201 protein-coding genes, 7 tRNA genes and 1 pseudogene (2 of these 209 running past the window's edge) are annotated in these 230,686 nt (G+C 70.8%); 121 read left to right on the forward strand and 88 right to left on the reverse strand.

Annotated features, from left to right (window positions below):
* The 4 genes in view from JEQ17_RS37060 to JEQ17_RS37075 are tightly spaced (at most 1 nt apart) and all read right to left on the reverse strand, a layout consistent with a single transcriptional unit that may run on beyond the window.
* A protein-coding gene (locus JEQ17_RS37060) for an ABC transporter permease (protein WP_200399328.1) crosses the window boundary here: on the reverse strand, positions 1–543 show its 5' portion. It extends 327 nt beyond the left edge of the window; the window shows 543 of its 870 coding nt (coding positions 1–543); it begins with the start codon at positions 541–543; the stop codon falls past the left edge of the window.
* A complete protein-coding gene (locus JEQ17_RS37065; protein ID WP_200399329.1) occupies positions 543–1,613 on the reverse strand; it encodes an ABC transporter permease in 1,071 nt (356 codons plus the stop codon). The genes JEQ17_RS37060 and JEQ17_RS37065 overlap by 1 nt, the downstream gene beginning before the upstream one ends.
* 1 nt (position 1,614) lies before the next feature.
* Positions 1,615–3,282 carry an ABC transporter ATP-binding protein gene (locus JEQ17_RS37070; protein WP_200399330.1) on the reverse strand — a complete coding sequence of 556 codons (1,668 nt, stop codon included), beginning with the start codon at positions 3,280–3,282 and terminating at the stop codon, positions 1,615–1,617.
* Positions 3,263–4,318 carry a BMP family ABC transporter substrate-binding protein gene (locus JEQ17_RS37075; protein ID WP_200399331.1) on the reverse strand — a complete coding sequence of 352 codons (1,056 nt, stop codon included), beginning with the start codon at positions 4,316–4,318 and terminating at the stop codon, positions 3,263–3,265. The genes JEQ17_RS37070 and JEQ17_RS37075 overlap by 20 nt, the downstream gene beginning before the upstream one ends.
* Positions 4,319–4,668: 350 nt before the next feature.
* Here JEQ17_RS37075 and mtnA point away from each other — a divergent pair, with 350 nt between their 5' ends.
* A complete protein-coding gene (gene mtnA, locus JEQ17_RS37080; RefSeq protein ID WP_200399332.1) occupies positions 4,669–5,700 on the forward strand; it encodes an S-methyl-5-thioribose-1-phosphate isomerase in 1,032 nt (343 codons plus the stop codon).
* Between the two features lie 168 nt (positions 5,701–5,868).
* On the opposite strand, the gene mtnB is transcribed toward mtnA, so the two are convergent.
* Genes mtnB through JEQ17_RS37095 form a run of 3 tightly spaced genes read right to left on the reverse strand, consistent with a single transcriptional unit; the run spans position 5,869 to position 7,795 of the window.
* The gene (gene mtnB, locus JEQ17_RS37085; protein ID WP_200399333.1) at positions 5,869–6,477 is read right to left on the reverse strand and encodes a methylthioribulose 1-phosphate dehydratase; all 609 of its coding nucleotides are present in this window, start codon (positions 6,475–6,477) and stop codon (positions 5,869–5,871) included.
* Positions 6,474–7,199, reverse strand: coding sequence for an acireductone synthase (gene mtnC, locus JEQ17_RS37090; protein WP_200399334.1), 726 nt, complete (start codon positions 7,197–7,199; stop codon positions 6,474–6,476). The genes mtnB and mtnC overlap by 4 nt, the downstream gene beginning before the upstream one ends.
* Positions 7,196–7,795 (reverse strand): 1,2-dihydroxy-3-keto-5-methylthiopentene dioxygenase, encoded by a 600-nt coding sequence (locus JEQ17_RS37095; RefSeq protein WP_200399335.1) that lies wholly within the window; start codon positions 7,793–7,795, stop codon positions 7,196–7,198. Before JEQ17_RS37095 ends, mtnC begins: the two co-directional genes overlap by 4 nt.
* A gap of 565 nt (positions 7,796–8,360) precedes the next feature.
* Between JEQ17_RS37095 and JEQ17_RS37100 the strand changes: the two genes are divergently transcribed.
* The 4 genes from JEQ17_RS37100 to mtnK all read left to right on the forward strand — a co-directional run bounded on the left by JEQ17_RS37100 (position 8,361) and on the right by mtnK (position 13,440).
* Entirely contained in the window at positions 8,361–9,458 is a 1,098-nt protein-coding gene (locus JEQ17_RS37100; RefSeq protein WP_200399336.1) for a substrate-binding domain-containing protein, read from the forward strand.
* A gap of 115 nt (positions 9,459–9,573) precedes the next feature.
* Positions 9,574–11,058, forward strand: a complete 1,485-nt coding sequence (locus tag JEQ17_RS37105; RefSeq protein WP_234048818.1) for a sugar ABC transporter ATP-binding protein — start codon at positions 9,574–9,576, stop codon at positions 11,056–11,058.
* Positions 11,059–11,218: 160 nt separating this feature from the next.
* Positions 11,219–12,265, forward strand: coding sequence for an ABC transporter permease (locus JEQ17_RS37110; RefSeq protein WP_200399337.1), 1,047 nt, complete (start codon positions 11,219–11,221; stop codon positions 12,263–12,265).
* 11 nt (positions 12,266–12,276) lie between these two features.
* On the forward strand, positions 12,277–13,440 hold the full coding sequence (gene mtnK, locus JEQ17_RS37115) for an S-methyl-5-thioribose kinase (RefSeq protein WP_200399338.1): 1,164 nt from the start codon (positions 12,277–12,279) through the stop codon (positions 13,438–13,440).
* Positions 13,441–13,525: 85 nt separating this feature from the next.
* On the opposite strand, the gene JEQ17_RS37120 is transcribed toward mtnK, so the two are convergent.
* The 4 genes from JEQ17_RS37120 to JEQ17_RS37135 all read right to left on the reverse strand — a co-directional run bounded on the left by JEQ17_RS37120 (position 13,526) and on the right by JEQ17_RS37135 (position 18,746).
* Positions 13,526–15,151 (reverse strand): glycerol-3-phosphate dehydrogenase/oxidase, encoded by a 1,626-nt coding sequence (locus tag JEQ17_RS37120; RefSeq protein WP_200399339.1) that lies wholly within the window; start codon positions 15,149–15,151, stop codon positions 13,526–13,528.
* A gap of 6 nt (positions 15,152–15,157) precedes the next feature.
* A complete protein-coding gene (glpK, locus tag JEQ17_RS37125) occupies positions 15,158–16,726 on the reverse strand; it encodes a glycerol kinase GlpK (protein WP_200399340.1) in 1,569 nt (522 codons plus the stop codon).
* Positions 16,727–16,841: 115 nt separating this feature from the next.
* On the reverse strand, positions 16,842–17,630 hold the full coding sequence (locus JEQ17_RS37130) for an MIP/aquaporin family protein (protein WP_189840026.1): 789 nt from the start codon (positions 17,628–17,630) through the stop codon (positions 16,842–16,844).
* A 351-nt stretch (positions 17,631–17,981) separates the two neighbouring features.
* Positions 17,982–18,746, reverse strand: a complete 765-nt coding sequence (locus JEQ17_RS37135) for an IclR family transcriptional regulator (protein ID WP_200399341.1) — start codon at positions 18,744–18,746, stop codon at positions 17,982–17,984.
* 328 nt (positions 18,747–19,074) lie between these two features.
* Between JEQ17_RS37135 and metH the strand changes: the two genes are divergently transcribed.
* The 4 genes from metH to JEQ17_RS37155 all read left to right on the forward strand — a co-directional run bounded on the left by metH (position 19,075) and on the right by JEQ17_RS37155 (position 27,226).
* The gene (gene metH / locus JEQ17_RS37140; protein WP_200399342.1) at positions 19,075–22,602 is read left to right on the forward strand and encodes a methionine synthase; all 3,528 of its coding nucleotides are present in this window, start codon (positions 19,075–19,077) and stop codon (positions 22,600–22,602) included.
* A 205-nt stretch (positions 22,603–22,807) separates the two neighbouring features.
* Positions 22,808–23,509 carry an HAD family hydrolase gene (locus JEQ17_RS37145; RefSeq protein WP_200399343.1) on the forward strand — a complete coding sequence of 234 codons (702 nt, stop codon included), beginning with the start codon at positions 22,808–22,810 and terminating at the stop codon, positions 23,507–23,509.
* Between the two features lie 432 nt (positions 23,510–23,941).
* Positions 23,942–25,546, forward strand: a complete 1,605-nt coding sequence (locus JEQ17_RS37150; RefSeq protein WP_200399344.1) for an ABC transporter substrate-binding protein — start codon at positions 23,942–23,944, stop codon at positions 25,544–25,546.
* A 96-nt stretch (positions 25,547–25,642) separates the two neighbouring features.
* A complete protein-coding gene (locus JEQ17_RS37155; RefSeq protein ID WP_200399345.1) occupies positions 25,643–27,226 on the forward strand; it encodes an ABC transporter substrate-binding protein in 1,584 nt (527 codons plus the stop codon).
* A gap of 108 nt (positions 27,227–27,334) precedes the next feature.
* On the opposite strand, the gene JEQ17_RS37160 is transcribed toward JEQ17_RS37155, so the two are convergent.
* The gene (locus JEQ17_RS37160) at positions 27,335–28,006 is read right to left on the reverse strand and encodes a response regulator (RefSeq protein WP_055613352.1); all 672 of its coding nucleotides are present in this window, start codon (positions 28,004–28,006) and stop codon (positions 27,335–27,337) included.
* Positions 28,007–28,070: 64 nt separating this feature from the next.
* Positions 28,071–29,099, reverse strand: coding sequence for a RecB family exonuclease (locus JEQ17_RS37165; protein WP_234048504.1), 1,029 nt, complete (start codon positions 29,097–29,099; stop codon positions 28,071–28,073).
* 182 nt (positions 29,100–29,281) lie between these two features.
* Here JEQ17_RS37165 and JEQ17_RS37170 point away from each other — a divergent pair, with 182 nt between their 5' ends.
* The 3 genes from JEQ17_RS37170 (at position 29,282) to JEQ17_RS37180 (ending at position 32,822) form a co-directional block, all read left to right on the forward strand.
* On the forward strand, positions 29,282–31,000 hold the full coding sequence (locus JEQ17_RS37170) for a site-2 protease family protein (protein ID WP_200401915.1): 1,719 nt from the start codon (positions 29,282–29,284) through the stop codon (positions 30,998–31,000).
* 127 nt (positions 31,001–31,127) lie between these two features.
* Entirely contained in the window at positions 31,128–32,030 is a 903-nt protein-coding gene (locus JEQ17_RS37175) for a tRNA (adenine-N1)-methyltransferase (protein WP_200399346.1), read from the forward strand.
* 216 nt (positions 32,031–32,246) lie between these two features.
* On the forward strand, positions 32,247–32,822 hold the full coding sequence (locus JEQ17_RS37180) for a hypothetical protein (protein ID WP_200399347.1): 576 nt from the start codon (positions 32,247–32,249) through the stop codon (positions 32,820–32,822).
* A gap of 55 nt (positions 32,823–32,877) precedes the next feature.
* On the opposite strand, the gene JEQ17_RS37185 is transcribed toward JEQ17_RS37180, so the two are convergent.
* The gene (locus JEQ17_RS37185) at positions 32,878–33,177 is read right to left on the reverse strand and encodes a ferredoxin (protein WP_200399348.1); all 300 of its coding nucleotides are present in this window, start codon (positions 33,175–33,177) and stop codon (positions 32,878–32,880) included.
* Positions 33,178–33,436: 259 nt separating this feature from the next.
* Between JEQ17_RS37185 and arc the strand changes: the two genes are divergently transcribed.
* From arc to prcA, 5 genes are all read left to right on the forward strand, one after another.
* Positions 33,437–35,203 (forward strand): proteasome ATPase, encoded by a 1,767-nt coding sequence (gene arc, locus JEQ17_RS37190; RefSeq protein ID WP_055618381.1) that lies wholly within the window; start codon positions 33,437–33,439, stop codon positions 35,201–35,203.
* A 234-nt stretch (positions 35,204–35,437) separates the two neighbouring features.
* Positions 35,438–36,949 (forward strand): depupylase/deamidase Dop, encoded by a 1,512-nt coding sequence (gene dop, locus JEQ17_RS37195; protein ID WP_361892120.1) that lies wholly within the window; start codon positions 35,438–35,440, stop codon positions 36,947–36,949.
* Between the two features lie 165 nt (positions 36,950–37,114).
* Positions 37,115–37,330: a ubiquitin-like protein Pup gene (locus tag JEQ17_RS37200; RefSeq protein ID WP_030932625.1), complete on the forward strand. Its 216-nt coding sequence runs from the start codon at positions 37,115–37,117 to the stop codon at positions 37,328–37,330.
* Positions 37,331–37,478: 148 nt separating this feature from the next.
* Positions 37,479–38,324: a proteasome subunit beta gene (prcB, locus tag JEQ17_RS37205; RefSeq protein ID WP_189840019.1), complete on the forward strand. Its 846-nt coding sequence runs from the start codon at positions 37,479–37,481 to the stop codon at positions 38,322–38,324.
* Positions 38,325–38,381: 57 nt separating this feature from the next.
* Positions 38,382–39,128 carry a proteasome subunit alpha gene (prcA, locus tag JEQ17_RS37210; RefSeq protein WP_200399349.1) on the forward strand — a complete coding sequence of 249 codons (747 nt, stop codon included), beginning with the start codon at positions 38,382–38,384 and terminating at the stop codon, positions 39,126–39,128.
* Positions 39,129–39,394: 266 nt separating this feature from the next.
* Here the strand turns inward: prcA and JEQ17_RS37215 are convergent, their stop codons facing one another.
* Complete coding sequence (locus JEQ17_RS37215) at positions 39,395–40,411, reverse strand: LacI family DNA-binding transcriptional regulator (protein ID WP_200399350.1); 1,017 nt, start codon at positions 40,409–40,411, stop codon at positions 39,395–39,397.
* Between the two features lie 138 nt (positions 40,412–40,549).
* On the opposite strand from JEQ17_RS37215, the gene JEQ17_RS37220 reads away from it, so the two are divergent.
* From JEQ17_RS37220 to JEQ17_RS37280, 13 genes are all read left to right on the forward strand, one after another.
* Positions 40,550–41,809 (forward strand): MFS transporter, encoded by a 1,260-nt coding sequence (locus tag JEQ17_RS37220; protein ID WP_200399351.1) that lies wholly within the window; start codon positions 40,550–40,552, stop codon positions 41,807–41,809.
* Between the two features lie 9 nt (positions 41,810–41,818).
* On the forward strand, positions 41,819–43,180 hold the full coding sequence (gene pafA, locus JEQ17_RS37225; RefSeq protein WP_143635636.1) for a Pup--protein ligase: 1,362 nt from the start codon (positions 41,819–41,821) through the stop codon (positions 43,178–43,180).
* A gap of 131 nt (positions 43,181–43,311) precedes the next feature.
* Positions 43,312–44,319 carry an FKBP-type peptidyl-prolyl cis-trans isomerase gene (locus JEQ17_RS37230; RefSeq protein ID WP_200399352.1) on the forward strand — a complete coding sequence of 336 codons (1,008 nt, stop codon included), beginning with the start codon at positions 43,312–43,314 and terminating at the stop codon, positions 44,317–44,319.
* Between the two features lie 85 nt (positions 44,320–44,404).
* A complete protein-coding gene (locus JEQ17_RS37235; protein WP_200399353.1) occupies positions 44,405–44,779 on the forward strand; it encodes an FKBP-type peptidyl-prolyl cis-trans isomerase in 375 nt (124 codons plus the stop codon).
* Positions 44,780–45,056: 277 nt separating this feature from the next.
* Complete coding sequence (locus JEQ17_RS37240; RefSeq protein ID WP_055615505.1) at positions 45,057–46,010, forward strand: helix-turn-helix transcriptional regulator; 954 nt, start codon at positions 45,057–45,059, stop codon at positions 46,008–46,010.
* A gap of 16 nt (positions 46,011–46,026) precedes the next feature.
* Positions 46,027–47,160, forward strand: coding sequence for a helix-turn-helix transcriptional regulator (locus tag JEQ17_RS37245; RefSeq protein ID WP_200399354.1), 1,134 nt, complete (start codon positions 46,027–46,029; stop codon positions 47,158–47,160).
* Between the two features lie 11 nt (positions 47,161–47,171).
* Positions 47,172–47,459, forward strand: coding sequence for a hypothetical protein (locus JEQ17_RS37250; RefSeq protein WP_200399355.1), 288 nt, complete (start codon positions 47,172–47,174; stop codon positions 47,457–47,459).
* Between the two features lie 9 nt (positions 47,460–47,468).
* Entirely contained in the window at positions 47,469–47,663 is a 195-nt protein-coding gene (locus JEQ17_RS37255) for a hypothetical protein (protein ID WP_200399356.1), read from the forward strand.
* A 237-nt stretch (positions 47,664–47,900) separates the two neighbouring features.
* Entirely contained in the window at positions 47,901–48,188 is a 288-nt protein-coding gene (tatA, locus tag JEQ17_RS37260) for a Sec-independent protein translocase subunit TatA (protein ID WP_200399357.1), read from the forward strand.
* A 47-nt stretch (positions 48,189–48,235) separates the two neighbouring features.
* Complete coding sequence (tatC, locus tag JEQ17_RS37265; RefSeq protein WP_200399358.1) at positions 48,236–49,192, forward strand: twin-arginine translocase subunit TatC; 957 nt, start codon at positions 48,236–48,238, stop codon at positions 49,190–49,192.
* Positions 49,193–49,237: 45 nt separating this feature from the next.
* Entirely contained in the window at positions 49,238–50,128 is an 891-nt protein-coding gene (locus tag JEQ17_RS37270; protein WP_200399359.1) for a diacylglycerol kinase, read from the forward strand.
* A gap of 72 nt (positions 50,129–50,200) precedes the next feature.
* Positions 50,201–53,062, forward strand: coding sequence for a DEAD/DEAH box helicase (locus tag JEQ17_RS37275; protein ID WP_200399360.1), 2,862 nt, complete (start codon positions 50,201–50,203; stop codon positions 53,060–53,062).
* A gap of 490 nt (positions 53,063–53,552) precedes the next feature.
* Positions 53,553–54,410, forward strand: coding sequence for an AfsR/SARP family transcriptional regulator (locus tag JEQ17_RS37280; RefSeq protein ID WP_200399361.1), 858 nt, complete (start codon positions 53,553–53,555; stop codon positions 54,408–54,410).
* On the opposite strand, the gene JEQ17_RS37285 is transcribed toward JEQ17_RS37280, so the two are convergent.
* The 7 genes from JEQ17_RS37285 to JEQ17_RS37315 form a co-directional block, all read right to left on the reverse strand.
* Positions 54,319–55,479 carry an alpha/beta fold hydrolase gene (locus JEQ17_RS37285; RefSeq protein WP_200399362.1) on the reverse strand — a complete coding sequence of 387 codons (1,161 nt, stop codon included), beginning with the start codon at positions 55,477–55,479 and terminating at the stop codon, positions 54,319–54,321. The two genes, JEQ17_RS37280 and JEQ17_RS37285, sit on opposite strands and share 92 nt — an antisense overlap.
* A 22-nt stretch (positions 55,480–55,501) precedes the next feature.
* Positions 55,502–56,500: a 3-oxoacyl-ACP synthase III family protein gene (locus JEQ17_RS37290; protein ID WP_407700115.1), complete on the reverse strand. Its 999-nt coding sequence runs from the start codon at positions 56,498–56,500 to the stop codon at positions 55,502–55,504.
* 62 nt (positions 56,501–56,562) lie between these two features.
* Positions 56,563–59,790: a type I polyketide synthase gene (locus JEQ17_RS37295; RefSeq protein ID WP_200399364.1), complete on the reverse strand. Its 3,228-nt coding sequence runs from the start codon at positions 59,788–59,790 to the stop codon at positions 56,563–56,565.
* Positions 59,787–60,053, reverse strand: coding sequence for an acyl carrier protein (locus JEQ17_RS37300; protein ID WP_200399365.1), 267 nt, complete (start codon positions 60,051–60,053; stop codon positions 59,787–59,789). The genes JEQ17_RS37295 and JEQ17_RS37300 overlap by 4 nt, the downstream gene beginning before the upstream one ends.
* Before the next feature lie 116 nt (positions 60,054–60,169).
* Positions 60,170–61,849 carry an acyl-CoA dehydrogenase family protein gene (locus tag JEQ17_RS37305; protein WP_200399366.1) on the reverse strand — a complete coding sequence of 560 codons (1,680 nt, stop codon included), beginning with the start codon at positions 61,847–61,849 and terminating at the stop codon, positions 60,170–60,172.
* Positions 61,850–63,595, reverse strand: a complete 1,746-nt coding sequence (locus JEQ17_RS37310; RefSeq protein WP_200399367.1) for an acyl-CoA dehydrogenase family protein — start codon at positions 63,593–63,595, stop codon at positions 61,850–61,852. It lies immediately after the preceding gene.
* Entirely contained in the window at positions 63,592–65,577 is a 1,986-nt protein-coding gene (locus JEQ17_RS37315; protein ID WP_200399368.1) for a fatty acyl-AMP ligase, read from the reverse strand. Before JEQ17_RS37315 ends, JEQ17_RS37310 begins: the two co-directional genes overlap by 4 nt.
* Positions 65,578–65,734: 157 nt before the next feature.
* On the opposite strand from JEQ17_RS37315, the gene JEQ17_RS37320 reads away from it, so the two are divergent.
* On the forward strand, positions 65,735–66,970 hold the full coding sequence (locus JEQ17_RS37320) for an FAD-dependent oxidoreductase (protein ID WP_200399369.1): 1,236 nt from the start codon (positions 65,735–65,737) through the stop codon (positions 66,968–66,970).
* A complete protein-coding gene (locus JEQ17_RS37325) occupies positions 66,957–67,766 on the forward strand; it encodes an MFS transporter (protein WP_200399370.1) in 810 nt (269 codons plus the stop codon). The genes JEQ17_RS37320 and JEQ17_RS37325 overlap by 14 nt, the downstream gene beginning before the upstream one ends.
* Here JEQ17_RS37325 and JEQ17_RS37330 read toward each other — a convergent pair.
* Together JEQ17_RS37330 and JEQ17_RS37335 are read right to left on the reverse strand one after the other, a co-directional pair.
* Entirely contained in the window at positions 67,748–68,569 is an 822-nt protein-coding gene (locus tag JEQ17_RS37330; protein WP_234048505.1) for a thioesterase II family protein, read from the reverse strand. The genes JEQ17_RS37325 and JEQ17_RS37330 overlap by 19 nt on opposite strands.
* Positions 68,566–69,447, reverse strand: a complete 882-nt coding sequence (locus tag JEQ17_RS37335; protein WP_200401917.1) for an AfsR/SARP family transcriptional regulator — start codon at positions 69,445–69,447, stop codon at positions 68,566–68,568. The genes JEQ17_RS37330 and JEQ17_RS37335 overlap by 4 nt, the downstream gene beginning before the upstream one ends.
* Before the next feature lie 235 nt (positions 69,448–69,682).
* Between JEQ17_RS37335 and JEQ17_RS37340 the strand changes: the two genes are divergently transcribed.
* On the forward strand, positions 69,683–70,780 hold the full coding sequence (locus JEQ17_RS37340; protein ID WP_200399371.1) for a sensor histidine kinase: 1,098 nt from the start codon (positions 69,683–69,685) through the stop codon (positions 70,778–70,780).
* Positions 70,781–71,174: 394 nt separating this feature from the next.
* On the opposite strand, the gene JEQ17_RS37345 is transcribed toward JEQ17_RS37340, so the two are convergent.
* The 6 genes from JEQ17_RS37345 to JEQ17_RS37370 form a co-directional block, all read right to left on the reverse strand.
* A complete protein-coding gene (locus JEQ17_RS37345; RefSeq protein WP_234048506.1) occupies positions 71,175–71,783 on the reverse strand; it encodes a response regulator transcription factor in 609 nt (202 codons plus the stop codon).
* Positions 71,784–71,905: 122 nt separating this feature from the next.
* The gene (locus JEQ17_RS37350) at positions 71,906–74,086 is read right to left on the reverse strand and encodes an MMPL family transporter (RefSeq protein WP_325176340.1); all 2,181 of its coding nucleotides are present in this window, start codon (positions 74,084–74,086) and stop codon (positions 71,906–71,908) included.
* A gap of 189 nt (positions 74,087–74,275) precedes the next feature.
* Positions 74,276–75,955 (reverse strand): allophanate hydrolase, encoded by a 1,680-nt coding sequence (gene atzF / locus JEQ17_RS37355; RefSeq protein ID WP_200399374.1) that lies wholly within the window; start codon positions 75,953–75,955, stop codon positions 74,276–74,278.
* 194 nt (positions 75,956–76,149) lie between these two features.
* Complete coding sequence (gene uca, locus JEQ17_RS37360; RefSeq protein WP_200401918.1) at positions 76,150–79,815, reverse strand: urea carboxylase; 3,666 nt, start codon at positions 79,813–79,815, stop codon at positions 76,150–76,152.
* A gap of 32 nt (positions 79,816–79,847) precedes the next feature.
* The gene (locus JEQ17_RS37365; protein WP_200399375.1) at positions 79,848–80,462 is read right to left on the reverse strand and encodes an urea amidolyase associated protein UAAP2; all 615 of its coding nucleotides are present in this window, start codon (positions 80,460–80,462) and stop codon (positions 79,848–79,850) included.
* Positions 80,459–81,283, reverse strand: a complete 825-nt coding sequence (locus tag JEQ17_RS37370) for an urea amidolyase associated protein UAAP1 (RefSeq protein WP_200399376.1) — start codon at positions 81,281–81,283, stop codon at positions 80,459–80,461. Before JEQ17_RS37370 ends, JEQ17_RS37365 begins: the two co-directional genes overlap by 4 nt.
* A 179-nt stretch (positions 81,284–81,462) precedes the next feature.
* Between JEQ17_RS37370 and JEQ17_RS37375 the strand changes: the two genes are divergently transcribed.
* The 6 genes from JEQ17_RS37375 to JEQ17_RS37400 all read left to right on the forward strand — a co-directional run bounded on the left by JEQ17_RS37375 (position 81,463) and on the right by JEQ17_RS37400 (position 87,059).
* Positions 81,463–82,086, forward strand: a complete 624-nt coding sequence (locus JEQ17_RS37375) for a TetR/AcrR family transcriptional regulator (RefSeq protein WP_200399377.1) — start codon at positions 81,463–81,465, stop codon at positions 82,084–82,086.
* Positions 82,087–82,380: 294 nt separating this feature from the next.
* Complete coding sequence (locus tag JEQ17_RS37380) at positions 82,381–83,991, forward strand: sensor histidine kinase (protein ID WP_200399378.1); 1,611 nt, start codon at positions 82,381–82,383, stop codon at positions 83,989–83,991.
* Complete coding sequence (locus JEQ17_RS37385) at positions 83,988–84,395, forward strand: roadblock/LC7 domain-containing protein (protein WP_143635607.1); 408 nt, start codon at positions 83,988–83,990, stop codon at positions 84,393–84,395. The genes JEQ17_RS37380 and JEQ17_RS37385 overlap by 4 nt, the downstream gene beginning before the upstream one ends.
* Positions 84,392–84,841 (forward strand): DUF742 domain-containing protein, encoded by a 450-nt coding sequence (locus JEQ17_RS37390; protein WP_200399379.1) that lies wholly within the window; start codon positions 84,392–84,394, stop codon positions 84,839–84,841. Before JEQ17_RS37385 ends, JEQ17_RS37390 begins: the two co-directional genes overlap by 4 nt.
* Positions 84,822–85,436 carry a GTP-binding protein gene (locus tag JEQ17_RS37395; RefSeq protein WP_200399380.1) on the forward strand — a complete coding sequence of 205 codons (615 nt, stop codon included), beginning with the start codon at positions 84,822–84,824 and terminating at the stop codon, positions 85,434–85,436. The genes JEQ17_RS37390 and JEQ17_RS37395 overlap by 20 nt, the downstream gene beginning before the upstream one ends.
* A gap of 153 nt (positions 85,437–85,589) precedes the next feature.
* On the forward strand, positions 85,590–87,059 hold the full coding sequence (locus JEQ17_RS37400) for a cytochrome P450 (RefSeq protein ID WP_200399381.1): 1,470 nt from the start codon (positions 85,590–85,592) through the stop codon (positions 87,057–87,059).
* Here the strand turns inward: JEQ17_RS37400 and JEQ17_RS37405 are convergent.
* Together JEQ17_RS37405 and JEQ17_RS37410 are read right to left on the reverse strand one after the other, a co-directional pair.
* A complete protein-coding gene (locus tag JEQ17_RS37405; RefSeq protein WP_200399382.1) occupies positions 87,053–88,009 on the reverse strand; it encodes an RluA family pseudouridine synthase in 957 nt (318 codons plus the stop codon). The two genes, JEQ17_RS37400 and JEQ17_RS37405, sit on opposite strands and share 7 nt — an antisense overlap.
* 4 nt (positions 88,010–88,013) lie before the next feature.
* Positions 88,014–89,543: an amino acid permease gene (locus JEQ17_RS37410; protein WP_200399383.1), complete on the reverse strand. Its 1,530-nt coding sequence runs from the start codon at positions 89,541–89,543 to the stop codon at positions 88,014–88,016.
* Positions 89,544–89,808: 265 nt separating this feature from the next.
* Between JEQ17_RS37410 and JEQ17_RS37415 the strand changes: the two genes are divergently transcribed.
* From JEQ17_RS37415 to JEQ17_RS37425, 3 genes are all read left to right on the forward strand, one after another.
* On the forward strand, positions 89,809–90,459 hold the full coding sequence (locus JEQ17_RS37415; RefSeq protein WP_200401919.1) for a PadR family transcriptional regulator: 651 nt from the start codon (positions 89,809–89,811) through the stop codon (positions 90,457–90,459).
* 199 nt (positions 90,460–90,658) lie between these two features.
* The gene (locus JEQ17_RS37420; RefSeq protein ID WP_200399384.1) at positions 90,659–91,690 is read left to right on the forward strand and encodes an ATP-binding cassette domain-containing protein; all 1,032 of its coding nucleotides are present in this window, start codon (positions 90,659–90,661) and stop codon (positions 91,688–91,690) included.
* Complete coding sequence (locus JEQ17_RS37425; protein WP_200399385.1) at positions 91,687–92,466, forward strand: ABC transporter permease; 780 nt, start codon at positions 91,687–91,689, stop codon at positions 92,464–92,466. Before JEQ17_RS37420 ends, JEQ17_RS37425 begins: the two co-directional genes overlap by 4 nt.
* An 83-nt stretch (positions 92,467–92,549) precedes the next feature.
* Here JEQ17_RS37425 and JEQ17_RS37430 read toward each other — a convergent pair whose 3' ends face one another.
* On the reverse strand, positions 92,550–93,392 hold the full coding sequence (locus tag JEQ17_RS37430) for a siderophore-interacting protein (RefSeq protein ID WP_200399386.1): 843 nt from the start codon (positions 93,390–93,392) through the stop codon (positions 92,550–92,552).
* Between the two features lie 109 nt (positions 93,393–93,501).
* Positions 93,502–94,449: a 5'-3' exonuclease gene (locus tag JEQ17_RS37435; RefSeq protein WP_234048508.1), complete on the reverse strand. Its 948-nt coding sequence runs from the start codon at positions 94,447–94,449 to the stop codon at positions 93,502–93,504.
* A 278-nt stretch (positions 94,450–94,727) separates the two neighbouring features.
* On the opposite strand from JEQ17_RS37435, the gene JEQ17_RS37440 reads away from it, so the two are divergent.
* From JEQ17_RS37440 to JEQ17_RS37455, 4 genes are all read left to right on the forward strand, one after another.
* Positions 94,728–95,816 carry a quaternary amine ABC transporter ATP-binding protein gene (locus tag JEQ17_RS37440; RefSeq protein WP_200399387.1) on the forward strand — a complete coding sequence of 363 codons (1,089 nt, stop codon included), beginning with the start codon at positions 94,728–94,730 and terminating at the stop codon, positions 95,814–95,816.
* Complete coding sequence (locus JEQ17_RS37445) at positions 95,809–98,424, forward strand: ABC transporter permease/substrate binding protein (protein WP_200399388.1); 2,616 nt, start codon at positions 95,809–95,811, stop codon at positions 98,422–98,424. Before JEQ17_RS37440 ends, JEQ17_RS37445 begins: the two co-directional genes overlap by 8 nt.
* A gap of 366 nt (positions 98,425–98,790) precedes the next feature.
* A complete protein-coding gene (locus tag JEQ17_RS37450) occupies positions 98,791–99,357 on the forward strand; it encodes a helix-turn-helix domain-containing protein (protein ID WP_143635589.1) in 567 nt (188 codons plus the stop codon).
* 39 nt (positions 99,358–99,396) lie between these two features.
* Positions 99,397–100,116 carry a helical backbone metal receptor gene (locus tag JEQ17_RS37455; RefSeq protein ID WP_200399389.1) on the forward strand — a complete coding sequence of 240 codons (720 nt, stop codon included), beginning with the start codon at positions 99,397–99,399 and terminating at the stop codon, positions 100,114–100,116.
* Here JEQ17_RS37455 and JEQ17_RS37460 read toward each other — a convergent pair.
* Positions 100,043–101,263: a TDT family transporter gene (locus tag JEQ17_RS37460; RefSeq protein ID WP_200399390.1), complete on the reverse strand. Its 1,221-nt coding sequence runs from the start codon at positions 101,261–101,263 to the stop codon at positions 100,043–100,045. The genes JEQ17_RS37455 and JEQ17_RS37460 overlap by 74 nt on opposite strands.
* Positions 101,264–101,333: 70 nt before the next feature.
* Between JEQ17_RS37460 and JEQ17_RS37465 the strand changes: the two genes are divergently transcribed.
* Positions 101,334–102,284 carry a LysR family transcriptional regulator gene (locus JEQ17_RS37465; protein ID WP_200399391.1) on the forward strand — a complete coding sequence of 317 codons (951 nt, stop codon included), beginning with the start codon at positions 101,334–101,336 and terminating at the stop codon, positions 102,282–102,284.
* 270 nt (positions 102,285–102,554) lie between these two features.
* On the opposite strand, the gene JEQ17_RS37470 is transcribed toward JEQ17_RS37465, so the two are convergent.
* A complete protein-coding gene (locus JEQ17_RS37470; RefSeq protein WP_200399392.1) occupies positions 102,555–103,235 on the reverse strand; it encodes a gamma-glutamyl-gamma-aminobutyrate hydrolase family protein in 681 nt (226 codons plus the stop codon).
* 113 nt (positions 103,236–103,348) lie between these two features.
* Positions 103,349–104,083 (reverse strand): FadR/GntR family transcriptional regulator, encoded by a 735-nt coding sequence (locus tag JEQ17_RS37475; RefSeq protein ID WP_200399393.1) that lies wholly within the window; start codon positions 104,081–104,083, stop codon positions 103,349–103,351.
* A gap of 77 nt (positions 104,084–104,160) precedes the next feature.
* Here JEQ17_RS37475 and JEQ17_RS37480 point away from each other — a divergent pair, with 77 nt between their 5' ends.
* From JEQ17_RS37480 to JEQ17_RS37495, 4 genes are all read left to right on the forward strand, one after another.
* On the forward strand, positions 104,161–105,525 hold the full coding sequence (locus tag JEQ17_RS37480) for a glutamine synthetase family protein (protein WP_200399394.1): 1,365 nt from the start codon (positions 104,161–104,163) through the stop codon (positions 105,523–105,525).
* Positions 105,526–105,581: 56 nt separating this feature from the next.
* Positions 105,582–106,982, forward strand: coding sequence for an aldehyde dehydrogenase family protein (locus JEQ17_RS37485; RefSeq protein WP_200401921.1), 1,401 nt, complete (start codon positions 105,582–105,584; stop codon positions 106,980–106,982).
* Complete coding sequence (locus tag JEQ17_RS37490) at positions 106,979–107,770, forward strand: 3-oxoacyl-ACP reductase (RefSeq protein WP_200399395.1); 792 nt, start codon at positions 106,979–106,981, stop codon at positions 107,768–107,770. The genes JEQ17_RS37485 and JEQ17_RS37490 overlap by 4 nt, the downstream gene beginning before the upstream one ends.
* 101 nt (positions 107,771–107,871) lie before the next feature.
* Positions 107,872–108,831, forward strand: coding sequence for a DUF2510 domain-containing protein (locus tag JEQ17_RS37495; RefSeq protein ID WP_200401922.1), 960 nt, complete (start codon positions 107,872–107,874; stop codon positions 108,829–108,831).
* 47 nt (positions 108,832–108,878) lie between these two features.
* On the opposite strand, the gene JEQ17_RS37500 is transcribed toward JEQ17_RS37495, so the two are convergent.
* Positions 108,879–110,081 (reverse strand): amino acid deaminase/aldolase, encoded by a 1,203-nt coding sequence (locus JEQ17_RS37500; RefSeq protein ID WP_200399396.1) that lies wholly within the window; start codon positions 110,079–110,081, stop codon positions 108,879–108,881.
* Between the two features lie 1,950 nt (positions 110,082–112,031).
* Here JEQ17_RS37500 and JEQ17_RS37505 point away from each other — a divergent pair.
* Both JEQ17_RS37505 and mycP read left to right on the forward strand, forming a co-directional pair.
* Entirely contained in the window at positions 112,032–112,850 is an 819-nt protein-coding gene (locus JEQ17_RS37505) for a hypothetical protein (RefSeq protein ID WP_234048510.1), read from the forward strand.
* On the forward strand, positions 112,847–114,025 hold the full coding sequence (gene mycP / locus JEQ17_RS37510; RefSeq protein ID WP_200399397.1) for a type VII secretion-associated serine protease mycosin: 1,179 nt from the start codon (positions 112,847–112,849) through the stop codon (positions 114,023–114,025). The genes JEQ17_RS37505 and mycP overlap by 4 nt, the downstream gene beginning before the upstream one ends.
* Positions 114,026–114,177: 152 nt before the next feature.
* On the opposite strand, the gene JEQ17_RS37515 is transcribed toward mycP, so the two are convergent.
* Positions 114,178–115,185 carry a serine hydrolase gene (locus JEQ17_RS37515; RefSeq protein ID WP_200399398.1) on the reverse strand — a complete coding sequence of 336 codons (1,008 nt, stop codon included), beginning with the start codon at positions 115,183–115,185 and terminating at the stop codon, positions 114,178–114,180.
* A 193-nt stretch (positions 115,186–115,378) separates the two neighbouring features.
* On the opposite strand from JEQ17_RS37515, the gene JEQ17_RS37520 reads away from it, so the two are divergent.
* On the forward strand, positions 115,379–116,110 hold the full coding sequence (locus JEQ17_RS37520; RefSeq protein ID WP_200399399.1) for an SseB family protein: 732 nt from the start codon (positions 115,379–115,381) through the stop codon (positions 116,108–116,110).
* Positions 116,111–116,173: 63 nt separating this feature from the next.
* On the opposite strand, the gene JEQ17_RS37525 is transcribed toward JEQ17_RS37520, so the two are convergent.
* Entirely contained in the window at positions 116,174–116,530 is a 357-nt protein-coding gene (locus tag JEQ17_RS37525; protein WP_055613892.1) for a DUF1844 domain-containing protein, read from the reverse strand.
* 532 nt (positions 116,531–117,062) lie between these two features.
* Here JEQ17_RS37525 and infC point away from each other — a divergent pair.
* The 10 genes from infC (at position 117,063) to JEQ17_RS37575 (ending at position 128,356) form a co-directional block, all read left to right on the forward strand.
* Positions 117,063–117,701 carry a translation initiation factor IF-3 gene (gene infC / locus JEQ17_RS37530; RefSeq protein WP_234048511.1) on the forward strand — a complete coding sequence of 213 codons (639 nt, stop codon included), beginning with the start codon at positions 117,063–117,065 and terminating at the stop codon, positions 117,699–117,701.
* A 131-nt stretch (positions 117,702–117,832) separates the two neighbouring features.
* On the forward strand, positions 117,833–118,027 hold the full coding sequence (gene rpmI / locus JEQ17_RS37535) for a 50S ribosomal protein L35 (RefSeq protein WP_019065473.1): 195 nt from the start codon (positions 117,833–117,835) through the stop codon (positions 118,025–118,027).
* A gap of 95 nt (positions 118,028–118,122) precedes the next feature.
* Positions 118,123–118,506: a 50S ribosomal protein L20 gene (gene rplT / locus JEQ17_RS37540; RefSeq protein ID WP_003970214.1), complete on the forward strand. Its 384-nt coding sequence runs from the start codon at positions 118,123–118,125 to the stop codon at positions 118,504–118,506.
* A gap of 219 nt (positions 118,507–118,725) precedes the next feature.
* Positions 118,726–119,568, forward strand: coding sequence for a TrmH family RNA methyltransferase (locus JEQ17_RS37545; RefSeq protein WP_200399400.1), 843 nt, complete (start codon positions 118,726–118,728; stop codon positions 119,566–119,568).
* 79 nt (positions 119,569–119,647) lie between these two features.
* Positions 119,648–120,793, forward strand: a complete 1,146-nt coding sequence (locus JEQ17_RS37550; RefSeq protein ID WP_200399401.1) for a sensor histidine kinase — start codon at positions 119,648–119,650, stop codon at positions 120,791–120,793.
* 146 nt (positions 120,794–120,939) lie between these two features.
* Positions 120,940–122,070, forward strand: a complete 1,131-nt coding sequence (gene pheS, locus JEQ17_RS37555; RefSeq protein ID WP_200399402.1) for a phenylalanine--tRNA ligase subunit alpha — start codon at positions 120,940–120,942, stop codon at positions 122,068–122,070.
* On the forward strand, positions 122,070–124,571 hold the full coding sequence (gene pheT / locus JEQ17_RS37560; RefSeq protein WP_200399403.1) for a phenylalanine--tRNA ligase subunit beta: 2,502 nt from the start codon (positions 122,070–122,072) through the stop codon (positions 124,569–124,571). Before pheS ends, pheT begins: the two co-directional genes overlap by 1 nt.
* Positions 124,572–124,995: 424 nt before the next feature.
* Complete coding sequence (locus JEQ17_RS37565) at positions 124,996–126,048, forward strand: PP2C family protein-serine/threonine phosphatase (RefSeq protein ID WP_200401925.1); 1,053 nt, start codon at positions 124,996–124,998, stop codon at positions 126,046–126,048.
* Between the two features lie 297 nt (positions 126,049–126,345).
* Positions 126,346–127,686 (forward strand): hypothetical protein, encoded by a 1,341-nt coding sequence (locus JEQ17_RS37570; protein WP_055613930.1) that lies wholly within the window; start codon positions 126,346–126,348, stop codon positions 127,684–127,686.
* A 124-nt stretch (positions 127,687–127,810) separates the two neighbouring features.
* Complete coding sequence (locus JEQ17_RS37575) at positions 127,811–128,356, forward strand: NUDIX hydrolase (RefSeq protein ID WP_055613886.1); 546 nt, start codon at positions 127,811–127,813, stop codon at positions 128,354–128,356.
* Between the two features lie 22 nt (positions 128,357–128,378).
* Here JEQ17_RS37575 and JEQ17_RS37580 read toward each other — a convergent pair whose 3' ends face one another.
* Both JEQ17_RS37580 and JEQ17_RS37585 read right to left on the reverse strand, forming a co-directional pair.
* Positions 128,379–128,636 carry a hypothetical protein gene (locus JEQ17_RS37580; RefSeq protein ID WP_200399404.1) on the reverse strand — a complete coding sequence of 86 codons (258 nt, stop codon included), beginning with the start codon at positions 128,634–128,636 and terminating at the stop codon, positions 128,379–128,381.
* Positions 128,637–128,910: 274 nt separating this feature from the next.
* Positions 128,911–129,771, reverse strand: a complete 861-nt coding sequence (locus JEQ17_RS37585; RefSeq protein ID WP_200399405.1) for a 3-hydroxybutyryl-CoA dehydrogenase — start codon at positions 129,769–129,771, stop codon at positions 128,911–128,913.
* A 180-nt stretch (positions 129,772–129,951) separates the two neighbouring features.
* On the opposite strand from JEQ17_RS37585, the gene JEQ17_RS37590 reads away from it, so the two are divergent.
* The gene (locus JEQ17_RS37590; RefSeq protein WP_456115146.1) at positions 129,952–131,235 is read left to right on the forward strand and encodes a glycoside hydrolase family 10 protein; all 1,284 of its coding nucleotides are present in this window, start codon (positions 129,952–129,954) and stop codon (positions 131,233–131,235) included.
* On the opposite strand, the gene JEQ17_RS37595 is transcribed toward JEQ17_RS37590, so the two are convergent.
* Both JEQ17_RS37595 and JEQ17_RS37600 read right to left on the reverse strand, forming a co-directional pair.
* A complete protein-coding gene (locus JEQ17_RS37595) occupies positions 131,232–131,429 on the reverse strand; it encodes a DUF1918 domain-containing protein (protein ID WP_200399407.1) in 198 nt (65 codons plus the stop codon). The two genes, JEQ17_RS37590 and JEQ17_RS37595, sit on opposite strands and share 4 nt — an antisense overlap.
* A gap of 93 nt (positions 131,430–131,522) precedes the next feature.
* Positions 131,523–132,470: a DMT family transporter gene (locus JEQ17_RS37600; protein ID WP_200399408.1), complete on the reverse strand. Its 948-nt coding sequence runs from the start codon at positions 132,468–132,470 to the stop codon at positions 131,523–131,525.
* Here JEQ17_RS37600 and JEQ17_RS37605 point away from each other — a divergent pair.
* Together JEQ17_RS37605 and JEQ17_RS37610 are read left to right on the forward strand one after the other, a co-directional pair.
* Complete coding sequence (locus JEQ17_RS37605; RefSeq protein ID WP_200399409.1) at positions 132,469–133,908, forward strand: aminotransferase-like domain-containing protein; 1,440 nt, start codon at positions 132,469–132,471, stop codon at positions 133,906–133,908. The two genes, JEQ17_RS37600 and JEQ17_RS37605, sit on opposite strands and share 2 nt — an antisense overlap.
* 116 nt (positions 133,909–134,024) lie before the next feature.
* The gene (locus JEQ17_RS37610) at positions 134,025–134,609 is read left to right on the forward strand and encodes a histidine phosphatase family protein (RefSeq protein ID WP_200399410.1); all 585 of its coding nucleotides are present in this window, start codon (positions 134,025–134,027) and stop codon (positions 134,607–134,609) included.
* A gap of 86 nt (positions 134,610–134,695) precedes the next feature.
* On the opposite strand, the pseudogene JEQ17_RS37615 reads toward JEQ17_RS37610, so the two are convergent.
* Positions 134,696–135,139: pseudogene (locus JEQ17_RS37615) on the reverse strand (DUF6314 family protein); the annotation flags it as partial.
* Between the two features lie 147 nt (positions 135,140–135,286).
* Between JEQ17_RS37615 and JEQ17_RS37620 the strand changes: the two are divergent.
* Positions 135,287–137,767, forward strand: coding sequence for an alpha-L-arabinofuranosidase C-terminal domain-containing protein (locus JEQ17_RS37620; protein ID WP_200399411.1), 2,481 nt, complete (start codon positions 135,287–135,289; stop codon positions 137,765–137,767).
* A gap of 13 nt (positions 137,768–137,780) precedes the next feature.
* Here the strand turns inward: JEQ17_RS37620 and JEQ17_RS37625 are convergent, their stop codons facing one another.
* Positions 137,781–139,013, reverse strand: coding sequence for a cysteine desulfurase (locus JEQ17_RS37625; RefSeq protein ID WP_200399412.1), 1,233 nt, complete (start codon positions 139,011–139,013; stop codon positions 137,781–137,783).
* Positions 139,014–139,102: 89 nt separating this feature from the next.
* Between JEQ17_RS37625 and JEQ17_RS37630 the strand changes: the two genes are divergently transcribed.
* Entirely contained in the window at positions 139,103–139,690 is a 588-nt protein-coding gene (locus JEQ17_RS37630; protein WP_200399413.1) for an ABATE domain-containing protein, read from the forward strand.
* Positions 139,691–139,711: 21 nt separating this feature from the next.
* Here the strand turns inward: JEQ17_RS37630 and JEQ17_RS37635 are convergent, their stop codons facing one another.
* The 20 genes from JEQ17_RS37635 to JEQ17_RS37730 all read right to left on the reverse strand — a co-directional run bounded on the left by JEQ17_RS37635 (position 139,712) and on the right by JEQ17_RS37730 (position 158,218).
* Positions 139,712–140,416 carry an AfsR/SARP family transcriptional regulator gene (locus JEQ17_RS37635; protein WP_200399414.1) on the reverse strand — a complete coding sequence of 235 codons (705 nt, stop codon included), beginning with the start codon at positions 140,414–140,416 and terminating at the stop codon, positions 139,712–139,714.
* The gene (locus tag JEQ17_RS37640; RefSeq protein WP_200399415.1) at positions 140,413–142,308 is read right to left on the reverse strand and encodes a S41 family peptidase; all 1,896 of its coding nucleotides are present in this window, start codon (positions 142,306–142,308) and stop codon (positions 140,413–140,415) included. Before JEQ17_RS37640 ends, JEQ17_RS37635 begins: the two co-directional genes overlap by 4 nt.
* 160 nt (positions 142,309–142,468) lie before the next feature.
* Positions 142,469–143,125, reverse strand: coding sequence for a hypothetical protein (locus JEQ17_RS37645; RefSeq protein WP_200399416.1), 657 nt, complete (start codon positions 143,123–143,125; stop codon positions 142,469–142,471).
* A 13-nt stretch (positions 143,126–143,138) separates the two neighbouring features.
* On the reverse strand, positions 143,139–144,230 hold the full coding sequence (locus JEQ17_RS37650) for a hypothetical protein (protein ID WP_200399417.1): 1,092 nt from the start codon (positions 144,228–144,230) through the stop codon (positions 143,139–143,141).
* Between the two features lie 14 nt (positions 144,231–144,244).
* The gene (locus JEQ17_RS37655; RefSeq protein WP_200399418.1) at positions 144,245–144,766 is read right to left on the reverse strand and encodes a hypothetical protein; all 522 of its coding nucleotides are present in this window, start codon (positions 144,764–144,766) and stop codon (positions 144,245–144,247) included.
* Positions 144,767–144,777: 11 nt separating this feature from the next.
* Positions 144,778–146,292 (reverse strand): hypothetical protein, encoded by a 1,515-nt coding sequence (locus JEQ17_RS37660; protein WP_200399419.1) that lies wholly within the window; start codon positions 146,290–146,292, stop codon positions 144,778–144,780.
* The gene (locus tag JEQ17_RS37665) at positions 146,289–147,797 is read right to left on the reverse strand and encodes a putative baseplate assembly protein (protein ID WP_200399420.1); all 1,509 of its coding nucleotides are present in this window, start codon (positions 147,795–147,797) and stop codon (positions 146,289–146,291) included. The genes JEQ17_RS37660 and JEQ17_RS37665 overlap by 4 nt, the downstream gene beginning before the upstream one ends.
* Before the next feature lie 6 nt (positions 147,798–147,803).
* Positions 147,804–148,184, reverse strand: coding sequence for a GPW/gp25 family protein (locus JEQ17_RS37670; RefSeq protein WP_200399421.1), 381 nt, complete (start codon positions 148,182–148,184; stop codon positions 147,804–147,806).
* 18 nt (positions 148,185–148,202) lie between these two features.
* A complete protein-coding gene (locus JEQ17_RS37675) occupies positions 148,203–148,520 on the reverse strand; it encodes a hypothetical protein (RefSeq protein ID WP_200399422.1) in 318 nt (105 codons plus the stop codon).
* A 3-nt stretch (positions 148,521–148,523) separates the two neighbouring features.
* Positions 148,524–149,018: a phage baseplate assembly protein V gene (locus tag JEQ17_RS37680; RefSeq protein WP_200399423.1), complete on the reverse strand. Its 495-nt coding sequence runs from the start codon at positions 149,016–149,018 to the stop codon at positions 148,524–148,526.
* Positions 149,019–149,023: 5 nt separating this feature from the next.
* Positions 149,024–150,121 carry a contractile injection system protein, VgrG/Pvc8 family gene (locus tag JEQ17_RS37685; RefSeq protein ID WP_200399424.1) on the reverse strand — a complete coding sequence of 366 codons (1,098 nt, stop codon included), beginning with the start codon at positions 150,119–150,121 and terminating at the stop codon, positions 149,024–149,026.
* Positions 150,122–150,128: 7 nt separating this feature from the next.
* Positions 150,129–150,443: a hypothetical protein gene (locus JEQ17_RS37690; RefSeq protein WP_200399425.1), complete on the reverse strand. Its 315-nt coding sequence runs from the start codon at positions 150,441–150,443 to the stop codon at positions 150,129–150,131.
* Between the two features lie 31 nt (positions 150,444–150,474).
* On the reverse strand, positions 150,475–151,179 hold the full coding sequence (locus JEQ17_RS37695; RefSeq protein ID WP_200399426.1) for a CIS tube protein: 705 nt from the start codon (positions 151,177–151,179) through the stop codon (positions 150,475–150,477).
* Positions 151,180–151,202: 23 nt separating this feature from the next.
* Complete coding sequence (locus tag JEQ17_RS37700; protein WP_200399427.1) at positions 151,203–152,585, reverse strand: hypothetical protein; 1,383 nt, start codon at positions 152,583–152,585, stop codon at positions 151,203–151,205.
* Positions 152,586–152,595: 10 nt separating this feature from the next.
* On the reverse strand, positions 152,596–152,766 hold the full coding sequence (locus JEQ17_RS37705; protein ID WP_200399428.1) for a hypothetical protein: 171 nt from the start codon (positions 152,764–152,766) through the stop codon (positions 152,596–152,598).
* The gene (locus tag JEQ17_RS37710; RefSeq protein WP_200399429.1) at positions 152,763–153,527 is read right to left on the reverse strand and encodes a T4 family baseplate hub assembly chaperone; all 765 of its coding nucleotides are present in this window, start codon (positions 153,525–153,527) and stop codon (positions 152,763–152,765) included. The genes JEQ17_RS37705 and JEQ17_RS37710 overlap by 4 nt, the downstream gene beginning before the upstream one ends.
* On the reverse strand, positions 153,524–153,976 hold the full coding sequence (locus JEQ17_RS37715) for a phage tail protein (RefSeq protein ID WP_200399430.1): 453 nt from the start codon (positions 153,974–153,976) through the stop codon (positions 153,524–153,526). Before JEQ17_RS37715 ends, JEQ17_RS37710 begins: the two co-directional genes overlap by 4 nt.
* 28 nt (positions 153,977–154,004) lie before the next feature.
* Complete coding sequence (locus JEQ17_RS37720) at positions 154,005–156,191, reverse strand: phage tail sheath family protein (RefSeq protein WP_200399431.1); 2,187 nt, start codon at positions 156,189–156,191, stop codon at positions 154,005–154,007.
* Between the two features lie 138 nt (positions 156,192–156,329).
* Positions 156,330–157,298 carry a hypothetical protein gene (locus tag JEQ17_RS37725; protein WP_200399432.1) on the reverse strand — a complete coding sequence of 323 codons (969 nt, stop codon included), beginning with the start codon at positions 157,296–157,298 and terminating at the stop codon, positions 156,330–156,332.
* A gap of 167 nt (positions 157,299–157,465) precedes the next feature.
* Positions 157,466–158,218, reverse strand: a complete 753-nt coding sequence (locus tag JEQ17_RS37730) for a VOC family protein (protein WP_200399433.1) — start codon at positions 158,216–158,218, stop codon at positions 157,466–157,468.
* Between the two features lie 128 nt (positions 158,219–158,346).
* On the opposite strand from JEQ17_RS37730, the gene argC reads away from it, so the two are divergent.
* From argC to JEQ17_RS37755, 5 genes are read left to right on the forward strand one after another with little or no spacing between them, the layout of a single operon-like run.
* Positions 158,347–159,375, forward strand: a complete 1,029-nt coding sequence (argC, locus tag JEQ17_RS37735; RefSeq protein WP_200399434.1) for an N-acetyl-gamma-glutamyl-phosphate reductase — start codon at positions 158,347–158,349, stop codon at positions 159,373–159,375.
* The gene (gene argJ / locus JEQ17_RS37740; RefSeq protein WP_200399435.1) at positions 159,372–160,523 is read left to right on the forward strand and encodes a bifunctional glutamate N-acetyltransferase/amino-acid acetyltransferase ArgJ; all 1,152 of its coding nucleotides are present in this window, start codon (positions 159,372–159,374) and stop codon (positions 160,521–160,523) included. Before argC ends, argJ begins: the two co-directional genes overlap by 4 nt.
* A complete protein-coding gene (gene argB / locus JEQ17_RS37745; protein WP_234048513.1) occupies positions 160,520–161,518 on the forward strand; it encodes an acetylglutamate kinase in 999 nt (332 codons plus the stop codon). The genes argJ and argB overlap by 4 nt, the downstream gene beginning before the upstream one ends.
* Positions 161,515–162,717, forward strand: a complete 1,203-nt coding sequence (locus JEQ17_RS37750) for an acetylornithine transaminase (protein WP_200399436.1) — start codon at positions 161,515–161,517, stop codon at positions 162,715–162,717. Before argB ends, JEQ17_RS37750 begins: the two co-directional genes overlap by 4 nt.
* A 17-nt stretch (positions 162,718–162,734) precedes the next feature.
* On the forward strand, positions 162,735–163,271 hold the full coding sequence (locus JEQ17_RS37755; protein ID WP_200399437.1) for an arginine repressor: 537 nt from the start codon (positions 162,735–162,737) through the stop codon (positions 163,269–163,271).
* Positions 163,272–163,668: 397 nt separating this feature from the next.
* Here the strand turns inward: JEQ17_RS37755 and JEQ17_RS37760 are convergent, their stop codons facing one another.
* From JEQ17_RS37760 to JEQ17_RS37785, 6 genes are all read right to left on the reverse strand, one after another.
* The gene (locus tag JEQ17_RS37760; RefSeq protein WP_200401926.1) at positions 163,669–164,406 is read right to left on the reverse strand and encodes an FAD:protein FMN transferase; all 738 of its coding nucleotides are present in this window, start codon (positions 164,404–164,406) and stop codon (positions 163,669–163,671) included.
* Positions 164,407–164,485: 79 nt separating this feature from the next.
* Positions 164,486–165,298, reverse strand: coding sequence for an FMN-binding protein (locus tag JEQ17_RS37765; RefSeq protein ID WP_200399438.1), 813 nt, complete (start codon positions 165,296–165,298; stop codon positions 164,486–164,488).
* Positions 165,299–165,317: 19 nt separating this feature from the next.
* Entirely contained in the window at positions 165,318–166,646 is a 1,329-nt protein-coding gene (locus JEQ17_RS37770; RefSeq protein ID WP_200401927.1) for a ferredoxin reductase family protein, read from the reverse strand.
* A gap of 229 nt (positions 166,647–166,875) precedes the next feature.
* Positions 166,876–167,592: a L,D-transpeptidase family protein gene (locus JEQ17_RS37775; protein WP_200399439.1), complete on the reverse strand. Its 717-nt coding sequence runs from the start codon at positions 167,590–167,592 to the stop codon at positions 166,876–166,878.
* A gap of 2 nt (positions 167,593–167,594) precedes the next feature.
* A complete protein-coding gene (locus JEQ17_RS37780) occupies positions 167,595–168,182 on the reverse strand; it encodes a pyridoxamine 5'-phosphate oxidase family protein (RefSeq protein WP_200399440.1) in 588 nt (195 codons plus the stop codon).
* A 200-nt stretch (positions 168,183–168,382) separates the two neighbouring features.
* On the reverse strand, positions 168,383–169,246 hold the full coding sequence (locus JEQ17_RS37785; RefSeq protein WP_200399441.1) for a hypothetical protein: 864 nt from the start codon (positions 169,244–169,246) through the stop codon (positions 168,383–168,385).
* A gap of 188 nt (positions 169,247–169,434) precedes the next feature.
* On the opposite strand from JEQ17_RS37785, the gene JEQ17_RS37790 reads away from it, so the two are divergent.
* The 12 genes from JEQ17_RS37790 (at position 169,435) to JEQ17_RS37845 (ending at position 182,334) form a co-directional block, all read left to right on the forward strand.
* The gene (locus JEQ17_RS37790; protein ID WP_200399442.1) at positions 169,435–170,628 is read left to right on the forward strand and encodes an argininosuccinate synthase; all 1,194 of its coding nucleotides are present in this window, start codon (positions 169,435–169,437) and stop codon (positions 170,626–170,628) included.
* 116 nt (positions 170,629–170,744) lie between these two features.
* Positions 170,745–172,178, forward strand: a complete 1,434-nt coding sequence (gene argH, locus JEQ17_RS37795; RefSeq protein ID WP_200399443.1) for an argininosuccinate lyase — start codon at positions 170,745–170,747, stop codon at positions 172,176–172,178.
* A 192-nt stretch (positions 172,179–172,370) separates the two neighbouring features.
* The gene (locus JEQ17_RS37800) at positions 172,371–173,342 is read left to right on the forward strand and encodes an aldo/keto reductase (protein WP_200399444.1); all 972 of its coding nucleotides are present in this window, start codon (positions 172,371–172,373) and stop codon (positions 173,340–173,342) included.
* Positions 173,343–173,425: 83 nt separating this feature from the next.
* Entirely contained in the window at positions 173,426–173,977 is a 552-nt protein-coding gene (locus tag JEQ17_RS37805; RefSeq protein ID WP_200399445.1) for a TetR/AcrR family transcriptional regulator, read from the forward strand.
* Positions 173,974–175,503, forward strand: a complete 1,530-nt coding sequence (locus JEQ17_RS37810) for an MFS transporter (protein WP_200399446.1) — start codon at positions 173,974–173,976, stop codon at positions 175,501–175,503. The genes JEQ17_RS37805 and JEQ17_RS37810 overlap by 4 nt, the downstream gene beginning before the upstream one ends.
* A gap of 183 nt (positions 175,504–175,686) precedes the next feature.
* Positions 175,687–175,950 carry a hypothetical protein gene (locus JEQ17_RS37815; protein ID WP_200399447.1) on the forward strand — a complete coding sequence of 88 codons (264 nt, stop codon included), beginning with the start codon at positions 175,687–175,689 and terminating at the stop codon, positions 175,948–175,950.
* A complete protein-coding gene (locus tag JEQ17_RS37820; protein ID WP_234048514.1) occupies positions 175,947–177,017 on the forward strand; it encodes an AAA family ATPase in 1,071 nt (356 codons plus the stop codon). Before JEQ17_RS37815 ends, JEQ17_RS37820 begins: the two co-directional genes overlap by 4 nt.
* Entirely contained in the window at positions 177,014–177,937 is a 924-nt protein-coding gene (locus tag JEQ17_RS37825) for a DUF58 domain-containing protein (protein ID WP_200399448.1), read from the forward strand. The genes JEQ17_RS37820 and JEQ17_RS37825 overlap by 4 nt, the downstream gene beginning before the upstream one ends.
* 103 nt (positions 177,938–178,040) lie before the next feature.
* Positions 178,041–178,991 carry a VWA domain-containing protein gene (locus tag JEQ17_RS37830; RefSeq protein ID WP_200399449.1) on the forward strand — a complete coding sequence of 317 codons (951 nt, stop codon included), beginning with the start codon at positions 178,041–178,043 and terminating at the stop codon, positions 178,989–178,991.
* Between the two features lie 657 nt (positions 178,992–179,648).
* Positions 179,649–180,350: a S1C family serine protease gene (locus tag JEQ17_RS37835; protein WP_234048515.1), complete on the forward strand. Its 702-nt coding sequence runs from the start codon at positions 179,649–179,651 to the stop codon at positions 180,348–180,350.
* 89 nt (positions 180,351–180,439) lie between these two features.
* Entirely contained in the window at positions 180,440–181,108 is a 669-nt protein-coding gene (locus JEQ17_RS37840; protein WP_200401930.1) for a response regulator transcription factor, read from the forward strand.
* Positions 181,105–182,334: a sensor histidine kinase gene (locus JEQ17_RS37845; RefSeq protein WP_234048516.1), complete on the forward strand. Its 1,230-nt coding sequence runs from the start codon at positions 181,105–181,107 to the stop codon at positions 182,332–182,334. Before JEQ17_RS37840 ends, JEQ17_RS37845 begins: the two co-directional genes overlap by 4 nt.
* 129 nt (positions 182,335–182,463) lie before the next feature.
* Here the strand turns inward: JEQ17_RS37845 and JEQ17_RS37850 are convergent, their stop codons facing one another.
* Positions 182,464–183,138, reverse strand: a complete 675-nt coding sequence (locus tag JEQ17_RS37850; RefSeq protein WP_200401932.1) for a lysophospholipid acyltransferase family protein — start codon at positions 183,136–183,138, stop codon at positions 182,464–182,466.
* Positions 183,139–183,631: 493 nt separating this feature from the next.
* On the opposite strand from JEQ17_RS37850, the gene JEQ17_RS37855 reads away from it, so the two are divergent.
* From JEQ17_RS37855 to JEQ17_RS37865, 3 genes are all read left to right on the forward strand, one after another.
* Complete coding sequence (locus tag JEQ17_RS37855) at positions 183,632–184,801, forward strand: glycerophosphodiester phosphodiesterase (protein WP_200399450.1); 1,170 nt, start codon at positions 183,632–183,634, stop codon at positions 184,799–184,801.
* Positions 184,802–184,907: 106 nt separating this feature from the next.
* On the forward strand, positions 184,908–185,414 hold the full coding sequence (locus JEQ17_RS37860) for an RNA polymerase sigma factor (protein ID WP_200399451.1): 507 nt from the start codon (positions 184,908–184,910) through the stop codon (positions 185,412–185,414).
* Between the two features lie 46 nt (positions 185,415–185,460).
* The gene (locus JEQ17_RS37865; RefSeq protein WP_200399452.1) at positions 185,461–185,964 is read left to right on the forward strand and encodes a GNAT family N-acetyltransferase; all 504 of its coding nucleotides are present in this window, start codon (positions 185,461–185,463) and stop codon (positions 185,962–185,964) included.
* Between the two features lie 86 nt (positions 185,965–186,050).
* On the opposite strand, the gene JEQ17_RS37870 is transcribed toward JEQ17_RS37865, so the two are convergent.
* On the reverse strand, positions 186,051–186,473 hold the full coding sequence (locus JEQ17_RS37870; protein WP_200399453.1) for a hypothetical protein: 423 nt from the start codon (positions 186,471–186,473) through the stop codon (positions 186,051–186,053).
* 1 nt (position 186,474) lies between these two features.
* Positions 186,475–186,834, reverse strand: coding sequence for a hypothetical protein (locus JEQ17_RS37875; protein ID WP_200399454.1), 360 nt, complete (start codon positions 186,832–186,834; stop codon positions 186,475–186,477).
* A 69-nt stretch (positions 186,835–186,903) separates the two neighbouring features.
* On the opposite strand from JEQ17_RS37875, the gene JEQ17_RS37880 reads away from it, so the two are divergent.
* From JEQ17_RS37880 to JEQ17_RS37925, 10 genes are all read left to right on the forward strand, one after another.
* On the forward strand, positions 186,904–187,551 hold the full coding sequence (locus tag JEQ17_RS37880; RefSeq protein ID WP_200399455.1) for an HAD family hydrolase: 648 nt from the start codon (positions 186,904–186,906) through the stop codon (positions 187,549–187,551).
* Positions 187,552–187,872: 321 nt separating this feature from the next.
* A complete protein-coding gene (locus JEQ17_RS37885; protein ID WP_325176305.1) occupies positions 187,873–188,964 on the forward strand; it encodes a methionine ABC transporter ATP-binding protein in 1,092 nt (363 codons plus the stop codon).
* Complete coding sequence (locus tag JEQ17_RS37890) at positions 188,961–189,686, forward strand: methionine ABC transporter permease (RefSeq protein WP_200399457.1); 726 nt, start codon at positions 188,961–188,963, stop codon at positions 189,684–189,686. The genes JEQ17_RS37885 and JEQ17_RS37890 overlap by 4 nt, the downstream gene beginning before the upstream one ends.
* A 110-nt stretch (positions 189,687–189,796) precedes the next feature.
* The gene (locus JEQ17_RS37895) at positions 189,797–190,624 is read left to right on the forward strand and encodes a MetQ/NlpA family ABC transporter substrate-binding protein (RefSeq protein WP_200399458.1); all 828 of its coding nucleotides are present in this window, start codon (positions 189,797–189,799) and stop codon (positions 190,622–190,624) included.
* A 31-nt stretch (positions 190,625–190,655) separates the two neighbouring features.
* Positions 190,656–191,486 carry a MetQ/NlpA family ABC transporter substrate-binding protein gene (locus JEQ17_RS37900; RefSeq protein WP_200399459.1) on the forward strand — a complete coding sequence of 277 codons (831 nt, stop codon included), beginning with the start codon at positions 190,656–190,658 and terminating at the stop codon, positions 191,484–191,486.
* Between the two features lie 132 nt (positions 191,487–191,618).
* Positions 191,619–192,257, forward strand: a complete 639-nt coding sequence (locus JEQ17_RS37905; RefSeq protein ID WP_200399460.1) for a GNAT family N-acetyltransferase — start codon at positions 191,619–191,621, stop codon at positions 192,255–192,257.
* A 175-nt stretch (positions 192,258–192,432) separates the two neighbouring features.
* Positions 192,433–193,644, forward strand: a complete 1,212-nt coding sequence (gene cbiE / locus JEQ17_RS37910) for a precorrin-6y C5,15-methyltransferase (decarboxylating) subunit CbiE (protein WP_200399461.1) — start codon at positions 192,433–192,435, stop codon at positions 193,642–193,644.
* 339 nt (positions 193,645–193,983) lie between these two features.
* A complete protein-coding gene (cobT, locus tag JEQ17_RS37915) occupies positions 193,984–197,889 on the forward strand; it encodes a nicotinate-nucleotide--dimethylbenzimidazole phosphoribosyltransferase (protein ID WP_200399462.1) in 3,906 nt (1,301 codons plus the stop codon).
* A gap of 246 nt (positions 197,890–198,135) precedes the next feature.
* On the forward strand, positions 198,136–199,380 hold the full coding sequence (gene cobA, locus JEQ17_RS37920) for a uroporphyrinogen-III C-methyltransferase (protein ID WP_200399463.1): 1,245 nt from the start codon (positions 198,136–198,138) through the stop codon (positions 199,378–199,380).
* Between the two features lie 64 nt (positions 199,381–199,444).
* On the forward strand, positions 199,445–200,263 hold the full coding sequence (locus tag JEQ17_RS37925) for a TrmH family RNA methyltransferase (protein ID WP_143635483.1): 819 nt from the start codon (positions 199,445–199,447) through the stop codon (positions 200,261–200,263).
* Positions 200,264–200,337: 74 nt separating this feature from the next.
* Here JEQ17_RS37925 and JEQ17_RS37930 read toward each other — a convergent pair whose 3' ends face one another.
* Positions 200,338–201,621 (reverse strand): serine/threonine-protein kinase, encoded by a 1,284-nt coding sequence (locus JEQ17_RS37930; RefSeq protein ID WP_200401933.1) that lies wholly within the window; start codon positions 201,619–201,621, stop codon positions 200,338–200,340.
* A gap of 196 nt (positions 201,622–201,817) precedes the next feature.
* Between JEQ17_RS37930 and JEQ17_RS37935 the strand changes: the two genes are divergently transcribed.
* The 4 genes from JEQ17_RS37935 (at position 201,818) to JEQ17_RS37950 (ending at position 204,162) form a co-directional block, all read left to right on the forward strand.
* Complete coding sequence (locus tag JEQ17_RS37935) at positions 201,818–202,084, forward strand: hypothetical protein (RefSeq protein WP_055511046.1); 267 nt, start codon at positions 201,818–201,820, stop codon at positions 202,082–202,084.
* A gap of 232 nt (positions 202,085–202,316) precedes the next feature.
* Positions 202,317–202,526 carry a hypothetical protein gene (locus JEQ17_RS37940; protein WP_055618075.1) on the forward strand — a complete coding sequence of 70 codons (210 nt, stop codon included), beginning with the start codon at positions 202,317–202,319 and terminating at the stop codon, positions 202,524–202,526.
* 308 nt (positions 202,527–202,834) lie between these two features.
* On the forward strand, positions 202,835–203,782 hold the full coding sequence (locus tag JEQ17_RS37945) for an aminoglycoside phosphotransferase family protein (protein ID WP_200399464.1): 948 nt from the start codon (positions 202,835–202,837) through the stop codon (positions 203,780–203,782).
* A gap of 74 nt (positions 203,783–203,856) precedes the next feature.
* Entirely contained in the window at positions 203,857–204,162 is a 306-nt protein-coding gene (locus tag JEQ17_RS37950; RefSeq protein WP_200399465.1) for a TFIIB-type zinc ribbon-containing protein, read from the forward strand.
* A gap of 57 nt (positions 204,163–204,219) precedes the next feature.
* Here JEQ17_RS37950 and JEQ17_RS37955 read toward each other — a convergent pair.
* The 5 genes from JEQ17_RS37955 to JEQ17_RS37975 all read right to left on the reverse strand — a co-directional run bounded on the left by JEQ17_RS37955 (position 204,220) and on the right by JEQ17_RS37975 (position 204,690).
* Positions 204,220–204,294: transfer RNA gene (locus tag JEQ17_RS37955), tRNA-Val, on the reverse strand.
* A gap of 29 nt (positions 204,295–204,323) precedes the next feature.
* Positions 204,324–204,395: transfer RNA gene (locus tag JEQ17_RS37960), tRNA-Val, on the reverse strand.
* Positions 204,396–204,431: 36 nt separating this feature from the next.
* Positions 204,432–204,503 (reverse strand) — tRNA-Val (locus JEQ17_RS37965).
* A gap of 1 nt (position 204,504) precedes the next feature.
* Positions 204,505–204,578, reverse strand: a tRNA-Cys gene (locus tag JEQ17_RS37970).
* A gap of 39 nt (positions 204,579–204,617) precedes the next feature.
* Positions 204,618–204,690, reverse strand: a tRNA-Gly gene (locus JEQ17_RS37975).
* 156 nt (positions 204,691–204,846) lie between these two features.
* On the opposite strand from JEQ17_RS37975, the gene JEQ17_RS37980 reads away from it, so the two are divergent.
* From JEQ17_RS37980 to JEQ17_RS37990, 3 genes are read left to right on the forward strand one after another with little or no spacing between them, the layout of a single operon-like run.
* Positions 204,847–205,902 carry a chorismate-binding protein gene (locus JEQ17_RS37980; RefSeq protein ID WP_200399466.1) on the forward strand — a complete coding sequence of 352 codons (1,056 nt, stop codon included), beginning with the start codon at positions 204,847–204,849 and terminating at the stop codon, positions 205,900–205,902.
* Positions 205,899–206,720, forward strand: a complete 822-nt coding sequence (locus tag JEQ17_RS37985) for an aminotransferase class IV (protein WP_200399467.1) — start codon at positions 205,899–205,901, stop codon at positions 206,718–206,720. Before JEQ17_RS37980 ends, JEQ17_RS37985 begins: the two co-directional genes overlap by 4 nt.
* Positions 206,721–206,778: 58 nt before the next feature.
* Positions 206,779–207,603 carry a GNAT family N-acetyltransferase gene (locus JEQ17_RS37990; protein ID WP_200399468.1) on the forward strand — a complete coding sequence of 275 codons (825 nt, stop codon included), beginning with the start codon at positions 206,779–206,781 and terminating at the stop codon, positions 207,601–207,603.
* A 49-nt stretch (positions 207,604–207,652) separates the two neighbouring features.
* Here the strand turns inward: JEQ17_RS37990 and JEQ17_RS37995 are convergent, their stop codons facing one another.
* Positions 207,653–208,177 (reverse strand): DsbA family protein, encoded by a 525-nt coding sequence (locus tag JEQ17_RS37995; protein WP_200399469.1) that lies wholly within the window; start codon positions 208,175–208,177, stop codon positions 207,653–207,655.
* Positions 208,178–208,403: 226 nt separating this feature from the next.
* Between JEQ17_RS37995 and JEQ17_RS38000 the strand changes: the two genes are divergently transcribed.
* Together JEQ17_RS38000 and JEQ17_RS38005 are read left to right on the forward strand one after the other, a co-directional pair.
* The gene (locus tag JEQ17_RS38000) at positions 208,404–208,853 is read left to right on the forward strand and encodes a hypothetical protein (protein WP_200399470.1); all 450 of its coding nucleotides are present in this window, start codon (positions 208,404–208,406) and stop codon (positions 208,851–208,853) included.
* A 219-nt stretch (positions 208,854–209,072) separates the two neighbouring features.
* On the forward strand, positions 209,073–209,225 hold the full coding sequence (locus tag JEQ17_RS38005) for a hypothetical protein (protein ID WP_169802000.1): 153 nt from the start codon (positions 209,073–209,075) through the stop codon (positions 209,223–209,225).
* Between the two features lie 41 nt (positions 209,226–209,266).
* Here the strand turns inward: JEQ17_RS38005 and JEQ17_RS38010 are convergent, their stop codons facing one another.
* Both JEQ17_RS38010 and JEQ17_RS38015 read right to left on the reverse strand, forming a co-directional pair.
* The gene (locus JEQ17_RS38010) at positions 209,267–209,824 is read right to left on the reverse strand and encodes a CGNR zinc finger domain-containing protein (RefSeq protein ID WP_200399471.1); all 558 of its coding nucleotides are present in this window, start codon (positions 209,822–209,824) and stop codon (positions 209,267–209,269) included.
* Positions 209,825–210,111: 287 nt separating this feature from the next.
* A complete protein-coding gene (locus tag JEQ17_RS38015; RefSeq protein ID WP_003959770.1) occupies positions 210,112–210,525 on the reverse strand; it encodes an SsgA family sporulation/cell division regulator in 414 nt (137 codons plus the stop codon).
* 191 nt (positions 210,526–210,716) lie between these two features.
* On the opposite strand from JEQ17_RS38015, the gene JEQ17_RS38020 reads away from it, so the two are divergent.
* The 7 genes from JEQ17_RS38020 to JEQ17_RS38050 all read left to right on the forward strand — a co-directional run bounded on the left by JEQ17_RS38020 (position 210,717) and on the right by JEQ17_RS38050 (position 219,767).
* A complete protein-coding gene (locus tag JEQ17_RS38020) occupies positions 210,717–211,151 on the forward strand; it encodes a TIGR02611 family protein (RefSeq protein WP_200401934.1) in 435 nt (144 codons plus the stop codon).
* A 69-nt stretch (positions 211,152–211,220) separates the two neighbouring features.
* A tRNA-Val gene (locus JEQ17_RS38025) sits at positions 211,221–211,292 on the forward strand.
* A 1,815-nt stretch (positions 211,293–213,107) separates the two neighbouring features.
* Positions 213,108–214,397 (forward strand): ABC transporter substrate-binding protein, encoded by a 1,290-nt coding sequence (locus tag JEQ17_RS38030; RefSeq protein WP_200399472.1) that lies wholly within the window; start codon positions 213,108–213,110, stop codon positions 214,395–214,397.
* Entirely contained in the window at positions 214,397–215,368 is a 972-nt protein-coding gene (locus JEQ17_RS38035) for a carbohydrate ABC transporter permease (protein ID WP_200399473.1), read from the forward strand. Before JEQ17_RS38030 ends, JEQ17_RS38035 begins: the two co-directional genes overlap by 1 nt.
* Complete coding sequence (locus JEQ17_RS38040) at positions 215,365–216,276, forward strand: carbohydrate ABC transporter permease (RefSeq protein WP_200399474.1); 912 nt, start codon at positions 215,365–215,367, stop codon at positions 216,274–216,276. The genes JEQ17_RS38035 and JEQ17_RS38040 overlap by 4 nt, the downstream gene beginning before the upstream one ends.
* A 7-nt stretch (positions 216,277–216,283) precedes the next feature.
* Positions 216,284–216,892 carry a hypothetical protein gene (locus JEQ17_RS38045; protein ID WP_200399475.1) on the forward strand — a complete coding sequence of 203 codons (609 nt, stop codon included), beginning with the start codon at positions 216,284–216,286 and terminating at the stop codon, positions 216,890–216,892.
* A gap of 127 nt (positions 216,893–217,019) precedes the next feature.
* Positions 217,020–219,767: an exo-rhamnogalacturonan lyase family protein gene (locus JEQ17_RS38050; protein ID WP_200399476.1), complete on the forward strand. Its 2,748-nt coding sequence runs from the start codon at positions 217,020–217,022 to the stop codon at positions 219,765–219,767.
* A 103-nt stretch (positions 219,768–219,870) separates the two neighbouring features.
* Here JEQ17_RS38050 and JEQ17_RS38055 read toward each other — a convergent pair whose 3' ends face one another.
* Entirely contained in the window at positions 219,871–222,393 is a 2,523-nt protein-coding gene (locus JEQ17_RS38055; RefSeq protein WP_200399477.1) for an SCO7613 C-terminal domain-containing membrane protein, read from the reverse strand.
* A 99-nt stretch (positions 222,394–222,492) separates the two neighbouring features.
* Between JEQ17_RS38055 and JEQ17_RS38060 the strand changes: the two genes are divergently transcribed.
* Complete coding sequence (locus tag JEQ17_RS38060) at positions 222,493–222,954, forward strand: SRPBCC family protein (protein ID WP_200399478.1); 462 nt, start codon at positions 222,493–222,495, stop codon at positions 222,952–222,954.
* Between the two features lie 49 nt (positions 222,955–223,003).
* Positions 223,004–223,075: transfer RNA gene (locus tag JEQ17_RS38065), tRNA-Val, on the forward strand.
* Positions 223,076–223,138: 63 nt separating this feature from the next.
* On the opposite strand, the gene JEQ17_RS38070 is transcribed toward JEQ17_RS38065, so the two are convergent.
* Complete coding sequence (locus JEQ17_RS38070) at positions 223,139–223,864, reverse strand: 3'-5' exonuclease (RefSeq protein WP_200399479.1); 726 nt, start codon at positions 223,862–223,864, stop codon at positions 223,139–223,141.
* Positions 223,865–224,032: 168 nt separating this feature from the next.
* Between JEQ17_RS38070 and JEQ17_RS38075 the strand changes: the two genes are divergently transcribed.
* From JEQ17_RS38075 to thrS, 3 genes are all read left to right on the forward strand, one after another.
* The gene (locus tag JEQ17_RS38075; RefSeq protein ID WP_143635449.1) at positions 224,033–224,599 is read left to right on the forward strand and encodes a DUF4365 domain-containing protein; all 567 of its coding nucleotides are present in this window, start codon (positions 224,033–224,035) and stop codon (positions 224,597–224,599) included.
* Positions 224,596–225,819, forward strand: coding sequence for a hypothetical protein (locus JEQ17_RS38080; protein ID WP_200399480.1), 1,224 nt, complete (start codon positions 224,596–224,598; stop codon positions 225,817–225,819). Before JEQ17_RS38075 ends, JEQ17_RS38080 begins: the two co-directional genes overlap by 4 nt.
* Before the next feature lie 154 nt (positions 225,820–225,973).
* On the forward strand, positions 225,974–227,950 hold the full coding sequence (gene thrS, locus JEQ17_RS38085; protein WP_200399481.1) for a threonine--tRNA ligase: 1,977 nt from the start codon (positions 225,974–225,976) through the stop codon (positions 227,948–227,950).
* A gap of 78 nt (positions 227,951–228,028) precedes the next feature.
* Here the strand turns inward: thrS and JEQ17_RS38090 are convergent, their stop codons facing one another.
* Positions 228,029–228,745: a potassium channel family protein gene (locus JEQ17_RS38090; protein ID WP_200399482.1), complete on the reverse strand. Its 717-nt coding sequence runs from the start codon at positions 228,743–228,745 to the stop codon at positions 228,029–228,031.
* A 67-nt stretch (positions 228,746–228,812) separates the two neighbouring features.
* Here JEQ17_RS38090 and JEQ17_RS38095 point away from each other — a divergent pair, with 67 nt between their 5' ends.
* Complete coding sequence (locus JEQ17_RS38095) at positions 228,813–229,373, forward strand: HIT family protein (protein WP_200399483.1); 561 nt, start codon at positions 228,813–228,815, stop codon at positions 229,371–229,373.
* A gap of 87 nt (positions 229,374–229,460) precedes the next feature.
* Here JEQ17_RS38095 and JEQ17_RS38100 read toward each other — a convergent pair whose 3' ends face one another.
* A protein-coding gene (locus tag JEQ17_RS38100; protein ID WP_200399484.1) for a hypothetical protein crosses the window boundary here: on the reverse strand, positions 229,461–230,686 show its 3' portion. It continues 442 nt past the right edge of the window; only the last 1,226 of its 1,668 coding nucleotides appear in the window; its start codon lies off the right edge, out of view; it ends in the stop codon at positions 229,461–229,463.

Here is a 230,686-nt window from a genome sequence, read left to right on the forward strand (position 1 = left end):
CGCGTACTTGTACCTGACCGGGCTCACCCCCAGTGTGGCCGCGGCCTCCGGTGCCTCACCGACCCCGCGCAGCCGCAGCCCCCACACATGCCGGGACAGCATCAGGGCGGCCACCACGACCGCGGCCCACGCCAGATACGCGAGCGGCGAGAAGCCACCGACCAACGGGAGCCCGGCGAGTGACGGATCGTCAAAGGTGCCCTGCACACCGAAGATCGTACGCAGCAGGAAGCTGGTCAGTCCCACCGCGAGGAGGTTCATCGCGACGCCGAGCACCACCGCGTCGCCGCGCAGGGTGACCGTGCCGACGGCCAGGATCAGCGAGTACGCGGCGGCGGCGAGCGCTGCCGCCAGGACGCCGAGCCATGGGCTGCCGGTGAACCAGCTGGTGGCCACGGCCGTGAAGCAGCCCATCAGCATCATGCCTTCGAGGCCGATGTTGAAGACGCCCGCCCGCTCGCACACGGCGCCGCCGAGCGCGGCGAGCAGGATGGGGGTCAGCGCGCGCAGCGCCGACATGAGGAGATCGGAGTCGAAGAACATCAGGCGAACTCCCCCTGGGCGATGGGCTCCTGGGCCGTCTTCCGTCGTCTGCGCGGGAAGCTCAGGCGCGCCGCGAGGAACACGATGACGATGGCCTGCAACACCTGAGTCAGCTCGCGCGGGACCTCCGTGGTGCGCTCCATGGAGAGCCCGCCGACCTGCAGCACGGCGAAGAAGAACGACGCCAGCACGGTGCCCAGCGGGGCCGCCGCCGCGAGCAGCGCCGCGGTAAGACCCGTCCAGGTGTAGCCGGGCGCCGTCAGCGAACCGTCGAGGAAGCGGTACGGGAAGCTCAGTACGCCGATCGCGCCGACCAGTCCGGCGAGCGCGCCGGAAGTGGCCATCAACCGGAGGGTGAGCCCCTTGCGTTCCACGCCCGCGTACGCGGCGAAGCGGGGATTGAGGCCGGTCATGCGGATCTCGTACCCGATGGCCGTGCGCCGGTCGGCGAACCAGTAGGCGGCCGCCGCGAGCACGACGAGAACCAGCCCGAACGTCACGGTCGACGTACCGAAGGCGGGCAGCGCCACGCCGTCGGGGAGCCGCCGCGTCTGGGGCAGGCTGGATCCGGGCTCCTTGAGCGGATACCGCACCAGATAGGAGGCGAACGAGGTCGCCGGATAGCTGAGCAACAGGCTGCTCACCAGCAGCGGCACCCCGAACCGGTTCTCGCAGAGCGCGGCCAGCGCGGCGTACGCGGCACCCGCCGTGATCCCGGCGAGGAGCGCGAGCACGACGGTGAGCGGCGCGGGCAGCGGCGAGTACAGCCCGGTGACGGCGGCCGCGATGCCGCCGAGCACCATCTGGCCGTCCCCGCCGAGGTTGATGAGCCCGGCGCGCAGCGGAATCGCCAGCGCGAGCGCCATCCCCAGCACACTGGTCCCGGTGCTGAGCGTCGCTCCGATCCCGTCGGCCCCGAGCGAGCCGGTGACGACGGCCCCGTACGCGGCGAACGGATCGGCGCCCGTGCCGACCAGGAACAGCGCGCCGATGACGAGCCCGGCGAGCACGGAGAAGGTGACGGGGGAGCGGAGCGCCCCCGCGATGCGGTCCGTCGATGGGCGGGCCATGTCAGTCTCCGTCCGGCGCGGGGGTGTTGGGCGCGGCGGCCGTCGGGGCCGGTGTCGCGACGGCGGCTGCTGTGGCTGCTGTTGCGGATACGGGCTCGGCCGTGCCGCCCGCCATCGCCAGGCCTAGCGTCGCCTCGTCCGCGTCCGACTTGGTGTACGAAGCCGTCACCCGGCCCTCGTACATCACCAGGACCCGGTCGGCGAGGCCGCGGATCTCGCTGAGTTCGGCGGAGACGAGGAGGACGGCGTGGCCCGCGTCGCGGTAGGCGACGAGCTCGTCGTGGATGGCCTGGATCGCGCCGATGTCCACTCCCCGGGTGGGCTGTTCGACCAGCAACAGCGGTGCCCCGTGGGCGAGTTCGCGGCCGATCAGGAGCTTCTGGAGGTTGCCGCCGGACAGTGCGGAGGCCGGTACGTCGGGTGTGGACGCCTTGATGCCGAAGCGTTCGACGAGTGCGCGCGCGTGGGCACGTACCGCCGAGGGCGGCAGCAGTCCGTGCCGTGAGGAGAGTGTGGTGCGGTGGTGGCCCATCGCGAGGTTGTCCGCGACGGTCGCCGCGGGCGCGGTGCCGACCGCGTGGCGGTCCTCCGGCACGTACGCGAGGCCCTTCGAGCGCCGCTCGGTCGCCGAGGCGTGCGTGATGTCCTCGCCCCGAAGACCGACCCGCCCGGCCGTGACCGGCCGCAGTCCGGCGAGCGCCTCGACGAGTTCGCTCTGGCCGTTGCCCGCGACCCCTGCGATACCGACGATCTCCCCGGCACGGACGGCCAGTTGGACCTCCCGCACACCCGCTGTGCTCAGCCCCTCGACGTCCAGCACGACCTCACCGGGGCTGCCCTCGGGGTGGACCCGGTCCAGGTCGACCGCGCGGCCGGTCATCGCGGTCGCGATCTCGGCGGCGGTCGTGTCGGCGGTGCGCAGCCGCGCGACCACCCTGCCGTCCCGCAGGACCGTGACGTTGTCGCTGCCTTCGAGCACCTCACGCAGTTTGTGCGTGACAAGGATCACCGTGCGGCCCTGCGCGGTCAGCGACCGTAGGACCGCGAACAGGGCGTCGGCCTCGGCGGGCGTGAGCACGGCCGTCGGCTCGTCGAGGATGAGCGTACGGGCGCCGCGGTGCAGCAGTTTCAGGATCTCGACGCGCTGCCGCAGTCCGACCGGCAGGTCGCCGACCCTGGCGTCCGGATCGACGGCGAGGCCGTGCTCCTCGGCGAGTTCACGCACCCGGCGCCGCGCCGCCGCCCGGTCCAGCAGGCCGAAACGGCGCGGCTCGGCCCGGTAGACGACGTTCTCGGCGACCGTCAGCGAGTCGAACAGCTTGAAGCTCTGGTGGACCATGCCGAGCCCGGCGGCCATCGCGGCGCCCGGGCTCCCGAAGGACACCTCGTGCCCCTCGATCCGTATCGACCCCGCGTCAGGCCGCTCCATCCCGTACAGGACGGACATCAGCGTGGACTTGCCCGCGCCGTTCTCGCCCATCAGGGCGTGGATCTCGCCGCGCCGGACGGTCAGGTCGACCGAGTCGTTGGCGAGGGTGCCGGGGAAGCGCTTGGTGATGCCGCGCAGCTCGACGACCGCGGGTGCGCCAACTGCGGGAGCGTCGGCCGCGAGCGCGTCACCGGAGGTGTCGACGCCCGCGGCCGGTCCGTCACTTGGTCGCCGGGTCATCGACCGTCAGCTCTCCGGACACGATCCGGTCGCGCAGTGCCTCGACCTTCTTCAGTACGTCCTCGTGCTCGGCGATCACGCACTTGGAGGACTCCACGCCGTCCTCCAGGCCCGTGAGGCTGATGCCGCCCTCCTTGAGGCCGTACGAGACGGTCTTGCCGCCCTTGCCGGCGAGGACCTGCTCGACGCCCTCCCGCACGGCGACGTCCGTCTTCTTGATCACGTTGTCGACGACCGTGCCGGGCGCGGCCGTGCACTGGTTGACGTCCACGCCGTACGCGTACGCGCCCTTCGCCTTGGCCGCTTCGAAGACCCCGTAGTTGCTGGCCGCGGCCGCCGCCATGATCTGGTCGGCGCCCTTGGCGAGCAGCGAGTTCGCCTGCTCCTTGGCGCGCGCCGAGTCGTCGAACGGCGACTGGCCGCCGACGAACCGGGTGCTCGCGGACGTCTTCGCGGAGACCTTCTTCGCGCCGGCCGCGAACGGGTCGCTGTAGCGCCGGAACTGCGGGGTGTCGAGGACGTCGACCGCGCCGACCTTGCCGCTCTTGCTCAGCAGTCCGGCCTCGGCACCCGCCAGATAGACGCCCTCGTGCTCACGGAAGACGGCGCAGCTGACGTTCTCGAACGTCTTCGTCGTGCACGCGTCGATCACCAGGAACTGCTGCTTGGGGTGGGCCTCGGCCTGCTGCGCGACCACGTCGGCGAACTCGAAGCCGACCAGCACGATGACGTCCGGCGCGGCGTCGACCGCCGCCTGCACGTTCTGCTGCTGCGAGGCGGTGTCGGAGGACTGGTAGACCTTCTGCGTCCCGTCGTGCGCCTTGGCCGCGGCCTTCACTCCGTCGACCGCCAGCTTGAGGAACTCGTTCTGCCCGACCGGGTCCGGCGTCACCAGGGTGAAGGTCTTGCCGCCGCTCTTGGCAGTCGTGGAATCGTCGTTCTTCGCGGCCGCGTTGCAGCCGGTGGCCGCGGTGGCGAGAAGCACCGTGCCGGTCGCGACGGCGGCGAGATGGAGCGAACGGGGTCTACGAGGCATGGGAGTGCCCTTCCGGGAAGGTGCGTGCGGCGGCGCGCGCTCAGGCGGGAAACGCTGAGAGGTGAAGGCTCGGAGCAGAGGGTGGAGCGAGGGGGGGGAGAACACGGCGGACGCCCGGTGGGGGACAGGCGTCGCGGCTGTCAGCGCCGACAGCAGTCGCTGGCGCACCGGCCGTAGTCGAGGAAGCGGCGCATCGTCAGCAGCACACGTCCTCCTTCGCGTAGGCCTTCCGGCTGCGGGTGCTGGACTGTAACACCGGTTTCCGGACACCTGCTCGACTGTCTCGAACTGTGGTTCTCCGAGGTCATGTACGGTGTCGCGCATCTTCGGAACATCAGGAGTGTCCCGCTATGCCCCAGGAACTGCGCGCTGTCGACTGGACCGGAAACAGCCTCGCGCTCATAGACCAGACCGTCCTCCCGCACCGGACCGAGACCCGCCGGATCCGCGATGTGGACGACCTGGTGGACGCGATCCGGCGGCTCGTGGTGCGCGGGGCGCCCGCGATCGGTGCCGCCGGGGCGTACGGGGTCGCGCTCGCGATGCTCCAGGGGCAGCGCGAGGGGTGGTCGCGGGAGGAAGTACTCGCGGCCGTCGCGCGGATCCGTGCCGCGCGGCCCACCGCGGTCAACCTCATGGTGTGCGTCGACCGGGTGCTGACGCGGTTCGACGACGGGCTCGACGCGGTGCTCGCCGAGGCGGCGGAGGTGCAGCGTGAGGATGTCGCGGCCAACCGGGCCATGGGCGCGTTCGGGGCGGACTGGCTGCTCAAGAGGGTCGGCGCGGACCGGCCGTTGCGGGTGCTGACCCACTGCAACACCGGGGCGTTGGCCACGGCGGGGTGGGGCACCGCGCTCGGGGTCATCCGCGAACTGCACGCCCGGGGGCGGCTTGAGGTCGTGTACGCCGATGAGACGCGGCCTCTGCTGCAGGGATCGCGGTTGACCGCCTGGGAGTTGGTGCAGGAGGGGATTCCGCACTTCGTCCAGGCGGACGGGGCTGCCCCGGGCACGATTCTGCGGGGTTCGGTCGACGCGGCGATCGTTGGCGCCGATCGGATCGCCGCCAATGGGGATACGGCCAACAAGGTGGGCACGGTGGGGGTCGCACTGGCGTGCGCCGACGTGGGGGTGCCGTTTCTGGTGGCTGCGCCTACTACGACGGTCGATCTTTCCACGGCCACGGGTGCTGACATTCACATTGAACTGCGGGGTGAGGACGAGGTGTTGGAGTGGGCCGGGGTTCGGACTGCTCCTGCCGGGTCCCGCGGGCACAACCCGGCTTTCGATGTCACCCCGGGACGGTTGGTGACGGGGCTGGTGACTGAGCGGGGTGTGTTGGAGGTGTCTGCGGGGGAGTTGCCGGGGGATCAGTTGAAGTAGGCGCGGTAGGGACGGTTTGTTGGCCGCGGGTGTGTGGGGGCCGGTCGCGCAGTTCCCCGCGCCCCTGAAAGACAAAAGCGCTGGGGCACAGCCCCGCTGCTTTCAGGGGCGCGGGGAACTGCGCGCTCAGCCCTCACACACCCGCAGGCGACGAACGGGCGAACTCCCTCAGTGACCCGAAAGCTCCAGTTCAAGCAGCCACTCCACAACCTCCGTGTGGTGGCGCGCCTGCCGAGGCGTGTCGCCCCACACATAGAGACCGTGGCCCGCCACGACCACCGCGGGCATGCGTGGGTCGCGGGCCGCCTCCAGGCGGTCGCCGAGGACCAACATGTCCTGGCTGTTGGTGATGACGGGGAGGGTGACCTCGACGTCGTGGGCGGGCTGGCCGATGCCCTTGAGCATCTCCAAATCCTTGAAGAGGATGCCGCCCGGCAGACGGCGGCCCATCGCCACGGACGCCACCGTGTGGACGTGCACCACGGCACCGGCGCCGGTCAACGCGGCCACACGCGCGTGCAGTTCGGCCTCGGCGGACGGCTTGCCGCCGTTCACCGCGGCACCCCGACCGTCGACCAGCACGACGTCCGAGGGCGTCAGTTCGCCCTTGTCGTGGCCGCTGGCGGTGACCGCGAGCCGCAGGGGATCGCGGGAGACCACCACGGAAAGGTTTCCGGAGGTGCCCCGCATCCAGCCGAAGGAGGCGAAGCGGGCGGACTCGGCGGCGAGGACGGCCCCCGCCTCCTCCAGGTCGAGTGTGCTGATGTCGGTGCTCACGTGATGCTCCCGGAAGTGCTGATGGTGATCTCGTCGAACGTCCCCGCCTGCGCGTGGTCGCCGACGCCCTGCTCGTAGTACGGCTCCCCGGGCCGCCGGATCCCGACCGCGTGCCAGCCGGCCGCACGGGCCGCGTCCAGCTCGCCCGGCCGGTCGGAGAGGAAGAGGAGCCGGTCGGCCTCCACACCGGTCGACCCGGCGATACGGCGGTAGGAGTCCGGTTCCTGCTTGGGCCCCGCGTTCTCGGTGTCGTACAGGCCCGAGACGAGCGGCAGCAGATCGCCGTCCGGGCTGCTCGTGAACCACGCGCGCTGCGCGGCCACGGACCCGGACGAGTACACGTACAGCCGTACGCCGTCGCCGTGCCAGCGGCGCAGCACCGGCAGCACGTCGTCGTAGAAGTGGGAGACCAGGTCGCCGCGGGCGAACCCCTCGGACCAGATGAGGCCCTGAAGGGTCTTCAGCGGGGTGGCCTTCACGTCCTCGTCGAGCCACTCGTGCAGCGCCTTCTCCACGCGTACGGCGTCGGCGTCGGGCTCGCCGAGCAGGTCCCGTACCTGGGAGACCGCCCGTACGACGTCGGGATCGGTGCTCCGCTCCGAGAGCACCGCTCCGAAACGGGAGCGCGAGTACGGGTACAGCACGTCGACGACGAACCCCGTGGCGCTCGTGGTGCCCTCGATGTCGAGCACCACGGCGTCCACGTCGAACCGGAGGCTCACGCCGCGGCCCGGTCCCGCTCGTACCCCGCCGCGATGGTGTCGTAGTCGGGGAAGCGCCCGGCGATGGTGGAACCGGTGAACGAGCCGATCCAGCCGTCCTCCTCGTGGAAGAACCGGATGGCGGTGAAGCCCGGCGTCGTCCCCATGTCGAACCAGTGCGTCGTCCCGCGCGGCACGCCCAGCAGGTCGCCCTTCTCGCAGAACACGGCGTGCACCTCGCCGTTCACGTGCAGATAGAAGATCCCGGAGCCCGAGACGAAGAACCGCACCTCGTCATCGTCGTCGTGGGTGTGCTCCTGGAGGAACTTCTCCCGCGCGGCCTTCGCCTTCACGGGGTACTCCGGGTCGTCGCTCGGGTGCAGACCGAGGACGTCGACGGTGGTGAAGCCCTCTTCGGCGTTGAGCCGCTTGATCTCCGGCCCGTACGCGGCGAAGACGGTGTCGCTGTCGGCGTCAGCCGGGACGTCCTCACGGACGGGCCACTGCTCGTAGCGCACGCCGAGCGGCGCGAGCGCGGCGGCGATCTCGGCGGGGTCGGAGGTACGACGCACGGTGGTCTCGGGACCGGACTCCGGCCACGTCGTCAACAGGGTCATGGGAGCAACTCCAGTGAGTGAAAGGGGAGTCCGGATACCGAGACGGGCATCGGGACCGGGTGTCGAGCCGGGGGAGAGAGGCGGCGCCCACGGGGCGCGGAAGGCGGGAGAAGCTGCGGTCAGCCGCGACACGCCGCGCCGGTACAGCGTCGTGTCGCTGTCGCGCATGGTGTCGTCATCGGAAGCCTCGCTGTCCCGGGTCGTTCGCTGATGGTAACTCCAGGCCGGTGATCGGCCGAGTGTGACGAAGTCGTTGTCTCAACCCCTGAGAAACCGCTTCCCCTGCTTTGACGGCTGGCTGAAATCGTTCTCATGATCTGCGTATGAAGACGCTGCTGCTCGTTCGGCGGCTGTACGTGGACTTGCTCCGGTCGACCACAGCCCGCTGTCGCTGACCTGACCCGGAGTGCCCTCCGCGCCCGCGCCCACCGCGAGTTCCCCAGGAACCGGTGAGGCGTACCCCCGCGCGACCATGGCCTGATTCATGCCCCGGCGCTCCGGGCTCCGCACGCCCTCCTCACCCCTCTCCTTCCTGCCCCTTCCTGCGCCATCCCTGGAGCCCCTCATGTCCCGTGCCCGTCTGCCCCTGGCCGCGCTCTCGCTGGCCTCCGCCTCCGCGCTCCTCCTCGCGGGCTGCTCGCAGTCCTCGGACGCCTCCGAGACCGCGGGCGACAAGGCGGCCCCGGCCGCCGCGGCCACCGGCACGAAGCCCGCGCCCTTCAGCAAGGGCAAGGTGAAGGTCGCCCTGGTCCGGCAGAGCGGCGCCGGCGACTACTTCGAGCAGTGGGGCAACGGCGCGAAGGCGCAGGCGAAGGCCCTTGGCATCGACCTGACCGTGTACGACGCCCAGGCGGACAACGCCAAGCAGGCCACCGACCTGTCCTCGGCCATCAACTCCGGCGCGCAGGCGATCATCGTCGACCACGGCTTCCCGGCCACGATCCAGCCGGAGATCGACAAGGCCGTGAAGAAGGGCATCAAGGTCGTCGTCTACGACATCGAGACGACGAACAAGTCGGTGATCAGCACCAAGCAGGACGACGCCAGCATGGCCCAGGCCGTCCTCGACGTGATGGGCGACGAACTCGGCAAGGACGCGAAGGTCGGCTACGTCAACGTCGCCGGGTACGCCGCCCTCGACAAGCGCGACAGCGTCTGGAAGAAGACGGCCGACGCCAACGGCTGGAAGCAGGAGTTCAAGGTCGGCAAGGTGACCGACTCCACGGCCACCGACAACGTGCCCCTGGTCAGCGCCGCGCTCACCCAGCACTCGGACGTGGCCGGCGTCTTCGCCCCGTACGACGAACTCGCCAAGGGCACCGTCCTCGCCGTCCAGAACAAGAAGCTCCAGGACAAGGTGAAGGTCTTCGGCGCGGACGTCTCCAACGCCGACATCCAGAACATGACCGCGAAGGGCAGCCCGTGGGTCGCCACGGCGGGCACGGACCCGTCCGCGGTCGGCGCCGCCGTCGTCCGTACGACGGCCCTGGAGCTGGCCGGGCAGCTGAACAAGTCCTCGGTGGAGTTCCCGGCCGTCGCCATCACCCAGGACTTCCTGAAGAGCAAGGGCATCGAGAACATGGACCAGCTGCGGACGGCCCTGCCCGCGCTCAACCTCTCCAAGGTCAGCACCGCGGACTGGATCCCGAATGTCGCCCACTGAGCCGGCTGCCGCGGCGGGTCAGCCCGAACCTGCTCCCGCGGCGGATCTGCCCGAACCTGCTCCCGCGGTGAGTCCGCCCGAACCGGCTCCCGCGGTAGGTCTGCGGGACGTCAGCATGGCCTTCGGCGGGAAGACGGTGCTCGCCTCCGTCGACCTGGACATCGCCGCGGGCAGTGTCGTCGCGCTGCTCGGTGCGAACGGCGCCGGCAAGTCCACGCTGATCAAGATCCTGTCCGGGGTGCACACTGACCACGGCGGGGAGGTCCGGGTGAACGGCTCGCCCGCCGCGCTCCAGTCGCCCCTCGCCGCCCGCCAGTTGGGCATCCAAACGGTCCACCAGCGCATCGGCGAGGGCATCGTGCCCGGCCTCACCGTCGCCGAGAACCTCGTGTTCGAGGAACTGGCCCAGGCGCGCGGCAACCCCTTCCTGAACGGGCGCCGCCTCCTCGCCAGGGCCCGCGAGATCCAGTCGGCGCTCGACCTCGGCTGGAGCGACGCCGTGCTCAGGCGCGATGTCACCGAACTCGGCATCTCCGACCGGCAGTTGCTGATCCTGGCGCGCGCCCTGGCGACCCGCCCCCGGCTGCTGGTGCTCGACGAACCGACCTCGGCACTCTCCGCCGCCGAGGCCAAGCGCCTGTTCGCGCTCGTCGAGCGGATGCGGGACGACGGCATAGCCGTCCTGTACGTCTCCCACCGGCTCGGCGAGATCGACGCGCTCGCCGACCGGCTGGTCGTCCTGCGGGACGGCCTTCTCACCGAGGACCAGGCCAGGCCCTTCGACTGGGACAGCGCCCTGCGCGCGATGCTCGCCCAGGCTCAGGAGGCCACGGCCGCACGGCCGCAACGGGCAGGAGACCAGGGCGAGATCGCGCTCTCCCTGCGAGGAGTGCCGCTGTTCGACGGCCGTCCCCCGCAGGACCTCGACATCCGGGCGGGCGAAGTCACCGGCGTCGTGGGCCTGTTGGGCGCGGGCAAGACCGAGCTCGCCCGTGGCCTCTTCGGCGCCGAGCCGTTCCCGGCCGGCGCCCTCGAACTGGACGGGGGGCCCTACGCGCCGCGCCGCCCCGCCGACGCCATCCGCAGCGGCGTCCACCTGGTGCCCGAGGACCGGCACGCGGACGCCCTCGTCCCCGGCTGGTCGCTGGCCCGGAACATCTCACTGCCGTTCCTCAAGTCCCTCGCCCCCTTGTCCGCGGCCGGGCTGGTGAACCGCTCCAAGGAGGACGCTCTCGGCCGCGCCACCATCGAACGGCTGGGCGTGGTCGCCCGCGACGAGCACAGCACCGTCGAGGAACTGTCCGGCGGCAACCAGCAGAAGGTCGTCGTCGGCCGCTGGCTCGCCGAGAGCCCCCGCGTCCTCATCCTGGACGAGCCGTTCCGGGGCGTGGACATCGGCGCCCGTCGCGACATCGGCCGCCGGGCCCGCGCCCTGGCCGCCGAAGGTGCCGCGGTCCTCGTCCTGTCCGCCGACGTGGACGAGGTCCTGGAGGTCGCCGACCGGGTCCTCGTCCTCACCGCGGGCGAGATCCGCCTCGACGCGTACGGCGACGACGCGGAGCGCGACCGCGTGATCCAGTCCATCTCGGCGTCCGTCTGATGAGGGGCGCTCCGCGGGGCGGGCGGTTCTTCGGCCGCGGGCCGGTCGGGGCTGGTCGCGCCCCGCTGCGAAACCGCAGTCCGGCACCGCCCCGTGTCCCTTCCGGGGCGCCCGCCCATCTCACGCCGGCCACACCGCACACCTCACCAGGAAGCACGCCATGACCACCACCCGGAGCACCGAGGTGCCGACCAAGGCGGCGGTCCCACCCGCGACCTCCACCGGCCCGCGCGTCCAGAGCGCCGTCATCAAGTACGGCTTCATCTTCGTCACCGTCACGCTCTTCACGTACTTCGCGCTGAGCGAGCCGTCCTTCCGCGACTCGGCGACCCTCCTCGACACCCTTCGGTACGTGTCGGTCGCCGCGATCCTCGGCCTCGGTGTCACCCTCACCATGGCCGTCGGCGGAATGGACATGTCCGTCGGCGCGGTGGCCGGGCTCGGCGTGACGGTCGCCGCCAAGACGATGGTCACGTACAACCAGGTCGGCGTGGTCGCGATCCTCGCCGTCATCGCGGCGGGCGCTCTCGCGGGCCTTCTCAACGCCCTGCTGATCGTCGTCCTGAAGATCCCCGACATGCTGGCCACGCTCGGCACCATGTTCGTCATCCAGGGCACCAAACTCATCCTGGTCGACGGCCAGTCCATCACCCCGGGCATGACCCAGTCCGACGGCAGCACCGCGCCCGGCAAGTTCACGGAGGGCTTTCTGCGCATCGACCGCGGCACGGTCCTCGGTGTGCCCGTGTCGGTGCTGATCTTCGGCGCGCTCACCGTCGTCGCCTGGGTGTTCCTCGCCCGCACCCGCTGGGGCCGCGTCCTCTACGCCATCGGCGCCAACCCCGAGGCCTCCAGACTGGCCGGCATCCGCGTCGGCGCGTACCGGGCCCTGGCGTACGTCCTGTCCGGCGTCCTCGCGTCGATCGGCGGGCTGATCCTGGCGTCCCGCATCGGCCAGGGCGACGTCTCGGCCGGTACGTCCCAGCTCCTTGAGGCGGTCGCGGTGGCACTGGTCGGCACCTCCGTCCTCGGCCGCGGCCGCCCGAACGTGTGGGGCACCGCCCTGGGCGCCGTCCTGATCGGCATCATCACCACCGGTCTGACCATCAAGGGCCTGCCCTACTACACCCAGGACGTCGTCGAGGGCGCGGTCCTCATCCTCGCCCTGGTCTTCAGCTTCACCCTGTCCAAGCGCCGCACCGCATAAGGGAGTTCACGATGGGCTACCGCATTCTGGAGACCGAGGACGTGCCCGCGTACCTGCGCGAGCGCGGCCACTGGGACGACACGGGCGACATCCGCGTCCGCGAGGTCTCCGACGGCAACATGAACCGTGTGTTCCTCGCCTCGAACGGTGACGGCACCCGCGGCCTCGCCGTCAAGCAGGCCCTGCCCTGGGTGCGGGTCGCGGGCCCCTCCTGGCCGATGAGCCCGGAACGCGCCGACGCCGAGGCCCGCGCCTACGAGCAGGTCGCCAGGGTCGCCCCGGACAAGATCCCGACGGTCCACGGCTACGACGCCGAAAACTACGCCCTCGTCATGGAGGACATGTCCGACCTCCAGGTGCTGCGCACGGTCCTCAACGAGGGCGGCTCCTACGGCCCGGACACCTCTCGCCGCATCGGTGAGTTCGTCGCCCAACTCACCTTCGCCACCAGCGACTTCGGCATGCCGTCGGCCGAACGCAAGGCCCTGATCGCGGCGTCCGTCAGCCCCGAGCTCTGCAGGATCACCGAGGACGTCGTCCTCTCCGAGCCGTACGTCGAGCACGAGCACAACCACTGGCACCCCGGACTCGACGACCTGGCCGCCGAGTTCCGCGCCGACACCCGCCTGCGCACCGAGGTCGCCGACCTCCGCCACACCTTCATGACCTCCGCCCAGGCACTGCTCCACGGCGACCTGCACACGGGCAGCGTCATGGTCGGCGAACGCGAAAGCGCCCTCGTCGTACGGGTCTTCGACCCCGAGTTCTCCTTCGTCGGCCCGATCGGCTACGACCTCGGCCTGTACTGGGCGAACGTCCTCGTCGCCCAGGCACGGGCGCAGGCCCTCGGCACGGTCACCGACCACGCGGCCCAACTCCGGCTCACCTGGGAGGGGTTCGAGACGGAGTTCCGCCGCCTGTGGCCGGCCCGCGTCGACTCCTTCTTCGACGACGCGTATCTCGACCGCTTCCTGGGCCGGGTCCGGAGCGACTCGGTGGGCTTCGCCGGCACCGAGATCGTCCGCCGCGTCATCGGCTTCGCCCACCTCACCGACCTGACGACCCTGCCGGACCCCGTGCCGGCCTCACGCCGTGCGCTGCTGCTCGGGCGTGAACTCATCGTGCGCAGGGCCGAGTTGACCGGCACCGAGGACATCGAGGCGCTGGCCCGCTGACCGGCGGGGCCGGGCCGGGACGGACACGCCGAAGGGCGGCTCCCCCCGTGGGAGCCGCCCTTCGGACGTGCGGTGGGCGTGCGGCTTACTTCTCGTCGAGCAGGCCCTGCACCTTGTTCCGTACCTCGTCCGTCGCGAGGCCGCGGATCGTCAGCGTCGTACGGCGGCGCAGCACGTCGTCCGCCGTCTCGGCCCACTCGTTGTCACGCGCGTACACGACCTGCGCCCAGATCTCGGGAGCGTCCGGGTGGACGCGCTCGGCCAGCTCCGGGTTGTCGTTGGCCAGCCGCGCGATGTCGAAGGCCAGCGAACCGTAGTGCGTGGAGAGGTGCCTGGCCGTGTCGGCCGCCATGCGCGGGCCGGGCGCAGGACCGTCGACCAGCAGCCGGTGCGCGACCGCGCGCGGGTTGGCGACACCCGGCAGCGGCAGCTTCTTCGGCAGCTCGGAGATCGGCTCGAAGTCCTCGCCGAGCGGACGGCCCGGCAGCGACTCCAGCTTCTTCATCACCGTACGGCCGATGTGCCGGAAGGTCGTCCACTTGCCGCCCGCGACGGACAGCATCCCGCCACGGCCTTCCGTGACGACCGTCTCCCGCTTGGCCTTCGACGTGTCGCCCGGACCGCCGGGCAGCACGCGCAGACCCGCGAAGGAGTACGTGATCAGGTCACGGGACAACTGCTGGTCGCGGATGGAGAACGCGGCCTCGTCCAGGATCTGGGATATGTCCTTTTCGTTGACCGCCACGTCCGCCGGGTCGCCCTCGTACGACTCGTCGGTCGTGCCGAGCAGCAGCATGTCCTCCCAGGGGAGGGCGAACGTGATGCGGTACTTGTCGATCGGGGTCGCCAGCGCGGCCTTCCAGGGGGAGGTGCGCTTGAGGACCAGGTGCGCGCCCTTCGACAGCCGGATGGAGGGCGCCGCGTGCTCGTCCTCCATCTTCCGCAGGTGGTCGACCCACGGCCCGGTCGCGTTCAGCACCAGGCGCGCCGACACGCCGAACTCGTCACCGGAGAGCGTGTCCTTCAGCTCCGCGCCGGTCACCCGGCCCCGGGTGAAGCGCAGGCCGGTGACCGTGGCGTGGTTGAGCACGGTGGCACCGGACTCGACGGCCCCGCGGACCGTCATCAGCGCCATCCGGGAGTCGTTCATCTGGTCGTCGCCGTACACGGCCACGGCCTTGAGGTTGTCCGTGCGCAGCTCGGGCACGTCCTGCGCGGCCTTCGACGGCGAGAGCAGGTGCCCCACGCCGTCACCGAAGGCCGACAGCGCCGAGTACGCGAAGACACCCGCGCCCAGCTTCGCCGCGCCGTGCGGCCCGCCCTTGTACACGGGGAGGTAGAACGTGAGCGGATTCGCCAGGTGGGGAGCCACCTGACGGGAGACCGCACGGCGCTCGAAGTGGTTCTCCGCCACCAGCTTCACCGCGCCGGTCTGCAGATAGCGCAGACCGCCGTGGAGCAGCTTGGAGGAGGCGGAGGAGGTCGCGCCGGCGAAGTCGCCGGCGTCGACCAGGGCCACCCGCAGGCCCGACTGTGCGGCATGCCAGGCGGTGGAGATGCCCAGAATCCCGCCACCGATCACCAGGAGGTCGTATGTCGCCTTGGACAGCTGCTCCCGGGTCTCGGCACGGCTCACTGCCTTGAAACCGTAGGCGGCGGAGCCGTTGGCCGGGTGCGTCCCAAGAGCCGGGACACTCTGCAGGGTGGTCATTGCGAATTACTCCTCGTCAGCGTCGTCTTCGAGCCAGCCCATGGTCCGCTCGACGGCCTTGAGCCAGCTCTTGTACTCACGGTCGCGGGTCTCCGCGGCCATGTTCGGGGTCCACTCGGCGGCCCTGCGCCAGTTGGCGCGCAGGTCCTCGGTGTTGGTCCAGAAGCCGACGGCGAGACCGGCGGCGTAGGCGGCGCCGAGGCAGGTGGTCTCGGCGACCATCGGGCGCACCACGGGGGCGTCCAGGACGTCGGCCAGGGTCTGCATCAGCAGGTTGTTGGAGGTCATGCCGCCGTCGACCTTGAGGGCCGTGAGCTCGACGCCGGAGTCCTTCGTCATGGCGTCGCTGATCTCACGGGTCTGCCAGGCCGTGGCCTCCAGGACGGCGCGCGCGATGTGCGCCTTGGTGACGTACCGGGTCAGACCGGCGATCACACCGCGGGCGTCGGGACGCCAGTACGGGGCGAACAGACCGGAGAAGGCCGGCACGAAGTACGCGCCGCCGTTGTCCTCGACCGACAGCGCGAGCGTCTCGATCTCGGCGGCGGACTTGATCAGGCCCATCTGGTCACGCATCCACTGGACGAGCGAGCCGGTGACGGCGATGGAGCCCTCAAGGGCGTAGACCGGCTTCTGCTCGCCGATCTGGTAGCCGACGGTGGTCAGCAGCCCGCTGTAGGAGTTGATGAGCTTGTCACCGGTGTTCATCAGCATGAACGTGCCGGTGCCGTACGTGGACTTGGCCTCGCCCTCGGAGAAACAGGTCTGGCCGAAGAGGGCCGCCTGCTGGTCGCCGAGCGCGGAGGCGACCGGGATGCCGCCGAGCAGGTCGCCCAGCTTGCCGCCGGTGATCTCGCCGTAGACCTCGGCGGAGGAGCGGATCTCGGGCAGCATCGCCAGCGGGACACCGATGGACTCCGCGATCTTCGGGTCCCACTGCATGGTGTGCAGGTTCATCAGCATCGTGCGGGAGGCGTTGGTGACGTCGGTGACGTGCCGGCCGCCGTTCACACCGCCCGTCAGGTTCCAGATGACCCAGCTGTCCATGGTGCCGAAGAGGATGTCGCCGGCCTCGGCGCGCTCACGCAGGCCCTCGACGTTGTCGAGCAGCCAGCGGGCCTTCGGACCGGCGAAGTACGACGCGAGCGGCAGGCCCGTCTCGCGGCGGAAGCGGTCCTGGCCGACGTTGCGGCCGAGCTCCTTGCAGAGCGCGTCGGTGCGGGTGTCCTGCCAGACGAGCGCGTTGTGGACGGGCTCACCGGTGTTCTTGTCCCACAGCAGCGTCGTCTCGCGCTGGTTGGTGATGCCGATGGCCTTGATGTCGTCGCGGGTGATGCCGGCCTTCTCGATGGCCGAGGCGACGACCTCCTCGACGTTGGTCCAGATCTCGGTGGCGTTGTGCTCGACCCAGCCCGGCTTCGGGAAGATCTGCTCGTGCTCCTTCTGGTCGACGGAGACGATGCGTCCGTCGCGGTCGAAGACGATGCAGCGGCTGGAGGTGGTGCCCTGGTCGATGGCGGCGATGAACGGGCCGGTGCCGTGGGAATGCGTGGCGGCGGTGTGCGCGTCGGTCACGGTGTGCTCCTGAAAGTCCGTGGATAAGGGGCTGGCTTACGGCGTATTGCTCTCGGCTCCGAGCCGGCGTACGTCCCGTACCGGACGTACGCCGACTCCGAGCGGTCGTACGGCTCTAAGCAAAAGCGACGTTGTAGAGGCCTGCGGCGATCGCTCCGCCGATCAGCGGACCGACGACCGGGATCCAGGCATAGCTCCAGTCGGACCCGCCCTTGTTGGGCAGGGGCAGGAGGGCGTGCACGATACGCGGGCCGAGGTCACGGGCCGGGTTGATGGCGTACCCCGTCGGACCACCGAGGGAGAGGCCGATGCTGACGACCACGAGGGCGGTGATCAGCGCGCCCAGGGTGCCGAGACCCTTGCCGCTGTCGTTGAGACCCTGTGTGAGGACCGCGAGCACCAGCACGACCGTGCCGATGATCTCCGTGGCGAGGTTCTGCCACGCGACCCGGACCTCCGGGCCGGTGGAGAAGATGCCGAGCACCGGGCCGGCCTTGGCCTCCCGGGCCTCCACGGACTTGGTGTCCTGCGCACCGGGACCGCCCACGATCTCGCGGTCGGTGAGGTGCGCGTGGAACTGCCCGTAGTAGGCGACCCACACCAGCGCCGCGCCGATCATGGCCCCGAGGAGCTGGCCCGACCAGTAGGTCAGGACATTGCTCCAGGCGTCGTCCTTGATGGCGATCGCGAGGGTCACGGCCGGGTTCAGATGGGCACCGGAGAGAGGCGCCGAGGTGTACACGGCGGTCAGTACCGCGAAGCCCCACCCGAAGGTGATGGCGAGCCACCCGGCGTTGCGTGCCTTGGAGGCCTTCAGCGTGACGGCGGCACAGACACCGCCGCCGAGCAGGATGAGTATGGCGGTACCGATGGTCTCGCCGATGAAGATGTCGGAGCTGGACACCCGCGACTCCTTTGTCCTTCGTCCAGGGGAAGCCGAACCCCGGGTCCCTCCGGTGGTTCGCGACCTCAGGTGAGGTCGTTGCGGCCCTTGGCGTTGTCACACTCTAACGCGTATTGCCGGTAGGTGTTCGACAATGCCGACCGATGGACGCGAGTCTCGCTCTCCCGTTACCAGCTCGTCAAGGCTTCCGTTGTCGAAAACGCGATCGTTATTCATTGCCGTGAAACATCGATCTTGGAACGGCCGCATACCGCGTGCGAGCTGGCACGTTCTGTTGCCGCGGGGGCATGTCAAAGGGCCGGTACGTCGTCGACGTACCGGCCTTGTTTCCGTGCGAAGTGCCCGCGAACCTCAGAACCGCCCGGCGCCCAGATCCCGGGACACCGCGCGGGCGCAGTCACGGACGGCGGCGATCAGCTCGGGGCGCAGCTCGCCGTCCTTGCACACGCGCTCCACCGCCCCCGTGACGCCCACCGCGCCGACCGGCATCCGCCGCTGATTGTGAATGGGCGCGGCCACCGAGGCCACGCCCGTCCAGGTCTCCTCCACGTCGGCCGCGTACCCGCGCGCGCGGGTGAGGTCGAGGACGGTCTCGAACGCGTCCGCCGCGCTTATCGTGCGGACCGTGAACGCCTTGCGCTCGGCCTCCAGGACCTCGCTGTGCGCCACCGGGTCGTAGGCAGACAGGACCTTGCCCAGCGCCGTGGAGTGCAGCGGCTGCATGGCCCCGACCTCCAGCACCTGCCGGCTGTCGTCGGGCCGGAACACGTGGTGCACGATCAGCACGCCCTGCTGGTGCAGGACCCCGAGATAGACGCTCTCGCCGCTCGACCGGGCCAGGTCGTCGGTCCACACCAGGGCGCGCGCCCGCAGCTCGTGCACGTCGAGATACGTGGTGCCGAGGCGCAGCAGTTCGGCGCCCAGCTGGTAGCGCCCGGACGCCGCGTCCTGCTCGACGAAGCCCTCCTGCTGCAGCGTGCGCAGAATGCCGTGGGCCGTACCCTTGGCCAGGCCGAGCGACGAGGCGATGTCCGACAGGCCGAGCCGTCGCTCGCCGCCCGCGAGCAGCCGCAGCATCGCGGCCGCCCGTTCGAGCGACTGGATGTTCCGTGCCATCGCCGTCCTGCCCTCCGTCCCCTTGGACCGTCGGTCGGCGCTTCGCTGCCACCGTTCGGCAATGTCGAACACTACCGGTCGTCGTCGATGTCCCGCTAATGGGTGGCAGTGATGTGTTGCAGCGAAGTGTTGCGGCCGCAACACCCCGGTGCCGTCGGCCGCGTCCCCACCACGGATCACACAAGCCCCACCGCAGGTCGCGTGCGTGTCGCCCGTCCGCCCCGTGGACTCCACTGACCAAGGCGCACGCCGCGGGCTACCCTTGCGGCGTGCGCCTTCCATGAGAAGCGCAAAGCCGACAGCCGTCGCACTTCAGGGAGCATCTTCCATGGCCTCGTCGCCTAACCCGTCCCTCTCGTCCTCCTCCGCCTACAGCAGGACCCGAACCGATGCCCTCCGCGAGGCGCTCGCCACCCGCGTGGTGGTGGCCGACGGTGCGATGGGCACGATGCTGCAGGCACAGGATCCGACGATGGAGGACTTCGAGAATCTCGAAGGCTGCAACGAGATCCTGAACCTCACGCGCCCGGACATCGTCCGATCCGTCCACGAGGAGTACTTCGCCGTCGGCGTCGACTGCGTGGAGACCAACACCTTCGGCGCCAACCACGCGGCCCTCGCCGAGTACGACATCGCCGAGCGCGTCTTCGAGCTCTCCGAGTCGGGTGCCCGCATCGCCCGCGAGGTCGCCGACGAGTTCACCGCCTCGACCGGGCAGCAGCGCTGGGTGCTCGGCTCCATGGGCCCCGGCACCAAGCTGCCGACCCTCGGCCACGCCCCGTACACCCTGCTGCGCGACGCCTACCAGCGGAACGCGGAGGGCATGATCGCCGGCGGCGCCGACGCGCTGCTCGTGGAGACCACCCAGGACCTGCTGCAGACCAAGGCGTCGGTCATCGGCGCCCGCAAGGCCCTGGACACCCTCGGCGTCGACCTGCCGCTGATCGTCTCGGTGACCGTCGAGACCACCGGCACCATGCTGCTCGGCTCGGAGATCGGCGCCGCGCTCACCGCGCTGGAGCCGCTCGGCATCGACATGATCGGCCTGAACTGCGCCACGGGCCCCGCCGAGATGAGCGAGCACCTGCGCTATCTGGCCCGCCACTCCCGCATCCCGCTGTCCTGCATGCCGAACGCGGGCCTCCCCGTCCTCGGCAAGAACGGCGCCCACTACCCGCTCACGGCACCCGAGCTGGCCGACGCCCAGGAGACCTTCGTACGCGAGTACGGCCTCTCCCTGATCGGCGGCTGCTGCGGCACGACCCCCGAGCACCTGCGCCAGGTCGTCGAGCGCGTCCGGGACCTGACGCCGACCGCGCGCGACCCGCGCCCCGAGCCCGGCGCCGCCTCGCTCTACCAGACCGTGCCGTTCCGCCAGGACACCGCGTACATGGCGATCGGCGAGCGGACGAACGCCAACGGCTCGAAGAAGTTCCGCGAGGCCATGCTGGACGGCCGCTGGGACGACTGTGTGGAGATGGCCCGCGACCAGATCCGCGAGGGCGCGCACATGCTCGACCTGTGCGTCGACTACGTGGGCCGCGACGGCGTCGCCGACATGGAGGAGCTGGCCGGCCGCTTCGCCACCGCCTCCACCCTGCCGATCGTGCTCGACTCCACCGAGGTCCCCGTCATCCGGGCCGGCCTGGAGAAGCTCGGCGGCCGCGCGGTCATCAACTCCGTCAACTACGAGGACGGCGACGGCCCCGAGTCGCGCTTCGCGAAGGTCACCGGGCTCGCGCAGGAGCACGGCGCCGCGCTGATCGCGCTGACCATCGACGAGGAGGGCCAGGCCCGCACCGTCGAGCACAAGGTCGCCATCGCCGAGCGCCTGATCGAGGACCTGACGGAGAACTGGGGCATCCACGAGTCGGACATCCTCATCGACACCCTGACCTTCACGATCTGCACCGGTCAGGAGGAGTCCCGCAAGGACGGCATCTCGACGATCGAGGCGATCCGCGAACTCAAGCGCCGCCGCCCGGACGTACAGACCACCCTCGGTCTGTCCAACATCTCCTTCGGCCTCAACCCGGCCGCCCGTGTCCTGCTCAACTCGGTCTTCCTCGACGAGTGCGTCAAGGCGGGCCTCGACTCGGCGATCGTGCACGCGTCGAAGATCCTGCCGATCGCCCGCTTCGACGACGAGCAGGTCAGCACGGCCCTCGACCTGATCTACGACCGTCGCGCCGAGGGTTACGACCCCCTCCAGAAGCTGATGGCGCTGTTCGAGGGCGCCACCACCAAGTCCCTGAAGGCGGGCCGGGCCGAGGAACTGGCCGCGCTGCCCCTGGACGAGCGGCTCAAGCGGCGCATCATCGACGGCGAGAAGAACGGACTGGAAGCCGATCTCGACGAGGCACTCCAGACCCGCCCCGCCCTCGACATCGTCAACGAGACGCTCCTCGACGGCATGAAGGTCGTCGGTGAGCTGTTCGGTTCCGGCCAGATGCAGCTGCCGTTCGTGCTCCAGTCGGCCGAGGTCATGAAGACCGCCGTGGCCCATCTCGAACCGCACATGGAGAAGACCGACGACGAGGGCAAGGGCACCATCGTGCTGGCCACCGTCCGCGGCGATGTCCACGACATCGGCAAGAACCTCGTCGACATCATCCTGTCCAACAACGGCTACAACGTCGTCAACCTCGGCATCAAGCAGCCCGTCTCCGCGATCCTGGAGGCCGCCGAGGAGCACCGCGCCGACGTCATCGGCATGTCGGGCCTGCTGGTCAAGTCCACGGTGATCATGAAGGAGAACCTGGAGGAGCTCAACCAGCGCAAGATGGCAGCCGACTACCCCGTGATCCTCGGCGGCGCGGCCCTCACCAGGGCGTACGTCGAGCAGGACCTGCACGAGATCTACGAGGGCGAAGTCCGCTACGCCCGGGACGCGTTCGAGGGCCTGCGCCTGATGGACGCGCTGATCGCGGTCAAGCGCGGTGTGCCCGGCGCGAGCCTGCCCGAGCTGAAGCAGCGCCGGGTCAGGGCCACCCCCCAGACGGTCGTCGAGGAGCGCCCCGAGGAGGGCTCGGTCCGCTCCGACGTGTCCATCGACAACCCGGTTCCCGAGCCGCCGTTCTGGGGCACCCGCGTCATCAAGGGCATCCAGCTCAAGGAGTACTCCTCCTGGCTCGACGAGGGCGCGCTCTTCAAGGGCCAGTGGGGCCTCAAGCAGGCGCGCAAGGGCGACGGGCCGACGTACGAGGAGCTGGTGGAGACCGAGGGCCGGCCGCGGCTGCGCGGTCTCCTCGACCAGCTGCAGACGGGGAACCTGCTGGAGGCGGCCGTCGTCTACGGCTACTTCCCGTGCGTGTCCAAGGACGACGACCTGATCCTCCTGGACGAGCAGGGCAACGAGCGCACCCGCTTCACCTTCCCGCGCCAGCGCCGTGGCCGCCGGCTCTGCCTGGCCGACTTCTTCCGGCCTGAGGAGTCCGGCGAGACGGACGTCGTCGGCCTCCAGGTCGTCACCGTCGGCTCCCGCATCGGCGAGGAGACTGCCAAGCTCTTCGAGGCGAACGCCTACCGCGACTACCTCGAACTGCACGGTCTGTCCGTGCAGTTGGCCGAGGCCCTCGCCGAGTACTGGCACGCGCGCGTGCGTTCCGAACTCGGCTTCGCGGGGGAGGACCCGGCCGACGTCGAGGACATGTTCGCGCTCAAGTACCGCGGCGCCCGCTTCTCCCTCGGCTACGGCGCCTGCCCCGATCTGGAGGACCGCGCCAAGATCGCCCGCCTCCTGGAGCCCGAGCGGATCGGCGTCCACCTCTCCGAGGAGTTCCAGCTCCACCCGGAACAGTCCACGGACGCGATCGTGATCCACCACCCGGAGGCGAAGTACTTCAACGCCAGGTAAGCGCCCTGCAGGGGCGCGGGGCTGTGACATTCTGCGGCTCCGCCGCGTGGGCGCGAGCAACCACCACGGGCCCGCGGCCGCCAACGTGCCGCGGGCCCCATTACAGGAGGCACTTCTCTCGACGGCGACGTACACTTGTCGGTCCAGTGCAGGCCGGTTCCCCGGGAGGGAACCGGCCTTCTCGTCCCTACACGGAGGTGCGCCTATGACCAGTACGGTCCCCGCACTAGGTACCCAAACGGCCGAGGGCTCCGCCCTCCAGGCCGTACTCCTGGACATGGACGGCACCCTGGTGGACACCGAGGGCTTCTGGTGGGACGCCGAGGTGGAGGTGTTCGCCAGCCTCGGCCACACCCTCGACGACTCCTGGCGCCACGTGGTCGTCGGCGGCCCCATGACCCGCAGCGCGGGCTTCCTCATCGAGGCCACCGGCGCGGACGTCACCCTCGCCGAGCTCACGGTGCTGCTGAACGACGGGTTCGAGGACCGGATCGGCCGCGCCCTGCCGCTGATGCCGGGCGCCGCGAGGCTCCTCGCCGAGCTGGCCGCGCACCGGATCCCCACGGCCCTGGTCTCCGCCTCGCACCGGCGCATCATCGACCGCGTCGTGACCTCGCTGGGCCCTCAGAACTTCGCCCTGACGATCGCGGGCGACGAGGTCGAGCGCACCAAGCCGTTCCCCGACCCTTATCTGCTGGCGGCCGCCGGTCTGGGCGCGGATCCGGCCAGATGCGCGGTCATCGAGGACACGGCGACGGGCGTCGCCGCGGCCGAGGCGGCGGGCTGCCACGTCGTCGCCGTACCGTCCGTCGCGCCCATCGCTCCGGCGGTCCGGCGTACCGTTGTTCCGTCCCTCGAACAGGTTGACCTGTCTTTTCTACGGGGTCTGATGACGGAAAAGCGCTAATCCTTCACCCAGGGTGAATGATTGAATGCCGGAAAAACTACGTGGTCACGGCACCGGAGTAATTCGATCCTCTTCCGTGTGTCCCGGGTGGCCGAATTCGAGTGCTTCCTCACATAGTTGAGGATGTGACGTTCGACACGCCCCGGGCCGTCGACAAGCCGACTCGGTTGTGTTTCGGAAGCCCTTTCGGTCCGGTTCGACGCGTCCTTGTGTCCCGATTCATGGAACGCTGCACCAATCCTTCCGCTGTCGGGTTTTCGGTGCGTCCACACCCGGTTTCGCAGCGTGATGGGAGCTCAACTCCGGTACCTGCGAACGGTCCTGCTGGTGCGGACTAATCTCATCGAGACATCGCCGTAACCCCCGTGACCCCCACCGCCGCAACCCGGCCTGCCGGGTTAGCGGGATCGACAGCTCTGGAGAACTTCGAGCATGAACCGTAAGACTTTGGTGCTGCCGGCCGTGATCGGTCTGCTCGCCCCGGTCCTCGCCGCGTGCGGCGGTTCCGACAGCGGGGACAACGGCGGCGACGCCATCGTCGTCGGCACTACCGACCGGTTCACCGCCTCGAAGGAGGACCCGGCGCCGCTCGACCCGGCCTCCGCGTACGACGTGGGCACCTGGAACATCCTCCGCCAGACCGTCCAGACACTGATGGTCATGCCCAACGGCGGCGGCGACCCGGCTCCGGAGGCGGCCGAGGAGTGCGGCTTCACCGACTCGGGCAACGAGCGGTACGCCTGCACCCTGCGCAAGGACCTCAAGTTCTCCAACGGTGAACCGATCACCGCCGAGGACGTGAAGTTCTCCATCGACCGCGCGATGCAGATCAAGGCGGACAGCGGTGTGTTCGCCCTGCTGTCCACCATCGACACCGTCGAGACCAAGGGCGACCGAGAGGTGATCTTCCACCTCAACAGCGCGGACGCCACCTTCCCGTTCAAGCTGTCCACGCCGGTCGCGGGCATCGTCAACCCCGACGACTACGACAAGAACAAGCTGCGGGACGGCTTCGAGGTGAACGGCTCCGGGGCGTACACCCTCAAGGCCGAGGTCAAGGACGACGTGATCGTCAAGGCCGTCTTCACCAAGAACCCCAACTACCAGGGGACTTCGGAGCTGAAGAACGACAAGGTCGAGCTGCGCTCCTTCGAGAGCGCCGACGCCATGGGCACCGCGCTCGACAAGGGCGACATCGACATGATGACCCGCACCATGTCGCCCGCGCAGATCAAGAAGCTCCAGAACGACAAGGGCACCGACGTCGACCTGATCGAGCAGCCCGGCCTGGAGATCCGCTACCTCGGCTTCAACACCAACGACCCGTCGGTGAAGACGAAGGCGGTCCGTCAGGCGATGGCCCAGGTCATCAACCGCGGCGAGCTCACCTCGCAGGTGTACGGCTCCGGCGCCGACCCGCTGTACTCGATGGTCCCGGCCACCGTCACCGGTCACGCCAACTCGTTCTTCAACAAGTACGGCGACCCGAGCATCCCCAAGGCCAAGGACCTGCTGGCCGCGGCGAACATCACCACACCGGTGAAGCTGACGCTGCACTACACGGACGACCACTACGGACCGGCCACCAAGGACGAGTTCGAGCTGCTGCAGAAGCAGCTGAACGACAGTGGCCTGTTCAAGGTGAGCATCAAGGGCGAGAACTGGTCGACCTTCCGCCCGAACGAGCAGAAGGGCGACTACGAGGTCTACGGCATGGGCTGGTTCCCGGACTTCCCCGACGCCGACAACTACCTCGCGCCGTTCCTCGACAAGGACAACACCATCGGCTCGCCGTACGCGAACCCGGAGATCCGCACCAAGCTGATCCCCGAGTCCCGCCGCGAGGCCGACCGGCTCAGCGCCTCGAAGAGCATCGAGGAGATCCAGAGCATCGTCGCCGACGACGTCCCGGTTCTGCCGCTGTGGCAGGGCAAGCAGTACATCGCCACCCGGGACGACATCACCGGCGCCGAGTACGCGCTCAACTCCTCGGCGACGCTTCAGCTGTGGGAGCTCGGCCGCGGCGTCGGCGGCTGAGCCCGAGGCGAGGGCGACCGACCGGACCGGGCGGCCCAGCCGGAAGCGACGGCTGCCGACCGGACCAGAGACAGACCAACGACAAGGCACAAGCTCGTGAACATGCGCACCAAGTGGCCGGTCCTGCCCGTCGTGGCGGGACTGTCCGCCGGCCTGCTGACGGGATGCGGCTCGGAGTCGGGAGGCTCCGGGGGAAGTGACTCCGACGTCGTCATGGGAATGACGGACGACGTCCTGGCCACGGATCCCGCCTCCGGCTACGACCCCGGCTCCTGGCTCCTCTTCAACAACGTCTTCCAGTCCCTGCTCAGCTTCCCCAAGGGCGGCACCGAGCCGGAGCCGGAGGCCGCCAGAGAGTGCGGGTTCACGGACACCGAGGCCAGGGTCTACCGGTGCACCCTGCGCGACGGGCTGAAGTTCAGCAACGGTGACGACCTCACCTCGCAGGACGTCAAGTTCTCCTTCGACCGCATGATGAAGATCGACGACGGCGCCGGGCCCGCGATCATGTTCCCCATGCTGGACAAGGTGGAGGCGCCGAACGACAAGACGGTCGTCTTCAGGCTCAAGGTCTCCGACGCCACCTTCCCGAGCAAGATCGCCTCCGGTGCCGGTTCGATCGTCAACCGCCGGGAGTACTCGGCGGACGGGCTGCGCGAGGACGGCAAGGCCGTCGGCTCGGGCCCGTACAAGCTGGAGTCGTTCGGCGAGGACGAGGCCGTCTTCTCGGTGAACGAGAACTACAAGGGCAACGCCGAGACACAGAACGACGGCGTGACCCTCAAGCTGTTCCACGGCGACCAGGCCGGCCTGAAGAAAGCCGTCCTCGACGGCCGGGTCGACGTCGCCTACCGAGGTCTCGCCGCCGAGGACATCGCGGAGATCGAGGCGGACACCACCGGCAGCCAGGAGATCGACGTCGTCGAGGGCTCCAGCGCCGAGGTGCAGCACCTGGTCTTCAACATGAAGGACCCGGTGGCGGGCAAGCAGGGCGTCCGCAAGGCCATCGCCCATCTGCTCGACCGCGACGCCCTCATCAAAGAGGTCTACGAGAACACGGCGACCCCGCTGTACTCGATCATCCCGGCCGGCATCACGGGCCACAACACGGCCTTCTTCGACACCTACGGCGCCCGCCCCTCGCGCGCCAAGGCCGAGGCCGCGCTGCTGGAGGACGGCATCACCGACAAGGTGAAGCTGACCCTCTGGTCGACGCCGACCCGCTACGGCCCCTCCACCGACCAGGAGTTCAGGGCGATCGCGGGGCAGCTCAACGCGAGCGGCCTGTTCGACGCGACCGTGAAGTCCGTCGCGTACGACAAGTACGAGAAGGACATCGAGGCGGGCAAGTACGGCGTGTACGTGAAGGGCTGGGTGCCGGACTACCCGGACCCGGACAACTTCACGGCCCCGTTCTTCGGCGAGGGCAACGTGCTGGGCAACAACTACACGAACAGCACGGTCACCGGGCGGCTCATCCCCGAGACCGCCGCCCAGAGCGACCGCGCCTCGACCGAGCCGCAGTACGGCGAGCTCCAGGACATCGTCGCCGACCAGGTCCCGATCATCCCGGTCTGGCAGGCCAAGCAGTACGCGGTCGTCCGCGACAGCGTGTACGGCCTGGAGAACTGCCTCGACGCGTCCACGGTGTTCCGCTTCTGGGAGATCAGCAAGGACTGAGCCCGTCCGCGTACCTCCGCCGCGCACACGCAGAACGGCCGCCCCCCTCATTCGAGTTGTCCGAGGGGGGCGGCCGTTTCTCCTGTCACAGGTCCGTGGCGGGGGCGCTCACTGCGCGCCGGGGCGCACCAGACCGCTCTCGTACGCGTACACCGCGGCCTGCACGCGGTCGCGCAGCCCCAGCTTGGTGAGGACGTGGCCCACGTGCGTCTTCACCGTCGTCTCGCTGACGAACAGATCGGCGGCGATCTCCGCGTTCGACAGACCGCGGGCCACCAGCTTCAGCACCTCTACCTCGCGCTCGGTGAGCGTGTGCAGAGTGTCCGGCACCGGCTCGTCGCCCGAGGGCAGATGGCTCGCGTACTTGTCGAGGAGCCGACGGGTGATGCTGGGCGCGAGCATGGCCTCACCGGAGGCCACCACCCGGATCGCCTGCACCAGTTCGTTGGCGGGGGCGTCCTTCAGGAGGAAGCCGCTGGCGCCGGCGCGCAGTGCCTCCACCACGTACTCGTCGAGGTCGAAGGTCGTCAGGACCAGCACCTTCGCCGGACCGTCCCGACCGGGGCCGGTGATCTGACGGGTCGCCTCGACCCCGTCCATCCGCGGCATACGGATGTCCATCAGAACCACATCGGGCTGCAGGGCCCGTACCTGATCCAGTGCCTGGAGACCGTCACCGGCCTCGCCGACGACCGCGATGTCCTGCTCGGCCTCCAGGATCATCCGGAAGCCGGTACGCAGCAGCGGCTGGTCGTCGACCAATAGGACGCGGATGGCCACGTAAGTCTCCTTCGTTAGTCCGGCCCCATTCTGCCCTGCTCGGCAGCGCCGGACTCGGGCGCCCTCACGGGGAGCCGGGTGCCGGCCCAGGAGCGGCTCCCCGGTCCTCGTCCGGGGCCGGCACCGCCCGGCGCACCGGCAGCGGATACGGCGGGGGAGTGCCGCCGAACTCCGGACACACGGCCTGGTGGTCGCACCAGCCGCAGAGCTTGGTGGGGCGCGGCCGCCAGTCACCGGTCTCCGTGGCCAGCCGGATCGCCTCCCACAGCGCGTGCAGCTTCCGCTCGACGCGCTCCAGGTCGGCGGGGACCGGGTCGTACGTCAGGACGTCACCGCTGCCCAGATAGACGAGCTGGAGGCGGCGCGGGACGACCTGCTTCAGCCGCCAGACCACGAGGGCGTAGAACTTCATCTGGAACAGGGCGCCCTCCGCGTACTCCGGGCGCGGGGCCTTGCCCGTCTTGTAGTCGACGATCCTCACATCGCCGGACGGGGTCACGTCGACACGGTCGATGATGCCGCGCAGCTTCAGGCCCGAGTCCAGCTGGGCCTCCACGAACAGTTCGCGCTCGGCCGGTTCGAGACGCGTCGGGTCCTCCAGGGTGAACCAGCGCTCCACCAGCTGCTCCGCCTCGGTCAGCCAGCGGGCCAGCCGCTCGCCCGCCGCCTTCTCGTCGGCGTCCGCGAACAGCTCGGCGAGCTCCGGCTTCGCCTCGCGCAGCCGGTCCCACTGGCCGGGGATCAGCGACTTCGCGCGCGGCGCGGTCCGCTCGGTGGCCGGCGCGTCGAAGAGCCGCTCCAGCACCGCGTGCACCAGCGTGCCCCGGGTGGCCGCCTCGCTCGGCTTCTCGGGCAGCTTGTCGATCACCCGGAAGCGGTACAGCAACGGGCACTGCATGAAGTCCCCGGCCCGGGAGGGCGACAACGAGGCCGGCGGCACGGCGACGGTGACGCGGGCGGGCTCGGCGACCACGACCGGGTCGGCCGCGGGGGCGGACGGGGCTTGGACCGGCACGTCCGCGGACTCGGCCGAGGTGCCCGTCGGCTCGGGTTGCGGGCCTGCCTGAGCCACGCCGTCAGTGCTGGTTTCCATGACGACAGACCTTACGGGCCGCCACTGACAGTGCGACACACGGTGACCTGCCCGCGACCGCCACGGAGTGGGAAACAGAGGGGGTGCCGGGGCCGAACACGACACGACGGCCGCATACCATCGACCACAGGACCTCTCGCTGCATGATCGCGAGCGGGAGACGCGTCGAACGAGGGGACATCGTGGACGAGAGCGGCGGGAGCGGGCAGCCGCGATCCGGCACGGACGAGGCGGACGAGCGCCGCACGGGTCGGCCGAGCCCCGGCGATCCGGCCACCTCGACGGCCCGGCCGCACTCCGACGAGGAGCCGCACGACACCGACGCCCAGGCGAAACCCCGGCCGGAGGCAGACACGACAGCGGCAGCGGATGCGCAGCAGCCGGACCAGAACCAGGGAACCCCGGAGGACCCGGCGAACGACCGGGCCGCTGGAGCCGCTGGAGCCGCTGGAGCCGCTGGAGCCGCTGGAGCCGCTGGAGCCGCTGGAGCCGCTGGAGCCGCTGGAGCCGCTGGAGCCGCTGGAGCCGCTGGAGACGGAGAAGCGCGGGCGGATGTGCCGTCGGCCGATCTGCGGAAGGCGCCCACTCCACCGGCCGCCTCACCGCCCACTTCACCGGCCGCCCCTGACCCCCGCACCGACGACCCCACGCCCGGGCAGCCCCACGACGCCCACCGTTCCGAGGCGCACACCCCGCCTGCCAAATCCAAGTCAGGGCGGAAGCGGGGCTCGTCCTCCCGGCGTGGCAAGGATCCGGGCGGCGGTCTGCTGATGGGACGCCCCTTCGGCGTCCCCGTGTACGTGGCGCCCAGCTGGTTCCTCGTCGCCGCGCTCATCACCTGGGTCTTCGGCGGCCAGCTCGACCGGGTTCTGCCCGAACTCGGCATGGCCCGCTACCTCGTCTCGCTCTTCTTCGCGGTCGCCTTCTACGCCTCCGTACTCGTCCACGAACTGGCCCACACGGTGGCCGCCCTGCGCTTCAAACTGCCGGTGCGCCGCATTCAGCTGCAGTTCTTCGGTGGCGTCTCGGAGATCGAGAAGGAGTCCGAGACCCCTGGCCGCGAGTTCGTCCTCGCCTTCGTCGGCCCCCTGCTCTCGCTGATCCTCGGCGGCCTCTTCTACCTCGCCCTGCAGGCAGTCGAGCCGGGCACGGTCCCGGGCGTCCTGCTGGCCGGCCTGATGATTTCGAACCTGATCGTCGCCGCGTTCAACCTGCTCCCCGGCCTGCCCCTGGACGGCGGCCGGATGCTCAGGGCCGTCGTCTGGAAGATCACCGGCAAGCCGATGAGCGGCACGATCGCCGCCGCCTGGGTCGGCCGCGCGCTGGCGATCTCCGTACTCGTCGGACTGCCCCTGCTCACCCAGTCCGGGGCGCTCGGCGCCGACGCCGAGGACATCGGCGGCATGGACACCGTCATGGACGCCCTGCTCGCCGCGATCCTGGCCGCGATCATCTGGACCGGCGCCGGGAACAGCCTGCGCATGGCCCGTCTGCGCGAACACCTGCCCGAGCTCAGGGCTCGGGCCCTGACCCGCCGCGCGGTGCCCGTGGAGACCAACACCCCGCTCTCGGAGGCGCTGCGCCGGGCAAACGACGCCGGCGCGCGCGCCCTGGTCGTGGTCGACCCCGACGGCGAACCCCTCTCCCTGGTCCGCGAGGCCGCCATCGTCGGCGTACCGGAACACCGCCGCCCCTGGGTCGCCGTCAGCGGCCTAGCCCAGGACCTGACGGACGGCATGCGCGTCTCCGCCGAACTGGCCGGAGAGGAGCTCCTGGACGCCCTGCGAGCCGCCCCCGCGACCGAGTACCTGGTGGTGGAGGACTCCGGCGAGATCTACGGAGTCCTCTCGGCAGCAGACGTCGAGCGAGCCTTCGTCAAGGCAATGGCCCGCCCCAACTGAGAACCGAGCCCGCGCTTGGCGCCCCGCAAGGGGCGCGGGGAACGGCGCGCCCAGCCACGAGGCACCCGCAGATTCCCACGAACCCCGAGCGGTCAGAGCGCCTCGCAGGGACCGGTAGGCTGTTCACATGTCCGAACCGACCGGTGCCGCCCGCCGACGTGGGCCCTTCAAGGTCGGGGACCAGGTTCAGCTGACCGACCCCAAGGGCCGCCACTACACGTTCACGCTCGAAGCGGGGAAGAACTTCCACACCCACAAGGGTTCCTTCCCGCACGACGAGCTGATCGGCGCTCCCGAGGGCAGCGTTGTCCGCACCACGGGGAACGTCGCCTATCTGGCACTGCGCCCCCTGCTCCCCGACTACGTCCTGTCCATGCCCCGCGGCGCCGCCGTGGTCTACCCCAAGGACGCGGGGCAGATCCTGGCCTTCGCCGACATCTTCCCCGGCGCACGCGTCGTGGAAGCGGGCGTGGGCTCCGGCTCGCTCAGCAGTTTCCTGCTGCGCGCCATCGGCGACCAGGGCATGCTGCACTCCTACGAGCGCCGCGAGGACTTCGCCGAGATCGCCCAGCAGAACGTGGAGCGCTACTTCGGCGGCCCGCACCCCGCCTGGCAGCTCACCGTCGGCGACCTCCAGGACAACCTCAGCGACACCGAGGTCGACCGCGTCATCCTCGACATGCTGGCCCCGTGGGAGTGCCTGGAGGCCGTCTCCAAGGCGCTCGTCCCCGGCGGCATCGTCTGCTGCTACGTGGCGACCACCACCCAGCTCGCCCGGACCGTCGAGTCCATCCGCGAGATCGGCTGCTTCAACGAGCCGAGCGCCTGGGAGTCGATGATCCGCAACTGGCACATCGAGGGCCTGGCCGTCCGCCCGGACCACCGGATGATCGGGCACACCGGCTTCCTGCTCACCGCCCGCCGCCTCGCGGACGGCGTCGAGCCGCCCATGCGCCGCCGCCGCCCCGCCAAGGGCGCGTACGGCGAGGACTACTCCGGTCCGAACGCCGACGGAGGCACCGGCCGCTGACCGACACAGGCGCCGGCCGCCGAGGCGGCCCTGTGCCGCGTACAACGCTCAAGCGTCGTGGCCGAGTTCCCGGGAGCACCTCGGGAACTCGGCCACGACGCTTTTCCCTTGACATCCCGCCAGTAACTCCGGACCCCCGCCGTTCCCTCACGGTGTGACGTGTGGCACCATGCTGGCCACCCCCACCGGCACAGCCCTCACAGGAGACACTTCCTAGTGCAGCAATCCGCCGTTCCGGAACTGGCACACACGCACACCCGTCCGATCCACTGGCTGGCCACGGCGACCGCCCTCGCCGGGGTGGTCGCGGCCTCCGGCTTCCTGCAGCCCGACCGGGCCACCGCCGCCCAGCACGGTCCCGAGGCGAGGACGGCCCCTGCCGCCGTGGCGCCCCCCGACCCGGCGGGCGTCGAATTCCCGATCGAGTGCGGCCCCACAGAGGCCGCCGTCCAGAGACAGGCCTCCGGCGATCTGGACGGCGACGGCCGCCCCGAGACGGTCGCCGTGGTCCGCTGCGAGACCGGCTTCGGCACCCCGCCCAGCGGTGTCTACGTCGTCACACGGTCCGCGGACGACCCGAAGCCCCGCGTCGTCGCCACGCTGGTCGCCCCGAAGGACCGCCTGAGCGTCAAGGATTTCGCCGTCCGTGACGCCACGATCACCGCGACCCTCCTCGGCTACTCGTCGCGCGACGTGCCGAGTTGCTGTCCGGACGTGACCGAGCGCGCCAAGTGGCAGTGGAAGAACGGCGCGTTCGTCCGCTCGACGCCGTCCGAGGCCCACAGCGTGTGAGACAGCGGCCAGGCGTGAGAAATCAGACAATTCGTTACGCGGAGTGGCTTTACGGTCACTCCGCGTCGGGGCCGTAGACCTCGACCCTGTCCGAAACGCGACGTACATGGATGCAGTCGCCCGGGCACTCCTTCGCGGAGTCGGCGACATCACGCAGAAGCGTCAGCGGTACGGGCGTTGTGGCGCCCGGGGCCTGCAGGAGTTCGTCCTGGGAGCTCTTCACGTAGGCCAGGCCGTCGATGTCCAGCTCGAAGACCTCGGGGGCGTACTGGGCGCAGATTCCGTCGCCGGTACAGAGGTCCTGGTCGATCCAGACCTCGAGCCCCTCGCCGTCGACTGCGGCCTCCTGCTGCACGGTCGTTTCTCCTGCCGTTTCCTGCGCCGAGCGATCCGAAGACTTGGGAATCGGGCCAGCTCTGGCGGGTGTTGAACACTTCGACCCTACCTCCGTCGGCTTCCCAATCATGTTGTGTGGGTATTCCACTGGCGTGAGGGAGAGCGCAAGGGTGAAGATCGGACACACCTCGACCGTCTTTGTGATCTAGGGGTTTCAATCGACACCCACCCAGGTAGGGTCTGGAAGCGTCCAGCTCCCCTTGGAGGAGGTGAGGACCGTGGCAGCCCACGACGACGACATGAACCGCGGCATCCGCCCGGGACGAGGGTCCGACGACCCGTCCGGGCAGATTGCCTACCTTGAGCAGGAGATCGCCGTCCTGCGACGCAAGCTCGCCGACTCTCCGCGACACACGAGGATTCTCGAAGAGCGGATCGTCGAGCTGCAGACCAACCTGGCCGGCGTGTCCGCGCAGAACGAGCGGCTCGCCAACACCCTCCGAGAGGCCCGCGACCAGATCGTGGCACTCAAGGAGGAGGTCGACCGGCTCGCACAGCCGCCGGCCGGCTTCGGTGTCTTCCTCGTGGCGAACGAGGACGGCACGGCCGACATCTTCACCGGGGGCCGCAAGCTCCGGGTGAACGTCAGCCCCAGCGTCGAGCTCGAAGAGCTCAGGCGCGGCCAGGAAGTGATGCTCAACGAAGCCCTCAACGTGGTCGAGGCCATGGAGTACGAGAGCGTCGGCGACATCGTCACCCTCAAGGAGATCCTCGAGGACGGCGAGCGCGCCCTCGTGGTGGGGCACACCGACGAGGAAAGGGTGGTGCGGCTCGCCGAGCCGCTGATGGATGTCACCATCCGCCCCGGCGACGCCCTGCTGCTCGAACCCCGCTCAGGCTATGTCTACGAGGTCGTTCCGAAGAGCGAGGTCGAGGAGCTCGTCCTCGAAGAGGTCCCGGACATCGGCTACGAGCAGATCGGCGGTCTGGGCGGCCAGATCGAGATGATCCGCGACGCGGTCGAGCTCCCGTACCTCTACCCCGACCTGTTCAAGGAGCACGAACTGCGGCCGCCCAAGGGCGTACTGCTGTACGGGCCCCCCGGATGCGGCAAGACGCTCATCGCCAAGGCCGTCGCCAACTCGCTGGCCAAGAAGGTCGCCGAGGTGACCGGACAGGCCACGGGCAAGAGCTTCTTCCTCAACATCAAGGGTCCCGAGCTCCTCAACAAGTACGTCGGTGAGACCGAGCGGCAGATCCGCCTCGTCTTCCAGCGTGCTCGTGAGAAGGCCAGCGAGGGCACCCCCGTCATCGTCTTCTTCGACGAGATGGAGTCCCTCTTCCGCACCCGTGGATCGGGTGTCAGCTCGGACGTGGAGAACACCATCGTCCCGCAGCTGCTCGCCGAGATCGACGGCGTGGAGGGCCTGCAGAACGTGGTGGTGATCGGCGCCTCGAACCGCGAGGACATGATCGACCCCGCGATCCTGCGTCCCGGCCGTCTCGACGTGAAGATCAAGATCGAGCGTCCGGACGCCGAGGCGGCCAAGGACATCTTCGCCAAGTACCTCACCGAGCGCCTCCCGCTGCACTCCGACGACGTCGGCGAGCACGGCGGCAGCAAGACCACCACGGTCCAGAGCATGATCCAGACCGCCGTCGAGCACATGTACACCGAGTCCGAGGAGAACCGCTTCCTCGAGGTCACGTACGCCAACGGCGACAAGGAAGTCCTGTACTTCAAGGACTTCAACTCCGGCGCCATGATCGAGAACATCGTCGGCCGCGCCAAGAAGATGGCGATCAAGGACTTCCTCGAGCACAACCAGAAGGGTCTGCGGGTCTCCCACCTGCTCCAGGCCTGCGTGGACGAGTTCAAGGAGAACGAGGACCTGCCGAACACCACGAACCCGGACGACTGGGCCCGTATCTCCGGAAAGAAGGGCGAACGGATCGTTTACATCCGTACGCTCATCACCGGAAAGCAGGGCGCGGACACCGGACGCTCCATCGACACGGTGGCGAACACCGGTCAGTACCTGTAAAAGACAGGGTGGCTGCGGGTGCCCTCACTGGGTACCCGCAGCCGACTGTTTTCCAGGGCACAGCTGGAGCTGAGCAATGACGCAAATGATCTCCCCACCAGCGCAAAGGCGCTCTAGGCTCTTCGGTACCGCCGAGTCGCGCAGTGCGGGGACGGGCACCGCACACGCACCGGAGCGCCAGCGGTACTTGAGCGGCGTCCCCGACCGAGGACGCCGCCGGGCAAGGAGGGCCGCATGACCGTACGGCGAGTAATGGGCATCGAGACGGAGTACGGGATCTCCGTCCCCGGCCACCCCAACGCCAATGCCATGCTCACCTCGTCCCAGATCGTCAACGCCTACGCGGCGGCGATGCACCGGGCCCGGCGGGCCCGCTGGGACTTCGAGGAGGAGAACCCGCTGCGGGACGCGCGGGGCTTCGACCTCGCCCGCGAAGCCGCCGACTCCAGTCAGCTCACGGACGAGGACATCGGCCTCGCCAATGTCATCCTCACCAACGGGGCGCGGCTGTACGTGGACCACGCACACCCGGAGTACAGCTCTCCCGAGGTGACCAATCCGATGGACGCCGTCCTGTGGGACAAGGCCGGCGAGCGCATCATGGCGGAGGCCGCGGAGCGCGCGGCCCAGCTGCCCGGCGCCCAGCCGATCCACCTCTACAAGAACAACACCGACAACAAGGGCGCCTCGTACGGCACGCACGAGAACTACCTGATGAAGCGGGAGACCCCCTTCTCGGACATCGTGCGCCACCTCACGCCGTTCTTCGTCTCACGCCAGGTCGTCACCGGAGCGGGCCGCGTCGGTATCGGTCAGGACGGGCACGAGCACGGCTTCCAGCTCAGCCAGCGCGCCGACTACTTCGAGGTCGAGGTGGGCCTCGAAACCACTCTGAAGCGCCCGATCATCAACACGCGTGACGAGCCGCACGCGGACGCCGAGAAGTACCGCCGCCTGCACGTGATCATCGGCGACGCGAACCTCTCGGAGATCTCGACCTATCTCAAGCTCGGCACGACCGCCCTCGTCCTGTCGATGATCGAGGACGGCTTCATCGCCGTGGACCTCGCCGTGGACCAGCCGGTGCGCACGCTGCACCAGGTCTCGCACGACCCGACACTCAAGCGCCTGATCACGCTCCGTAGTGGCCGGACACTCACCGCCGTCCAGCTGCAGATGGAGTACTTCGAGCTGGCGCGCAAGTACGTCGAGGAGCGGTTCGGCGCGGACGCGGACGAGCAGACCAAGGACGTACTCACTCGTTGGGAGGACGTCCTGGGGCGCCTGGAGAGCGATCCCATGAGCCTGGCGGGCGAACTGGACTGGGTGGCCAAGCGGGAGCTCATGGAGGGCTACCGGCGCCGTGACAGCCTCGAATGGGACGCCGCACGGCTGCACCTGGTCGACCTCCAGTACGCCGACGTGCGCTCGGAGAAGGGCCTCTACAACCGTCTCGTGGCCCGCGGCAGGATGAAGCGCCTGCTGGACGAGACGGACGTGGAGCGGGCCCGGACGAAGCCGCCGGAGGACACACGCGCGTACTTCCGCGGGCGCTGTCTGGAGCAGTACGCGGACGACGTCGCGGCGGCCTCCTGGGACTCGGTGATCTTCGATCTGCCGGGCCGGGACTCGCTCCAGCGGGTCCCAACCCTCGAGCCGCTTCGCGGAACGCGTAATCACGTCAAGGAGCTCCTCGACCGCTGTCGTACGGCGGAAGACCTGGTCAGGGTCCTTTCGGGCGGCTGATCCGGCCGCCGTGGCCCTCGGGCCGATGCGGCAGGGCGAGGTGGAAAGAGGCGGCGTCCGGGAATCATCGAGGTGGCCCCCGGACGTTGTAGCAACTGCGGGGCCGATGTCGGACCCTGCTTGTAGGGTCTGATCAAGAACGTCGAACCGAGCGGGGTGAGGGTTATGGCGACCAAGGACACCGGCGGCGGACAGCAGAAGGCGACGCGCAACACCGAAGAGGTCGAGGAGGCGCCCGAGGCGCAGGCATCCGAAGACCTCAAGGAGCGCCAGGAGAAGCTGTCGGACGATGTCGACTCCGTACTGGACGAGATCGACGACGTCCTCGAGGAGAACGCAGAGGACTTCGTGCGTTCCTTCGTCCAAAAGGGCGGAGAGTAACCCCGGTTGTCCGCCCCGGAGTCGGCCCGTTCCATCGGGTCGGCGCCGGGACGGATGACTGGCGTGGGTACGGGTATGGTCCGTGCACAGATTTGATGATCGGCTCGGCCGTCCCCGGCGGGCCGCCGCCTACGTGGAAGGACATCGCGTGGAAGCCAACCCTCGTAGCACCGGGCGTCTGCCGGCTGCCTTCCTGACGCCCGGCTCGTCCTCGTTCATGGACTTCCTGTCCGAACACCAGCCGGCCATTCTCCCGGGCAACCGGCAGTTGCCGCCCATGAAGGGTGTCATCGAGGCACCGCACGGGACCACGATCGTGGCCGCCACGTTCCCCGGCGGTGTCGTGCTCGCGGGTGACCGTCGGGCCACCATGGGCAACATGATCGCCCAGCGCGACATCGAGAAGGTCTTCCCGGCCGACGAGTACTCGGCGGTGGGCATCGCCGGTACGGCCGGTCTGGCCGTGGAGATGGTGAAGCTGTTCCAGCTGGAGCTGGAGCACTTCGAGAAGGTGGAGGGCGCCACGCTCTCCCTGGAGGGCAAGGCGAACCGCCTCTCCACGATGATCCGGTCCAACCTCGGCATGGCCATGCAGGGCCTGGCCGTGGTCCCGCTCTTCGCGGGGTACGACGTGGACCGCGAGAGGGGCCGCATCTTCTCGTACGACGTGACGGGCGGCCGCTCCGAGGAACACGGCTTCGCGGCCACGGGCTCCGGCTCGATCTTCGCCCGCGGCGCCATGAAGAAGCTCTACAGCAAGGACCTGACCGAAGACCAGGCCACGACGCTCGTCGTACAGGCGCTGTACGACGCGGCCGACGACGACTCGGCGACCGGTGGTCCCGATGTCGCCCGCCGGATCTACCCGATCGTCACCGTGATCACCGCAGACGGATTCCGCCGCCTCACCGACGACGAGTCCTCCGAGATCGCCCGCTCGATCCTTGAGCGGCGCCTTGAGCAGCCCGACGGCCCACGGGCCGCGCTGCTCTGACAGCGGACCTCTTGTCAAGGTGATCGAGTGACTTCCACAGAAAGGGACGGATAGCCGGTGTCGACGCCGTTCTATGTATCACCCCAGCAGGCCATGGCCGACCGGGCGGAATACGCCCGCAAGGGCATCGCCCGTGGCCGCAGCCTCGTCGTGCTGCAGTTCGCCGACGGCATCGTGTTCGTCGGCGAGAACCCGTCCCGTGCGCTGCACAAGTTCAGCGAGATCTATGACCGGATCGGTTTCGCTGCCGCAGGCAAATACAACGAATACGAGAACCTCCGGATCGGCGGCGTCCGTTACGCCGACCTCCGGGGCTACACCTACGACCGTGACGACGTGACCGCCCGTGGTCTCGCCAACGTCTACGCCCAGACCCTCGGCACGATCTTCTCCTCCGCGGCGGAGAAGCCGTACGAGGTGGAGCTGGTCGTCGCCGAGGTGGGGGAGACCCCCGAGGGCGACCAGATCTACCGCCTTCCGCACGACGGGTCGATCGTGGACGAGCACGGCTCGGTCGCGGTCGGCGGCAACGCCGAGCAGATCAGTACGTACCTGGACCAGCAGCACCAGGACGGGATGTCGCTCGCCGAGGCGCTGAAGCTGGCCGTTCAGGCGCTGTCGCGCGACACGAACGGTACGGAGCGGGAGATTCCCGCGGAGCGGCTGGAGGTTGCGGTGCTGGACCGGACGCGGCCGCAGCAGCGGAAGTTCAAGCGGATTACCGGGCGGCAGCTCGGGCGGTTGTTGGAGGAGGGTGGGGCGTCCACGGCCGCGGAGGCCGAGGACCCGGAGGACGAGGAGTGACCTCCTCGACCTGATTGAACCTTGTGTGCCCCCGGCCTTTTGCAGGCCGGGGGCACACGGTGTTTCGGGGCTGCGGGAGGTGTTCTGTGTGCGGGTCCGTCGGGGCTGGTCGCGTAGTTCCCCGCGCCCTTTGGGGGGGCAGAGGTCGGTGGTCGTGTGCGGGTTGTTCTGGGCTGAGCGCGCCGTTCCCCGCGCCTCTGATGGTGTACGGGCCGGTGGGCCGTGTGCGGGCTGTGGTGGGTTGAGCGCGTAGTTCCCCGCGCCCCTTACGGGGCTGCTGGTGGGGCTGTGGAGGCTCGGATTATCAGGTGTACCGGGATGTCCTCGGCGGTGGGCTCGCGGGCGTTCAGGACGGCCAGGAGGGCTTCCATGCCGCGTTCGCCGAAGAGGTCGGCGTCCAGGCGGACCGTGGTGAGTTCCGGGTCGAGGGCCGTGGCGAGGGCCAGGTCGTCGAGGCCGGTGACGGAGAGGTCGTCGGGGATGCGCAGGCCCAGGCGCCGGGCGGCCTTGTAGGCGCCCGCGGCCAGCTTGTCGTCGTCGCAGACCACGGCGGTGGGGCGGGGGCCGGGCGCGGCCAGGGCGGTCTCGGCGGCGGCCAGGGCGCCCTCGATGGAGATCGGGGCCGGGGCCGTGCGGAGCTCCGTGCCGGGGACCGCGGACAGGCGCTCGGTGAGTTCGCGGGCGCGAATGTCGAAGGTCCAGGACGGGATGTCCGCCGCCAGGTGCAGGAAACGGCGGTGCCCCAAGCCCAGCAGATGCTCCGCGACCTGTCGTACGCCGTCGCGGATGTCGAGGTTGACCGTTGCCGCGCCCGTGCTGCCCGCCGGATCGCTGTCGAGCATCACCAGGGGCAACTGGTCGCCGCGGATCGCCGTGAGGGCGTCGGCGGCCATGGAGGAGGCGATGACGCCGTCCAGGGCGGCCTGTGCGGAAGCGAAGGGGTCCCGGGCCGGACCGATGCCCTCGGGGGAGGGGTAGAGCACCACTCCGAAGCCGTGCTCGGCCGCCACCCGGGCCGCCCCCGTGTAGACGCCGGCGAAGAACTCGGTCGTCAGGGCGGGCACCACCAGCAGGACCGTACGTGTGCTGCCCAGGCGCAGATTGCGGGCCGCCAGGTTCGGCCGGTAGCCGAGCTCGCGCGCGGCCTCCCGTACGCGCTCCGCCGTGGGCTCGGAGACCCGCCCGCGCCACTTGTCGCCGAGCACCAGGGAAACGGCCGCCTGGGACACTCCCGCGGCCTGGGCGACGTCACGGCTCGTGGGGCGGGGGCTGCCTGCTGCCACCGGTGACCTGTCTTTCTGCTGGACTCGCGGACAGCGCACATGGTACGTATGACGAGCGAAGTTATACGTAACACTTCCGAGGCCTCCGACGGCGCGGACGGGAAAACTCGGGCATTCTGGATCCGAAAGGGGCGGGGCATGGCCACCGGTTATCTGGAGATCCTCCGGGCGAAACACGCCATGCGGCTGCTCGTCGGCACCCTGGTGGGCCGGCTGCCGAACGCGACCTCCGCGATCGCCATCGTGCTGTTCATCCGCGCGGAGGGCGGCAGCTACAGCCTCGCCGGAGCGCTCGCCGCGGTCTACGGAGTGGCCAACGCCGTGGGCCAGCCGCTACTCGGCCGTCTGGTGGACCTTCACGGCCAGCCGCGGATCCAGCTGCCCGCCGCGCTCGTCTCCGCCCTCGCCACCACCGTGTTCGCCCTCACCGGCACCGAGGCGCTCCCGCTCGCGTACGCCCTCATAGCCGCCGCCGGACTCTTCACGCCGCCCCTGGAGGGCGGTCTGCGGGCGCTGTGGCCCTCCGTCCTCCGCAAGGAGGACCAGGTGCACACGGCGTACGCGATGGACGCGGTGGCGCAGGAAGTCATGTTCACCGTCGGGCCGTTGCTCGTGACGCTGTGCGTGTCCCTGTGGTCCGCCCAGGCCGCGCTGATCATCCTCAACGTCATCGGGGTGCTGGGCGCGCTCTCCGTGGTCGTCTCGCGGCCCTCGCGCGCGTGGCGTTCGGCGCCGCGCGAGGCGCACTGGCTCGGCGCGCTGCGCTCGCCCGGACTCATCGCCCTGCTCGGCGCGTTCCTTTTTGTCGGAATGGCGCTCGGAGCCATCACGGTCGCGAGCGTGTCGTACGCCGACGACCACGGCGGCGACGCGACATACGGCTGGCTGATGTCCGCCATCGGGCTCGGCGCGCTCGTCGGGGGCACGGTCTACGGGGCGCGGCAGTGGGGCGGCGCGCCGGAGCGGCGACTGCGCGTGCTCGTCGCCCTTCTGGCGGTCTGTTATCTGCCGCTGATGCTCATGCCGGGTGTGGTCGCCATGACGGCGCTGATGGCCCTTGCCGGAGTCTTCCTCGCACCCTGTATCGCCTGCGCGTTCATCCTCGTCGACCGGCACGCGCCGAAGGGCACGGTCACCGAGGCGTTCTCCTGGCTTGTGACGACGTTCACCGTGGGAGCGTCCGTCGGGACGGGCCTCGCGGGACCGGTCATCGAGTGGGGCGGAGCCGTCCGGGGCTTCGCCGTATCGGCTGTCGCGGGAGGCGCCGCGCTGCTCGTTCTGCTGGCCACGGGGCGGGTCCTCGCAGCTACGGGCGGGGGCACGGTGGTCGAGGGCGGTTCGGAAAATGATCGAAACGGTGCCCCCGAACCCCGTTTCAGCACAGGCCATCAGGCGTAATGTTCAGTCATGGACCGCCGCATTTTCGGGCTGGAGAACGAGTACGGCGTCACGTGTACGTTCAGGGGACAGCGACGCCTGTCTCCCGACGAGGTGGCGCGGTACCTCTTCCGCCGTGTCGTGTCATGGGGCCGCAGCAGCAATGTCTTTCTGCGAAACGGCGCCCGCCTCTATCTCGACGTGGGATCACATCCGGAATACGCGACACCCGAATGTGACAACGTGACGGAACTGGTCACCCACGACAAGGCCGGCGAGCGCATTCTGGAAGGACTCCTGGTAGACGCCGAACGACGCCTGCACGAGGAAGGAATCGCGGGCGACGTCTACCTCTTCAAGAACAACACCGACTCGGCGGGCAACTCCTACGGCTGCCACGAGAACTATCTGGTGGCCCGTCACGGGGAGTTCTCCCGGCTCGCGGACATCCTCATTCCGTTCCTCGTCACGAGGCAGCTCCTCTGCGGTGCTGGCAAGGTGCTGCAGACCCCGCGTGGTGCCGTGTACTGCGTCAGCCAGCGGGCCGAGCACATCTGGGAGGGCGTCTCCTCGGCGACGACCCGCTCCCGGCCGATCATCAACACCCGGGACGAACCGCACGCGGACGCCGAGCGCTACCGCCGGCTGCACGTCATCGTCGGCGACTCGAACATGTCCGAGACGACCATGCTCCTCAAGGTCGGCGCCACCGACCTCGTGCTGCGCATGATCGAGGCGGGCACGGTGATGCGCGACCTGACCCTGGAGAATCCGATCCGGGCCATCCGCGAGGTCAGCCACGACATCACGGGCCGCCGCAAGGTGCGCCTGGCCAGCGGCCGCGAGGCCTCGGCTCTCGAGGTGCAGCGCGAGTACTACGAGAAGGCAGTGGACTTCGTCGAGCGCCGCGGTATCCGTACGGGCGTCGTCGACCAGGTCCTGGAGCTCTGGGGCCGCACGCTCGACTCGATCGAGTCCGAGGACCTCGACCGGATCGGTACCGAAATCGACTGGGTGATGAAGTACAAGCTCATCGAGCGGTATCGCGCCAAGCACAACATGACGATGTCGCATCCGCGTGTCGCTCAGATAGACCTCGCCTACCACGACATCCACCGTCGCCGAGGTCTCTACTACCTGCTGGAGAAGCGGGGCCAAGCCGCCCGGATCTGCAACGACTTGAAGATCTTCGAGGGCAAGTCCGTACCGCCGCAGACCACTAGGGCCCGGCTGCGCGGCGACTTCATCCGGCGCGCCCAGGAACAGCGTCGTGATTTCACCGTCGACTGGGTCCACCTGAAGCTCAACGACCAGGCACAGCGCACCGTGTTGTGCAAGGACCCGTTCCGTTCCGTCGACGACCGGGTGGAGAAGCTCATCGCCGGAATGTGAGTCATGACGCGTTCGGGAGTGTTTCCGGAACGCAACGCGGGGCGCCGTACGTTTTCCGTACGGCGCCCTTCTCACGTCGTAGAGTTGCGCGCACGCCATCAACCAAGATCGACCGATACGAGGCCCCCACCGTGCGCCGACGCTCACTTCTTCTCGCCGTCCCCGCTGGACTGGTCACTCTCGCCGGATGCGGTGACGACGACAAGTCGGACAAGGCCAAGTCCAGCGACAGCCCGTCCCCATCGGCTTCGCCCTCGGCCTCGGCGCCCCCGCCGCCGAAGATCGTCGACGGACCGCTGCCGGGCATCACCGGCGGTGAGAAGTTCGGTGAGAAGCCCACCGTCGCCAAGGGCAGCGGTGACCCCTCGAAGGACCTCGCGGTCGAGACGGTCATCGTCGGCACCGGCCGGACGGTCGCGGAGAACGACTTCGTCCAGGCCCACTACCTGGGCCAGATCTGGTCCTCGGCGAAGGTCTTCGACAACTCCTTCGACCGCAAGACGCCGCTGGTCATCCAGCTCGCCCAGGGCCAGATCATCGACGGCTGGCGCTATGCCCTGGCGGGCAAGAAGGTCGGCAGCCGCGTCGAGATGGCCGTGCCCCCGACCTGGGGCTACGGCACGTCGGGCAACGCGCAGGCGGGCATCAAGGGCACCGACACGCTGGTCTTCGTGGTGGACATCCAGGAGGCGTTCAACGGCAAGAGCTCCGCCAAGGGCACGGCCGTCGCCCAGGACAACATCGACCTGCCGAAGGTCGGCACCAACACCGACGGCAAGGCCCCCTCCATCGAGGTGCCGAAGAAGGCCGCGCCGAAGAAGCTCGTCGCGAACTACATCCTGGAGGGTGACGGGGACGAGGTCGCCGAGAGCGACAGCCTCCTCGTCCAGTACAAGGGCGTGCTGTGGGCGGACGGCAAGGAGTTCGACTCCTCGTACAGCCGCGGGCAGCTCACGTCGTTCCCGCTCGCACAGGTCGTGAAGGGCTGGGCGCAGGGTCTGACCGGCAAGAAGGTCGGCAGCCGGGTCCTCATCGTCATTCCGCCGGCGCTGGGCTACGGAGACAACCCGCCGCAGGGCAGCAGCATCAAGAAGGACTCGGTGCTCGTCTTCTCCGTGGACATCCTCGCGAAGATGTAACCCCTTCGGGAATGCAAGACTGTCCGCGTTGCCTTGTCACAGAGGCGTCGCAAACACGTGCCGCAAACAAGCAGGAGCCAGAAACGTGAGCATCGAGAAGCCCGAGATCGACTTCCCGGGCGGCGAGCCCCCGGCGGACCTCGAGATCAAGGACATCTGGGAGGGCGACGGCCCGGTGGCCAAGGCGGGCGACACCGTCTCCGTCCACTACGTGGGCGTGGCCTTCTCCACCGGCGAGGAGTTCGACGCGTCCTGGAACCGCGGTGCGCCGCTCCAGTTCCAGCTGGGCGTCGGCCAGGTCATCGCGGGCTGGGACAAGGGCGTGGAGGGCATGAAGGTCGGCGGACGTCGTCAGCTGATCATCCCCTCGCACCTCGCCTACGGCGAGCGTGGCGCCGGTGGCGGCCGTATCGCGCCCGGCGAGGCGCTGATCTTCGTCTGCGACCTGGTCGGCGTCTGAGCCCTCGCGGCCGACCGGCCGGGGGAGACCCCCGGCCCGGTCACCACGAGAGCCCGAGTACGACCCGAGCGCGACCTGATCACCATGAGGGCCGGAGCACGGCCCGGTGATCACGAAGTTCTGATCATGGTCCGATCTTCGTACGCCGTGTGATCGCGGTCCGACCGGACCCGATCACTTGGGGCCCATGCCAGTCCGGGCATGGGCCCTCGGCTTTTGCCACGACACCCCGGGGCGGTACGGTCATCGGTCGGAAGCACCATAGGGAAGGGCATCGATGGCCATTGCCAAGGCAGAGCGGCTGATGAACCTGGCGCTGTGTCTGCTCGGGACCCGGCGGCCGCTCAGCAAGCGCGAGCTCCGCGAGTCCATCGAGGCCTATCTGGAGGCGAGCTCGGACGACTCCTTCAACCGGATGTTCGAGCGCGACAAGGACGATCTGCGCGAACTCGGCCTGGTCATCGAGACGGTGGAGAACCTCGACGGCGAAGTCGGCTATCTGGCCCGCCGGGACAGCAACCGGCTGCCTCCCATCACCCTCGACGCCGAGGAGGCCGCGGCCCTCGGCCTCGCCGCCAAGGTCTGGCAGCAGGCCCGCCTCGCGGGCGCGGCGAGCGGCGCCCTGCAGAAACTGCGCGCCGCGGGCCTCCCCGAGGACGTCGATCCGTACGAGGCCCATGGCGCCCTCGAACCACGCATCCCCGTGCACGAGGCCGCGTTCGAGCCCCTGATGCTCGCCTGCCGCGACCGGCGGCCCGTCGCCTTCGACTACCGCAAGGCCACCGCGGCCCGGCCCGAGCCCCGCCTCGTCGAACCGTGGGCCCTGGAGTGCTGGCGCGGCCACTGGTACCTGGCCGGCTGGGACCGCGACCGGGGCGCCGAGCGGGTCTTCCGGCTCTCCCGGATCACCGGCAAGGTCCGTACGCGCGGCGGAAAGTACACGGCCCAGGTGCCCGACGTCGTCACCGTGCGTGAGACCGTCGCGAGCTGGGCGGGGGACATCGCCGACCGCTCCGCGCTGATCCGGCTGCGCTCGGGCTCGGGCTACCCGCTGCGTGCGAAGGCCGCCTCCGTACGGGAACTCGGCGACGGGTGGGACGAGTTGGAGATTCCGTACGGGCACGGCCTGGATGCCTGGCTCGTCGAGTTCGGGCCCGACGTGGTCGTCCTGGAACCCGCCGAGCTGCGGGCCGACGTCGTCGACCGGCTGCGCGCCGTGGCCAAGGGCTGAGGGGGAACGTAAGAAAGTGGCAGGAAAACCGGCCAGGCCGGGGAACGCGATCGACCAGACCCGACGGATGCTCTCGCTGGTGACGTATCTGCGGGAGCGCCCCGGCGCCCGGGTCGAGGATGTCGCGCGGGCCTTCGGGATCACCGAGGACGAGCTGATCTCCGACCTCGACGTGCTGCCGCTGTGCGGGACCAGCTTCCGCGGGGGCGATCTGCTCGACATCGACACCGACGGCGACCGGATCTGGTGGCACAACCCGGACGATGTCGCCGAGCCGCTGCGGATCGCCGCCGACGAGGCGACCGCGCTGCTGGTGGCCGCACGCGCCGTGTCGACGCTGCCCGGACTGCGCGAGGGCGACCGGCAGGCGCTGCTGCGGGCCACCGCGAAGGTGGAGGCCGCCTCAGGGGAGGCCGCGGGGGCCAGCGCCCGGCTGTCGGTCACCTTCGAGTCCGAGGGCGGGGTCTTCGCCGACGTCGACCGGGCGATCTCCGAGCGCCGCAGGCTGTGGATCCGCTACTACTCGCCCTCGCGGGACGAGCTCACCGAGCGGGAGATCGACCCGATCCGCCTGGTCAGCGTCGGGCACACCTACGTGGAGGCGTGGTGCCGCCGCTCCGAGGCGCGGCGCACCTTCCGGCTCGACCGGGTCGCCGAGATCAAGATCCTCGACGAGGCGTCCGCGCCGCCCGAGGTCGAGCTGCGTGACCTCTCCGAGGGTCTGGTGCAGCCGGCCGCGGAGGATCCCGAGGTGGTCGTCGAGGTCGGCCCCGGCGGGCGCTGGGTCGCCGAGTACTACCCGCACGACAGCGCCGAGGAGCTCCCCGACGGCGGCCTGCGCATCACCCTGCGCGCCCCCGACCCGGCGTCGCTGCGCCGGCTCGCGCTGCGGCTCGGCAGGGAAGGCCGGATCGTGTCACCGGCCGAGGTCGCGGACAGCGCCCGGCAGGCGGCCCGTGAGGCCCTCGCGGCGTACGACGGACCGCAGGGTGCCCACGACGGTGGGGACCGGCCGCAGGACGTTCCCGGTACGTCTGGCGGCGGTGTCCCGGGCGCTCCGGTCGACGGCGGCGGGGGAGCGCAGCGCCCGGACGACGGGCCGCACGGAGTTCATGACGGGCTGTACGGCAGGCAGGAGCAAGGGCTTTGAGCGGGTCGGCGATGTCTGGTATCAGTGAAATGTCCGTGGCGTCCGCGTTCTCGGGGATGACAAGGGTGGATCCCGTGGTGTTCAAGGCCGCGTGCCCCGACTGCCGGGCCGGGTTCGAACTCTCCGCGAACGCTCTGCGCCTGGTCATCGGCGCCACACATCGGACCACTTTCTACTCGTTCACCTGCCCGGAGTGCGGCGCGGCGGTACGCAAGCCGGCCGGGGAGCGCATCGTCGAGCTCCTCACCGGCGGAGGGGTCCGGGCCCTGCGTCTGCACGCGACGGTCCAGGGGGCTTAGGGTCGAGCCATGTTCTGGCCGATGTTCGCGATCGCTGTGGGTTTCCTGGGAATCTCCGTCCTCGGAGTGCTCGCCGTCCGTGTCTTTCTGGAAGCGGAGCGTCTGGGCAGGCAGGTCACCGAGTCCGCACGCAGGATCGGCCGCGCGGCCGAGGATCTGGAACACGCTTCCGCCGGTGCGGCCCGTGCCGCGGACGCCCTCTGAGCCTTCCTGTCCATGCGCTTTGAGTCACTCCGACCTGTCTGGTTCGCAGGATCGGCAGGTACGCTGCTGGTCGCGGACCGGAGAGCGAGGCGCCGACCGCAAACTGGGAGTACGCACAGGGATTGCCCCGCGTTTACCCCTGAGCGTTACGATCGCTGCCAGCACGACTGTCGGACAGACGTCCGACCGGTCGGGCAGCAACCCAACCACGCCGCCTCGGTGAGAAGGTAAAAGCTTATGTTCGGAAGGCTCGGCGCTCCCGAGATCATTCTCATCCTCGTCGTCATCATCCTGCTGTTCGGCGCGAAGAAGCTTCCGGACATGGCCCGCTCGCTGGGCAAGTCCGCCCGCATCCTCAAGAGCGAGGCCAAGGCGATGAAGACCGAGGGCAAGGACGACAGCGCCGCCCCGGCAGCCCCGCCGCACGACGACCAGTCCCAGGTCCAGCGCACCATCCAGGCCGCACCCGGTGACGTGACCAGCTCGCGCCCGGTCACCGAGCCGACGGACACGACCAAGCGCTGACGCAGGGCCGGTGACCGCCGGCCCCCTGCACGAGATGGGAACGTGGGTTGCTCAAGTCTGCCCGCAAGATCGAGGAGAAGGATCCGGAGGGGCGGATGCCCCTCGCGGAGCACCTTCGTGAGCTCCGCAACCGGCTCGCGAAGGCGATGCTGGCCATCGTCGCCGTCACGATCGTCGCCGCCTTCTTCTACAACGACATCATCAACTTCTTCACCGAACCGATCCTCGACTCGGTCGGTTGTGCGAAGTCCTTCGAGGAGTTGGCGAGTCAGCCCAAGGACACCACCTGCGCGCAGATCACGATCAACGGTCTGCTCACGCCGTTCACCCTGGCGTTGAAGGTGTCCCTGATGGCGGGCGTCGTCTTCGCCTCGCCGATCTGGCTCTACCAGCTCTGGGCGTTCGTCGCGCCCGGCCTGCACAAGAGCGAGAAGAAGTACGCCTACGCCTTCGTCGCGACGGGCGTCCCGCTCTTCCTCGGCGGCGGATTCTTCGCGTACAAGGTGCTGCCCACCACCGCGAAGGTGCTGATCGAGTTCACGCCGTTCGGCGTGGACAACCTGCTGCCCCTTGACGACCTGCTCGACCTCGTCACGCGCATGGTGATCGTCTTCGGCCTCTCCTTCGAACTGCCGCTGCTCCTGGTGATGCTCAACATGACCGGGATCATCTCCGGCAAGCGCATGGCCGGCTGGTGGCGCGGCATGATCATGGGCATCACCGTGTTCGCCGCGGTCGCCACGCCCAGCACCGACCCGCTGACGATGATGGCGCTCGCCGGACCGATCTGGATCCTCTACTTCGCGGCCACCGGCTTCTCGCTGCTGAACGACCGCCGCAGGGCCCGTCGTGAGGCCGAGGGACCGGACGACGACGAGGCCTCCGAGCTCGACCTCACGCCCGAGGACATCGGCGAGATCGAGTCCGTGTCGGCGAACCGCGCGCTCCCGGCGCAGGCGGACTCCGAGCACGACCGGATCAACGGCTACGACGACGTGACCTGACGTCGCCGGACTACGTTGCCGGACGACGTTGTAGGGTCCGTGGCCGTGACCAGCGAGATCACCCTCTTCGTCAACCCCACCGCGGGACGCGGCCGGGGCGCCCGCGCGGCGCAGCCGGCCGCTTCCGCGTTGCGGGCCGCCGGCTTCTCCGTACGCACGGTCCTCGGGGAGAACGCCGAGGACGCCCTCACGCGCGCGTGTGCCGCCGTCGAGGCCGGCACGGGTGCCCTGGTGGCCGTCGGCGGCGACGGCATGGCGAACCTCGCCCTCCAGGCCGTCGCAGGGACGAGTACACCGCTGGGCCTGGTCGCCGTCGGCACCGGGAACGACTTCGCGCGGGCCCTCGGACTGCCCGTGCGCGACCCCGCCGCCGCGGGACGGGTCGTCGCCGAGGCGCTCAAGGGGGCACGGCTGCGGGAGATCGACCTGGGACGCGTCGGCGGCACCTGGTTCGGCACCGTGCTCGCCTCCGGCTTCGACTCGCGGGTCAACGACCGCGGCAACCGCATGAGATGGCCCACCGGCCGCTTCAAGTACGACCTCGCGATGCTCGCCGAACTCGCCGCCTTCAAGCCCTTCCCGTTCCGGATCACCCTGGACGACGGCGAGGTCCGCGAGATCGAGGCGACGCTGGTGGCCGTCGGCAACGGATCCTCGTACGGGGGCGGGATGAAGATCTGCGCGGGCGCGGATCTCACGGACGGGCTCTTCGACGTCACCGTGGTCGGGGACTGCAGCCGCAGGTCACTGCTCCGGGTCTTTCCGCAGGTCTACAAGGGGACGCATCTCGGCCACCCCAAGATCACCGTGCATCGCGCCGCGAAGATCGAACTGGCTGCCGAAGGGATCACCGGATACGCCGACGGGGAGCCGCTCGGGCCACTGCCGCTGACCGCGGAATGCATACGCGGCGCGGTGCGGGTCGCGGGGCCCTGAGCAGCGCGGTGCGGTCCCCGGAGGGACTTCCTGAGCTGGTCGGACGCCGGATCCACAGGCTCCGATCGGATAATGATCGTCCTGTTGTCAGTGGTGGCCGGTAGTCTCGAATGCACGATGACAGAGGATCTCTCACCGGCCGAGCGGTACGCGGCAGCCCGTAAGCGTGCTGTCGAGCAGGCCACCGCGCTCGCGGACTTCCGCGAGATGTACGACTTCGGCCTCGACCCCTTCCAGATCGAGGCCTGTCGGGCCCTCGAGGCGGGCAAGGGTGTTCTCGTGGCCGCGCCCACCGGCTCGGGCAAGACGATCGTCGGCGAGTTCGCCGTCCATCTCGCCCTCCAGCAGGGCAAGAAGTGCTTCTACACCACGCCCATCAAGGCACTGTCGAACCAGAAGTACGCCGACCTGAGCCGTCGTTACGGCGCGGACAAGGTGGGCCTGCTGACCGGCGACAACAGCGTCAACTCCGAGGCACCGGTGGTCGTGATGACCACCGAGGTCCTGAGGAACATGCTGTACGCGGGCTCGCAGACCCTCCTCGGCCTCGGTTACGTCGTCATGGACGAGGTGCACTACCTCTCGGACCGCTTCCGCGGTGCCGTCTGGGAGGAAGTGATCATCCACCTCCCCGAGTCGGTGACCCTGGTGTCACTGTCGGCGACCGTGTCGAACGCGGAGGAGTTCGGCGACTGGCTCGACACCGTCCGCGGCGACACCGAGGTGATCGTCTCCGAGCACCGGCCCGTGCCGCTGTTCCAGCACGTCCTCGCCGGACGCCGGATGTACGACCTCTTCGAGGAGGGCGAGGGCCACAAGAAGGCCGTCAACCCCGACCTCACGCGCCTGGCGCGCATGGAGGCCAGCCGTCCGTCGTACCAGGACCGCAAGCGGGGCCGCGCCATGCGCGACGCCGACCGCGAGCGCGAGCGGCGGCAGCGGTCCCGGGTGTGGACGCCGGGGCGGCCCGAGGTCATCGAGCGGCTCGACTCCGAGGGGCTGCTGCCCGCCATCACGTTCATCTTCAGCCGCGCCGCCTGCGAGGCAGCCGTCCAGCAGTGCATGTACGCGGGGCTGCGGCTGAACGACGAGGAGGCCCGGGAGAAGGTCCGCGCCCTCGTCGAGGAGCGCACGGCCTCCATCCCGACCGAGGACCTCCACGTCCTCGGCTACTACGAATGGCTGGAAGGCCTGGAGCGCGGCATCGCGGCCCACCACGCGGGCATGCTGCCGACGTTCAAGGAAGTCGTCGAGGAACTCTTCGTACGCGGCCTGGTGAAGGCCGTGTTCGCCACCGAGACCCTCGCGCTCGGCATCAACATGCCCGCCCGCTCGGTGGTGTTGGAGAAGCTCGTCAAGTGGAACGGCGAGCAGCACGCCGACATCACCCCCGGCGAGTACACCCAGCTCACCGGCCGGGCCGGCCGCCGCGGCATCGACGTCGAGGGCCACGCCGTCGTGCTGTGGCAGCGCGGCATCAACCCCGACCACCTCGCGGGACTCGCCGGCACGCGCACGTACCCGCTGCGCTCCAGCTTCAAGCCGTCGTACAACATGGCGGTGAACCTCGTCGAGCAGTTCGGGCGGCACCGCTCGCGCGAGCTGCTCGAGACGTCCTTCGCGCAGTTCCAGGCCGACAAATCGGTCGTCGGGATCTCCCGCCAGGTGCAGCGCAACGAAGAGGGTCTCGAGGGCTACAAGGAGTCCATGACCTGCCACCTCGGGGACTTCGACGAGTACGCGCGACTGCGCCGCGACCTCAAGGACCGCGAGACCGAGCTGGCCAAGCAGGGCGCGTCGCAGCGGCGCGCCGAGGCGGCCGTCTCCCTGGAGAAGCTCAAGCCGGGTGACGTCATCCACGTCCCGACCGGCAAGTTCGCCGGACTCGCACTCGTCCTCGACCCGGGGCTGCCCGCCGGGCGGTCCAACGGACACCGGGGCTTCGAGCACCACGACGGGCCGCGCCCTCTCGTCCTCACCGCCGAGCGCCAGGTCAAGCGGCTCAACACGACCGACTTCCCGGTGCCCGTCGAGGCGCTGGAGCGGATGCGCATCCCGAAGTCGTTCAACGCGCGCTCGCCGCAGTCGCGCCGCGACCTCGCCTCGGCGCTGCGCACCAAGGCCGGACACATCGTGCCCGAGCGGCACCGCAAGCGCCGCGCCGAGGCCGCCGACGACCGCGAGATCGCGCAGCTGCGCACGGCGATCCGGGCGCACCCCTGCCACGGCTGCACCGACCGCGAGGACCACGCCCGCTGGGCCGAGCGCTACCACCGGCTGCGGCGCGACACCGCCCAGCTGGAGAACCGCATCGAGGGCCGGACGAACACCATCGCCCGCACCTTCGACCGCATCGTCGCGCTCCTGACCGAGCTGGACTATCTGCGCGGCGACGAGGTCACCGAGCACGGCAAGCGGCTCGCCCGGCTGTACGGCGAGATGGACCTGCTCTCCAGCGAATGCCTGCGCGAAGGGGTCTGGGAGGGCCTCGGACCGGCCGAACTGGCCGCGTGCGTCTCGGCGTTGGTGTACGAGTCCAGGGTCGGCGACGACGCGATGGCGCCGAAGCTGCCGTCCGGCAAGGCGAAGGCCGCGCTCGGCGAGATGGTCCGCATCTGGGGCCGGCTCGACGCCCTGGAGGAGGACTTCCGCATCACCCAGACCGAGGGCGTCGGCCAGCGCGAGCCGGACCTGGGCTTCGCCTGGGCCGCGTACGAGTGGGCGTCCGGCAAGGGCCTGGACGAGGTGCTGCGCGAGGCGGAGATGCCCGCCGGTGACTTCGTCCGCTGGTGCAAGCAGGTCATCGACGTGCTGGGACAGATCTCGGCGGCGGCACCGGTGTCGTCCGGGGCGAGCTCCACGGTGGCGAAGAACGCGCGCAAGGCCGTGGACCAGTTGCTGCGGGGAGTGGTGGCGTACTCGTCGGTGGGGTGAGCTGGTGGGGCGGTGCGGGGCGGCTCGGTGCGGTGCGTCGGTGGGCGCGGGGTGGCGGGGTCGACCGTGTGTGCGGCGCGGGGTCGGGGCCGGGGCTGCCTGAGCGGGGTGGGTTCGCCGATGCGGCTTGTCGGCTGCCGTGGGCTTTGCGGTGAGCTGGGCGGTGCTTTGGCCTCTTCGGGAGCGCCTCGCGGGCCTTGGAGGGCTCGGAGGCCTTGTGGGGAGGGCTGGGGCGGACTCGGCGGGCGTGCGGGGCGCGGCTTGTGGGGCTCGCACGGTTCGTACGGCCGCCCGTGCTTGGGTACGAGTGAGCCGAACCGCTGCCGTCGGGAGCGGCGCCGGGTCGCTGCTCTCGGGCGTGCCCGAGAGGCTGCCGGAGCTCTCGCGGGCAGGGCGTTCCCGTCGTTCTCCCGCGGGGCTCCAGTGGATCTCCCGGCGCGCTACCCGGGTGTCGGTGGAGGCTTCGCTCAGGAACGGCTGAGGAGTTGCCATGCGCTTCCGAGTACTCGGTCCTGTCTGCCTCGAACCCCGCACACCGTCCGCGCCCAAACAGAGGGCGGTGCTCGCGACCCTGCTGGTGCGTGCCGGAGCCGTGGTGCCCGCCGGTGCCCTCTTCGACGAACTGTGGCCGGACGGGCCGCCCCGCACCGCCGCGACGACCTTGCAGGTGTACGTGTCCCATCTGCGCAAGGCCCTCACCCAAGGGGGCCACGGCCGGGGCCCGTTGGAGACCCGGCCGCCCGGATATCTGCTCCGGGTCGAGCCCGGCGAACTGGACCTGCGGCGGTTCGACGAACTGTTCTCGCGCGGCCGAGCCGCCTTCGGGGCCTGCGACTTCGCGGCTGCCTCGGAGGTGTTGACCGAAGCCCTCGCACTGTGGAGCGGGCCCGCGCTGTCCGGCGTCCCGCAGGGTGAGGTGCTGACGGCGGCGGCCGTACGGCTCGACGAACTGCGGTTCGAGGCACTGGAGTTGCGGATCGAGGCGGACCTGCGGCTCGGCCGCCATCACGAGGTGACGGGCGAGCTGATGGAGCTGGCCCGTGCCCATCCGCTGCGCGAGCAACTGCACTGCCAGTTGATGGAGGCGCTGCGCCGGGCGGGCCGTACCACGGACGCGCTGCGCGCCTACCGTGCCGTTCACCGGTCGCTGCACGACGAGTTGGGCGTCACACCCGGGCCGGCCCTGATGCGGTTGCACGCGCGTGTGCTCAGCGCGCACGCGTCCGAGCCGGTCACCGCCGCTGTCGTCGCCGCCCCTATCGGCCGGCTCCGCGCAGGTTCCAGGCGAGCCAGCGGCGGACCGCTCCCGGATGTCCGGGCGAGCCGTGCACATCGTCGATCATCTTGACGCGTACGTCGGGCACGGCGGTGCGCAGGAGGTCCGCGTCGCTGGGCGGGATGATCTCGTCCCGGGTGCTCGTCACACAGCGGACCGCCGCGCTGACCGAACGCAGCTGGTCCTCGGTGAGGGCGAACTCCTGAAGCTGTGACCGGAGTTGGACCTCGTCCTGGGTGCCGGTCAGCCGGCGCAGGGTGTCCTTGGTGATGCCCGGGACCCGCTCCCACCATGCCGCGTCGGTGAAGAAACCGGCGACCGGCGGGCCGACCGTCAGGACCCGGCGAACGCGCTGGTCCTCGGCGGCGGCCCGCAACGCCATGTGCCCGCCGAAGCTGAGGAACAGGAGCGTGGCGGCGTCGGTGCGGGCCCGGGGCGACAGGTGGTCCAGGAGCCAGGGGATCAGCCGCCAGGAGTCGGCCGTGTAGCGCTGGGTGTTCTCGCCCACGCCGGGGAGTTCGGCGACCACGGCCGCGTAACCGAGTTTGGTGAGCCGGGGCAGCAGGGGCGCCCACTGCTCCTTGACGCTGACGATGCCGCCCATCATGAGGAGAAGGGGGCGGTGGGAGCGGCGGCGGTGCGTGTCCAGGCCCGCCGCCCATGCGTGCAACGTGCCGTCCGGGTGCGGGAGTTCGAGGCGTTCGATGCCTCCGTGCGTCCGCCGCCAGGTGTCGAAGGTGGCGACGGCCGTCTGCTGTGCGTGGCGTCGGGGGGCGTCGTACGGGTAGGGGAATCGGGCCAGGGTGTAGTGGCGGCAGGCCGCCAACAGGCGTCCGCGGTCGACCAGTTCGTCGCCGCGCAGCCGCCAGACCCGGGTCCAGGAGTCGGCCGCGTCGGGGGCGTCGGTGCCGATACGGGCGAGGATGCGGGCCGTTCCGCGGGCGCTCATGCCCTGGTTGCGGGCGTGGAGGCGGGCGAATTCCTTCAGCTCGCTCAGGTGGTCGAGTGGGGCTGCCCGGAGAACACCCTGCTGTTCGAGTGGTCGGTCGTGGTGGTCGTGGTGGTCGACTTGTTCGAGGTGGTCCAGCTGGTCGCGGTGGGCGACAGGTGTGACGTGGTCGGTGGGGCGGCGGTCGGGCATGCGATGTCCTTCCGGCGAGGGTTCAGAGGTGTTCCAGCGCGAAGCCGGCTTTGATCCACTTGCTCGACTCGACGGCCACGGCCAGAGCCTTCTGACCACTTGTCATCTCCCGCAGCAGGCGCTCCAGTTGGAGGAACGGCAGGGCGTTGCCGTTGTTGCCGGTGTCGGCGACGCAGGAGATCTCGCGGGCTTCAGGCACGCCCAGTTGCTCGGTGATCAGCCGGGTCATGCGTCCGGACAGCTGAGGGGGCAGCAGGAAGTCGAGGTCCCCGGCCGCCCAGCCCAGGCTGTCGAGCAGCTCCCAGAGGATCTCCACGGCCATCGTCGGTACGGACTCCTCGATGGCCTTGTAGTCCTCGATGAGTGCCTGACGTGCATCGTCGCGGTCGGCGAGGCCGAACCAGTCGATGATCTGGCCCGGCTCCCGCCCCAGACCCGTACAGCGGTTGAGGACCCGGCGCAGCGCCACGGCCCCGTCGCCCGGACGCGAACTGAGGACGGCGGCCCCCGCGCCGTCGCCGAACAGTACGCAGTTCACGAGGTCCCCCGGAGCCGCCTCGGAGAGGTCGCGGCGCAGGTCCAGATGCTTGGTGCAGACGTCGCCGCCGATCGCCAGGCCGGTCGTGAACTCACCGCTGGCTATGAGGTGCCGTGCGACGGACAGCGCCTGGACCGCCCCCGCGCAGCCCGACTGCAGCTGATAGGTGGGCAGTTGGTCGAGGCCGAGTTGGTCGGCCACCTGATTGACCGTGGCCGGCATCAGATGGTCCGGCGTCGCGGTGCCCAGGACCAGGAACTCCACCTCCGCCGGGTCCGTTCCGGCGTTCTCCAGCGCGGTCGCCGCCGCGTCGGCGCACAGGTCCGCCAGGGTCCAGCGGATGTCGCCGCTCGTCAGATCGCGGGCGAAGTGGCGGGTGCGGGTGCCGATGAAGACGTCGATCCACTCCTCGTTGACCCCCAGGGCCGCGGCGAGTGCGGTGTTGTCTACGGGCTCGCCGGGCAGCGCCGATCCGGCGGACATGACATGGACGGAAGGGGCGGAAGAAATGGAAGGGGCGGAAGGAACGGGTGGGCCGGGACTGGTCATGCGGACGTCTCCTGCCGCAGATAGCCGATGAGCTCGCCGAGGGAGGTGAGCCGGGGGAGCAGGTCTTGGACCGGGAGCGCGCCCACTGCGGGCAGCCGCTCGGTCAGGCGCTCCTTGAGTTCGACCAGGGCGACGGAGTCGAGGCCGAGGTCGTCGTGGAAGCGGGAGTCGTGTGAGAGGGCGGTGGGGTCGTAGCCGCCGAGTGCGGCGACGGATTCGTACACCGCGGTGGCTACGGGGTCCTGGGGCGGAGTCGCGCGGTCCTGGGGCGGAGTCCCGGGGTTCTGGGGTGGGGTCGCGGTCGACGGCGCGGCTTCTGCGGACGCCGGGTTCGCCTCCGGTGCCTGTGGCTCCTCCCGTTCGGCGACGGGGGCGCCCGGTGTCGCCGTACGCGTCGGCCCTCCCGTGTGCCAGAAGCGGCTGTGTGTGGCGAAGGCGTACGGGGTCAGGCGTGCCGGGGTGTGGTCCCGCCCGGGGTGGGCCGCGGCCGTCCAGTCGATGTCGAGGCCTGCCCGGTAGAGCGCGGCCACGGATTCTGCGAGGGCACGGCCGCCCGACTCGGAGTCCGAGAGCGGGTGCAGGGCGACGGGGCCGGGAGAACGGTCCTCGGACCTGTCGGCGAGGCGACGGGCGAGGGCGGTGAGGACCGGGCGGGGGCCGATTTCCAGGAGGTGCGTCGGCCGTTCGTCCAGGAGCTGGGCAGCGGCGTCGGCGAACAGTACAGGGGCCTCGATGTGCTCGGTCCAGTACGAGGCGTCCAGCTGCTCGGACTCCAGGCGCTTGCCTCGCAGTGTCGAGTAGAACGGCAATTGGGGTGTCCCGCCGCCGACTTGCTCGGCCACCCTGCGGAACGCTTCGAGCGCCGGGCGCATCAGGGGAGAGTGGAAAGCGTGCGAGACCTCAAGGCGGCGGAGCCGTATGCCGTCCAGCTCGCGTGACTCCGCGATGCGGTCCAGCGCGGCCAGGTCGCCCGAAATCACGGTCGAGCGGGGGCCGTTGAGCGCTGCGAAACCGACCAGTGGCTCGCGCTCGACGAGGTCGCGCAGTCGGTCCGCGGAGGCGTGCACCGCCAGCATGGCTCCGCCGTCGGGGAGTTGCTCCATCAGGGCACCCCGTACGGCGACGAGTCGCGCCGCGTCTTCGAGGGACAGTGCCCCGGCGTGCACGGCTGCCGCGAACTCGCCCACGCTGTGGCCGAGCAGCAGCCCGGGGCGCACGCCGACTTCGGTGAGCGTGGCACCGAGCGCGTGGCCGACCGCGAACAGGGCGGGCTGGGCCCAACCGGTCCTGTGCACCGCCGGGTCGCCGGTCAGGAGCAGGTCGCGGATCGAGCGGCCGGTGTGCGGGAGCAGCGCGGCGTCGACACCGTCGAGGTGCCGTCGGAACAGGGCGGACTCGCGGTAGAGGCGGGCTCCCATGCCCGGGTACTGGGCGCCCTGGCCGGTGAACAGCCAGGCGGTGAGGGGTGGTTCGGCTGCGGGGACGGTGGTGCCGGTGGGGGTGGCGGGGCCGGCTGGGCTTGTCGACCTGGTCGGGCCCGCCGGGACGGCCGGGTCTGCCGGGTCGGCCGGGTCTGCCGAGATGGTCGGGTGGGCCAGGTGGGGCGAGCTGTTCGGGCCCGTCGGTCCCAGGGACCCGGCCGCCTCCAGGAGTCGTACCGCCAACTCCGCGCTGTCCCCGGCCACGACCGCACTCCGGTGGCCGTGCCCCGTCTTCACCCGCTGCGATGCCCGGCAGAGCGGGCCGATCGGGGTGCGCCGCCGGCCGATGGCGTCGGCCTGCGCCAGCAGATTGCGGTGGAGCGCCCGCTCGGTGGGTGCGGTGAGGACGAACACCTCGGCGCCGAGGGGGGTGCCTGACGGCTCCGGAGGGCGGCTGCCCGACAGTTCCGGCCTGCCGCTGCCCGACGGCTTCGGCAGGCTGACGCCGGAGCGGTCCGGCGCGGCGGTTGCGCGTCGCGTTCCGGCCGTCGCCCGGAGCGGCGCCGACTCCAGTACCGCGTGTGCGTTCGTCCCGCCCATTCCGAAGCTGCTCAGGCCCGCCAGCACCGGCTCTCCGGAGGGCAACCGCAGGGGAGCCTTCAGGAGCCGCAACCCCTGCTCCGCGAGCCGTAGTCGAGGGTTCTCGCGGGCCGCGTACCGGCTCACCGGGACCGTGCGGTGGTGGAGGGACAAGCACGTCTTGATGAGCCCCGCGACGCCGGCGGCGCCCTCCGTGTGGCCGAGGTTGCCCTTGACCGAGCCGAGGGAGAGCGGGCGCGGGCTGGGTCGGCCGGCGTGCAGGTGGCCCAGCGCCCTCGTCTCGATCATGTCGCCGAGGGATGTGCCCGTGCCGTGAGCCTCCACGAAGTACACCTCGTGCGGGTCGGCGCCCGCCCGGCGGCAGGCCGCCGCCATGACCTCCTGCTGGGACCAGCGGGAGGGCGCGGTGATGCCGTTGCTGCGGCCGTCCTGGTTCACGGCGGTGCCCCGGATCACCGCGTACACCGGATCGCCGTCGGCGAGGGCGTCCGCGAGGCGGCGCAGCACCACCGCGCCCACGCCCTCGCCGCGCCCGATCCCGTCCGCCTCCGCGCTGAACGGCTTGCAGCGCCCGTCGGGCGCGGCGAGGCCCGCCTTCTCGTAGAAGAGGCCCAGCGCCGGAGTCAGGGCGAGGTTCACCCCGCCCGCGATCGCCCGGTCGCACTCCTCGGTCAGCAGCGCGTTCACCGCGAGATGCACCGCCACCAGCGAGGACGAGCACGCCGTGTCTACGGCCATGCAGGGGCCGCGCAGGTCGAGCTGGTAGGAGATCCGGTTCGCGATCATGCAGTAGCCGTTGCCCGAGCCGATCTGCGGGGTGATGCGCGGCAGGTCGGTGAGCGTGAGCTGCGCCCACTCGCTGCCCATGACCCCGACGAACACCCCGGTCGGCGATCCGGCGAGCCGCCCGGGTGCCACCCCCGAATCCTCGACGGCCCGCCACGCGCACTGGAGCATCAGCCGCTGCTGCGGATCCATCGCGGCGGCGTCTCGGGGCGGAATCCTGAAGAACTCGTGGTCGAAGGCGTCCGCGTCCGCGAGGAAGCCGCCCTCCGTCGGGCCGCCCGTGAGCGACGGGTCCCAGCGGGGTGGCGGCACAGGGCCTGTCCCGTCGCCCGAGCGCATCAGCAACTCCCAGAAGGCGCCCGGGTCTTGGGCGCCCGGGAACCGGCAGTCGATGCCGGTGACGGCCACCGCGTTCACTCCTGGCCCTCCAACTCGGTCAGCAGGTGCCCGGCCAGCGCCCGTACGGTCGGGTAGTCCCAGGCGGCTGTCGGGTCGATGGTCACCTCGTAGTGGTCCTCGACATCGCCGCACAGGCTCAGTGCGGCCACCGAGTCCAGGCCGTATTCGGCGAGCGGGGTCGTCGGGTCGATCTCGGTGGGGGGCCGGCGGAGGTACTCGGCCACGCGGGTGGTGATCCAGGTGGTGAGTGTCTGCTCGTTGTGCGCCGTCGGTACGGACATGACCGGTGGTCCTTTTCTTTTTGGCGGGGGGTTCGGTGATGTGTTTCGGCTGCGTGTGCGTTGTGGCTGGTCGCGCAGTTCCCCGCGCCCCCTGAAGAGCGGAGTTCCCCGCGCCCCTAGAGGGCGCTGTTGTACAGGTCGAAGGTGCGTGGCTGCTCGTGGCGGGAGAGGAGTTCGTGGCGCAGGGGTCTCGCCCACCTGTCCGGCACCGAGCCTGTGCGCAGGCCCAGGCGGCATGCCGTGCGGTGGAGGGCGGCGCCCAGCCAGGCGGGGTCGGACAGGAAGCCGGAGCGCGCGGACCGTGCCACGCCTGTGGCGGCTGCCGCGCCGAGCAGTTCCGCGTAGCGCGCGGCCAGGGCGAATGCCTCCGGGGAGGCGAGTGGAGTGCGGTCGGCCGGGGGCAGGGTGCGAGCCCGGTCGCGTACGGCCGAGAGGTCGATGGCGAGGTCGGTCAGGAGAGGGCGTACGGAGGCGGGGGCGCCCTCCGGTGTCAGGGCCGCGGTCAGTGGGTCGCCCGTCGCGGAGAGTGCGAGGCGGTCGAAGGGGATGCCCGGAGGCGGAGCTGTGGCGTCGGCCGGGGTGAACAGGGCTTCCAGGGACTCCAGTTGAGGTGCCGTTGCCAGCCTTCGCAGTTGGGGGATCAGGGTGGCCAGGCATGCCGTGGGGCCGGCGTGACCGAGGCTCAGTACCGGGAGGTCCCGAAGGTGTTTGCCGAACACCGCGTGCTCGCCCTCGCGCAGATAGAAGCGGGCTCCCAGCACCACCGAGAGGTCCCGTACCGTGCGGCTCAGCAGGCGGGGCACGAGGTATTTGACGGCGGCGGCGGTCACGCTCGCCTGTTCGGGGTGCAGTTGGACCGTACGTGTGGCGGCCAGCGACAGGCTGTCGCACAGCAGCAGGTCCGCGAACGCGGCGGTCAACACTCCGGCTGTGTGCGGGAGTTCGAACACCCGACGGCGGTACAGGCGTCGGTCCAGGGCGAAGCGGAGCACCGAGCGCAGGCAGGTGTCCACTGTGCCGATCGCCATCCCCGGCAGCGCGCTGCGCGTCACCTGGAAGGAGCGCAGCGCCACCTCGCCGCCCCTGCCCTCGGCGCCGACGAGCGCCGACGCGGGCAACGGGCAGCCGTGGAAGGCGAGTCCGGTGAGCCGGCAGCCCCGGACGCCCGCGGTGCGGTAGCGGGCGAGCCGTTGGACACGGTCGGCGGGCATGTCGTCCGGGACGGCGAGCAGCACCGAGTGGCTGCGGCTGCCCGGGCCGTCGCCGGTGCGCGCGAACAGCACCCACGCACCGGCGCGGTCGGCGTTGTTGATGACCTGCTTCACGCCCTCCAGCAGATAGCCGCCCGCCGCCGGGCGGGCCGCGAACTCGTTGCGCAGGAAGTCGTTGCCGTGGGCGAGTTCGTGGTACGCGACCGAGGCCCGGCCGCCGTCCAACAGGAGGTCGGCAAGGTGCCGTTGCTGCTCCGGCGAGCCCGCCGTCCAGACGTTGACGGCGGCCATGAACGACGTGATGCCGTGCCCCAGACCGAGCCCGACGTCCCGCCGGAACACCTCGCGCATCACCCGGACCAGTCCGTCCAGATGGGTGAGCCGTCCGCCGAGCTCCGCCGGTACGTACTCGGCGGCCAGCCCGAACCGGTCGAGCAGCGCCTCCCCGTCAGTGCTGAGCACGCCCTGTTCGTCCGCGGCGAGGAGCGCGGCGGAGCCGAGTGGGTTCGCCGGGTCCCAGAAGTCCCCGAAGGACCGGGAGAGTTCGGCCGCCCGGTCGGCGGCGGTGAGGGTCGTGTACGGCATCTACGCCGCCTCCCGCCGCAGTTGGAGCCGCAGCAGCGAGACCAGGCGCCCGTGCCCGTGCAGCGTGAACGCCTCCTCCAGTAGCTCCTCCTGTACTTCGGACGACGACTGTTCGCCCAGCCGCGCGAGCAGCCGCTCCAGCGAGGCCCGCAGCCACAGCGCGTCCCGCCAGACGCCCTCTCCGCCCGGCACCCCGGAACCCGATTCCACCCACAGCCCCAGGCACGCCGCCCCGGCGAAGCACAGGCAGTACCGGCGCGCCACGGCGAAGGCGTCCTCGGGCACTTCGGTCACCACATCCGCGTAGGCAGCCATTTCCTCGTGCACGCGGTCGGTCACGGCCAGCAGGTGTTCAGCGAGATCGGCCGCGTCCTTCAATGCCGGTTCCTCGGCGGCCCGTTCACGCAAGGCGGCTGTCCACGCCGGGAGCGCGGCCAATGGAGCCGCACCCCGCCGTGCGGCCAACCGCAGTTCCGCCGGGTCGAAGTCGGGGAGCGGGGCCGCGAGATCGCAGGCCGTGCGCACGCCGTCCGCGGGTGGCGTCCGGCGCCGCCAGTGACGTACGAGCGAACGGAACTGCAGGATCAGCGAGTTGAGATTGACGAGGGTGTTTCCGTCGAAGAGGCCCACGATGCGGTGGTCCCGTTCGACCTTCTGGAACATGCCGTACGGGCCCGTGCCGGGGCCCGACACCAGGAAGGCGCGGGCGCCCAGCAGTTCTCCGAGGGCGGTCAGTACGTCCTCCGTGCCGGTCGGCAGCAGGTACTTGGTCACGGCCGCGACGACGGAGAGTTCGCCGGTCGTGGTGTGCACCATGCGGGAGGCGACCAGCGCCAGCGCCTCATGGGCCAGGACGTCCGCCACCGCGCCCGCCAACAGCGCTCGCGCCTGCGGGAGTTCGGCGAGCTGTCGACGGTACAGACGTCGTTCGTGGGCGAAGTCCAGGGCGAGGCGCAGTCCGTGGTCGGCGGCGCCGAGGGAGAGTGACGCACACATCGTGCGGGTCAACTGGAGGGACTTGAGGACGGTCTCGATGCCGCCACCCTCCGGACCGATCAGCGCCTCCCGGTCCACGTACGCCCCGTCGAGGACGATCCCGGAGATGTCCGCGCCCCGGATGCCGTGCGTCGGCACCTTCGGCAGAGGACGCCAACTCCCGGGCGTCAGCGTCCTCTTGTCGACGAGAAGAACGCTGAAGCCGCGCGGGCCGCCCTCGTCGGCCGTGCGGGCGAGGACGCAGAGGACCGAGCCGCGGGTCGCGTTGTTGATGAGCCATTTCTCGCCGCGGAGGACGAATCCCTCGCCGTCCGCGACGGCTTCGACCTCGCCCGCCAACAGGTCGCTCCCGTGGGCCCGTTCGGTGAGTGCCAGTGATACGGGGACCCCCGCCCGGATGTCGCTCCCGAGCCGAGCCGCCTGCTCCTCGCCGCCCGCGACCCACACGCACACCCCGCCCAGATACGTCTTCCCGTGCGCGACCGCGACCGTCAGATCGCGGCGCGCCACCGTACGGACGAGGTGCAGCGCGTGCTCGTAGTCCCGGAGTCGTCCGCCGTGGCGTACCGGCACGTAGTAGTCCGGCAGGCCCCAGTCGTCCAGGAGCCGGCAGATCCCCGCCGGGAACTCCTCGCGGGCGTCCAGGTCCAGGCAGACGGCGTACGAGAACGGGGTGCGGGCGTCCGCCGGGTCCCCGAGCGTGTGCTCCAGCTCCTCGGCGAGGCGGTACGGGGAGTGCTCGCCGGTCACGAGGACACCGCCGAGTTCGCCGAGTTCGCCGAGTTCGCCGAGTTCGCCGAGTTCGCCGAGTTCGCCGAGTGCGGCGAGTGCGGCGATTCCGGCGTGCCGTCGGGCAGGGCCGCCGCGTCCGGCGCGTCGCCCACGAGGTCCCGTACGGCCGGTTCCAGGACCTCGTACAGCGGGGTCAGGGAGCCGTCGAGGAACAGGTCGCGCATGGTGGTGCGGCGGACCTTGCCGCTGGTGGTGCGGCGTACGGTGCCGGGTTTGACCAGGACCACGTTCCCCGCGGGCACGGCGAACTGCCGCCCGATCGCGCTCTGCGCGGCCGTCGCCACCGCCCGCAGGTCCCCGTCCCGGACCGCGGCGAGCCGCACCTCCTGGACGAGGACGAGATGCTCGCGCTCGGAGCCGGCGGACGCGACGGCGTCGGGGGCCTCGGTGGACGCGACGGCTTCACCGGCAGCCGTGGCACGCCTGGTGATTCCGGCGGTTCCGGCGGCTCCGGCCGCGCGGCCCGATCGCACCGCGAAGGCCGCCCCCGCTCCCCGCGTGAGCGAGAGGGCCGCCGACTGGGCGGCCCGCTCGATGTCGTGCGGGTAGAGGTTCCGCCCGGCGAGGACGATGACCTCCTTCAGGCGTCCGGTGACGAAGAGTTCGCCCTCGTCCAGGACGCCCAGGTCGCCCGTACGCAGCCAGCCGTCGGCGCCGAAGCAGTCGGCCGTGGCCGCGTCGTTGCCGAAGTAGCCCGCTGTCACGCTCGGCCCGCGCACCCAGATCTCCCCGACCAGGCCGTCCGGGAGAGGCGCACCCGTGCCGGGGGCGACGATCCGCACCTCACAGTCGCGGGCGCTCCCGCTGCCCGCGAGTGTGCGCCCCTCGCCGGCGGCCAGGACACCCTGTTCCAGGGCGGCCGCGTCGACCGTGCGGATCGTCGGTTCGGTGGCCGGGTCCGCACCCGTGACCAGGAGCGTGGTCTCGGCGAGGCCGTAGCAGGGTGCGAAGACCTCGCGGCGCAGTCCGGCGGGGGAGAAGCGCTCCACGAAGGCGCGCAGGGTGTCGGCGCGTACCGGCTCGGCGCCGTTGGGCGCGCATCGCCAGCTCGACAGGTCGAGCCGCGCCAACTGCTCGTCCGTGACCCGCCGTAGACACAGGTCGTACGCGAAGTCCGGTGCGCCGGAGCCCTCGACGCGGTAGTCGCCGATCATCTCCAGCCAGCGGCACGGCCGTTTGAGGAACGACAGCGGTGACATCTGCACCGACAGACCGCCCACATAGAGGGAGTGGAGGAGATGCCCGATGAGGCCCAGGTCGTGGTAGTGCGGCAGCCAGCCGCCGACCACCATGCCCTCGTGGGTGCCCGCCCAGCGGCCGATCGCCGCCTCGTTGGCGAGCAGGTTGGCGTGGCTGACCATGACGCCCTTGGGCTCACTGGTGGAGCCGGACGTGTACTGGAGGAACGCCAGATCGTCGGGGGAGGTGTCCGGCGCCCGCCACGACGAGGGGTCGCCGACGTCCTCCCGGTCGGTGGCGAGGCAGCGCACCTGAGGCAGGGCCACCGACGCCAGCCAGGCCTCCAGCAACGGCACGTACATGCCTGTGGAGAGCACCGCGGACGCGTTCGAGTCCCTCAAAATGCCTGCCACCCGGGCGAGTTGCTGCCCCTGGTCTGTCGGCAGCGGTGCGGGCACCGCCACCGATCCCGCGTACAGACAGCCCACGAAGGCGGCGACGAACGCCGTGCCCGGCGGGTGGAGCAGCAGCACCGGCCGCCCGACGGCCCCGTGCTCGCGCAGCCATGAGGCGATGCCCCGGGCCCGCCGGTCGAGACCGGCGTACGTCAGGTGCTCGGGGACCGACCCCTGCCCGTCGTCCGGGAGGAAGACGAACGCGTCGCGTTCGGCGAGGGCGTCCGTGCGCTCCCGCACGACGTCGGTGAACGTCCGGGGCGTGCCCTGCGCGGGAGTCCGCGGGGTGATGGATGCGGTGGTCATGCCAGGGAGCGTGGGAGAGCGGCCTTAACGCGGCCTTGTGGCAGCGGCGTTGGCGCAAGGCCGCTACAAGAACCGTTGCGGAGGGTGGAGTTCAACGGGGCGAGTTCACCGATACGGCCAACGGCACCGACCCGCACGGACTACCAGGAGGCAGCTGATGCACGTACCGACGCAGGTGTGCGTGGTGGGCGGTGGGCCCGCCGGGCTGACGCTCGCCGTGGAACTCGCCCGGCGTGCCGTGCCCGTGGTCGTCGTGGAGGCGAGCCGGCACTTCAACCGGTCCTTCCGCGGCGAGTCCGTCTCGCCCGACTCCGTGTGGTTGCTCGACCGCCTCGGCCTGCTCGACCGGCTCGACGGCGAGTACGTCCAGATGCACCACCTGCGGATCCAGGACTCCGGACACACCGTGTTCGCCGCCGACTTCGAGCGCTTCCGCTATCCGCATCCCTTCCCCGTCGAACTCCCGCAGCCCGCCCTGCTGTCCGCGCTCGCCGAGACCGGCGCGGCCCACCCCGGCTTCACCCTCCTCCAGGGCGCGACCGCCACCGGACTGCTGCGCGACGACGACGGCACGGTCACGGGCGTACGGGTGCGCACCGCCGAGGGCGAGCGGGAGATCCGGGCGACACTGACCGTCGCGGCGGACGGACGGTTCAGCAAGGTGCGCGAGATGTCCGGCCTCGCGTACCGGACGGTGCCGCTGGAGCGGGACGTCATCTGGCTCAAGGTGCCTTTCCCGTACGGAGGTTGGGATGACCGTACGTATCGCGTACGCATCCGGGGGGACCAGCACGGGCTGTTCATCCCGACCCGGCCTGACAGCGTCCGGGTCGGCTTCAACATTCCCAAGGGCGGTCTCAAGGAGATGCGGGCGCAGGGGCTGCCGCGTCTCTACGAGCGGCTCGACGCGCTCGCACCCGAACTGTCAGGCGCGGTGCGCGAGCAGGTGCGGTCCTGGTCGGACACGTCCATGCTCGACATCTTCACGACGGTCGTGCCGCGCTGGTCCGCGCCCGGCATCGTCCTCGTCGGGGACGCCGCCCACACGCTGACGCCGATCCTCGGGCAGGGCGTCAACCACGCCATCATCGACGCGGTCACGCTGGCGCCGCTGGTGGCGGACGCCCTGGACAGCGGGCCGGAGGCGCTGAACACCGCGACCGGCGCGTTCCAGCGCGCCCGCGAGGCGTCGGTGGCCCGCTCCCGGGCCCTCCAGCTCCGCCAGGAACGCCTCTTCACGCTGCACGGCCACGTCGGCGGAGCCTGGCGTCGAACCCTCTACCGGGCCGTGAACCGCAGCGAGTCGCTCACCCGCCGGGTGCTGGCCGGGGCGTACTTCCAGCTCCAGGAACCGGGGGAGCGGGTCGCGAAGGTGCAGGATGCGACGCGCTGAGGGGCCGTCGGCCGGGGCAGGGGGTGGGGTTGGGGCAGGCTCCGGGGCCGGGGCCGGGGCCGGGGCCGGGTTCGGTGGCGGGGGCCGGGTGCTGTACGCGGCCTGCGCGTTGAGCCAGTTCCTCGTCGCCGGCGGGGCCTCAGTGGTGGCCGCCATGGGCCCGGCACTGCGCGAGGCGAACGGGCTGCGCGCGAGCTGGCTGCCGTGGGCGGTTCTCGTGTACGTCCTCGCGCTGGGCCTCCTGGTTCTGCCGCTGCGCCTGCTGATCCGGCGCACCCGGCCGCTTCCGGTACTGATCCTCGGGCTGTGGCTCTTCGTCCAGTCGTCGGTGGCTTTGACGCTGGTGTCCGGTGCGTCGGCCTTCCTCGCCTTCCGGGCGGTCCAGGGGGCGGGCGCGGCGGCGCTCACGGCAACCGCGCTCGCCCTCGCTCTTGCTCCTGCTCCTGCTCCTGCTCCTGCTCCTGCTGGGCACCGCCCGGATCGGCTCCTCCTCGTGTGGAGCGCCGTGGTCGTCGCCGGTTTCGGTATGGGCTTCGCCGTGGGTGCGGCCGCAGGCGCCGACTGGAGGTGGGCGCTGTGGGCGAACGTGCCGCTGACGGCGACCGCGGGCATCCCGCTGGTACGGCTGTTGCGGTCGACTCAGCAGCGGGACAAGGGAGTTGGTGCGGGTGCGGGTGCGGGTGCGGGTGCGGGTGCCGGTTCCGGTTCCGGTTCCGGCGATGGTGACGATGGCGGTGGTGGTGGCGGTGTGGGCGTCGGCGGCCAGGGCGACGGCGCTCAGGATGCCGCCGCGTGAACCGTTCGTCGGCCGCCGTAGAGGCGGACCAGGGGTGCCACCTCGTCCAGCAGCCGCCCCTCGTGCGTCCGCAGGAAGAAGTGGCCGCCCGGCAGGACCCGCACCTCGCAGCCGCGCGCCGCGTACCGGCGCCAGGCGGCCACCTCGGGCACCCGGACGAGGGAGTCGTCCGCCCCGGCGTACAGATGGAGCGGTACGCGGACGGGCCCGCCGGCCGGGCCCGCGCTCGCGCACAGCGTCAGGTCGTCCCGCACCACGGGCAGCAGCGCCCGCAGCCACTCCGGGTGCCCGAGGAGGGCCTCGGGCAGCCCGCCGAGTGCGACCAGCGCACGGGCCAGCTCGGAATCGGAGTCAGAGTCAGAGCCGGAGCCGGAGCCGGAGTCGGCACCAGAGCTTGCGTCGGAGTCCATGCGCGGCGGCGGCAGATGCGGGGCGCGGTACGCGGCGAGCAGGGCCGCGCGTGGAAGGGGTGCACCCCGCTCCTGACGTCGTCGGATCAGGGCGTACGCGATGAGGGCGCCCATGCTGTGCCCGTACACGAGATGGGGTGAGGCCAGCACCTCGTCGAGTTCCTCGTCCAACTCCTCCACCAGCGAGGCGAGTTCGGTGAAGCGGGGCTCACCGGACCGCCCCTCGCGGCCCGGCAGCCGTACCGGCAGGACGTCCACCGAGGCGCCCCGCGCGTCGAGCTCGCGCTGCCAGTGGGCGTACGTCGAGGCCCCGCCGCCCGCGAAGGGGAAGCACAACAGCCGTACCGGCGCGTGAGGTTGCGGTGTGCGTGCCAGGTACTCCGTCGTCGTCATGGCGCCACCACTTGGGCCCCCGTCGCGGCGCCGCGCCACCCCGATGCCCGGTCGGGGTGCCCCTGCGCGGCGCCGCTCCACCCCCCGTCAGAGTGGTCGCGGATGGCGTCCAGGGACGTGTCGCCCCGCAGGATCGCCTCGTGCAACTGCCTTACACGTATGGATGGTTCGAGCCCCAGCTCGTCCGACAGGACGCGGCGCAGACCCCGGAACAGTTCCAGTGACTGCCAGGAGCGGCCGCTGCGGTGCAGGGCGAGCATCAACTGCGCGTGGAGGCTCTCGTGCAGGGGGTAGCGGGAGGCCAGGGCGGTCAGTTCACCGAGGAGCGCGCGGTGGCGGCCCAGCCGGAGCTCCGCGCCGAAGCGCTCCTCCAGGGCGGTCAGACGAAGCTCCTCCAGACGCAGAACCTCCGCACGCAGTACGGGTCCAGGCGAGACATCGGCCAGTGCGGGCCCCCGCCACAGCCGCAGCGCGCCCACCAGGAGCTCCGAACCCTCGGCGTCGGCGCCCGCCTCCAGCGCGGCACGACCGGCCGAGGCGAGCCGTTCGAAACGGGAGACGTCCATGGCGTCCGGCGGGGCGTCCAGGCGGTAACCGACGGGCACCCGCCGCAGCACGTCCTTCGGACCGAGCACGTGATCGGGACCGAGCGCCGAGCCGATCATTCGGCGCAGCTGTTTCACGTACGTGTGCAGCGTGGCCTCGGCCGAGCGTGGCGGGCGGTCTCCCCACAACTCGTCGACCAGAGCCGAAACCCCTACCGGATTCCCGCGGTTGAGGGCCAGCAGAGCCAGGACCTGCCGTGGCTTCGGTGCACTCGGTACCACTGACGCCGGCCCCACCCGTGCGTTCAGCGGTCCGAGCACGGCGATCTCGATCACTCGTCCCCCCAGAGAGTGCGGCGTTCAACTGCCTTCCAGACCTTGGCAGTCGGCGCGCCGGGGTCACCAGTGACGTGCCCACGAAAACAGCATGAATCGCTCATACGCGGCACTTCTGGCGCGCCCCGGCGAATGCGCCCCCTTCGAGGCCCACTGTCCGTGACCGGGCCCTTGCCCTTAGCATCCCCGCATCAGCACAGAGGGCGCTCTGGGTGACTCTGAGGGGGAGTCGATGTCCGGTGCGGCTGAGCAGCTGACCAGCACATGGGTGGGGGAGTTCGACGGCAGGACCGCCGGTGTGCCGGTCACTCGGCATGCGTTCAGGACCGCGTTCGCGATCACGGCGGGATTCGTTCCGCTGGGCGCGGCCGCGATCGCCACGACACACCCCGGGCGGGGCGCGGCGGCGGCAGCCGTGGGAGCCCTGCTGGGGACGTACGTCCTGCATCTGGTGACGAGCCGGGTGCGGGAGCGTTGGCGCGCTCTGACGGTCGCGGCGCAGGGCTTACTGGGCTTCCTGCCCGCCCTGACACCCGTGGCCGTCTGGCCCGGCACGGCCGGGTACTTCGCAGGCGCGCTCCTGGTCAACTTCCCCGGCCCCGGAGGCCGTTCGCTCGCCGCGCTCGCGGTCGCCGCGACCTGCGCCGCGGCGCGTGCGGAGGGCGCGGACTGGGCGGACGGGCTGTACGTGGGGGCCGTCACCGGGGGCACGGCACTCGTCCTCCTGGGCGCGGCACGGTTCGTGGAACTCGTGACCGCGGCCCATCACGAGCGCGAGACGCTCGCCTGGCGGGCCGTCGAGCAGGAGCGTCGGCGGTACGCGCGCGATCTGCACGACCTGCTCGGCTACAGCCTCTCCGCCATCACCCTCAAGGGTGATCTCGCCCGGCGGCTGGTGCTGTCGCAACCCGACCGTACCCGTGAGGAGCTCGACGGGATACTCGGCGTCGCCCGCGAGGCGCTGGCCGACGTGCGCGCCGTGGCGCGCGGCTATCGGGAGCTGTCCCTGGCCGTCGAGGCCGAGTCCGCGCGCTCGTTGCTCGCCGCGGCGGGGATCCGGGCCGGCCTCGATGTGCGCTGCGGGTGTGACGGGCCGGTCGGGACCGTCCTCGCGACCGTTCTGCGGGAGGGGGTCACCAATCTCGTCCGGCACAGCAAGGCGACGGAGTGCCGGATCGAGATCCGGGATGTCGAGGGGGGTTTCGTGCGGCTCACTCTGTCCAATGACGGGGTGCGGGCCGATGCGGGGGCGCTTCGCGGGTGCGGGGGTGGGGGGTGGGGTGGGCTCGACAACCTGGCGGAGCGGATGGGGGCTGTTGGGGGCGGTTGACCGCCGGCACGGATGAGAGGGGCTGGTATTCGGTGGTTGCCGAGGCGCCTTGCGGTGGGGTGTGAGCTGCGGGCCGGTGGGGGCTGGTCGCGCAGTTCCCCGCGCCCCTAAAAGAACGGGGCTGCGCCCCTGTTCGTTTGTCCGCCATGGGTGCGGGGTGCCTTTGTGGGCGAGGGAAGCGACCGCTGCGCTTCAGGGGCGCGAGGAACTGCGCGCCCGGCCCAAACAAACCGGCACCCAAGTCACAACATCAACTCCACCCACCCAGGGGCGCGAGGAACTGCGCGCTCAACCCAAACGGACCGGCACCCAAGTCACAGCATCAACTCCACCAACCCAGGGGCGCGGGGAACTGCGCGAACAACCCCCGCCGGCCCGCACCCGTGAATGAACCTCACATCAGCCAGCCAGACTCCGCAGCGATCCGAACCGCATCCACGCGATTGCGGGCGTTGAGCTTGGTGACGACCGAGGTCAGATAGTTCCGCACCGTACCCACGGAGAGATGGAGCGCCGCGGCGATCTCCGTCGCGTCCGCGCCCTGCGACGCGAGACGCAGAATCTCCGTCTCGCGCCCTGTGAGCGGCGACTCCCCGTCCGCGAAGGCGGAGAACGCGAGCTGCTGGTCGATGACCCGCTCACCGGCCGCCGCCTTACGGACGACCTCGGCGAGATAGGACGCCGGTGAGTCCTTGAGGACGAACCCGGCCACCTGCTGGGCCAGCGCCCGCCGCAGCGTCCCCGGCTTGCCGAGACTGGTGATGATCACCGTGCGGCAACCGGGCAGCCGCTCGTGCAACTGCCCCGCCGCGGTGATCCCGTCCGTGTGCGGAAGGTCGTAGTCGATGACAGCCACATCCGGCCGTACGGCAAGCGCCGCCGCGAGGATCGCGTCGCCCCGGTCCACCTCTGCCACGACCTCCAGGTCGGGTTCGAGATTGAGCAGTGCCACCAACGCACCGCGCACCATCGAGACGTCCTCGGCCAGCAGAATCCGTATCAACCCGCCCCCAGCTCTCCCGCGGGCGCGACTCCGCAACCCCCTTGCGAGGGAGTCTAGTTGGGTCATATAGCCGAGTTGTGGAGGACTTGTGCGCAGGGGTCCGTTGTAGGGGCGTACCGGGGTCAGGTTCGGCCACTCACGGGGCGCTCGGTGCGCGTGGGGATGTCCGGATACGTCGTACGCGCCTCCTCCTCCAGCCCCACCCGCCGCTGCAGCCGCCGCAGGGCCGCCGGGGCCCACCAGGTGGCCCGCCCGGTGAGCCGGAGCACGGCGGGCACCAGCAGGGCCCGTACGACCATCGCGTCCATCAGTACGGCCAGCCCCACGCCCAGGCCCAGCATCTTGATGTTGGTCACGCGCGAGGTGCCGATCGCCACCATCACCACGGCGAGGATCAGCGCCGCCGCCGTGATGAGCCCGCCGGTGCGCCGGATGCCGAGGACCACCGCGTCACGGTGGTCGCCGCCGATCTCGTACTCCTCCTTGATGCGCGAGACGAGGAAGACCCCGTAGTCCATGGACAGGCCGAACGCCACGCAGAACATCAGCACGGGCAGGGCCGTCTCGATGTCCCCGGTGGGCGTGAAGCCGAGCGGGCCGGACAGGTGCCCGTCCTGGAAGACCCAGACCACGGCACCGAACATCGCGGTCAGACTGAGCCCGTTGACGACGACCGTGAGCAGCGGCAGCAGCACGCTTCCGGTGAGCAGGAAGACCAGGATCAGCGTCGTGACGGCGATGACCGCGAGCGCCCAGGGCAGCCGCTCGGCCGTCCCGTGCTGGGTGTCGGCGAGCACGGCGGCCGGTCCCGTCACCGAGGTCTCGAAGGAGGCCGGAACCGCGCGGATCTTCTTTACGAGACTCACACTCTGCGGTGAAGCGCTTTCCGCCGAGTGCAGTACGGAGACGTGTCCGACGGCCGGGGGAGCGTCGGCCACGCGCTTCCCGTCCACGAACCGCCCTGCGGGGCCCGCGACTTGGACGACATGTGACAGCCGCGACACCTCGCCGCTGTACTCCGCGAGCGCTTCGGTGTCCGGCTTCCCCTCGACCAGTACGGCCAATGCGCTGCCAGGGCTGCCGGGGAACTCGTTCCTCAACTCCTCCTGTACGACCCTGGCTTCGGTGCTCGACGGCAGCTGTCGGTCGTCGGCCGTGCCGAACCGCACGTCCTTGAACGGCAGTCCGAGCGCGAGCAGCACGGCGACCGTGCCGACGGCGAACAGCGGGGCGCGTCGCATCACCAGCCGGGCCAGCCGCGCCCAGCCCGCTCCCGGATTCCCGCCGCGCCTGCCGACCGGCAGCCGCAGGGCGTTGACCCGGTGTCCGAGCAGCACGAGCGCCGCGGGCAGCGCGATGAGCGAGGCCGCGGCGGAGATGAGGACGACCGCGATACCGGCGTACGCGAGCGAGCGCAGGAAGTACTGCTCGAAGACCAGCATCGAGGCGAGGCAGACCGCGACGGTCAGCGCCGAGTACAGCACCGTGCGACCGGCGGTCCGCAGGGTCACGGCCACCGCGTCCCGTGGATCACGGCCGACCGCGAGTTCCTCGCGATGGCGTCGCACCAGGAACAGCGCGTAGTCGATGGCGAGTCCCAGACCGAGGGCCGTCGTGAGGTTCTGCGCGTACACCGACACGTCCGTGAACTCGGTGATCACCCGCAGTACGGCGTTCGTGCCGAGCACCGACACGATCCCCACCAGCAGGGGCAGGGCTGCCGCGACCGCGCTGCCGAACACCACGACGAGCAACACCAACGTGACCGGCAGCGCGATGACTTCGGCCCGTACGAGGTCGTCGGCGATCACCTCCTGGGAGGCGTGCCGCACCGCCGCCGGGCCGCCGAGCCGGACGTCGACCGCGCCCCGCGCGCCCCGATAGTGCGGCTCCAGAGCCTCCAGCGCGTCGTCGACCGCGTCCTCGTCCCCCTTGATGCGCGCGGTGATCAGTGCCTCGCCGCCGTCCCGGGCGCGCAGCGCGGTGTCCTCGGACTGCCAGTACGAGACCACGCCCAACACGGCCTTCTCGTCCGCGAGTCGGCGGGCCAGGTCGCGCGCCGCGGAGGCGACGGCCGGGTCGTCGACGTCCCGTGATCCGTCGCGCGGCGAGACGAGCAGCAGGAGATTGGGCTGCGAGGCGGGCCAGCGGCGCTCCAATTCGGCTGTCGCGTAAGAGGATTCGGAGCCCGGGATCTGGGAGCCGCCGCTGCTCATGCGTTCGGCGACCCCACCGCCGACCACCACGGCGCCCGCGGTGAGCAGCAGTATCAGGAGGAGCAGCAGACGCGGCCGGGTGGTCACCACGCGGGTGACCCGCCCCCGCGGTCCGGCCGCGGACTGTGGTGACGAAGAGGTCGGCGAACTCGGCGAACTCGGCGATGTCTGCGAAGTCGGCGATGTCTGCGGTGTCATCGGCCCTGCCCTCCTGGACGGTCGCTCTCGCGAAAGACGATCGTCCGGTGAGGGGCTAAAGGGTCGGCTGGGGGAGTGTCACTCGTCGGGGGAGGCCAGATACGCCCGCCATCCTCCGTACGCCGTGATGTCCCGCGCGCCGTCCAGCGCGCCCGGCTCGCACAGGAAGCCGGGTGCCTCGTCGCCGTCGGCCAGTTCGACCCGGCCCAGGGCCATCGGCCGGGGCAGCGCGGCGAGCAGACGGCCGAGCCCTTCGGCGGGCAGCCGCCACACCTCGGCCTCGATCGCGGCGCCGCCCTCGCCCGCGTGGACGAGACCCGGCTTGGGCGGTTCGGTCGACAGGGCGTGCAGCCGGTAGACGGGACCGGTCCTGGTCGTACGTTCCAACCGGGCACCCAGGGAGAGGAGTTGGCCGTTGAGCGGCTGGCCCGACAGGTGGGCGCCGACCACGGCGATCCGGGCTGCCGGGGCCTCCAGCGTGCGGGCGATCACGGCGAGGCGTTCGTCGGTGAAGGACGGGCCGATCAGCATCACGCCGAACGGCAGGCCCGCCACCTCGCCCGCCGGGACGGCCACGGCCGCCAGGTCGAAGAGGTTCGTGGAGTTGGTGAAGCGGCCGAGCCGGGCGTTGGAGCCGAGCGGGTCGGCGGCGACCTCGGTGAGTGTGGGGTGGCCGGGGGCCGTCGGGAGGAGGAGGGCGTCCGCGTCGCCGAGTTCCGCCAGTGCGCGGGTGCGCAGGGCCGCCAGACGTTCCTGGTCGGCGAAGAGCTGGTGGGCCGGGATGTCACGGGCACGGGTGATGATGCCGGCGACCGTCGGGTCGAGGCCCGTACCGCCCTCGGAGAGCAACTTGTCGACAAAGCTGCCCACCGCGGTGTAGCGCTCGGCCACGAAGGCGCCCTCGTAGAGCATCGCGGCGGCCTCAGTGAACGGGGCGAGGTCGAGGGGGCGCAACTCGGCTCCGGCCGCGCGGAGTCGGGCTGCGGCTTCCTCGTACGCCTCCGCCCAGCCCTCGTCCAGCTCGCCGAGCTGTTCGCGGGGCGGGACGGCGATGCGCCAGGGGCCCGGGGTGCGCGGGGGGAGGGGCGGGAGGTCGCGGGCAGGTGGGGACGTCATGTGCGCGAGGGCCTGTTCCGCCTCCTGGAGGGTGCGGGCGAAGACCGTCACGCAGTCGAGGGTGGCGCAGGCCGGGACCACGCCGTCCGTGGGGACGAGGCCTCGGGTCGGCTTGAGGCCGACGATGCCGTTGAAGGCCGCGGGGACACGGCCGCTGCCCGCGGTGTCCGTGCCGAGGGCGAGGTCCACGATGCCGAGGGCCACCGCCACCGCGCTTCCCGAGCTGGAGCCGCCGCTGATTCTCTCGGGGGCGATGGCGTTGCGGACGGGGCCGTGGGGGGAGCGGGTGCCGACCAGGCCCGTGGCGAACTGGTCCAGGTTGGTGGTGCCCAGGGCGATCGCGCCTGCCGCGCGGAGGCGGGCGACCACCGGGGCGTCCGCCTCCGGGTGGTAGGCGTAGGCCGGGCAGCCTGCCGTGGTGGGGAGGCCTGCCACGTCGATGTTGCCCTTCGCGGCGAAGAGTTTGCCTGCCAGGGGGAGGTGTTCGCCTTCGGCGAGGCGGGTGTCGATGGCTTGGGCTTCCTCCTCCACCTCTGCCTGGGGGCGCAGGTCGATCCAGACCTCGGGGCGGGCTGTGGCCTTGATGCGGGCGTAGGCCCTGCGGACGCGGGCCACTGCGTGGGGCTGGGTCTGGGGCGACATCTGGGCTCCTTGCTTGCGGTTTCGTCGTCGGGTGCGGACCGGTGGTCGTCTGTGCCCACCCGTTCCGCCCTGCGGAACGCCTGCCCACAGACAGACAGACGGGCGGGCGGGGTGCCTGCTCGCAGACGGGCGGGGCGCCTGCCCGCGGGCGGTGCGGCGCGGGTGGGTGGGCCGCCCACGGATGGTGCGCCGGCTCAGGACGGTGGTGGGCCCACCACCGCCAACGCCGTGCCCGCCTCCACCTGGTCGCCGGGCCTGGTCAGGAGTTCCAGGACCACGCCGTCCATGGGGGAGGGGACCCGGGACTCCATCTTCATGGCTTCCAGGGCCAGGAGGGGCTGGCCCTGGGTGACTGTGTCGCCCGGTTGGACGTTCAGTTGCCAGACCGAGGCAGCGAACTCGGCTTCCACCAGGCGGGCGCCCGGCGGCACCGTCACCTCAACGGGGGTGGTGGCCGGGGCCGACACCGCCTCCGCACGGGTGAACTCGCCCGCCGCCTCCCAGGCGTCACGCTCCGCGGAGAAGGCCGCGCCCTGCCGGGTGCGGAACTCCTCGATCGCGTCGGTGTTCTCGGCGAGGAAGGCCTCGTACGAGGCGAGGGAGAACGTGCCCTCCTCGATCCTCGGGACGAAGCGGCCCGAGGTGATGTCCGAGCGCAGCTCCAGCAGCTCGTCCGCGTCCACCGGATACCACTTGATCCGGTCGAAGAAGCGCAGCAGCCAGGGCGAGCCCTGCTCGAACGCGCCCCGCTGCTGCCACCCCGACCACACCTGTGTCGTACGGCCGACGAACTGGTAGCCGCCGGGCCCCTCCATCCCGTAGACGCACAGGTACGCCCCGCCGATGCCCACCGAGTTCTCGGCCGTCCAGGTGCGTGCCGGGTTGTACTTCGTGGTGACGAGACGGTGCCGGGGGTCGAGCGGCGTCGCCACCGGTGCCCCCAGATAGACATCGCCGAGGCCCAGGACCAGGTACTCGGCGTCGAAGACCGTCCGGTACACGTCCTCGACCGAGTCGAGACCGTTGACGCGGCGGATGAACTCGATGTTCCACGGGCACCAGGGAGCGTCGTCGCGCACGCCCGCCATATAGCGGGCGATGGCCTCGCGGGTCGCCGGATCGTCCCAGGAGAGCGGGAGGTGCACGGTGCGCGACGGCACGACGAGCTGGTCGGCGGGCGGGAGCGAGGTGACGATCTCCCTTACCAGGGACAGGAGTTCGGGCTGCGGGAGCTCGTCCGGGTCCGTCTGGATCTGGAGCGAACGGATGCCGGGCGTGATGTCCGTGATGCCGGGCATCCCCGCCGCCGACACCGCCTCCATCAGCGCGTGCACCCGCATCCGCAGCGCCAGGTCGAGCTGCATGGGCCCGAACTCCACGAGCAGGTTGTCGTCACCGCTGCGTCGGTAGGTCACATCGGCGTCCCTGGCCAGTACGCCGCCGTCGGCGATCTCCGCACGGTCCGCGACCGGCGCGGCAGCCGGGGCCCGCCGCAGCCTTGCCGCCTCGGGCACGGTCACCGGCACGAACCGCACCGTGTCCCCGGGCCGTAGCTGCCCCAGCTTCCAGCGCTGCCCCTTCGCGATGGTCGCCGGGCAGACGAACCCGCCCAGCGAGGGCCCGTCCGGGCCGAGCAGCACCGGCATGTCACCCGTGTAGTCGACCGCGCCGACCGAGTAGGGCGTGTCATGGATGTTGGAGGGGTGCAGGCCCGCCTCGCCACCGTCGGTGCGCGCCCAGCGGGGTTTGGGCCCGACCAGCCGTACGCCCGTACGCGCCGAGTTGAAGTGCACCTTCCACTCGGCCGCGTAGAAGTCGCGGATGTCCTCCTCGGTGAAGAACTCCGGTGCGGCGTGCGGCCCTTCGAGCGCACCGACCCGCCACTCGGCCCCGAACACCGGCCGCTCACCGACCGGGACGGGACCCCCGACCGGAACAGGCCCTCCGACAGGAACAGGACTCGACATCGGCTCACCTGCCGAAGACACCGCGGCACCACCGGCGACCTCAGCAACATCACCCACCACAGCACCCCCATGCAGCACATCCCCCGTCCGCAACGCCCGCCCGCCGTGCCCCCCGAACCGGCCCAGCGTGAACGTCGAGGCGCTGCCCAGGAAGGCCGGCACGTCAAGGCCACCGCCGGCGAGGAGTATGTACGTCCGCAGCCCGTGCTCCGAGGGTGGGCCCACCTCCAGCACACCGCCCGCGGGTACCGTCACCGGTTCCCACTGCGGAACCGCCGTCCCGTCGACCGTCACTGGCGCCGGGGCACCCGTGACGCACACGGTCGTCGGATGCGTGAACCTCAACGCCGGTCCCTGCAAGGTGCATTCGAGCCCGGGAGCGCCCTCGTCGTTGCCGAGTGCCCGGTTGCCGAGCCGGAACGACAGGTCGTCCATCGGCCCGCACGGCGGCACGCCCACCTGCCAATGGCCTGTCCGTCCCGGCCAGTCCTGGACCGTCGTCAGCGTTCCGCCGGAGACGACCTCGATCCGCGGTGTCGGATCGCCCACCGCGGCGAGGGTGGCCGTGGAGTGCGAGGCTGTCCGGAAGGCCGGGTCCGACAGCGCGGCCCGCACCAGGCCGAGGTTCGTCTCGATACCGTCCACCCGCGTCCTGGCCAGCGCCTCGTCCAGCCGCTCCAGCGCGTGCGCCCGGTCGGAGCCGTACGCGACGACCTTCGCGAGCATCGGGTCGTACGCCGTGGTGACCTCGGTACCCGTCTCGATCCAGCCGTCCACGCGCACGCCCGGCGGGAACTCGACCCGCGTCAACAGGCCCGCGCTGGGCCGGTGTTCGCGCGAGGGGTCCTCGGCGTACACCCGCGCCTCGACGGCGTGACCGCGCGGTGCCCCGGGATCTCGTACGACATCGGAGTCGCCGCGGGCAAGGCGCAGCATCCACGCGACGAGGTCGACCCCGTAGATCTCCTCGGTGACCGGATGTTCCACCTGGAGCCGGGTGTTGACCTCCAGGAAGTACGCCTCCTCGCGGGCCGCGTCGTAGACGAACTCGACCGTGCCTGCGGAGCGGTAGCCGACGCTGGCGCACAAGTCCCGTGCGGCAGAGGCCAGTTGCTCACGCACCCGGGCGGGCAGACCAGGCGCCGGAGCCTCCTCCACGACCTTCTGGTTGCGGCGCTGGAGCGAGCAGTCGCGGTCGCCGAAGGTGACGACGCGGCCCTCGCCGTCGCCGAACACCTGCACCTCGACATGGCGGGCGTGCTCGACGAGCCGCTCAAGGAAGACACCTGCGGAGGAGAAGGAGGCCGCGGCGACGCGCTGCACACGCTCCCAGGCGTCACGGAGGTCGTCCGCAGAGTGGCACGCGGACATGCCGATGCCGCCTCCGCCGCCGGTCGCCTTGAGCATCACCGGGTAGCCGATGGTCTCGGCCCGGCGCAGGGCCTCGTCGACGTCCGCGAGCAGGCCCGTCCCCGGCGCCAGCGGCACCCCGGCCGCCTCGGCCGCCGCCCGGGCCGTGTGCTTCGCCCCGAACAGCTCCAGCTGCTCCGGCGTGGGCCCCACGAACACGATGCCCGCGTCCTGGCAGCGCCGCGCGAAGGCCGCGTCCTCGGACAGGAAGCCGTAGCCCGGGTGGATCGCCCCCGCGCCGGTGTCCTTCGCCGCCCGCAGGACGAGATCCGCGTCGAGATACGACTCCTTGGCGGGTGCGGGCCCCAGCCGTACGGCCTCGTCGGCGAGCCGCACATGGGGTGCCGAACGGTCCGGGTCGGAGTACACAGCGACCGTGCGCAGGCCCAACTCCCGTGCCGTACGGATGATCCGGACCGCGATCTCGCCCCGGTTGGCGACGAGAAGCGTGTCGAAGACAGCCCCTCCGTCGCCGCCCTCCATGGCCTCCCCGCCTTCGCCCGTTCCCCCGCCGCTCATTCGGGAGCCCCGATCGTCATCTCCACCGCGGTCGGCTCGAAGCCGTTGCAAGGGTTGTTGATCTGGGGGCAGTTGGAGACCAGTACGAGCACGTCGCGTTCGGCGCGCAGGGTCAGCGAAAGGCCCGGTGCCGAGATGCCGTCGACGATGCCGAGGGTGCCGTCCTTCTCGACCGGCACGTTCATGTACCAGTTGATGTTGGAGACCAGGTCGCGCTTGCCGAGGCCGTAACGGGCGCCCTCCGCAAGGAAGTTGTCCACGCAGGCGTGCTGGGACCAGGTGTGGTGCCCGTACCGCAGCGTGTTCGACTCCTTGGAGCAGGCGCCGCCGACCGTGTCGTGCCGGCCGACGTCGTCCGCGACGACCGTCATCAGCGGGGTGTGTTCGTTCGACATGAGCACACTGCCCGTGGTCAGGAAGATGTTCCCCTGCTCCTGGATCGTGTCGGGCGCGCTGTAGCGCACGGTGGTGTCCCCGGCGTCGTACACGAGGAAGTCGACGGCCTGGTTGCCGTGCAGATCGGTGATGGTGAGGGTGGCGCCCGCGCGGACGACGGCCGACCAGGCGGCCCGGGCCGGAACGGTGGTCCTCTGGACGGTCTGCTCGCTCATGCGATCCCCCTCGCGGCAAGGAACTCGGCGGTGTTGAGGAAGGCGCGGTGGCCCTCGGGCGTGGCCTCCCACAGCGGATCGCCGGACCGGGTGGCCTCGGCCCGCCAGGCCAGTACCTCCAGCGGTGTGCTCGTGTAGGCCTCGCGCGGGTCGGCCGGGTGCGGCACGTTGGCCAGCAGCACGGTGATGTCCTGCTCGGTGCGCAGCGTCACGCTCAGGCCGGGACCGGCCGAACCGGTGAAGTCCAGGGAGCCGTCCTCACGTACCTCCACGCCCTGGAAGAAGGACAGCGACGGCGGCAGATCGCGCGGCGCCAGCCCGTTCTTGGCCGCCGCCAGCTTGAACAGCTCACGCCCGGCGGGTGATGGGGACTGCGGCGTCCCGTCCCCGTACCGCTCCGTGTTCCGTACGAGACCGGAGGTGCCGCACAGCGCGTCGTGCCGCCCGGAGGTGTCGGCGATCACCGTGGCCAGGACGCGGCCCTGGTCGGAGAGGAGCAACTGGCCCTCGCCGAGGTAGGCGTTCCACTGCACCTTCACCGTGTCGGCCACGTTCAGGCGCTCCCACGGCCGGTCGGCGGCGAAGAGGAGCAGATGGGCGCAGGCGTCACCCAGCAGGTCGGTCAGCCGCAGCTCCGTGCCGCGCGCCAGCACCTTGTGCGTGTAGTTGCCGCCCGCCACCGTCTCCGCCCACACGAGGTGGCCCGCCTCGCACGGCGGCGCGGGCCAGGCACTCGCCGGGACGACGGGCATGGCCTCGGCGCGGGTGCCCTCCTGGGCGCGGGCGTGCGCGCGGGCTCCGTAAGTGGTCGCTGTCGCCATCGCGGGACCTCCGGCTCGGCAGTGGTCGGTCAGGGGTGCGGTCGAGCGGGTGCTCGTATTTCTGTCGCCCGACAGAAATTAGGAGCCGGGCGGGTCGCCGCCGTTGCCCGCGGGTTGCGGCCCCGTTACCGATCCCTCACCGAGATCGCCTGGTGGGGCGGTGTGCGAGGATCGAACGCATGGGTTCCAGTGGACGACGAGTGGGCAGGCCGCGCGCCGAGCAGCGGCCGGACAGCGGCCTCTCGCCGCGCGACGAACTGCTCGCCGCCGCCGCTGAGCTGTTCACGACGCGCGGGTACGCGGCCACCACCACCCGGGCCGTCGCCGAGCGGGCGGGCATGCGCCAGGCGTCCATGTACCACTACGTGTCCGGCAAGGAGGAGCTCCTCGCCGCGCTCCTGGAGTCCACCGTCACGCCCTCGCTGGCCTTCGCCCGGCAGCTCCTCGCCGAGGACGACACCGCCGCCGAGGACCGGCTCTGGGACTTGTGCCGCACGGACGTCGAGCTGCTCTGCGGCGGCTCGCACAACCTCGGCGGGCTCTATCTGCTGCCCGAGGTCCACTCGGAACGCTTCGCCGGCTTCCATGCCGTACGGGCCGAACTCAAGGACGCCTACCGGCAGTTGCTCGCCGCGACCGAGGCGGGCGGTGCGCTCGCCAAGAGTGAGCTCGACCTCAGGACCGATCTGCTCTTCGGACTCATCGAAGGTGTGATTCTCGTACACCGCTCCGATCCCGAGCGGCCCGTCTCGGCCTTCGCCGAAGCCACCGCGGACGCGGCCCTGCGCATCGCCGGAATCTGAGCCGGAGACCGCCTCCAGGCGGTGTCTCACCCCTTCTGATGAGGGGTTTTCGTATGCCTGTACGCCGTCACGCACCGTGTGCGAATGGCGGCGCTGCGTGTAAATGGGGCAGAGAGTACTCCTGTTGCGAGGGCGATTTCAGGTGCTTGCTGAATATGACACAGCGATGATCCGGTCGGACTAAGCTCGCCCGCAGCGCACCGAGTTGAGGTGTATTCGTGCGCTTGTTCCCCAAAGTTCTGTAGATCCAGTTACCTCCCCCGACCTCCAGTCGATTTGTCTCAGAGGGCATACATGGTGAGTGTTCAATCGCCTCCCGGTGGCCGAGAAGTTCCCTACGCGCGCGCGTTGTTGCTGCCTGCCATAGCGATGGCCGCGGCGACCGGGGCCGCCGTCGCCTTGCTGACGGGCCCCGCCCGGACCGCCGTCGGCTGGTGCGGTGCCATCGCGACAGTGCTCGTGACCGCGACAGCCGCCCAGGTGGTCCGCCGCGGCCGTGCCGTCCGTGCGGCGCGAGCCGAACTCGCCCACCGGACGCAGGTCATGGAACGGCGCGTCTCCCTGCACGACGCCGAGATCGACCACCTCCGCGAGGAACTGCTGCCCGCGGCGCTGGAACAGATGCGCTCGGGCTCGTCGCCCCAGGACTCCGTCCGGGTGATGGTCGACGAGGACCCCGCCCAGCGGAACATCCCCAAGTCCCAGCGGGCGTTGCTGATCGAACTGCTGCGGATCATCGACCACGAGGAACTGCAGCGCGAGGCCGCGCAGCGCTCCTTCGTCAGCATCGCCCGACGAGTCCAGGCGATCGTCCACCAGCAGAACGTGGAACTCCGTGAGATGGAGGAGGACCACGGGCGCAACCCCGAGGTCTTCGACGACCTCCTGCGCATCGACCACGGCACCGCGCTGATCGGCCGTCTCGCCGACTCGATCGCCGTCCTCGGCGGCGGCCGCCCGGGCCGCCAGTGGCCCAAGCCCGTACCGCTCTACAGCGTGCTGCGCGGCGCCATGTCCCGGATCCTCGAGTACCGGCGCATCGAGCTGCACTCCATCGCCAAGATCGCGGTCAACGGCATCCACGTCGAGCCGGTCATCCACGCGGCCGCCGAGCTCCTCGACAACGCCACCCGCTACTCGCCGCCGCACACCAAGGTGCACGTCACCGCCGTCGAGGTGCAGACCGGCGTCGCCATCGAGATCGAGGACGCCGGCGTCAGCCTCAGCGAGGAGGCCCGCGGGCGGGCCGAGGCGATGCTCGCGCGTGCCGCGCTCGGCCCGGACCTCAACAACCTCGGCGAGGACCCCCGGCTCGGCCTCGCCGTCGTCGGCCGCCTCATGGACATGTACAAGATGCAGGTCTCCCTGCGGCAGTCCGCGTACGGCGGTGTGCGCGCCGTGCTCGTCGTGCCGCGCAAGCTGCTCACCGAGGAGCCCGCCAACGCCCTCGCCCACGGCATCGGCGCCGCCGCCGTGCCCAAGGTCGACTTCGGCGGTGTGAAGGGCCCCGAGCGTTCGGTCAAGAAGCGCCGGCCGACCACCGGACCCCGTGTCTCCGAGCGGGACGACATGGAGGACGACGTCCCCGAGGTCACCGAGTGGACGGCCAACGGCCTGCCGCAGCGCCGCAGCCGCATGAAGGTCCCGTACAGCCAGCGGGTGAAGGAGGCCCGTGCCGCCGCTGCGGAGGCCGAGGCCGCGCGCAAGGAGGGCCGCCCCGTCATCGACTGGACCCGGTCGTCCACCCAGGTGCCCAAGAAGAAGAAGGAAGAGAAGGAACCCGGGCTGTGGGTCGAGGCCTTCATGGCCGGCCTCAAGGGCGGAGACGGCGACCAGAAGCAGACACCCGGCGAGACGAACAGTCCGGCCCCCACCGAGGCCGACGACGAGGGGGACCTCAAGTGACGCAACTGCGAGCCAACTTCGACTGGATGCTCAAGGAGCTGTCCGACGGGGTGTACGGCACTCGGCAGGTCGTCGTGCTCTCCGCCGACGGACTGCGCATCGCCCGGTACGGCGGCGACCCGGACGCCGCCGACCGCATCGCCGCGGCCTGCGCCGGACTGCAGAGCCTCGCGGGCGCCGTCGCGACCGAGATCCCCGACACCGACGGCAAGATGCGCATGGTGATCATCGAGATGGAGGGCGGCTACTTCTACATGATGGCCGCCGGCCCCAACGCCTACCTCGCCGTGCTGGCCGAGGCGCATGTGGACGCCGGGCTCATGAGCGCCCGCATGCGCGACCTCGTCGTACGGATCGGTGCTCACCTCACGAGTCCGCCCCGGCGGAACGGGCAGACCGTATGACTCCTCCGCAACGACGACGGCGTTTCCCCAAGGAGGCGCCCAAGGAGAAACCCGCACTCCCGGCCCAAGAGCCGGGAGGACCTGGTGGACAGGGCGGAGAGGGCGGCGACGGCGAGACCCGCGAACCGGAACGGCTGTACGTCGTCACCGGCCAGGCCGAGGGCGGCGACCGCGCCGAACTCGACCTGGTGACCTTAATCGTGGCGTGCGCCGACGCTCCGCCCACCGCCCAGCCGGAGCAGTCGGCGCTGCTCCGGCTCTGCCAGGCCCCCATGTCCGTGGCCGAGCTCTCGGCCTATCTCAACCTGCCGTTCAGCGTGGTGACCGTACTGCTGACCGAGCTGCTGACGGCTGAACTGGTACAGGCGCGCGCCCCGATCGTCCGCTCGGAGCTGCCCGACCGTTCCCTCCTCGAAGCGGTGATGCATGGACTTCAAAAGCTCTGACACCATCCCGGGACCTCGCGCCGAGGACCATCTCCCGCACACGGCCGCCGCCGCGGTGAAGATCGTGATCGTGGGCGGTTTCGGGGTCGGCAAGACGACGATGGTGGGCTCCGTCAGCGAGATCAGGCCGCTGACCACCGAGGAGACCATGACGCAGGCCGGCATCGGTGTCGACGACAACTACGGCTCGGAGACGAAGACGGCCACCACCGTGGCCATGGACTTCGGCCGTATCAGCATCACCGAGCAACTGGTGCTGTATCTGTTCGGCACCCCCGGCCAGGAGCGCTTCTGGTTCCTGTGGAACGGCCTGTTCGAGGGCGCCCTGGGCGCGGTCGTCCTCGTCGACACCCGCCGGCTGGAGGTCAGCTTCGACGTCATCGGACGCCTGGAGGAGCGCGGCGTTCCGTTCGTCGTCGCCGTCAACGACTTCCCGGACGCGCCCCGTTACCCCATGGAGGACCTGCGTGCGGCGCTCGACCTCTCCGAGGAGATCCCCATGCTGAAGTGCGACGCGCGTCGGCGGGCCTCCAGCCGGGATGTGCTGATGACGCTGATGCGTTTCCTGCACTCGATCGCCATGGCCTCGGCGTAGGCGCTCCGCTGGACGCGCGGTGATGCAACTGCGGGTCCGTGGGGGCTGGGCGCGCAGTTCCCCGCGCCCCTGAAGGGGCGCGGCACCCCCTGCCGATTCATACCGGCCCAACTTCCCAGAAACCAGAACGACTTCAGCTTCGGAGCCACCACCGTGACGCCTGAATCCCACTCCCTGACCGACACGGACGACCCCATGTCCGGCCCGCCGCCCGGCTGCCCCGCCCACGGAACGGGTCCCGGCGGACTGCGCCGCCTGTACGGACCCGAGGCGCAGGACCTGGCGGGCCTGTACGAGAAACTCCGCGCCGAGCACGGCGCCGTCGCACCCGTGCTGCTCCACAACGACGTGCGCTTCTGGATGGTGCTCGGGCACGGCGAGAACCTCCACATGGTCAGCAACCCGGCGATCTACACGCGCGACAGCCGTGTCTGGACCGCCCTCCTGGACGGCACCGCGGGGGCCGACCATCCGCTCATGCCGCTCATCGCCTGGCAGCCCATCTGCTCCCACGCCGAGGGTGACGAGCACCTGCGGCTGCGCGGGGCGGTCATGGGTGCCATGTCGACCATCAACCCCCGCGACCTGCGTCGTTACATCAACCACTGGACCGAGCAGCTGGTCAACAAGTTCTGCGAGCGGGGCACCGCCGACCTGGTCTCCCAGTTCGCCGAGCATCTGCCGATGGCCGCCCTGTGCGAGATCCTCGGCATGCCCGAGGAGTACGACGACCGTCTGGTGCAGACCACCCGCGATCTGCTCAAGGGCACCGACACCGCGATCGCCAGCAACGAGTACGTCATGAGCATCCTGATGCGGCTCACCCTCCGCCGGCGTGCCGAGCCCGCCGACGACTTCACCAGCTACCTCATCAACCACCCCGCCGGACTCACCGACGACGAGGTCGGCCAGCACCTGCGTCTCGTCCTGCTCGCCGCGTACGAGGCCACGGCGAACCTCCTCGCCAACGTGCTGCGGGTGGTCCTCACCGACCCGGGCTTCCGCGCCCAGCTCAACGGCGGTCAGATGACGGTGCCCCAGGCGGTGGAGCAGTCCCTGTGGGACGAGCCGCCGTTCAGCGCGGTGCTCGGCTACTTCGCCAAGCAGGACACGGAGTTGGGCGGCCAGCGCATCCGCAAGGGCGACGGGCTGTTCCTCGGGATCGCGCCGGGCAACATCGACCCGCAGGTCCGCCCGGACCTGAAGGCGAACATGCGGGGCAACCGCTCGCACCTCGCCTTCGGCGGCGGCCCCCACGAGTGCCCCGGCCAGGACATCGGCCGTGCCATCGCCGACACCGGCGTCGACGCACTCCTCAAGCGACTCCCGGACGTCCAACTCGCTGTCGAAGAGGACGAGTTGAGGTGGACCGCGTCGATCTCCTCGCGGCACCTGGTGGAACTCCCGGTGGTGTTCGACCCGGCATCGCCGCAGGACATCATGCGGCGGCCGGGCGTGAACACCGTGACCCGTCCGCGTCCGGACTCGGACAAGGCCGTGGCGGTACCGAGGCCCACGCTCGAACCCCGGCCCGAGGCACCCGAGTCGGAGGCCGGGACCCCCGAACCGGTGCGCGGGCCCAGTGCCTGGCAGCGTTTCCTGCGCTGGTGGCGCGGTTACTGAGACCGACCGTCACCGGCCCACTCGTCGTACGCGGACCATGCCAGGAGCGTCCGTCCGCTGCGGTACGCATGCCGGTGCCCCGTGACCGGATCGGTGAACTCCAGCACCCGCGCCAGCAGTTGGAGCGGGCGCCGGAAATCACCGGCCGGCACGGGGCCGGTCACCACCGGGTACAGCGGGTCGCCGAGGATCGGCACGCCCAACGCGTTCATGTGCACCCGCAGTTGGTGCGTCTGCCCGGTGCTGGGCAGCAGCCGGTATCTCGCCAGCCGGCCCCGGTGCTCGGCCGACTCGACGCGGCTCACCGCGTTCGGCTCGCCCGGCACCTCCCGGGCGGCCGGCACACCCCGCTCCTTCTCGATCCGGCTGCGGACCGTGCGCGGCAGCTCCAGCGCCTCCCGGTACGGGGCCACCGCCTCGTACTCCTTGCGTACGGCCCGGTCGCGGAACAGCGACTGGTAGGCGCCGCGTTCCTCGGGCCGCACCGTGAACAGCACGAGCCCGGCGGTCAGCCGGTCGAGCCGGTGCGCGGCCCCGAGCGCCGGAATCCCCAGCTCCCGCCGCAGCCGCGCGAGTGCCGTCTCGGTGACATGGCTGCCGCGCGGGGTGGTGGCGAGGAAGTGCGGCTTGTCGGCCACCACGATGTGCTCGTCCCGGTACACGACCTCCAGCGGGAACGGCACCGGCACCTCGTCGGGCAGCTCCCGGTGGAACCACACGAACATCCCCGGCACGTACGCCGCGTCGGGCGCGACCGGCCGCCCGTCGGCCCCGACGATCAGCCCCGCGTCGAGCATCCCGTCGATCACCCCGGCCCCCGCCGCGAGCCGCTCCACCAGATGCTCCCGCACGGTCTCCCAGGCCCCGTCGAACGGCAGCCGCACCCGCACCGGATCCACCCCGTCGCGCTGCGGCAGGGGAGAGGGCGGAACCGGCGATCTACGTCTCACCTGGTCAAGCGTACGCAGCGTCCGCCGACCGGGCCTTGTAGGCACGGTATGCACCGCCCAGGACGAGGGTGACCCCGAGGAACAGCACGGTGAACCACTGGAAGTACCAGTGTCCGCCCGCTGGGTCGTACACCTCCGCGCGGGGCCAGGCCAGGTTGACCGTCATGAACAGGCCGTAGAGGAGGGCCAGCGCGTTGACGGGGACGCCCCAGCGGCCGAGGGAGAAGAGCGGGCGCCCCGTCTCGTCGGTGCCCTCGACCGTGAAGTTGCCGCGCAGGCGCTGCCACAGCAGGGGGCCGGTGACCATCGCGTACGCGAGGTACAGCATCACGATGCAGGTGGTGCCGATGGCCAGGAAGGCTTCGGGCGAGGCGAAGTTGAGGAGCAGCAGGGCCGCGGCGAGGACACCGACGACCAGGGCGGGGGCGCTCGGCATGCCGGTGCGCGGATTGACCTTCGCGAGGCGTCCGGAGAAGGGCAGCTGGCCGTCGCGGGCCATGGAGAACAGCATCCGGCAGGCCGACGTCTGGATGGCGAGGGTCGCGACCGCGATGGCGACGACCACGTCCACGAGCAGGGCCCGGCCCACGCCGTCACCCAGGCTGCTGGTGAGGACGTAACTCAGGCCCTCGACGCCGAGCCGGCCGTCGGTGAGGCTGGGCGCGGCGAGCAGACCGCCGAGGATGATCAGGCCGCCGAGCAGGCCCGCGGCACCGAGCGCGGTGAGGATCGTGCGGGGCGCGGTGCGCCGGGGGTGATGCGTCTCCTCGCTCATCTCGCCCGCGCTGTCGAAGCCGATCATCACGTACGCCGCCGTGAACGAGCCCACCAGGAGCGCACCGACCAGGCCCGACTCGGCGGCCGTGCCGGTGTGGAAGGTGATGCCCGGAGTGCGCTCGGAGTGGGTGAACAGGAGCACGATGATCAGGGCGGCGCCGATGATCTCGGCGGTCACCCCGATGCGGTTGATCAGGGACATCACACGGTTGTCGATGACGTTCACGAACGTCGTCAGGACCAGCAGGAGCACGCCGAGGACCGCCGCGTTGGCCGCGCCGCTCGCCGACGTGGGCGCCGGGTCGTCGCCGATCAGCTGGAAGCCGGACCAGATCGCTGGCATGACCACCTGCAGCGCGAGCGCCGCGGCGGCGACCACCACGATCTGTCCGATCACCATGATCCAGCCGGCGAACCAGCCGAAGGTGAGGCTGGAGAGCCGGGACGACCACTGGTAGATGGCGCCGGAGATCGGATAGCGCGCGGTCAGCTCGGCGAAGCACGCGGCGACCAGCAACTGGCCGATCAGCACGGCCGGCCAGGCCCAGAAGAAGACGGGGCCGCCGAACGCGTACCCGAAGGCGAAGAACTGGAAGACGGTCGTCAGGACGGAGATGAAGGAGAAACCGGCGGCGAACGAGGCGTACCTGCCCAGGCTGCGATGCAGCTCCTGGCGGTAGCCGAACTCCGCGAGGGAGCGGTCGCCGGACGACTCCGGCGGATCGGGGCGTACGTCGGAGGGGGCGGTGGTGGTCACGGCGGCGGCACCTGCCTTCGGCGCAGGGGAGCGGGATCCTGGCGGCGACTTGGGGAACTCCGCGGCGGAATTCCTGTCGGGTGACAGAAATTAGGGAGAGCCTGTTTCGCCCGCGTGACGCGGCCATGTCGAGGCCGGGCCTAAGTCCTCACGCCCTTGCGCCGGATCCTGAATCGCGATACATCGTGTGTATTGACGTTCGCCGTCGAGACGCGATATGTTCGGCCACGGATATTCGTGTGCGAGGATATGAGTGGTGATCCCGGTGGCGATCAAGCGCCGCAAGCTCGGCAACCCGCTGGCGCTGGCCGTCATGGTGCTGCTCACCGAGCGGCCGATGCATCCGTACGAGATCGCCCAGACCCTGCGCAGCCGCGGCAAGGACGCGAGCCTGAAGATCAACTACGGCTCGCTCTACACGGTCGTGCAGAACCTGGAGAAGCACGGATTCGTCGAGGTCGCCGAGGTGCAGCGGCAGGGCAACCGCCCCGAGCGCACGCTCTACGGCATCACGGACGCCGGGCGCGAGGAGGCGACGGAGTGGCTGTCGGACCTGCTCTCCGTCCCGGCCAGGGAGTTCCCGATCTTCGAGGCCGCCCTCTCGCTGATGGCGGTGATCCACCCCGACGAGGTGGCGCGGCTGCTGACCGAGCGGCTCAAGGTGCTGGACGTCCAGGCGGCCAGCGCCCGCGGCGGCCTGACGAAGCTGTACGAGACGCTGCCGCGGATCTTCCTCGTCGAGAGCGAGTACCAACTGCACATGGTCGAGGCGCAGGCCGAGTGGGTCCGCGGATTTCTGCGGGAGCTGGAGTCCGGCGCGCTCGACGGGGTCAAGGAGTGGCGGAGCTTCCACGAGACAGGGGAAGTGCCGCCCGAGTTCGAGGAGTTGGAGGCCCGCCACCTCGACAAGGAGTGAATCACTTCGACAAGGAGTGAAGCAGGAACAAGAAGAACAGACCCCGGCAGAGCTGTTGCACCAGCTCCGCCAGGGTCTCGAACCCCGAGCCGACTCCGCGGTGAGGCAGGCCAGGCGATCGAGGTGCGGCACACCCAGGATAGCCCGGCGCTCTTCACGCGGATCAGCCATCATCCGCTCACCCAGGAGAGCAGTCGTCATGAGCACCCGTGCGCCCGCAGTGCAGGCGCGTCAGCTGATCAAGACCTACCCCGGCGATGTCACCGCCCTCAGCGGCATGGACCTCACCGTCGGGGCGGGTACCGTCTTCGGACTCCTCGGCCCGAACGGCGCCGGCAAGTCCACCACCGTCAAGATCCTCACCACCCTCGCCCGCCCCGACTCGGGCACCGCCACGGTCGCGGGCCACGACGTCCTGCGCCATCCGGACCGGGTGCGCCGCGCGATCGGTGTGGTCGCCCAGAAGTCCGGTGCGGACCCGGTGGCCACCGGCCGCGAGAACCTCCAACTCCAGGGCAGGCTCTACGGATTGAAGGGCGCGGACCTCCGCAACCGGGTGGACGAGCTGCTGGCCCGCTTCCGTCTCACGGACGCGGCCGGCCGCCAGGTCAAGGGCTACTCCGGAGGCATGCAGCGCCGCCTCGACGTCGCTCTCGGCCTCGTCCACCGGCCCGAGGTCCTCTTCCTCGACGAGCCGACGACCGGCCTCGACCCCGAGGCGCGCACCGCGATGTGGGACGAGATCGCCCGCCTGGCCGGCGACGAGGGCCTGACCATCCTGCTCACCACGCACTACCTCGAAGAGGCCGACCGCCTGGCCGGGCACATCGCGATCGTCGACCGCGGCCGTGTTGTCGTCGAGGGCACCCCGGACGCCCTCAAGGGCGAACTTCGCGGTGACGCCGTCCATGTGGAACTGCGCCACCCGGTCGGCGAGGCCGGCCGTACGCTCCTGACGGGCGCCCTCACCGCCCTGCCCGGCGTGTACGAGGCACTCCTCGACGGCCGCCGCATCAGCGTCCGCGCCGAGGACGGGGCCGCGGCCGTGCCCGCCCTGCTCGCCGCCCTGGAACGCGCCGGGGTCACCGTCAGCGCCGCCACCGTCGCCCGCCCGTCGCTCGACGACGTCTATCTGCGCTACGCGGGCCGCCGTTACTCCGAAGCCGAGGCCGCGGCAGCGGTCACGGCCGACGGCACCGACGACCTCGCCCTCACGGGAGGCACCCGATGAGCACCGACGCCCTCACCCAGACCTGGTACATGACACAGCGCCAACTGACGGCGGTACTGCGCCAGCCCGCGTACGTCGTGATGATGCTGATCCAGCCCGCGATCTGGCTGTTCCTGTTCGGCAACCTCTTCAAGGAGGTCGTCGAGCTCGGCGGCTTCGGCACGAGCAGCTATCTCGACTACCTCGTACCGGGCATCGTCGTGATGAGCGCGCTCAGCTCCAACATGTGGGCGGGCATGGGCACGTTGGAGGAGATCGAGCGCGGCACGCTGAACCGGTTCCTCACCACTCCGGTCAGCCGCGGCGCCCTGATGAACGCCAACGTCGTGCAGCAGGCGCTCACCACGGCCGTGCAGTCCGCGCTGATCATCCTGCTCGGCAGGCTCGGCGGCGCGGACTATCCCGGCGGGGCCGCGGGCCTGCTGGTGCTGGTCGTCGCGGCCTCACTGCTCGGCACGGTCTTCGGCGCGTTCTCGAACGCGCTCGGCATGCTGGTGCGCCAGCGGGAGTCGATCATCGGCATCAACACCTTCCTGCTGCTGCCGCTGACCTTCCTCTCCTCGGCCTTCATGGCCCCGTCCCGGATGCCCGACTGGATGCGCACCATCGCCGACTACAACCCACTCAACTGGGCGATGGTGGCAGCCCGTTCAGCAATGTCGGAAAACCCGGACTGGAACGACGTACTGACAAGGGGCGGCGCACTCCTGGCCCTGGCGATCACAGCGGTGTGGCTCTCGATCCGCACGTTCAGGTCATACCAACGCTCGGTCTAGAGGGGCGCGCCCCGTCAGGGGCGCGGGGAACTGCGCGACCAGCCACAACGAACCCGCAGACGACAACGGACCCGGGACGGAACCTAGGCAGCCGGCGGAGCCTCCTGCTCCGCCTCAACCTGCGCATTCCAATCCCGCTTCGCGGCCTGCCACCCATCCTCGTTGTGCCCCAGCCGCCAGTACCCGGAGATCGACAGATCCTCCCGGGCAACCTCGTGCTCGACCCGCAGCAGCCGCCGGAGCTCCTTCACGAACGCGGCCTCACCGTGCACGAACGCGTGCACCCGACCCTCGGGGAACGAAAGGCCCCGCACGGCCTCGACCAGCGCCTCACCGATCGGCCGGTCGCCGCGGTGCAGCCAGACGACCTCCACATCGGAGTCGATCTTCTGCTCCTCCTCGGGCCCGGCGACCTCCACGAAGGCGTGCACCCGCGCACCGTCGGGCATCGCTTCCAGCGAGGCGGCGATCGCGGGCAGCGCGCTCTCGTCACCGGCCAGCAGATGCCAGTCCGCCCCGGCGTCTGGGGCGTACGCCCCGCCGGGGCCGAGGAACCGGACGATCTCGCCGGCCTGGACGCGTGTCGCCCACGGCCCGGCGAGACCCTCGTCGCCGTGGATCACGAAGTCGAGTGTCAGCTCGCGCAGTTCCGGGTCCCAGGCGCGCACCGTGTACGTACGCGTCACGGGCCACTGGTCGCGCGGGAACTCCTCGCGGATCCGGGCCATGTCGAAGGGCTCCGGATAGGTCACGCCCTCGGCGCCGAACAGCAGTTTGACGTAGTGGTCGGTGCTCGTGCCCGCGGTGAAATCGGCCAGGCCGTCGCCGCCGAGGACCACACGCTGCATGTGCGGCGTGAGTCGCTCCGTGCGGATCACGCTCGCGGCGTGGGGCTTGGGAGCCCTCCGTGCCGGACGCTCTGCCATGACAGCCTCCCGAAGTTCGCTTAGGCTTACCTAAGTTAGCACCTCACCGCCCACTGGCGCCCCCTTCTTGAGAACCCGATTACCGTTCCGTGGGAATCGAATTGCTGCTTCACCTGCGGAGTGTCGTCAGCAGTCGCGCCAGCGAACCACCCAGGCCCCAGCGTGTCGCGAGCTCCTCCAGAGCCGCCGGATCGCGCGGCGTGTGGGGCAGCGCGGTGGTCACGTCCGGCAAGGGTACGTCTCCGGCCACCCGGACGACCTTGGGCGCGACGGCGACGTACGGCCGGGACTCGTCCAGACGCTTGCGCTGGGACGGTGTGAGCTTGGCCTTGGGGTCGTCGATCGCCGCCATGATCCCGGCCAGGTCACCGAACTCGGCCAGCAGCTTGGAGGCAGTCTTCTCGCCGATGCCCGGCACCCCCGGCAGGCCGTCGCTCGGGTCGCCGCGCAGCAGTGCCAGAGTCGCGTACCCCGCGCCGTCGACGCCGTACTTCTCGCGCAGCCAGGCCTCGTCCGTGATCTGGAGCATGCCGACGCCCTTGAGTGGGTACAGCACGCGCACTTCCCGCTTGTCGTCGACCAGTTGGTACAGGTCGCGGTCGCCGGTGACGATGTCGACCGGGCCCGAGGCGCGGCCGGTGAACGTCCCGATCACGTCGTCCGCCTCGTACCCCTCGACGCCCACGCGCGCGATGCCCAGCGCGTCCAGCACCGCCTCGATGACCGGCACCTGGGGCGAGAGCGTGTCGGGCACCTCCTCCTCGTCCGGGCCGGTCTCGGTCTCCTGGGCGACGCGATGCGCCTTGTAGGAGGGGATCAGGTCGACCCGCCACTGGGGCCGCCAGTCCGCGTCCATGCAGGCGACCAGATCGTCCGGGCGGTGGTCCTTCACCAGGCGGTCGATGAACTCGAGCAGGCCCCGCACGGCGTTCACCGGTGTGCCGTCCGGGGCCCGCACGGAATCCGGGACCCCGAAATAGGCCCGGAAGTACAGGGAGGCGGTGTCGAGGAGCATGGTTCGCCGGGGCTGCTGCGTCTGCTGCGTCACGCCTCGCATCATGCCGTACGGCACTGACAGTCACCGGCAGTCACTGGTCGGCGCGGAGAGTGGACGAAAGCGGGTGCCCGCACCGTCCGGATGTAAACGCCCTGTGAACTGGGACACGGTCGCGTTTGCGCCATCCGGTCGGGGGCAGGCGCCGAGCCGGAGCGAACCCGGTCGCATTTTCAACCACATCTGACATATGCGCACCGGACGAGCGGGCGGAACCCGCATCGCTCCACGGCCCGCCGGCGGGGGAGGCGGGCCGTCTTCGTTCGACCCGAGAGGTACTTGTGTCATCCAGGCTGCAGGCGGAACAGCTCTACAAAGTGTTCGGCAGACGACCCGGCGAGGCGGTCGAGCGACTGCGCGGGGGAGCCGACCGTGAGGAACTGCGCGCGGACGGCACCACGGCCGCTGTGATCGACGCGTCGTTCACGGTGGAACCGGGCGAGATCTTCGTCGTCATGGGCCTGTCGGGGTCCGGCAAGTCCACCTTGCTGCGCATGCTCAACGGACTCCTGGAGCCGACCGCGGGACGCGTGGTCTTCGACGGGCAGGATCTGACCGCGCTCAACGACCGTGAGATGCGCGAGGTCCGTTCCAAGCAGGTCAGCATGGTCTTCCAGCACTTCGCGCTCTTCCCGCACCGCAGCGTCCTGGAGAACGCCGCGTACGGCCTGGAGGTGCAGGGCGTGCCGCGCGCCGAGCGCGAGGAGCGTGCCACCAAGGCCCTCGTACTGGCCGGGCTCGCCGGCTGGGAGACGTCCTGGCCCGACGAGCTGTCCGGCGGTATGCAGCAGCGCGTGGGCCTTGCCCGGGCGCTCGCCACCGACGCCGACCTGCTCCTGATGGACGAGTCCTTCAGCGCGCTCGACCCGCTGATCCGCCGCGACATGCAGGACCAGCTGATCGAGCTCCAGAAGAAGCTCAAGAAGACCATCGTCTTCATCACCCACGACCTCAACGAGGCCATGCGCCTGGGCGACCGTATCGCCGTCATGCGCGACGGCAGCATCGTCCAGATCGGCACCGCCGAGGACATCCTCGTACGCCCCGCGAACGACTACGTCGCCTCCTTCACCAAGGACGTCGACCGCTCCCGGGTCCTCACCGCGGCCTCCGTCATGGACACGGAGCTGCGCGGCGACGAGGCCGACTGCGGCTGCGAGACCGCCAGGCCCGACTCCTCGTTCGGCGAGCTGTGCGCCATCAGCGCACGGCTGACGCACCCCGTGGCCGTCGTCGACAAGAAGGGCAAGCTGGTCGGTGTCGTGCCCCGGCAGCGGCTCGTCGGCTTCCTCGGCGACGAACAGAGCGAACCCGTGCCCTGCGACACCCCGCGCGACAAGAACGTCGAGGCGGTGAAGGCCGGTGCCTAGGATCCCCTTCGGCGACTGGGTCAACGACACGGTCGACTGGCTGCTCAACCACATGGCGTGGCTCTTCGACTTCCTCAAGGACGTCTTCCAGGGCACCTACGACGTCATCAACGACGTACTGCAGGCGCCCGAACCTCTTCTCCTCGCGGGCATCTTCGCGGTCGTCGCGTTCTGGCTGCGCGGCACGTCCGCCGGTGTCCTCGCCTTCGTGGGATTCGCCTTCATCGACTCCCTCGAACTGTGGGAGAACGCGATGGTGACCCTGTCGCTGGTCCTCGTGGCGACGATCATCGCGCTCGTCATCTCCGTGCCCGTCGGCATCTGGGCGGCACGCTCGGACCGGGTCAGCGGCATCGTGCGCCCCGTGCTCGACCTCATGCAGACGATGCCCGCGATGATCTACCTCATCCCGGCGATCCTGTTCTTCGGCACCGGCGGACCCGCGGGCATCGTGGCCACCCTGATCTTCGCCCTGGCACCCGGCGTCCGTATGACGGAACTGGGCATCCGCCAGGTCGACAAGGAACTGGTCGAGGCCGCCGACGCGTTCGGCACCACGCCCGGCAACATCCTGCTGCGCGTCCAGCTGCCGCTGGCGCTGCCGACCGTCATGGCCGGCGTCAACCAGGTCATCATGCTGGGCCTGTCCATGGCCGCCATCGCCGGCATGGTCGGCACCGGCGGCCTCGGCGGCGACGTGAACGAGGCGATCGGCCAGCTCAACGTCGGCCTCGGCGCCGAGGCGGGCATAGCCATCGTCATCCTCGCCATCTACCTCGACCGCATGACCAGCGCCCTGGGCACCCAGGTCTCGCCGCTCGGCCGCCGTACCGCCGCCAAGCTGCGTGCCGCACAGGGCCTGAAGATCTGGTCCTACCGCCCCCGGCCCTCCGTGGCCGTCATCGGTGTCGTCGTGCTCGCGCTCGTCGCGGGTGGCATGGGCATCTTCGGCTCCAGTGACAGCGAGGCCACCGCGTCCGGCGGCGACGACGTCGGCCAGGGCAAGAAGGTCAGCATCGGCTACATCCCCTGGGACGAGGGCGTCGCCTCCACCTTCCTCTGGAAGGAGATCCTGGAGGAGCGCGGCTTCGAGGTCGAGACCAAGCAGTTCGACGCGGGCCCGCTCTACACCTCGCTCGCCCAGGGGGACATCGACTTCCAGACCGACTCCTGGCTGCCGACCACCCACGAGCAGTACTGGAAGAAGTACGGCAAGCAGCTCGACGACCTGGGCTCCTGGTACGGCCCGACGTCCCTGGAACTGAGCGTGCCCGCCTACATGAAGGGCATCGACTCCCTGGAGGACCTCAAGGGCAAGGCGGGCGAGTTCGACGGCAAGATCACCGGCATCGAGTCCAGCGCCGGAATGATGGGCCTCCTCAAGACCAAGGTCCTCAAGGAGTACGGGCTCGACAAGGAGTACAAGGTCGTCGACAGCTCCACGCCCGCGATGCTGGCCGAGCTGAAGCGCGCGTACGCCAAGAAGGAGCCGTTCGTCGGCACGCTCTGGTCGCCGCACTGGGCGTACAGCGAGTACAAGCTGAAGAAGCTCAAGGACCCCAAGGTCGCCTGGGGCAAGGGCGACGGTGTGCACACGCTCTCCCGCAAGGGCTTCGCCCAGGACAACCCGGTCGTCGCCAAGTGGCTCAAGAGCTTCAAGATGACCGAGAAGCAGCTCACCAGCCTTGAGGCGGAGATCAACAAGGCCGGCAAGGGCAAGCAGCAGGACGCCGTACGCACCTGGCTGAAGAGCAACCCCGGTGTCGTCGACAAGCTGGCCCCGGTCGAGAAGTCCTCCTCCGGCACCCCGGCCGAGGCCAAGCGTACGGTCGACGTCGCCTGGTTCCCCTGGGACGAGGACGTCGCCGTCACCTACCTGTGGAAGGACGTCCTGGCCCGTCGCGGCTACAAGCTGAACCTCAAGCAGATGGACGTCGGCCCGGTCTACACGGGCCTGGCCACCGGCGACATCGACCTCAACTTCGACGCCTGGCTGCCGTACGCGCAGGCGAACTACTGGGACAAGCACAAGGACAACCTGCGCGACCTCGGCACCTGGTACGAGCCGACCTCCCTGGAGATCGCGGTGCCCTCGTACGTGAAGGACGTCAAGTCCCTCGCGGACCTCAAGGGCAAGGGCGATCTCTTCAACGGGAAGATCATCGGCATCGAACCGGGCACCGGCGAGATGAACCTCGCCAAGACGAAGGTCCTGCCCGGCTACGGCCTGGACAAGGAGTACGAGATCGTCGACGGCTCCACGCCCGCGATGCTGGCCGAGCTGAAGCGCGCGTACGCCAAGAAGGAGCCCGTCGCCGTCACGCTCTGGTCGCCGCACTGGGCCTACAGCGAGTACGAGCTGACGAAGCTCGCGGACCCGAAGAAGACGTTCGGTGAGGGCAACACGATCCGGACGATCTCCAGCAAGAAGTTCCCCGAGCAGTACCCGCAGCTCACGAAGTGGATCAAGAACTTCAAGATGAGCGAGGACGAGCTCGGCAGCCTGGAGAGCGAGATCAAGGACCGCGGCCAGGGCCAGGAGGAGGAAGCCGTCGCCGCCTGGCTGAAGGAGCACCCGGACATGGTGGAACGGATGACTCCGCAGTAGACACGTCTCCCGTAGGAGGCTCCGCGAGGGGTGGGCAGCGCCATTCGGCGAGGCCCACCCCTCGCGGCGTTACCTCTGCATACGACCCGGGCAAGGGCCGAGCCGGCCTTTCGGCCCCGCGCGCACACCTCGCCGGCCGCGCCGGCTCTCCCACCGGCGCGAACCGTGACGGTCGGTCACGCGATCGGTGCGGCGATGTTTACAGCGATGTGACGGGCGCATGAAACGGTTTGCCGAACACCCGTAGGGTGCAGACAAGACATCAGGAACTCGCGAGAAATTGGCGTGTACGTACAACGAACGTGCCGCCACCGCACCGCACGCACCGAGCAGCGCACCGACGACGCACAGGGGGGAGCCGAAGCGATGGACGAAAACAAAGAGACCCTTCGAGTGGGCGCGGCCGTCAGGCGGCGGCGCCGGGCACTGGAGCTCACCCTCGCCGTCGTCGCCGAGCGCAGCGGCCTGTCGGTGCCGTTCCTGAGCCAGGTCGAGAACGAGCGGGCGCGCCCCAGCATGCGTTCCCTCCAACGGGTCGCGGACGCCCTGCACACCACGTGTGTCGAACTCCTCGCCGCCGCAGACCCGGCGCGCAGTGTCGACGTGGTGCGCGCGGACGACTCCGAGTTCACCCACGAGCCCCGAGTGCGCCCCCTGGTGCGCGGTCACCACCAGTTGCACGCCATGGAGTTCTCCGGCGACCACGACGCGGGCCGCGAATTCCAGCACCGCAACGACGAGTTGATGTACGTGGCCGACGGCGCCGTCGAGGTCGAGGCGGAGGGCCGCGCGTACCGGCTGGGACGCGGCGACACGCTGCACCTGACGGGCGGCGTACGGCACCGGTGGCGGGCGACCGACGCGGACACGCGCGTACTCATCGTCGCGGTCGCGGACCACATCGAGGCCGTGGAGGACGATCCACGCCGATGACCGTCATCCGGAGTACTCGGCCATGAGAGTGGTTCGGCCATGAGAGTGGTGTCACTCGTCCCGTCGCTCACCGAGGCCGTCGCCGTGTCCGCGCCGGGCGTCCTGGTCGGGGCGACCGACTGGTGCAGCCATCCGGCCGACCTCGACGTCGTACGCGTCAAGGGCACCAAGAACCCGGACGTCGAGCGGATCGTCGCCCTCGCGCCCGACTTGGTGATCGCCAACGAGGAGGAGAACCGCGAGCCCGACCTGACCGCCCTGCGGCAGGCGGGACTCGACGTGCTCGTCACCGAGGTACGGGACGTGCCGGGGGCCTTCCGGGAGCTGGAGCGGGTGGTCCGCGCGTGCGGACTGCCGACCCGGCCGCGGTGGCTGGACGAGGCCGAGGAGGCCTGGCAGGACCCGCCCCGCCCGGAGAGGCGTCTGCGCGCCGCCGTGCCCATCTGGCGGCGGCCCTGGATGGTGCTCGGGCGGGACACCTTCGCCGGGGACGTGCTGGCGCGGCTGGGCGTCGACAACGCGTACGCGAGCCATGCCGAACGCTATCCGCGTGTCCCGGTCGAGGAACTGCGCGCCGCCGGACTCGACCTGGTCGTGCTGCCCGACGAGCCGTACCGCTTCACGAACGACGACGGCCCGGAGGCGTTCCCGGAAGTGCCCTGCGCCCTGGTCGGCGGACGCCATCTCACGTGGTACGGACCGTCGTTGGTGCGGGCACCGCGAGTGCTGGGCGAGGCGCTGCGAGCAGCCGTCCGCTGACCAGGCCGCGGGCCGTGTGGACGGCGGCCACCGCCCAGGCCGCCAGGAGCAGGGCGTACAGGCCGACCGTGAGTCCGTCGTAGACGACGAGCCCGGTGTGCCGGGCGAGTCCCTCGGCGCCTGTGACGCACGTACCGACCGGGAAGGTGAACGCCCACCAGGTCATGCCGAAGACCATGCCCCGGCGTCGGGCCCGCAGCACCAGGGCGGCGGCCAGCGCCAGCCAGAGCAGCGCGAAACCCATCACCGGGACGCCGTAGAGCACCGGCAGGATTCCGAAACCCTGGTCGTACGGGGCCGGCACCACGCCCGGAGCTGCGACGGCGAACTTGTCGACGGCCGTCGTGGACTGGCCCAGCGGGCCCAGGACCAGGAACAGGGTCGGGGTGAGTGCGAGCGGCAGCGGGTCGCCCGTGACGAGGCGGGCGAAGATCATCGGCAGCATCACGAGCGTGGCCAGCAGGCTGAGGCCGAACATCGCGAAGCAGGCGAGCAGCATGGTCTCGCGGGCCTGACCGGCCGGGAGATGCGGTACGAGCAGGGGGCCGAGCGCCGCGGAGACCATCGGTGCGACCAGGGGGAGCAGCCATACAGGGGTGGCCTGGGACGGGTCCACCCGGTGGCGCACGACCATCAGGTACGGGACGGCCACCGCCGCCGCCAGGCCGATCAGGGTGCCCGTGGAGAACAGCACGGCGTCCAGGGCGACCGCCGCCTGAATGCCGATCCAGTCCCGCCCGACGACCAGAGCGCCGCCCCCGACGGCCAGCAGGGCCATGGAGAGGCAGCCGTAGAAGGGGGCCATCGACGGGTCCAGGAGGTGGGCGCGGGCCTGGTCCCTGTGGTGCCTCCAGTGGGCCGCCCGGGCGGCGAGGAGGGCGACGAGCAGGGTCAGGGCGAGTGCCCAGACGGCGGTGCAGAACGTGCGCAGACCCGGGACGTCGAAGGGGAGGCCCGCGCCCGCGGTGGCCACGATGGCCGTGCCCATCACCGGGGCGTACCAGTTGGGGCCGAGGTGGCGGAAGGGGGACGTCTTTGTCTTCACCGCTGCGTCCGCGTCTGCCTCTGCCTTTGCCCTTGTGGGGCGGCTGGGGTTGGCGTGGCTGGTGTTGTCCGTGGTGGCGGTGAGCGGGTGGGCTGTGGCCATGAGTTCACCGTGCCTCGGTGGGGGACGGCTCACCAGGGAGTACCGGTCTATGAGGACATAAGGTGGGCTTATGAGTCGGGATGACGGGACGGGTGACCAGGGGGTTCGCGAGACGGCGTCCATACCGGGGGGCGGGCTGTCGCATCGCGTCCCCGATCTGGGTGCGCTGGAGCTGCTGCTCGCCGTGGCGCGGCTCGGGAGTCTGGGGCGGGCCGCCCGGGAGGTCGGGATCACGCAGCCGGCCGCAAGCAGCCGGATCCGGTCCATGGAACGGCAGCTGGGGGTCGCCCTGGTCGACCGCTCGCCCACCGGGTCGCGGCTCACCGACGCGGGGGCGCTGGTGACGGACTGGGCCCGGCGGGTGGTGGAGGCTGCGGAGGCCTTCGACGCGGGGGCGCAGGCGCTGCGGGACCGGCGGGACTCCCGGCTGCGGGTCGCGGCGAGCATGACGATCGCCGAGTACCTGCTGCCCGGGTGGTTGCTCGCTCTGCGCGCGCAGCGGCCGGACACGGCGGTTTCCCTGATCGCCGGGAACTCGACGGTCGTGGCCGAGCGGGTGCTCTCCGGTGAGGCGGACCTCGGGTTCGTGGAGGGGGTGTCCGTGCCGAGCGGGCTGGACTCCGTGGTGATCGCCCACGACCGGCTGATCGTGGTGACCGCGCCCGGGCACGCGTGGGCGCGGAGGCGGCGGGCGCTCGACGCCCGGGAGTTGGCGGGGGCGCCGTTGATTCTGCGGGAGGAGGGGTCGGGGACGCGGCAGGTCTTGGACGCGGCGCTTGGCGGGCTGGCCCGCCCTCTGATCGAGCTGTCCTCCACGACGGCGGTGAAGGCGTCCGCGGCTTCGGGGGCGGGGCCGGCGGTTCTCAGTGAGCTGGCGTTGGGGGAGGAGTTGTCCGCGCGTCGGCTTGTCGAGATTCCGGTGGAGGGGGTTCGGCTGAGCCGGGATCTGCGGGCTGTTTGGCCTGTGGGGCATCGGCCTACTGGGCCTGCGCGGGATTTGTTGGCGTTGACTCGGGGGTAGGGCGGGCGGTGCGTTCTCGGCTGCGGGTGTGTTGTGGCTGGTCGCGCCGTTCCCCGCGCCCCTAAAGACTGCGCAGTTCCCCGCGCCCCTAAAGGATTGCGCCGTTCCTCGCGCCCCCAAAGATTGCGCTGTTCCCCGCGCCCCCAGAAGACTGCGCCGTTCCCCGCGCCCCCAAAGATTGCGCCGTTCCCCGCGCCCCTAGGGGACTGCGCCCGTTCCCGAACCCCCAAAAGGCTGCGCCGTTCCCCGTTCCCCGTGTCCCTGAGTGTGTCAGGAAGTGGCCTGGATCAAGCCCGCCATTACTCGTGTGTCCTCGCCCATTTCGGGGTGCCATTGGACTCCCAACACCCAGTTGGGGGTGGGGAGTTCGATGGCCTCGATCGTGCCGTCCGTTGCGTGGGCGGAGGGGGTCAGGGCGGTGCCCAGGTGGTCCACGGCCTGGTGGTGGTAGGTCGGTACGGAGGTTTCCTCGGGGATCAACGTGGCGTAGAGGGAGCCCGGGACCGGCTTGACCGTGTGGTGGCCGAAGACTCCCACCGATTCGATGTGGTCGTCGATGTGCTGGACGAGGGTTCCGCCGAGCGCGACGTTCAGGAGCTGCATGCCGCGGCAGATTCCGAGGAGCGGCGTGCCGGAGGCCAACGCGGCGTCGATCAGTGCGAGTTCCCAGGTGTCGCGGGCGCGGGCCTCGGGGCCGCAACGGGGATCGCGGGCGGCGCCGTAGCGCGACGGGTCCACGTCGGGGCCGCCCGCGATCACCAGGCCGTCGAGCCGGGCCACGGTCTCGGCGGCGTGGGCCGGCTCGTCCGGTGGCAGCATCGCGGCCAGGCCGCCCGCCGCTCGGACCAGGCGCGGGTAGCCGGCCGGCAGCAGCGCCGCCTCCAGTTCCCATACGCCCCAGCGTGCGGTCTCCAGGTATGTGCTGACTCCGATGAGCGGTCTGCCTGCCATCCCCACGCTCCCTGTTTCTCGTGCGCCCTTCGGGAGGAGGCTAATAGACCGACCCCATACCTTTACAGGGGCGACCTGACCGGATCTTGTGGGCGGGCGCCTCGCACAGGCCCTCATGCCAGGAAGCCGCGCAGGAGCGCAGCCGTGCCCGCGCAGTGTTCGCGCATCATCTCGCGGGCCCCGTCCGCGTCCCCGTCGAGCACCGCCTCGACCAGCGCCTCGTGCTGGCGCTGCGAGTGCTCCAGGTTCCGGACCAGGAGGGGGATGCAGTCGAGCAGGTCGTTCACGGTGGCGCGTACCGCCGCGTACTGGGCGGTGAGGGTCGGGGAACCGCACAGCTCGGCGAGGGTGAGGTGCAGGAGGGTGTCCAGGCGGCGGTAGTCCGACAGGGGGGCGTCCTGGGTGCGGGCCAGAGCCTCGCGCAGGCGGGTCGACCGGTCGGGGGACAGACCGTGCGCGGCGCAGAGACCCGCCGCGCCCACCTCCAGGACCTCGCGGAAGCGCAGCACGTCCTCTATGTCGACCTCGTCGATCCGGCGGCGCAGCTCGGCCTCGCCGGGGGCGTCGGTTCGGGGGAGGACGAACGTGCCGCCGTATCGGCCGCGCCTCGACTCGACCAGGCCCTGGTCCTGGAGGACCTTCAGGACCTCGCGCAGCGTCACCCGGCTGATCCCGAGGCGGTCCGCCAACTCCCGTTCGGCGGGCAGCCGTTCGCCCCCGGGCACCAGGCCGAGCCGGACGACCTGGAGGATCTGCTCCAGGGCCTCCTCGAAGCCGTTGCCCGCGCGCACCGGGCGCAGCACCGGCGTCAACCGGTCGTTCAGTTCATGTGGATCCGGCTGCGACATCCGGCCGTGCCCCCTTCCCAAGCAATGGTTCTCGGCAATACCTTATGGCTCTCGGCTGACCGAAGGAGGCATTTCCCGTGGCAGACCGCACACCACCCCTCAGTGTCGAGGAGCTGCACGCCCTCGTCGCGAGCGGCGAGATCGACACGGTCGTCCTGGCCTTCCCGGACATGCAGGGGCGGCTCCAGGGCAAGCGGTTCGCCGCGCGCTTCTTCCTCGACGAGGTCCTGCACCACGGTACGGAGGGCTGCAACTACCTTCTGGCCGTCGACACCGACATGAACACCGTCGACGGATACGAGATGTCGTCCTGGGAGCGCGGTTACGGCGACTTCGCCATGCATCCGGATGTGAGCACGCTGCGCCGTGTTCCCTGGAACGCGGGTACGGCGATGCTCGTCGCCGACCTCGCCTGGGACAACGGCTCGCCCGTCGTGGCCGCGCCCCGCCAGATCCTCCGGCGCCAGCTGGAGCGGCTCGCCGAGCACGGGTTCACCGCGCAGGTGGGGACCGAGCTGGAGTTCATCGTCTTCAAGGACACGTACGAGCAGGCCTGGGACGCGAACTACCGGGGCCTCACGCCTGCCAATCAGTACAACATCGACTATTCGGTGCTCGGGACCGGGCGGATCGAGCCCCTGCTGCGGCGTATCCGCAATGAGATGGGCGCCGCCGGGCTGATCGTCGAGTCCGCCAAGGGCGAGTGCAATCCCGGGCAGCACGAGATCGCCTTCAAGTACGACGAGGCCCTGGTCACCTGCGACCAGCACGCCATCTACAAGACCGGGGCCAAGGAGATCGCCTCCCAGGAGGGCGTCTCGCTCACCTTCATGGCCAAGTACAACGAGCGCGAGGGCAACTCCTGTCACATCCACCTCTCGCTCGCCGACGCCGACGGCACCAATGTCATGGCGGGCGACGGGGCGGGCGGGATGTCGCAGGTCATGCGGTACTTCCTCGCGGGCCAACTCGCCGCGCTCCGGGACTTCTCGCTGCTCTACGCGCCCAACATCAACTCGTACAAGCGGTTCCAGCCCGGGTCGTTCGCGCCGACGGCCGTGGCCTGGGGGTACGACAACCGGACCTGCGCGCTGCGGGTCGTCGGGCACGGGCGCTCGATGCGGTTCGAGAACCGGCTTCCGGGTGGGGACGTCAATCCGCACCTCGCCGTCGCGGGGCTCGTCGCGGCCGGACTGTACGGCATCGAGCAGAAGCTGGAGCTGCCGGAGGCGTGTACCGGGAACGCGTACACCTCGGGGTACGAGCACGTGCCGACCACGCTGCACGAGGCCGCCGAGATCTGGGAGAAGAGCGCCATCGCCAAGGCCGCCTTCGGTGACGAGGTGGTCGCGCACTACCGCAACATGGCGCGCGTCGAACTGGACGCCTTCGACGCCGCGGTGACCGACTGGGAGCTCCGCCGCTCCTTCGAACGCATGTGAGGGGTTCTTCGTTGTCCCAGTCCCAGCCGCAATCCGAGCCGCAATCCCAGTCGCACCTGCGGGCTCCTGCGTCCGATGAGCACGAGCTCCGGGTGCTCAATCCGGCCACCGAGGAAGTCGTCGCCACCGTTCCGGGTGCGGGCACGGCCGAGGTGGACGCGGCCGTCGTACGAGGCGCGAAGGCACAGGTCCGGTGGGCCGCCCTCGCGCCCGGTGAACGGGCCCGGCTGTTGCGCCGGTTCGCCGTCGTCGTCGACGAACATCTGGAGGAACTCGCCCAGCTGGAGGTCCGCGAGGCCGGGCATGTGGTCGGCAACGCCCGCTGGGAGGCGGGCAACGTGCGCGATCTGCTCGACTACGCGGCCGGGGGCGTGGAGCGGCTCACCGGGCGCCAGATCCCGGTGCCGGGCGGTCTCGACATCACGATCCTCGAACCGCTGGGCGTCGTCGCCGTCATCGCGCCGTGGAACTTTCCGATGCCCATCGCGGCATGGGGTACGGCTCCGGCGCTCGCGGCGGGCAACGCGGTCATCCTCAAGCCCGCCGAGACGACCCCGCTGACGGCCCTCCGACTGGCCGAACTCGCCCCGGCGGCCGGGCTGCCGGAGCATCTCTTCCAGGTGCTCCCGGGGGCGGGCGCGGTCACCGGCAACGCGCTGGTCGAACACCCCGGGGTCGCGAAGATCGTCTTCACGGGGTCAACGACCGTGGGCAAACAGGTGTTGGCCAAGGGCTCGGCGCTTCTCAAGCGCGTCACCCTCGAACTCGGCGGCAAGAGCCCCAACATCGTCTTCGCCGACGCCGACATCGAGGCCGCCGCGGCCGCCACCCCCATGTCCTTCCTCGACAACTCCGGCCAGGACTGCTGCGCCCGCACCCGCATCCTCGTCCAGCGGTCCGCGTACGACCGCTTCCTCGAACTCCTCGCCCCGGCGATCGAGTCCGTCGTCGTCGGCGACCCGGCCGACGAGAAGACCGCCATGGGCCCGCTGATCTCCAAGTCCCAGCTGGAGCGCGTACGGTCGTACGTCACCGAGACCACCGACAGTGCGGTCGGCATCCGGGGCACCGCCCCCGAAGGCCCCGGTTTCTGGTTCCCGCCCACCGTCCTGACCGGAATCGAGGCCCACGCGCGCGTGGCCGTCGAAGAGGTCTTCGGACCGGTCGCCGTGGTCCTCCCCTTCGAGGACGAGGCCGACGCGATCCGCCTCGCCAACGCCACCGAGTACGGCCTGGCCGGTTCCATCTGGACCCGGGACGTGGGCCGCGCCCTGCGCGTGTCGAGCGCCGTCCGAGCCGGGAACCTGTCCGTCAACTCCCACTCCAGCGTCCGCTACTGGACCCCGTTCGGCGGCTTCAAACAGTCGGGCATCGGCCGCGAACTCGGCCCGGACGCCCTGGCCGCCTTCACCGAAACCAAGAACGTCTTCATCAGCACGGAGGGCCCCGCACAGTGAGCGCAACGACCGACGACATCATCTGCCGCCGCCTGGTCGGCCGCACCGCCGTCATCACCGGGGCCGGCAGCGGCATCGGCCTCGCCACCGCACGCCGGCTCGCCTCCGAGGGCGCACACGTCGTCTGCGGCGACGTCGACGAGACCCGCGGCAAGGCCGCTGCCGAGGAGATCGGCGGCATCTTCGTGAAGGTCGACGTCACCGACCCCGAGCAGGTCGAGGCGCTCTTCAAGACCGCGTTCGACACGTACGGGTCCGTCGACATCGCCTTCAACAACGCGGGCATCTCGCCGCCCGACGACGACTCGATCCTGGAGACGGGCCTGGAGGCCTGGAAGCGCGTCCAGGAGGTCAACCTCACGTCGGTGTACCTGTGTTGCAAGGCCGCGATCCCCTACATGCGGCAGCAGGGCAGGGGCTCGATCATCAACACCGCCTCGTTCGTGGCCCGGATGGGCGCCGCGACCTCGCAGATCTCGTACACGGCCTCCAAGGGCGGTGTGCTCGCCATGTCCCGTGAGCTGGGCGTGCAGTTCGCGCGGGAGGGCATCCGCGTGAACGCCCTGTGCCCCGGGCCGGTCAACACGCCCCTCCTCCAGGAACTGTTCGCCAAGGACCCGGAGCGGGCCGCGCGCCGCCTCGTGCACATCCCGGTCGGGCGGTTCGCGCAGGCCGAGGAGATCGCCGCGGCGGTCGCGTTCCTCGCCAGCGACGACTCCTCGTTCGTGAACGCCACGGACTTCCTGGTGGACGGCGGAATCTCGGGCGCGTACGTCACGCCCTTGTAGGCCGCGGGCCGTCCGTGGCTGGTCGCGCAGTTCCCCGCGCCCCCGCGGGGCACGGTGGCTCACCGGAGTTCGCCGAAGCCGCCTAGAGTGCCGGGATGAGCATGACGCCCCCGCCCGGGTGGTACCGGGACCCCTCCGCCCCGCACGTGGAGCGCTGGTGGGACGGGACCGCCTGGACCGAACACCGGCGCTCACCTGACGCGTCGACGCCACAACAGCCGTACGCGCAGCCGCAGTTCACGCCTTCGACGCCGACGGTACCGCTCGGGACCGGCGTCTCGGGCGGCTCCGGCGGCTCCGGCCGTGCGAAGGCGATCGCCCTCACCGCCGCGGCCGTCGTGCTGGTCGCCGCGATCGTCACGGGCGCCGTCGTCCTGAGAGGGGACGACGGCGACCCGCAGACGCAGACCGCGCCGACGCCCACGTCGTCCGAGCCCACGAGCGCCGCGCCCTCGCCCTCGGAGTCCAGCTCCGAACCGTCCGCCGACGACCCCTCCGTCGTCGTGGACGAGCTCAACGGCATCACCCTGCCGCTCCTCGACGGCTGGGCCAGACCCCAGAGCGTCACCGAGACCGACATCATGATGACCACGTCCGGGACGTACGACTGCCCGGGCGACGACGGCCTCTGCCGCCACGGCACGGTCATCTCGCGCACGGTCACCTCGAACGACGAGAAGTCCCCCGAGACCCTCGCCAAGGACGACATATCCGAGGCGGCCGACCGCGCCTACGACCGCAACAAGGTCAACCAGCGCCCCTTCCACGGCATCACCTCGCACGAGGTGGTCGGGCAGGGGTCGGTGGCGGTCGCCGGCCGCACCGGGTACTTCGTGCGCTGGCGCGTCAAGACCGAGGCGGGGCCCGGAGGTTACGTCCAGTCGATGGCGTTCCCGTCCAGCGTCGGCTCGGAGTCGATGGTCATGGTGCGGTACGCCTTCGACGCGGGCGAGGAAGGGCCGCCCCTCGCCGACATGGACCGGATCACCAAGGGGATCCGGCCCGTGGGCGACGAGGGCACGGGCGGCGGAGTGGGCAGCAGCATCGGCCCCACCCAGTAGCCGGCTCCGGCCCGCACGGCAGGCCGGAGCCGGCTGTCAGCTGTCGGCTACAGGAACGTGTGGCCTTCCCCGCGATAGGTCGGGACCGTCGCCGTCACCGCGTCGCCCTCCACGAGCTGCAGCACGTCGAACCGCTCGCACAGCTCCCCGGCCTTCGCGTGCCGGAACCACACTTTGTCGCCGATCAGCAGATCGTCCGCGGGCGAGCCGAGCAGCGGCGTCTGCACCTCGCCGGCACCCTCCTGGGCGTCGTACCGCAGCCCCTCGGGCAGGTACGGCACGGGCGACCGGTCGGGACCCGCGGCACCCGACGCCGGGTAGCCGCCGCCGAGGACGGTCACCACACCCACCCCCGGCCTGCGCACGACGGGCTGTGCGAAGAGCGCGGCCGGACGCCCGCTGAACGACGTGTAGTTGTCGAAGAGCCGCGGCTGGTACAGCCCCGACCCGGCCGCGATCTCGGTCACCGAGTCCTCGGCCGCGGTGTGCTGGACGCTGCCCGTGCCACCGCCGTTGACGAACTCCAGGTCCGGCACGACGGCCCGCACCGTCCGCACGACGTCCGCCCGGCGCTGCGCCAGCTCCTTGCGGGCCGTGGCCTGCATCAGCCGGATCGCACGCGACCGCAGCGGCCGCCCCCGCACGGAGTCGCCGACCCCCGCGATGTGCCCCTCGTACGCCATGATCCCGACGAGCCGGAAACCGGGCCGACGAGCGACCGTACGGGCCATCTCGGCGACCTGGGCGGGGGAGTGCAGCGGCGAACGGCGGGCGCCGACCCGGACCCGGCCGCCGAGCATCTTCAGCGCGGTGTCCAACTCCAGGCAGACACGCACCTCTTCGCGTCCGCCCTCCCGGGCGTCGTCGATCAGCTTCAGCTGCGCCGGGTCGTCGACCATGACCGTCACGGCGGCCGCGAGCTTCGGATCGGCGGCGAGCTCCGCGTACGCCTTGCGGTCCGCGGACGGATACGCGAGCAGTACGTCCTCGAAACCGGAGCGCGCCAGCCACAGCGACTCGGCGAGCGTGAACGACATGATCCCGGCGAAGCCGTCCCGGGCCAGCACGCGTTCGAGCAGCGCACGGCAGCGTACGGACTTGCTCGCGACGCGTACGGGCTTGCCCGCCGCCCGCCGTACGAGATCCTCCGCGTTGGCGTCGAAGGCCTCCAGGTCCACGATGGCGACGGGTGCGTCTAGGTGAGCGGTGGCCCGGTCGTAACGGGCCCGGTCTGCGGCGCGGGCAGTCATGGGCGAAGCCTGCCAGACCTGATTACCGCAGGGTAGGGGGACGTTCCGGGCAGATGCCCCGGGCCTGCCGACTGGTTCCCACTCGCACAGCGTCAACCCGTAGAGTGACGCGCACGCAAGCAGGGAACGGGTCCGGAGGGGACCCTCCGGCGGGCCGGTCGCCGGGGCCGAGGAAACGGGGGGTGCATGAGCACGGAAGCGCGCCGCGCCTCCATTCCGCCACGCCCCTCGACGCCCCCCGAGCAGCCCTCGGCGGAGAGTGGACGAGAGCAGTCCGACGAGTCCGGGAATAAGGGAGACACGGGCAACTCCGGTACGCCGTCGGGCCGTGGCGCCGTCGAGGCGCCCGAGAGCCCGGACCACCGGCCCTGGTTCGACGCCTTCGGATCCGCGAGGTCGGGGCGTGCGTCGCACCAGCCCGGGACCGCGGGTGTTCCGCGGCGGCCCGAGGGGCCGGACGCCGATGCCATGGACTCTTCTGCGGGGCGCGACTTCGGAGACGCACCGCCGAGGCCCGGCATCCCGGAGACCCGGCCGGGCTCCGGCGCCCCGGGCACACCGCACCGGCCGCACGCGTCGGACGGGACCGGCCCCCGAGGCACGTCCTCGGCCGCGACGTCCCGCTTCCCGAACCTTCGTCCCGCGGGCGAACGGCGCCACGAACCGGAAATGCCCCCGCCGCCCCCCGCTTCGGCGCGCTTCCCGGACACACCGCCGCCCGACACGGGCGCCATGCCGCGCGTGGACCGGACAGGGAAACCGCCCGTCCCACCGCGCCCGTCGACCGGCCCACGCACCACCCCGACGAGCCCGGAGAACACCGCTCGCCCACCACGTCCGTCCGACGCCCCCGGAACGACTCCGGGCCACACCGAACAGACGACTCCCCTACGCACCGAACAGCCGGGCGTCCCACCACGTCCGCCGCGTGAACCCGGGGCGGGCTCAAGCGCCACCGACCGGGCCGATGTCCCACGCCGTCCGGCGGCCGAGTCGGGGATGGGGGCGGGGCGTCCGGCGCGTGAACCCGGGGCGGCCCCAAGGACCACAGATCAGGCCGATGTCCCACGCCGTCCGGCGGCCGAGTCCGGGATGGGGGCGGGGCGTGCCGAGCGGGCGGGTGCTCCTCCGCGTCCGGCGCGTGAACCCGGGGCGGGCTCAAGGGCCACCGACCGGGCCGATGTCCCACGGCGTCCGGCGCCCGAGTCCGGGGCGGGGGCAGGGCGTGCTGAGCGGGCCGGTGCTCCGCCGCGTCCGGCGACCGAGTCCGGGGCGACCGCAGGGCGTGCGGGGCAGGCAGGCTTTTCGCAGCGTCCGGCGGGGGATTCGTATGCTCCGGGGAGGAGCGCCGAGGGGGCGGCGGGGGTCCCGCCGCGTCCCGCGGACGCACCGGGAGGGGCGGGAGCGGCCGGTCGGAGTACTCGGGGGAGCGACGGTCCGGCGCGGCCCGCGGCCGAGTCCCGCGGTCCGAGGGCGAACGGCGAGGGCAGTTCCGGCCCGCACCGTCCCGCCACCGATCCGCGGACGGCCAACGCCGCACCCCGGACGGCCAACGGCACCTCCCAGGAGCGTCCCGACTCCGGGCTGCCCCTGCGGCCCTTCGCCCCGCCGAGGCCGGAGACTCCGGGGCCCAGGCCCGGCGCCGCCGAACGCCGCGTCGCGCCGCCGTCGGGGCCGGGCGCCGCGGAACGCCCGGCCAGGCCGCCCGTTCCGCCGCGGCCGAGCACGTTCCACCCCTCCGCGCGGCGCACCGGCGCGCCCTGGGAGACCCCGACGGAGACCACCACCAGACTGCGACCCGTCCCGGCTGTCCCGGCCGCCCCTGCCGACCCGCCCGCGGCGGCCGGCCCCCCGCGCCGCCCCGAGATCCACCTGTCCGGCTCGGCCGAGTCCTTCACGGACCCCACTCCGCACGTCACGGAAACCCCGGGCCCGACCCACCGCCCCTTCGTGTCCCTCGCGGCCCCCGACACGTACGACAACGACACCGTCCAGCCGCGCACGGGAGGCGCCCGTCCGCGCCCCCGCCTCGCGGCCGTGGTGACCTGCGTCGTGCTGGGGCTCGGGCTCATCGGCGGTGCGGTGACGGGCAGTTGGCTGAGCGGCGACAGCGCGGACGGGGCCGGAACACCGGACGCGTTCACGGCGGCCGGGGCCCTGTGGCACAGCATCCCCGTGGACGAACTCTTCCCGCCCACCGTCGACGGCGAGGGCGCGGGCCCGGGCGGCGCCGACCGCACATGGACCCGTATCGCCGTGGCCCCGGACAGCGGCTGCAAGGACGCCTTCGACCCGCTCCTGAGCAAGGCGCTCGCCCCCGCCGGCTGTCTGCGCCTCCTGCGCGCGACCTACACGGACGCCACCCGCAGCCACGTCACCACGGTCGGCCTGCTGTTCACGAAGGCGGACTCCGCGGCCATGGGCACCCTGCGCACCCGGTTCAACGCACAGGGCCTCGACCGCCGACGAGACCTCATGCCCCGCCCATACGGCGCACAGGGCACCCTCGCCGCCGGGTTCGGCGACGCCCAGCGCGCGTCCTGGACCCTCTCGGTCCTGACCGACGCCCCGGTCGTCGTCTACGCCGTCTCCGGCTTCGCCGACGGCCGTACCGTCACCGAACCGCAGCCCGCCGAGGACGCGATGAAGGCCGACGCCACCACGCCCGCCGCCCAGGGCGGCCTGGGCCACGACGCACAGGGCCTCGCCGACCGCATCGAGCGAAGCCTCCGAAAGACCGTCAACTCGGCCACGGAGAAGCCGTCATGACCCGCAGGGCCCTGCACAGGAAGGGACTCGTGGTCGGCCTACTGGCCGCCACCATCGCCCTCCTGCCCTCCACCGCCGCTCACGCCGACGGGATCCGTGCCAAACAGTGGGCCCTCGACGCGATGCACACGCAGGAGGCGTGGCAGACGACGAAGGGCAAGGGCATCACCGTCGCCGTACTCGACACGGGTGTCGACGACGAACACCCGGACCTCGAGGGCAACGTCCTCACCGGCAAGGACATGGTCGGCTTCGGCGCCGGCCGCGGCGACCGCCCCTGGGCCCGCCACGGCACCGCGATGGCCGGCATCATCGCGGGCCACGGACACGGCGTGGGCGACGCCGACGGAGTCATGGGCATCGCCCCGGAGGCCAAGATCCTCCCCGTCCGCGTGATCCTCGAAGACGGCGACTCCGCCCGCGGCAAGGCCCGCAACACCCGTGGCAACGCCCTCGCCGAAGGTATCCGCTGGGCCGCCGACCACGACGCCGACGTCATCAACCTCTCCCTCGGCGACGACTCCAAGTCCGCCCACCCCGAGGCCTCCGAGGACGCCGCCGTCCAGTACGCCCTGAAGAAGGGCGCCGTCGTCGTCGCCTCGGCCGGCAACGGCGGCGAGAAGGGCGACCACATCTCGTACCCGGCGGCCTACCCGGGCGTCATCGCCGCGACGGCCGTCGACCGCTACGGCACCCGCGCCTCGTTCTCCACCCGCCGCTGGTACGCCACGGTCAGCGCGCCCGGCGTCGACGTCGTCATCGCCGATCCGGACCGGAAGTACTACGAGGGCTGGGGTACGAGCGCCGCGTCGGCTTTCGTCTCCGGCGCGGTCGCCCTCATCAAGGCGGCCCACCCGGGCCTGTCCCCGGCCCAGATCAAACAGCTCCTGGAGGACACGGCCCGCGACGCTCCCACCGGCGGCCGCGACGACTCCCGGGGCTTCGGCTTCGTGGACCCCGCGGCCGCCATCAAGTCAGGCGCCGACCTGAAGCCCGAGGGCCTGAAGGCGGCGGCCCACAACAACAAGTACTTCGGCAAGGGCCCCGACGCCGCCAAGGAGGACAGCCCCACGTCGGCCTGGGTGGGCCCCTTGGCAGGCAGCACCGGCGGCGTCCTCCTGGTAGTGGCCATCATCCTCTGGCGAGGCAGCAGAAAACCAACCAAGCCCCTTTAGAACCAAGCCCTTTCGGGGGCGCGGGGAACTGCGCGCTCAGCCCAGAACAACCCGCACACGACACACGCCGCGCGGCAGCGTTTTTCAGGGGCGCGGGGAACTGCGCGACCAGCCCACCACGACCCGCACATCCCCACCGGACCGCGGGAGCGTCAGTCCCCCTCAAAACAGGACACGGCCACCTTCGCAACAGCCTCAACCACCGAAATCCCCTTCTCCTTGGTCGAGTTGCCGTCGGACAGGACAGCCACCAAATACTCCCGACCGTCGCTCACACCCACCCGCCCCACACTGTTGATGTCCCACAACCCGGTCGCACTCCGCGGCAACCACCCGTTCTTCAGGGCGATTTCAGAGGCCCCGGCGCCAGCCCCGGCGGCAGACACCCCCCAGTCCTGCCCCACGGCGATCTCCCCCATGAGCCCCACCAGATACGCCCGAGACCCCTCGCTCAACTCCGACTCGTCCCCGAACACCTGCCCCAACAACGTGAGTTGATCGGCGGCCGTGGTCTGCGTAAGCCCCCACAACGCCCCGTCCCCACCCTCCGTGTGGAGCAGCCCGAACCGCTCGTTCGCCGCCCGCAACCCCTCCGCCTGCCCGATCGCCGTCCACAGGGCGGTCGCCGACGCGTTGTCGCTGTTCCGGATCATCGCGGCGGCGTACGTCTTCTCCTGCGCGGTGAGCCCCCGCCCCGCGTCCTGCGCCTTCAACAGCAACGAGGCCAGGATGTCGACCTTCACGATGCTCGCGGTGTCGAACGCCCCGTCCCCGTACACGGCGCTCGCACCGGACGACACATCCAGCACCGCCACCGACACCGCCGCCCCGTCCTCGACGGCCACGGCCTCCACGGCCTCGGCGAGCAGCGCATCCCGGTCCACCACGGGAGTGGGCCTGGGCCTGGAACTGGTCGCAGCCGTGGGCACCGCCGAAGATTCCACCGTCGCCTCCATCGCTTCCGTCGCCCCCGACGAGGCACCCGCACCGGACGCCACCGAGGAAGATACGAGCCCCTCGGCATCGTGCGCCTGCGCCTTCACGTACATCGTCCCCGAGGACGCGGCGCCCACGAGCACGACGGAGGCGACCGAGGCGTACACGAGAGACCTGCGACGGGACGGACGGCCACCGCGCGGACGAGCCCTGTGGGGGAACATGCCGCGATCGTGGGCCCCCGCACTGTGCGCCCGGTTAGACGGATGTTAGAAGCGTGTCAGCGATCCCTGAGAAACCCGTGAACTCCGTGAACGACGGGTTTCCGACCGACGCAAAGCGCACGATCACCCCACCGGACGGGTCGGCGCCGCCCACCGGACGGACCGCCACCGCCCACCGATAGGCTCGGTGCCCGTGGCGAACAAGAACATCCCCGACCCCGGCTTCTCCGACGACGACGGCTCCGCCGACCCCCGGCTGAGCGCGGCGCTCACGGCCTGGGCCGAGGACCGGTCCGCGCACGGCCCCGTTCTCGCCGCGCTCAAGGGAGCCCGGCTCCTCGTCCCCGTCGTCGCCGTGCTCGGCGAGGTCGAGGAGGACGAGAACGGGCTGCGCCGCGAGAAGACCAGCGACATGGCCGTCCCGACCCTCAAGGCAGGCGACCGGACCGCCCTGCCCGCCTTCACGTCCACCGAGTCGCTGGCGCGCTGGGACCCCGAGGCCCGCCCCGTCGCCGTACCCCTGCACCAGGCACTCCAGGCCGCCGCCCACGAGAAGGCCGACACCGTCGTACTCGACCTGGCGGGCCCCGTCCCGTACGAGCTCACGGGCCCGGCCCTGCTGGCGCTCGCCGAAGGGCGCACCACGACGGACCCGCTGGCCGATCCGGCCGTGGTCGCCGCGGTACGCGCCGCGGTCGCCGACGAACCCCTGGTGCTCCGCGCCCACCTCGGCCCCGGCCGTGCCGACGGCACCCTCGCCCTCGTACTGGACCCGTCCGCCGCCCCGGCCGAGACCGCCCAGGCCGTCGCCCGCCGCCTCGCCGCGGACGAGACACTGAGGGCCCGCCTGGTACGCGGCCTCGACCTGGCACTCCTGCCGGCCGAGGCGACGCCACCGGGCGAGCCCCTGTACGTACGCCAGTGATGGAGGTACGTCACAAGTAGAAGTCGGCGAGACGTACGCCGGGAAAGCGTGCTGCCGGACGGGTCAGCCGAAGACCGGACCCGTGTACTTCTCGCCCGGACCCTGGCCCGGCTCGTCCGGGACGAGCGACGCCTCGCGGAACGCCAGCTGCAGCGACTTCAGGCCGTCGCGCAGCGGGGCCGCGTGGAAGGAGCTGATCTCGGTCGCGCTCGCGTCGAGCAGCCCGGCCAGCGCGTGCACCAGCTTGCGAGCCTCGTCGAGGTCCTTGTACTTGTCGCCCTCCTCGGTCAGACCGAGCTTCACGGCGGCGGCGCTCATCAGGTTGACGGCGACCGTCACGAGGACCTCGACCGCGGGGACCTCCGCGATGTCGCGGGTCATGGCGTCGAAGTCGGGGGTCTCAGGAGGGGTCTCACTCATGCCCCACACGATAGGCCCCGGCCCGTCGGCCTCCGCCCGCGGGAGCCCCGGCTTCGTCCGAGGTAGCCCCGGCTTGGTCCGAAGGAGCCCCTGCCCCGCCCGTCGGAGGCCGGGCGCCTTCCGCAGGGGGCCCGGGAAACAGTGCATGCAGGCCGATTCGCACCACCCCGGGGGAGCTGCTAACCTTGTGTAACGACCGGCCGGTCACTCCTGTGCCCGGCCCGCAAGTGGAGGCTCCGATCTCCCACCCGACTGTCCTCAGGGACGGCGGGTCACCCGGTCAGGCGGCCACCATCGTTCCGTACGGACGATGGAGTCGCTGGATATGCGCCCCGCGGGCCACCGCGGCGGTGCTCCGGTCATTCTTGGAGCCACCGCCTGTGTCCTGTCCGGGGCATTTTTCATGTGCCGCGGTGGTTGGTCCAGTGAAACAGACATACGCGAGCTGTCTGCCAGACAGCCGTGTGGTGCTATCCGAGGAGGATCCATCAGCGCCGAGCCCCGCATCAACGACCGGATTCGCGTTCCCGAGGTGCGACTTGTCGGTCCCAGCGGCGAGCAGGTCGGGATTGTTCCGCTTGCCAAGGCCCTGGAGCTTGCGCAGGAGTACGACCTCGACCTGGTCGAGGTGGCCGCGAACGCGCGACCGCCGGTCTGCAAGCTCATGGACTACGGGAAGTTCAAGTACGAGTCGGCCATGAAGGCCCGTGAGGCGCGCAAGAACCAGGCGCACACGGTCATCAAGGAGATGAAGCTCCGGCCGAAGATCGACCCGCACGACTATGACACCAAGAAGGGTCACGTCGTCCGGTTCCTCAAGCAGGGCGACAAGGTCAAGATCACGATCATGTTCCGTGGTCGCGAGCAGTCCCGCCCGGAACTGGGCTACCGACTGCTGCAGCGTCTCGCTTCGGACGTCGAGGACCTCGGGTTCGTCGAGTCCAACCCGAAGCAGGACGGCCGAAACATGATCATGGTTCTCGGCCCGCACAAGAAGAAGACCGAGGCGATGGCCGAGGCCCGTGAGGCCCAGGCGGCCCGCAAGGCCGAGGCGAAGGCCAACCCGGGCAAGTCGCAGAACCACGCGGGTGACGACATTCCCGAAGGGGAGGTCGCCGACGCCGACACGGAGACCGCCGAGGCTCCGGCCGAGGCTTCCGCCGAGGCCTGATCCCGGGGCGCGAGTCCCAAGGGGGTTCCCGGACGAGAGTCCGGGGACGTCAACCGATACACATGACGTTCCGTTGTGCCCGGTTTCACGACCGGGCACAGGAGCGCCACTGACGAGGAGAGAACGGCGCTATGCCGAAGAACAAGTCGCACAGCGGTGCCAGCAAGCGCTTCAAGATCACCGGCTCCGGCAAGGTGCTCCGTGAGCGCGCCGGCAAGCGCCACCTGCTCGAGCACAAGTCGTCGCGCGTCACGCGCCGCCTCACCGGCAACGCCGAGATGGCCCCGGGCGACGCCAAGAAGATCAAGAAGCTTCTCGGCAAGTGACGTTCGGGCGCCTCGGCGCCGTACGTCTGGACCGGGACCCAATCGAATTCGGGCCGTGTGACGACCACCACGGCCCCGCTACAAGGAGTTAAAAAGTGGCACGCGTCAAGCGGGCAGTCAACGCCCACAAGAAGCGCCGGGCGATCCTCGAGGCGGCCTCCGGCTACCGCGGTCAGCGTTCGCGCCTGTACCGCAAGGCCAAGGAGCAGGTCACCCACTCGCTGGTCTACAACTACAACGACCGCAAGAAGCGCAAGGGTGACTTCCGTCAGCTGTGGATCCAGCGCATCAACGCTGCGGCCCGCCAGAACGGCATGACGTACAACCGCCTCATCCAGGGTCTGAAGGCCGCCAACATCGAGGTGGACCGCAAGATCCTCGCCGAGCTGGCCGTCAACGACGCCAACGCGTTCGCCGCGCTCGTCGAGGTCGCGCAGAAGGCCCTGCCGTCGGACGTCAACGCGCCGAAGGCTGCGTGACGCTCGCGCTGGCCTTGGCCGGAACTGCTGTGGACCCGCTCGCCTTTCGGCTTGCGGGTCCACTTGTGTTTTCCTCCGCCGCGTGTCGGGCCGGCCGGTTCGGCGCCGCCGGAATCCGCCGTCGCGGCTGAGCGCCGCCGCGGCGGAGACGAGGGGCCCTCCCCGGCCCCGTGAACCCGGCGGAATGACGTGCCCCATCCGTGAACCAAAGGTGATCCCATGCCTGTCGGCCCCGAGCTGATCTCTCCCCGTTCCGCGCGCGTCTCGGCCGCCCGGCGGCTCGCGAAGCGGAACTTCCGGGGGAAGGAGCGGCTGTTCCTCGCGGAGGGGCCGCAGGCCGTGCGAGAGGCCGCCGGGCACCGGGGGGACGGCGGAGAAACACTGGTCGAACTCTTCGCGACGCCGGACGCCGCCGAGCGGTACGCCGACATCGTGGGTGAGGCCCGGGACGCCGGGGCCCGGGTGCACCTCGCCGACGAGGACGTGATCGCGGACATCTCGACGACCGTCACCCCGCAGGGACTCGTCGGGATCTGCCGGTTCCTGGACACGCCGTTCGAGGAGATCCTCAAGGCCGGGCCCAAACTGGTGGCCGTACTGGCGAACGTCCGGGATCCCGGGAACGCCGGGACCGTCCTGCGCTGCGCCGACGCCGCGGGCGCCGACGCCGTCGTCCTCACCGACGCGTCCGTCGACCTCTACAACCCCAAGTCCGTACGGGCGTCGGTCGGTTCGCTGTTCCATCTGCCGGTCGCGATCGGCGTACCCGTGGAGCACGCGGTGCAGGGGCTGAAGGACGCCGGGGTGCGGATTCTCGCGGCCGACGGAGCGGGCGAGGACGACCTCGACGACGAGCTCGACAAGGGCACCATGAGCGGTCCCACCGCCTGGGTCTTCGGGAACGAGGCGTGGGGGCTCCCGGAGGAGACGCGCGCGCTGGCGGACGCCGTCGTGCGCGTACCGATTCACGGCAAGGCCGAGAGCTTGAACCTCGCGACGGCGGCCGCCGTATGTCTCTACGCGTCGGCTCGTGCACAGCGTGCCCGCCGTGCTGGTTCCTGAGGGGGTCCGTTCCGTCACTCCCAGCTAGTAGGGTGACGGGCTCGGGGGCCCTGCGCCAGACGAGAGGTGGGGTACGGGGATGAGTGTCGGCACGAGCGGTGCGAAGAGCGCACTGCGGGCGCATGACGTGCGGAGCGCGCCCGCGCCCCGGCACGGCGATCTCGCCGAGCTCGGCCTCGACCCCGACGAGCTGCCCGACGGACTCGTGATCGCAGACGAGCGCGGCCGGGTGATCTGCTTCAACGCCGCCGCCGCCCGCATCACCGCCACGCCCGCCGCCGACGCCCTCGGCCGGCACCTCGACTGGGCCCTGCCGTTGGAGGATCTCGAAGGCCGCCGCTGGTGGCAGCTGACCGACCCGTACGGCGGGCTGGCGATCCGGGTCGGACAGCCCGAGCGCAATCTGCTGCTCCCCGGGGGCCGGGAGGTCCTGGTCTCGGCACGGTACGTACGGGTGCGGCCCACCGGCCCGATCCGCCGGGTCGTCGTCTCCCTCCGCGACACCGAGGCCCGCCGCCGCACCGAGCGCAGTCACGCCGAGCTGATCGCCACCGTCGCCCACGAGCTGCGCTCGCCGCTCACCTCCGTGAAGGGTTTCACCGCGACGCTGCTCGCCAAGTGGGAGCGGTTCACGGACGACCAGAAGAAGCTGATGCTGGAGACGGTCGACGCGGACGCCAACCGGGTCACCCGCCTCATCGCCGAGCTCCTCGACATCTCCCGCATCGACTCCGGGCGCCTCGAACTGCGCCGTCAGCCCGTCGACATAGGCGCCGCCGTCGGCCGGCACATCCAGGCATACGTCGCCTCCGGCCAGTCGGCCGACCGCTTCCTGCTGCGCATCGGCCAGCCCCTGCCCGATCTGTGGGCCGACCCCGACAAGGTCGACCAGGTGCTCAGCAACCTGCTGGAAAATGCGGTGCGGCACGGCGAGGGAACCGTCACCATCGACGTGGAGCCCGCGCCGTCACTCCGCGAAGGAGAGGACGCCTGCACGTCGGTCACGGTGAGCGACGAAGGCCCCGGCATCCCGGAGGAGTCCATGAACCGCGTCTTCACCCGCTTCTGGCGGGGCAGCAAGCGCGGCGGCACCGGCCTCGGCCTCTACATCGTCAAGGGCATCGTCGAAGCCCACGGCGGCACCATCACGGTCGGCCGCGCCCCCGAGGGCGGCGCACAGTTCCGATTTACGTTGCCCGTGGGCACCCCGGCGTACCTGCAGTAACGCCGCGAGGCCCCCACGGGCGCATTCGCACACCTCACCCCCGTTAGACTCGGCCTTTGGCACCTTTGCGTCCCCTTTTCAGGGACAGGGCGTCCCGCGAGTCGCGACGGGGACCGTTGGCCAACCAATCGGAAGCACGGGAAGAGATGTCGGCACCGAACAAGTCGTACGACCCTGTTGAGGTCGAGGCACTGAAACCGGAAGAGATCGAGCGCATGCGGGACGAGGCGCTCGCCGCCTTCGCCGCCGCCGGTGACCTCGACGCGCTCCAGGAGGCCAAGGTCGCCCACACCGGCGGCGCCTCGCCGCTGGCGCTCGCCAACCGCGAGATCGGCGCCCTGCCCCCGCACGCCAAGGCCGCCGCCGGCAAGCTGGTCGGCCAGGCCCGCGGCGCGGTGAACAAGGCGCTCGCCGGACGCCAGGCCGAACTGGAGGCCGAGCGCGACGCACGCGTGCTCGTCGAGGAGGCCGTGGACGTCACGCTGCCCCACGACCGCGTACCGTCCGGCGCCCGGCACCCGCTGACCACCATGATGGAGCGGGTCGCGGACGTCTTCGTGTCCATGGGATACGAGATCGCCGAGGGCCCCGAGGTCGAGGCGGAGTGGTTCAACTTCGACGCCCTGAACTTCGGCCCGGACCACCCGGCCCGGCAGATGCAGGACACCTTCTTCGTGCAGGGCCCCAAGGGCGCCGACAGCGACGGCGAGTCCGGTGTCGTGCTCCGTACGCACACCTCGCCCGTGCAGGCCCGCGCGCTCCTCGACCGTGAGCCGCCCGTCTACGTCGTGTGCCCCGGCCGCGTCTACCGCACGGACGAGCTGGACGCCACGCACACCCCGGTCTTCCACCAGATCGAGCTGCTCGCCGTCGACGAGGGCCTGACCATGGCCGACCTCAAGGGCACCCTGGACCACATGGTCCAGTCGCTCTTCGGCGCGGACATGAAGACCCGGCTGCGCCCGAACTACTTCCCCTTCACCGAGCCGTCCGCCGAGATGGACATGCTCTGCTACGTCTGCAAGGGCGAGTCCGTCGGCAACCCCGACCGTCCCTGCCGCACCTGCTCCAGCGAGGGCTGGATCGAGCTCGGCGGCTGCGGCATGGTCAACCCGCGCGTGCTGACCGCCTGCGGTGTGGACCCCGAGAAGTACAGCGGATTCGCCTTCGGGTTCGGCATCGAGCGGATGCTGATGTTCCGCCACAACGTCGAAGACATGCGAGACATGGTCGAGGGTGACGTCCGGTTCACCCGGCCGTTCGGGATGGAGATCTGATGCGGGTCCCGCTTTCCTGGCTGCGGGAGTACGTCGACCTCCCCGCCACCGAGACCGGCCGCGATGTGCAGGCCAAGCTCGTTTCCGCCGGCCTGGAGGTCGAGAGGGTCGAGCAGCTCGGCGCCGACCTCAAGGGGCCGCTCGTCGTCGGCCAGGTGCTGACCATCGAGGAGCTGGAGGGCTTCAAGAAGCCCATCCGCTTCTGCACGGTCGACGTCGGCACCGCCAACGGCACCGGTGAGCCGCAGGAGATCGTCTGCGGCGCCCGCAACTTCGCCGTCGGCGACAAGGTCGTCGTGGTCCTGCCCGGCGCCGTCCTGCCCGGCAACTTCGCGATCGCCGCGCGCAAGACGTACGGCAAGACCTCGCACGGCATGATCTGCTCCGGCGACGAGCTGGGCATGGGCGACGACGGCAGCGGCGGCATCATCGTCCTGCCGCCCGAGCACGAGGTCGGCACCGACGCCGTCGAGCTGCTCGAACTCGTCGACGAGGTCCTCGACATCGCCGTCACGCCCGACCGCGGCTACGCGCTGTCGATGCGCGGCGTCGCCCGCGAGGCCGCCACCGCCTACGGTCTGCCGCTGCGCGACCCGGCGCTGCTCGACGTACCGGGTCCGAACGCGTTCGGCTACCCCGTGCAGGTCTCCGACCCGCAGGGCTGCGACCGCTTCACCGCGCGCACCGTCACCGGTCTGTCGCCCGAGGCGCGCTCCCCGATCTGGCTGCGGCGCCGTCTCCAGAAGGCGGGCATGCGCCCGATCTCGCTGGCCGTCGACATCACCAACTACGTGATGCTGGAGCTCGGTCAGCCCCTGCACGCGTACGACCGCTCCCGTGTCCAGGGCACGATCGGTGTGCGCCGGGCCGAGCCGGGCGAGAAGCTCACCACCCTCGACGGCACCAAGCGCACGCTGGACGCCGAGGACCTGGTGATCACCGACGACCGCGGGCCGATCGGCCTGGCCGGTGTCATGGGCGGTGCCAACACCGAGATCGACGACACCGAGGGCACCACCACCGAGGTCGTCGTCGAGGCCGCGCACTTCGACCCGATCTCCATCGCGCGCACGGCCCGCCGGCACAAGCTGGCCTCCGAGGCGTCCAAGCGCTTCGAGCGGGGCGTCGACCCGGAGGCCACGTCCGCCGCCGCCCAGCGCACGGTCGACCTGCTGGTCCTCCTCGCGGGCGGTACCGCCGACGGGGGCGTCACCGAGGTCATCGCGCCCTCGGCGCCGCGCACCATCAGCATCCCGGCGAACCACCCGGACAAGGTCGCGGGCGTCGACTACGGCCGCGAGACCGTCGTACGCCGTCTCCAGCAGGTCGGCTGCGACGTCTACGGGCAGGACGAGCTGATCGTCACCGTGCCGTCCTGGCGGCCCGACCTGACGGACCCGAACGACCTGGCCGAAGAGGTCATCCGGCTCGAGGGCTACGAGAACCTGCCCTCGACCCTGCCGAAGCCTCCGGCGGGCCTCGGCCTCACCGACCGGCAGCGGCTGCACCGCCGGGTCGGCCGCGCACTGGCCGGCGCCGGATATGTCGAGGCGCTGAACTACCCGTTCATCGGCGAGCACGTCTTCGACCAGCTCGGCCTGGCCGCCGACGACCCCAAGCGCCGGGTCGTCAAGCTGGTCAACCCGCTCTCCGACGAGGAGCCCGCGCTCCGTACGACGCTGCTGCCGGGCCTCCTCCAGGCCCTGCGCCGCAACGACGGGCGGGGCTCGCACGACCTGGCGCTCTTCGAGACGGGCCTGGTCTTCCACCCGCAGGACGAGCTGCGCGTCGCGGTGCGGCTGCCCGTCGACCGCCGTCCCACGGACGAGGAGATCGCGTCCCTCACCGACGCGCTCCCCGTCCAGCCCCGGCACGCCGCCGTCGTCCTCGCGGGCGCCCGTGAGCAGGCCGGCTGGTGGGGCAAGGGCCGCCCGGCCGACTGGGCCGACGCCGTCGAGTCCGCGCGCACTCTCGCCCACGAGGCGGGGACCGAACTCCTCGTGCGCCAGGGCCAGTACGGGCCGTGGCATCCGGGCCGCTGCGCCGAGCTCGCCGTCGTCGTGGACGGCGCCGAGCGGGTCATCGGGTACGCGGGCGAGCTGCACCCCCGTGTCCTGAAGGCCCTGGGGCTGCCCGCGCGCAGTTGTGCGATGGAGGTGAACCTGGACGTGCTGGAGCAGGCGAGTGCGGGGCTGCCCAAGGGGCCGCACGTGTCGACCTTCCCGGTCGCCACGCAGGATGTCGCACTGGTCGTCTCCGCGGACGTCCCGGCGGCCGACGTCGAGGCCGCGCTCCGCGAGGGGGCGGGTGAACTGCTGGAGTCCATCCGGCTGTTCGACGTCTACGAGGGTGAGCAGCTCGGCGAGGGGCGGAAGTCGCTGGCGTACGCGTTGCGCTTCCGCGCGGACGATCGCACGTTGACCGTGGACGAGGCCTCCGCGGCGCGTGACGCCGCCGTCGCCCTCGCGGGCGAGCGTGCGGGGGCTGTTCTTCGGAGCTAGCTCCACCGGTGGTGCCGGGGGACTGCGGATTGTCGGCCGGCTGCGGCTGCGTCGTGGCTTGTCGCGCAGTTCCCCGCGCCCCTTTCGGGGCGCTGTTCGTGTCACCTCACTCATTTGGGTGACAAGTGTGGGCGATCCGGGCCGATCGGGGCAGGCGGTCGACAGAATCGACCCGGCCGAACAGGCCGGTGCCTGCGCTGAACAGGGCCTTAGGGGGGCCATCGGCATGATCCATACCAAGGCTGGGGGTCTCCGTCGGGCCAGTCCCGGGGTGAGCCACCGGACACGATGGCGGAAAACCGTATCCCGGACGCTCGGTCACACACAGGCCGACAGACTGCGCCGTGCCCGGGCCCGCCGGCTCGGCCGCGGCGAGGCCCGCCGACTCGGCCGGGACCAGCAGCGACTGCGGCGGGTGCTGGAGATGGGGCTGCCCGCCGCGTGGGGCGCGGCGGCCATCACGTACAAACTGGCCTGTCCGCTCGCCCAGGAGGACGGGCTCGGTGCCCGGATCGCCACCTGCGCCGTCTTCTTCGCCGTCGGCACGGGCCTGATGCTGCACGTCAGGCGGGGACTGCTGCGCGAACTCCGGCAGATCCGCAAGGTCGCGGGAGCCGCCCAGGGCGCCCTCCTCCGCCCGCTGCCCCCGCGCGTCGACGGGCTGAACATCGCGGCGGCCCAGTTCTCCGCCGACCGCGGGGCCACCGTCGGGGGAGACCTGTACGAGGTGATCGGCACCGAGCACGGAGTGCGGATCGTGATGGGCGACGTCCGCGGGCACGGGCTCGCCGCCCTCGGTACCGTCGCCGCAGTGCTCGGCAGCTTCCGCGAGGCCGTCCACGACGAGGCCGAACTCGCGGGCGTACTGCGGAGACTGGAGCGCGCCATGGCCCGCCATCTGCGGGAGCGCGCGAGGGCCGAGCACCCCTCGTCCGGGCTCGAACCCGACAACCCGGTCGCCGAGGAGTTCGTCACCGTGCTCCTCCTGGAGATCGGTCCCGACGGCGAGATGCGTGCCCTCAACTGCGGTCACCCGTGGCCGTATCTGCTGCGCCACCACACGGGACCGGTCGGTGTACGAGGACATGTGGAGCACCTCGCCGTCGGCGACCCCCTGCCTCCCCTCGGGCTCTTCCCCCTCCCCGCCGAACTGCCCGTCGTCCACTGCGGGCCCTTCCTGCCCGGCGAGGCACTGTTCCTCCACACCGACGGCGCCGAGGACGCCCGCGACGGCGACGGCCGATTCTTTCCCCTCACGACCACACTCACCGAGGCGGCCCGCACCCAACCGGTCTCACCCCAGGCCGTACTCCGCACGGTCCTCACCCAACTCCTGCGCCACGCGGGCGGATTGCCGACGGACGACGTAGCCGTACTGGTCCTGCGCAACGATCGTCAGCACGATCGCGCCCCCTCGGGGGCGCGGGGAACCGCACGACCAGCCACGATGGACCCGCAGCCGACCAACCACCTTTAGTCGTCCGGTGCTTGGTCGTCCGGCCCAATCCAGCGGAGCGGACCGGCGGAGCCGTCCGCCCCGCCACGGAGTGTCGGGCAGGCAGCTGGGCGGACGGCGCGAATCGGGCCGCCGCACTGTACGAGGGGGAGCCGGCGGCCCGGCCGGCCTCTTACGAGGCAATTCAGTCAACCGGGTAGCAACTCTCCGCAACAGCGCGCGTACTGCCCGGATTCGGGCACTCCGTTCACACCCCGTGTGAAGACGGAGGCGCTACGTTAAGCAGCACCGTCTGCACCGAGCCACCGGATGGCATTCATGCAGCCCAACACTCTGCTCGACGCGATCCTCGACGAGGCCGGTGTCTCGCACGCGGGACTCGCCGCCCATGTGAACCAGGCAGGCCGGGCGCGTGGCCTCGCACTCCGTTACGAACACACGGCCGTGGCGCGGTGGCTGAAGGGGCAGCGACCGCGCGGCCAGGTGCCCGACCTGATCTGCGAGGTACTCGCCGGCCGGCTCCAACGGCCCGTCACGCTCGACGACATCGGCCTCGGCGTGCCCGGCGAACCGGCCACCCCGCACGGCACGACGCTCTCCGGCTTCGTGGAGCGCGCCACCGCGCTGTGGCGCTCCGACGAACAGCAGCGGCCGCACATCCTCGGTGCCCCCGCCGTCACCGGCACGCCCGCGGTGATGCCCGTGTGGGAGTGGGAGAACCCGCCCGAGGACGTGGACGTCTCGCGCGGCGGACGGCACCGCGTGAGCATGTCCGACATCGAGATGCTGCGCGCCGCCCGCGCCCACTACGAGCAGATGTACCGCAAGGCCGGTGGCGTGGCGACCCGTACCCGCATCGTGGGCTTCCTCAACTCCGAGACCGCGCCGCTCCTCAGGGGCAGCTACACCGACGCCACCGGCCGCCAGCTGCACCGGGCCACCGGAGGCCTGGTGGCGATCGCGGGCATCTGCGCCTACGACTCGGACGCGCACGGCCTGGCCCAGCGGTACTTCCACCAGGCGCTCAGACTCGCGAAGGCCAGCGGGGACAGGGGACTTGGCGCCTATGTCATCGCGCTCCTCGTCAACCAGGCGCTGTTCATGCGCGAGCACCGGCAGGCGGTCGCCTTCGCTGAGGCCGCGTTGCGCGCCGCGGGCCGGCACATCACTCCGGCGCTCGCGTCGGACCTCTACGCGATGCAGGCCAAGGCGTACGCACACCTCGGCGACGGCAGCAGCGCGCTGTCCTGCATCCGGCGTGCCGAGCAGGCCGCCGAGCGCATCCGGCGCGGCTACGAACCGGACGAGACCGGCTATGTCCAGCCCGGTCTCGTCAACGTACAGGTGGCGGAGGCCCTCTTGAGCCTCGGCGACCTGTCCGCCGCGCGGGAGCACGCCGCGGCGGCCGTGGACAACCCGGCGCACGACCGGGGCAGGGTGCACCGGCTCGCCATGCTCAGCCAGATCGAACTGCGCCAGGGCAACGCCGACAAGGCGGTGGTCACCGCGGTCGAAATGGCGGAGCGGGCGCGGGGAATGGAGTCCCAGCGGCTGCGCGACAGACTGCGGGCGGTACGCGAACACCTGGTGGCCAACGGGTGCGCGGGCACCTCCGAAGCCGCTGAACTCATCGACGGAGCACTGCGCGTACCGCTCTAGACGTTCCGACCACCGCGGGGAGCCCCCGAGCCTCCCCGCGGCGGGCAACTCTGCCCCTGCCGCTGCGCTGTGAAGACGCTCCTGCTGCCATATTGCCATCTACTCGGCGGAAGGTGGCAGAACCGTGCAGTGGACGAAACTGAACGAACAAACTGTGTACGCAAACCGCTGGTTCAGCGTCAATCTCGCAGATGTCGAGCTGCCGGACGGTCGGCACCTCGATCACTTCTTAATACGGCTGCGGCCCGTCGCCGTGGCCACTGTGGTGAATGAGGCGAACGAGGTGCTGCTTCTGTGGCGGCACCGCTTCATCACCGACAGCTGGGGATGGGAGCTTCCCGCGGGTGTCGTCGAGGACGGTGAGGACATCGCCGTCGCGGCGGCCCGCGAACTGGAGGAGGAGACCGGGTGGCGACCGGGACCCCTGCGCCATCTGATGAGCGTCGAGCCTTCCAACGGGCTCACCGACGCGCGGCACCACATCTACTGGGCCGACGAAGGCGCGTACATCGGGCATCCCGTGGACGACTTCGAGTCGGACCGTCGGGAATGGGTTCCCCTCAAGCTCGTGCCCGACATGGTCGCCCGCGGCGAGGTCCCGGCCGCCAATATGGCAGCCGCGCTGCTCCTCCTGCACCATCTGAGGCTCGGGCAGGACGCTTTGCCCTGATCCCCCCACCACGTCCTGGGGCCTAGCGGCCCAGAGCCTGATAGACCGCCACGGCGAGCGCGCCCACGGCCGTGACGACCGCTACCGCGCGCAGTGGCCAGCGGGTGTGTTCCAGGGTGACGACCCGTGCGCTCAGGTCGTTCACCTCCTTGGCGGTCTGTTCGGCGCGATGGCTGAGCAGAGCCAGGCCGCCCTCGACGCGGGCATGAGCCACATCGAGTCGGCGGCGTAACTCTGCGAGTTCTCCTTGGACCACGGGATGCTCCGGGTCGGCGGTCACGGGTCCGCTCCTTTCCGTAGTCGTCACATCCGCTTCATGCGCACGGAAAGTCAACTCGCCTGGTGGACACGTGGGGAGAGTGTGCGAGGGGCATATGCGAGCCCGCCACGCACACGGTGTGTGAATGACACGGACCCGGCCCCCCAAAGGGAGCCGGGCCCGCGTCGGCCTGAGGTTGTACGGACAGTAGTCACGCGCCCCGAAGGGGCGCGGGGAACTGCGCGACAAGCCACAACGAACCGGCAGCCAACCGTCAAACCCGCGGACGCGTCCCTCAGGCGTACGTATAAAAACCGGAGCCGGACTTACGGCCGAGCCGCCCCGCGTCGACCATCCGCTGAAGCAGCGGCGGAGCCGCGTACAGCGGCTCCTTGTATTCGTCGTACATCGAATCCGCGACCGACGCGACCGTGTCGAGGCCGATCAGGTCGGACAGCTTGAGCGGCCCCATCGGGTGGGCGCACCCGAGCTCCATGCCGTTGTCGATGTCCTCGCGACTCGCCATGCCGGACTCGAACATCCGGATCGCGGAGAGCAGATACGGGATCAGCAGCGCGTTGACCACGAAGCCCGAACGGTCCTGCGCACGGATCGCGTGCTTGCCGAGGATCTTCTCGACCAGCGACTGCGCCCGGCTGATGGTGCCCTCGGACGTGGTGAGCGCCGGGATCAGCTCGACGAGCTTCTGCACCGGGGCCGGGTTGAAGAAGTGGATGCCGATGACCTGGTCGGGACGCGACGTGGCGACGGCGAGCTTCACCAGCGGGATCGAGGAGGTGTTGGAAGCGAGGATCGCGTCCTGCCGGGTCACCACCTGGTCCAGCACCTGGAAGATCTCGGTCTTCACCTGCTCGTTCTCGACGACCGCCTCGATCACCAGATCGCGGTCGGAGAACTCGCCGAGGTCGGTGGTGAAGGACAGCCGCGCCTGGGTGGCGTCCCGCTCCTCCTCGGAGATCTTGCCGCGCTCGGCCGCCTTGGCGAGCGAGTTGTAGAGCCGGGTCCGGCCAATCTCCAACGCCTCACCGGTGGTCTCGGCGACCTTCACATCCAGGCCGGCGCGGGCGCACACCTCGGCGATGCCCGCCCCCATCTGGCCGCAGCCCACCACTCCGACGCGTTCGATGTCGGTCACATCGTCCCTTTCGCTCTCACTCGTCACTGGCCCGACAGGTCCCGGTCCGGTGCCTGTCACCGCCACGCACGTTACTCCGGAACTGCACACGATCGTCCGGCCGGGTCGGGCATGCTGTGCGGTGGAAACGGTCCGTGACCAGGCGGACCCGGAGCGTTTGGAGCGTGCGGCATGGGGCGTATGTCACGTCGGGGGTTCGCGGCGGCCGCGGCGGTCGGGCTGTCGGGACTCGTGACGGCGGGACTGGCGGTGGCGGCGGAGCTCTCCGGGGGTGACGGGTCGGGTGGCGACTCCGGCGACGACGCCCGGCCCCGCGGGCGCCGGGCTCCGGGAGGCGAGCTGCGCGGCATGTGGCTGGCGACCGTCGCGAACCGTGACTGGCCCTCGAAGCCCGGGCTGACCGCGGACCGGCAGCGCACCGAACTGCTCGCGCACCTCGACCAGGCGGTGGAGCGCCGGCTGAACGCGGTGATCTTCCAGGTGCGGCCCACGGCCGACGCGCTGTGGCCCTCGCCGTACGAACCCTGGGCCCAGTGCCTCACCGGCGTCCAGGGCAGGGCCCCCGGCTGGGACCCGCTCGGCACCGCGGTGAAGGAGGCCCACGCGCGAGGTCTGGAACTGCACGCCTGGTTCAACCCGTACCGGATCGCCAACCACACCGACCCGACGAAGCTCGTCGCCTCGCACCCCGCGCGCAAGCACCCCGACTGGGTCGTGCCGTACGGCGGCAAGCTGTACTACAACCCGGGGCTGCCCGAGGTCCGCACGTTCGTCCAGGACGCGATGCTCGACGCGGTGGAGAAGTACGCCGTGGACGCCGTGCACTGGGACGACTACTTCTATCCGTATCCGGTCGCGGGCCAGGTCTTCGACGACGACGACGCGTATACCGCGTACGGCGACGACTTCGCCGACCAGGCGGCCTGGCGGCGGAACAACATCGACCGGTTGGTGCTGGAGACGGCCGCCCGGATCAAGAAGGTCCGGCCGGGCACGAAGTTCGGGGTCAGCCCGTTCGGGGTGTGGCGCAACGCCACGACCGACTCGCGGGGCTCGGACACCCGGGCCGGCGTGCAGACGTACGACGATCTGCACGCGGACACCAGGAAATGGGTCCGGCAGGGCTGGATCGACTACATCGTCCCGCAGCTCTACTGGAACATCGGCTTCGCCGCCGCGGACTACGCGAAGCTGGTCCCCTGGTGGGCGGAGGCCGCGCGCGGCAGCAGCACGAAGCTGTACGTCGGTGAGGCGCTCTACAAGGCCGGTGACCCCGCGCAGTCCGCGGCCTGGCAGGACGTGGCCGAACTGTCCCGGCACCTCACCCTCGCGCGGAACCATCCGGAGGTGCGCGGGCATGTGTTCTTCTCCGCCAGGGAAGTGGCGGCCGACAGCATCGGAGCCATGGCACGCGTGGTCGCCGACCACTACAAGCAGCCGGCGAAGCCCGCGCGCAGGGCCTAGTGGGCCGTGTCCTCGTGGTGCTGGACCACGCAGTCGGGGCCGGGTGACATCAGGGTCTCGTGGCCGTCCTCGAAGCGGACCCGGTAAGGGGGGCTGCCCTTCTGTCCGAGTACCTCGATGACTTCCGCGACCCGGTCGTGCTGCCCGACGATCCTGCCGTGCACCAGCAGATGGTCGCCTACGGTTGCTTGCATCTGTAGGGCCTCCTCGTTCCGCACGGGAGTAGCGGTTGGTGGCCGTAAGTCTACGGCGGGTGACACGGGTTGCTACCGGCTCGTACGGGCCGGTCAACCCCGGGCCCGTTGGGTGACGGCGATGCAGACGAGCACGGCCGCGGCCGTCAGCGGTGCGGCCGGTGTCAGGTGCTCGCCCAGGAGCAGCACCGACCACACCAGTGTGAGCAGCGGCTGGGCCAACTGCAACTGGCTGGCCTTGGGGATGCCGATCGCCGCCATACCGCGGTACCAGACGACCAGACCGACGAACTGGGAGCCCGCCGCGACCCACAGCAGTCCGGTCACGCTGTGCGCGGTCAGCTGGACGGGCTCGTACGACAGCGCGATCGCGGCCACGGGCACGGTGACCGGCAGGCAGAGGACCAGCGCCCAGCCGATGACGTGCCAGCCCGGCATCACGCGGGCCAGCCGGCCGCCCTCCGTGTATCCCGCGGCGCAGACCAGCAGGGCCGCGAAGAGATAGGCGTCCGCGCCGGTCAGCGCGCCGCCGCTCTGCTGCACGGTGAACGCGATCACCGCGGCCGCGCCCGCGAAGGCCGCGACCCAGAAGGTGCGCGAGGGGCGGGTGCCGACGCGCAGGGCCGAGAACAGGGCCGTCGTGAGGGGGAGCAGCCCGACGACGACCGCTGCGTGGGCGGTGGTCGACGTCCGCAGGGCGAGGGTCGTCAGCAGCGGGAAGCCGAGCACGACTCCGGCGGCGACGACGGCCAGGCCCGCCCAGTGCCGGCGGCCGGGGAGCGGTATCCGCAGGGCGAGCAGGCAGCCGCCCGCGATGACGGCCGCCAGGACGGTCCGTACGGCGACGAGCGACCAGGGGCCGAACCCCTCAAGACCCCAGGCGGTGGCCGGGAAGGTGAGGGAGAACGCCGTGACGCCGAGGGCGGCCTGGAGGGTGCCGGCCCTCGCGGCGGAGCCCCGGCCAGTGGCGGGCCGGCCGGATCCGGGGGCGACGGGCACCGCTATCGCGGTCTGCGCAGTAGCGCTATCCTGTGCTCTCATGCAAGAGCGTAGCAGTGTCGGTGATCTGGCGAATCAGCTGAGAGGCGAGCTGAACCGCTACTCTCCAGGTGGAAAGCTGCCGTCGAGCCGGGCTCTCGTCGAACGGTTCCGGGTGAGTCCCGTGACGGTGTCCCGGGCGCTGGCTCAGCTGGCCGCCGAGGGGCTGGTGGTCACGCGGCCCGGAGCGGGGGCGTTCCGGGCCGCGCCGCGCGATGCCGCGCCGGCCGTCGGGGACACCTCCTGGCAGGAGGTCGCGCTGAGCGCGGACTCCGCCGCCGAACTCGTACCGCGCACGGTGGACGCCTCCGCGGTGCTCGCCACGCTCTCCGTCCCGCCGCCTGGAGTCGTCGAGTTCAACGGCGGCTATCTGCACCCCTCGCTCCAGCCGGAGCGGGCGATGGCCGCCGCCCTGTCCCGGGCCGGCCGTCGTCCCGGCGCATGGGGGCGTCCGCCCGTGGAGGGGCTGCCGGAGCTGCGCGAGTGGTTCGCGCGGGGCATCGGCGGTGCCGTCACCGCCGCCGAGGTGCTCATCACGGCGGGCGGCCAGTCCGGGCTGACCACCGCGCTGCGCGCGCTCGCCCCGCCCGGCGCCCCGGTCCTCGTCGAGTCGCCCACCTACCCCGGCATGCTGGCGATCGCCCGCGCCGCCGGACTTCGGCCCGTGCCGGTGCCCGTGGACCGGGACGGTGTGAAACCGGAGCTGCTCGCCGACGCACTCAGGGCGACCGGGGCCCGCGTCTTCGTGTGCCAGCCGCTCTTCCAGAACCCCACCGGCGCGGTGCTCGCCCCCGAGCGACGAGGCGAGGTGCTGCGGATCGCACGCGACGCGGGCGCGTTCGTCGTCGAGGACGACTTCGTACGCCGACTCGTGCACGAGGACTCGGGGCCGCTGCCGCGTCCGCTGGCCTCGGAGGACCCCGACGGAGTCGTCGTGCACGTCTGCTCCCTCACCAAGGCGACCTCGCCGAGCTTCCGGGTGAGCGCGCTGGCCGCCCGCGGGCCCGTACTCGAACGACTGCGGGCGATCCAGGTCGTCGACACCTTCTTCGTGCCGCGCCCGCTCCAGGAGGCGGCCCTGGAACTCGTCGGCTCGCCCGCCTGGCCGCGGCATCTGCGTGCCGTCGCGACCGAGCTGAGGAACCGCCGCGACACGATGACCGCCGCGCTCCGGCTGAACCTCCCCGAACTCGCCCTGCCCCACATCCCGTCCGGCGGCTACCACCTGTGGCTGCGCCTCCCCGACGGCACGGACGAACAGGCCCTGTTCACCGCCGCGCTCCGCTCGGGCGTCGCCGTCACCTCGGGCCGCCCCTACTTCAGCGCCGAACCCCCGGCCGCACACCTCCGGTTGAGCTTCGCGGCGGTCGCGGGAACGGCGGAGATCACGGAGGGCGTGCGGAGACTGCGTGTGGCATATGACGAGGTCAGCCAGGCTTGAACCGGTCCCGGCGCGCGAAGGGCGCCGGGTCTCCGGTGACCCACTGTCCGTGAGCATTCTGTGATCGCCGTCGAATGGCTCTTGACCTGCAGAGTCCCTGCCTCCACCATCGCCGCATGCATGTTCGGTGCACGCTGATCGCCGCTGCCCGCAGCTCCGCGCTGCTCGCCGAGCGCTTCGACGACGACCGGCCGCTGGACCAGGCGGGCTGGGGTGAGGTGCAGCGCGTCGCGCACGCGCTGGTGCCGTTGGCGGCGGCCGAACTGCGGTACTGCTCGCCGACGCCGCGCAGCCGGGCCACCGGTGACGCGCTGGGTCTCGCGCCGCTGGCCCAGCCCGCTCTGCGGGACTGCGACATGGGGCGCTGGCGCGGGCTCACGCTCGGCGAGGCGATGGCCCGCGAACCCGAGGCCGTGGACGCCTGGCTCGCCGACCCGTACTCCGCGGCGCACGGCGGAGAGTCGCTGGTGGGGTTCATCCAGCGGGTGGGCGGCTGGCTCGACACCCGCCCGGCCGACGACGGGGGGCGCATCGTCGGCGTGGCCGAGCCCGCCGTCGTACGGGCCGCGCTCGTCTACGCCCTGAAGGCCCACCCGTCGGCGTACTGGAACCTCGACGTCCGCCCGTTGTCGACGGTCACGCTCACGGGTCGGGCCGGGCGTTGGAACCTCCGGTTCGAGGCTCAGTCCGAACGGCTTTAGCGCAGCCCTGGTTCGCGCTCGGAGGTGTGCTCGGGTTCCCGCTCGGAGGCTTTCGGCTCGGAGGCGGGCCCGGGGTCCCGTCCGGTGTCCCGCGTGTAGTCCGTCGTGAGGAGCAGGTCCTTGGTGGGGCCGCCCACCCGCCACACCGTCCGCCAGTGGTCCGCGTCGCGCACGGTGAACTCGCCGCGGTAGAGGTCCGCCGCGCACGGATGGTCGGTGACGTGGTGCCCGGAGGTCAGGTCCAGGTCGTGGAAGGGGCGGCCGTCGGCGAACCGTACGTCGGCCCGGCCGGCCCCGTCGCCGTCCGCCAGGAACCGCAGGGTGCGCTCGGCGGGGCGGGCCACGTCCTGCCACACGAAGGTGCCCGACTCGTGGTGGAGCAGCCCGGCCTCGTCGTCGAGCGGCTCGAACACCGTCGCCCCGCTGAACGAGCCCCGGGCCCCGCTCGCGAGATCCCGCACCGAACGCTCCACGCGCCAGCCGCCCGCCAGATACGCCAACACATCGGTCACCGGCCAGTATTCGGACATCCCCTCCGCCTCCCCGGCCTCTCCTGTGCAACCCATTGACGTGCTCCTGCCCTCTACCTATCTTGCCGTTCGAAGTATTGATCAGTGTCCGATATTCCGAACGTGCTGACCTCGCTTGCTGAACCCCTCTAGAGCCGCGGAGGATCCATGTCACGCACCCGCACCCGCTGGAGACTCTCCCTCACGGCCACCGCACTGCTGGCCGCGTCCTTCCTCGTCCCGGCCCCGGTGAACGCAGCCGCCGAGGACACCACCGACTACGCGATCACCGTCGACCCGAGGACCGCGGGCGCGAAGATCGACGACACGATGTACGGCGTCTTCTTCGAGGACATCAACCGGGCGGCGGACGGCGGTCTGTACGCGGAGCTCGTGCAGAATCGGTCCTTCGAGTACTCGACGGCCGACAACCGCTCGTACACGCCGCTCACCTCCTGGGCGACCACCGGCACCGCGAAGACCGTGGACGACGACGGCCGGCTGAACGCCCGCAACCGCACGTACCTCGCCCTGGACGGCGGCTCGTCCGTCACCAACTCCGGCTACAACACCGGGATCTCGGTCGAGAAGGGCAAGGTCTACGACTTCTCGGTCTGGGCCCGCACGGAGGGCAGGTCGGCGCTCACGGTCACCCTCCAGGACGCCGACGGCGAACTCTCCGAGGCCAGGCGCGTGACCGCCCGCGGCGGCTGGGCCAAGTACACGGCCCGCTTCACCGCCACCCGTACCAGCGCCACCGGCCGACTCACGGTAAGCACCGGCAGCCCGGTCGCGCTCGACATGATCTCGCTGATCCCGCGCGACACGTACAAGGGTCACGGTCTGCGCAAGGACCTCGCCCAGAGGATCGCCGCCCTGGACCCCGCCTTCGTCCGCTTCCCGGGCGGCTGCCTCGTCAACACGGGCTCCATGCAGGACTACAGCGAGTCCTCCAACTGGGAGCGCAAGCGCTCGTACCAGTGGAAGGACACCATCGGCCCCGTCGAGCAGCGGGCGACGAACGCCAACTTCTGGGGCTACAACCAGAGTTACGGGCTGGGCTACCACGAGTACTTCCAGTTCTCCGAGGACATCGGCGCCATGCCGCTGCCCGTCGTGCCCGCGCTCGTCACCGGCTGCGGCCAGAACAGGGCCGTCGACGACGACGCGCTCCTCAAGCGGCACATCCAGGACACCCTGGACCTCATCGAGTACGCCAACGGTCCCGTGACCAGTGAGTGGGGCAGGAAGCGGGCGAAGGCGGGCCACCCGAAGCCGTTCCATCTCACGCACCTCGCGGTCGGCAACGAGGAGAACCTGCCGAACGAGTACTTCGAGCGCTTCAAGCAGTTCCGCGCGGCCATCGAGGCGAAGTACCCGGACATCACCGTCGTCTCCAACTCCGGCCCTGACGACAGCGGTTCGACCTTCGACACGGCCTGGAAGCTCAACCGGGAAGCGAACGTCGACATGGTCGACGAGCACTACTACAACAGCCCGGCCTGGTTCCTCCAGAACAACGACCGCTACGACTCGTACGACAGGAACGGGCCCAAGGTCTTCCTCGGCGAGTACGCCTCGCAGGGCAACACCTTCAAGAACGCCCTCTCCGAGGCCGCGTTCATGACCGGCCTCGAACGCAACGCGGACATCGTGAAGCTCGCCTCGTACGCCCCGCTGCTCGCCAACGAGGACTACGTGCAGTGGCGGCCCGACCTGATCTGGTTCAACAACCACGCCTCCTGGAACTCGGCCAACTACGAGGTCCAGAAGCTCTTCATGCGCAACGTCGGCGACCGGGTCGTGCCCTCGACCGCGACCGGCACACCCTCGCTGAACGGGCCCATCACGGGCGCGGTCGGCCTGTCGACGTGGGCGACCACAGCCGCGTACGACGATGTGCGGGTGACCGGCGCGGACGGCACCGCGCTGCTCAGCGACGACTTCTCCGGTGACGCCTCCAAGTGGACCCACACGGGCGGCGGCAGCTGGAGTGTCCAGGACGGGCAGTACGTGCAGAGCGACGAGGCGGCCGAGAACACCATGGTGTCCGCGGGCGACCCGGCCTGGCACGACTACGACGTGCATGTGAAGGCCACCAAGAAGTCCGGCAAGGAGGGCTTCCTCGTCGCCTTCGGCGTCAAGGACACCGGGAACTACTACTGGTGGAACCTCGGCGGCTGGAACAACACCCAGTCGGCCGTCGAACAGGCCGTGGACGGCGGCAAGTCGACGCTCGTCTCCAAGGCCGGGTCCATCGAGACGGGCCGCGCCTACGACATCGACATCAAGGTGCGAGGCCGCCAGGTGACCCTCCTCCTCGACGGCAAGGAGTGGGGCAGCTTCACCGACGACAAGCCGGCCGAGCCGTTCCGCCAGGTGGTCACCAAGGACAAGAAGACCGGTGACCTGATCGTCAAGGTGGTCAACGCCCAGGCGGCGGACGCCCGTACGGCGATCGACCTCGGCGGCGCGAAGGTCCGCCCGAAGGCCGCGGTGACCACGCTGGCCGCCGCGCCCGACGCGGTGAACACCGAGACGGAGGCGCCCGTCGCACCGGTCACGTCCACGTTCTCCGGAGTGGCCGACAGGTTCACGTACACGTTCCCGGCGAACTCGGTGACGTTCCTGCGGATCAGGAAGGGGTGAACCGGCGGGCGGCTCAGGTGCCGAAGTACGCCTGGGCCGCCCGTACTCCCTCCGCCAACTGCTCCACTTCCTCAAGGGTGTTGTAGACGTAGAAGGTCGCCCGGGTGGTGGCCGGGACGCCGTAGCGGCGGACGATGGGGCGGGCGCAGTGGTGGCCCGTGCGGACCGCGACACCGCGGTCGTCGAGGACCTGGCCGACGTCGTGCGGATGGATGCCGTCGACGGCGAAGGAGACCGCCGAGCCGCGATCCTCGGTGCCGCGCGGGCCGATGATGTGCACGCCCGGGATCTCCTGGAGGAGTTGAAGGGCCCGCGCGGTGAGGACGTCCTCGTGCGCGGCGACCTCGTCCATACCGAGAGCCCTCAAGTAGTCGACGGCCGCGGCCAGTCCGACCGCCTGCGGGGCCATCGGGACGCCCGCCTCGAACCGCTGGGGCGGCGGCAGAAACGTCGCACGGTCCATCTCGACCACCTCGATCATCGAGCCGCCGGTGAGGAACGGCGGAAGATCCGCGAGGAGTTCGCGCCGGCCCCACAGCACGCCGACGCCGTTCGGGCCGAGCATCTTGTGTCCGGAGAAGGCGAGGAAGTCGGCCCCCAACTCCCGTACGTCCACGGGCCGGTGGGGCACGGACTGGGCGCCGTCGACCACCACCAGTGCCCCGACGGCATGCGCGCGGTCGGCGATCAGCCGTACCGGATTGAGGGTGCCGAGGACGTTCGACTGATGGGTGAGGGCGACGACCTTCGTCCGCTCGTCGAGGAGTTCGTCGATACGGGACAGGTCCAGGCGGCCCTCGTCGGTGAGCCCGAACCAGTCCAGGGTCGCGCCGGTGCGCTCCGCGAGCTGCTGCCAGGGGACGAGGTTCGCGTGGTGCTCCATCTCCGTGACCACGATCCGGTCGCCCGCGCCGATCCGGTCGGCGTTGCCCAGCCCGTACGCGACGAGGTTGATGCCCTCCGTGGCGTTCTTGGTGAACACGACCTCGTCCTCGTCGGCACCGACGAAGTCCGCGATCGTGCGTCGCGCGTTCTCGTACGCCTCCGTCGCCTCGCCGGCCAGCTGGTGGGCGCCGCGGTGCACGGCGGCGTTGTGCCGGAGGTAGAAGTCCCGTTCGGCGTCGAGGACCTGGAGCGGCTTCTGCGTGGTGGCCCCGGAGTCGAGGTAGACGAGCCGGGCACCGCTGTCCACCGTCCGTCCAAGGATCGGGAAGTCCTTGCGGAGCGCGTCCACATCGAGGGCCACAGTGATTCACCTCTCACGGTTTCTCAGGTCGTTCGGCGTGAGGAACGCTAGGCATTCTCACGGAGAATCGCAAGCGTTAACATGAGACCGTGGATCACGAGGCCCCTCATTACCTGCACCACCTGCAGGTCCCCGGCGAGGAGCGCTATGTCTCGCTCGCCCTGGTCAACACGCGTTTTACGCTGAGTCACGGCCCGGTCGACCTGCTCGACGGCACAGAGGCCGCGCACCTGTGGCTCGTACGGCACGAGCTGCTGCCGGACCGGGTCGCGCTGAACGGGCGGCAGGCGGGCAGGCTCCTCGGGCTGCGGGAGGCGTCACGAGCGCTGTTCGGGGCGCGGGCGGTCGGCGCCGTACCGCCCGGGGAGAGTCTCGACACCCTCAACTCCGCTCTGGGGGCGGCCCCTTCGACGCCACGGCTCGCCTGGACGTCCGACGGGCCGCACCGCGCCGACGAGCCCGACACCGGCAACCCGGCCGCGGCCGCCCTCTCCCTCCTCGCCGAGGACGCCACGGAGCTCCTCACCGGAACCGAGGCCGAACAGCTTACGGAATGCGCGGCCCAGGGCTGCGCCCGCTGGTTCCTCCGCTCCCACGCGGCCCGCCGCTGGTGCACGACTAAGTGCGGCAACCGGGTGCGGGCGGCCCGGGCCTATGCGGCACGCAAGGTCCGCTGAGGGTCCCGCGACTCCTGAGTCTCAGCCGTCCCCACCCCGGTCCACAGCCCCCGCCGGCAGCAGCGTCGTGAACAGCGGTGACGGCGGCAGCCCCAGTTCCGTGTCGAGCAGGGTCGCGAAGGCCCGGTACGTGCGGATCGCCTCTGCCGTGTTGCCTTCGGCCAGATGCACCGCCACCACCGCGCGATGGCCACTCTCCCTCAAGGGCTCCACACGAACGCTCTCCAGGGCGGCCTTGAGCGCCGAGGCGTGGCTGCCGCCGGCCAGGAGGCGGGAGGAGAGGGCGTCCAGGGCGTGAAGGCGGAGCTGGCGGAGGCGTTCGCGTTCGAAGTGGACCCAGCCGTCGTCCCAGCCTGGGAGGAGGTCGCCACGGAAGAGCAGGGCAGGTGGTACGTCGGGACCGGCGTCGTCCAGGGCCCGGGCGTCCACCGTCACGGATTCCGCGAGGGCCAGCATGTCGCCGCGGCTTCCCACGACCAGCGGCGGTGAGCGCCAGTCCCGGTGCAGCCGCCACAGCGTGGTCCGCAGACTGCCGTGAGCGCGTTCCTCCGAGACCTCGGGCCACAGCGTCCCGGCGAGGACGGTCCGGGTGGCGTGCCGGTACAGGCCGAGGTAGGCGAGCAGCCGCCGGGCACTCGCGCTGACCTCGACCGGACCGTCGTGCTCGAGCCGGAAACGGCCCAGCAACTGCACTCGCGGGGCCGTCTCCGTGCCCGCCTGGTTCACGCGCCGCGGGCGATGGTGCGCGCGGCGGCGAGGACCCCGGCGGCGTAGCCCTCGACGCGGATGGTGTCGCGGGGCCCTGGAGCGGGTGTGACGGTGAGGGACGTATCGCCGTCGGCGACGTCCACCGAGGCGCGGGGGCGGCCCGCGACGAACACGTCGACACGGTCAAGTCCCTTGGTACCGATGCGGAGCGTGGCGCCGTCGCGGGTCGCGGTGAGCCGGAACGCGGGCAGGGCCGCAAGGATCCCTCCCGCCCTGGCCAGCAGGTCGGTGTTGTCGTGCAGCACGTCGTCGCGGGTCATCCGGTGGCGGATGTCCGGGGTCACGCCGAGGTCCTCCACGGGCGTCCCGGCCAGTGCGCCCACCCGGACCGTACGGCGGATCGAGACCCGCATGTTGGCCCCGCCGGGCAGCTCCCGGTAGGGCGAGGCGGTGTCGGCCGGGTCGGGCACCTCGAAGAGAGCCTTGAGCAGGCCGTGGGTCCACACGTTGGCGCCGCCCGCACCGGTGTTGTCGTCCACGCCGAGGACGGGACCCACGCCGTGGTCCTGGAATCCGGCGGAGAGGATGTCGGTGGCCGAGTAGCAGCGGGCGTTGATGATCAGGACCACCGGGCCCTGGTACTGCTGCCCGATCGTGTTGGCCCTCCCCTCCGGCGTGATGGGGAACGTGGCGGAGAAGGACGCCCCGGTCTCCACCGCCTGCTCCAGGGAGGCGAACCAGGGACCCAGGTCGATCTGCCGGGTCGGGTTGGCGGCGTGACGGCGGCACAGCCGCAGGTTGAGCGGGGTGCTGATGAACTGCGTCGGCTCCGGCACGATCCGGCGCGGAGTGAGGGTCTGCAGCAGGAACTCGGAGGCGAAGATGTGTCCGCCGCCGTTGTCCCGCACGTCCAGCACCAGCCCGTCCTGGGGTATCAGCCCCAGCAGCCGCACGAACTCCACGACGAAGGCGTCCGGGTCGTTGGTGTTGAACGTGAAGATCCGGATGTGTCCGAAGACCCCGGACGGGGTCTGCACCGCCCGGGCCCGGAAGAAGCCGGGCAGGGCCGTCGGGATGTCCTGACCGGCGTCCGCGGGCTCGGTCGTCAGCTCGTGGTCCGTGGGTCCGCCGGCCCGCTCCAGCTCCACCACGTCCGGCACGAAGAGCAGCTTGGTCGCGCGGCTGATCTCGTCGCCGACCAGGTCGAGGCCCTGCGCGACGGCCGCGGCGCTCAGGCCGTCGGCGTCGACATAGGGAGGCAGGTTGTCGGTGACCTGCCAGGGCAGGCGCAGCTCGCCCGGGTCGCCGTCGGTCCCGGTGCAGCCGATGTCGACCCAGTCCTCGTCCGGCGGCAGGTGCATGACCAGCGGGCGGATGGTCAGGGACTGCAGGCCCCGGGAGCGCCGGGCGGCCGGGTTGCTCCCGGCGAAGCGGTCGCCGGCCAGGTCGACCGCGCGCTCCATGGGTACCCCGTTCCAGTGGTGGATGACCACACCGGGCCCGAAACCGGGGGCGGCGAAGTCGCGGACGACGTGCGTGACGATGTACCGAGGGCCGTTGAGGTCGTGGTACTCCTCGACGCGGAACGGCAGAAAGGCCACCTTTCCCGCGAAGGGCGCCGGCAGTAGATAATTGGTGTGCAGGTCGCGCACCGAGTGGAACACCGAGGACAGGGCCGCGTGGAAGCGCCACTCGGGGTCCATGGTCTGCTCGGTCTGCCGCCCCAGCCGGGTGAGCAGCAGCCGCAGTCGCTGCACCGGGTTCACGGCGTGCATGGCCGTCTTCAACGGCAGATGGACATAGTTGTCCTCGAAGAGGACCAGTGCCTGCTCGGTGAGCGTACGGCGGTCCTCCAGGGTCAGTGCGCCGTTGGTGCCGTCCAGGAAGTCGGACAGGTCCATCGTCTTCATCGCGTCCCCCGTCGTCTGGTTGCCCGTCCGGATGCGCCGGGCGTTCTCCAGGTGAGCAGAGCGGGGGAGCGGGCGGGACGGCCGTGTCGCGAACTACCTACCCTTTGCGCAGACTTGACACCTCGGAGTCATGCGGAGTGATGTGCGTCGATACGCCACGTCATACGAACTCCAGCTGAGTTTCCGCCGAAAGCCGCGGATCCGCTGCGAACGCGTACACCGTCACCAGTCTCGGCGCGGTCTCGGCGACCAGCCGGAAGACCGCCCGCCCGGACTTCAGCCGTACGGCGGCCACGCGGGCGTCCGTGTCGGGGCCGAGCAGGGTACCTCCCGTCGAGCGGAGGAAGACCTGGTCGGTGTGGCCACGGCCCTTGCGGAGGGTGCCGTCCGGGGCCGTCTTGCGGACCGTGATCGTGCAGAAAGCGGTGCCGTCCGCGGGGAGTTGGGGCATGCCGTCGGCGGGGTGCCGGGAGGGGGCGTCGACCTCCAGGGTCAGGACGGCCCCGGTGGCGGCCGTGTCGCTCAGGAACGCGGAGACGGCCTCCTCGGGGGTCAGTGGCAGGGGGGCGCGGTGGCTGGTTTCCAGGCCACGAAGTCGGCCGTCGGTGTGGATCTCGTACGACCCCGGACCGGCCGTGAACTCCGCCGACGGCAGCGCACTCAGGTCCCGGACGACGTCCTCGCCGTTCCGGGTCAGGGCTATCCACGTGTGGTCCTCGGCACGAGCCACCACGGTGTTCTCGTCGGCGTCGAGCTCTACCGGGAGGGCGGCAGGGGCGGTGGGCTCGGGAGGCTGGATCGGTGGGGGCTCTTCCACGGCGGGTCGCCTTTCAGGATTCGAAGTCGAGGAGGAGGCCGTGCAGTTGGAGCTCGCCGGTCCCGCCGCCCCATGCGTAGAGGTGGTACGAGTAGGCGGTGTTGTCGACGAGGTGGGCGTTCTGTTCGCGGGCCACCGTCATGGAGCGTCTGATCGGGGTGTTCGCCGAGGTCCCGATGCTGTCGCCGGTGAGGTACAGGCTGGTGGTGTCGGCGGGGTCGAGGGAGCTGCGGCCGAGGAGAATCAGCAAACTGCCGGAGCCGCTGGGTACGACGGCCTGGTAGGCCAGGGTGCCGAGCCTGGCCCTTTGGGGCAGTCGGAGCGGCAGGATGCCCACGGCGCTGACGCCCGCGGGTTTGCGGGCGAACAGCTTGGGCCCCGACGACCCGACCTCCCAGGCAGGGTTTCCCGTGATCGCCGGGAACACCGGGGAGAGCGACATGTACCGGGTCGCCGGACCGACGTCCAGAAACGGCCGCCGCTCCTCGATCTCCCCGACCTGGATCACCGCGCCCCCCGCCGCCCGGTTGAGCACCCCGAGCGGCGTGAAGAAGTGCCCGCCCGGTGCGCCCGGCAGCGCGGTGCCGCCCTCGACGACCCGGACCGTGAACTCGCGCTTGAGCCGTACGGCGGTCTCCACCCCGATCACCGGATTGACGATCTCCCCGTCCTCGGCCTGCCCCACCTCGCGCTCCCACACGTCGAGATAGACCAGGTCGGAGCGGGCGGCGGCGGGGGTGGTGAGCGCTGGGAGAACGGCCACGCCGTCCTTGGCAGCCTTGGCAGGATCCGTCCACGGCTGGCTGCCGTAGTCGAGCCAGCGCGGCTGGATCCGCACCGGGCGGCCCGCGACGATCGCCGGGCCGGCGAGGAAGAAGAAGTTGTTGGCGGTGTTCGTCGGCCACAGCCGGAACGAGTGGTCAGCGCTGCCCGGCAGTCGAGCGACCCCGTCCCGGCCCACCGCCGCCAGCCCGTCGTACACCTCCTGCCGGATCACGTCGTTCTGTTCGTTCCAGTCCGCGTCCACCAGCGGCACGCCCTGCTGCAGGCGCACGCCGACGTAACTCTTCTCCGGGCGGAAGGTGTTGCGCGAGAAGTTGCCCATCGTGTTCCTCCCGGTCAGAAGGTGAGCCGCAGGGTGCGCTGCAGACTGAAGCCGGCCTGCATGTCGATGCGCGGATGGATGCGGTGGTTGACCAGCACACCGGAGCCCGCCGCGCCGGTGCCGCCGCCGAAGACACCGAACTCGCGCAGCGACCAGGTGGCCGGCCCGCCGGGGATGTCGGCGGTGGTGAACTGGGCCGTGATCTCGAGCCGGTTGGTGAACGCGCCGCCCACAAAAGTGATCTGACCTGCCGTCAGGGACTGGCGGGCGGTCTCGGTGTAGAGCTGGCTGCGGGTGCGGCGGGCCGCCTCCGGCGGGACGGCGCCGGCGTCCCAGGACGGGTCACCGGTGCCGACCGCCCAGTGGGTGAGCCGGGCGCCCTGCGGATCGCCCTTCATCAGCGCGGCCAGCAGTCTGCGCAGCCCGTCCAGGATCAGGTTCTGCCGCCAGTCCCGGCACCAGACCTGCCGCCCGGAGGCGTCGACGAGCACGTCACGGTACCGGCCGGACGGGCCCTGGAGAGACTCCTCGTCCATGGGGTTCCCTTCTACGAGATCGCGGTGTGCCAGCTGCGGGAGGCGGTGTCGGGCGGGTCCACGGCCGTGTCGGCCGAGCGGTGGGCACCCGCGTTGGTGAGGAAGCGCCGGAAGCCGGGCAGTGTGTCGGCTCCGGCGTCCGCGCCCTCGCCGTAGACCTCCTCCTGGAGCAGGACACCCAGGTCGTCCGCCTGCTCCGCCGCCATCACGGAAGCGTTGTACTCCTCCTCGACCTCCACGCTCGGCATCAGCACGAACACCGCGCGGACGTTGACCGGCAGGAACTCCCGCAGGATCGTCCGGATCCGCTCCCACTCGGCCTGCAGCACGAACACCTCGGTGGCGATGTCCGGGACGATGTACACGCCGAGGGTGTCCCGGGAGTACCAGGTGCTCTCGTCCCGGTCGTAACCGCCCCCGGGACGGGGCCTTCCGCAGTCGTAGGAGTAGGCGGCCGTGTCGTCGTGGAGGCGGTTGCGCAGTCGGTACATCGCCTCCGGGTCGGTCGTGTCGAGCGAACCGGGCGGCTCGGTACGGAAGTTCAGGTACGGCGGCCCGCTCTCCCGGGCGCGGGTGCTGCCGTCGGCGTACGCGAACCGGCCGTCCTCCAGCGGTTCACGGCGCGAGATGTCGTAGGAGACCAGCAAGTTCCTCACGAACTCCCGGACTTGGGCGTCCCAGCCGGTCAGCCGGTTGATCATGGCGGTGACGTTGGAGGCCGCTCCGACCGTCCGGTAGAACTCCGGGGCGAACATCAGCTCGCCGCGCTGGGCGTCCTCGTCCAGGTAGTCCTTCAGCCGCCAGCCGATCTGGCGTGCCAGCCGCGGCAACAGCCGGGCGTCCACCCGTCGGACGTCGTGGATCCCGGCGAGTTCCTCGATCTGGCCGCGCAGCAGGTCGGCATGGGTCTCGACGATCTCGACGAAACGCTGCAACTGCCCCTTGTGCACGTCTTCCTGAGCCACCGTGAAGGGTGCCGGGAGGCTGGTGTCGCGGACCCGGTCGGCCTGCGGCAGCGCCGCGAACAGTGCCGTGCCGTAGTGGCCGGTGGCGAGTGCGGAAGTCTGGGTGGCGCGGCTGTAGAAACCGGCGTCGGTGACGAAGGCCGTGTAGTAGTAGCGGGTTCCGGCCGACACCCCTTCCTGGTCGACGACTTCGACGGTGGTGGACCCGTCCGCTGTGGGGATACGACGGACGAGGCCCGCCAGTCGGCGGTCGCGCGGCACGCCTCGGAACCGGAAGCGGCGGGTGGTGGTGACGAGCTTCCCCGCCTCCCACTCGCTGCGGGTCTCCTCCACGTCGGCCGGGAAGTCCGCGCTGTCGTGCACCAGCACCCCGTCGGTGAGGTCGCCGTCCGCCGCCGGGACGGGCGCCCAGCCGCGCCGGGCGGTGCCCGGGAAGCGGCGCTCGCGGCGCAGCACGCGGACGCGTACGGCGGGATCGGGCAGCATCCATGACAGCCGGACCGCCGGGCCAAGCGGGTCCGTACGGGCGGTAAAGCCCAGCGCCGCGAGATCAGGGTTCATATCAGGCCGCCCTCGGCCTCCACCGACAGCAGGCCCGCCGTGGGGAACTCCCGGGGCTGGAGCTGGATCAGGCCGGTGGCCGCGTCCACCTGCTCGCCCGCCGGAACCGAGCGCACTCCGGCAAAGGTGGTGACCCGCGAGTACGCCACTCCCGGCTGGCTCTCCACCGCCTCGTAGATCTTGCTGAGGTAGAAGCTCTGCCCGAACCCGATCCGTTCCAGGTCGAAGAGGGCGCCCAGCGCCTTCTCGACCCTGCTGCGCACATCGGCCCGGTAGAAGGTCGGCTCGGCACCGACCGTCACCGCGAGGTCGACCCGCACGAACACCGGCTGCCGCACCGACACCAGGGCGGTCACCATCGCCCGCTCGGCGAGATACGTCAGCACCTGGGCGCGCAGCCGGCAGGTGGGCGCGGCCCCGGCGGAGTCCACCACGTACACGTCCACGTGGTTCCAGGAGGGCGCGACGGCGATCGCCCGGGTCACACCCGGGACGTTCTCGGCGAGTGCCGCGTAGTCGGTCGCGGTGACCGCGCGCTGACCGCTGCGGAAGACGTACGGTGCGAGCGCTCGGGCATGCTCGATCGACTCGCGCTCCGCGCCGCCGGAGGCCGCCAGCGGATTGACCACGGTGACAGGGAGGTTGACGCCGGACTTGGCGACCGTGACGGTGCCGGCGCCGACGTTGCCACGCTGCCCGCCGCCGATCAGATAGGTGGCCCGTACGGTCGCCCCGGCAGGAGGGACACGGCCGTGGGCGGCGTCCCCGAAGACCAGCTCCGCGCTGTCCTCGGCGTCGATCCTGACGACGTAGTGCGGATCCGCCGAGCGGCTGTGCAACAGCGTTCCGCGCCGCTCCCAGCGCTCGAAGCCGCCGCCCGCGTCCACCTCCACCGCCAGGTACTCCTGAGAGTCCGGATCGCGGGGCAACAGCACCGGGCTCTGCGTGAGCCGGAAGCCCTGGTTCGCATCGCCGGTGGAGGCACCCAGCACCTCGTTGTCGATCCGCTGGGCGTCGACGCAGGTCAATGTGGCGGCCACCGGGGTGCCGGAGCCGTCCTGGGGGACCTGGAGCGGGACGGGCGGCACCGGCAGATAACAGAACTCGATGGGTGGCCTGCCGGGCGCGGCCTCCGTGGCGAAGCGGGCTCCGGGCTGTACGACCAACGGGGTGGCGGTGTCGTTGCGGGCCGTGAGGGTCAGCTCGACGGCTGCCGGGGCCGGGGTGGAGAGGGTGTAGCCGATCAGGCCCAACAGGTCGATGACACTGCGTCGTTCGACGGCGGTGGCGAGGAAGGCCTCGTTCGCGATCCGGTCCTGGTAGTACAGCAGGACGTCGCCGACCTGCGCGAACAGCTCCAGCAGCAGCCGCCCGAGGTCGTTGTCGGAACGGTCCGTCCACTCCGGCAACTTGAGCGCGGCCGTGTCCAACAGCGAGGTGACCAGGGCGTCGTAGTCGCGGTCGGTGTAGTCCGTGATGCCGGGGATCCCGGGTTCGGAGGCCATGGCGGGTCAGCCGATCGGGACGACGACCGATTGCAGGCCGGGCCGCGTGGAGTCGACGTAGACCACACGCAGCCGCAGCACGCCCGGCTCGGTCTCGATCACACCGACCTCCTGGGGCAGCACCCGCGGCTCGAAGCGCAGCAGGGCGCGGGTGATCTGGTGCCGGGCGATCGCGACCATGCCCTCGTCCACGGTCTCCTGGAACAGTTGCGTCACCCCGCCGCCGTACTCCCGCAGCATCGGCCGCTCGCCGATCCGGGTCAGCAGCAGCCGTACGACGTTCTCGCGCAGCTTGTCCGCACCGGCGGAGACGGCGATGCCACCGGTGCGCGGGTCGACGCGGAAGGGGAAGGCCATGCCTCGGATGGCCGCGGTGTCCTCGGGCATGAGGGCTCGCTTTCGGGGTCAGTCGGCGGTGAGGAGGTTCTGGCCGGCGTCGGTGACCGACCAAGTACCGCTGGAGGTCCGGCCGGTGGCGGTGCTGAGCAGGACGGGCCTGTCGGCGGCGAACAACACCGTGGACGCGCCGGCGGTTTGGGAGGAGACGGCGGTACAGGGAGCGCTGGTCCGGGGGCAACCGGGGATCGGCGATGTCTCCAAGGTGCCGATCAGCGCGGCCTCGCCTGCGACCACGAGGACGTCCGACACGGCGGTGCCCACCGGGGAGACCGCGCTCTTGTGCAGGCACTCGATGGTCGACTCCTTCGTGATGACGGCAGCCATCGCTCACCCCTTCTTGATCTCGACCTTGTCCGCAGTGATCCGCACGTTCTGGCCGGTCGCGTCGATGACCAGCCCCTGCGGGCAGGTGATCAGCACACCGTCGCCCGAGAGCTCGACGCGGTTCCCGGACGGATCGGCCAGCGTGATCCGCTCCTCGCCCTCGCTGTCGTCCAGCACGATCACGTGTCCGGACGAGGTCTTCACGACCCGCCGGTCCGGCGAGCCGGCCTCCGTCGGCAGTTCACCCCGTGGCCACCACGTTCCGATCCACACCGGCGCCCCCGGATCCCCGTTCTCGAACGCGACCCACACCTTCGCCCCGACCGGCGGGACGAAGAAGTGGCCGTACGGCAGACAGGGCCGGGCCAGCGCGTCAGCCTCCGTGCCCTCGGCGTCGTAGACGGAGGGCACGCTGACCAGGAGCCGGCCGTCCTCGCGCACGTCCCTGACGGTCGCCGCGTACAGCCCGGGGAAGCTCTGTGCCGTGATGTCGAACACCGCCGTCACCTCCGTGCCGTGAACGCGGTCGTGTACGAGCGGGCGGTGACGTCCACCTCGTGCCGGACCCGGGCGAGATACCAGTCGCCGGACCAGCGGCCGCCGAAGCCGCTGAGCCGGACCCTTCGGCGGGGCCGGAACAGCACGTTGCCCGCCGCGCGGCCGGTGGCGGTCTGGCCGAGGCGGCGGGCCCGGTCGCCGAGCACCGAGGAGCGGTCGTCCCTCGTGCGGGAGGCGGCCCCGGCCGGGCGGCCCTGGGTGCGCCAGGTCTCGGTGAGCCGGGCCCGGACCGGGGCGCCCGCGGCCAGGATCGCGGCGGCCCACTCGCCGCCCTTGCCCAGCGCGGCGATCCGGGTGGGGTCGGGGACCCAGCCGGTGTCGGCCGGTGTCACCGAGGTCTGCGCGGTCTCGACCCGGTCGCCGGTCTGCGGGTCCGTGGTGACCAGTCGCTCCCCGGGATCGGTGGCGAAGGCGTCGAAGGCGGTCTCCAGGTCCAGCACGTTCAGGTTGTGGACGAGCTGCTGTTCGATCGGCGGATCGGCCAGCAGCGCCCGGGTGGCGACGAAGTCGAGCCGGTCGCGCGGCCCCGAGCAGTCCACCCCGACCTTGCAGTCGTACGCCTGAGCCAGTCGGTGCAGCAGCGCCAGGTCGGTCTCCTCGACCTGCTGCAACGGTCGTTCCGCGTCGAAGACCGGGTCCTCGCCGGGAGCGATACGGCCCGGGGCCAGCCCGCCCGCGAGCGCGACCTCGCGGACGGCCGCGCTCAGCGTGGTGTTCCACCAGCGTCGGGTCCGGGGCACCAGCGAGAGCGGGGCCAGCGCGTCCGCCGCCTCCACCACGACCCGGGCCGCGCCCAGCCGTTCGAAGGCGCACCGCACCGAGGTCACCGTGCCCCTGAACACCCGGGCGTGGGCGGTCCTGCTGCCCAGGTCGATCTCGACCGGCAGCCCCTCGTGCAGGATGTCCGGCAGCGCCAGGGAGCGGTCGTGGAAGGTGAGCGTGGCGAGGTCGGTCCGCAGGTCGCTCTCCTCGACCTCGACCCGGGCGACCATGGTGCTCGCGTCCTGCCCGGCGATGCGCACACGCAGATGGATGTCGGCCATGGCGGACTCAGGCCCGCTCGATCCGGGTTGCGTCGTCCGCCGACGGGATCAGCAGCAGATCGCCGGGCCGGTAACTGTCCGGCAAGCGGCCGGAGTTGGCGTCGAGCAGTGCCCAGTACAGGTCCTCGCGGCCGAGGAAACGCAGGGCCAGCAGGTCGACGGCGTCATAGCCGGTCCAGCGGTGCCGGCGGGATACGGCGGGGTCGGCGGCGGGCGCCGGCAGAGCGCGCCGCACGGGTAGGGAGCGGGTCGCGCCCCGGGTGGCGTGGTGCACCTGCAGTGCCTCCATGCCCCGGTAGCGGGAAAGCGGACCGACGGCCATGGGCGTGAACTCCTCATCCGGGTACGGCTGTTCAGAACAGGACGTTGCCGATGTCCTCGTAGGCGGTGTCGTAGAAGGCCAGGCCGATCCGCCTGGCGGTGTCGATCATGAAGGAGAGGGAGTCGACCCGTTCCGTCATGCTGATCTCCACCTCGGCCCGTACCGGGTCGAGGTCGGCGTTGAACTGGGTCTCGTTGATGCGGAGTTCGCTCACCACGCCGTCCACGGTGGTGCTGCCGAAGACCAGCAGCAGGGGCGGCGGCTCGTGGAAGAAGATCTCGTCCTGCGGTTCGGGCCCGGTGGGCGCGGCGGCGGAGAACGCGTCCACCACCCCGGACGCCAGCTTCAGCACATCCACCATCTGCGGGTACGCGAACGACCGGATCACCGCCAGATCGCCGAGGATGCTGCCGGAGCCGTCGCGTCGGCGGGCCGGTTCGCCCGGCCTGAGTTCCCGGCCGTCGATGACGAACCTGAAGCTGACGGTCCGTTCGGCGTCGGCCTTGAAGGACTTGAGGGTGGATCCGGAGAACCGCTGCCCCTTGAGCTCCAGTTGGCGCGTGAGCCCTCTGAAGTAGCCCTTCTCCTTGTTCGGGGTCCGGTCCGTCGACCAGTTCAGCCGGCGGCTGTCGCTGATCTGCGCCGGGTTGTACTGGAAGGGGTAGATCAGCGGCGGAATGGTCAACAGCTGCGCCAGATAGCCGCGCTTGGGCTGTTCCAGGGCGGGCAGGGACACGGTTCCTCCCTCTCGTGCGGCGGTCAGGGGCCCGCGGTGGTCGGCAGGCCGCCCCGGAACCGGTCGCGTTCGGTCAGCCGGCGGAGTTCCTCGAGCATTGAGCGGGCCATGCGCCGGGCGGTCTCGTCGGCGTGCTCGGTGTCCACGGCGTCGGTGGTGATCTGGATGTGGACGCCACCGTTGAGGGTCAGCGGGGCAGGGCCGGAGGGCTTGGCCGTCGGAGTGGACGGCTCTGGGGTCGGGGGCCGCCCGGTCAGCAGTTTCTGCAGCTGGGGGGTGATGTCCGGGAAGTCGGCGAGGATGAGGTCGGGGGCCGTGAAGCGGGGCAGCTTGATCGCCTGTGTCGTGGCCGGGACGCCCGGGGCAGGGGTTGCCGGGGGCGGTGGGCCGAGGGCCGTGCGGATCCAGGTCCTGCCGATCTTGGTGCCCTGTGCCATTCCGTCCGCGAGCGCCTTACTGACGTCCGGGCCCAGCGGCGCCGGCGGCGGGAACAGCTTGGCGCCGATCGGGCCCAGCTTCAGCGTGGCGTAGTCGTTGAGCACCTGGGCGGCGGCGTACCTGACGGCCGCCGCGACGGCCTCGCTCAGCGCGAAGGCGGTTCCGAGCAGCAGCGACGCCAGCGACTCCAGTGCGGCGCGGGTCGCGTCGCGGGTGATGACATCGACGTACGGCCGCGCCACATGCTCCAGCAGGTCCTTCAGATACCTGCTCAGCCAGCTCCCCAGCGCGTTCACGAACCGCCCCGTCCAGTCCACGAGCGCGCCGAACACCTGCTCCACCCAGTTGATCACCGTGCCCAGATGGGCGAGCACCACCGATGTCCCGACGTCGACGAAGAGCAGCAACGAGGAGAACAGCTTGGAGACCGGGAGGATGCCGGCCGCGGTGAGCTGGTCGAACACACCGCGGACGAGAACTCCGACCTCCTCGACGAAGGAGTGGGCGAACGCGTAGAAACGGGTCAGGAGTTCGTCGGTACGGTCCACCAGCTCGGTCAGTCGGGGCGCCAGTACGGCCAGACCGCCTACCATGAACGGGCCGCCGACCCCGCCGCCCACGATGCCGCCGAGGAGTCCGCCGAACAGGCTGCCGATGCCGCCCGCGATGCCGCTCACCGCGCTCCAAGGACTGGCCGTCTGCTGCGGCAGTAAGACCGGGACCGGTGTGCTCGTGTCGTTGACCACCCGGACCGCCAGGATTCCGCCGCCCGCCGAGGCCGCGACCGCCGTCCCCGCGGTAGTGACAGCGGCCGCCGGCTGAGGTGCCCCGGGTGCGTGGGCGGCGACCCGGTCCGCGGCCTGCCGCAGCGCGTCGGCCAGCGAGCGGATGCCCCGGTCGAGATCCCTCCGCTGCTGGTCGAGCATGGTGGACAGGGTTGTTGTCAGCTTGTCCAACTCCTCGCCCATGGCGTGCCGTTCACCCCCCTGATGTGGTCATGGCCCGGTGTTCGCTCTCCAACTGGTCCTGGAGCAGGCGGAGATAGGCGCGGCGTTCGGGTGCCGGAAGGTCCAGGACGGCGTCCGGCGACCAGTGCAGGTGGTAGGCGAGCAGGAAGACCTCGCGCCGCAACGAGTCCTCATCGCTCACCCCAGCGGGAAAAACTGGGACATGTCCAAGGCGCTGCGGTATTCCTCGTCGCAGTGCTCGCACACCACCGTGCGGATCAGCTCCGGCCCCGGCGCCCGTTCGTCCAGCGTGCGGCGGATCAACTGCCGGTCGGACATGGACAGATCGCTCAACAGCCGGACCCCGGCGGCCCGCACCGCCCGCTCCTCCATCTCGCCGACCCGGCGCAGACAGCGGGCCAGCAGGGCGTCCCGCTGCCGGCTCGGGTTCGCGTCCCGGCGGGCCGCCGCGGTCTCCTCGTCCTCGCCCGTCGGCAGCGCGAAGACCAGCTCGCGGTGGCAGTCGCCGTGGGCGTCGGTGTAGCCGTCCTCCAGCTCCACGGTCATCTCGCCCTCGCCGTCCGGGAGTTCCCGCACCTCGACGGTGGACAGGTCCTCCAGGACCAGGGTCATGCCCTGGCAGCGGGGACAGCGGTAGTGCGCCTCCATCTCGTCGCCGAAGGTCGTCCGGCGCAGCTGGAGCAGCAGGAAGTTACGGTCGGCGGAGGAGAGCCGACGGGCCGTCGGGGTGCTCAACGGGGTGCCGTCGGGTGTCTGCACACAGCTGGCGAGCAGTGCGGTGATCAGCTTGCCCGCGTTGTGCCGCAGGCGGGGGTCGGTGAGCAGGGCCTCTTCGCGGCCGGTCATTTTGCGCACGGTGACCTCGCGCAGCGGCTCGCCTTCGTCGGTCTGATGACCGACGGGCAGCGGGACGGAGGGCCTGAGGTGAGGGGAGATCGTCATGTCAGCAACCACTCCAGTCCGTCGACCTCCATGACCACGATGTGCTTGAGCGCGTTGGTGGACCCGGCCTCCAGGTCGGTGAAGCTGGCCGACTTCACCCAGGCGCCGTAGAACATGATCCGGAAGACCTCGCTGCCGAAGTGCTTCTTGACGATCGCGCCGTCCCGCCGGACCGTCGAACCCCGTCCGCCCTGCCCGTGCTTGAACATGTCCTCGAAGAACTCCTTGAAGAGCCGGTCGTCCGCGCTGCCGTCCACATAGCGCTCGATGGTCAACGGCTGGAACTTCACGACCCCGCTGGACACCTTGCGGACCACGTTGCTTCCTCCCTCCGGAATCTCGATCACGTCGGTCTCGCCGAGGCTGAGGCCGGACACCTTGGAGACCGAGGGGCTCTCCACGGTCCCGATCTCCACCACGAACTCGTTGGCCCGGTAGGGCTCTGGCATGGCTGCCCCCTCCTCCTGCCTGGGACGGCTAGTTCTCGCTCGCCGAAGCACCGCTGTCCTGCTGGCCGACCATGACGAGGATCGTCTCGGCGGGGCTGGACGGATAGAAATAGACCTCGATGCGCAGATTGCCGAGCGCCACCTCGTCCGGCGGGTTGTTCTCGGGCCCGCAGACCACGGTGAAGACGTCCTCGGGCCTGCCGCTGCCGAACGCCCGGGCCTGGTGCAGCCGCATCAGGAACGGGGTCACCGAGTTGTACTTGACCTTGTTCCACAGGGTGTCCCGGTTCGGCTCCTGCTTCACCCAGCGCAGCCCCTCGCGCAGCGAGGACTTCACGTAGTTGAAGAGCAGTCGTACGCCCACGAACAGCCAGCGGGTGTCGGTGGACAGGGTGCGCGACGTGTCGACGACGATGCCCGCGCCACGCACCGCGCGCACTGAGTTCACCGAACCGTTCTTCACCAGCTCGGTGTTGTCGGTGTCCGTGACGTCCCGTTCCACGGCGAGCGCCCCGCGCAGCACCGCCTCGTCACCGGCGGGCGCCTTCCACACTCCGCGCGTCTGGTCGATCCGGGCGTAGACACCGAGCACATGGCCGGTCGGCGGCACCACGCGGGTCGGCGCAGCACCGGCGCCGAGCGGGTCGGAGACGGTGATCCACGGCCAGTACAGCGCGCCGTACACCTTCGCGGCCCGGAAGTCCTGCCCGAACCCCCTTGCCCCGTCGGAGTCCTGGCCCTTCGGGGTATGGCCGACGAACATCGCGTCGCCGCGCGCCTCGCAGTAGTTGAGCGCGGCCTGGGTGACGGGCCGCATCAGGGCGTCCGCCATGGCCTCCGGCACCGAGAGCAGCTGGATCGCGGAGGTGTCGAAGCGGGTGAGGGCGGCCCGATAGTCCCCGGCGGTCGGATCATCGCCGTCGGCCCCTTCCGTCCGGGTCAGACCGCCGCTGTCCGGAGTCGGAAGCCCGAGCCGCACACCCGGGGTGACGGCGGGGACGTCCCGGCCGGTGAAGTCGCCGGGGGAGGGGTCGGTGAGCACGATGGACGCGGAGCCGGCGCGGGGGTCGTTCACTTTTGTCGGGGCGTAGTTCGGGCGGCTCGCGTCGAGGGAGAGTTTCGTCCAGGTCTCGATGGTCTGGAGGCCGGGTCCGTCCGCCGCCGCACCACGCCGTACGACAAGGTCGAACTCGCAGGTGGAGACCGTGGCACGGTCCTCCACGCGGTACTCGTTGCGATCACCGGCCGCGGCCGGTTCGTCCCAGGTCAGCACGTAGTCGGCGGGACCGGCCTGCTCGATGGCCGTGATCCGCACCCAGTCCGAGGCGATCCCGTCGTCGAGACGCACTCGGTCCCCGACCCGGAACCCGGCCATGGTGGCCACGCGAGCCGAGGTGTACGACGGGTTCGCGCTGTTGGTGCCGGAGGCGCTGACCGTGCCGTCGGGGAATCCGAGCAGCTCCCGGGTCTCGTCGTCGCCATCGGCGCCGGTGAGCACGGACAGCTTCGCGGTGCCGCCCTTGCCCCGGCCGATCAGCAGCAGACCGCCACCGGCCGCTTCGGCACGCACGCGCGTACCCGCCTGGTTGTTGACGGCCGCGGCCACGTCGTCGACGGTCACCTGCGCGGGCACGGGCACCGAGTCGTTGCCGAAGGTCACGGTCAGCGTCGCGGCCGGGGCCTCCACCCGCAGTACCAACCTGCGCGTCGCCCCGCTGTCGTCGGGGCTGAGATCGACGGTACGGGCCGCCCAGGCCTCGCCCTGCAGTCGTGGCGGTCGGTTGCCGTCCAGGGTGGCGGTCAGCGGGGTGGAGAACTCGGGGTTGTCGGCGACGGCGATGTGCAGGTCGTTGCCCCAGGCCCCGGGATCAGGGGTGCCCCGATATCCCGCGCCGACCGCGAGCGAGTCGTCGCCGTCCCGGTCCTTGAGCGTGACGGAAGCGGCGGCCGCGCCGGCTCCGACAACCCGGGCGACGTACGCCTGCCGCCCCCCGTTCCCGAAGAACCCGTCCACGGCATACGCCCCCAGGAACCGGGCGTCATAACCCCCGAACCGTCCGGCGAACTGCTGCACCGACGACACCCGCACCACCGAGTCCACCGGCCCCCGCCGGCTGCGCAGCACCAGCCCGGCCACGGAGGTCGGCGCCCCGGAGATGGCCGGCGCGGTCCGCCCGTCCGTCTCCACCACGTTGATACCGATGTTGAGGCTCATGGGCGTCTCCAGGGGATCCGGAGGGGATGGGAGGGCGAGGGAGGCGGTGAGTGGTCGAGGCGGCGGGGCTGCGGGCCGGAAGGTCCAGGCGGCGGAGGAGGCACCGGCGGTGGGCCTCCGCGCGGTGTGCGGGGATGCTCACCGGGGTGTCCCCTCCCGTAGGGGGCTGTCCGGCCGGCCCGTCGTCAGCAGGGGCCGCCCGAAGGCGTACGGACGTCGGGGCCCTGTCTCCTGGGGGACCAGCAGCCGGTAGTACAACGGGGTCGCGGGTGGGCGGTACGGGCCGGTGGACAGGGGGCCGGGTTCCAGTGGGCACAGGGCGAGGGGCTCGTCGAAGACCAGGAGGCGAGGATCGCGGGCCAGCTCGGCGGTGATCGCCTCGGTGATCCGGGCCCGGTCGGAGTGCGCGGCGGCGAAGGCCTCGATCCGGTAGTCCAGCCGCAACTGCTGGGGGCGGGGGCGAACGTACGCCCCGTGGGCCGTCTCGTTGTCGACGACATCGCCGCCCGACTGCGGCGGCGCCGGCAGCACGGCACAGGGGCCGATCGAAACGTACGGCGGCGGCTGGTCCGGCGGCACGTCGAAGAACGCGGGGACGTCCGGCACCAGGCCGTCCAGTCGCCCCAGCAGCGCGTCCCCGGCGTCCCGCAGCGCCTCCGGCGTACCGGCGACGAGATCGTCCACGGCCGCGCCGAACGCCGGAGCCGGCGCCGGACAGCGCAGCCGCAGCACACCCAGCCCCCGTCGCAGGCCCGACGGCATGTCACCCAGCCACAGCCGCTGCAGCTCCCAGGAGTCCGGCCGCTCCACGCACAGTCGCCGCTGCCAGGGGAGGTCGGCCGGATCCGCCCCGGCCTCCAGGATCAGACGGGGCGAGACGAGCGAGATCCGGAGCCACAACCGCAGCTCGGTGCAGTCGTCGAGATCCAGGGCGGGACTGAAGATCCGCTGCACGTACGGGCTCCGGTCACCGGCCCCGGCGGTGATGGCCATTCCCCGGCCATCGGCACCGAGACAAGCGGCCTCGGGCGCGGAGACGGCACTCCACAGCCCGGAGTCGTCCGCCGGCCAGGGCGAGCCGAACTCATCGACGACGCGACTGCCCATTGGCTCCACCCCCCCGTTTCGCGGCGGCGGTCACCCTGCCCGACCGGCGTCACCGGTCCGTCACCCCTCCGTCACCGGCAGCGGAACCAGCGCCGCAGCCCAACCCTCCGGGGCATGGCCCGCGAACACACAAGGCTCACCTGTCGGGGTGCCGTCGAGGCTCCGCGTCAGGCCGGGGCAAGGACGCAGAACTCGTGCCCCTCCGGGTCGGTCAGGCACGTCCATGGGACGTCGCCCTGGCCGAGGTCGAGGTCCGTGGCGCCGAGGGTTCGCAGGCGGGCCACCTCCGACGTCTTGTCGTTGCCGGGGTGGGGGAGCAGGTCGAGGTGGAGGCGGTCCGGCACGGTCTTCGTGTCGGGCGTGCGGAGGAACTCGAGAAACGGGCCCACGCCCTCGGCGGAGCGCAGCGACGCGTGGTCGTCGGTGACCTCGTGCAGGGTCCAGTCCGTCGCCCCGCCCCAGAACCGGGCCATGGCCCGCGGATCCACGCAGTCGACCACCACCGCGGCGATCGGCCCGGTGTCCCGGTAGATCTCCCGAGGCTCCAGCACGCAGAACTCGTTGCCCTCGGGGTCGGCGAGGACCGTCCACGGCACGTCCTTCTGACCCACGTCGACGGGCGTCGCACCGAGCCTCTTCAGGCGCGCGATCAGCTCCGTCTGATGGGCCGCGGAGGTGGTGGCGAGATCGAGATGCGTACGGTTCTTTGTCGCCGTCTTGGGCTCCGGGACGGGAACGACGTCGATGCAGACGGCGACCGGGTGCGGCCAGACGAGGTCGCCGACCGGTCCGCCGTCGGGTCCGACGTACGTGGTCACCCCGGGGCTGAACACACTCCAGCCGAGCGCCTCCGCCCAGAACCGGCCGATCGCCTGGCCGTCGAGGGCCTTGATGTTCACCTGGACCGGTCGCAGCGCCATACCGGCGATCCTATGCACCGGCTCCGCGGCGACCGTCGCAGTTACCGGGCCCGGCCCCGCGCCACACCGCTGAGATTGCATAAACGTGCAGCGAAACGTATAGTCATGCCATCCAAGAGGAGGGTTCCATGGCGGTACGTGCGGCAGTGGCCGGAGCGAGTGGGTACGCGGGCGGGGAACTGCTGCGTCTGCTCCTGGCGCACCCCGAGATCGAGATCGGCGCTCTGACCGGAAACTCCAACGCGGGGCAGCGGCTCGGTGCGCTGCAACCGCATCTGCTGCCGCTGGCCGACCGCTTGCTTCAGGAGACCACACCCGAGGTCCTCGCGGGACACGATGTCGTCTTTCTCGCGTTGCCGCACGGCCAGTCCGCCGCCGTCGCCGAGCAACTCGGACCCGATGTACTGGTCGTCGACATGGGGGCCGACTTCCGGCTGAAGGACGCGGCCGACTGGGAGCGGTTCTACGGCTCGGCGCACGCCGGGACCTGGCCCTACGGCCTCCCCGAACTGCCGGGTGCCCGCGCTGCGCTGGAGGGGTCCAAGCGCATCGCGGTGCCCGGTTGCTACCCGACGGCCGCCTCGCTGGCGCTCTTCCCGGCGTACGGTGCCGGTCTCGCCGAGCCCGAGGCCGTGATCGTCGCCGCCTCCGGGACCTCCGGGGCGGGCAAGGCGCCCAAGCCGCATCTGCTGGGCAGCGAGGTCATGGGGTCCATGTCCCCGTACGGCGTCGGCGGCGTCCACCGGCACACCCCCGAGATGATCCAGAATCTCGGCGCGGCCGCCGGCGAGCCCGTCACCGTCTCCTTCACCCCGACCCTCGCCCCGATGCCCCGCGGCATCCTCGCCACCTGCACGGCCAAGGCCCGCGAGGGCGTCACCGCCGAGTCCGTACGCGCCGCGTACGAGAAGGCCTACGCCGACGAACCGTTCGTGCATCTGCTGCCCGAGGGCCAGTGGCCCGCGACCGCGTCCGTCCACGGTTCCAACGCCGTTCAGGTGCAGGTCGCGTTCGACGCGGCCGCGCACCGCATCATCGCGATCAGCGCCATCGACAACCTCACCAAGGGCACCGCGGGCGGTGCCCTCCAGAGCATGAACATCGCCCTCGGGCTCGACGAGGCCACCGGCCTTTCCACGATCGGAGTCGCACCGTGAGTGTCACCGCCGCCAAGGGGTTCACCGCCTCCGGCATCGCCGCCGGGATCAAGGAGAACGGCAACCCGGACCTCGCCCTCGTGGTCAACAACGGGCCCGAACTGGCCGCGGCGGGCGTCTTCACCTCCAACCGTGTGAAGGCCGCGCCGGTGCTCTGGTCCGAGCAGGTGCTGAAGGGCGGACTGGTCTCCGCCGTGATCCTCAACTCCGGTGGCGCCAACGCCTGTACGGGTCCCAAGGGCTTCCAGGACACGCACGCGACCGCCGAGAAGGTGGCCGAGGTGCTCGGGCAGAACGCCGGCGAGGTCGCCGTCGCGTCGACCGGGCTCATCGGCCTGCTGCTCCCGATGGACAAGCTCCTGCCGGGAGTTGAGCAGGCGGCCGCCCAACTCTCCGAGCACGGCGGCGAGAAGGCCGCCATCGCCATCAAGACCACCGACAGCGTCCACAAGACCTCCGTGGTCACCGGCACCGGCTGGACCGTCGGCGGCATGGCCAAGGGCGCGGGCATGCTCGCCCCCGGCCTTGCCACGATGCTCGTCGTCCTCACCACGGACGCCGCCGTCGAGAGCGACGCCCTCGACAGGGCCCTGCGCGCCGCGACCCGCACGACCTTCGACCGGGTCGACTCCGACGGCTGCATGTCGACCAACGACACCGTGCTGCTGCTCGCCTCCGGGGCATCCCAAGTCACCCCGGACGAGACGGAGTTCGCCGAGGCCGTACGGAAGGTCTGTGACGATCTCGGTCAGCAGCTGATCCGGGACGCCGAGGGCGCCAGCAAGGACATCAAGGTCGAGGTGGTCAACGCGGCGAGCGAGGACGACGCCGTCGAGGTGGGCCGCTCCATCGCCCGCAACAACCTCCTCAAGTGCGCGATCCACGGCGAGGACCCCAACTGGGGCCGCGTGCTCTCCGCCATCGGCACGACCCGAGCCGCCTTCGAGCCCGACCAGTTGAACGTGGCGATCAACGGCGTCTGGGTCTGCAAGAACGGTGGCGTCGGCGAGGACCGCGACAAGGTCGACATGCGCTACCGCGAGGTCCACATCGTCGCCGACCTCGCCGCGGGCACCGAGACCGCCACGATCTGGACCAACGACCTCACCGCCGACTACGTCCACGAGAACAGCGCGTACTCCTCATGAGCACTACCCGCAAGCACACCGCACTGCCCAAGGCGCAGATCCTCATCGAGGCGCTGCCCTGGCTGACGCGGCACAACGGCAGGACGGTCGTCATCAAGTTCGGCGGCAACGCCATGATCGACGAGGACCTGAAGGCCGCGTTCGCACAGGACGTCGTGTTCCTGCGCCAGGCCGGGCTCAAGCCCGTGGTCGTGCACGGCGGCGGCCCGCAGATCAGCGCGGCCCTGGACCGGCACGGCATCGTCAGCGAGTTCAAGGCGGGCCTGAGGGTCACCACCGAGGACGCCATGGACGTCGTACGCATGGTGCTCGCCGGACAGGTCCAGCGGGAGCTGGTCGGGCTGCTCAACCAACACGGGCCGCTCGCCGTCGGGTTGACCGGCGAGGACGCGCACACCATCACCGCCACCAGGCACCAGCCCGAGATCGACGGGGAGTTGGTCGACATCGGGCGGGTGGGCGAGATCACCGCGATCGACACGGGCGCGATCGAGGCACTGCTCGCCGACGGCCGGATCCCGGTCGTCTCGTCGATCGCCCGTAGCCAGGACGACGGACATGTCTACAACGTCAATGCTGATACGGCGGCTGCGGCACTCGCTGCGGCGCTGGGCGCCGAAACACTGATGGTCCTCACGGACGTCGAGGGACTCTACGAGGACTGGCCGAACTCCGACGAGGTCATCAGCCGGCTCACCGCGAGGGAGCTGGAGAAACTGCTGCCCGAACTGGCCAGCGGCATGGTGCCGAAGATGGAGGGCTGTCTGCACGCCGTCCGCAACGGCGTGAACACCGCCCGGGTCATCGACGGCCGGGTCCAGCACTCGATCCTGCTGGAGATCTTCACCGACGAGGGCATCGGCACGATGGTCGTGCCGGACACGGAAGCGTCGAGCAGGCAAGCGCCGAGCAGGAAAGCGCCGAACGCGCACGAGCCGCACGGGCAAGAGCCGATCAGTCATGAGCCGAACAGGCATGAGGGGGACGCCGTATGACCGCCAACGAACAGCTCACCCAGCGATGGCAGGGTGCGCTCATGGACAACTACGGCACCCCGCGGCTGCCCCTCGTCCGGGGCGCGGGCACCAAGCTGTGGGACGCCGACGGCAAGGAGTACCTGGACTTCGTCGGCGGGATCGCGGTCAACGCGCTCGGCCACGGCCACCCGGCGATCGTCGAGGCCGTCAGCCGGCAGATCGCCTCCCTCGGCCATGTCTCCAACCTCTTCGTCGCCGAGCCGCCCGTCGCGCTCGCCGAACGGCTCCTCCAGCTCTTCGGACGGGAGGGCCGGGTCTACTTCTGCAACTCGGGGGCCGAGGCCAACGAGGGCGCCTTCAAGATCGGCCGGCTCACGGGCCGCGGTCACATGGTGGCGACCGACGGCGGTTTCCACGGCCGGACCATGGGCGCGCTCGCGCTCACCGGCCAGCCGGGCAAGCGGGAGCCGTTCCTGCCGCTGCCGGGCGATGTCACGCATGTGCCGTACGGGGACCCGCAGGCGCTCGCCGCCGCCGTCACCGAGGACACCGCGCTGGTCGTCATCGAGCCGGTCCAGGGCGAGAACGGCGTGGTCGTGCCGCCGCCCGGTTACCTGAAGGCGGCCCGCGCCATCACCGCCGCCACCGGCACGCTCCTCGTCCTCGACGAGGTGCAGACGGGTGTCGGCCGGACGGGGCACTGGTTCGAGTACCAGGCCCACGAGGGTGTCCTGCCGGACATCGTCACGCTCGCCAAGGGCCTCGGCGGCGGGCTTCCGCTCGGCGCGACCGTCGCCTTCGGCCGGGCCGCGCAGCTGCTGAAGCCCGGCCACCATGGCACGACCTTCGGCGGCAACCCGGTGGCCTGCGCCGCCGGACTCGCCGTCCTCGACACGATCGAGGCGGAGGGGCTGCTGGAGAACGTGAAGCGGACGAGCGAGAAGCTGCGGGACGGAATCGAGGCGCTCGGCCACCCGCTGATCGGTCATGTCCGGGGAGCGGGCCTCCTCCTGGGTATCGTGCTCACCGAGCCGCTCGCGCCCCGGGTGCAGCAGACGGCTCAGGACGCCGGTCTCCTGGTGAACGCGCCCGCCCCCGATGTCGTACGGCTGATGCCGCCGCTGAACGTGAGCGACGACGAGGTGGACGTGTTCCTGCGGGCCCTGCCCGGCGTCCTCGACCAGGCCCGAGACGCCGACGTGGACGGAGCATCCTGAGGAATGGGACGACGACGATGAGTCAGGCGCAGGACCACGAGCACGCGGGGCCCGCGGTCCCGCAGACCCGCACCGCACGCCACCGCCGGATCGTGGACATCCTCAACCGGCAACCGGTGCGTTCGCAGAGCCAGTTGGCCAAGCTTCTTGCCGACGACGGGCTGAACGTCACTCAGGCGACGCTCTCCCGGGACCTGGACGAGCTGAACGCGGTGAAGATCCGCAACAACGACGGCGACCTGATCTACGCGGTGCCGAGTGAGGGGGGTTTCCGTACGCCTCGCGCGCCGCTGGGGGAGTCGGCGAAGGAGGAGCGGATGCGGAGGCTGTCCTCGGAGCTGTTGATCTCCGCGGAGGCTTCGGCGAATCTCGTGGTGCTGCGGACCCCTCCGGGGGCTGCGCAGTTTCTTGCCTCGGCGATCGACCAGGCGGAGTTGCAGGACATTCTCGGGACGATCGCCGGGGATGACACGTTGCTGTTGATCAGCCGGAATCCCACGGGTGGGCAGGCGTTGGCCGATCATTTGCTGCGGTTGGCTCAGAATCACCATTGAGGTTGCGCTTCGGGGGCGGGTGCGGGTGCGCTGTGGCTTGTCGCGCAGTTCCCCGCGCCCCTAAAAGCTTGCCCCGGCCCAGGCCGATTGCCAGGCCGTCCGCGCTGCTGAAAACTCGCCTCGGCCCAAGCCGATTGCCAGGCCGTCCGCGCTGCTGAAAACTCGCCCCGGCCCAGGCCGATTGACAGGATGCCCGCGCCTCTGAAAATCCGCCCCGGCCCAAGCCGCTTGCCAGGATGCCCGCGCCCCTGAAAGCCCGGCCGACCGCGTGTCTGAAGGTGACCGCGCCTCAGCCCAAGCCGCTTGCCAGGCCCGCCCCTGTGTCTGAAGAGGTGATTTCGCCCCGGCCCAAGCCGCTTGACAGGCCCGACCGCACGCCTGAAGAGGGGGCTCCTCCTCAGCCCAGCCTGTTGGCCAGGCCTCCCGTGCATCTGACCTCGTCGCCTGCCGTGATCAGTAGGGCCTCGACGTCCGGTAGGGATTCCAGCCAGGTCAGGGCCTGGCGGGAGCCCATGGCGAAGGCGGCTGTGGCCCAGGCGTCGGCCCAGGTGATGCGGGGGCCCACGACGGTCACGGCGACCAGGTCGGTGACCGCGGAGCGGCCGGTGCGGGGGTCCACGATGTGGGTGCCGCGCTCGGCGGAGCCGGAGGTGGCCACGGCCAGCTCGTCGACACCGGCCGCGGAGACCACGGCGGCCAGACCGCCGGGCCGCAGCGGATCGGAGACGCCGACCCGCCAGGGCCGGTGCGGCCCCGGCACGCCGTACATCTGCACGTCGCCGCCGCCGTTCACGCTGACGCCGCTCGCCCCGGCCGCGACGAGATGCCGGGCCACGCGCTCGACGGCCCAGCCCTTCACCATGCCGGTCGGGTCGATGAGACCCGCGTATCTCGTACTGAACCAACCGTCGCTCAACCGCTCGGCCTCGGCGCACAGTTCGAGCACCTCGGCGACCTCCGGGTCGCAACCGTCGACGGTCAGTTCGCCGCGCGCCAGCCGGGAGATCTGGCTGTCCTCGCGGTAGGTGCTGAACACCCTGTCCACCGCGTGGAGTTGGGCCACGGCCTCCGCCAACGCGGCCTGTACGGCCTCGGGTTCACCGCCCCGTACGTCGAAGGAGAAGACCGTGCCCATCACCTCCTCCGCGTGACGCACCGCTACGGGCGCCTCGGCGGGTTCGGTGGGTTCGGCCAGATCGGCCGGCTCGGTCGGTTCAGCCACCGGCCTGGTCCAGGGCCGACTGCAGGGACTCCTTGTAGCCGCCGCTGGTGTACGTGGCGCCGGACACGGCGTCGATGTCGGCGCTGCCCGCCGCGACCGCGGCCTGGTTGAGCTTGGGCACCGCGTCACCGCTGATCTGGCTGCTGCGTCCGCCGCTGGGCGACTGCACCGCCTCGGCCTTGGTGATCTTCCCGCCGGTGACGGTGATCCGGACCTGCACGGGGCCGTAGTCGGTCTCGACGGCCGTGCCCGTGAGGGTCTTCGCCTGGGCGGCACCCCCGCCGCCGGTGGACCCGCTCGCGTCGGCCGAGCCGCCTCCGCCGCCCGAGCCACCGCCGGTCGCCGCGGACGAGCCCGCCTTGTCGAGGGCCGACTGCAGGGACTTCTTGTAGCCGCCGCTCGTGTAGGTGGCACCCGAGACCGCGTCGATGTCGGCGCTGCCCGCCTGGATCGCCGCCTGGTTGAGCTTGGGCACCGAGTTGGTGCTGACCTCGGTACTGCGCCCGCCGCTGGGTGCCTGGACGGCGGCGGCCGAGGTGATCTTCCCGCCGCTCATGGTGACCCGGACCTGGACATTGCCGTACTCGGTCTTGACGACGTCACCGGTGAGGGTCTGGTCACCGTTGCCCGCGGCCTGCACGCCTCCGGATCCCTGGGGCGCGACCGACTGCTGCCCTTGTGGCGTGCCCTCGGCCGACGCGGCCGCCGGGTCCGAGGAGGGCTTCAGCGTCAGCAGCAGCACGATCCCGGACACCGTGGCGGCACCGGCCAGCACGATTCGTCGCAGGGGGTGGCTCTTCTTCATCGGTGCGGACTCCCGTTCGTCACAGCTCGAAGGACTCGTGGTGGATGCGGCGGGCCGGTACGCCCGCGCCGCGCAGTGCGGTGTACGCGCCCTCGGCGAAGCCGGGAGGCCCGCACAGGAACACGTCGTGCTCGTCGATGTCGGGCAGCTTCCGGCGCAGCGTCTCCGGATTGATGTCCGGGCGCTCCCCGTCGGGGCTGTTCACGGCGTACATCAGGCGGGCGCCGCGCTCGTCGGCGATCGCCGACAACTCGTCCCACAGCGCCAGGTCCTGCGTGCTGTTGGCCCGGTACAGCAGAGTGAGGTCGCCGCGCTCGGCCGGCAGCGTCTCGAACAGCGCCCGCATCGGGGTGATCCCCACTCCGCCGGCCATCAGCAGCACCTTGCCGCGGCTGCGCCGGGACGCGGTCATCGCGCCGTACGGGCCCTCGGCCCACACCCGCGTGCCCCGCTTGAGCCCCTTCAGCGCGGTGCTGTGGTCGCCGAGCGCCTTGACCGTGATCCTCAGCAGACCGGGCCTGGGCGCCGCCGACAGCGAGTACGGGTGCGAACTGAGCCGCATGCCCGGTGCCAGGAACCGCCAGCGGAAGAACTGCCCCGGCTCGGCGCCGATGCGGTGCAGCCGCTTCCCGCTGATCAGGACGGAGACGATGCCGGGCGCCTCCTCGACGACCTCCTCGACCCGCATCCGGTGCCGCAGGTTCAGCCGGATCGGCGTGATCACCCGGTACCAGATCACCAGCGCGGTCACGGTCCCGTACAGCGCGTACCAGGCCGTCGTGGCGGCGGGCTCGACCGCGAAGTCGTTGCCGGTGGACAGCTGGTGCCAGAACGACAGGTACACGGCCACGTACGTGAGCAGGTGGATGTGGTACCAGGTGTCGTACGGGATCCGCTTGCGCAGTCCGCCGACGGAGATCAGGCCGATGAACAGCAGCACACCCGTGCCGATGGCCGCCTTGCCCATGTCGGGCAGGGTCTTGACCGACTCGATGGTCTGGTCGACGACCCCCGTGTTCGCCTGCAGGGCGTAGCCGTACATCGTCAGACCGATGTGGGCGAGCGTGAGGCAGAGCATGTAGCGGCCGCTCATGGCGTGCCAGCGGGCGACCCGGTCGGAGCCGACCCGGCGTTCCAGCGCCGGCACCCGGGCCATCTGCAGGACCACGAGAGCCATCAGATACCCGGCCAGCAGACCGGTGATCCGGCCCGCGTTCAGGATCCGGCCCTTGTCGTCCGCGATGGACGGGGTGTTGCTCCACCACAGCCAGATCACGCCCGCCGCACCCGCCCACACGGCGATCAGCAACGGGATGGCGGGGGAGCGGCGAGGTCGGATACGGCGCATCGTCTGGCGCCGCGCTGCGCGACCGCCGGCGATCGTGCTCACGGTTCCTCCGTGGGGGACGCTGGGAAGGGGAGTGGCCCCTTGGCCCAGTGGTACGTCCCGGGACGGCGGAGTGTTCAACGGCCCGCGGAGCAAGCCGTGAACTGGTGCGACTCGCGGTAACCCGAGGTGACGCGGGTCTCCTCGGTGGACCGTCGTGCGGAAGTCGGTGTGCAGACCGGTGTGGAGTTCAGTAGCGGACGATCGAGGTGGGCCCGCCGTCCGTCCCGATGGCGATGTGCGGGCTGCGCGCCGGATCGGCCCAGGTCAGGATGCGTCGCATCGCGTCGTGGGACACGGAGACACAACCGGCCGTCGCGCCGCTCCCGTTGACATGCAGGAAGATCCCCGCGCCGCGCCCCCGCACCGGCCGCTCGTAGTTGAAGCCGACGACGAGCGCGTACGCGTACTGCGTCCCGTACGTGATCAGGTGCTCGGACTCGGTGGCACGGCAGTCGGCGGGGCGCGGCTCGGTCCAGCGGTTGTAGGAGCGGGAGGCGGTGTCCTGGCACCACCAGGAGTTCTGCCTCACCGGTCGGTACTTCGCCTTCGTCCCTTCGGGCGCCGGCTTGATGCCGAAGGCGTACGGCAGGTCGTACAGGCCGGTGGGGGTGGTGTCGGTGCCCTGCTTGCGGGAGTTGCCCTCGACGAGCCCCTTGGCGCCGAAGCGCGCGGGCACGGAACCGGCCTTCACCCAGCGCCCGTCCCGCCGGTTCCACCAGATGACCGTGCCGGTCGTCGAGGAGGTCCGGGAGGCCTGCGCGGTGATGAGCTGGCTGCCGCCGCCCGTGTCCGCCATCCGCTCGGGCAGTGGTGCCCGGCCGGCGGCGTCACCGGCCGTACCGGGGGCACTTGGGGCCAGTACGAAGAGGGACACGGACGCGAGAAGGGCGACTCCTGGGCGCATGCTCAGACGCTACTGGGAGGCAGCGGCAGCGGCAGCCCGGGTAGGCCATCCAGGCTGGTCCCCACGTGCTCCTTCTTCTCGAAGTACGCGTTCAGCGAGACGTCGTCCTCCCGCGCGAAGCGCTTGGCGTGCAGATCGCGGTCCTCGTCGTACGACATGGTGGGCACCGCGTAGCCGCAGGTGTCCCGGACGAGTTCGGCCGTCACCACGATGACCGCGCGCAGGCCGTGCGGTGTCGGGTCGATGCCCGGGAAGTGGGAGAGGAGTTCCTTGAAGCGCGGGTCGTCGCGGAAGACCGGCTCGCCACGGCCGTGTACGCGGACGATGTTCGGCGGGCCCTGGAAGGCGCACCACATCAGGGTGATCCGGCCGTTCTCCCGGAGGTGGGCGATCGTCTCGGCGTTGCTGCCGGCGAAGTCCAGATAGGCGACGGTGAGTTCGTCGAGAACCACGAACGAACCGGTGAGGCCCTTGGGCGAGAGGTTGACCGTGCCGTCGCCCGACAGGGGCGCGGTCGCGGTGAAGAAGATGGGCTGCGCCTCGATGAAGGTACGCAGGCGGCCGTCTATGCGCTCATAAGTCTTTCCCATGTCTAACGATTATGGTCGCAACTCCTTCGCTTGTCTAACGAATTGTGCCGCCCGCGCGTGTGGGGGTACGGCGGGCGGCGTGGTCTCCGGGTCGCGCCCGGAGATCCCCGGGGCCCGTGGGGCCGTTGCGGCCCCCGGGCCCCGGGGTCGCCCCGGCCGGCGTGCGGGGCGCCCGTGGGGGGACGTCGGTGATTCGGTGACTACTTGTTGAGCGTGCAGGCGGCGAGGGAGTCGAGGCCCTGGGGCTTGGCGGCGGTGCGGCCGATGGCGGTGGCGATGCGGTTGATGGTCGCGACGCGCTTGTCCTTGAGGGGGCCGACGATCGCGTTCTGGGCGAAGTTGGGGCCGCCCTGGCCGACGGTGTCGACGAGGCGCTTGTTGGCCTCGGCGATCTGGGTGTCGAGCAGGGCCAGGTTGCGGTCGACCTCGGCCTTGGCGGAGGCGGGGATCGCGGGCAGGCTCGGCGCGACGGCGGGGCAGTTCACGGTGCCGGCCGCGTTCGTGTTGCCGGTGTTCCCCGTATTGCCCGTGTTTCCGGCGTTCCCGGTGTTGCCGCCCGCCTGCTGGGTGGGGGACGCGCTCGGCGACGCCGCGGCACCGCCTCCGGCAGCCGCGCCCGCGTTCAGCGTGCAGGCGGCGAGGGAGTCGAGGCCCTGGGGCTTGGCGGCGGTGCGGCCGATGGCGGTGGCGATGCGGTTGATGGTCGCGACGCGCTTGTCCTTGAGGGGGCCGACGATCGCGTTCTGGGCGAAGTTGGGGCCGCCCTGGCCGACGGTGTCGACGAGGCGCTTGTTGGCCTCGGCGATCTGGGTGTCGAGCAGGGCCAGGTTGCGGTCGACCTCGGCCTTGGCGGAGGCGGGGATCGCGGGCAGGCTCGGCGCGACCGCGGGGCAGCTCACGGTGCCGGGGGACGCCTTTGTTCTGGCGGCCTGGCTGTTGCCGCTCTTGGATGTTTCCCCGGCCAAGGCCGATCCGGCGATGACCGCTCCGGACAACGCCACCGCGGCCACGCCGCCGATGATGGCCACCCGGCGCTTGTTGTACTTCGGAAGAGCCCTGGACATGCGAGTGCCTCACTTGGGTCAGGAGTGGGTTTACAAACGCGGCGCCGGCGTTCGGGGTGGAGTACGGGAAAGCGGTTTCCCGCGTTCAAACGACTCCGAAATTACTTTCCGGCACACCCCAGATTGACGAATCATGCAGAGCACTGCATACTCATGCATGTCAGTGAATGCAGTGTGAGGAGAAGCCCGTGACCGAGCGCGTCGTACTCGCCTACTCAGGCGGATTGGACACCTCCGTCGCCATCGGCTGGATCGCCGAGGAGACGGGCGCCGAGGTCATCGCCGTCGCGGTCGACGTCGGCCAGGGCGGCGAGGACCTGGACGTCATCCGCAAGCGCGCCCTCGCGTGCGGCGCCGTCGAGGCCGAGGTCGCGGACGCGAAGGACGAGTTCGCCGAGGAGTACTGCCTCCCGGCGATCAAGGCCAACGCCCTCTACATGGACCGCTACCCGCTGGTCTCCGCCCTCTCCCGCCCGACGATCGTCAAGCACCTCGTCGCCGCCGCCCACAAGCACGGCGCGGGCGTCGTCGCCCACGGCTGCACCGGCAAGGGCAACGACCAGGTGCGGTTCGAGGCCGGCATCCAGGCCCTCGGCCCCGACCTCAAGTGCATCGCCCCGGTCCGTGACTACGCGATGACCAGGGACAAGGCGATCGCCTTCTGCGAGGAGAAGGGCCTGCCGATCGCCACCACCAAGAAGTCGCCGTACTCCATCGACCAGAACGTCTTCGGACGCGCCGTCGAGACGGGCTTCCTGGAGGACATCTGGAACGCCCCGATCGAGGACGTCTACGAGTACACGCAGAACCCGGCGCTGCCGCGCGAGCCCGACGAGGTGGTCGTCACCTTCAAGGCGGGCGTCCCGGTCGCCGTCGACGGCAGGCCCGTCAGCGTCCTCCAGGCCATCCAGCAGCTCAACGCCCGCGCGGGTGCCCAGGGCATCGGCCGCATCGACATGGTCGAGGACCGGCTCGTGGGCATCAAGTCCCGTGAGGTGTACGAGGCTCCCGGTGCGATCGCCCTGATCACGGCCCACCAGGAGCTGGAGAACGTCACCGTCGAGCGTGAACTCGCCCGCTACAAGCGGCAGGTCGAGCAGCGCTGGGGCGAGCTGGTCTACGACGGCCTGTGGTTCTCCCCGCTCAAGCGCGCCCTGGACGGCTTCATCGACGAGGCCAACCAGCATGTCTCCGGGGACATCCGGATGACCCTGCACGGGGGTCGTGCCGTCGTCACGGGGCGGAAGTCCGAGGAGTCGCTGTACGACTTCAACCTCGCGACGTACGACTCGGGCGATACGTTCGACCAGTCGAAGGCGCAGGGGTTCATCGACATCTTCGCGCTGTCTTCGAAGATCGCGGCGAAGAGGGACCTCGCGTAGGCGTTTCGCGGAGTCCGGTGCGTAACCACGTGCGGGTTGTGGTGGGCTGGTCGCGCAGTTCCCCGCGCCCCTGAAGGGGCTCGGCCCGTACTCAACAGTCTTGAGGAGCACAGCAAGTGAGCAGCAACAGCGGTGATGTACGGCTCTGGGGTGGGCGGTTCGCCGACGGGCCCGCCGAGGCTCTGGCCAAGCTGTCCGCGTCCGTCCACTTCGACTGGCGGCTGGCGCCGTACGACATCGCCGGATCGCGTGCCCACGCGCGCGTGCTGCACAAGGCGAACCTCCTCACCGACGACGAGCTGGAGCGCATGCTCGCGGGGCTCGACCGGCTGGAGGCGGTCGTCGCGGACGGCTCCTTCGTCGGCACCGTCGCCGACGAGGACGTCCACACCGCCCTGGAGCGCGGCCTCCTGGAGCAGCTCGGCCCGGACCTCGGTGGCAAGCTGCGCGCCGGCCGCTCGCGCAACGACCAGGTCGCCACGCTCTTCCGGATGTACCTGCGCGACCACGCACGCATCATCGGCGGCCTGATCGCCGACCTCCAGGACGCGCTGATCGGGCTCGCCGAGGCGCACCCGGACGTCGCGATGCCGGGCCGTACGCATCTGCAGCACGCCCAGCCCGTACTGTTCGCCCACCATGTGCTGGCGCACGCCCAGTCCCTGTCCCGGGACGCCGAGCGCCTGCGGCAGTGGGACGAGCGGACGGCCGTGTCGCCGTACGGCTCGGGTGCCCTGGCCGGTTCCTCCCTCGGCCTCGACCCGGAGTCGGTCGCCAAGGACCTCGGCTTCGAGAACGGCAGCGTCGGCAACTCCATCGACGGCACGGCCTCGCGTGACTTCGTCGCCGAGTTCGCCTTCATCACCGCGATGATCGGGGTGAACCTCTCCCGGATCGCGGAGGAGGTCATCATCTGGAACACGAAGGAGTTCTCCTTCGTCACCCTCCATGACGCCTTCTCCACCGGCTCGTCGATCATGCCGCAGAAGAAGAACCCGGACATCGCGGAGCTGGCGCGCGGCAAGTCGGGCCGGCTCATCGGCAACCTCACCGGTCTGATGGCGACGCTCAAGGCGCTGCCCCTCGCCTACAACCGCGACCTCCAGGAGGACAAGGAGCCGGTCTTCGACTCCTGCGACCAGTTGGAGGTCCTGCTGCCCGCCTTCACCGGCATGATGGCGACCCTCACCGTCCACCGCGAGCGCATGGAGGAGCTGGCCCCGGCCGGCTTCTCGCTCGCCACCGACATCGCCGAGTGGCTGGTCAAGCAGGGCGTGCCGTTCCGTGTCGCACACGAGGTCGCGGGGGAGTGCGTCAAGGCCGCGGAGGCCGACGGCATCGAACTCGACGGCCTCACCGACGAGCAGTTCGCGAAGATCTCCGCCCACCTCACACCCGAGGTCCGGTCAGTCCTGAACGTGCCGGGCGCCCTGGCCTCCCGCAACGGCAGGGGAGGCACTGCCCCGAGCGCGGTCGCGATCCAGCTGACAGAGGTGAAGGCGAACGTGGCGGCCCAGCACGAGTGGGCCACGGCCAAGGACAAGCGGTAGAGGGAGCGCCCCTTCAGGGGCGCAGGGCTGTGACATTTGCGGCTCCGCCGCGGGGCACGACCAGCCACAACGGCGCCGCACTCGCCGAAGGGCCGTGCATCCCGAGCTCTTGGGCGCCCTGCCCTCACCGAAGGTCATCGCGGGTTACGTTGGTCGGACAGCCGTACTGGAGCCGACCAAACGGAGCCCGCGATGCCCTTCGCCCGACTGGCCACAGCAACGACCCCCACCTGCCACATCGGACTGGGCCTCGCCGCAGTCGGCCGCCCCGGCTACATCAACCTCGGCCGGGACACCGACCTCGGAGAGAACCGGAGCGTCGAGACGCTCCGCACCCGCACGCACGAACTCCTCGACGCCGCCTACGCCCAGGGCGTGCGCTACTTCGACGCCGCCCGCTCGTACGGCCGCTCGGAGGAGTTCCTCGCCGGGTGGCTGAACACACGGTCCGACATCGGGGACGTCGTCGTCGGCAGCAAGTGGGGCTACACCTATACGGCCGACTGGCGCACCGACGCCGAGGCGCACGAGATCAAGGACCACAGTCTCGCCACGTACGAGAGGCAGCGCGCCGAGAGCGCTGAGCTGCTCGGTGACCGGCTCGACCTCTACCAGATCCACTCCGTGACCCCGGACAGCCCGGCCCTCACCGACAAGGAACTGCACGCCAGGCTGGCCGAGGCGGCGGCACAGGGCCTGACCGTCGGCTTCTCCACCAGTGGCCCCGCCCAGGCCGACGCGATCCGCACCGCGCTCGCCGTGACGGTCGACGGCGAGCCGCTGTTCCGTACCGTCCAGGCCACCTACAACGTCCTGGAGACCTCCGCGGGCCCCGCGCTCGCCGAGGCGCACGACGCCGGGCTCACGGTGATCGTCAAGGAGGGCATGGCCAACGGCCGGCTCGCCGACCCGCACGCGCCGGACGCGGTACGCGCCATCGCCGAGGAGGCCGGCCTCGGTTCCGACGCGGTCGCCCTGGCGCTCGTCCTGCGGCAGCCCTGGGCGGGCGTCGTGCTCTCCGGTGCGGCCACGGCAGTCCAGCTCTCCTCGAACCTGCACGCCGCCGTGGTCGATCTCGACGACGAGCAGCAGGCCCGGCTCGACGCGCTGACCGAGGAGCCGGTGGCGTACTGGGAGCGTCGCGGGCAACTGCCCTGGCACTGAGTTTTCGCAGATGGACCCACCAGCGGTGAGCGTCGTGCGCTTCGGGTGAGACATTGATGTCTCATATGGGTTATGGTTGTCTCATGGCCATCGACCGTGACCTCGTGCTGCGCAGCGCAGCCGCCCTGCTCACCCGGAAATCCACCGCCACCATGGACGAGGTCGCCAAGGCGGCCGGGATCAGCCGGGCCACGCTGCACCGCCAGTTCGCCGGGCGCGACGCCCTCGTGCGGGCGCTGGAGGATCTCGGGATCCGGGAGTGCGAGGCGGCGCTGGACGCTGCGCGGCTTGACGAGGACACCGCCCGGGAGGCCGTACGCCGTCTGGTGGGCGAGATCGAGAGCGCCGCCGGGCTGCTCGCCTTCCTCTACTCCGAGAACCAGCTGTTCGAGGGCGAGGAGCGGCACGAGGGCTGGGCCCGGCTCGACACGCGGATCGCCGCGGTGTTCCGACGCGGCCAGGAGAGCGGCGAGTTCCGCATCGACCTCACCCCGGCCTGGCTCACCGAAGCCCTCTACGGGCTCATCGCCTCCGGGGCGTGGGCAGTGGCCGAGGGACGGGTGGCCGCCAACGACTTCCACCACATGATCGTCGAGCTGTTGCTCGGCGGCGCACTAAGGAGAGAGGAATCATGACCAGCACGGTGCGGCCGGCGTTCGAGGCGGAGACGGAGAAGCGTCCGGGCCGCTGGCTCGCGCTCGCCGTCCTCGTCCTCGCCGTGCTGCTGGTGGCCGTCGACGCGACCGTTCTCGGTCTCGCGACCCCCTACATCAGCGAGGACCTCCAGCCTTCCGGTACGCAGCTGTTGTGGATCGGAGACGTCTACTCGTTCGTCATCGCCGGCCTGCTCGTGTCGATGGGCAGCCTCGGTGACCGCATCGGGCGCAAGAAGCTGCTGCTCGTCGGCTCGGTCGCGTTCGGTCTCGTCTCCGTGCTCAACGCCTATGCGAGCACTCCCGAGTTGATGATCGTGGCGCGGGCACTGCTCGGTGTCGCGGGCGCGACCCTGATGCCCGCCACCCTCGCGCTCATCCGCAACCTCTTCCACGACCCGCGCGAGCGCAGCCTCGCCATCGGCATCTGGGGCGCCACAGCCTCGGCCGGTACGGCGGTCGGTCCGGTCGTCGGCGGATTCCTCCTCGAACACTTCTGGTGGGGCTCCGTCTTCCTGATCAACCTCCCCGTGATGGCGGTCCTCGTCCTCGTCGGCGTGAAGCTGCTGCCCGAGTCCCGCAACCCCGAGCCCGGCCCCTGGGACCTGATGAGCGTCGTGCTGTCGCTCATCGGCATGGTCGGCATCGTGTACGGGATCAAGGAGGCCGCCTCGCACGGCCCGAACGCCACGGCGGGCGCCGCTGCCCTGCTCGGCGCGGTCGCGCTCTACGGATTCGTACGCCGTCAACTCACGCTTCCCATCCCGCTGTTGGACATGCGGCTGTTCCGCAACCGCGGCTTCTCCGGGGCCGTGCTCGCCGATCTGCTGACCATCCTCGGCCTGTCCGGGCTGGTCTTCTTCCTCTCGCAGTTCCTGCAACTGGTGCAGGGCAGGGGGCCGTTGGAGGCGGGCCTTGCCGAACTGCCCGCCGCGATCGGCGCGGTGGCGGCGGGCCTGGTCGCGGGCACGGTCGCGCGCCGGTATTCGGTGCGTGCCGTCACCGCCGGCGGGCTGGCCGCGATCGGACTCGCCCTTGGCTCGCTGACCCTGCTCAGCGAGTCGACCGGGTATCCGCTCCTCGGCGGGGCCCTGCTGGTCGTCGGCGTGGGCGCGGGCTTCTCCTTCACCGTGACCGCCGACGTGATCCTCTCCAGCGTGCCCAAGGAGCAGGCGGGCGCCGCGTCCGCGGTCTCCGAGACGGCGTACGAACTCGGCGCGGCCCTCGGTATCGCCCTGCTCGGTTCCATCGTCACCGGCGTCTACGCCGGGTTCACGGCCCCACCGGGCACACCCCCCGAGGTGGCCGCCGCGGCCCACGAGTCCCTCGGCGGGGCGGTCGAGGCATCCGCCGACCTGCCCGACGCCGAGCCCCTCCTCGACGCCGCCCGCACGGCCTTCGTCGACGGCATCGCCCTGGCGGCGGGCCTCGGCGCAGCGGTACTCCTGGCGGCATCGGTGGCGGCATGGGTACTGCTGCGCGGTCAGAAGCTGGGTGACGGGGAATAGGAGGGGCGCCTGCAAGGGGCGCGGGGAACTGCGCGACAAGCCACAACGCACCCGCAGCCGACATACAACCCCCGGCCCACAAACCCGCAGGCAGCGGTGCCCTTTAAGCTCGTTTTCGCCCTCACCTGATGGTCTTGGCTCCGTACCGGACGTCGTCCCACACGGCCGAAGGAGCCACCGACCATGACCCGTCATATCCGTAACCGAAAGATCCTCGTCGTCACCGCGCTGGCCACCGCGGCCCTGGCGGCCGGCGGCGTCGCCCTCGCCGCAGACGGCGACGAGGCCCCACGCGAAACGGTCCGCTTCGTCGTCGAGGAAGGCACGACCGAGGGCGGAGCGGCCGACAGCGGAACCCGCACCTGGACCCGCGAGGACTGCCCCGACAAGGACGGCTCCAGCGGCACCCCCTCCGAGGATCCGAGCAACCCCGCGGCAGCGCTGTGACCACCGCCGACCCACGTGGCGACACCACGGACGGGAAGCTCCTCGAAGAGGCGCTCTTCGAGGTCAAGCGAGTGATCGTGGGCCAGGACCGCATGGTGGAGCGGATGTTCACCGCGGTCCTGGCCCGGGGCCACTGCCTGCTCCAGGGCGTCCCGGGCGTCGCCAAGACACTCGCCGCGAAGACCCTCGCGCAGGTGGCCGGCGGACGCTTCGCCCGGCTGCAGTTCACCCCCGACCTCGTCCCGTCCGACATCACCGGCACCCGGATCTACCGCCCGTCCCAGGAGACGTTCAGCGTCGAACCCGGCCCGGTCGTCGCCAACTTCGTCCTCGCCGACGAGATCAACCGCGCCCCCGCCAAGGTGCAGTCCGCGCTTCTCGAAGTGATGGGTGAGCACCAGGTCTCCATCGGCGGTACCACCATCCCCGTCCCCCAGCCGTTCCTCGTACTCGCCACCCAGAACCCCATCGAGTCCGAGGGCGTCTACCAACTCCCCGAAGCCCAGCGCGACCGCTTCCTGCTCAAGGTCGACGTCGCCGTCCCCAGCGAGTCCGAGGAACTCGCGATCCTCTACCGCATGAGTGTCGACCCGCCCAGGGCGCGCCCCGTCCTCACCCCCGAGCGGCTCATCGCGCTCCAGCGCACCGCCGACAAGGTGTTCGTGCACCACGCGGTCGCCGAGTACGCCGTACGACTGGTCGTCTCGACCCGTGAACTCGCGGGCCCCGGCAGCCGGTTGGCGCACGGAGCCGGCCCGCGCGCCACGCTGGGCCTGGTCGCCGCCGCCCGCGCGCTCGCGCTGCTGCGCGGCCGTGGCTACGTCCTCCCCGAGGACGTGCACGACCTGGCCCACGAGGTCGTCGCCCACCGGCTCGTGCTGTCCTTCGACGCGCTCGCCGACGGGATCACCGGCGCCGAGATCGTCGACGAGGTACTGGCCGCCGTGGAGCAGCCACGCATCACCCCGCGCCAGGCCGCCACGCGCCCCCAGGGGCGAACGGAAGGCAGCACAGAAGGCCGTGCAGAGGGACGAACAGAGGGGGGAACGGAGGGCGAAGCGGCATGAGCGGCACCCCGACCCTCAGCGAACTCACCCCCGAACAGGCCCTCAAACACCTGGAGTTGCTCTTCACACGCCGCCCCGACGGCCTCCTCCAGGGCGACCACCCCGGCCTCGTACCGGGACCCGGCACAGAGGTGTCCGAGACCAGGCCGTACGTCATCGGCGACGACGTACGCCGAATGGACTGGAACGCCACCGCGCGCACCACCGTCCCGCACGTCCGGCTCACCCTCGCCGACCGCGAACTGACCACCTGGATCGTGCTCGACGCGTCCGCGAGCATGGACTTCGGCACGGCGAGGATGGAGAAACGCGACCTGGCCGTCGGCGCGGCGGCGGCCGTCGCCTTCCTCACCGAACGGGCCGGGAACCGGCTCGGCGCGCAGATCACCGGACCGGACGGCATCCAGCGGATTCCGCCCCGCACCGGACGCCACCACCTCCTCACGATCCTGCGGGCCGCCCTGGACCGGCCCCGGGTGGCGGCGGGCGGGTCCGCGGACGCCCGGCACTCCCTGGCCGACGCCCTGCGTTCGCTGCGCACACTCCCCGGCAGCGGCCTGGTCGCCGTCGTCTCCGACTTCCTGGAGACCGGCTGGGAGCAACCCCTTCGAACGATCGCCCACCGCCACCAGATCCTGGCCGTCGAGACCGTCGACCCCCGTGAACTGGAGCTGCCCGCAGTGGGGTTGCTCAACGTCGTCGATCCGGAGACCGGCATCAGGCGCGAAATCCCCACCCACTCACGGCGGTTGCGTGAGCGGTACGCCGAAGCGGCCCTGGAACAGCGGGCGTTGATCAAGGCGTGCATCCGCCGGGCCGGCGCGGCCCACCTCCGACTGCGTACGGACCGCGACTGGGTGCGCGACGTCGTACGCCATGTCGAGGAGCAGCGGCGCCGGTCGGGAGGCGGTGCCGCGTGAACAAGCCCTTCGCACCGGTGTCCGTCGTCGCCCCGGAGTCCGTCACCCCGTTCCCCGTACGCCCGCATCCCCCGGAGGGGGCCATGAGTCCGCTGGAGGTGCCGTGAGTCTTCACTCGCCCGGCTGGCTGCTGCTCCTGGTGCCGCTCGCCCTGCTGATCGGCGCCTACCTTCTGGTGCAGCGCAGGCGCGGCCGGTACGCGGTCCGCTTCACCAACCTGGAACTGCTGGACAAGGTCGCGCCCCGACGGCCCGGCTGGCGCCGCCATGTCCCGGCGGCCGCCTTCTGCGGCACGCTCGCGCTGCTCGTCGTGGGCTTCGCCCGGCCGACCACGGAGGTGCAGGTGCCGCGTGAGCGGGCCACGATCGTGGTGGCGTTCGACGTGTCGGCGTCCATGGAGGCCACCGACGTCGAGCCGACGCGCTTCGAGGCCGCCCAGCGTGCCGCGCTCGCCTTCGTCGACCGGCTGCCCGAGCGCTTCAACGCGGGACTCGTACCGTTCAGCGGATCCGCCACGGTCGCGGTCCCGCCGACCACCGACCGCGGCGCCCTGCGCTCGGCCATCGAACGGCTCACCACCGGCGAGGGCACGGCGATCGGCGAGGCCGTCGTGGCCGCGCGTGACGCCGTCCGCATGCTCGACCGGGAGGCCGAGACCAAGCCGCCGCCCGCGCACATCGTGCTGCTGTCCGACGGCTCCAACACCACGGGCCGGTCCGTCGAGTCGGCGGCCCAGGAGGCGGCCGGCGACAAAATCCCGGTCTCGACCATCGCGTACGGCACGGAAAGCGGGACCATTGACCTGCCGTCCGGCGACACGGTGAGCGTCCCGGTCGACGGTCCCGCCCTGCGGGGCCTCGCCTCCAGCACCGGCGGCGACTTCCACGAGGCCGCGACGGGCGAAGAACTCCAGGAGGTGTACGAGGACATCGGCAGCTCCGTCGGGCACCGCACCGAGGAACGCGAGATCTGGCAGTGGTTCGTCGCGGCCGGCCTCCTCACGGCCCTCGCCACCGCGGCCACCTCACTGCTCTGGTTCTCCCGACTCCCCTGATCCGCAACCCTCCGGCTTCCGGCGCCCCGCTCCGGCATCCGGCTTCCGGCACCACCGGGTTCCGCGCCCGGCCCCTCGGGGCCAGGGTTCCGCGACCAAGGAGGAACGACCGTGTCGTACGACCGATTCCAGGGCCACCCGGACCCTCCGCCTCACCCGGGACCACCGCGCGGCACGGGCATCCCGGAGCACCCGGCTCTCCCGGAGCGCCCGGCTCTCCCGGACCAGCCGGGGCTTCCGGATCAGCCGGTTCTCCCGGATCATTCAGGCGTGCCGGACCGACCGAGTCTTCCGGGCGGCACGGGCCTCCCCGGCCGCGCGGGGCCCCCGGCTCACCCCAGCCCGACCCGCCCGCTGGGCCCGTCACGCCCCACCGGACCACCCCGTCCGCCCGGCCCCCTGGGCCCCAACGGCCCCAGGGCGGAGGACCATCGGGCCGAGGCGGAGCCCGGCGACCCGTACCGGAGCGGGCGGCCCCACACCCCCTACCCGGGCCTGGGTGAGCCGCGCGGCCCCTCCTTCCTGCCCGGTCGGCCCCCCTCGGGATTCGGCCCGCCCGTGCCGCCGGAGACGTCGTACCCGAGCCCGTACGCGGCCCCGACCCCGCAGCCCCCTCCGGCCCCGCCTCCCCGGTCTCCCCGCAAGGTCAGCCCCCTCGTGGCCGCGGTCCTCGCCGCCGTCCTCGCGGGCGGGGCTGCGGGATACGCGGCCGGAGCCGTCGGCGACGAGGAGCCCGCCGCGGCGGCGGCCGGGCCGGACGTCACGGGGCTCGAAGCGGTCGCCGCGCGCGTGCTGCCGAGTGTCGTGTCGATCGAGACGGCGGAGGGACAGGGCTCCGGGTTCGTGTTCGACGAGCGCGGCCGGATACTCACCAACGCGCATGTGGTGGCGGGGAGTTCGGAGGTGTCGATCGAGCTCCAGGACGGGCGCCGGCTCCGTGCGGAGGTGCTCGGTGACGACCCCGCGAGCGACGTGGCCGTCCTGGAACCGGAGACCGCCCGTGGTCTGCGCGCCGCCGAACTGGCCGCCGGGGCGCAGGCCAAGCCCGGCGTGGGCGACACGGTCCTCGCCATCGGCTCCCCGCTCGGCCTCAGCGGCACGGTCACCTCGGGCATCGTCAGCGCGCTCGACCGGTCCGTGCGGCTCGGTGAGGGCGGTGAGCGGCGACGGGCCCTGCAGACCGACGCGTCGATCAATCCGGGGAACTCCGGTGGTCCGCTCGTCGATGCGGACGGTCGTGTGATCGGCATCAACACGGCCATCGCCACGTTGGATCAGCAGCGGGGCGGTTCGATAGGGATCGGGTTCGCCATTCCGGTGGCGGATGCGCGGGCCGCCGCGCGGGCGATCATTGATTGAAGCTGCGGGTTCGTCGTGGCTCGTCGCGCAGTTCCCCGCGCTCCTGGAGGGGCGCGACTTGGCTCGGCGTTGGAAGGCGGGTGGGGCAGGTGAGGCTGCTGGTCGTCGAGGACGAGGAAGATCTCGTCGTGGCGCTCAAGGTCGGGCTGGTGCGGGCCGGTTATGCCGTGGACATCGCGCCCGATGTCGACACGGCCACGGAGAAGCTGGCCGTGAACGACTACGACCTGGTGCTGTTGGACCTCAACCTGCCCGACGGCGACGGCTTTTCGGTCTGCCGTGCCGTCCGGGCCACGCCCGGTGGTCCCCGCATCCTGATGCTCACCGCCCGCGACCGTCTCGCCGACCGGGTCCGGGGCCTCGACGAGGGCGCCGACGACTACCTGGTGAAGCCGTTCGCGCTGCCCGAACTCCTGGCCCGCATACGGGCGTTGCTCCGTCGCGAGGACGGCGGAACCGCGGTCGTCGAGGTCGGCGAACTCCGCCTGGACACCGCCCGCTTCGAGGCCTTCCGCGGCGCACGCCCGCTCCAGCTCACACCCAAGGAGTTCGGCGTCCTGCACTACCTGATGACCCGCCCGGGACGTGTCGTACCGGCGGAGGAGCTCCTCGAACACGTCTGGGACGAACACGCCGACCCGTTCACCAACACCGTGCGGGTCACGGTCGGTTCACTGCGCCGGAAGATCACCGGAGAAGAGGAACCGCTCATCGAGACGGTGATCAGGCAGGGGTACCGCCTCAAGGAGACACGATGATCGGCGCGCTGCGGATCGTCAGGGCCAGGCTCCGCCTCCCGGCGTTCACCCACACCATCCGCTTCCGTCTCACCGTGCTCTACTCCGGCCTTCTCTTCGTCCTCACCGCACTCGTCCTCGGCGGGACGTACCTCGCGGTCGAGCGCAGCGGCGAGGCGCACCCCGTCAGCAAGCAGTTCTCGGCGTCGAAGTACGTGAACGACGAGTACGTCGGCGAGATCCCGGTGGTGAAGGTCCAGGAGGTCGAGGCCGCCGTCAACTACGAGACCCTCGCCAACCTGCGCCGCTTCTCCTTCGCCGTACTCGGCGGACTCGCCGTCACCAGTCTCGCCATCGGCTGGATCCTCTCCGGCCGCGCCCTGCGTCCCGTACGCTCCATCTCCCGTACGGCCGCCGAGATCCAGGCGACCGACCTCTCGCAGCGCATCCGTCTCGACGGGCCCAAGGACGAGCTCCGCGACCTCGCCGACACCGTCGACTCCATGCTCGACCGCCTCGACGAGGCCTTCCGCGCCCAGCGCCAGCTCATCGACGACGCCTCACACGAACTGCGCAGCCCGCTCGCGATCATCCGGGCCAACCTGGACGCGGTGCTGACGGCGGAGGAGTCCGAGGAGGCCGAGCGCAGGGCGGCCGTGCGAAGCGTGGACCGCGCCACGACCCGTATGACCCGCCTGGTCGAGGACCTGCTGGCCACCGCCCGCCGTACGGCACCCGCGCTGGCCGACGCGGACGTCGATCTGGCCGCGGCCGCGGGTGAGGCCTGCGAGGAGTTCGCGCCGCTCGCCGCCGAGCGCGGGCTCGTACTGCACCGGCGTCTCACCACGGGCCTGACGGTCATCGGCGACCACGACGCGCTGCGCAGAGCGATCGGCAACCTGCTCTCCAACGCCGTACGGCTCTCGCCGCCGGGCACCGGCATCACGGTCGCCGCGGGCCGGGTGGACGGCTGGCTCTGGGCGTCGGTCCAGGACGAGGGCCCCGGCATCCTCGACGACGACCAGACCCGGGTCTTCGACCGCTTCTGGCGAGCGAAGGGCAACGGCGGCGGCCGCGACCGTCACGCGGGCCTGGGCCTCGCGATCGTCCGCCAGATAGTCGAGTCCCACGGCGGCCAGATCCGCCTCTTCTCAAGACTCGGCGAAGGCTCGACCTTCGTCCTCTGGTTCCCGTCCCCAGGAGCCGACCACACAAACACAACGCCACCGGACGAACAGCCCAGCTGAGGCGCCCTCAAGGGGCGCGTCGGCCGGCGCCCCGACAGGGGCGCGGGGAACTGCGCGACAAGCCCCAACGAACCCGCAGCGCCCCACAACCCAGAGCCCCCACCCCGGAGCCCCAAAAAACCAGCGGAGCTAAGCCGCTTCCTTGGCCTTCGTGGCGTACATGTCCACATACTCCTGCCCCGACAACCGCATGACCTCAGCCATCACCGAGTCGGTCACGGCCCGCAGCACATACCGGTCCCGGTCCATGCCCTCGTACCGAGAGAACTCCATCGCCTCACCGAACCGAACAGTCACGCGGCCGGGCCGCGGAAACCCCGCACCGCCGGGCTGGATCTTGTCCGTGCCGATGATGGCGAACGGCACGACGGGCGCGCCGGTCATCATCGCCAGCCGGGCGATGCCGGTGCGGCCCCGGTAGAGCCGGCCGTCGGGGGAGCGGGTGCCCTCGGGATAGATGCTGAAGACCTTGCCCTCCTCCAGCACGCGTCGGCCGGTCATCAGCGCCGCGACACCGCCGCGGCCGCCGTCGCGGTCGACCGGGATCATGCCGCAGCCCGTGAAGAACCAGGCCATCAGACGGCCCTTGACGCCCTTCCCGGTGACGTACTCGTCCTTGCCGATGAAGAAGACCTGCCGGTCGCAGAAGAGCGGCATGATCATCGAGTCGATGAACGTGAGGTGGTTGCCGGCCAGGATGACCGGGCCCGTGCCCGGGATGCGCTCCGCACCCTCCACCCGTGGGCGGAACATCAGGCGCATGATCGGTCCGAGCACTGCCTTGATGAGCGCGAAGCGGGACAACGTGCCCTCCGGTGTCAAGGGATCGGTATAAGTCTGTGCAGGTGAGGACGATACTCGCGGGCCCCCGGGTCTTGCACATCGGGTTCACCGAGTGGATACGCACTGTTGACCCTTGTTTACCTGCGGTGGCGCCCCGTCGCACGGCTGTCATCCGTACGACACGGTGTGACGAAGTCCGCACCGGTTAGGCCTTCTGGGAGGCCGGGCACCGGGTGGGTGTGGCTGACGGGCGCGGTTCCCCGTGCCCCTACGAGGCGCGGGTACCCACCCCGCCCGCCTCCACCCACCCGGCCGGTCCGGCGTCTGAGGGCAAGTCAGTCCAGGGCACTGGACGCGCCCCCATCGAACCCCGTCAGCCCCCGGTCAACTCCCGCACCCCACAAGACATCCAGCGTCACCCGCGTGTTCCGTCCAAGGTCTCCCCTCCGTCACCCCCGCGCACCTACGATCGTCCCGCTTTGACAGGTGCAGGGCAGTATGCGGAGGAGCGCACATGGGGACGCAGGAGTCGAACGAGGGACTGAACGGGACCGGCCCGGGACGGCGCGCGCTGCTCGGGGCCGCGGTCCTCGGCGCCGGCGGAGCGGTCCTCGGGGTACCGGCCACGGCGAGAGCCGACGAGAAGCACGGCGGCGGTGGCTACAAGAGCCTGCCGAAGCCGACGATCATCGGACACCGCGGGGCCAGCGGCTACCGGCCGGAGCACACGCTCGGCTCGTACCAGCTGGCCCTCGACATGGGTGCGCACGTCGTCGAGGCGGGCGACCTGGTGCCCACCAAGGACGGCCACCTCGTCTGCCGCCACGAGCCGGAGATCGGCGGTACGACGGACGTCTCCGCGCACCCCGAGTTCGCGAGCCGCAAGACCACCAAGCTTCTCGACGGGGTGTCCACCACCGGCTGGTTCACCGAGGACTTCACGCTCGCCGAGCTGAAGACGCTCCGCGCCAAGGAGCGCATCCCGGCCAACCGCCCGCACAACACGCTCTACGACGGCCGCTGGGAGATCCCCACCTTCGAGGAGGTGCTGCGCTGGCGCGAGGAGCAGAGCCGCAAGCGCGGCAAGCAGGTCTGGATCTACCCCGAGCTCAAGCACCCCACCTACTTCCGCAAGCTGGGCCTCGGCCTGGAGGAGCGGGTCGCCAAGGTGCTGCGCAGGCACGGCCTGGACAAGAAGAACTCGCCCGTCATCCTCCAGTCCTTCGAACCGACCAGCATCCAGCGCCTGAACAAGCTGGTCGGCAACCCCCTGGTCGTGCTCCTGTCGGCCGCCAACACCCGGCCCTGGGACTTCGTGGAGACGGGCGACCCGCGTACGGTCGCCGACCTGGTCAAGCCCGCGGGCCTGAAGCAGATCGCCTCCTACGCGCAGGGCATCGGCCCGACCCTGGACCTGATCATCCCGAAGGACGCGAGCGGCAACCTCACCACCCCGACCACCCTGGTCCGGGACGCGCACGCCGAGGGCCTGATCCTGCACCCGTACACGATGCGCAACGAGAACCCCTTCCTGCCCGCGAACTTCCGCAAGGGCACCGACGCGGACGGCTACGGGGACGTCTTCGGCGCCTTCCGGACGTACTTCGCGACCGGTATCGACGGGGTCTTCACCGACAACCCCGACACCGGTGTCCTCGCCCGCGAGGACTTCCTGAAGCGCTGAGTCCCACAGGCTCCGCGCTCGTCAACAGCTGAGCCCCCGGCCCCGGTTGGGGTGACAGACGGCCGCCCCGGCAACCTCGTGCCGGGGCGGCCGCGTCGTGCCGCATATGACCCACGACATGCTCGACACCCTGCGTCCACTGCTCGCCGCCGAGGCCTCCGCTGAGGCATATGCCTCGGGCGCGGAGCCCGGCGACCTGGAACAGGCCGTCTGGGTGCGCCTCCTGGAACACCTCGGCACGGACGGCCCGCCCGCAGACCCGGCCGCCTGGCTGCGCGGCGCCGTCCGCTCCGAGGCGCGCCGCACCCGGCACACCGCGAGCATCGAGCTGCCGTACGCGTCCGAGCCCGCCGACGACAGCCGGCCCGGCCCGGAACAGCTCGCGCTCACCGCCGCCCGGCGCCGGGCCCTGCACTCCGCCGTACGCAAACTGCCGGGCCGCTGTCCGCGCCTCATGGCCGCGCTGCTGTCCCCGCAGGACCTCACATACCGGGAGATCGCGGGGGAGTTGGGTATCTCACAGGGCAGTCTCGGTCCGGAACGTTCCAGATGCCTGGGATGTCTGCGCCGAATGCTTACGTCGGAGGTTGCGGCGCACGAACCACGGGGATAGGAGTGAGGGACAACCGGCGGAACAGGTGAGCGGGAGGCATGCACACATGGGCATGAGCGTGACCATCTCGGCGGCGACCGAAAAGGACGCCGAACAGATCCTCAAACTGCAGTTCCTCTGCTACCAGAGCGAGGCCGAGCTGTACGGCGACTACAGCATCGAGCCCCTCACCCAGCCGCTCGACTCCCTCAAGGCGGAGCTCGCGGGCGGCACGGTCCTGGTGGCCCGGCTGGGCGACGAGGTGGTGGCCTCGGTGCGTGCGGCTGTGGATGCGGATGGCACGGCCCGCATCAACAAGCTGATCGTCCATCCTCGGATGCGGCGGCACGGTCTGGGCGGGCGGTTGCTCGACGCGATCGAGTCGCGGGTGGCCGCGGACGCGGGTGCGAAGAGCTTCCAGCTCTTCACGGGGCATCGCAGTGAGCACAATCTGCGGTTGTACCGCAAGCACGGGTATCAGCTCGTTTCCACGGAGCGGGTGGATGAGCGGCTGAGCCTGGTGACCCTTGCGAAGGGGTCGTCGACCAGTGCCTTTGTCGCCAGTGCGTAGGTCTGTCTTTCGTCTGCGGGCGCGCCGAGGCTGGTCGCGCAGTTCCCCGCGCCCCTAAAAAGGGGCGCGCCGGACCTGACGCACGCCTATTGAGTCGCGGTCCTGCTGCGGCGGAGCCAGAACATTGCCGTTACCGGGAGCAAGACCGGGATGAACAAGTAACCCATGCCGTAGTCCGACCAGACTGTGGCGTCGGGGAAGGCCGAGGGGTCGGCCAGGGTCCAGGTGCCCACGGTCAGGACGCCCGCGAGTTCGGCGGCGCAGCACACCAGCGCCGCCTTGCGGGCCGTTTCGCCGCCGCGGACGAGCGAGTACGTGATGAAGCCGTAGACCAGACCGGCCACCGCGGACAGCGAATAGGCGAGCGGCGCCTTGTCGAACTCCGTCGCGATCTGCACGGCGGAGCGCGACACGGCGCCGACGACCATCACGCCGTACAGCCAGACCAGCAGGATGCCCGGACCGCCGATGAGCCGCGTCCGGCCCCGCTGCTTCTCGGTCGCCGCCATCTCAGCCTCCCCAGATGTCGTAGAGCCGCACCTGAAGCACGGCGAGGACCACACCGCCGGCCGCGACCGTGATCGAACCCCAGCGGGTGCGCTCCGCCAGCGACATGAAGCCGGCCGCCGGGATGCACGCGAAGGAACCGACGAGGTACGCCACGAAGATCGTCGTGCCCTGTTCCGGCTTCTCGCCGCGGGCCAGCTGGACGATGCCCACCACGAGCTGGACGAGCGTGAGCAGTGTCACCACGGCCATGCCGATGAAGTGCCAGTCCTTGGTGGGCTGGTCGCGATAGGCGGCCCAGCCGCACCAGGCGGCGAGCGCGAGCGCGGCGACGGCGGTCGCGACCGTCAGGGCAACAAGCATGCCGCGACCCTATTACGGGCCAAAAGGCCCGATGCGATCGCCCCCGGGGTGCCCCGTAGGGTCGAGAGCATGAAGATCCAAGCCGATGCCCTGCTGTTCGACAACGACGGAACGCTCGTCTCGTCCCTCGAGTCGGTGTACCGCTGCTGGACCCGCTGGGCCGAGGAGTACGGGATCACCCCCGAGGAGTTCGCCCGGGTCGAGCTGCACGGCCGCCCCGCCGCCGAGATAGCCGCCGACCTGCTGCCCGCCGACCGGGTCGCCGAGGCCGTCGTGCGTATCGAGCAGCTGGAGGTCGAGGACGTCGAGGGCGGTGTCCAGCTCCTGCCTGGGACCATGGCACTGCTCGACTCCGTGCCCGCCGACCGCTGGGCCGTCGTCACCTCCGCGACCCGGCGGCTGGCCGAGGCCCGCCTCGACGAGGCCGGTATCCGGCCCAAGACCCTGATCGCCGCCGACGACATCACGCGCGGCAAGCCCGACCCCGAGCCGTTCCTGCTCGCCGCCCGCCGGCTCGGCGTGGACCCGGCCCGCTGTGTCGTCTTCGAGGACGCGCCCGCGGGTCTGCAGGCCGGCCGCTCCGCCGGGATGACCACCGTGGCATTGACCACAACACACCAGGCCGCAGAGCTGCACGCGGACATCGTCGTCGGTGACCTCTCGGCCGTGTCGGCGCTGGTCACGGACGCGGGAGTGGAGATCTCCGTCGGCGACTGAGGAGTGTCCACCGCTGTCCGCGATGCGGACAGCGGTTCCCGGTTCCGCGCATACGTCTGCTTTACTTTTCTCATGACCACGACGAGCAGCCGCATCCTTGCGACCGAGGCGACCATGACGCCCGGTGCTCGCTGTATGTGTCGAATGTGCGCCTTCTAGAGGGCCCCCGCACCACCCAGAGCCTCGCGCCCCGAAGCGAGACCGCTCAGGTCTGCCCGTACGACCCTTTCGTACGCGACTGAGCCTGCCCCGCGCACGCAGTTCTGCCGAAGCCCGGCTTTCATCGCCACCGCGAGAACGACCGTGCCGCGTTCGGACCGAATGCACCCGTGCCCGGCGCACACCCACGCCCTGCACTCGACAGTGACGGAAACCCCAGTGATCACGACAACAGGCCTGAAGAAGGTCTACCGCTCGCGCGGCCGTGAGGTCACCGCCCTGGACGGCGTCGATCTGCACGTCCGCGAAGGCGAGGTGTACGGCGTCATCGGACAGTCCGGCGCCGGCAAGTCCTCCCTCATCCGCTGCGTCAACCTCCTGGAGCGCCCCACCGCCGGCACCGTGACCGTCGCCGGACAGGACCTCACGGCCCTGGCCGGCCGGGGCCCGCGTGCGGGCCGGGAGCTGCGGAAGGCGCGCAGCCACATCGGCATGGTGTTCCAGCACTTCAACCTGCTGTCCTCGCGGACGGTCCAGGACAATGTCGAGCTGCCGCTGGAAATCCTTGGCGTGTCAGGGAAGGAACGTTCCCGCAAGGCACTGGAACTGCTGGACCTCGTCGGCCTCTCCGACAAGGCCAGGTCCTACCCGGCCCAGCTCTCCGGCGGCCAGAAGCAGCGCGTCGGCATCGCCCGCGCCCTGGCCGGCGACCCGAAGGTGCTCCTCTCCGACGAGGCGACCAGCGCGCTCGACCCCGAGACCACCCGCTCCATCCTCCAGCTGCTGCGCGACCTGAACCGGCAGCTGGGCCTGACCGTCCTGCTCATCACGCACGAGATGGACGTCGTCAAGAGCATCTGCGACTCGGCCGCCCTCATGGAGAACGGGAAGATCGTCGAGTCCGGCACCGTCAGCGAGCTGCTCGCGACCCCCGGCTCCGAGCTGGCCGCCGCGCTCTTCCCGGTGAGCGGCGACGCCTCCGCCGACGACCGCACGGTCATCGACGTCACCTTCCACGGTGACGCCGCGACCCAGCCGGTCATCTCGCAGCTGTCCCGTACGTACAACATCGACATCTCGATCCTGGGTGCCGCGATGGACACCGTCGGCGGCAAGCAGGTCGGCCGGATGCGCATCGAACTGCCCGGCCGCTACGAGGAGAACGTCGTGCCGATCGGCTTCCTGCGCGAGCAGGGTCTGCAGATCGACGTCCAGGGCCAGGCGCCCGTGCTGGTGAAGGAAGGTGCCAAGTGACCTGGTCGGAGATGCAGCCGCTGCTGGAGCAGGCCTGTTGGGACACCCTCTACATGGTCGGCTGGTCGACACTCATCGCCGTCGTCGGCGGTCTGCCGCTGGGCGTCCTGCTGGTCCTCACGGACCGGGGCGGCCTGCTGCAGAACACCGTGCTGAACAAGGTCATCGGGCAGGTCGTGAACATCGCCCGCTCGATGCCGTTCATCATCCTGATGGTCGCGCTGATGGGCTTCACCCGCTCGATCACCGGCACGACGATCGGCCGCGAGGCCGCCATCGTGCCGCTCGCGATCGGCGCGATCCCCTTCTTCGCGCGCCTCGTCGAGACGGCGGTCCGCGAAGTGGACGGCGGACTCGTGGAGGCCGTGCAGTCGATGGGCGGCAACACCTGGACCGTCGTCCGCAAGGTGCTCGTCCCCGAATCGCTGCCCTCGCTGATCTCCAGCACCACCACGACGATCGTCGCGCTCATCGGCTACTCGGCGATGGCGGGCACGGTCGGCGCGGGCGGCCTCGGTGACATCGCCATCCGCTACGGCTACCAGCGCTTCGAGACCGAACTGATGTGGATCACCGTCGGCATCCTCGCCGTGGTCATCTCCCTCATCCAGTTCGCCGGGGACTTCGCCGCCCGCGGGCTGCACCGCCGGGGCGGCCAGTCGGGCGCCGCCCCGAGGCTCAGGCTCCTGAAGGCCGCCACCGCGACCAGCAAGACCGTCTGACGCCTACGGCTCCCGCTCGCTCTCACCTTCACCCCCGTAGTCCACACCCCCCTCAGTTCTCCCCGCACACCCTCCGCGGGGCAGCTACACCCTCAGGAAAGGCACTTTTCGTGCGTAACACTGCCAAGATCACCACCGCCGTCCTCGCCGCCGGAGCCCTCACCCTGGGTCTCACCGCCTGCGGTTCGGAGGACTCCGGCGCCGCCGACACCAGCGGCCCGCTGATCGTCGCCGCGAGCCCCGTCCCGCACGCCGAGATCCTCACCTACGTCAAGGACAACCTGGCGAAGGACGCGGGCCTCGACCTGCAGGTCAAGGAGTTCACCGACTACGTCCTGCCGAACACGGCGACCCAGGACGGCTCCGTCGGTGCCAACTACTTCCAGAACCAGCCGTACCTCGACGACTTCAACAAGAAGAACGGCACCGACATCGTGCCCGTCGTCACGGTCCACCTGGAGCCGCTCGGCCTCTACTCCAGCAAGTTCAAGAAGGCCGACGAGCTGAAGAGCGGTGCGACGGTCGCCGTCCCGAACGACACGGTCAACGAGGCGCGGGCGCTCAAGCTCCTCGACGCCAACGGGATCATCACGCTCAAGGACGGCGCGGGCAACGACGCGACCCCCAAGGACATCGCGAAGAACCCGAAGAACCTCAAGTTCAAGGAGCTGGAGGCGGCCCAGACCCCGCGCTCCCTGGACGACGTCGACGCCGCGGTGATCAACGGCAACTACGCCATCGAGTCCGACCTCAAGCCCTCCGAGGACGCCCTCGTCCTGGAGTCCGCCACGGACAACCCGTACGGCAACTTCCTCGCCGTCAAGAAGGGCAACGAGGACGACCCGCGCGTCAAGAAGCTCGCCAAGCTCCTGACCTCCCCCGAGGTCAAGAAGTTCATCGAGGACAAGTACGCCGGCTCCGTCGTCGCGTCGTTCTGAGCCCGCTGCCAAGGATCGAGGACGACCACAGATGCGTAAGCCCGTAATTCCCGCCGCCGCGGCCGCGCTTGCCCTGGGACTCGGGCTCACCGCCTGCGGCTCCGAGACCGGCTCGGACGGCGGTGGTTCCGACGGCACCCTCGTCGTCGGCGCCACCGCGGTCCCGGCCGGCGAGGTCCTCTCGTACATCAAGAAGGACCTCGCCGCGAAGAACGGACTCGACCTGGAGATCAAGGAGTTCACGGACTACGTCCTGCCGAACACCGCGCTCCAGGAGGGCTCGCTCGACGCGAACCTGTACCAGAACGAGCCCTACCTGGACGACTTCAACAAGTCCAAGGGCACCGAGCTGGTCCCGGTCGTGAAGGCGTACCTGCCGCCCATGGGCGTGTACTCGAAGAAGGTCCAGGACGTCACGAAGCTGGCCGACGGGGTCACCGTCGCCGTGCCGAACGACATCACCAACGAGGGCCGCGCCCTCCAGCTCCTGGCCTCCGAGGGAGTCATCACCCTCAAGGACGACGCCGGCACGACCGCGTCCCCGGCGGACATCGTGAAGAACCCGAAGAACCTCAAGTTCAAGGAGCTGGAACCGGCCCAACTGCCGCGCTCCCTGGACGACGTGGCCGCCGCGGTCATCAACAACAACTACGCCCAGGACGCCGGCCTCAGCCCCGCCGAGGACGCCGTGCTCCTGGAGTCCGCGAAGAACAACCCGTACGCGAACCTCCTCGCCGTCAAGAAGGGCAACGAGGACGACCCCCGGGTCGAGAAGCTCGCGAAACTCCTGACCTCTCCTGAGGTGACGAAGTTCATCGAGGACAAGTACCAGGGGTCGGTCCTGCCGGTCACCTCCGGCTGACGCCGTTTCGCTCGCACTCACGGGGTCGATTCGTCGACAACGACTCGGCCCCGTGGTGCAGTTCGGTGCTTTCATGCTGCATGCTGGGCAGTTCAGCAGGCCCGACGGTCCCTGATGGTTACGGAGCGGCGCATGACTAACACCTTCCCCGACATCTCCCTCAGCACGGAGCGGTTGGTGCTGCGCCCTCTCGAGGACGACGACGTTCCGGCCCTCACGGAGATGATGAACGACGAGCAGGTCGTGGCCTGGACCGCCGTTCCGCAGCCCTTCACCGAGGACTCCGCCCGCTCCTGGGTCAACCGCTACGCACCGGGCGAGCGCACCTCCGGCCGTGGGCTCGACCTCGCCGTCACCGAGTTCCTCACCCAACGCCTGGTCGGCATAGTCCAGTTGGGCAAGACGAATTGGCATGTCCGCTCCACGGAGCTGTCGTACATCGTCGCCCCCTGGGCGCGCGGCGAGGGGTACGCCTCCGAGGCGGCGCTGGCCACCGCCCAATGGCTCTTCGGCGACCAGAAGTTCGAGCGCCTGGAGCTGCGCACCGCCGCGGACAACACCGCCTCGCAGCAGGTCGCGCAGAAGATCGGCTGCATCAGCGAGGGCGTCCTGCGCAACGCCTGTATAGCGCGCACCCGAACCGAGGACGGGAGCTGGGTCGCCCTGCGCACCGACTTCATCGTGTGGGGGCTGCTCCCCGAGGACATCGAGGGCATCGCCGAGCAGCTCGCCGACACCGGCGGCTTCACCTCGTACTCCGACTGGAACTGACTTCCCGGCCGCCCCGAAACCGACGCCGTGGCCGGACGGCCACCGCACGGCGGACGGCCGCGGACCCGCGCCCCCACTCCCGGAGGTCCCGAGGTACGCTCACGGGGCTCCGCATGCCTGCCTGGCGGCCGCATGCCCATCCGAGACCTGCGAAGACTCCAGGAGACTGACGACGATGGCCGACCGGGTCACGGTGATCGGCTGGGACGGCTCGCCGCTGACCGACGCGGCGCGCTCGGCTCTGGGTGCCGCCACGCTGGTGGCGGGCGCGGGCCATCACCTGGCCCTCCCCGAGGTGCCCGCGGCCGCCGAGCGCATCCGGCTCGGCAGCGTCGCCCTCGCCGCCCGCCGCATCGCCGCCCACCGGGGCACGGCCGTCGTCCTCGCCGACGGCGACCCGGGCTTCTTCGGAGTCGTACGCACCCTGCGCGCCCCCGAGTTCGGCCTGGAGGTCGAGGTCGTCCCGGCGGTGTCGTCCGTGGCCGCCGCCTTCGCCCGTGCCGGTATGCCCTGGGACGACGCACAGGTGGTCGTCGCACACAGGCGCACCCTGCGACGCGCGGTGAATGTGTGCCGCGCCCACACCAAGGTCGCCGTCTTCACCTCACCCGGAGCCGGCCCCGCCGAGCTGGGCCTGCTCCTCGAAGGCGTCCACCGCACCTTCGTCATCTGCGAGGAACTGGGCACCGCGCGCGAACGGGTCACGATCCTGACCTCGGACAAGGTCGCCGACCACACCTGGCGCGACCCGAACATCGTCATCGTCATGGGCGGACCCGTCACCTCCTCCGAGGGCGGCGGCTGGATCGCCGGACGCGACCCGGGAACCGGACCGCGCGGCTGGGCCCTGCCCGACGAGGTGTACGGCGGCGATCTCGGCGAGGGCGAGACCGAGGTACTGCGGGCCGCCCAACTCGCCCGCCTGGGACCGCGCGTCGGCGACCTCGTCTGGGACATCGGCTCCGGCAGCGGCGCCTTCGCCACGGAGGCCGCGCGCTGCGGCGCCGCCGTCATCGCCGTCGACCGGGACCCGAACGCCTGCGCCCGGACCATGGCCACCGCCCGCCGCTTCGGCGTCCAGCTCCAGATCACCCACGGCACCGCGCCCCACATCCTGGAGAACCTGCCCGAACCGGACGTCGTACGGGTCGGGGGCGGAGGTGCCGCGGTGGTCTCCGCCGTCGCCGACCGGCGCCCCCAGCGGATCGTCACGCACGCCGCGACACGCGACGCCGCCGAACTCGTCGGCAGGGACCTGACGGAGCACGGCTACCAGGTCGAGTGCGCCCTCCTGCAGTCCGTCGAGCTGGACACCCGGGTCTGGACGGAGAAGGAGCGGAGCGTCGCGTTCCTGCTCACCGGGCTCCTGCCCGACCGCTCCCTGTGATCCGGTTGTCGTACCGCGCGCGGTAGGCTGGCCGATCGTTGCACTGCGCTCGGCTTGTCCGGTATTTCGCCGGTCAATGTCCGGAAAACGCACCTGTTTTGGGATGCGTGTGGTACGGCGGAAAACCGGAGGACGCGCAACGTGGCGCAGTCCACAGCGGGCCGTGGCGGATCACCCTGTCGCGGTGGCGGGCCGACCGCGACAATGCCAGTTAATGGCTTTGTCGACCGGTCGTTCGTGCCGCCCGGCACGCATGCTCGTTACTTCATTGCGGGCGGTCGGTGCGCCGCTCCGGACGAGCAGGTCGTTGGAGCACTAACCGATGGGCGAGGGGTACGCATGACCGACACCGGCCAGGTCCCGGGCGAGGGGCTGCCGGAGAACCAAGGCATGGTGGAGCAGCCGGGCGTCCCCGCCCCCGGCGCGTACACCTACCTCTCCGACACCACCGCCGAAGACGAAGACCTGTTGCTGCTGCCGGGCGCCCAGGGCGCGTGGGGCAACGAAGTGGCCCCGCCGGCCCCGGCGCCGGTCGTCGAGACCGTCCACGAGCCGGGACCGCACGAGACGGCGGGCCGCGACAGCGGCTCGGTCGACCTCAGCGCCGTCCGGATGTCCTCGCCCGCTCCGCAGCCGCCCGTCGCCCGTCGCCCGCTGCACCTCGGCCCGCCCACCCCGGACGGTGCCGGCAGCCCGGTGCGTTCCCTCGCCGACCGTGGCCCCGCGGGAGCACCGGTCCACGCCGTGCCCGTACGACAGGCCGGTCCGCCCACGGTCGGTCCCGAGTACCTCGACGTGCCGCGGGACGAGATCGCGCTGCAGGGCGCGGCTCCCTGGGGAGCGCAGGCTCAGGTGCAGGTCGCGCCGCCGGTGGCACAGGTCGGCTCCGAGGGCATGGCTGCAGAAACGGTCTTCCCCGAGGGCGGGGGAGCGCACGCCGGTGGCACTCCGGACGACGGGCCCGCGCCGCTCGCGGAGGCCGCGCACACCCCCGACGCCGGGGCCGCGCCGCTCACCGGCGGCGAAGGAACCCCCGCCGCACAGACTCCCGCCGAGGCGCCCGCCCCCGAGCCGGCCCAGGCGCAGGCGGAGCAGGCACAGCAGGTGCATCCGGACCCGAGCGCCGCCGAGGTCCCCGAGGCGGGGCCCGCTCACGTCCAGGCCGTCCCAGACGCCCCGGAGGCGGCCGACGCCCCGGAGGCGGCCGACGCCCCGGAGGCGCAGGAGGCCGTGTCGGCTCCGGACCCCGAGTACGTTCCTCAACAGCCGGAAGCCGTGCAGGTTCCCGAAGCAACGCCCGTTCCCGAAGCGGTCCAGGCACCGGAGGCCGTCGCCCAGGCCCCGGAACCGGCCCAGGTCCAGGTCCAGGACTACGCGCAGGCTCCGCTGCTCGCGGACGGTTCGCTCTTCCCGCAGGCCCCGGAGACGCCCCAGACCCACGAGGTCGCCCAGACCGCTCCCGAGTTCGCGCACGCCCCCGAATTCGCCCAGTTTCCGCAGCCCACGCCTTTCCCGGTGGCTCCCGTCGCCGCGTACGCCTCGCAGGCGTCGGACGACACCGGCTCGTACCCGCCCGAGGCCTACCAGCCTCCGCAGGCGGCCGACGAGGCGCAGCCCGCGTACGCGGAGCATGACCCGCACCCGCAGGCCGCGTACGAGCCGGAGCAGCAGTTCCAGGACCCGGCGGCGCAGTTCGCCGAAGCCGGTCCGGGGGCCGAAATCCCGGAGCAGCAGCCGCAGTTGACGGAACCCGCGCCCGTTCTGGAAGAGGCCGTTCAGCCTCAGGACGCCGTCCAGCCCCCGCAGTTCGCGGAGCCGGCAGAAGCGCCCGTCGTGAGCGTCGCCGACATCGACCCCTCGCAGGCGGCCCAGGCCGACACCGCCGCACAGCCGGAGGCACCGGAACCGGTGGCGGTACCCGACCAGGTCGCGGTACCGGAGCCGGTCGCGGTCCACGGCGACCCGAGCCACGGTGCCCCGACGCACGGCGACGAGAGCTTCGACGCCCCGACCCACGGTCACGAGCCCCACGACGAAGCGGCCGTATCCACGGCCGTCCCCGTGGAGGCGGCTCACGCGGAGGCGGCCCACGCAGAACAGGGCGTCGGCCAGTTCGTGCCGGTCGAGGGCACCATCCCGACCACCCCGCACCTGGCTCCGACCCCGCCGCACGCCATGACCGTGCCGCCCTTCCCGGAGGAGCTCGCCGAGCAGTCCGCCGAGGAGACGGCGCCCCCGGCCGCGGCGACCACCGAGCAGCCCGCGCCCGACACCGCGGTGGTGTCCGCGGAGGAATCTGCACCGGTACTCGCCCTGCCCACCCCCAGGGAGCCCGAGCAGGCTCCCGAGGCCGAGGCAACTCCCGTACCGGAAGCACCGGTCGAGCAACAGCGCCAGGACCAGCACCAGGACGCGGAGCCCGTAGCCGCACAGCACGCGGAGGACCTGGACACCAGGGCCGCCGACCAGGAAGAGAGCACGGCCGCCGTGGCAGAGACGAGAGAGCCCGCCGGCCCGGCCGCGCCCGGTTACGACGACGCCGAGCGCGAGGCCGTCCTGCGCGTGATGCGCGAGCGCCGGGACATCCGCAACGGCTTCCGCAGCGACCCCATCCCGCACGACGTGCTGCTCCGGGTCCTGGAGGCGGCCCACACCGCGCCGTCCGTCGGGCACTCCCAGCCATGGGACTTCGTCGTCATCCGCTCGGCGGAGACCCGCCGCACGATGCACGAACTGGCCCAGCGCCAGCGCGAGGCGTACGCCAAGTCGCTGCCCAAGGGCCGCGCGAAGCAGTTCAAGGAACTGAAGATCGAGGCCATCCTCGACACCCCGGTGAACATCGTCGTCACCGCGGATTCGACACGGGGTGGCCGTCACACGCTCGGCCGTCACACCCAGCCGCAGATGGCGCCGTACTCCTCCGCGCTCGCGGTCGAGAACCTCTGGCTCGCCGCCCGGGCCGAGGGCCTGGGCGTGGGCTGGGTGAGCTTCTTCGACGAACGGGAGATGGTCCGCGAACTGGGCCTGCCCGAGCACCTGGACGTCGTCGCCTACCTCTGTGTCGGATACGTCGACGAGTTCCCGGAGGAGCCCGAGCTGATGCAGGCGGGCTGGTCCAAGCGCCGCCCGCTGTCCTGGGTCGTCCACGAGGAGACGTACGGCCGTCGGGCGCTGCCCGGAGAGGAGCCGCACGACCTGCTCGCCGAGACCGTCTCCAACATCCGCCCGCTGGACGCCAAGGCGCTCGGCGAGGCGTGGGAGCGCCAGAAGCGCATGACCAAGCCCGCCGGGGCGCTGGGCATGCTGGAGATCATCTCCGCCCAGCTCTCGGGCCTCTCCCGGATGTGCCCGCCGCCGATCCCGGAGCCCGCGGCCGTCGCGATCTTCGCGGGCGACCACGGCGTCCACGCCCAGGGCGTCACCCCGTGGCCGCAGGAGGTCACCGGCCAGATGGTGGCCAACATCCTCGGCGGGGGAGCGGTCTGCAACGCCTTCGCCAACCAGGTCGGCGCCGAGGTCTGCGTCGTGGACGTGGGCGTGGCCTCCGACCTGCCCGCGACCCCGGGCCTCCTGCCGCGCAAGGTCCGCGCGGGCACGGCCGACATGACGACCGGCCCCGCGCTGACCCGCGAGGAGGTCAAGGCGGCCATCGAGGTGGGCGTCGAGACGGCCCGGGACCTCGTGGCGGCCGGCAACAAGGCCCTGATCACGGGCGAGATGGGCATCGCCAACACCACCGCGTCGGCAGCGCTGATCTCCGTCTTCACCGGCGCCGACCCCGCCGAGGTCACCGGCCGGGGCACCGGCATCAACGACGAGACCCTGGCCCGCAAGACCGAGGTCGTACGCCGTGCCCTGGAGCTCCACCAGCCGGACCCGGCCGACCCGATCGGCGTCCTCGCGGCCATCGGCGGCCTGGAGCACGCCGCGATGGTGGGCCTCCTCCTGGGCGGCGCCTCCCTGCGCACCCCGGTGATCCTGGACGGCGTCAGCGCCGGCGCCGCCGCCCTGGTGGCCCGCGCCATCGCCCCCGAGGTCCTCGCGGCCTGCATCGCCGGCCACCGCAGCGCCGAGCCGGGCCACGTGGCAGCCCTCAACAAGCTGGGCCTGCGCCCCCTGGTCGACCTGGACCTCCGCCTCGGCGAGGGCACAGGCGCCCTCCTGGCCCTCCCGGTCGTCCAGAGCGCGGCACGAGCAATGCACGAGGTGGCGACGTTCGACTCGGCGGGGGTAACCGAGAAGTAGACCCGAGTCGTCGGTCTGTGGGCAGGCGTTCCGCAGGGCGGAACGGGTGGGCACAGACCGACGACGGGCCCGCACGTACGGGGGCCCGGGGGCGCAGCCCCCGGTTTCGGGAAGGGGCGGGCTTGGGGAAAGAACCCCCACCCACCCCCGCCACCCACGACCCCGCACCATAAAATCCGCACGTCAGGCCCGCTCCAAGGCAGCAGCGCGCCCACCCGCACCACCCGCATGAGGAGCCGCACCTCCATGGCCGAAAACCCCGCCTACCCCGTAGGCCTCCGCCTCACCGGCCGCCGCGTAGTGGTCCTCGGCGCCGGCCAGGTGGCCCAACGCCGCCTCCCGGCCCTCATCGCGGCAGGCGCGGACATCCACCTCGTGTCCCCGGCCGCCACCCCCTCCGTCGAGGCGATGGCGGACGCGGGCGAGCTGACCTGGACAAGGCGCGCGTACGAGCCCGGCGACCTCGCGCAGGCCTGGTACGCCCTGATCGCCACCAGCGACCCCGAGGCGAACACCGCGGCCTCCGCCGAGGCGGAGGCGAACCGTGTGTGGTGCGTCCGCTCGGACGACGCGGACGCGGCCACGGCCTGGACCCCGGCGACCGGCCACAGCGAGGGCGTCACGGTGGCCGTCCTGACGACGAACGCGAAGGGCCGCGACCCCCGCCACACGGCGGCCATCAGGGACGCGGTCGTGGAGGGCCTGCGCGACGGCACCCTCGTCGCACCCCACCACCGCACCCGCACCCCCGGCGTCGCCCTGGTCGGCGGTGGCCCCGGCGATCCGGACCTGATCACGGTCCGCGGCCGCCGCCTCCTCGCCGAGGCGGACGTGGTCATCGCCGACCGCCTCGGCCCCCGCGACCTCCTCGCCGAACTCCCGCCGCACGTCGAGGTGATCGACGCGGCGAAGATCCCGTACGGCCGTTTCATGGCCCAGGAGGCCATCAACAACGCGCTGATCGAGCACGCCAAGCAGGGCAAGGCGGTCGTCCGGCTGAAGGGCGGCGACCCCTACGTCTACGGCCGTGGCATGGAGGAGGTCCAGGCGCTGGCCGAGGCGGGCATCGCCTGCACGGTCGTCCCCGGCATCTCCAGCTCGATCTCCGTGCCGGGCGCGGCGGGCATCCCGGTCACCCACCGAGGGGTCGCCCACGACTTCACGGTCGTCAGCGGCCACATCGCCCCCGACGACGAACGCTCCCTGGTCGACTGGGCGGCCCTCGCCAAGCTCCGCGGCACCCTGGTCATCCTGATGGGCGTGGACAAGATCGGCGCCATCGCCCGTACGTTGATGGAGAACGGCAAGGGGGCGGACACCCCGGTGGCCGTCGTCCAGGAGGGCACGACGGCCGCGCAGCGCAGGGTCGACGCGACTCTCGCCACGGTCGCCGAGACCGTACTCGCCGAGAACGTGAAGCCCCCGGCGGTGATCGTCATCGGAGAGGTCGTGACCGTGCGCCCGGACAGCTCGTCGGAGGCATCCGAGTAACCCCGGGTAACCCAACCCGTTCCAAGCCGTTGGCACCACACCCAGGACAAGGCAGTATCACCCTGTGGCCGATCTCATCACCGTTGAGGACCCAGCCGATCCCCGTCTGCGCGACTACACGGGCCTGACCGACGTGGAGCTGCGCCGCAAGCGAGAACCCGCCGAGGGCCTGTTCATCGCCGAGGGCGAGAAGGTCATCAGACGGGCCAAGGACGCCGGTTACGAGATGCGCTCGATGCTGCTCTCCGCCAAGTGGGTCGACGTCATGCGAGACGTCATCGACGAGCTGCCGGCCCCGGTGTACGCGGTCAGCCCGGACCTCGCCGAACAGGTCACCGGCTACCACGTGCACCGAGGCGCTCTGGCCTCCATGCAGCGCAAGCCGCTGCCGACCCCGGACGACCTGCTCCAGACGGCCCGCCGGGTCGTCGTCATGGAGTCGGTCAACGACCACACCAACATCGGCGCGATCTTCCGCAGCGCCGCCGCCCTCGGCATGGACGCGGTCCTGCTCTCCCCCGACTGCGCGGACCCGCTCTACCGCCGCTCGGTGAAGGTCTCCATGGGCGCGGTCTTCTCCGTCCCGTACGCCCGTCTGGACACCTGGCCCAAGGGCCTGGAAACGGTCCGCGAGGCGGGCTTCACCCTCCTCGCCCTCACCCCGGACGAGAAGGCCAAGTCCCTGGACGAGGCGGCCCCGCACAAGATGGACCGCGTGGCCCTGATGCTCGGCGCGGAGGGCGACGGCCTGTCCACCCAGGCCCTGGTGGCGGCGGACGAATGGGTCCGCATCCCCATGGCCCACGGCGTCGACTCCCTGAACGTGGGAGCGGCGGCAGCGGTGGCGTTCTACGCGGTAGCGACGGGCAGACCGCAGAGCTAGAGGGGCCCCGGCCCCGCAAGGGGCGCGGGGAACCGCGCGACCAGCCACGACGCACCCGCAGCCGGCAAGAACGCTCACCCGCCGAGCTGAACCCCGCCCGCTCCGTACGACTGCTCCAGCCGTACGTCCGAACCCGAACCCCCATGCCCAAGCCCCCGGGCGGGCCCCTGGCACCCCTGCGCCGCCGCGATCCCCAACGCCACCAACAACGTCACCACCACAAACACGAACAGCCGCTGCCGCAACAGCCGCGGATTGGCGGGCCGCCGCCCGGTCCCGGTGGTCCGAGGCCCAGAACGTCCCGCCCCACTCCGGGGCGGCCCGGGCCGACTCCCCGTACCGGACCGCGAGGGCGCCGGACGAGCCCCCGACCGCGACGAACCGCCGCTGCCGCTGCCGTTGCCACGAGGCGAGGACGTGCCCTGCGTACGCCGCTGCGTCCGCTGCTCCGGGTAGCTCTCGGTGAGCCGCCCGGTCGGCCGGTCGGCCTCGGCGGTACGGGGCGCGGGCGGCCGGGCATCGCCCATCCCCTGGGCCTCCCGGGCCGCGATCTCCTTCAGCCGCAGCGACAACTGCAGCGTGCTGGGCCGCTCCTCGGGGTCCTTCGCCAGACAGGCCCGTACGAGAGGGGCCAGCGCGTCCGGCACGCCGTGCAGCTGCGCCTCCTCGTGCACGACCCTGTAGAGCATCACTTCGGAACTGCCGTGCCCGAAGGGCGAGTCCTGGGTCGCCGCGTAGGCCAGCGTGGCCCCCAGGGCGAACACGTCCGTGGCCGGCGTGACCGCAGCGCCCCGCACCTGCTCGGGCGCCAGGAACCCGGGCGACCCCACCGCCGTACCGACATGCGTCAGCGTGCTCGCGCCGGTCGCCCAGGCGATGCCGAAGTCGATGATGCGTGGCCCCTTCGGGGACAGCAGGATGTTCGACGGCTTCAGGTCGCGGTGGACGACCCCGGCCTCGTGCACGGCGACGAGCCCCTCGGAGAGGGCGGCGCCGACGGCCGCGACCTCGGCCGCGCGGAGCGGGCCCTCGTCGTTGACCTTGTCGTGCAGCGAGGGTCCAGGCACGTACTGCGTCGCGAACCAGGGCCGGTCCGCCTCCAGATCCGCGGCGACCAGCCGCGCGGTGCAGCCGCCCCGGATCCGCCGTGCCGCCGACACCTCGCGGGCGAACCGCGACCGGAACTCCTGATCCTCCGCCAGGTCCGGCCGGATCACCTTCAGCGCGACCCGCTGGCCACGCCGGTCGGAGCCCAGATAGACAACGCCCATCCCGCCCGCGCCGAGCCGTCGGTGAAGCCTGAACGAGCCGACGACACGCGGGTCCTCGCGCCTCAGGCGCATCATCGCCATGTCCATCCCCGCTGCCCGGTCCGTTTGACGAGCCACAGCTTACGTTTCCGCGGCCGGGTGCGCGCAGAGGCCGCGCCCTCACGGCCCGATCGATTGTCAGTGCCGGGTGGGAAACTTGAAAGGTGGTCAGGGGACGGGGGACTCGGGCGGCGTTGAGCTGCGCGGATCCCCAACCATCCGTCGCAGAAGGGGGATTGGACCCGTGAAGGGTGATCGCGTGGAGATAGTGGTCGACGCCGGGGACACGACGCGTACGTACGAGGTGGTGGCAAGCCGGGCGGGCCGCCGGGTGGAGACAGCGGTCCGCAGGGGGGTGGTCGAAGTGAGCGAAGTCACCCGCAGCGGATCAGTCGTCCGCACGGCCCGCTTCATGGCCACCAGGGTGCTCGCCCTCGTCGAGCAGCCGGTCCCGAGGGAGGACAGCTCGGAACAGACCGGACGTCCCCTCCGGGAAACCCCTGAGACCTAGGACCCCTTCTCCACCCAGGGGAGTACTCCGCAGGTCACCGGTCATCCTCGGGGAGGCCCGGTAATAGGTACGAGGGCATGACGACCCGCACGCCTCCCGCGCCTAGATTTGTTGTCAAGCGGCGGGTGCAGCACTCGTCCCCCGAGGTCAGACACCCGCCGCTGCCAGACAACAGAAGCTTTTCAACAGATCTCATCCAACAGATCTCAACAGAACGGTCAGGAGAGGGACCATGGCGGACACAGCATCGCGGACCATGATCCGCACGCAGGGACGCAAGGCGTACAGCGCCGCGTTCGGTTCCAGCCGGTCCGGCCGACGCCACCCCCTGGTGGCGACGGCCATGGTCCTCCCTCTGGCCACCCTGCTCGTAGTCGTCTTCGGCGGCTGGGAAGCAGTGGTCACACAGGCGTCGTCCGTGGGCGTGATGCTGGGGCGCTGAGCGGCGCCCCAGGCCCGGAAGAGCGGTCCGGGCGGGGACATCCGGCCATGAAACCCCGTGGGGACGGGGGTGCGGCGGACGGCAAAAATGCGGGCGCAGCTGGGGAGCTGCGCCCGCATTGCTGTCTTTTGCACCTAAACCGGCGCCGCTCTCGCGGGCTCTCCTCTGCGCCTAAACCGGCGCCGCTCTCGCGGACCAAATTGCTCGCCGTTGTGATTCCTCAATTGATGGTTGCGGTCTCAGGCTCATTTGACGCTTGCGTACGCTCACGGGGGTAGTCGGCGCCGTACGACCTGAGGGGGACCCGAGTGACCGCAGACGTGCTGCCCGTGCTCAGGGCGAAGGTGCGGGCCGTTGCTCATCCGGCGGCGGAAGCGTGTGTCTGTGGTGCGGAGACCTCCGTCTTGGCCGACCGGCCCGACGGCACCGTCGTCCGGCATGCCGGCACCGTGGCGAAGGCGCACGCCGCCGACACCGATCCCGGTGAGCTGGCGGCAAGGATGGCGGTCGCGGCGCACCCCCGGCTCGACGGCATCCTCCTCCCACCGCTGAGGCCGAGCGCGGTCGAGTCGCACGGGCGGCCGGTCACCTTCTGGCCGTACGGCAGTCCCGTGGACCGGGACGACCCCGACGCCGCCCCCTGGGAGGCGGCCGCCACCCTCCTCGCGCGGCTGCACCGGACACCGCGGTCCGTACTCCCGCCCGGCATCCCGCCCATGCGAGGCCCTGCCAAGGCGGCCCGTGCCGTCGCCCGCCTCCACGCGGCCGGCCCGCACCCGGCGGCCGCCCCGGTCCTGCGCGCCTGGGCCGTCCTGCCCCCCTGGGCGAGGGACGAGGCCCCGACGCCGTACGCGCGAACGCTGTGCCACGGCGACCTCCACCTGGGCCAGCTGGTGCGGACGCGGGGCGGCGACTGGCTGCTCATCGACATCGACGACCTGGGCCTGGGCGAGCCCGCGTGGGACCTGGCCCGCCCCGCGGCCTGGTTCGCCTGCGGGCTCCTGCCGCCCGACGAGTGGGCCCGCTTCCTCACCGCCTACCAGCAGGCCGGAGGTCCGGCCGTCCCGGCGGACGGCGACCCCTGGCCGGCCCTCGACGTCCCGGCCCGCGCCCTGACCGTGCAGACCGCGGCCCTGGCGATCGCCAAGTCCCTCGCGGCGGAGCGTCCGTTGGACGAGGTGGAAACGTCCGTGATCGATGCTTGTGGCCGAATGGCCACACACCCGCCGGAGTTGGCGGGAGAATACGCGACGTAGGGTGCAACCGACCGAAGCCGGGCGGAGTCTGTCCTGGCGGAAGCAGTACCGACCGGCGAGGAGTTGAGCCGAGCATGCAGTGTCCGAAGTGTCACGCGCCCATGCACACGTACAACCGCAATGGCGTCCAGATCGAGCAGTGCAGCGGCTGCCGCGGGATATTTCTCGACTACGGCGAGCTGGAGTCGCTGGCCCGTCTGGAGGGCCAGTACTCGCAGCCCGCGCCGCCGCCCCCGGGTGTCCCGCAGGCGTACCCGTCCGCTCCCGCACCCGCCTGGGGCGCCCCGCACGGTGGTCATGGCGGTCACGGCGGCCATGGCGGTCACTACGGCCACAACAAGCGTCACAAGAGCTTCGGCCACATGCTCTTCTCCTCCTGACCGGACCCGGAGGAACGACGAAGCCCCCGACCGTACGAGACGGCCGGGGGCTTCGGCTGGTGCGCGATACTGGGATTGAACCAGTGACCTCTTCCGTGTCAGGGAAGCGCTCTCCCGCTGAGCTAATCGCGCAGGTGGGACCTGCGGGTGGTGCTGGTGCGTGCGCGATACTGGGATTGAACCAGTGACCTCTTCCGTGTCAGGGAAGCGCTCTCCCGCTGAGCTAATCGCGCGGGATCGGATCTCGCCGAACGTACCGGAAGATCCAGTGGACGATACTGGGATTGAACCAGTGACCTCTTCCGTGTCAGGGAAGCGCTCTCCCGCTGAGCTAATCGTCCTTGGAGGTGGAGACGGGATTTGAACCCGTGTAGACGGCTTTGCAGGCCGTTGCCTCGCCTCTCGGCCACTCCACCAGGAGTGCGGGGGTTCGGGAAGATCCCCCACTTCCTGCGAGCGGACGACCAGGTTCGAACTGGCGACCTCAACCTTGGCAAGGTTGCGCTCTACCAACTGAGCTACGTCCGCTTGTCGTTTCCGGTTCGCGTGAGCGTCCCGGCGACGTGTTGAACTCTAGCGGATTCCGGGGCCAGCACAAAAACGCGTTTGTGCAGCGTGCTGCGCTACGCCCGCTCCAGGACACGGTCAGGGCACCCGCGGGTCACCCGCCATAGACTCACAGCCGTGCACGACCTCCCAGCTCTCGCCCGTTTCGGCAACATCGTCGCGACCGGTCTCCTCGATGTCACCGGCGACCCGGCGGCCCTGGACTCCAGTGGCTTCTGGGCCGTCAGCGCGGACTTCGAGGGGCGGCTCGTCTGCGCCCGTTTCGCGGACGTACGACGGGAACCCGTTCCCGCGCCGGTGCCGGGGGAGTGGCGCGGCCCGGCGATCGGTGACTGGACGTCGTCGCTCGACCGCGCCGCGTACACGGCGGGTGTGCGGCGGATCCGGGAGCACATCGCGGCCGGTGACGTGTACCAGGCGAACCTCTGCCGGGTCCTGTCGGCGCCCGTCGCGCCCGACGCCGACGTGGACGCGCTGACCGCTCTGCTGGCGCGCGGCAACCCGGCACCGTATGCCGGAACGATTCGCCTGCCCGGCCACGACGTGGAGACAGCCACCGCGTCACCCGAGCTCTTCCTCAGGGTCGACGGGACGGTGGTCGAGTCGGGGCCCATCAAGGGCACCGGGCGGACCGAGGCGGACCTGCTGGAGAAGGATCACGCCGAGAACGTGATGATCGTGGATCTGGTGCGCAACGACCTGGGCAGGGTGTGCGCCACGGGCAGCGTGACCGTGCCCGACCTGTGCGTCGTCGAGAAGCACCCGGGGCTGGTCCACCTCGTCTCCACCGTCCGCGGCGAACTGCGCGAGGGCGCGGGCTGGCCGGAACTGCTGGCCGCGACGTTCCCGCCCGGCTCGGTGACCGGCGCGCCGAAGTCCAGCGCCCTGCGGATCATCGAGGCCCTGGAGACGGCGCCGCGGGGCCCGTACTGCGGCGGCATCGGCTGGGTCGACGCGGACCGCGGCACCGGAGAGCTGGCCGTCGGCATCCGCACCTTCTGGATCGACCGGGCGGAGGGCGTGCTGCGCTTCGGCTCCGGCGCGGGCATCACCTGGGGTTCGGACCCCGAGCGCGAGTGGGAGGAGACCGAACTGAAGGCCGCGCGGCTGCTCGCTGTAGCGTCGGGGGTGTACCCAGGGGTGTACGACGCAAGTGAAGGGACCCACAGGTGAAGCTCTGGCTCGACGGCCGGCTGCAGGACAGCGAGTCGGCCCGTGTCTCCGTCTTCGACCACGGGCTGACCGTGGGCGACGGCGTCTTCGAGACCGCGAAGGCGGTGGCCGGCCGTCCGTTCGCGCTCACCCGCCACCTCGACCGGCTGTCGCGCTCGGCGCTCGGCCTCGGGCTGCCCGAGCCCGACCACGACGAGGTGCGCCGGGCCTGCGCGGCCGTCCTGGAGGCCAACCCGATGCCGCTCGGCCGGCTGCGGATCACGTACACCGGGGGCCACGGCCCGCTCGGCTCCGACCGCGGGGAGCACGGACCGACCCTGGTCGTCGCCCTCGGCGAGGCCACCCGGCGCCCGGACTCCACCGCCGTGATCACCGTGCCCTGGACCCGCAACGAACGCGGCACACTCACAGGCCTCAAGACGACCTCGTACGCCGAGAACGTCGTCGCCCTCGCCCGCGCGCGCGAACAGGGCGCGTCCGAGGCACTGTTCGCGAACACGGTCGGACAGCTCTGCGAGGGCACGGGCTCCAACGTCTTCGTCGTCCTCGACGGCGAGATCCACACCCCGCCGGTGGCCTCCGGCTGCCTCGCGGGCATCACCCGGGCCCTCACGGTCGAGTGGACGGGCGCCAGGGAGAGCGACCTGCCGCTGGACGTCCTGGAACGGGCCGACGAGATCTTCCTGACCTCGTCGCTGCGCGATGTGCAGGGAGTGCACCGGGTCGACGGCCGTCAACTGCCGGGCGCACCGGGCCCGGTGACCGCCAAGGCGATGCGGATCTTCGACGAGCGGGCGGGCGACGACCTCGACCCCTGACAGGACCGGCGCCCATAACCGGATGACGTAGGCCTCGCGGACGGGTACAACACCCCTGATGACCACGACCCTGCGGCCGACCGAGCCGCTTCAGCGCGACGCCGACGGGGCGCTGTCACGGCACTACACGGTGTGCGTGAACAGCCGCCCCGTCGGCGGGATACACCTCGCCGCCAACTCCCTCTCCGGGCCTTCCGTCGCCCGCATCCACGACCTCGGCATCGACGAACCGGACCGTGGACGTGGCCGCGGCACCGTGGCCGCGCTCGCCGCGGAGGAGGTGGCGCGCGGCTGGGGCTGTACGCGGATCGAGGCGTCCGTGCCCGCCACGGCCACGACCGCACTGCGGCTGGCCACGGCCCTCGGCTACCTGCTGCGCAACCGCCACATGGAGAAGCGGCTCGGCACCACGCCACCCGAACTGCCCGTCGGCAGCCAGGGACGCCCCATGACGGAGGCCGAGTTCGGGCCCTGGGAGGAGCGGGCGAAGGAGGAGTACGTCAAGGACTGGATCACCCGCGGAGTGCCCGAGGCCGAGGCCCGCGCCAAGTCCGAGCGGGACCACGCCACTTCGCTGCCGGACGGGATCAGCAGCGCGGGCATGGACTTCAGCGTCCTGGAACACGAGGGGACGCCGGTCGGCGTGCTGTGGCTGGGCACGCGCGACGGCTGGTCGTTCGTCTACGAGGTCGAGGCCGACGAGCGCCATCGGGGCCGGGGCCACGGCCGTTCGCTGATGCTCCTGGCGGAGACGCAGACCGTCGCCGCCGGACGCCCCGGCATCCGCCTGAACGTCTTCGACGGGAACGCCCCGGCCGAGCGGCTCTACGAGTCACTCGGCTACGAGACGACCACGTACCACTTCTACAAGAACCTGCTGTAGCCGCACCTGTGCCTGTACCTGTGCCTGTACGGGGGCGCGGGCGCGGCGGTCAGGCCTTCTGCTCGGCCAGCAGCCGGTCCACGATCTCCTCGACGCGCTCGCGCAGCCCCTCCTGGCTCTTGCCGCCGTCGAGCCGCTCGCCGTCGATGACGTACGTGGGGATGCCGGTCACGCCGATGGCCTTGCCCTCGGCCTGGTCGGCGTCGACGATCAGGATGTGCCGTCCGTCGATGAGGGCGGTGTCGAACTCCTCGGCGTCCAGGCCGAGTTCCCGGGCCACCTCGACCAGGAAGGGTTCCCCCGCACGGTCCAGCTCCTGTACGCGCCCGAGCACCGCCTCGATGTACGGCCAGGCCTGCCCCTGTTCCACGGCCTCCTCAGCGGCCTGGGCGGCGGCGAAGGCGTGCTTGTGCTTCTCCAGCGGGAAGTGCCGCAGCCGCAGCTCCAGCCGGTCGCCGTAGCGGGCGCGCAGCGCGCGCAGGTCGTCCAGGGCGCCGCTGCAGTCGGGGCACTGCAGTTCGCACCAGATGTCCAGGACGGGGGCGGCGGGGCGTGCGGGGGAGGAGTCACTCATGGGTCCCAGTCTTCCAGCCGGGGCTCCCGCGGCCCAACCGGGATCTTCCGACCCCGAGCGAACCCCGAGCCACTCCTGATCGAGTACGGCGACCGGGCCCTGAGGAGGACCCGACCCGGAGATGTCCCTGAGGTCTGCCCGGACCATGGCATACCGGGCAGGGGGCGGTGCAGGATGGAAGGGACGAATCTGACCCTGCTCGCCCCAGCCATGTCTGGAGGACCGGATGATTGCCGAGACCGTCTGTTCCGCTGTCGCCGCGGCCGGCCTGGGCATCGCCGCGGTCACCGCGTACCGCAGGCGTTTCCTCATGGCGGTCCGCCTCACCGCGTACTCGCTGGTCCCCCTGGGTCTGGTGATGACCGGAGCCGTCGAATGGGCGGCGGAGACCGCCTTCAGCCCGATGGCGTGGGCGGGCTTCGGCGTGCTCGGCGGGGCCTGGCTGCTGTTCATGACCTCGCGGGCCGTGGAGCGGCGCACCGGCGGGACCCGCAAGGAGCGCAAGGCGGCCCGGGCCGCACAGCGCGAGGCGGTGGCCCCCGCGGCCTCGGCGCCCTCGCTCGGCGCGGCACCGGCCACCCGCCAGACGGCCCGCCCCGCCGCGAAGCCCCGCAAGGCCGAGCAGGGAGAGGACTTCAGCGACATCGAGGCCATCCTGAAGAAGCACGGCATCTGAAGCAGCACGGTGTCTGAAGCAGCACGGCGGCATGCATATGACGCGCTGAAACGACACAGTGACGCGGGCGGTGCGGTGGAGTGCCCGCATCGGCACCCGCACCGGGCAGGCGCCTATCCCAGATCGTGGACCATCGTGTCACGGATTTCGGCTAACTCCCCCATAATCCGGGCGTGTTGATCGCGTAGGGCCAGTCCGCTGCGCCATCATCGCCGCGAGATGCTGGACACAACACAGAGCGACACCGCTGCCCCTTCCGAGGAGCCGCGGGGTTGTCTCTTCGCGCTTTCCCAGCCACCGCTGATGATCTTCCTTGCGGTGATCGGCTGTCTGCTGCTCATGGCTTCGCTGCACGATCTGCTGCTGCTCTGAGCCGTACGCGGAGTCCCTGGCGCCACCCGCCGAGGACTCCGTCAGCCCGCCGCCTCCTTGCGACGCGCCCGGTAGGCGGCCACATGCAGACGGTTTCCGCAGGTGCGGCTGTCGCAATAGCGGCGGGAGCGGTTGCGGGAGAGGTCGACGAAGGCGCGTCGGCAGTCCGGTGCCTCACAGCGGCGCAGCCGCTCCTGTTCGCCGGCCACCACGAAGAACGCGAGGGCCATACCGCCGTCGGCGGCAAGATGGTCGGCGACGGACGCGCCCGGCGCGAAATAGTGCACGTGCCAGTCGTAGCCGTCGTGATCCGTGAGACGCGGAGTGGTGCCCGCGGCGGCGACCAGCTCGTTGATGAGCGTGGCGGCGGCCCGGGGATCCGAAGCGGCGAAGATCCCGGCGAAACGCCCGCGGATCTTGCGCACCGCCGAGAGGTCGAGCTCGGACAGGGTTCCGACGTCGCTGATGTCGTGGTTTCGTACGAAATCGTGCAGGGCTGCGATGGTCGCGAGCCCGTCCGGCGTGTCGTCCTCCGGCGCGGTGTTCACCAGGTCTACCACGGCGTCGAGGGCGCACCGGGTGTCGTGGGTGATCAGCACATTTCGCTCCCTGGCCTGGAAATCGGGCAGCCGCCCGCCGATGCTGGCCGATGCTAGTCGCTTACCGACCCCGGGGGACCGGCTCGGTCCCGGCGGACGGCCCGCGGGGGCCGTCCGCCGGCTTCCGCGCGGGATCGTCACAGGCGCATGCGCGGGCACACGCACAGGCGCCGCCACCCTGGACGTTCCATGGTGGCGGCGCCTGTGGATGCGCCATATGCGGTTGTCTGAGCCCGAGCCGTCTCCCCGAGTGGACGGCGCCGGGCGGCTTGGTGCGGAGTCTCGTCCTAGCTTTCGGCCAGGATGTGCGAGAGCTCCGTGTCGAGATCGAAGTGCCGGTGTTCCGTGCCAGGGGGCACGGCGGCATCTGTTCGCTTCAGGAACGACTCCAGGGCCCGCGCCGGGGCCTCGAGCAGGGCCTCTCCCTCCGGAGAGCTCAGGGCGATGCACACGACGCCCTGACCGTGGCTGCGCGACGGCCAGACGCGGACGTCGCCGGTGCCGGTGGGCCGGTGCAGGCCCTCGGCCAGTAGGTCGCGGGCGAACACCCACTCGACGGTCTCTTCGGCTCCGGTGTGGAAGGTGGCGTGCACGGCGTAGGGATCGGCCGTGTCATACCGCAGTCCTGCGGGAACAGGCAGTGAGGACTCGCTCGACACAACGAGGCGCAGGTGCAGCTCGCAGCTGACCGTGGTGTTCATAAGCGCCAGGGCCTTTCGCTCAGTGTGCGCTCGGGGATTCGCACGTCGGCGAAATCGACATGCCACCTACGGTGCCGTTGTAAACCCCTCTGAGTGTTTTGCGTGTCTTTAGGTAGCTCATCCGGCCGAGTGCTCGTTCGCGGAGTACCACCATTCCGGTGACCGGTTTCCGTCGGGTAGGGTTTGGCCGTATGAATACGGGGAGTGACGAAACGGGGGAGGCCGTCGCGGCGGCCGATGGAACGAAGAGCGAGCCGGCGCTCGGATCACGTGCGCCGGAATTCATCAAGGCGCGACGGGCGCTGCACCTGAGCTGGCAGGTGGGCGTCTTCATCGTGGGCCTCGCGGTCGTCGTGGCCGGCGTGATCATGCTGCCGCTGCCCGGACCGGGCTGGTTGGTGATCTTCGGGGGCATGGCGATCTGGGCGACTGAGTTCGTCTGGGCGCAGCTGGTGCTCCGCTGGACGAAGCGCAAGGTCACCGAGGCGACACAGAAGGCCCTCGATCCCAAGGTGCGGCGCCGCAACATCATCCTGACGACCATCGGGCTGGTGATCATCGCGGTGCTGGTCGGGATCTACGTCTGGAAGTTCGGCTTCGAGATGCCGTGGAAGATCAAGGAGTAACAGCCCTCCGCACCCTTCGAAGGCGGTCGGAGGCACCCCCTGACATGGGGTAATCTTCTCCGTGCGCCCGGGCGATTAGCTCAGCGGGAGAGCGCTTCGTTCACACCGAAGAGGTCACTGGTTCGATCCCAGTATCGCCCACCGTATCGATTGGCGGCCTGGTCCACAGAGCACGTGGACCAGGCCGCCAATCGCTGTTCCGGCACGCGATTGAGGCTGGCCGGGGCCCGCTTACCTGCACTCCAGGCGCGGGTTCTGGCCGGAGCGGAGGTTCCGGTGCCGCGGTTGGGAGGAGTGGGCTTAGCTCCGCTGTTCCCGGGGGCGGACACCTGCGTGGATTCCCGGCGGCGGACGCGTGCCCGGGGCCCCGCAGGGGGCACGGGCGGGGGACTCTCGGAGAGGACCGGTCCAGACGCAGACGGGGCCTCTCGGAGAGGGCCGGGCCGGAAAGACGCCTGCCTGCGACTCCGCGAAGTGGCGTCGGCCCCAGGCTTCTCGCTGACGGCGCCCGACTGCCATGCCGCGAGGTGGGCGCCGGCCTGGGCTTCCCGGTGAGAGCACCCGGTCGCAGCCTGGCGGAGCGACGCTGAGTCCGGGCTCCACGGAGGCGCCCAACTGGAGCTCTGTGGCGTGCCATGGCGCCCAGGCTTCCCGGGGTGGACGGCTGGCCGCGATTCCACGGAATGGACGCGGGCCTTGGGCTTCCAGGTGAGGGCGCCAGGCTGCGGCTTCGCGGAACGATGCTGAGTCCGGTCCTCGCGGAGAGGGCGCTGAGCTGCGGTTTTGTGGAGCGGGCGTTGAGGCGTGGCGTCCCGGGCTGGACGCTGAGCTCGGGTCTCTTGGGAGGCTGCGTGGGCGAGGTCTCGTGGAGTGGACGTTGAGCCTGAGCCTTCCGGCGTCGATCTTGAGTTCGGTCCTCTCGGAGGGGGAGCCTGGACGAGATTACGCGGAATGGATGTTGGTCCGCGCTTCTCGGAGCGGACGCCCGGCTGTGATTCCGAAGGGCGGACGCTGGGCCTGGGCTTCCCGGCATCGGCACTGTGCTCGGGCCTCGCGGACGGGGTGCGTGGACGAGGTTTCGCGGAGCGGGCGCTGGCCCGGGCTTCCCGGAGCGGATGCCTGGTCGTGATTCCGCAGACTGGACGCAGGGCTTGGCCTTCCAGGTGGGGCGCCAGGCTGCGGCTTCGAGGAGTGGTGCCAGGTCCGGGCCTCGTGGAGGGGCGCTCAGCTGCGGTTTCGTGGAGCCAGCGTTGGAGTGTGGGCCTCGCGGAGCGGACGCTAGTCGGCGCTTCTCGGAGTGGACGACAACCCGAGGCTCCCTGGAGCGGCTGCGCATCCCGGCTCCCCAGTGACCAGCGAACGCCCGACCACGTTCCAGCGGCTCAGTCACCGTGAGATCCCCAGCCCCGGGCGCACCACCCCAAGCCGCCCCACCACCCCCACCCCAAGCCCCATCAGGGGCGCGGGGAACTGCGCGACCAGCCACAACGAACCGGCACCCGAAAGACCACACAAGCCGCCCCCACCCGAACAACATGCCTGCTCAAACCCATCGCGCCCGCAACAGCCATCCCAACAGCCCCCCCGCAGCCTCCCGACCGCCCCGGCATCACCGACCCCCGGTCACCAGCCACACCCACCGCCGCACCCACCGCCGCACCCAGCCCCACCCCGCCAACTCCCCACCCCACCCCCAACATTCACCCCACCCCACCCCTCCCGAATCCAGCCCGTCAAACCCCGTTCGACCACCCGACCAACCCCACCCCACCTGCGCACTCACCCAACACCCCCGCCACATCACCCCAGTTCACGCCGTCGCGCGAGCGACCCCGTTCACGCCGATTCCTGTCCGAATCATTGACGCCCACCAAGACCCTCCGTACCTTGTGCCAGCAAGCGCTTACTTGAAACGATTCATGGCAGCGGACAGCTACGTCGCGGGGAGGCCCGACTGTGGGAGACAACGGGAGTGTTGAGAGGCGGACGGTCCTCAAGGCGGCCGGAGCGTCGCTGGCCACGCTGGGGCTGGCCACGACGACGGCCTGCGGAGGAGACAGCGGCGGATCGGGCGACGGCACCGTCGAGATCCGCTTCGCCTGGTGGGGCGCCGAGGAGCGGGCCAAGCGCATCAACCAGACCATCGCGCTCTTCGAGAAGAAGTACCCGAAGATCAAGGTGAAGACGGACTTCCAGGATTACGTGGCCTTTTGGGAGAAGTTCCAGACCCAGGCCGCGGGCGGAAATCCGCCGGACGTATTCCAGAACGCTGTCGCATTCCTGCGGAAGTACGACAAGAGAAGTGTTCTCCTCGATCTCAAGTCCCAAGTGGACGCCGGAAATCTGAGCCTCAAGAACTTCCGCGCCGGAGTCGAGAAGGTCGGCGAGGTTGACGGAAAGCTGCTCGGCATACCCGTCGGCTCCAACACCATGTCGTTGGTCATTGACGAGAAGGTCTTCGAAAAGGCGGGCGTCAAGCCCGAGCAGGGCTGGACCTGGGACGAGTACTTCGACGCCCTCGAAAAGATCCGCAACAAGCAGAAGGTGTCCGGCGACACCGGCTACTTCGGGATCATGTACCTCTACGACCTCTATCTGCGCCAGAACGGCAAGGCGTTCTTCACCGAGGACGGACTCGGCTTCGAGGAGACCGACCTGACGGAGTGGTGGACGGACGCCTACAACCGCGTCAAGGCCGGGATCATCACCGACCCGAAGAAGATCGAGCAGCTCAAGCCCAAGTCGGCGCTGGCCTCGGGCGACGGCGCGTCCGAGTTCACGTGGGACAACTTCACGGTGCGCTACACCACGGAGGGCGACAGCACGTACGGGCTCGCGCCGATCCCGACCACCGACGGCAAGGAGACCGGCCAGTACCTCTCCTCGCTCATGCTGAGCGGCTCCGCCCGGACCAAGCACCCGAAGGAGGTCGCCCAGTTCATCGACTTCATGGTCCACGACCCCGAGGTCGGCAGGATCATGGGCTACGACCGCGGCATCCTCGCCAGCACCGAGCAGTTCGACGCGTACAAGCCGACCGACGCCCCCAACAAGGCGATCGCCCAGTACGAGGAGGACGTCGCCGCGGCCGGAGTCCTCGGGACCATCACCCCCCACCCGGCGGGCGCCGACACCGTCGAAGCGGCCTTCCTGCGCATCGCCGCCGACATGTCCCAGGGCAAGACCAAGGTCTCCGACGCGGTGAAGCAGTTCTTCTCCGAGGCCGAGTCCGCGCTCGCCGCCTGATGGGAACCGCAGTGACGACGCTCATCAAGGACTCTCCGCCGGATGCGCCCGAGAAGCGTCCCGGTGCCCCCGCCGCCGTCAAGCGGCGGGGCCGCCGGGAGAATCTGGCCGGCTACCTCTTCATGTCCCCGTGGATCGCGGGCTTTCTGCTGCTGACCGCGGGGCCCATGGCCGCCTCGCTCTATTTCGCGTTCACCGACTACAACCTCTTCGACTCCCCGCAGTGGATCGGCTTCGACAACTTCACCAGGATGTTCGACGATCCACGGTGGCAGAAGTCGGTGGAGGTGACGGCGAAGTACGTCGTCATCGGAACGCCGCTGAAGCTGCTGCTCGCACTCGGCGTCGCCCTGCTGCTCGCGCAGAGCCGGCGGGGCCAGGCCTTCTACCGGGCGGCCTTCTACGCCCCGTCGCTGATCGGCGCGAGCGTGTCCGTCGGCTTCGTGTGGCGCGCGCTCTTCTCCGACGACGCCGTCGTGGACCGTACGCAGTCGTTCTTCGGGTGGGACGTCGGCGGCTGGGTCGGGGACCCGGACTGGGTGCTCTACAGCCTGGTGGCGCTCACCGTCTGGCAGTTCGGGGCGCCCATGGTGATCTTCCTCGCCGGACTCAAGCAGGTGCCCAAGGAGCTGTACGAGGCGGCCGAGGTGGACGGCGCCGGACCGTTCAAGCGGTTCTGGAGCATCACCCTGCCGATGATCTCCCCGGTGCTGTTCTTCAACGTACTGCTGGAGACCATCCACTCGTTCCAGATCTTCGGCTCGGCGTACGTCGTCTCCAACACCAGCTGCGGACCGGCCGACTCCACGCTCGTCTACACCTGCTACCTGTACCAGAAGGGCTTCAAGGAGGCCCAGATGGGCTTCGCCTCCGCGATGGCCTGGATGCTGCTGCTCGCCGTGGCCCTGGTGACAGCGGTCCTCTTCTGGTCCCAGAAGCGGTGGGTGCACTACGAGGAGGCCTCCCGATGAGCACCACCACGACCACGACCGCGGCCACCCCGCCCACGACCCCGGCCACCCCGCGCAGGTCGCCGGACCTCGGGCGAAAGCGGACCGGGTCGCTCGCCTGGCACCTCGGCGCCCTGCTGGTCCTCGCGGTCGTCCTCTACCCCGTCATCTGGGTCCTCGGCGCCTCGTTCAAGCCCAGCCGGGAGATCATCGGCAGCCTGGAGCTCTTCCCGACCAGCCCGATCCTCCAGAACTTCAAGGGGCTCGCCGACGGCATCGCGGACATCTCGATCGCCACGTTCTTCGAGAACTCCCTCTTCTACGCGCTCGGCTCCGTCGTCGGCATCCTGATCTCCTGCTCGCTGACGGCGTACGCCTTCGCCCGCATCCGGTTCGCCGGGCGCAATCTGATGTTCTCGCTGATGATCGGCACGCTGCTGCTGCCGTACCACGTGCTGCTCATCCCGCAGTACGTGATGTTCCAGAAGATGGAGCTCATCAACACCTATGTACCGCTGCTGATCGGCAAGTACCTGGCGACCGAGGCGTTCTTCGTCTTCCTCATGGTGCAGTTCATGCGGAACCTGCCGAAGGAACTGGACGAGGCGGCGCGGCTCGACGGCTGCGGGCATCTGCGGATCTACTGGTCGATCGTGCTGCCGCTGTGCCGTCCGGCGCTCATCACCAGCGCGATCTTCACCTTCATCAACGCCTGGAACGACTTCATGGGCCCGCTGATCTACCTCAACGAGCCCGGCAAGTACACCGTCTCGCTGGGCATGATGATGTTCCGCGACCAGGAGGGCGTCGCCAACTACGGCGGCATGATCGCCATGTCGCTGGTGGCGCTGCTGCCCGTGCTGGCCTTCTTCCTCGCCTTCCAGCGGTACCTGATCGACGGTATGGCGACCTCCGGGCTGAAGGGCTGAGCAGGTCATGACCCAGACGCGCACGAAGGCTCGTACGGCCGCCGCTTCCAGGCGTGAATCGGTCTTCGCCGAGCGGTTCGCGCTGTTCGCCGAGTGTCTGCTCACCGGGGTGTGGATCGCGGTCGCCTCACTGCCCGTGGTCACCTATCCCGCCGCGTTCGCCGCCGGGTCCCGGCATCTTCGACGGCGTACGGCCCATCTGGGCGGCGGCTGGCGGGAGTTCGTCGCGGACTACCGGTCGGCCCTGCGCGGCGGGTGGCTCGCGGGACTCGCCGGGTGGGCCGCGGCCCTCGCGGTGTGGGTCGACGTCCAGGCCATGCGTGCCGGGATCCCGGGCGGCCCGGTCGTCGGGGCCGTCGGTCTGTTCGCCCTGATCGGACTGGTCGTCGCCGGGCTGCGCGCGGCGGCGGTCTGGGAGCCCGGCGCGTCCTGGCGGGAGCTGCTCGGGGCCGCTGGGCGCCGTACCGTCCTCGACCCCGCCGGGTCGTTCCTGCTGGTCGGCGGGGTGGCCGTGGTGGCCTGCTCCGCCTGGTTCGTCCTGCCGCTGGCGGTCCCGGTGCTCGGGGCCGTCGCGGCGGCGGCCCTCGCCGTGGAGGAGCGCGGCCGGCACCGCTGAACCGACCGTTCAACAGCACCCGTCACGCGCAGATGTACACAAGGTCGGCGTCCGGCGCCGCGCCTGTCTCTGTCATGCCCCTGACTTCTCTCATGCCCCTGACTTCCCCGCACGGAAAGGAAAGGCCATGTCCCCCATCCCTCGCAGGTCCCTCCTCAAGGCGGCCGCCGTCGCCGGAGCCGCCGCCCAGTTCAGCTGGGCCCTGGGCGCCCAGGACGCGCAGGCCGCGCCGAGAGCCGAGGCCGCCGACGCGGACCCGGTGACCCTGGACTGGCTGGAGGACGGCGGCCTCGGCGCCGCCCCCGGCTCGACCGTGGGCGTGCCCTGGCCGAAGGGCGCGTACGAGAAGGAGCAGACGTTCGCGCTGACGGACGGAGACGGCAAGGAGGTGCCCGTCCAGTCCTGGCCGATCGGCTACTGGCCGGACGGCTCGCTGAAGTGGACGGCACACGCGGTCGGGCCGGGCGCTGGGAGCGGCAAGCTCACGCTCGCCGCGGGGGCGTCCGCCGCGCCCGCCAAGAAAGTGACCGTCGACAGGCGCGGCGGTTCCATCGACGTGTCCACCGGTGTCATCACCGCGAAGATCGGCAAGAGCGGCTCCACGCTGGTGAAGTCCGTGCTGCGCGGCTCGGCGGAGATCGCCAAGGACGGCCGTCTCGTGCTGCTGCGGCAGCCCGAGATCGAGGACGGCGACCAGGGTGCGGAGAAGTACGAGCGGTTCGAGAGCGTCATCAGTGAAGTCGAGGTCGAGCAGGACGGGCCGGTCCGCGCGGTCGTCCGTATCGACGGCAAGCACCGCAAGGGCAGCCGGAGTTGGCTGCCGTTCTCGGTCCGGCTCTACTTCTACGCGGGCGCCGAGTCGTTCCGGATGGTGCACACGATCACCTTCGACGGCACGCAGGAGCCCGGCAAGGCCAGTGGTGACTTCATCCGCGGCATCGGCGTCCGGTTCAAGGTGCCGATGCGCGACGCCGCGTACGACCGGCACATCCGTATCGGCGGCGAGGGCACCGGTCTGCTGCGCGAGGCCGTCAAGGGCATCACGGGTCTGCGCCGGGACCCGGGCGCGGCCGTGCGCACCGCCCAGTTCGAGGGCAAGAAGCTGCCCGACCCGTCGACCTGGGACCAGCGGGTGACCACCCGGCTCCAGTACATCCCCGAGTGGGGCGACTACACCCTCTCCCAGCTGTCCGCGGACGGCTTCGGCGTGCGCAAGCGCACCAAGAAGGGCCACGGCTGGATCCCCGCGGGCGGTGGCCGGCGGGCCAGCGGCTTCGGGTACGTGGGTGGCGCGAGCGGTGGACTCGCCTTCGGGCTGCGGGACTTCTGGGAGAAGTTCCCCGCCCAGCTCGACATCCGCGACGCCCAGACCGACGAGGCCGAGGTCACCATGTGGCTCTGGTCGCCCGAGGCGCAACCCATGGACCTGCGCTTCTACCACGACGGCATGGGCCAGGACACGTACCCCGAACAGCTCGAAGGCCTCAACATCACCTACGAGGACTACGAGCCCGAGTTCGGCACGCCCTACGGCATCGCCCGTACCAGCGAACTCCTCTTCTGGGCCCACGAGTCGACACCGAGCGCCGAGGCGATGGCCGAGCAGGTGGCGGCCGTCCGCACCCCGGCGCAGCTCGTCGCCCCGCCCCAACACCTCATCAAGGCAGGCGTGTTCGGGAAGCTGTTCTCCGCGCCGGACCGCTCCACCGCCGCCAAGGCGAAGATCGAGGACCACCTCGACTTCCTCTTCACCTATTACAAGGACCAGGTGGAGATGCGCCGTTGGTACGGCTTCTGGGACTACGGCGACATCATGCACTCGTACGACCCGAGCCGGCACCAGTGGTGCTACGACGTCGGCGGCTACGCCTGGGACAACTCCGAGCTCTCGCCCGACCTGTGGCTCTGGTTCGCGTACATGCGCTCCGGCCGCGCCGACATCTTCCGCTTCGCCGAGGCCATGACCCGGCACACCGGCGAGGTCGACGTCTACCACCTCGGCAAGTGGGCGGGCCTCGGCACCCGGCACGGCGTCCAGCACTACGCCGACAGCGCCAAGCAGCAGCGCATCGCCAACACCACCTACCGCCGCTACTACTACTTCCTCACCGCGGACGAGCGCGTCGGCGACCTCATGCACGCCAACGTCGACTCCGACGAGACGTTCCTCGTCCTCGACCCCATCCGCAAGATCCGCACCGAGCCGTACGAGCCGGACCGCAACGCGCTCTCCATCGGCTTCGGCACCGACTGGAGCGGTCTGGTCTCCGCCTGGCTCACCGAGTGGGAGCGGCGCGGCCCCAAGTGGGAGAAGGCGAAGGCGCGGGTCCTGTCGACGATGGAGACCATCGCCGCCCAGCCCAACGGGTTCGTCCAGGGCAGCGCCCTGTACGACCTGGACACCGGCAGGTTCGCCGTCGCGGACAAGGCCGTGGTCGGCGTCTCGCACCTCTCGGCGATGTTCGGCCTGGTCGAGCTGAACGCCGAGCTGCTCGACCAGATCGACATGCCGAAGTTCAAGGAGGCATGGCTCGACTACTGCCGCTACTTCAACGCGACCAAGGCCGAGCAGGCCGCGCGCTATGGGTCCAACTTCGGCTCCCTGCTGCTGTTCCAGGGCCACTCACGTCAGGACGCCTATGCCGCCGTCCAGTTGGGCGACGACGCGCTGGCCGCGCGGGCGTGGCGGCAGTTCTACAACAGTGCCGACACGTGGGACTACAAGGAGTCGACGGACTGGTCCACGAAGGAGGTCGACGGGCCGACCGGCTTGGTCTCGGGCAGTGAGGCGTCGTGGGTTTCGACCAACACGACGGCGTTGTACGGGTTGGCGGCGATTCAGAATCTGGCGTTGGTGGGCGACAAGATGCCGTGACGCTCCGCTGGGGGCGCGGGATTTGTCTGCGGGTCCGGTTGTGGCTGGGCGCGCGGTTCCCCGCGCCCCTGACGGGCGCGCCCCCTGACGGGGCGCGGCGCCGTCAGCGCATCCTTCCCAGGACGTCTCGGACTCGGCGGGCGTCCTGTAGGCGCTGTTCGTAGGTCGCGCCCAGGGCGAGGAGAAGGAGGCCGGCCAGGGCCGGCGGTGCCCAGCGGGGTACCGCGCCCATTGCCTGGGCTATGTACGGGGCCAGTTCGTGGAGGGCGACCAGGGTGAGGGTGGCGCCGCCCAGGACGAGCAGCGCCTGGAGGCGTTGCCGGGCGCCGATGAGGGTGACCAGGAGTGCCGCCGTGCCGAGGAGTAGCGGGCGTGGCCAGTCGAGGTCGCCCCATGCCGCGAGAAGGCTCGGCAGCAGGGTCACCGACAGGCCGGGCCCGTAGGCCGTCCAGGACGAGGTCTCCGGATCCCGCCGCCTGCGGACGAACCCGACGACCAGCGCGGGCACGGTCACCGGCAGGGTGTACGCCTCGGGCGAGCCGACCTCCCAGGACGCCAGCCGGACCCAGGTGGCCAGCACGAACAGGGCCGCCGCCGCGTAGCCGACCTGCCTGCGGTCCGGCCGGACCGCCGTGCCCGCGGCGATCACACCGCACAGGGCCAACACGAGGGCGAGCATGGGCGGTTCCATGAACGCGAGGCCGATCGCCACCAGTGCGGCGACGGCTCCCGTGATCTCGACGGACAGGGTCGGCGTCGCGTCCTTGAGCCGCGCCGCAAGCAGCGCGGCCGCGGCAGGCACCAGCAGGACGAGCAGCGCGACGTGGTGCGGCTGCCAGTCCAGCGACGCGCCCGTCGCGCAGGCCAACGCGGTGGCGTACGCGAGGGACGCGGCGGCCGAGACGGCCCGGATCTCGTGCCTCTGCCGGGCGGCGACCGCCGCGAACAGGGCCGTCAGGCCCCCGAGGACGGCCAGGGTGGCCGCTTCTGCGGCCAGAGAGAGTGCGAGGAGGTGGAGAGAGGTCAGGAGCGCCAGGCTCAGGGCGGTCAGGGTGATGGGGGAGGGGCGGGTGTGGGCCGTAGGTTCCGTCGGGCGTGTGGGGCCGTCGTCGGGCAGGTGTGCGTGACGGCTGTACGTCGCGGTCGTCAGGGCGGCGGCAGTCACCGCGCCCTGTGCCAATAGGGCTGCCAGGTAGGGGAGTCCGAGCGTGGCGGGCAGGACGAGGGCGGTGGCCCAGGTCAGGCCGAGTGCACCGCTCAGGGCGACGGATCGGTGCGGCCCGCCCCGGAACGTAAGGGCCAGGACCGCCGCTACCGCGGCCAGCACCAGCGGAGCCGTCTCGGTGTTCGGCGGCCAGGGCGTGGAGACCGTCACCGCGTCCCGGGCGCCCGAAGGCGCACCGGACCACACGTGTTCCGCCCAGCCGACCGGGCCCGCGAGGACCACGGCGACGAGGGGCAGGGCCCATGCCACGGCGAGGGCCTGCACACTTGCGGAGGACCATCGCAGGCCATGGCGTACGGACTCCGGCAGCCGGGTGCCGCGTACCGCCAACAACGCGACGCCGCACAGCAGATAGCCCGGAACGGTCCAGGAGTCGGGCAGCATCGAGCGGAGCACGCCGCCCGCCGCGGCGACGGTGATCAGGCCGCCGGTCAAGGAGAGACCGGGGGCGGCCTGCGCGGCGGGGGCACGCCACGCGGCCCCCAGCGCGATCGCTGCGGCGAGGGCGAGGAGCGCCGCCGCACGGGCGGCGGCGCTCGGACCGGTGGCCTCCCACGAGAGCCAGCCGGCCGCCAGAACGCCCCAGGCGCCCGTCCCGTACGCGCCGACGGAGGCGACGACACGTACGGACCGCACGGACACCGAGAGGGCCACGACCGTGTCGAACGCGGCCGTCACCAGCAGCGCCGCCGTGATCGTGTGATGTCCCGCGTCAGCCGCCATCACCCAGAGCAGCAGCGGGAGTTGAGCTGTCGCCATCGCCGCCGGGAGCGGCAGACGCAGGGCGCCGAGCGAGCGCCCGTAGGCCGCCCACAGCACGGCCAGGAGCGCGGTCGCGGCGGCCGCGTACCCGGTGCCGTCCACCTCCGGGAGGGCGACCTCGTGCAGGGCGTAGGCGTCGAGCACCGTCAGTACCAGGCCGAGGCCCGCCACCGATTCGGCCGTCGAGCGGAGCCCGCGCCTCAGCAGCGGCACGGGCGCGGCGAGCGCGGCGAAGGTGACCGCGCCGAGGACCGCCGCCCGTCCCGCGATGCCCATGTGCCCCCAGCTGACCAGCGTGAACGCGATCGCCGCGACGGTCAGCAGGACGCCGCCGAGCACGAGCAGTACGTTCTGGACGCCGGGAGCCGTGGCCTCGGGCCGCCGGGGGTGGGGTGCGGGTGCCGACCAGACGGCCGGGGTCTGTGCCGGTGCCTGGGCCGGTGACTGGACCGGACCCCAGGCCGGGGCCGGAGTCTTGGCCGACCGGAGCACGCCGAGCAGCCAGGACCGGCGGGCCAGCAGCTGGGCCCTGCGCGCGTCCAGTTGCCGCAGCTCGTGGTCGAGGATCCGCAACTCCTCGGCCGGTGGCGGAATGTTCGTCATGCTTCGGAGTGTGGTCCGGGTCACGCCGTACGGCATGAGCGCACGTACTCAGGACGTACTCAGATCCGGACACCCCGAGGCGTGGACGTGCCGGGTCCGCTCACCGGCCGGGCCGCGGACCGGCAGACTCGGCGCATGGACTGGACGCACTACCGCTTCCGCAGCCTGTGGAGTCTCGCCGCCCCGCTCGGCGAGGTCTACGACGCGCTGGCCGACGTCGAACGCTATCCGCGCTGGTGGCCGCAGGTGCGCGAGGTGACGCCTCTCGACGCGAGCAGCGGCGTCCTGCGCATCCGCTCGGTGCTGCCGTACGACCTGGTGTTCACCGGGCGCGAGGTGAGGCGCGATCCGGCGGCCGGGGTCCTGGAGATCGTGATGACCGGCGACGTGGACGGCTGGGCGCGGTGGACCCTCGCCACCGAAGGGACCGGCACCCGCGCCCGCTACGACCAGGAGGTCCAGGTGACCAAGCCGCTGCTGAGGCGGCTCGCCGTGCCCGGACGGGCCGCGTTCCGCGCCAACCACGCGCTGATGATGCGGGCCGGACGGAAGGGCCTGGTCGCGTACCTTCGCGGCACCCCTTCGCGCGAACCGTGAAGCGGTTTGAAGGAAACGCGAGGAGACCTGTATTGTTCAGTGCGTTCCCGGGCGATTAGCTCAGTGGGAGAGCGCTTCGTTCACACCGAAGAGGTCACTGGTTCGAACCCAGTATCGCCCACCGGGAAAGGCCGGTCCGTCACAGACGGACCGGCTTTTTTGTTCGCTGCCGACGGGTTGCGGCTCAGGCCGCCGCCGACAGTTCGGGGCGCAGCGGCCACGCAGGATCGACCGCCTCCTCCGTGCCGCTGCGCGCGAACCACGCCTGGAGGCCGCGCGCCTGGGCCGCGTGCCAGACGGCCTGCAGCGTGTGCAGCTCGGCCGCCGAGAGCCGTTCGAGACGCGTCGCGAAACGGCGCCCGACCGCCCTTACGACCTCCAGCGAGGCCTGTGCGTCGGCCGCCGCGTCATGTGCTCCCGTCAGCTCCACGCCGTAGTGCGCGCAGAGGTCCGTGAGCGTGCGGCGGCCCTTGCGGTAGCGGTCCAGGTGTTTGTCGAGGACCCGCGGGTCGAGGACGCGCAACGGCACGGTCTCGAACCAGTGGTCCAGGGAGGATGCCCGGTGCCTGCGCAACTCCCGGTCCAGGAGCGTCAGATCGAAGGGCGCGTTCATCACCACGAGCGGGCGTCCCGCCGCGCTCTGCTCGGCCAGTTCCCTGACTATCTCGTCCATCACCGGCGACGGCCAGCGGCCGTTGAGCCGGAGATGCTCATCCGTCAGCCCGTGAATCGCCGTGGCCCCCTCGGGCACCGGAACCCCCGGATTCACCAGCCAGCGGCGCACGCGCGGGCGGCTTCCGGGAGCGTCCTGGACGACGACGGCGGCCGACACGATCCGGTCGGTCTCCACGTCCACACCCGTCGTCTCGGTGTCGAACGCGGTCAAGGGGCCCTCGTACCAGCACGTCATACGCACACAACTCCTCGTTCACCTTCGGCAGTTGACGCGCCGTCCCCTGCCCTTTTTGTGATACCCGGGCTGTTTGCGCCGTACGCCGGAAGGAGACAACAGAGGTACGGGTCTTTGCAGTTCAGCGGCCCGCAGCGGGGATTCACCTGATTCGGAAGGCTGTTGGACATGGCGCTCGCGCAGCCCGAGCAGGGCGGGCTGCTGCCCCAGAGGACGGCACCGCATCGCGGCTCACTGGCCACCACGGCGTGCATGGAGACACTGCAGGTCGGTTATCTGCACGCGGTCGCGGCGGCCGCGGGCTGTTCCCTGTCCCAGCCCTTTCCGGACAACGGCATCGACTGGCACGTCAGCCACAGCGCCCCCGGGCACACGGTCGACGACGAAGTCACCATCAAGGTGCAGCTCAAGTGCACGTACCAGATCCCGCCGAACCCGCCGGGCCCTGCCTTCTCCTTCACGCTCGACAACGCCCACCTGGAGAAGCTGGCCCGCACCCCGGTCTCGGTGCACAAAATACTGGTCGTGATGCTGGTGCCCAGATCGCAGGACGACTGGCTGCGCGCCGGCCACGACCGCCTCGATCTGCGGCACTGCTGCTACTGGATCAACCTCGCCGGACACCGGATCACCGGCCGGCGCAGGACCACCGTGCGGATTCCGACCTCTCGCGTCTTCGACGACCGCGCGCTCTGCGAGATCATGACGCGGGTCGGAACGGGAGGCAGACCGTGACGCACCGCCCCACAGACGAGCCCCTACGCCCCGTCAGGCCCCACCCCGTCGAGACCCCGGGGCTCTGGGACCAGCCACCCCGGCCCGACCAGGTCGACCCGGCCGTCCTCGGTGCGCTCCTGCACCGGCACGGCTGGCAGCGCCGCGGCGGAGCCCCCGGACGGTACGGCCGCTGGACCCCACCAGGGCCCGGCGGCTCCGGCACCAGCCTGCTGGTACCGGAGAGCCGGGCCTTCCCCGACAGCGAGGACCTTCTCGCCGAAGCCCTCGTCGCGCTGTCCCGCAGCGCCTCGCCCTCCGCCCGTGACGTCCTGGTCGGCCTCGCCGTGCCCAGCGACGAGATCCGCTGGTGGCGCGATGTACCGACGGGTCCCGTCGGCGTCTCGCCGTGGACCGTCGAGGAACAACTGCGCACGGCGGCACGGCAGATGCTCCTCGCGGGCGCCCTCGCCGCGCGTGCGCGGGCCGGCTACTACGGCGCCCGCCACCGCAGGCCCGCCGCCGCGTCCCTGGAGAACGTGCTCGTCGGAGCCGCCCCCGGCGGCCGGCAGCTCACCGCCTTCGTGCCGGTCGCCACCGGCCGGCCGCTCGCCGTCCGCCTTCACCAGGCGTTGTACGCGGCCCGCGAGGCCATCGACTACAAGCGCGCGACCGGTGGCATGGACGCCTTCGACGGGGCCGTCGAGGCGGGCGTGAGCCATGAGCTCACCGAGGCGTTGGCGTCCCTGGTGCGCGGCACCGAGGGTGCCCGGATCGCCGTCGAGTGGGCGCCCGCGGCCGGTGTGCCCGAAGGGTGTGCCACGCCCGCCGAACCCGTCGAGTTCTCGCCCGGCGACCTGCCCGCGCTCCGCGAGGCCGGCGCCCGCTATCTGCGCGAGGAACCCTCCGTGCCCGTGCGCGTCACCGGAGCCGTGGTGCGGATGCGCAGGTCGGGACCGCGCGGCGAGGGGAGCGTACGGCTGCGGGTCATCGCCGGGGCCGAGGTCCCGCACGTACGGATGATGCTCGACGAGGAGTCGTACCGGATAGCGGGGCACGCCCATCTCGTCGGGCTGCCGGTGCGGGTGCACGGGCGGCTGGAGAGCCGGGGCGGATTCCGGCGGCTGACCGGGGCGTCCGGGGTGGCACCCGTGCAGGTCGACGAGGCGGAGCGGGACCGGCTGATGAAGTCGCTGCAGGAGAACCTCGACTTCTTCGAGGAGGCGTGCAGCGGGGACTGACGTTCCCCGCGGAAGCGTGCAGCGCGCGTGGGACGGCGGAGGGCGGGGGAGAGGGAACCGTTTCGCGAGGGGTGCCCCGGGCTCGGTACGATCGCCCTTGTATTACGCGTGCACCAGACGACCGCGCGCGTTTCCCTTCAGGCAGGAGAGTCCGGTGTCAGACGTCCGTGTGATCATCCAACGCGATTCCGAGCGGGAAGAGCGCGTGGTGACGACGGGCACTACGGCGGCCGAGCTCTTCGCCGGTGAGCGCACCATCGTCGCGGCCCGTGTGGCGGGCGAGCTCAAGGACCTCGCGTACGAGGTGAAGGACGGCGAGACCGTCGAGAGCGTGGAGATCTCCTCCGAGGACGGTCTCAACATCCTGCGCCACTCCACGGCGCACGTCATGGCGCAGGCCGTGCAGGAGCTGTTCCCCGAGGCCAAGCTGGGCATCGGCCCGCCGGTCAAGGACGGTTTCTACTACGACTTCGACGTGGAGAAGCCCTTCACGCCCGAGGATCTCAAGGCCATCGAGAAGAAGATGCAGGAGATCCAGAAGCGGGGGCAGCGCTTCTCCCGCCGTGTGGTCACCGACGAGGCCGCCCGTGAGGAGCTGGCCTCGGAGCCGTACAAGCTGGAACTGATCGGCATCAAGGGCTCCGCGTCGACCGACGACGGCGCGGACGTCGAGGTCGGCGGCGGCGAGCTGACGATCTACGACAACCTCGACGCCAAGACCGGTGACCTGTGCTGGAAGGACCTCTGCCGCGGTCCGCACCTGCCGACCACCCGGAACATCCCGGCGTTCAAGCTGATGCGCAACGCCGCCGCCTACTGGCGCGGCAGCGAGAAGAACCCGATGCTCCAGCGCATCTACGGCACCGCGTGGCCGTCGAAGGACGAGCTGAAGGCGCACCTGGAGTTCCTCGCCGAGGCCGAGAAGCGCGACCACCGCAAGCTCGGCAGCGAGCTGGACCTGTTCTCCATCCCGGAGCAGATCGGTTCCGGCCTGGCCGTCTTCCACCCCAAGGGCGGCGTCGTCCGCCGGGTCATGGAGGACTACTCGCGGCGCCGCCACGAGGAAGAGGGCTACGAGTTCGTCTACACCCCGCACGCCACCAAGGGGAAGCTCTTCGAGACCTCGGGCCACCTGGACTGGTACGCCGACGGCATGTACCCGCCCATGCAGCTCGACGAGGGCGTGGACTACTACCTCAAGCCCATGAACTGCCCGATGCACAACCTGATCTTCGACGCGCGTGGCCGTTCCTACCGTGAACTGCCGCTGCGCCTCTTCGAGTTCGGGACCGTGTACCGGTACGAGAAGTCGGGCGTCGTGCACGGTCTGACCCGTGCCCGGGGCTTCACGCAGGACGACGCGCACATCTACTGCACCAAGGAGCAGATGGCGGAGGAGCTCGACAAGACGCTCACCTTCGTCCTCGGCCTGCTGCGGGACTATGGTCTGACCGACTTCTACCTGGAGCTGTCCACCAAGGACCCGGAGAAGTTCGTCGGCTCCGACGAGATCTGGGAGGAGGCCACCGAGACGCTGCGGCAGGTGGCCGAGAAGCAAGGTCTCCCGCTGGTCCCGGACCCGGGCGGCGCCGCGTTCTACGGCCCGAAGATCTCCGTCCAGACCAAGGACGCGATCGGTCGCACCTGGCAGATGTCGACCGTGCAGCTCGACTTCAACCTGCCCGAGCGGTTCGACCTGGAGTACACGGGCCCCGACGGCACCAAGCAGCGGCCGGTGATGATCCACCGAGCGCTGTTCGGGTCGATCGAGCGCTTCTTCGCGGTCCTCCTCGAGCACTACGCGGGCGCGTTCCCGGCATGGCTGGCGCCCGTCCAGGCGGTCGGCATCCCGATCGGCGACGCGCACGTGGACTACCTGCACAAGTTCGCCGCCGACGCGAAGAAGAAGGGGCTGCGGGTCGAGGTCGACTCGTCCTCGGACCGTATGCAGAAGAAGATCCGCAACGCCCAGAAGCAGAAGGTGCCGTTCATGGTCATCGCGGGCGACGAGGACATGGCCAACGGCGCCGTCTCCTTCCGCTACCGCGACGGCTCCCAGGAGAACGGCATCCCGCTCGACGAGGCCATCGCGAAGATCGCGAAGACGGTCGAGGAGCGGGTACAGGTCTGATCGCGGACGCGGGCCCGATCCCCGCACGCGAGCGCCCGGCCCTACGGTCCCGAAGGCGCCCGGAGGCCCCCGGAGAGCTCAGCTTTCCGGGGGCCTCTCGTCGTGCCGCGCGGGGGCCGCCGCCGGACGCTCGTACGGCACGGGGGCTGCTGCCCGGCGCTCGTCCTCGCTGGAGAAGACCTGCAGCAGCCACGCCGAGAACGACCCGGTCACCGCGCCGAGCAGCGCGAGCCCGCAGGCCATCAGGCCCACCGCGATCACGCGTCCGGCGGCCGTCACGGGAGTCACGTCGCCGTATCCCACGGTCGCGAGCGTGGCGCAGGTCCACCACACCGCGTCGCCGAAGGTACGGATCGTCGCGCCCGGTGCCGCGTGCTCCTGCTGGTACACGGCGAGCGCGCCCGCGAAGCCGAGCAGGGCCACCGAGAGACCCGCGTACGTGATCACGCGCGCGTGCAGAGTGAGCCGCGGGCGTCCCTGCCGGCGCTGGACGGCCTCGTAGACCCTGACCACGCGCAGGGGGCGCAGGAGGGGCAGGGCCAGGACGATCGTGTCCAGCCAGTGCGTCCGTACGAAGCGGTGGCCCTGGCCACTGAGCCGCCAGCGGACGGCGTAGTCGACGGCGAACACCGCCCAGCTCGCCAGGGTCACCGCGAGACACAGGTCCCGCCACGGCCCGGGCAGGCCGTGGGCGAGGACATGGATCGCGTACGCGGTGAGGAACAGTACCGAGGCCACGGCGAGCGGGACCTCGGCGCGGTGTTCCCAGCGGGCCGTGCGGCTGTCGTCGTCCATCGGCTCAGCTTGGCCGGAGGCCCTTTCACGTGGTACCCGGCGACACGCCGCGAACGGGCGAAGCCATATGCTGCACCACATGACGAGTGAGCCGGAGCAGCAGATCGGAGTCGGCACACAGGACGCGTTCCAGCGCCTGTGGACGCCCCACCGGATGGCGTACATCCAGGGCGAGAACAAGCCCACCGGTCCCGGGGCCGACGACGGCTGCCCCTTCTGCTCGATCCCGGCCAAGTCCGACGAGGACGGGCTCGTGATCAAGCGTGGCGAGCAGGTCTACGCGGTGCTCAACCTGTACCCGTACAACGGCGGGCACCTGATGGTCGTGCCCTACCGGCATGTCGCGGACTACACCGACCTGACCGTCCCGGAGACCGCCGAGCTGGGCGAGCTGACGAAGCAGGCGATGACCGCGCTGCGGGCCGCCTCCGGTGCGCACGGGTTCAACATCGGGATGAACCAGGGCACGGTCGCGGGCGCCGGGATCGCCGCCCACCTGCATCAGCACATCGTGCCCCGCTGGGGCGGCGACACCAATTTCATGCCGGTGGTCGGCCACACGCGGGTGCTGCCCCAACTGCTGGCGGACACGAGGAAGATGCTCGCGGAAGCCTGGCCGACGGCCTGAGCCCCCTCAAGGGGCGCGGGGAACTGCGCGCCCAGCCCCCACGACCCGCACAACACAACGCACCCGACCCGCCGAACCGCCGGGGGCTCACGCGTCGTAGACGTCTGCCTTCCTTGGTGACGCGTCCTGGATCGCCGTGCTCAGGAACGACGAGCGGTTGCCGAACTTCTCCGTGTTGACGCCGTTCTCCTTGAGGACCTTGATGGACGCCGCGTGCACCACGCGCAGGACGGGCGTGGCGGCCCGCAGCGCGTCGTCGGCCATGAAGCGGTGCCGCCAGGGCTGATCGGCCCACGCGTGCCGCAGGCCGAACGGCTCCGGGAGCGCCAGGCTGCCGCCGAGCCAGTTGAGCAGCGGCGGGTACCAGGTGATCGGGGCGCGCACCGCGAGGCGCACCACCTCGTCGGTCTCGACGAGCGGCAGCTTCTTGGAGCGGGTCTCCCAGGGCTTGAAGGACTTCGCGATCTGCTTCGTCTTCGCCGAGGGCTTGGTCGTGAACAGCGGGTGCACGGGTCCGAGCGCGTGGCCGGTGACCTCGATGCGCAGGGTCTCGTGCAGCACGGTCACCGTGATCAGCATGGTGATGACCAACTGGCCGTCCCAGAGCGTCCACTGGATGCCGAGGTAGTGCCGGTCGCCGCTGCCGAACTGCTGCTTGTTGCAGATGTCCTGGATGGCGTGGTTCTTCACCTGGTACGCGTCCACGTCCGTACCGCCCGGCCGGGACACCGAACCCGCGTTCTCCCCGATGGGGGTGACCACCCAGTGCTTTATCGAAGGGCGCGGGAAGCCACCGGTGTTGAGCGGGCCGCGCTCCAGCATGCGCAGTTGGTCGTGGATCGACCGGATGACGTCCCAGCTGCGGAAGGGGTGGATCTCCTTGCTCTCGTCGAGCGGCACGAGATCCTCGGCGAGCTGCCAGCTGCCCCAGCGCGTGCCCATGCCGAGTATGCCCTTGGGGCCCGCGTAGAAGACGGAGTTGGACTGCTGCTCGGCGCTCAGCTTGGCCAGGTTCTGGCGCAGCGACTCCGCGGCCGTCTCGCCGGGGCTGCCGGGCACCGCCTCGGGGATCTTGGCCCCCACACCGCCGCCCGAAAGCAGGCCCTCCCAGCGGGCGCGCAGGTCCTTGGCCGTGCGCTCGCAGATCTGCTGGGCCCAGAACCAGCCGACGACCGGCATGACGATCGCCGCGCGTGCGTACCAGGCCCAGAAGCCGCCGAACGGCAGCCGGAGCAGGAAGATCACGGCGAGCGCGCCGAAGGCGATGAGGAGGGTGGTGGCGAGGGCGGAGGCGCGCTTGTCCTCACGCTTGG

The organism is Streptomyces liliifuscus (genome assembly GCF_016598615.1).
In the GTDB taxonomy this organism is placed as follows: Bacteria; Actinomycetota; Actinomycetes; order Streptomycetales; family Streptomycetaceae; genus Streptomyces; species Streptomyces liliifuscus.

Coding starts and splice junctions, on each gene's coding strand:
- JEQ17_RS37845 (WP_234048516.1), top strand. CDS start 181,105: ATGATCGGCGCGCTGCGGATCGTCAGGGCCAGGCTCCGCCTCCCGGCG.
- JEQ17_RS37470 (WP_200399392.1), bottom strand. CDS start 103,235: ATGGCAGGCAGACCGCTCATCGGAGTCAGCACATACCTGGAGACCGCA.
- JEQ17_RS37315 (WP_200399368.1), bottom strand. CDS start 65,577: ATGACCACCGCATCCATCACCCCGCGGACTCCCGCGCAGGGCACGCCC.
- JEQ17_RS37825 (WP_200399448.1), top strand. CDS start 177,014: ATGAGCGGCACCCCGACCCTCAGCGAACTCACCCCCGAACAGGCCCTC.
- JEQ17_RS37670 (WP_200399421.1), bottom strand. CDS start 148,184: ATGCCCGAGGACACCGCGGCCATCCGAGGCATGGCCTTCCCCTTCCGC.
- JEQ17_RS37525 (WP_055613892.1), bottom strand. CDS start 116,530: ATGAGTGAGACCCCTCCTGAGACCCCCGACTTCGACGCCATGACCCGC.
- JEQ17_RS37450 (WP_143635589.1), top strand. CDS start 98,791: ATGGACGAAAACAAAGAGACCCTTCGAGTGGGCGCGGCCGTCAGGCGG.
- JEQ17_RS37365 (WP_200399375.1), bottom strand. CDS start 80,462: ATGAGCGAGCAGACCGTCCAGAGGACCACCGTTCCGGCCCGGGCCGCC.
- JEQ17_RS37605 (WP_200399409.1), top strand. CDS start 132,469: ATGCAAGAGCGTAGCAGTGTCGGTGATCTGGCGAATCAGCTGAGAGGC.
- JEQ17_RS37550 (WP_200399401.1), top strand. CDS start 119,648: ATGAGTGTCGGCACGAGCGGTGCGAAGAGCGCACTGCGGGCGCATGAC.
- JEQ17_RS37500 (WP_200399396.1), bottom strand. CDS start 110,081: ATGACTGCCCGCGCCGCAGACCGGGCCCGTTACGACCGGGCCACCGCT.
- JEQ17_RS37725 (WP_200399432.1), bottom strand. CDS start 157,298: ATGGGCAGTCGCGTCGTCGATGAGTTCGGCTCGCCCTGGCCGGCGGAC.
- JEQ17_RS37145 (WP_200399343.1), top strand. CDS start 22,808: ATGACCAGTACGGTCCCCGCACTAGGTACCCAAACGGCCGAGGGCTCC.
- JEQ17_RS37220 (WP_200399351.1), top strand. CDS start 40,550: ATGGCCACCGGTTATCTGGAGATCCTCCGGGCGAAACACGCCATGCGG.
- uca (WP_200401918.1), bottom strand. CDS start 79,815: ATGGAGGGCGGCGACGGAGGGGCTGTCTTCGACACGCTTCTCGTCGCC.
- JEQ17_RS37665 (WP_200399420.1), bottom strand. CDS start 147,797: ATGGCCTCCGAACCCGGGATCCCCGGCATCACGGACTACACCGACCGC.
- JEQ17_RS37395 (WP_200399380.1), top strand. CDS start 84,822: ATGGACTTCAAAAGCTCTGACACCATCCCGGGACCTCGCGCCGAGGAC.
- JEQ17_RS37660 (WP_200399419.1), bottom strand. CDS start 146,292: ATGAACCCTGATCTCGCGGCGCTGGGCTTTACCGCCCGTACGGACCCG.
- JEQ17_RS37590 (WP_456115146.1), top strand. CDS start 129,952: ATGTCACGTCGGGGGTTCGCGGCGGCCGCGGCGGTCGGGCTGTCGGGA.
- JEQ17_RS38000 (WP_200399470.1), top strand. CDS start 208,404: ATGATTGCCGAGACCGTCTGTTCCGCTGTCGCCGCGGCCGGCCTGGGC.
- JEQ17_RS37860 (WP_200399451.1), top strand. CDS start 184,908: ATGACCCACGACATGCTCGACACCCTGCGTCCACTGCTCGCCGCCGAG.
- JEQ17_RS37460 (WP_200399390.1), bottom strand. CDS start 101,263: ATGGCCACAGCCCACCCGCTCACCGCCACCACGGACAACACCAGCCAC.
- cbiE (WP_200399461.1), top strand. CDS start 192,433: ATGGCCGACCGGGTCACGGTGATCGGCTGGGACGGCTCGCCGCTGACC.
- JEQ17_RS37685 (WP_200399424.1), bottom strand. CDS start 150,121: ATGGCCGACATCCATCTGCGTGTGCGCATCGCCGGGCAGGACGCGAGC.
- mtnK (WP_200399338.1), top strand. CDS start 12,277: ATGGGCTACCGCATTCTGGAGACCGAGGACGTGCCCGCGTACCTGCGC.
- JEQ17_RS38040 (WP_200399474.1), top strand. CDS start 215,365: ATGAGCACCACCACGACCACGACCGCGGCCACCCCGCCCACGACCCCG.
- atzF (WP_200399374.1), bottom strand. CDS start 75,955: ATGTCGCCCCAGACCCAGCCCCACGCAGTGGCCCGCGTCCGCAGGGCC.
- JEQ17_RS37775 (WP_200399439.1), bottom strand. CDS start 167,592: ATGCGCCCAGGAGTCGCCCTTCTCGCGTCCGTGTCCCTCTTCGTACTG.
- JEQ17_RS37750 (WP_200399436.1), top strand. CDS start 161,515: ATGACCGCCAACGAACAGCTCACCCAGCGATGGCAGGGTGCGCTCATG.
- JEQ17_RS38090 (WP_200399482.1), bottom strand. CDS start 228,745: ATGGACGACGACAGCCGCACGGCCCGCTGGGAACACCGCGCCGAGGTC.
- JEQ17_RS38035 (WP_200399473.1), top strand. CDS start 214,397: ATGGGAACCGCAGTGACGACGCTCATCAAGGACTCTCCGCCGGATGCG.
- JEQ17_RS37990 (WP_200399468.1), top strand. CDS start 206,779: ATGACCACGACCCTGCGGCCGACCGAGCCGCTTCAGCGCGACGCCGAC.
- JEQ17_RS37800 (WP_200399444.1), top strand. CDS start 172,371: ATGCCCTTCGCCCGACTGGCCACAGCAACGACCCCCACCTGCCACATC.
- JEQ17_RS37600 (WP_200399408.1), bottom strand. CDS start 132,470: ATGAGAGCACAGGATAGCGCTACTGCGCAGACCGCGATAGCGGTGCCC.
- JEQ17_RS37515 (WP_200399398.1), bottom strand. CDS start 115,185: ATGTTCCCCCACAGGGCTCGTCCGCGCGGTGGCCGTCCGTCCCGTCGC.
- JEQ17_RS37570 (WP_055613930.1), top strand. CDS start 126,346: ATGCAGCCCAACACTCTGCTCGACGCGATCCTCGACGAGGCCGGTGTC.
- JEQ17_RS37620 (WP_200399411.1), top strand. CDS start 135,287: ATGTCACGCACCCGCACCCGCTGGAGACTCTCCCTCACGGCCACCGCA.
- pheT (WP_200399403.1), top strand. CDS start 122,070: ATGCGGGTCCCGCTTTCCTGGCTGCGGGAGTACGTCGACCTCCCCGCC.
- JEQ17_RS37710 (WP_200399429.1), bottom strand. CDS start 153,527: ATGACGATCTCCCCTCACCTCAGGCCCTCCGTCCCGCTGCCCGTCGGT.
- JEQ17_RS37755 (WP_200399437.1), top strand. CDS start 162,735: ATGAGTCAGGCGCAGGACCACGAGCACGCGGGGCCCGCGGTCCCGCAG.
- JEQ17_RS37810 (WP_200399446.1), top strand. CDS start 173,974: ATGACCAGCACGGTGCGGCCGGCGTTCGAGGCGGAGACGGAGAAGCGT.
- JEQ17_RS37720 (WP_200399431.1), bottom strand. CDS start 156,191: ATGAGCCTCAACATCGGTATCAACGTGGTGGAGACGGACGGGCGGACC.
- JEQ17_RS37280 (WP_200399361.1), top strand. CDS start 53,553: ATGCGCTTCCGAGTACTCGGTCCTGTCTGCCTCGAACCCCGCACACCG.
- pafA (WP_143635636.1), top strand. CDS start 41,819: ATGGACCGCCGCATTTTCGGGCTGGAGAACGAGTACGGCGTCACGTGT.
- argC (WP_200399434.1), top strand. CDS start 158,347: ATGGCGGTACGTGCGGCAGTGGCCGGAGCGAGTGGGTACGCGGGCGGG.
- JEQ17_RS37330 (WP_234048505.1), bottom strand. CDS start 68,569: ATGACGACGACGGAGTACCTGGCACGCACACCGCAACCTCACGCGCCG.
- JEQ17_RS37370 (WP_200399376.1), bottom strand. CDS start 81,283: ATGGCGACAGCGACCACTTACGGAGCCCGCGCGCACGCCCGCGCCCAG.
- JEQ17_RS37765 (WP_200399438.1), bottom strand. CDS start 165,298: ATGAAGAAGAGCCACCCCCTGCGACGAATCGTGCTGGCCGGTGCCGCC.
- argB (WP_234048513.1), top strand. CDS start 160,520: ATGAGCACTACCCGCAAGCACACCGCACTGCCCAAGGCGCAGATCCTC.
- JEQ17_RS37640 (WP_200399415.1), bottom strand. CDS start 142,308: ATGAAGACGATGGACCTGTCCGACTTCCTGGACGGCACCAACGGCGCA.
- JEQ17_RS37760 (WP_200401926.1), bottom strand. CDS start 164,406: ATGGGCACGGTCTTCTCCTTCGACGTACGGGGCGGTGAACCCGAGGCC.
- JEQ17_RS37065 (WP_200399329.1), bottom strand. CDS start 1,613: ATGGCCCGCCCATCGACGGACCGCATCGCGGGGGCGCTCCGCTCCCCC.
- JEQ17_RS38020 (WP_200401934.1), top strand. CDS start 210,717: ATGAATACGGGGAGTGACGAAACGGGGGAGGCCGTCGCGGCGGCCGAT.
- JEQ17_RS37815 (WP_200399447.1), top strand. CDS start 175,687: ATGACCCGTCATATCCGTAACCGAAAGATCCTCGTCGTCACCGCGCTG.
- JEQ17_RS38045 (WP_200399475.1), top strand. CDS start 216,284: ATGACCCAGACGCGCACGAAGGCTCGTACGGCCGCCGCTTCCAGGCGT.
- JEQ17_RS37075 (WP_200399331.1), bottom strand. CDS start 4,318: ATGCCTCGTAGACCCCGTTCGCTCCATCTCGCCGCCGTCGCGACCGGC.
- JEQ17_RS37930 (WP_200401933.1), bottom strand. CDS start 201,621: ATGGACATGGCGATGATGCGCCTGAGGCGCGAGGACCCGCGTGTCGTC.
- JEQ17_RS37940 (WP_055618075.1), top strand. CDS start 202,317: ATGGCGGACACAGCATCGCGGACCATGATCCGCACGCAGGGACGCAAG.
- JEQ17_RS37805 (WP_200399445.1), top strand. CDS start 173,426: ATGGCCATCGACCGTGACCTCGTGCTGCGCAGCGCAGCCGCCCTGCTC.
- JEQ17_RS37150 (WP_200399344.1), top strand. CDS start 23,942: ATGAACCGTAAGACTTTGGTGCTGCCGGCCGTGATCGGTCTGCTCGCC.
- JEQ17_RS37855 (WP_200399450.1), top strand. CDS start 183,632: ATGGGGACGCAGGAGTCGAACGAGGGACTGAACGGGACCGGCCCGGGA.
- rpmI (WP_019065473.1), top strand. CDS start 117,833: ATGCCGAAGAACAAGTCGCACAGCGGTGCCAGCAAGCGCTTCAAGATC.
- JEQ17_RS37650 (WP_200399417.1), bottom strand. CDS start 144,230: ATGGGCAACTTCTCGCGCAACACCTTCCGCCCGGAGAAGAGTTACGTC.
- JEQ17_RS37135 (WP_200399341.1), bottom strand. CDS start 18,746: ATGGCACGGAACATCCAGTCGCTCGAACGGGCGGCCGCGATGCTGCGG.
- JEQ17_RS37435 (WP_234048508.1), bottom strand. CDS start 94,449: ATGCGAGGCGTGACGCAGCAGACGCAGCAGCCCCGGCGAACCATGCTC.
- JEQ17_RS37785 (WP_200399441.1), bottom strand. CDS start 169,246: ATGTCCAGGGCTCTTCCGAAGTACAACAAGCGCCGGGTGGCCATCATC.
- JEQ17_RS37900 (WP_200399459.1), top strand. CDS start 190,656: ATGCGTAAGCCCGTAATTCCCGCCGCCGCGGCCGCGCTTGCCCTGGGA.
- JEQ17_RS37905 (WP_200399460.1), top strand. CDS start 191,619: ATGACTAACACCTTCCCCGACATCTCCCTCAGCACGGAGCGGTTGGTG.
- JEQ17_RS37545 (WP_200399400.1), top strand. CDS start 118,726: ATGCCTGTCGGCCCCGAGCTGATCTCTCCCCGTTCCGCGCGCGTCTCG.
- metH (WP_200399342.1), top strand. CDS start 19,075: ATGGCCTCGTCGCCTAACCCGTCCCTCTCGTCCTCCTCCGCCTACAGC.
- dop (WP_361892120.1), top strand. CDS start 35,438: ATGACCGTACGGCGAGTAATGGGCATCGAGACGGAGTACGGGATCTCC.
- JEQ17_RS37495 (WP_200401922.1), top strand. CDS start 107,872: ATGACGCCCCCGCCCGGGTGGTACCGGGACCCCTCCGCCCCGCACGTG.
- JEQ17_RS37200 (WP_030932625.1), top strand. CDS start 37,115: ATGGCGACCAAGGACACCGGCGGCGGACAGCAGAAGGCGACGCGCAAC.
- JEQ17_RS37655 (WP_200399418.1), bottom strand. CDS start 144,766: ATGGACGAGGAGTCTCTCCAGGGCCCGTCCGGCCGGTACCGTGACGTG.
- JEQ17_RS37455 (WP_200399389.1), top strand. CDS start 99,397: ATGAGAGTGGTGTCACTCGTCCCGTCGCTCACCGAGGCCGTCGCCGTG.
- JEQ17_RS37240 (WP_055615505.1), top strand. CDS start 45,057: ATGGCCATTGCCAAGGCAGAGCGGCTGATGAACCTGGCGCTGTGTCTG.
- JEQ17_RS37290 (WP_407700115.1), bottom strand. CDS start 56,500: ATGTCCGCCGGATCGGCGCTGCCCGGCGAGCCCGTAGACAACACCGCA.
- JEQ17_RS37475 (WP_200399393.1), bottom strand. CDS start 104,083: ATGTCGCAGCCGGATCCACATGAACTGAACGACCGGTTGACGCCGGTG.
- JEQ17_RS37420 (WP_200399384.1), top strand. CDS start 90,659: ATGAGCACCCGTGCGCCCGCAGTGCAGGCGCGTCAGCTGATCAAGACC.
- JEQ17_RS37875 (WP_200399454.1), bottom strand. CDS start 186,834: ATGCTTGTTGCCCTGACGGTCGCGACCGCCGTCGCCGCGCTCGCGCTC.
- JEQ17_RS37120 (WP_200399339.1), bottom strand. CDS start 15,151: ATGACCACCCTGCAGAGTGTCCCGGCTCTTGGGACGCACCCGGCCAAC.
- JEQ17_RS37340 (WP_200399371.1), top strand. CDS start 69,683: ATGTCCGGTGCGGCTGAGCAGCTGACCAGCACATGGGTGGGGGAGTTC.
- JEQ17_RS37255 (WP_200399356.1), top strand. CDS start 47,469: ATGTTCTGGCCGATGTTCGCGATCGCTGTGGGTTTCCTGGGAATCTCC.
- JEQ17_RS37780 (WP_200399440.1), bottom strand. CDS start 168,182: ATGGGAAAGACTTATGAGCGCATAGACGGCCGCCTGCGTACCTTCATC.
- JEQ17_RS37095 (WP_200399335.1), bottom strand. CDS start 7,795: ATGACCCTGTTGACGACGTGGCCGGAGTCCGGTCCCGAGACCACCGTG.
- JEQ17_RS37165 (WP_234048504.1), bottom strand. CDS start 29,099: ATGGAAACCAGCACTGACGGCGTGGCTCAGGCAGGCCCGCAACCCGAG.
- JEQ17_RS38060 (WP_200399478.1), top strand. CDS start 222,493: ATGGACTGGACGCACTACCGCTTCCGCAGCCTGTGGAGTCTCGCCGCC.
- JEQ17_RS38095 (WP_200399483.1), top strand. CDS start 228,813: ATGCTGCACCACATGACGAGTGAGCCGGAGCAGCAGATCGGAGTCGGC.
- JEQ17_RS37380 (WP_200399378.1), top strand. CDS start 82,381: ATGGTGAGTGTTCAATCGCCTCCCGGTGGCCGAGAAGTTCCCTACGCG.
- JEQ17_RS38015 (WP_003959770.1), bottom strand. CDS start 210,525: ATGAACACCACGGTCAGCTGCGAGCTGCACCTGCGCCTCGTTGTGTCG.
- mtnA (WP_200399332.1), top strand. CDS start 4,669: ATGCCCCAGGAACTGCGCGCTGTCGACTGGACCGGAAACAGCCTCGCG.
- JEQ17_RS37870 (WP_200399453.1), bottom strand. CDS start 186,473: ATGGCGGCGACCGAGAAGCAGCGGGGCCGGACGCGGCTCATCGGCGGT.
- mycP (WP_200399397.1), top strand. CDS start 112,847: ATGACCCGCAGGGCCCTGCACAGGAAGGGACTCGTGGTCGGCCTACTG.
- JEQ17_RS37730 (WP_200399433.1), bottom strand. CDS start 158,218: ATGGCGCTGCGACCGGTCCAGGTGAACATCAAGGCCCTCGACGGCCAG.
- JEQ17_RS37950 (WP_200399465.1), top strand. CDS start 203,857: ATGCAGTGTCCGAAGTGTCACGCGCCCATGCACACGTACAACCGCAAT.
- JEQ17_RS37595 (WP_200399407.1), bottom strand. CDS start 131,429: ATGCAAGCAACCGTAGGCGACCATCTGCTGGTGCACGGCAGGATCGTC.
- JEQ17_RS37690 (WP_200399425.1), bottom strand. CDS start 150,443: ATGGCCGTCGGTCCGCTTTCCCGCTACCGGGGCATGGAGGCACTGCAG.
- JEQ17_RS37770 (WP_200401927.1), bottom strand. CDS start 166,646: ATGCGCCGTATCCGACCTCGCCGCTCCCCCGCCATCCCGTTGCTGATC.
- JEQ17_RS37305 (WP_200399366.1), bottom strand. CDS start 61,849: ATGCCGTACACGACCCTCACCGCCGCCGACCGGGCGGCCGAACTCTCC.
- JEQ17_RS37175 (WP_200399346.1), top strand. CDS start 31,128: ATGTCCGAACCGACCGGTGCCGCCCGCCGACGTGGGCCCTTCAAGGTC.
- JEQ17_RS37700 (WP_200399427.1), bottom strand. CDS start 152,585: ATGGGCGAGGAGTTGGACAAGCTGACAACAACCCTGTCCACCATGCTC.
- JEQ17_RS37250 (WP_200399355.1), top strand. CDS start 47,172: ATGTCTGGTATCAGTGAAATGTCCGTGGCGTCCGCGTTCTCGGGGATG.
- JEQ17_RS37865 (WP_200399452.1), top strand. CDS start 185,461: ATGGGCATGAGCGTGACCATCTCGGCGGCGACCGAAAAGGACGCCGAA.
- JEQ17_RS37300 (WP_200399365.1), bottom strand. CDS start 60,053: ATGTCCGTACCGACGGCGCACAACGAGCAGACACTCACCACCTGGATC.
- JEQ17_RS37320 (WP_200399369.1), top strand. CDS start 65,735: ATGCACGTACCGACGCAGGTGTGCGTGGTGGGCGGTGGGCCCGCCGGG.
- JEQ17_RS37070 (WP_200399330.1), bottom strand. CDS start 3,282: ATGACCCGGCGACCAAGTGACGGACCGGCCGCGGGCGTCGACACCTCC.
- JEQ17_RS37565 (WP_200401925.1), top strand. CDS start 124,996: ATGGGGCTGCCCGCCGCGTGGGGCGCGGCGGCCATCACGTACAAACTG.
- JEQ17_RS37610 (WP_200399410.1), top strand. CDS start 134,025: ATGCATGTTCGGTGCACGCTGATCGCCGCTGCCCGCAGCTCCGCGCTG.
- pheS (WP_200399402.1), top strand. CDS start 120,940: ATGTCGGCACCGAACAAGTCGTACGACCCTGTTGAGGTCGAGGCACTG.
- JEQ17_RS37390 (WP_200399379.1), top strand. CDS start 84,392: ATGACTCCTCCGCAACGACGACGGCGTTTCCCCAAGGAGGCGCCCAAG.
- JEQ17_RS37110 (WP_200399337.1), top strand. CDS start 11,219: ATGACCACCACCCGGAGCACCGAGGTGCCGACCAAGGCGGCGGTCCCA.
- JEQ17_RS38055 (WP_200399477.1), bottom strand. CDS start 222,393: ATGCCGTACGGCGTGACCCGGACCACACTCCGAAGCATGACGAACATT.
- JEQ17_RS37465 (WP_200399391.1), top strand. CDS start 101,334: ATGAGTCGGGATGACGGGACGGGTGACCAGGGGGTTCGCGAGACGGCG.
- JEQ17_RS37880 (WP_200399455.1), top strand. CDS start 186,904: ATGAAGATCCAAGCCGATGCCCTGCTGTTCGACAACGACGGAACGCTC.
- JEQ17_RS38005 (WP_169802000.1), top strand. CDS start 209,073: ATGCTGGACACAACACAGAGCGACACCGCTGCCCCTTCCGAGGAGCCG.
- JEQ17_RS37285 (WP_200399362.1), bottom strand. CDS start 55,479: ATGCCCGACCGCCGCCCCACCGACCACGTCACACCTGTCGCCCACCGC.
- JEQ17_RS37430 (WP_200399386.1), bottom strand. CDS start 93,392: ATGGCAGAGCGTCCGGCACGGAGGGCTCCCAAGCCCCACGCCGCGAGC.
- tatA (WP_200399357.1), top strand. CDS start 47,901: ATGTTCGGAAGGCTCGGCGCTCCCGAGATCATTCTCATCCTCGTCGTC.
- JEQ17_RS37105 (WP_234048818.1), top strand. CDS start 9,574: ATGGCCTTCGGCGGGAAGACGGTGCTCGCCTCCGTCGACCTGGACATC.
- JEQ17_RS38075 (WP_143635449.1), top strand. CDS start 224,033: ATGGCGCTCGCGCAGCCCGAGCAGGGCGGGCTGCTGCCCCAGAGGACG.
- JEQ17_RS37100 (WP_200399336.1), top strand. CDS start 8,361: ATGTCCCGTGCCCGTCTGCCCCTGGCCGCGCTCTCGCTGGCCTCCGCC.
- JEQ17_RS37375 (WP_200399377.1), top strand. CDS start 81,463: ATGGGTTCCAGTGGACGACGAGTGGGCAGGCCGCGCGCCGAGCAGCGG.
- JEQ17_RS37885 (WP_325176305.1), top strand. CDS start 187,873: ATGCACCCGTGCCCGGCGCACACCCACGCCCTGCACTCGACAGTGACG.
- JEQ17_RS37675 (WP_200399422.1), bottom strand. CDS start 148,520: ATGGCTGCCGTCATCACGAAGGAGTCGACCATCGAGTGCCTGCACAAG.
- JEQ17_RS37995 (WP_200399469.1), bottom strand. CDS start 208,177: ATGAGTGACTCCTCCCCCGCACGCCCCGCCGCCCCCGTCCTGGACATC.
- JEQ17_RS37275 (WP_200399360.1), top strand. CDS start 50,201: ATGATCGTCCTGTTGTCAGTGGTGGCCGGTAGTCTCGAATGCACGATG.
- JEQ17_RS37325 (WP_200399370.1), top strand. CDS start 66,957: ATGCGACGCGCTGAGGGGCCGTCGGCCGGGGCAGGGGGTGGGGTTGGG.
- JEQ17_RS38050 (WP_200399476.1), top strand. CDS start 217,020: ATGTCCCCCATCCCTCGCAGGTCCCTCCTCAAGGCGGCCGCCGTCGCC.
- cobA (WP_200399463.1), top strand. CDS start 198,136: ATGGCCGAAAACCCCGCCTACCCCGTAGGCCTCCGCCTCACCGGCCGC.
- cobT (WP_200399462.1), top strand. CDS start 193,984: ATGACCGACACCGGCCAGGTCCCGGGCGAGGGGCTGCCGGAGAACCAA.
- JEQ17_RS38070 (WP_200399479.1), bottom strand. CDS start 223,864: ATGACGTGCTGGTACGAGGGCCCCTTGACCGCGTTCGACACCGAGACG.
- JEQ17_RS37715 (WP_200399430.1), bottom strand. CDS start 153,976: ATGCCAGAGCCCTACCGGGCCAACGAGTTCGTGGTGGAGATCGGGACC.
- JEQ17_RS37425 (WP_200399385.1), top strand. CDS start 91,687: ATGAGCACCGACGCCCTCACCCAGACCTGGTACATGACACAGCGCCAA.